We start from the raw sequence: 220,071 nt of genomic DNA on the forward strand, positions 1-220,071 counted from the left end.
ACGACGCCGCCGGCTTCCACGGGGGCTTCTATCGTCAGAGTGACATCGGTGCCCCCCACGCGGATGGGAATGGCCGCCAGGGTGCGGTCCGAGTCGTTAATGACGTAGCGTATCTCGTAGTCTCCCTCGCTGTCGGGGGCGGTGAGGGTCACGCTGTCGCCGGCGGCGCGGCTGCTGGCGCTGCGACTATCGCCGCTATCGCCCTCGGGGGCATCCGGCGCCACGATGGCGATGTAGTCCCGGCGGTTCTGCGGCCCCTCCCAGTGCACCTCGAAATCCGCGCCCGGAAGCACGGTGTCGGGGGCTTCGAGCGACGCCGCCACCGGTGTCAGGGTCAGTTCCTGGGCGGCGAGCACGCGACGGCTGTCGCGAATCACGTAGCGCACCTCGTGGGGGCCCAGGGCATCCGGTGCTTGCAGGGTGACCGGCTCACCGCTCTCCGATACGCGAGAGGTGGCGCGGCGCCCATGGCCGGTGTCGTCATCCGGCGCACCCGCCGCGACAATGGCGATATAGTCGTTGCGGTTGACCGGGCCTTCCCACTCCACTTCAAACTGTGCTCCGGCGCCGACTTCCTCGGGGGCCGAGACCGAGGCTTCCACGGGGGTCAGCGTCACTTCCTGGGAAGCGAGCACGCGACGGCTGTCGCGAATCACGTAGCGCACCTCGTGGGGGCCCAGGGCATCCGGTGCCTGCAGGGTGACCGGCTCACCGCTCTCCGATACGCGAGAGGTGGCGCGGCGCCCATGGCCGGTGTCGTCATCCGGCGCACCCGCCGCGACAATGGCGATGTAGTCGTTGCGGTTGACCGGGCCTTCCCACTCCACTTCAAACTGTGCTCCGGTGCCGACTTCCTCGGGGGCCGAGACCGAGGCCTCCACGGGCATCAGCTCGATGTCGTGACTCGCCAGCGTCGCTTCGCTTTCGCGATGCACGTAGCGCAGCTCGAAGATGCCGAGGGCGTCGGGCATCTGGATGGATACCGTTTCATTGCCGCGGACCCGGCTGCTGGCACGGCGCGAATGTCCCGATGCGCCCTCGGGGGCTCCCGGCTCCACCACGGCGATAAAATCGCGCTCCTCTTCCGGGCCGTCCCAGCTGACCTCTACCGTGGAGCCGGCCGGTGCGCTGTCGGGCGCATAGATGGCAGCGTCTGGGATGTCCCGCTCGAGGGCGATGACGACGTCGCGATCCTCGTCAAGCGTGGCGGTCACATGGCCCTCGCCGCTCATCTTGCCGCGCTCGGCGATCACACGATATTCGCCAGGTTCGAGATGCAACGGCGTGAAGCCCGCTTGATCGCTATGCAACTCCAGCGTCGACTCGGTGGTGACATCGAGTAGGGTCCAGTCCACGCCTGTCAGCTCTGCCCCGGTGTCGGCCTCCTCGGCATGCAGCATCAGCGTGGCCTGTGTCTTGGCCATCATGATGTCGATGGGGTCATCGGTCTGCGGGGTGATCTCGAACTCGGCGGCTCCGGCAAAGCTATCGGCTTCAGCTTCGACACTGTAGCCGCCGGGCATCAGCTCGAGGTCGATGATGCCCCGACTGCGTCCGGCATAGGCTTCCTCGCCTGCATCGCTGGCAACATCCCACTCTACGAGCCGGACATGCTCCTCGGGGCTGCGCTCATCAAGCGCACGCAGCTGCACGCGGATCTTGCTGGGTACGGGGATGGAAAGCTCGTTGAGGGCCTTGCTGAGCTCAGCCCCGGACTGGGTAGTGAACAGCTGTCCACCGGTCTGCTCCGGCACGCAGGAGAGGGTCTGCACGGCCTCCTCCTCGAGCGCAAAGCCAACCACATGGGCACGGATGTTGATCCCCTCTGCTGCCATCTCGGCCGCCAGCGCACAGGGGTCGCCACCGCAATTTTCCAACCCGTCGGTCACCAGGATGATGTCGGCCGCTTCTGCAGTAAGCGGAATCTGTTCACGGGCCATTGCCATGGCGTCCGTCAGCGGCGTCATGCCCTGCGGATTGAGCTCCCGAACGGTCCGGGAAATTTCGCCGCCCTCGTAGGTTCCCAGCGGGAGCACCGATTCGATGTCGTCGCAGTCACCGCGCCGGGTATGCCCGTAAGCCACGAGCCCGAAAGGCACGCTGGAATCGCGGCTCTCGGCGAACTCATCAATGACCTCCCGGGCAACCTCGATACGCGACTTGTCATCCTCGAGTCGGGCCCACATCGACCCCGAGGCGTCGAACACCATCAGACTGACCCGATCATCGGCCAGTGCCGGCGCCGCCATCCCCCATGAGGTGGCCAGGAGGGCTGCGGCGAAGAACGGATTCCATGGCTTAGCGCGCATTTTCGGCTCCCGCGAATTCATGATTGTTGCAAGGCTTGGCCCGGTTTGGCCTGCCTGGGTTCGAGCGATTTCCCGTGGCAATACAGTGTAGGGTGGCGTGATTGTTGCTCCCATGCCCCCTGCAAACGGACAGGATGACGTTAACTAACGCATCACGTTTGGAGAAGACTGCGCAAGATAACGGCATGCATCGCCCCTGACCCGCGCTTACCATGCATGAGGTCGACCGGAAGGGAGTTCCCGATCTTCGAAGCGCTCGTCACGGTTTCAGTTTGTAGCCGCTCTTGAAGATCCAGTTCACCACGGCGAGCGAGACGCCAAGGAACAACGCTACCATTCCCAGACTCGCCCAGATGCTGACGTCCCCCATGCCGTAGAAGCTCCAGCGAAAGCCGCTGACCAGATAGACCACTGGGTTGAGCAGGGTCACTGCCTGCCAGAAGGGTGGCAGCATGTCGATGGAGTAGAAGGTGCCGCCGAGGAAGGTCAACGGGGTGATGATCAGCAGGGGGACCAGCTGCAGCTTCTCGAAGCCGTCGGCCCAGATGCCGATGATGAATCCCAGCAGGCTGAAGGTCACGGCCGTCAGCACCAGAAACAGCAGCATGACCAGCGGATACTGGATGGTGAAGGGCACGAACAGCCGTGCCGTGCCGAGCACGATCAGCCCCAAGATCAGCGACTTGGTGGCGGCTGCGCCGACATAGCCGAGCACGATTTCGAAATAGGAGATCGGGGCCGATAGAATTTCGTAGATCGAGCCGGAAAAGCGCGGAAAGAAGATGCCGAAAGAGGCGGTGGCCACGCTCTGGGTCAGCAGCATCAGCATGATGAGCCCCGGCACGATGAAGGCGCCGTAGCTCACGCCCTCCACCTCGCTGATTCGTGAGCCAATGGCGGCACCGAACACGACGAAGTAGAGTGATGTAGAGACCACCGGTGAGACGATACTCTGCAGCACGGTGCGCAGGCTGCGGGCCATTTCGGCCAGGTAGATGGTCTTGACCGACTGCAGGTTCATGCGTTCTCCCGAACCAGGCTGACGAAGATATCCTCCAGCGAACTCTGTCGCGTATGCAGATCCTTTACCTGCAGGCCGGCCGCCTCCAGATCGGTGAGCAGTGCCGAAATTCCTGAGCCTTCGCCCGGCTGACTGGCATCGTAGGTGTAAACCAGGGCATGGCCCTCCTCCACTAGGGCAAGCTCATGGTTGGCGAGGCCGTCGGGAACCGCGCTCAGCGGGGTGTCGAGGTGCAGGGTCAGCTCCTTGCGGCCAAGCTGCTGCATCAGGGTGCGCTTCTCTTCCACCAGAACCAGCTCGCCCCGGCGGATCACGCCGATGCGGTCGGCCATCTCCTCGGCTTCTTCGATATAATGCGTGGTGAGAATGATGGTCACCCCCTGGGCGCGCAGGCCGCGAACCACGCTCCACATTTCACGGCGCAGTTCCACATCGACACCGGCGGTGGGTTCGTCGAGAAACAGCACCTGCGGCTCGTGAGCCAGCGCCTTGGCGATCAGGACGCGTCGCTTCATCCCGCCCGAGAGTTCGAGCAGGCGGTTATCTCGCTTGTCCCACAGCGTCAGGGCACGCAGCACCCGTTCGATATGGGCCGGGTCCTTTGGCTTGCCGAACAGCCCGCGACTGAAGCTCACCGTGTCCCAGACCGTGGTGAAAGCCTCGTTGGTCAGCTCCTGGGGCACCAGGCCGATCAGTTCCCGGGCGCGTCGATAGGCCGCCACATTGTCATGGCCATCGACCCGCACGCGTCCGGCGCTGGCATTGACCAGCCCGCAGATCACGCTGATCAGGGTGGTCTTGCCGGCCCCATTGGGGCCGAGCAGAGCAAAGATCTCGCCTCGGCGAATCGTCAGATCGATGTTCCTAAGCGCCTGGAAGCCTCCGCTGAAGGTCTTCGACAATCCCTCGATGCGGATCATCGCGGCATCATTCAAGAGTGGGTCCTCCACGATCGCGAGCATCGGCACACCCCCACGCCGCCCCACTTGGCGGGCTCGACATGGGGGTGTACCACCCGGCAGCGATCAGCTGCGGCTGGTGATTTCCAGCAGGTGGTAGCCGAACTGGGTCTTGACCGGCCCATGCACCTTGTTCAGCTCGCCAGAGAACACTACCTCGTCGAACTCGCGGACCATCTGGCCCGGCCCGAAGCTGCCGAGTTCGCCGCCCTGTTGACCCGATGGGCAGGTCGAGTTCTCCCGTGCCACCTCGGCGAAGTCACGCCCGCCCTCGATTTCGGCCTTGAGGGCCTCGCATTTCTCCTTGCTGCTCACCAGAATATGACGTGCGCTTGCCTTGGCCATGAGGCGCTCCTTGATGATGGGGGCGTATGCCATTGAAGGGAGAGGCGAGGATAGCACGACAGCCGGGGGTGGCGAGCTCGTTTGGGGGGCTGTCTGCTACGCTGGATGCACGGTGGCCGGGGCGACGCTCATCGCCTGGCGTTACAACGGGAGCGTATCATGAACGGATGGAAACTGGCCTCACTGGGGGCACTGCTGATGGTGGGGCTTGCCCTGCGCCGCTTCTGGCTGATCGCCTGGCGGGTACCCTAGACGGGGAAGAGCGGCAGTGGTACATCCTCAAGGAGGGGGGAGTCCAACGCCACCTTCACCGACCTGGGAGGCATCTACAGCGTCGATATCCTCGGGGTGGTCGACCCGACTCCTGGCGTACCCGCGACGGCTTCTCCATCAGCCTCAGCGTGGCAGATGGTGAGCTGGTCGACTTCGACGTGGTCCACCTCATCAGTGCCACGGCGATGCCTCCCGTCTACACCGCGGAGGATGCCGACGTCAGCCTCCACCTGGAGACCTTCAGCGTGGAGGGCAACGTGGCCCATGTCGCCGGTCGCGTGGAGGGTACCCTGGCGCTGCAGGAGTCGCTTGGCGAGCCGCCGAGCCTGGCGCAGGGGATCGACGTGGCGGTGGACTTCGATATCGAGGCCCGCAAAGTCGAGTTCTGAGCTATAGCCACTGCCCTGGGCCATTGCCGACGAGGGCACCATCCTGCCCCATGATCTGGTATCGTGGGGCGCCTGCGCTATGGTGCGCGGGTCGCATCACCAATGCCTGCATTTTTCTTACAGGAGTCCTGTCGTGCCCCTACTGGACAGCTTTCGCGTCGACCATACCCGCATGCAGGCACCCGCCGTCCGGGTTGCCAAGACCATGCAGACCCCCTCGGGTGACCCTATCACCGTGTTCGATCTGCGCTTTTGCATTCCCAACCGGGAGATCCTTTCGGAGAAGGGCATCCACACCCTGGAGCACCTTTTCGCCGGCTTCATGCGCGAGCACTTGAACGGCCCGGAGGTCGAGATCATCGATATCTCGCCCATGGGGTGTCGTACCGGCTTCTACATGAGCCTGATCGGCACGCCGTCCGAGCGGGCCGTGGGAGACGCTTGGCTGGCCGCCATGCGGGACGTCACTCGGGTGCCGAGCGCCGATCAGATTCCCGAGCTCAACGAGTACCAGTGCGGCACCTACACCCTGCACTCCCTCGAGGAGGCTCAGGCGATCGCCGCCGATATCCTCGAGCGTGGCGTGACCGTCAACAGCAACGAGGAGCTCTACCTCAGCGAGGCGTTTCTGAACGAGGCCGAAGCCACTTCGAGCCACAAGGCATCGTGATCCCTCATCGTCGGCTGGCGAGCCGTTATCGCGCCAGCCGGCGCATCGTTGCGGCGTGCCCCGAGGCAGTGTCTGACATAATGGAATGATCCGGTGGTAGCCACCCCTGTCGAACGCTTTCGGCGGCTGACCGAGCTGCTGGCCGAATGGCGGCCGCTTTGGCAGCCGCTGCCCTTCCAGTATCACCGGCCACCCTGGGGGAGGCGTTCCCCGCCCTGGTCGAGGCGCTGCTGGCGCTCAGTGACGACGACAGCGAGCGGCTGCAGCATTCGCCTTTCCATGATTCGCCGTTGGCGGCCTGGCTGCCCGTCGCCGAGCTGGCGCAACAGGTGAGTCTCCCGGCGTTGACAGCGACAGGGGCGGCGCTACCCCAGGCGTGGTCCTGCCATGTGGGTGGCCGCAAATGGCAGCAGATCGAAGCCTTCGTGGCCCACACTCCCAGCGTGCCCGGCCAGGCGCTGCTGGAGTGGTGCGCGGGCAAGGGGCACCTGGCCCGCACTCTGGCGCGATGGCATGACGGCCCGGTCACGGCCTTGGAGTGGCAACCCTCGCTGTGCGTTGAAGCGCGTCGGCTGGCCGACCGGCAGGGCGTGGCGCTGGATGTGCGCCAGCAGGATGTGCTGGCCGGGGATGCGGCGCGCTGGCTGGGGCGGCAGACCCATGCGGTCGCGCTACACGCCTGCGGCGACCTGCACCGGCGCCTGCTCGAGCTGGCGGTGAGCCGCGGCAGCGCGGTGACCCTGGCGCCCTGCTGCTATCAGCGCACCGCTGACCAACGCTACCGGCCCATGTCCCGACAGGGGCGCGAGCTTGTCGATGCCCTCGGGTTGACGCTATCCCGGGAGGATCTTGCCCTGGCGGTGCAGGAGACCGTGACCGCCCCGCGCAACGTCCGGCTCAACCGCGAGCGCACCAACGGCTGGCGGCTCGGCTTCGACCTCCTGCAGCGCAAGATCCGCGGCCAGGATACCTATCTACCGGTGCCCAGCCTGGCCTACGGCCGGCTGCCCGAGCGCTTCGCCGATTTCTGCCGCTGGGCGGCCGACCAGAAGGGACTGACGCTGCCCAAGCGCGTCGATTGGGCAGCCCTGGAGCGGGCGGGGCGGCGGCGTCAGCGCGAGGTGTCGCGCCTCGAGCTGGTGCGCCACCTGTTTCGCCGCCCGCTGGAAGTCTGGCTGGCCCTGGATCGGCTGCTGCGCCTCGAGGAGGCCGGCTACGAGGTCGAACTCGGCACCTTCTGCCCCCGCGATCTCACGCCACGCAACCTGCTGCTGCGGGCGTCCTTGCCCCGTTGAGGCTCGCTGCTTCATACCGTCCCGCCACCGCTGCCTGTCCGGCCGTCTCTCAGGCCGCTTTCTCCCTCCTCGCGTCTTCCTCGAGCGTCGCGTACGGGCGTCGTGCACGGGCGATGGCGCTGTTCGTCGGCAAAACCGGCCCGACCCACTACACTAATACAGAATCATTCTCGTGCTCTGTAGAGGATGCAGGAGGTGGAATATGGGACAAGCGCAGCAGTACCGCGGCAGCTGCTTCTGCGGCGCCGTGCAGGTGCAGGTTACTGGGGAGCCGGAAGGCATGGGATATTGCCACTGTGACTCCTGTCGGCGCTGGTCGGCGGGTCCGGTTAACGCCTTTACGCTGTGGCGGCCGGATGCCGTCGAGGTAGTCGAGGGGGCCGAGCACCTGGACAGCTACAGCAAGACACCGGCCAGCGTTCGCAAGTGGTGCACGGTTTGTGGGGGACATGTCCTGACCGAACATCCCACGCTGGGACTGATCGACGTCTACGCGGCCGTGATGCCGGACTTTCCCTTTGCGCCGGGCATTCATGTGCACTATCAGGAGTCGGTGCTCAAGATAGCCGATGGGATCACCAAGATGAAGGACGTGCCGGCGGCAATGGGCGGCTCTGACGTGACCCTCGATGACTAGTACACCCATGTCCCGACTGGTCGGCGAACTGGCCCCGTTGCCGATCCGCCAGCGGGATCTAGAGAGTGCAATGCTGGGAGGCAGGCGAGGTGTAAGCAGGCAGGGGCCGCAGGAAGCCTTGTGTCCTATCGACCCTTCGGAAGGAGGCTGCCATGAAGCGACTCACCATAGCTCTCCTGGCGCTGGCACTCGCGCTCGTCGCGCATCATGCCACCGCACAGCGCCAGTTCCTGACCATCGGCACCGCCAGCGTAGTGGGCATCTACTATCCCGTCGGCGGGGCGACTTCCCAGATCATCAACCAGGCCGATATCGGCGTGCGAGCCACGGTGGAGGCAACCGGCGGCTCGGCCTTCAATGCCCGTGCCCTGGCCGCGGGCGAACTGGATATGGCGCTGGCCCAGTCCGACGTGGTGTTCCAGGCCTATGAGGGACAAGCGGGCTTTGAAGGCGAGGCCGTGCCGCAGCTACGCACCATGATGGGGCTCCACGCCGAGCCGCTGCATCTGGTCTGCGACCGCGACGCCGGCATCGGCAGCGTGCGCGATATCCTCGGCAAGCGGGTCAATATCGGCAACCCCGGCTCCGGCATCCGCTTCACCGTGGAGCAGGCGCTCGAGGCGCTGGAGATCAGCCTCGACGATATCGATGCTTACAGCCTGACCGCTCCCGAGGGCGTCGATTTCCTGCGTGATGGACGGGTCGACTGTTTCTTCTACACCATCGGTATCGGCGGCGCGGCGCTGCAGGATATCAGCACGACTCAGGACGTGGTCTTCGTGCCCATGGATGAGCCCGAGTTCGAAGCGCTGGTCGAGGAGTTCCCCTATTTCGCCTTCACGGAAGTGCCGGCCAACACCTACCGGGGACAGGAAGAGGACATCACCCTGTTCGGGGTGAAGGCGCTGTTCGTCACCACCACCGACCTCGATGAGGAGGTGGTCTACAGGGTCACCAAGGCGATCCTCGACAACCTGGAGGACTTCACCCAGATTCACCCGGCCCTTAATTTTCTGACCGCGGAGGACTTCCTGACCGGTCTCGGCGCGCCGCTACATGATGGCGCCGAGCGGGCCTACCAGGAGGCGGGCCTGCTGTAGGGGCTGCCCAGTGGGTATTCGCCAGGGCCTTTGGACAGGCCCTGGCGTCCGTTTCCTGAGCATGGGGTGGCGCATGGTCGAGAAGCCGCCGCCGAATCGGCCGAACAGCGCATCAAATGGAAAAACGTCGCCCCAGGCCGATGCGCATCGGCGGCTCGATGATGAGGCGGCCGCTCAGGCGCGTCGGCTGGTCGAGGAGTTTGAGACAGGTGCCCGCATCCCCAGTGGCGCGCTACTCTGGGTCATTGTGGCCTTGGCGCTGGCCTGGTCGCTGTTTCAGCTCGGCGTGGCCAGCGTGCTGGCGGTAGACGTGGTGATCCAGCGCGCCATCCATGTGTTCTTCGGCGTTACCCTGGCGTTTCTGGTCTTTCCGGCGATACGCGGTCGCCAGCGGCCGTCGCTTTTTCAGCTGGCGATGCTCGGCGGCATCAGCCTGGGGGTCGGCTATACGGCTATGATGCTGCTGTCGGTGGTCACACCGCTGACCGTACCGGGCTGGCTGGCGGTGGGGGTCGGGGTCGCGCTATGTGCTGCGGTGCTGGCATCGCTACGCCTGGAGCAGGTGCATCGCGTGCCCTGGTTCGACTACCTTTTCGCCCTGGTGGCGGGACTGGGCGCGCTCTATCTGGTGTTCGACTACCAAGGGCTACAGGCCCGCCAGGGGCTGGCGATCACCCGAGAGGTGTGGATTGGCCTGCTGTTCATGCTGCTGCTGCTGGAGGCCACCCGCCGCAGCCTGGGCCCGGCGCTGGTGGTGGTCGCTGGTACCTTCTTCCTCTACCAACTGGCAGGGCCGCGCGGTGCCATTCCCTGGCTCGCCGATTGGATGCCCGATTTGCTGGCCCATCGCGGTGCCAGCCTGGCCCGGGCGATCAGCCAGCAGTACGTGACCACCGAGGGGATCTTCGGGGTGCCGGTAGGGGTCTCCACGGCCTTTGTGTTCCTGTTCGTGCTGTTCGGCTCGATGCTCGACAAGGCCGGGGCGGGAAGTATTTCATCGACGTCGCCAACTCCTTTCTCGGCCACCTGCGCGGCGGCCCGGCCAAGGCCGCCGTGGTGGCCTCGGGGATGACCGGGATGGTCTCGGGCTCGTCATTGGCCAATGTGGTGACCACCGGGACCTTTACGATTCCGTTGATGAAGCGTACCGGCTATCCGGCCCACAAGGCCGGTGCCTGCGAGGTGGCGGTCTCCACCAATGGTCAGCTGATGCCGCCGGTGATGGGGGCGGCGGCCTTCATCATCGCCGAGTTCGTCGGCGTGCCCTATATCGAGGTGATCCAGGCCGCGGTGATCCCGGCCTTCGTGGCCTATTTTGCGCTCTTCTACATCATGCACCTCGAGGCCCTGAAGCTTGGCCTGCACGGTATTCCCCGACCCGAGCTACCGCCGCGACTTCAGACTTTCATCGGCGGCCTTCACTTTCTGATCCCGGTAGTGGTGCTGGTCTACTTCCTGGTCATCGAACGGCGTACGCCCGGCTATGCGGTGATGACGGCCATCGTTACCTTGGCGGTGTTAATGGTGGTACAGGAGCCGATCAAGGCCTATCTGCAGGGGCGTCCCCTGCTGCCCGCCCTACAGCACGGTCTGATCATGCTGTTTCACGGTCTGGTCTCAGGGGCGCGCAACATGGTAGGGATCGCCGTGGCGGTGGCGACAGCGGGGATCATTGTCGGCTCGGTGGGCCAGACGGGGGTGGGGCTACGGCTCACCGAGATTATCCAGATTCTCAGTGCCGCCATGGCCAGCGGCATCGGCACCTTCACCCTGCCGGTGGTGGACTTCTTCGGTGGCAACGTGGGGACCTTCGACACCACCACGCAGTTCGCCATCGTGCTGTTGATCACCGCGGTGGCGAGCCTGATCCTCGGCCTGGGGCTGCCGACCACGGCCAACTATGTGGTGATGGCGACCCTCACCGCGCCGGTGATCTACAATCTGGGCAATGAGTTTGGCTTCGGCATTCCGCTGTTGGCGGCGCATCTCTTCGTGTTTTTCTTCGGTATCCTCGCCGACGATACGCCGCCGGTGGGGTTGGCGGCGTATGCGGCGGCGGGCATCGCCCGCAGCAACCCGATTCGTACCGGGGTGCAGGGCTTTATCTACGACATGCGCACGGCCATCCTGCCGTTCATGTTCATCTTCAATACCCAGCTGTTGCAGATCGGTGTCGAGGGTTGGTGGCAGATCCTGCATATCTTCGGCAGCGCCCTGGTGGGCATGCTGGCCTTCGCTGCCGGGGTGCAGGGCTTCGTGCGGACCCGCACCATTGTTGTCGAGCGGTGGGTGCTACTGGGGGTGGCCTTCATGCTGATCCAGCCCAACTGGTTCACCGATATCCTGGGGGTCAGCCTGTATGGCCTGGTCTACCTGTCTCAGTGGTATCGGCTGCGCCGGCCTAGGGGCCGACCTGATGGATAAGGAGGTGCCCGGTGTGTCCAACAGACGGGTTATCACGGCGCTGCTGGGGGGCGCTGGCCTACTGCTGCTGGTCGTGCTGGCCTTGGGTGGGGGTACTGGCTGATGTTTCAGATGCCGGGCAGCACCTTTCGCGGTACGCCCCCGCCGCTGGATACCCAGGGCGAGGCCGTCCGGGAGCGGCTGTTCGGCCATGTGCGCACGCTCTCCGACGAGATCGGTGAGCGCCACTACTGGCGCCCCGAGGCGCTGCATGCGGCCGCCGATGCCATCGAAGATGCCCTGCGTGGCGCCGGGCATGCGCCACACCGCCATGCCGTGCCTACCGGGGAGGAGACCTTCTACAATCTCGAGGTTCGGCTACCGGGCCGTGATCGGGCCGACGAAGTGCTGGTGATCGGCGCCCACTACGACACCGTGCGCGGCAGCCCCGGCGCCGACGACAATGCCTCGGGGGTGGCGGTGCTGCTCGAGCTGGCGCGGCTGCTACGCGACGCCGAGCTCGAACGCAGCGTGCACCTGGTCGCCTTTGTCAACGAGGAGGCGCCCTTCTTCGGCAGCGACGCCATGGGCAGCCTGCGCTACGCCCGTGAGGCGCGAGCGCGGGGCGAGGATATCGTCGGCATGATTGCCCTGGAGATGCTGGGTTATTTCACCGAGGCGCCGGACAGCCAGTCGCATCCGCCGCTGCTCGACCTCGTCTACCCCAGCACGGGCAACTTCGTGGCCTTCGTCGGCAACCTGGCCTCGCGGCGGCTGGTACGCGAGGCCACCGGCGCCTTCCGGGAGCATGCCGAGATCCCCTCGGAAGGGCTGGCGGCGCCGGAGCTGATCCGGGATATCCGTCGCTCCGATCACTGGGCCTTCTGGGAAATGGGCTACCCGGCGCTGATGCTTACCGACACCGCCAACTTCCGTAATCCCCACTATCATGGCCCGGGCGATACCTGGGACACCCTGGACTATGACAGCATGGCGCGGGTCACGCTGGCCCTGGCCCAAGCCGTGGAGACGCTGGCCCGGCGGTAGGGCAGCCCCCTTATCGCTCGACCTCCAGATAGAGCTCGATGGTGCGCAGCAGCCGCTGGCGGTCGATCCAGCCGCTGACGCGGCGGCCCTCCATGACCGGTACCTGGTTGAGGCCGTGCGCGTTCATCTGCTGCAAGATCGCATCGGCCGGGGTGTCGGGGGCGACATGGTAGAGGGTATCCAGGGGTGTCATCACGGCGCTTACCGGTGTCACGGGCCACTGCTCACGGGGAATCTTGCGCGTATCGCTCAGGCTGATCAGCCCCTCTACTCGCTGGGGATCGCCGACCATGGCGGCACGCCGTCCGGCGGGCAGGGCGTGATGGTAGACCCAGTCGTCGAGGCGGCAGTTGGCCTCAATGCTGGGCACGTTCGCCTCGGCCAGATCGCGAGCCACGACCCCTGCGAGCCGCTCCCGCATATCGAACATGCGACTCTGGGCCTGTGTCATGGTGAGCAGGAACCAGGCGATCAGCATGATCCAGAGCCCGCCCACCAGGTTGCCGAATACCAGGATGTTCCACAGTGCCATCCCGAACAGGCCGTAGGCCACTAGCCGACCGCTGACCCGGGCGGTCATGTTGCCCTTGCGCGCATCGCCGGTGACTTTCCATACCAGGGCGCGCAGCACGCGCCCTCCGTCCAGGGGGAATCCCGGTATCAGGTTGAAGATCGCCACCACCAGGTTGATCAGCGCCAACCAGCCCAGGGCCACCGGGATTGGCTCATACCAGTCGGCGGTCAGCTGGGCCAACAGTCCGAAGGCGAGCGCCAGGGCGAAGCTCACCACCGGCCCGGCGATGGCGATCCAGAACTCGTCATTGGCGCGATCGGGGTCTCGGTTCATCTGCGCAACGCCACCAAAGACAAACAGCGTGATGGCGCGAACCGGCACGCCGCGGCCAATCGCCACCAGGCTATGGCCGAGCTCGTGGGCCACGATGGAGGCGAAGAAGACCAGCGAGGTGACGACCGCCGTGCCCACGGCGGTCGTCATCGACCAGTCGGGATGGTGCTGTTGTAAGCCGGTGCTCATGCTCACCACCAGCAAGGCAAAGATAATCAGCCAGCTGATATGCACCTCGAAGCGAATGCCACGAAAATGGCCGATCACCAGTACGGACTTGAACATCGTCGTTGAACTCCTCGTGAAGGCAGGACACCCGTCTCCCCAAGCCTAGTCGACCGAGTTGCCAGGATACTGGTGCCCCGCAGGCCGACGGCCCACCTGGCCTGGCCGGCTCTGGCCATGGCGCCAGGCTATGCCACAATGGCGGCAGGCGCGCCCGGGATAGGCGGCGCGATGAGAGCCGACGCGACGACAGGAGGAAGCGGATCAATGGCAGAGCAACAGGCGTCGTCCCAGGGCATCCCGGTGGGCATCAGCGCCTGCCTGATGGGGGAGCCGGTGCGCTACAACGGCGGTCACAAGCGTTCGCGCTATTGCCTGGAAGTGCTTGGCGAGCGCTTCGCCTTCGAGCCCTTCTGTCCCGAACTCGAGGCCGGGCTGGGGGTGCCGAGGGAGCCGATCCGCCTGGTGGGAGCGCTCGGCGAGACCCCGCGGGTGCGGGGCACCGTGGACCCCAGCCTCGATGTCACCGACAAGCTCGCCGAGGTCAGCCGCGCCTTTATCGAGCGCCATCGCCATCTGCGCGGCTTCATCCTGATGAAGGGCTCGCCGAGCTGTGGCCTGGAGCGGGTCAAGGTCTATCATCACAACGGCATGCCCAGCCACGCCGATTCCGGCGCCTTCGTCCGCGAACTGCGCTGCCACTTCCCGGCGCTGCCGCTGGAGGAGGAGGCGCGCATGAACGATGCCGTACTGCGCGAGAATTTCATCACTCGCGTCTACGCCCTGGATGACTGGAAGCGCCGGGTCGCGCCGGCGCCGAGCTACCACGCCCTGCTGCAGTTCCACAGCCGCCAGAAGTACCTGCTGATGGCCCATCATGTGGAGAGCTACCGCGAGCTGGGCCGCTATCTCGCCGAGGCCAGCAGGCGGCCCCTGGACGAGGTGCTGGCCCACTATCTGCAGCGCTTCATGGCGGCCCTGGGGCGGCCCGCCACCCGCAAGACCCACACCAATGCCCTGATGCACGTGTTCGGCTATCTCAAGGCAGCCCTGGACGGCGAGACCCGCCGGGACCTGCTGGCGGCCATCGAGGAGTATCGCCTGGGCCACGTGGCCCTGGCGGTGCCGATCCGCCTGCTCAACCACTACCTGAGGCGCCACGGCTCGGACTATATCCGCGAGCAGACCTATCTCGACCCCCACCCCTATGAGCTGGGGCTGCGCAACGCCATCTAGGCTCTGCCCGAAACCTGGCTGCGCTCGCCGACTTTTCGGACAGAGCCTTGTCTCTCCGGGCTCAGGGCTGTCGCTCGTCGCGGGTGGCCCGCAGCAGCACCCGGTCCAGCGCCCGGGTGCTGAGCAGGCGCTTGAGGGTGCCGAACAGGTGGGTGGGCAGGGTGACATAGTAGCGCGCCCGGGGGCGGCGGCTCTCCAGGGCGTGGGTCAGCGGCTTGACCACCGCCTCGGGGCCCAGGGTGAAGGCGCCGCCGGCGTCGCTGCCGCCGAGGCGCTTTTCCACCGCCCGGTAGGTCTCGGCGTGGGCGCTATGCTCGGCATCGATATGGGCACGGAAGGCACGGTGGGCGTTCTCTCGGAAGCGGCTGGTGATAGGCCCTGGCTCGATCAGGCTGACGTGGATGCCGGTGCCGGCAAGCTCCTGGCGCAGGGTATCGGTGAGCCCCTCCAGGGCGAACTTGGAGCAGACATAGGCGCCGCGGTAGGGCAGGGCGGCGAAGCCCAGCACCGAGCTGTTCTGCACGATTCGCCCATGGCCCTGGCGGCGCATGGTGGGCAGTACCCGGCAGGTAAGCTCATGGGTGCCGAGCAGGTTGGTTTCCAACTGGGCGCGCAGCACCGCGCGGGAGAGGTCCTCCACCGCGCCAGGCTGGCCGTAGGCGCCGTTGTTGAACAGAGCGTCTAGGCGCCCGTCGGTTCGCTCCAGCACGCTTTCCACGGCCTCGGTGATCGATTCGCTGCAGGCCAGATCCAGGGGCAGCGCCTCCAGGCCTTCGTCCTGCAGCCTGGCCACATCCTGCTCGCGGCGGACGGTGGCGAAGACGCGCCAGCCGCGCTGGCTCAGGGCATGGGCCGCGGCGTGGCCGATCCCGCTGGAGCAGCCGGTGACCAGCACGCACGGTGCCGTCGATGCCTGATTCGCTTCCATACTGTCGGCTCCTGGGTGGGTGGGGCGCGAGGGGGATTGTGCGATGTCACCCGCCTAGTGCAAGGGCCCCAAGCGTTGAATCGGCCACTATTCCCGAAGCGGTCATCTTGCCTAGGGTGTCAAAACGGATTACCCAATCCTACGGGTCAGTGACCCTGCCGAGGCACACTGCAGTGGTGGAACTATGAGGGGAGTCGTACTCGCGGCCAGTCTGCTGCTCTTGGTGGCGGTGCTGGCGGTGGCACTGCGCCCGGCGTTCACTACGCCGGCGCGTCAGCCGCCCGTTGCGGGCGAGGCCAGCGACACCGTCGGCGCGGCCCAGCTCGAGGGCCGCCGCGGGGCCATCGTGGACCAGCTGGTGTTCACCCGCGAGGCGGAGGTGGGCCGAGTCACCGGGCTGATCGAGGCGGGCAGCCATCAGCTCTTCACCCAGGGCATCTCCAGCCCCACGGTGTTCAACCGCCTGCGGGACTCCCTGTATGCCGACTACGACCTCTCCTACGGTACCTCCAGCGAGCTGACCCTCAACCCTGCCGGGCCGGAGCTGGCCGATGGCAGCCTCAATCCCTTCCATGTGCCAGCCGTCCGCGAGGCCCTCAATCGCCTGATCAATCGCCGCCATATCGCCGAGGAGATCTACGGGGGCTGGCGGTGCCGCGCTACCTGCCGCTCTCCACCGCCTTTCCCGACTACGCCCGCCTGGCCGACGTGGCCCGCGAGCTGGAGCTGCGCTATGCCCACGACCCGGATGCCGCCATCGAGGTGATTCACCGGGAGATGGAGTCGCTAGGTGCCCGCTTCGAGCAGGGGCAGTGGCGCTACCAGGGGGAGCCGGTGCAACTCAGGGCGCTGATCCGCACCGAGGACGAGCGCCGGCGAATCGGCGACTACATCGCCAACCTGATGGAGGATATCGGCTTTGCGGTCGAGCGGCGCTACCGCACCGCCGAGGAGGCGTCCCGGCTGTGGATCGCCAGCGATCCCCGCGCCGGTCACTGGCATCTCTATACCGGTAGCTGGATCACCATCGTCATTCAGCGCGACCAGGCCGAGGGGTTCAATTTCTACTACACCCCCCGAGGCCGGGCCGAACCGCTGTGGCAGGCCTATGAGCCGGTGCCGGAATTCGACGAGCTGGCCGACCGCCTGCAGCGCCGCGACTATGCGACCTGGGAGGAGCGCCAGGCGATGATGGCGCGGGCCCTGGAGCTGGCCATGGAGGATTCGGTGCGCATCTGGCTGGTGGATCAGCTCAACGCCTCGGCACGGGCCGCCAATGTCGCGGTCGCGGTGGATCTGGCCGGGGGCTCTCCGGCTCGGCGCTATGGCCCTACACATTGCGCTATACCGACCGGGTAGGCGGTGAGATGGTGTTGGGCACCCCGGGTATCCTTACCGAACCCTGGAATCCGGTGGCGGGCAGCAACTGGGTCTTCGACACCATGCTGACGCGCGCCACCCAGGACCCGGTGGTGATGCCCGACCCCTTCACCGGCCTCGATCTGCCCCAGCGCTTGGCGGCGGCCGAGGTCACCGTGCAGCAGGACGTGCCGGTGGAGCGCACCCTGGACTGGCTGAGCGTGGAGAGCGCCGAGGTCATTGAGGTCCCCGAGGAGGCCTGGATCGACTGGGACGGTGACGCCGGCCGTTTCATGACCGTCGGCGACAAGCACCCGGACGGTATCACGGCGCGAACCCGGGTCCGGGTGACCTATGACCCGAGCCTCTTCGAACAGCGCTGGCACGACGGCTCACACCTCTCACCGGCCGACTTCGTGCTGCCCTGGATCCTCACCTTCGAGCGCGCCGACGAGCAGAGCCCGCTGTTCGATATCGCCCACCTGCCGGTGTTCGAGGCCTTCCAGCGCCATTTCCGCGGCTGGCGCATCGTCGCCGAGGACCCGCTGGTGATCGAGATCTACAGCGACCAGATCTATCCCGATGCCGAGACCATTGTCGCCGCCAGGGCGCCGGTGCCGACCCCCTGGCATACCCTGACGCTGGGCATACTCGCCGAGGCCAGCGGCGAGCTGGCGTTCTCCTCCAATAAGGCCGATCGTCTGCGGGTGGACTGGATGAGCCTGGTGGCCGGCCCAAGCCTGCCGATTCTCGAGCGCCATCTGAGGGAGGCACGCCAGCGCGGCACGCGTCTCTATCCCGAGGTGCTGGCCAAGTGGCTCGATGAGGAGGCGATCGCCGAACGCTACCAGTCGCTCATCGACTGGCACGCCGAGCGTGGCCATTTCTGGATCGGCAACGGCCCTTTCCAGCTGCACTCCGTGCACCCGGTGGAAGGCAGCGTGGTGATGCGCCGCTTCGAAGAGTTCCCGGACCCGGCCGACAAGTGGCTCGGCTTCACCACTCCCATGGTGCCGGAGCTGGCGCTGGAGGGTCCCATGGTCGTGGAGAGCGGTCGCGTGGCGGTGGGGCCGGCGGGTAACGGCCCCCTGGCCGCTGGCGGAGGGGAGGGGCTGGAAGGTGCCGAATTCCAGCTGGCGGTGACCTTCGAAGGAGAGCCCTACCCGCAAGAGGCGATCCAGCAGGTGCAGTACCTGCTGTTCGACGGGCGCGGCGAGCTGGCCCGGCGCGGCGAAGCCCAGGCGCTGGGCGACGGCCAGTGGCGCATACGGCTGTCGCCGGAAGCCCTGGCGGCGTTGGGGGTGGGCGCCAACAGCCTGGAGCTTGCCGTCACCAGCCGGCGCGTGGCGCTGCCGGCCTTCGTCTCCCATGTGTTTGCCACGGTGCCGCCCGGCGGCCTGGAGGAGGCGCGATGAACGATTCGCCCATGGCGCCGCCGCCGCGTCGCGGCCTGCTGCGCGACCTGCGCCACCTGCTGCTGTTTGCCGGCAAGCGCCTGGTGGCGCTGCTGCTCACCGTGCTGGTGGGGGTCTACCTGACCATCGTCATCGCCAATATGGGCGGCCAGGTCGATGAGCTGCGCCTGGTGCAGATCCGCAGCCAGGCCGCTGAAGCGGTGCGCGCCGACCCTGCCTTCCAGGACCTCCCAGCGCAGGAGCGCAACGAGCTGATCGAGCGTCAGGTGGCCCTGGAGGTGGAGCGGCTGCGGCTCGACCAGCCCTTCGTGGTGCGCAGCGTCGACTACCTGCAGCGGGCCATGCGCCTCGACCTGGGGCGCGCCGAGCAGATGCACAGCGACCGCGGCTCCCGTGAGGTCTACGACATCATCGTCGAACGACTGCCGGCCACGCTGCTGCTGTTCGGCAGCGCCAACCTGCTGGTGTTCTTCGTCTCGGTTTTTGCCGCCCTGTACCTGTCCCGACGCTACGGCAGCGCCTTGGATCGCAGTGTGATCGCCCTGGCACCCACCTCGGCGGCACCGGGGTGGTTCTACGGCATCTTCCTGATCCTGCTGTTTGCCTTCGTGGTGCCGGTGCTGCCGGCGGGCGGCATGGTCACTGCCCCGCCGCCGGAGGGGCGCGGGGAGTACGCCGCCAGCGTGCTGCGCCACATGCTGCTGCCGCTGGTGGCGATGTTCCTGTCGTCGATCTTCATCTCCATCTACTCCTGGCGCACCTTCTTCCTGATCCACTCCAGCGAAGACTACGTGGAGATGGCGCGCGCCAAGGGGCTGCCGTCGAACCTGATCGAGCGGCGCTACATCCTGCGCCCGACCCTGTCGCCGATCATCACCAGCTTCCTGCTGATGCTGATCGGCCTGTGGAGCGGGGCGATCATCCTCGAGCAGGTGTTCAACTGGCCGGGGCTGGGTTCGCTGCTGTTCCAGGCGATCGGTCATCGCGACACCCCGGTGATCATCGGCGGAGTCGTGATCTTCGCCTATCTGCTGGCGGTCACGGTGTTCCTGCTGGACATTCTCTACGCGCTGCTCGACCCGCGGGTGCGCATCGAAGGAGGGCGGCGATGATCGGTGAACGCTGGCGAGAGCGCTGGGCAGAGCTGCGTCGCTACCCCTCGGCGCTGGTGGGCATGGCGATCATTGCGGTCCTGGTGGGGCTGTCGCTCTACACGGTGATCGCCATTCCCTACTCCCAGGCCCTGGAGGAGTGGCGCGGCGGCGAGCCCTGGCAGCTGCATCCCGTGAACGCCTCGCCGGTGTGGCTTGACCGGCTCACCGGGGGCCGCGAGGCACGCACCCTGATCGTTGACAGCGAAGGTGCCGACGTGGAGGAGATCCCCTTCGAGGGCGGGCGACGTCTGCGCATTCCCCTGGAGGTGGACTACGCCTATGCCGGCTTTCCCAGCGAGCTGAACCTCTTCCTGCGCGCCGAAGACCACGCCCAGCGGCCCTTCGCGCGGCTGGTGTGGCAGACTCCCGACGGCCGCGAGATCGCGCTGGGCGGGCACCGTATCGGCCGGCAGGATCGTATCTCGCTCTCCCAGGATCGCGCCCTGGAGCGGCGCCTGGGTGGGCTGGTACCGCATATCGGCCTGCTGGCCGACCCCGCGGCGGAGGGCGAGCCCGAGGTCTTGCCTGGCCGCCACCGGCTGCTGCTCGACACCGTGGTGTTCGATGAGACGGCCGGCATCGAGGCCGAGCTGGCGCTCTACGGCCGCGTCCACGGCATCGCCGGCACCGACCACCAGCGCCGCGACCTTAGCCTGGCGCTGATGTGGGGCACCCCGGTAGCCTTGGCCTTCGGCCTGCTGGCGGCGGTGGGCACCACCGTGACCACCCTGGTGATCGCCGCCGTGGGCGTCTGGTACCGCGGCTGGGTGGACGCGGTGATTCAGCGGCTCACTGAGGTCAACATGATCCTGCCGCTGCTGCCGATTCTGGTGATGGTCGGCACCCTCTACTCCACCAGTATCTGGCTGATGCTCGGCGTGGTGGTGGTGCTGGGAATCTTCAGCGCCGGGATCAAGATGTACCGGGCGATGCTGCTGCCGATTCGCGAGGCGCCTTATATCGAGGCCGCCCGGGCCTACGGCGCCGGCAACCTGCGCATCGTGATGCGCTACATGATCCCGCGCATCCTGCCGGTGCTGATCCCCACCTTCGTCACCCTGATCCCCACCTTCGTGTTCCTGGAGGCGTCGCTGGCGGTGCTGGGGCTCGGCGACCCGGTGCTGCCCACCTGGGCAAGGTGCTCAACGACGCCCAGTCCCAGAGCGCGCTCTACAACGGCTACTACTACTGGGTGGTATCGCCGGCGGTGCTGCTGATGCTCACTGGCCTGGGCTTCGCCATGCTGGGCTTCGCCCTGGATCGGGTCTTCAATCCGCGACTGAGGAGTCTGTGATGGGCGAGGCGACCCTGCTGCGTGTGGACGACCTGCGGCTCCACTATCAGACCCGACAGGGGGTAGTGCACGCCGTGGACGGGATCGACTTCGAGCTCAGGCGCAACGAGGCGCTGGTGGTGCTGGGCGAGTCCGGCTGCGGCAAGAGTTCGCTGGCCAAGACCCTGATGCGGGTGCTGCCGCGCAACGTCCATCATCAGGGCGGGCGGGTGACCCTGGGCGACACCGAGCTGTCGACGCTCACCGACGAGCGCTTTCGCCGCGAGGTGCAGTGGTCGCGCATGGCGCTGGTGATGCAGGCCTCGATGAACGCCTTGAACCCGGTGGTCAAGGTGGGCGAGCAGGTCGCCGAGCCGCTGCGGGTGCTGCGCCGCTGGCCGCGGCGCCGTGCCCTGGCGCGGGCCGCCGAGGTGTTCGCCCTGGTGGGCATCTCCACGGACTTCATGACCCGCTACCCCTTCGAACTCTCCGGCGGCATGCGCCAGCGGGCGGTGCTGGCCATGGCGCTGGTGGCCGAGCCGGAGCTGGTGATCCTCGACGAGCCCACCTCGGCCCTGGATGTGCTGACCCAAGCGAGCATCATGAACGCCCTGAAGCGCGTCAAGCGCGAGCTGGGTACCAGCTTCATCCTGATCACCCACGACGTGGCCACCTCCAGCGAGCTGGCCGACCGAGTGGCGCTGATGTACGCCGGGCAGCTGGTCGAGGTCAGCGATGCCGAGCGCTTCTTCTCCGACCCCGCCCACCCCTATTCCCAGATGCTGATGGCCAGCGTGCCGAAGCTGCGTCAGCGCAGCCGACCCCAGGCGATTCCCGGCCAGCCGCCCAGCCTGTTCGCGCCCCCCGGGGGCTGTCGCTTCGCCGAGCGCTGCCCGCACCGCTTCGCGGCCTGCGCCCGCGACCCCAGGGCGATTCGCCTGGCCGAGCGCCACCGGGTGCGCTGCTGGCTGCATGACGACACTCAGGCCGGAGGAGGGGCATGATGGCGATCTCACAAGCTCACGCCGACGCCTCGGCGCCGCTGCTCGAGGTGAGCGACCTGCAGACCTTTTTCGAGCTGCGCCAGTGGGGATTCATGCGTGTCGGCGCCGTGCATGCGGTGGACGGGGTCACCTTCACGCTGGCTCGCGGCGAGGCGGTGGCCTTCGTCGGCGAGAGCGGCTGCGGCAAGAGCTCTCTGGCCCGCACCCTGCTCGGGCTGCATCGCCCCACCCGCGGCGAGGTGCGCTTCGCCGGGCGCGATATGCAGTCGCTCAGCCCCGCCGAGCTCAAGGCCTACCGGGCCGAGGTGGGCTATGTGCAACAGGATCCCTACGGCGCGCTGCCGCCCTTTCTCGATGTGCGTCGTATCCTCGCCGAGCCGCTGATCGTGCATGGGATCAAGGACCGCCAGGAGCGCGAGCGGCGCACCCGTGCGGTGCTCGAGGAGGTGCGACTCTCCCCGGCCGAGGAGTACCTCACCAAGTTTCCGCACATGCTCAGCGGCGGCCAGCAGCAGCGGGTGGTGATCGCCAGGGCGCTGATCCTGGCCCCTTCGATGGTCATCGCCGACGAGCCGGTCTCGATGCTCGACGCCTCGGTGCGGGTCGAGATCCTCAACTTGCTGCGCGCCATTCAGGCGCGGCGCGAGCTGACCCTGGCCTTCATCACCCATGACCTCTCCACGGTGCGCCACTTCGCCGAGCGCATCTTCGTGATGTACGCCGGCCAGGTGGTAGAGAGCGCCTCGGTAGAGGAGCTGCTCGACCACCCTCAGCACCCCTATACCCAGGCGCTGCTGGCCGCCATCGCCGACCCCGATGCGGCCAACGCCCGTCGGCTGCGCGAGGTGCCGGCGGGCGAGCCGCCGAGCCTGATCCAGCCCCCCGGGGCTGTCGTTTCCATCCGCGCTGCCCCCACGCCATGGCTGGGCTGTGCGACCGCGACGACCCGCCCGACTTCGCCCCCGCGAACGCCACCTCTCGGCCTGCTGGCTGCACCGCTGAGGAGCTCGGGGATGCAATGTCCTGCTACGCTTTAGGCAAGTTGCCGACAGCCTGGTGGAGGCCCCCATGGTCGCACGAGTCCCTGAGCGTATTCGCAACATCGCCCTGGCCGGCGGCCCCGGCACCGGCAAGACCACCCTGGCCGAGGCGCTGCTGGCCGCCGCCGGCGAGCTGGCCAGTCCCGGCCGCGTCGACAAGGGCACCACCGCGAGCGATGCCTCGCCGCTGGAGAAGGGGCTGCAGCACTCGGTGAGCGCGGCGATATTGGGGCTGGAGTGGGAAGACGCCTGGATCGACCTGATCGACACGCCCGGCTACGCCGACTTCCAGGGGGCGGCGCTGTCGGTGCTACCGGCGGTGGAGACCGTGGCGGTGGTGATCAGCGCTGCCGACGGCCTGGATGCCATGGCCCGGCGCCTGCTGCAGTGGGCCGAGCAGCGCGGGCTGTGCCGACTGATCATCGTCAACCAGATCGACGTCGACCCTGCCGGGCTCGAGGCGCTGCTGGGCACGCTGCGCGACACCATCGGGCCCCAGTGCCTGGCCCTCAATCTGCCCGCCGACGGCGCTCGGCGGGTCGTGGATTGCTTCTTCGCCCCCGACGGCGACGCCGATTTCGCCTCTGTCGCCGAGGCCCACGAGCAGCTGGTCGACCAGGTGGTCGAGCTGGACGAGGCGCTCATGGCCCTCTACCTGGAGCAGGGAGAGGCGCTCGATCCCGACCAGCTCCACGCCCCCTTCGAGGCGGCGCTGCGCCAGGGCCACCTGGTTCCGGTCTGCTTCACCTCGGCGACCACCGGGGCCGGTATTGCCGAGCTGCTGTCGGTCTTTGCGCGGCTGATGCCCAATCCGCTGGAAGGTAACCCGCCGCCATTCCTGCGCCAGGATGAGGCGGGGACCCACGAGTACCGGGCCCGTCCCGACCCCGAGGCCCACGTGCTGGCCCATGTGGTAAAGATCGAGCACGATCCCTACCGCGGCAAGGTGGCGGTGTTTCGGGTTCACCAGGGCACCGTGACCCGGGACACCCGCCTGTTCATCGGCGAGGCGCGCAAACCCTTTCGCGTCGGCACCCTGTTCCGCCTGCAGGGCGACCAGCACCTCGACGTCGAGCGCTGTGGCCCCGGCGAAATCTGCGCGCTCTCCAAGGTCGAGGAGGTGACCGTCGACAGCGTGCTGCACGACTCCCATGACGAGGACCATATTCGCCTGCGGCCGGTCGAGCTGCCCGCGCCGGTCTTCGGCCTGGCGATCCAGGCGACCCGTCACGGCGACGAGCAGAAGCTCTCCGAAGCGCTGGTTCGCATGGTCGAGGAGGACCCCGGCCTGCGGGTCGAGCAGGACGCCGCGACCCAGGAGACGGTGCTGCGCGGGCTGGGTGAACTGCACCTGCGCATGGCCCTGGAGCGGCTGCGTCAGCGCTTCCACGTGGAGGTCGAGACCAGTACCCCATCGATCGCCTACCGGGAGACGGTGACCGCGGCGGCGGAGGGGCACTGCCGCCACAAGAAGCAGAGCGGCGGGGCTGGGCAGTTCGGCGAGGTTTTCCTGCGCGTCGAGCCGCTGCCTCGGGGTGCTGGCTTCGAGTTCACCGACACCATCCGCGGCGGGGTGATTCCCGCCGTGCTGCTGCCGGCAGTAGAGAAGGGGGTGCGCCAGGCCATGGCCAGCGGTGCAGTGGCCGGCTATCCACTGCAGGACGTCCGGGTCATCGTTCACGATGGCAAGACCCACCCGGTGGACTCCAAGGAGATCGCCTTCGTCATTGCCGGCCGCAAGGCCTTTCTGGATGCCGTGCGCAAGGCCTCGCCCATCGTGCTCGAACCCATGGCCGAACTGGTGGTGGAGGGGCCGAGCAGCGCCATGGGCGACCTCACCGCGGACCTCGCGGCTAGTCGCGGGCGCATCCAGGACACCCGGACCCTGGGCGACCAGGTCAGCATTCAGGTCCTGGCGCCGGTGGCTGAAGTCGCCGACTACCCCAGCCGGCTCAACGCCTTGACCGGCGGGGCTGGCAGCTACACTCTGCAGTTCAGCCACTACGAGCCGGCGCCGGAGCCGGTGCAGCGCAACCTGCGTCACGCCTATCGGCCTCGGGAAGAGGAAGCGTGACGGACGCCAGGGTCAGCGACCTTCCCGCCAGGCCTCGAAGTAGGCTTCGATGCGTTCCCGAGTGCGGGCATACCAGGTCTCGTCCTTGAGAATCGCCCCTTCGGCATTGAGCGGATGGGTGGGGATGTGCAGGCGCATGTCCATGCCGCTTTCCGGATGCGTGGTGACCTGCAGTGCCGCCGAACGGCGTGCCGGCCCGTAGGGAATATGGCGAGCAAACTCGGCTAGCCGCTCGGTGGTGGTGGCGAAGCGGATGAAGTCGCGGGCGGCCTCGGGATGGCGACTGCCCCGTGGAATCACCCAGGTCTCGTGCTCCTGCACCTGGCCGTCCCAGAGGATCTCGATGGGCGCCTGCTCGCGCAGCATGGCGTCGAAGAAGCGGCCGTTGTAGCCCGAGGCCATCACTACCTCGCCCTCGGCGAGCAGGCGCGGCGACTCCTCGCCGCCTTCCCACCAGCGTATGTCGTCCAGGCCATCCAGCCGCTCCAGGGCGAGGCGCAGGCCGCGCTGGGTGCTCAGCAGCTCGTAGAGCTCCTGACGGGGGACGCGATAGGAGAGCAGCGCCCACTCCAGGTTGGCCGCGGGGGTGCGCTGCAGGGCGCGCGGGCCGGGAAAGCGCTGCTGGTCGAAAAGGTCGGCGATCCGCGTGGGGCGCCGGGCGGGAAAGGCGTCGCGTCGATAGGCCACCACGGTGGCGAAGATCGTGTGGGTGATGGCGCAGCGGCCCAGGGCTTCCGGCAGGAAGTCTTGCGCGGGCGGAGTGCCGTCCGGGGCAGGGGCCAGCAGCGTGGGCGAGAGCGGCTCCAAAAGCCCCTCGTCGCAAGCCGCCATCGCCTCGCTGCGGGTCATGTCGATCAGGTCCCAGGGCACCTCGCCGCTGGTCACGGCATCGCGCAGCATGTCGAGCCCGCCGTCGTAGCGCGCCGCCTCCACGGCGATGCCGCTGGCCTCGGCGAAGGGGTCGAAGAGCACCGTGCGCTGAGCGCGTTCGTACGCGCCGCCCCAGCTCAGCACGGTCAGGGTCGCCGAGTCCGATTCCCCCAGGGCCGGCGTCGCCAGCAGCAGGCAGCCGATGGCCAGGCCGCGCAGATCAGCGGTTCTCATGCTCTTCTCGCCTCATCTCGTCGCTGCGCCTCAGGTAGGCGCGGGTGATGCTCGCCTCGTAGACCACACCCTGGAAGCGCTCGCCATCGGCGCCATCGACCACTGCGATGGCCTCGCCGGTAACCTCCTGGAGCAGCGCCATGGCGTCCCACAGCGAGGCGTCGGGTCTCAGCGTTGGGCGCGGTCGAAGCGGCAGGCGGCCGAGCGCCTCATGGCCGTCCCCACGCTCGCGGGCCGTTTCCAGCTCGGCCAGGGTCATACAGCCCAGGTAGCGGCCCCGCGGGTCGACCAGGTGTCCCTCGGCGTGGTCGGCGCGACTGAGGGCGCCTATCGCCTCGATGACCGGCATCGTCGGGCTCAGGATGACGCACTCCCGGGTCAGGTGGTCGCATACCGGGCTATCGCGGAGCAGCGCTTCGCCACGGCCGCCCGAGAGGTCCAGCCCCCGCTGCCGAAGCTGGATATCGAACAGCGAGCGGCCGAACAGCTGAGCGGCGATGGGGCTGGCCAGCGTCACGCTGGCCAGCGCCGCGGTGGTAAGGGCGTAGCTGCCGGTGAGCTCGAAGACGATCAGCAGGCTGGTCAAGGGCGCGCCGATAACCGGGGCGGTCACGGCCACCATGCCGCACACCGCATAGAACACGAAGGTTTCCAGGGGAGCGCCGGTCAACTGACTCACCAGGGTGCCGCACAGGGCACCGAACAGGGTGCCGATCACCAGAGCGGGACTGAAGACCCCGCCGCTGAAGCCCATCCCTAGACACAGCGCGGTGGCCGCCAGCTTGAGCAGCAGCACCACGATCAGCTCGCCGAAGCCGTAGGCGCCGAAGAGCGTGGCAAAGCGTAGGGTCTCCTGCCCCATGCCGAGGATATCGGGCACCCACAGGGCGACCAGTCCCAGCAGCGCCCCGGCGAGCGCCGGGCGCAGCAGGGGAGGCAGCGGCAGGCTGCGTGCCAGCCGTCCGACCCCGAGGATGGCGGTCATGTAGGCGCCGGCCAGCATGGCACCGACGCCGCCGATGGCCAGAAAGACCGCGAATTCCCAGGGGGCCGGCAGGGTGGGGTCGGCGACATGGAAGAGGGCGCCCCGCTCGAGCACGCCGGTGGCGATCACATGGCCGACCAGGGCCGCGGCGGCCACCGGGGCGAAGGCGCGCAGCGCGTAGTGGCGCAGCACCACTTCGTGGGCGAAAAGGATTCCCGCCAGTGGTGCATTGAAGGCGGTGGCGATAGCGGCGGCCACCCCGCAGGCGATGGTGACGTTGTCGTCGGAGCGCCCCAGCCGCAACAGCTGCGCCACCTGGGAGCCCAGGGTGGCGCCCAGATGCACCAGCGGACCGTACTGTCCCACCGAGGCGCCCGCGCCCAGCGAGACCACGGCGCTCACCGCCGAGAGGCCACCGGCCCGGGCCGGCAGGCGGCCCCGACGGGTCTGTACGGCGGCGATCACATCGGCGGGCGTATGGGGGCGTCCTTCGGGAATGCCGCGGTGCAGCACTCCCACCACCAGTCCCCCAGGGCGGGCACGGCGAGGGTGGTGGCGATCAGCAGTCCGGGGGATTCGACCATCATCCGGCTGCGCGGCGAGATCATCAGTAGGTCATTGAGCCATAGCACGGCGGCCACGAAACCCACCGCCAGCAGCGCCGCCACGGCGCCGATGAGAGCGCCGAGCATGACCAGGCCCAGGAAGCGCAGCATGGCAAGCGCACCCAGGGATGGGCCGGTGGGGGAGGGAGAGCTGTCCATGCTCAAGGTGTAGGCGCCAGGCCCCGCCAAGGCAAGCGGCGGGGGAATCAAGCGGGGCCGCGGTGAGCGGCCGCGGCCCTGGGGGAGCCGGATACCCTGCTGGGGCAGGGCGGCTCAGTGGTGGCGACTGAAGTGCCCGTGGGGGCTGTTGCTCATCAGCCGGTTGAATTCGCTGCCGCTCATATGCAGCAGGGTCTCGTGATCGCCGGCGTCGAAATAGATGTCCGGCTGATGGCGCAGCATGTCGTCGACATAGACCTGTAGCCCGTAGGCCTGGCCCACCGGGGTGGTGGCGCCCGGATCGCAGTCGCTGAAGCGGCTCATGATCTCGGCCTCGGAGGCGAGCTCGACCCGCTCGTTGAACAGCTGCGACAGCGCCTCGAGGTCAGCGTCGCAGCTGCTGGGCAGCACCGCCAGGCGACAGCCCGAGTCGGCATGCAGCATCACTGCCTTGGCCAGTTGCTCGCCGCTGACGTGGGCCACCTGGGCGAGCCGACTGGTGCTGACCTCGCGCGGATGTTTGACCTCCTCATAGTCGATATCGCAGGCTCTGAGGTATTCCCGGATGGTCATCGGGATGGCCATGGTACTTTCTCCTTCGGCCGCCAGGGCCGACAATTGACCGATTACCGTGCCTCCCTTCGGATTGTTGCGGTTCCACTCCCTACAGCATAGCGCCCGTGCAGCAACATCGCGCCTGCGCTTTTCTCGCTTGCGGGTGCGCCATGTCCCTTGGAATTCAGGAGCCGCCGTGCCGTTCACCAACGATCCTCTCGACCCCGATTCGCTGCCGGCTCTCGAGCAGGCCCCGCTGACGCCGGTTTCGCCGCGCCTGGCACCCTGTCAGGCGCTGCTGCTGCTGGGTCGCTGGATGCTGGTCACGGTGCTGGTGCTGATCTTCCCGGTGCAGCACGAGGCCGCAGACCGCTGGCAGCTGCTGGCGGCCGGCGCCGTAGCACTGTTCGGCCTGATCGCGGTGGGGATGAGCTGGATCGAGGCGCGGCGTCGCGCCTACGGCGTGCGCGAGCATGATCTGATCTATCGGCGTGGCCTGTTGGTGCGGCGTACCCAGGTGCTGCCACTGGTACGCCTGCAGCACGTCGAAACGCTCAGCAACCCCGTCGAGCGGGCCTTCGGGCTGGTCCGACTCGCTTGTTTTACGGCCGGCGGGCGCGGCGCGGACCTGCTGCTCGAAGGGCTGCCGGCGTCCCGAGCCGAGGGGGTGAAGCAGCACCTGCTGTCGCGGCTGGAAGGGGCGCCGCCCTCGCCGCCGGAGGGGCCGTGAGCCGCCCCGGAACCGAGAACGCCGCAGCGCGGCTGGCGCGGTGGCAGCGGCTGTCGCCCTGGGCGGTGGGACTGCTGCTGGTGACCTCCGGGCTGTCGCTGATTCGCCAGCACCTGCCGCTGCTGCTGGGAGCCGGTGCTGGCCTGGCGCTGGTGGAGCGGATCGGCGTTCGCGAGCTGCTGCTGGGCGGCGGTCTGCTGCTGGCGGTGGCGGTGCTGCTGAGCCTGCTCTACTACCGGCGCTTTCGCTTCCGCCTCGAGGGCGACGTGCTGGTTATCCAGAAGGGGCTCTTCGAGCACCGCGAATTCAAGGTGTCGGCTTCCCATGTGCAGCATATCGCCGTGCATCAGCCCCTCTACATGCGCCCCTTCGGTGTGGTGCAGTGGCAGGTGGAAACCCTGGCAGGAGAAGCCTCACGCATCGAGCTGCCGGGGATCCGCCGTGACATCGCCGAGGCGTTGGGGCGGCGGCTGCGCGGCGCCGGCGACACCCCCGAAGCATCGCCGGCGCCGGAGGAGCCGGAGGCGTCGGCGCCACCGCGGGTACGTTTCGCTCTCACGGCCGGGGCGCTGGTGCTGCACGGCCTGACCAGCCGCTCGGTGTATGTGATCGCGGCGATGCTCTCGCCGCTGGTGCAGCCGCTGGAGCGCTGGCTCCATGATCACCTGCCGCATCTCGAGCTGCGTGCCTGGCTGCCGGCCTCGGCGCCCCTGGCGGCGGCGTTGGGGCTGCTGACGGTGATCGTCGTGCTGGCACTGCTCTCGGTGCTGGCCGCCTGGTGGCGCTTTCACGGCTATGTGCTGCGCGATGACGGCGACCGACAGGTTCAGGTCAGCGGGCTCTTCCATCGCCAGGAGCAGGTGCTGACGCTGTCGCGCCTGCAGGTGGTGGAGTGGGTGCAGACCGGCCTGGGTCGCCTGCTGGGTCGCGGCTATCTGGTTTGCCATCAGTTCGGGGCGCTGGGCGGGGGCAGCGTTGCCGAGTCGCGCCGCTTCCTGGTGCCGGGACTCAGCGTGGCCCAGGGGCGGGCGCTGAGCGCCGTGCTCTGGCCCGGCCTGGCGATGCGCCAGCCCCTGGCACGGGTCACGCCTCTCTATCGGCGGGTGATGTTCTGGCGCATCCTGCTGGGACTTTTCGCGGCGCTGCTGGTGCTTGGCGGGCTGGCGGGGCCGGCCAGTCTGTCGCCGCTTATCTGGGGGCTGCTCGCCATGCTGCTGCTGCCCCTGGCGGCCGGGCTGGCGCAGCTGCGCTGGCTGGCACTGGGCTGGGCCCGGGAAGGGGGCTACCTGCGGGTCCGCCAGGGGCTATGGGGCCAGCGCACTAGCCTGTTCCCCCTGCACAGCCTGGTCTCGGCGAGCGTGCAGCAGAGCTGGCTGCAGCGCCGACACGGGGTGGCAACGCTGCGGCTTAATCTGGCCAACGGCCGGGTGAGCCTGCCGTTTCTGGCCCGCGAGGAGGCGTATGCGCTGGCCAACCGGCTGTTGGCCAGCCTAGAGGATCAGGCCGGCTGACTGGCGGCGGTATCGAAGCGACGCTGCAGCCAGGCGATGATCTCGTCGGACTCGTAGAGCCACTCGTCGCTGCCATCGGCGTGGGTGATCCGCAGGCAGGGGACCTTGACGCGCCCGCCGCCGGCCTCCAGCGCCTGGCGATGCTCGGCGTCGTCGCGGGCGTCGCGCAGCTCGATGTTCAGGCCCAGGCGTGCCATCTCCTTGCGCACCTTGATGCAGAAGGGGCAGGCGCGGAACTGGTAGAGCGCCAGCGAACGGCACTGCTCGTCGACCTGCGCCTGCTGGTCGGCGCTGCGTTCGACGTCCTGGTTGGGCGTGGAGAGCTTCTCGGCGGTCAGCATCACGGGAGTGAGCACTAGGCGAACGCCGCGGAAGAAGTAGCGAATCAGAAATCTCATGGGGCTGGACGGGGCCTCTTGGACGGTGAATGGATGAGGAAATCGGGGCCCCATGATGCCGTCCCCGGCGCCAGGATGCCATCCTCGGGGCGAGGTTATCGCAGATTGCCTGCATCGCTCGGGGGCGACCTGAAGGCACGCCGGCGAAGAGGCGCTGTGAATCTTAATGTGAGGCGGCTTTCCGGCCGGAACCGGGTCGTTTCGCTACAGCGTTGAAGCCAAGGCAAGAAAGCTGGCGTCGGGCTGTCCATACTCAGGGGGCGGGATGAACTGGTTTCATACCCGCGACTCAGGTTTCGATGGGCCTTCTGCACGGTGCGGCGGGCCAAACGCATTCGCAGGGAGACACGACTATGACCGAAGCTGTTCTCGCCGCTTCCCCAGTGGCCAAACGCCGGCTGCCGCTGCCCGGGCTATTCGCCGCGGGGCTACTGGTCGCCGCCCTTGGCACGCCGGCGCTGGCCGAGCAGGACGACCAGGCGCTGCAGGCCGAGCAGGAGTCGCTGCAAAGCGAGCTGGAGGCAGCCAACAGCCGCCTGCAGGAGAAAGCGGGCGAGATGGAGGCGCTGCGCGGGCAGCTCGACGCCCTGGAAGCCGAGCTGGCCGAGGCGCGCGAGCAGGCGAGCGAGGCGACCGACATGGCGGAGGAGGCCCGCGACGCCCTCAACGACGAGGCGGGCGCCAGCGAGGAGGTCAATGCCCTCTCGGTGCGGGTGGCCGAGCTGGAGCAGGCCCTGCAGGAGGCTCAGCGGGATCGCGATATCCAGTACCGCGAACACCACGCCGAGCTGTCAGCGCTGCGCAGTCGGTTGCCGCCGGAAGAGGGGGGCACCCTGGAACTCGAGTCGGCCCAGGCATCGGCGCGGCTGACGGCCCAGGCGATGCGTTCTGCCGAGCGGGAACTGCGCCGCGCCGGCGGCGGCAGCGCGGCCCAGCAGGCCGACCTGGAGCAGCTGGCCGAGGAGCTGGAGCACGACCAGCGCCTGGTCAGTCGCGTCCAGGGCGGTACCCTCTACCGCGTCAATCCGGGAGAGTCCCTGGCAAGAATCGCCGGACGCTACTATGGCAATGCCAACCGCTGGACGGAGATTCACGCGGCCAATGAGCATGTGCTCGAGAGCCCGGATCACGTCTGGCCCGGCATGACCCTGATCCTGCCCTGAGGCGGCGCCCGCGACCGAGCCCGGCTCGGCCGCGGGCCGGGTTGCTGGCCGGCTCGGGCGTCGATACCCAACGCCAATCGGAGGCCACCATGGGCATACCCTCATCATCGATTCGGCCGGCTCGTGCCAGGTCCCTATGGCTGGCAGGGCTCTTCACCGCCCTGACGGCTTGCGGTGGCGACGACGCGCCCCGGGAAGTGACCCTGGCGGTGCTCGCGTCCGACCCGGCGAGCCATGACGGGGCCGTGGTCGCTACCCAGGGAGAAGTGCGCCATTTCGACGAGCCGCTGCACTATTGGATCGAAGACGCCGATCTCAACCGCGTCGAGATCTTTCCCATGAGGAGATCGCCCCGCATCTGGGCGAGCGGGTGCGAGTGGTGGGCGAGTTCCAGTATGCCCCCGCGGAGGGGCGCCAGCTGACGCTGGAGAGCGTCGAAGTGCTCGATTAGCCGGAGGAGTGAGGTCACGCGGCACCCCCATCGGTGCAGATTTTCTGGTTCATCGTAGACTGGCGTGAACTGGCTTTGTGGGAGGGAGCTTCAGCTCGCGAAGTAGCGCGCAGCGCTACCCAAGGGGCGCCTGCGGCGCCTTCGTCGAAGCGTCGAACCGCCGGCAGAGCCGGCCTCCCCCATAAAGCCCGCCAAACATGTTCACGCTAAAGTGCGAAGAGTCGTTTTTCTTCGGTATTGCGACTAAGGTCTAGGCGTGGCCGGCGCGAGACGCGTTGACACTCCGCGGCCACCCTTCTACGCTTCTATCATCGAATGTTACCGGTAACAATCCCGGGTCATCCGATGCCTCGAGTCGAACTTTCGGTCCAAGCGGCACCGACTCCCGCATCAACAACGATAATCTGCAATGGAGATACCGCCATGACCCCAATCTGGCGTACCACGCTCACGCTGGCCGGCGCGGCCACCCTCTCTGTCAGCCTCGCTTACGCCCAGACCCCCGACCTCTCTGCGCCTCCCGCCATCGAAGGCGACACGGTCGGCGATCACGGCAGCATCACCCTGCGCATGGGGATCGGCCTGGCCGAGACCTCGCCGCAGTACCTTTCGACCCAGTACTTCGCCGATATCCTCGACCAGCGCAGCGAAGGGCGCATCAGCGTCAACATCTTCCCCAACAGCCAGCTGGGCGACGACGTGCAGATGATGGAGATGCTGCAGACCGGCTCGCTGGACATGACCTATCCGTCGAGCTCGCCGGCCACCACCTATGTCAGCGAGCTGGCGGTGTTCGACCTGCCGTTCCTGCTGCCGACCCGCGAGGCGGCCATCGCCGTGCTCAACAGCGAGGTCGCCCAGGCGATGCTCGACGGCTTCGAAGGCACCGGCATCAAGGCCCTGGCGTTCTCCGAGAACGGCTTCCGCCAGCTCTCCAACAGCGCGCGGCCGGTCGCCACGCCGGAGGACGTGGCCGGCCTCGACGTGCGCGGCCTGTCGGTGCGCACCATGGAGAACCCGGTGCACCTGTCGATCTGGGAGACCCTCGGGGCCAACCCCACGCCGATGGCCTTCGGCGAGCTGTTCTCGGCCATGGAGCAGGGCGTGGTCGACGGCCAGGAAAACCCCTGGAGCACCATCCTCACCTCCAACTTTTATGAGGTGCAGGACTACGGCTCCGAAACCCGCCACGTCTACACGCCGTTCATCAAGATGATCTCCGAGCGCACCTGGAACCGCCTCGACGAGGAGTATCAGGCGCTGATTCAGGAAGCCGCCCGCCAGGCCGCCGAGTACGAGATCCAGCTGGCCACCGAGTATGACGACTGGTCCCGCGATCAGCTCGAAGCGCGCGGCATGCAGATCACCCGCCTCGACGACGACCAGATCGCCGCCTTCCAGGAGGCCGTGCAGCCGGTCTACGAGGAGTGGGCGCCGCGCATCGGCGAGGACCTGGTCGCCGAGATCCAGCAGATCGTCGAACAGACCATGAACGACTAAGGCGTCTGCCCTCGGGCAACCCATGAGTCAGACGCGGGGCACGCTGCCCCGCGTCCTGTCCGTCCGCGTTTGGAGCGCCTATGCAACCCTCTCACTCCCCGCCGGACCCGGCGGAGTTTCTCGACGACCCGCGCCGCCAGCCGCTGGAGATCGATACCGAGCAGCGCCGCGGCCCCGCGCCGTTCCGCTGGCTGACCGTGGCCATGGAGCACCTGATCGCCACGATCCTGGTGGCCCTGATCGTCTCGGTGTCGGCCAACGTCATCGGCCGGGCGCTGCTCAACCGCTCGCTGCCCTGGGCCGATGAGCTGGCGCGCATGCTGTTCATCTGGCTGGTGTTCATCGGCGCCGCCGCGGCCTTCGCGCGCTTCGAGCATATCGCCGTCGACCTGCTGCTGCGCAAGCTGCCGGCGCGCGCCGCCTACGGCCTCTACCTGATCCAGCACCTGCTGATCACCGGCCTGATGATCGTGATCATGGTCGGCGGCTACCTCGTCATTTCCCGTTCCACCGGGCGCACCGCGATCCTCGGCGTGCCCTGGAACCTGATCAATCTCTCGCTGGTGCTGTGCGCCGCCTTCATCGCCGCGGTGGCGATCTGGCGCGCCTGGTGCGCCGCCCGCCTGATGCTCGGCGCTCGCTAAGGACTCCCTGTCATGCTCTGGATCTTTCTCGGCATTCTGTTCGCCTCCCTGGCCCTGGGCCTGCCGATCGCCTTCGGACTGGGCATCGCCGCGGTGGTGATGGCGGTGATCTCCGATATCCCGCTGTCGATCCTCATCGAACAGTCGGTGCGCGGGATCAATAATTTCCCGCTGCTGGCCATCCCCTTCTTCATCCTGGTCGGCGAGGTGATGAGCGCCGGCGGCATCGCCCGGCGACTGATGGAGCTGGCCGGCGCGCTGGTCGGCTTCATCCGCGGGGGGCTGGGCCAGGTGGCGATCACCGGCTCGATGTTCTTCGGCGGCATCAGCGGCTCGGCGGTGGCCGATACCGCCGCCACCGGCTCGATGATGATCCCGTCGATGAAGCAGCAGGGCTATTCGGCGCCCCAGGCCACGGCGATCAACACCGTCTCCTCGGTGATCGGCATCATCATTCCGCCGTCGATTCCGCTGATCCTCTACGGCATCGTCACCGAGACCTCGATCAGCCGGCTGTTCATCGCCGGCATCGTGCCGGGGTGATGATCGGTCTCGGGCTGATGGTTACCACCTTCATCATGGCCAGCTTCGGCGGCGCCGGGCAGACCCGCACGTTCCGCCTCGGCCCGCTGTGGCAGGCGTTCAAGGCCGCCTGGCTGGCGCTGGTGCTGCCGGTGATCGTGGTCGGCGGCATCATCGGCGGGGTCTTCACTGCCACCGAGGCGGCGGTCGCCGCGCTGCTCTACTCGCTGTTCATCTCGCTGGCGGTCTACCGCGAGTTCCACGTGCGCGAGCTGTGGGGGATGCTGATCCGCACCGCACGGCTGACCGGCATGGTGCTGCTGCTGCTGGCCTTCGCCACGGTGATCGCCTGGTTCTTGACCATCAACATGGTGCCCCAGACCCTGGTGATCCAGGTGCAGGCGATCACCCAGGACCCGTTCTGGCTGCTGCTGATCGTCGCCGGCCTGCTGCTGCTGGTGGGCTTCGTGATGGACCTGACCCCGGCGATGGTGATCATGGCACCGATGCTGACGCCGATCGTCACCTCGGTGGGCATCGACCCGGTCTACTTCGGGGTGCTGATGGCGTTCATTCTGGGCATCGGGCTGCTGACCCCACCGGTGGGCACCTGCCTGTACGTCGGCTGCGGGGTAGGCAAGGTGACCATGGAGCAGCTGGTCAAGGCGATGCTGCCCTACTACGCCACCCTGCTGGTCATGGCGGTGATCCTGATCGCCTTCCCCGGGCTGGTGACCTGGCTGCCCGACCTGACCGCCGTGCGTGGCAACTGAGACCGACAAGGAGGTGATCATGCCACGGACCACGTACCGCATCTTGGTCATGGGGGTGTCCGGCTCGGGCAAGTCGCATATCGGGCGCCTGCTGGCCGAGCGGCTGGAGGCCGACTTCATCGACGGCGACGACCACCACTCGTCGACCAGCATCGCCAAGATGGCCAACGGTGTGCCGCTGGATGACGGCGATCGCCAGGACTGGCTGCAGACCCTGGCAGGGTTCTTTACCGACTACCGGCGGCGCGATGCCACTCTGGTGATCGCCTGCTCGGCCCTCAAGGGCCGCTACCGAGAGCAACTGCGCGCCGCCGACCCGGCGTTGCGGATCCTCTACCTGGAAGGCGAGCGGGCCCTGCTGCGACAGCGGCTGATGGCCCGCCAGGGGCACTTCTTCAAGGGTGACGAGATGCTGGACAGCCAGCTGGCCGACCTGGAGCCTCCGGGCGAGGGGGAAGCCCTGGCGCTGTCGGTGAGTCGCTCGCCGGACAGCATCCTCGATGCCGCCCTGGACTGGCTGGGCGCCGGCTGATCCGTGGGCAGCGAGGCGGACATGCGTTCGCGGGTCAACTTGGGTAAGGTGAGCGCCTCGCTCTTTCCCACCCAAGGCTTTGTCCGAAAAGTCGGCGAGCGAAGGCCAGACAAGGCAAAAATCGGCGAAAAGACGGAGTTTACGGGGTGTAAATGAGTACTTTGAACCGATTTTTAACGCCGTATGGTCGAGCGCAGCCAGTTTTCAGACAGAGCCTGGCAGGGCTCACCGTCACTTCGATCAGAATGCCGTGAAAAGAAACGCCCCACGCTACAGGATATCGCCGACCAGGTCGGCGCCACCAAGATGACCGTGAGCCGCTGCCTGCGCGATCCCACCACGGTCTCGGAGGGGCTGCGCGAGCGCATCTTCGAGGTGGCCGAGCGGCTCGGCTATATTCCCAACCGTGCGCCGGACATCCTCTCCAAGGCCAAGAGCCACGCCATCGGCGTGCTGGTGCCCTCGCTGACCAACCAGGTGTTCGCCGAGGTGATCGTCGGCATCGAGACGGTCACCGAGCCGGCGGGTTACCACCTGATGCTCTCCCACTACGGCTATAGCCCGGAGCTGGAGGAGCGCAGCCTCGCCTCGCTGCTCTCCTACAACGTGGACGGGGTGATTCTCTCGGACAGCCATCACAGCCCGCGCAGCCTGCGCATGCTGGAAACCGCCGGGATTCCCACCGTCGAGATCATGGACTCGCTGACCCCGCCGCTGCATCAGGCGGTGGGCTACGACAACGTCCAGGCCGCCTATGACATGGTCAGCGAGATGATCCGCCGCGGCCGACGCCGGATCCTCTACCTTGCCGTGCGCCTCGACGCGCGCACCCGCCAGCGTGAAGCGGGCTACCGCCGCGCCATGCAGGAGCATGGCCTGGAGCCGGTCACCCTGCAGCGCAGCCAGCGCTCCTCCTACAGCGTGGGGGCGGCCCTGCTGGGAGAAATTCTCAGCGACTATCCCGCGGCCGACGGTATTTTCTGCACCAACGACGACGTGGCGGTGGGGCCTACTTCGAGTGCCTGCGCCGCGGCGTGAAGGTGCCCGAGCAGATGGCGCTGGCCGGCTTCCATGGCCATGACGTGGGACAGGTGATGACCCCGCGGTTGGCCAGCGTGATCACCCCCGCCAGGCCATCGGCGAGTGCGCGGCCGGTGAGCTGCTCCGGCGAATCCACGGCGAGGCGGGCGGCGAACCGGCCATCGATCTGGGCTATCGCATCGAGCCGGGCATGACCCTCTGACGGTGCGGCTCACGCCTCCGAGCTCGTCGTTTCGCGGCGCCGGCGCACCATCAGGGTGATCTCCACGTTAGCGCCGCCGTAAAGGCGCGGGGTCATGGTGCAGGTGCGTGCCGGATAGCGGTGATGGTGAAAGAATTCAGCATAGGCGGCGTCCATGTTGCGCTGCTCGTCCAGGTTGGTCAGGTGGACGTCCACCCGCACCGTGTCGGCCAGGTCGGCGCCCACATAGGTGAGCATGCGTTCCAGCCGGCGCATCACCCAGCGGGTCTCCTCGCCGATATCGCCCATCACGCTCTCGCCGCCCTGGATATCGGCGACCGTCAGCCCCGAGACGAACACGTAATGGTCGTCGAGCACCAGATGGCTGCCGGGAAAGGCGGGGATCGCCAGGGTGGGATCGTTGCGATAGTCGGGCATGAGGGTGCTCTCTAGCGCGTCCAGGGGCCTGAGTCACTATAGTTGCCTAGGCAGCGCCCTGCGAAAGCCGCATGGGTCCGGCGTAAGACCTTGATATCGGTCAAGCTATCGTCGATGCTGACGGCATGTCCATGCTGCGACGCAGTATGATGAGCGTTTTTACCCCTGGAGACCCGCCGGATGGAGAATCATGAGCTGACGGACGGCAACGGCCATATCGAGAACCGCACCTTCGACGAGATTCACGTCGGCGACAGCGCCTCGCTGGAGAAGCGCCTGACGCTGGACGATATCAAGCTGTTCGCGATCATGTCCGGGGACATCAATCCCGCGCACCTCGACGAGGATTTTGCCAAGAGCACGCGCTTTCAGGAGGTGGTGGCCCACGGCATGTGGGGCGGGGCGCTGATCTCCACGGTGCTCGGCACCGAGCTGCCCGGTGCCGGTACCATCTACCTCGGCCAGACGCTGCGCTTTCTCGAGCCGGTGCGCCTGGGGATGTGCTGCATGTCGGCGTCAAGGTGCGCGCCAAGGACGAGGCGCGCAAGCGCATCACCTTCGACTGCCGCTGTACCAACCAGGACGGCCGCACCGTGATCGAGGGCGAGGCGCAGGTCCAGGCGCCCACCGAGAAGATCCGTCGTCCCCGGGCCGTGCTGCCGCGGGTGCGCATGGCCGAGCGCGCCCGCCTGCACGAGCTGCTCACTGCCGCCGATCACCCCGAGCCGGTGGATATGGCGGTGGTACACCCGGTCGACGAGGTGTCGATCCTGGGAGCCTACGAGTCGGCACGCCACGGGTTGATTCGCCCGCTGCTGGTCGGCCCGGAAGCGAAGATCCGGGCGGCGGCCGAGGCGGCCGGCATTGATATCGACGACTTCCCGCTGATCGATGTGCCCCACAGCCATGCCGCTGCCGCCGAAGCGGTCGCGCAGGTTCGCGCGGGGCGTGCGGGGGCGATCATGAAGGGCGCGCTGCACACCGATGAACTGCTTCATGAGGTGGTCAAGCGCGAGGGTGGCCTGCGCACAGAGCGCTGCATCAGCCATGTGATGGCCTTCGACGTGCCCACTTACCCGCGGCCGCTGTTCATCACCGATGCGGCGATCAATATCGATCCCAAGCTGGATGCCAAGCGCGATATCGTGCAGAACGCCATCGAACTGGCCCATGCCGTGGGCAACGACAATCCCAAGGTGGCGATTCTTTCGGCGGTGGAAACCGTCAACTCCAAGATCGCCTCGACCCTGGAGGCGGCGGCGCTGTGCAAGATGGCCGAGCGCGGCCAGATTCGCGGCGGGGTGATCGACGGCCCGCTGGCCTTCGACAACGCCGTCTCCGAGGCCGCCGCGGCGGCCAAGGGCATCGTCTCGCCGGTGGCCGGTCGGGCCGATATCCTGGTGGCGCCCGACCTGGAGTCCGCCAACATGCTGATGAAGCAGCTGACCTACTTGGCCGACGCCACCGGCGCCGGCCTGGTGGTGGGGGCCCGGGTGCCCATCGTGTTGACCAGCCGCGCCGACGACGCCATCACCCGTCTGGCCTCCTGCGCCCTTGCGCTGCTGGCCGCCGACCATCAGCAGCGGGTGGGCCGGTGATGCGCGAGATCCTGGTCCTCAACAGCGGCTCCTCGAGCATCAAGTTCGCGCTGTTCGGCGTGCCCGTGGAGGCCGACCCGCTGGCGCTGACGCTGCGCTTTCGTGGCCACCTGGCCGGCCTAGGCGGCCAGGCGCGGCTGAGCCTGCACGACGCCGAGGGCCGGGCGCTGGACCCCGCCGGCTCGCCGCTTGGCGAGCTACCCGCCGCGCTCGATCACGACGCCGCCCTGGAGCGGCTGCTGGCCTGGATCGAGGCCCATCCTGACCTGGGCGAGATCGCGGCGGTGGGCCACCGCATCGTCCACGGCGGGCGCGAGCATACCGACCCGGTGCGCCTCGACGACGCCACGCTAGGCACCCTCGAGGCGCTCAACCCCCTGGCGCCGCTGCATCAGCCCTATGGCCTCGCCCCGGTGCGGGCACTGTCGGCGCTGCGTCCCGCGCTGCCCCAGGTGGCCTGCTTCGACACCGCCTTCCATGCCGGACAGCCGGCGGTGGCCCAGAGCTTTCCCCTGCCGCGCCGCTACCGCGAGGCGGGCATGGTGCGCTACGGCTTCCACGGCCTCTCCTACGACTACATCAATCGCACCCTCAACGAGCGGGTGCTGCCGGACAGGGCAGGGCCCGGGGAGGCTCAGGGCGCCGTGCCGCCGGGGCGGGTGATCGTCGCCCACCTGGGCAACGGCGCCAGCCTGTGTGCCATCCGCGACGGCGTGAGCCAGGCCTCGACCATGGGCTTCACTGCCCTGGAGGGGCTGATGATGGGCACCCGCAGCGGCAGCCTCGACCCGGGCCTGGTGCTGCACCTGATCCTCCAGGAGGGGATGTCCGCCGAAGCGGTGCAGCGCCTGCTCTACAAGGAGTCCGGGCTGCTCGGCGTCTCCGGGATCAGCGGCGACATGCGCGAGCTGCTGGAAAGCGAGGCCCCCGAGGCCGCCGAGGCCATCGAACTCTATGTCTACCGCATCGTGCGCGAGATCGGCAGCCTGGCCGCGGCGCTGGGCGGGCTGGACCATCTGGTGTTCACCGCCGGCATCGGCGAACGCGCCGCCCCGGTGCGCGCCGGGGTGGTGGCGGGCTGCCAGTGGCTGGGGGCGGCCCTCGACCCGGCCGCTAACCGGGCCGATGCCACCGATATCGCCGCGGCGGAGAGCCGGGTGGGGCTGTGGGTGATTCCCACCGACGAAGAGCGCATGATCGCCTGGTATACGGCCGGCGCGCTGGCATAGTCCGGGGTGTCTCGGCGAGACTGAGTCCGGGACGAGCAGCGACGGGAGAGCCGCATGGGGGAAGGGAGTCACCTCGAGACTCAACGAACGGCCGGTGCTGCCGGCCGCCGAGGCGCGCATCGAGGCCATCGACCTGGCCCGGGGCATCGCCATCTCGCTGATGATCCTCAGCCATGCAGTGAGCGGGCTGTACGGCATTCGCCAGGTGCCCGACTGGGGCATGGTGCCGATCCACCTGCTCACCAAGTTCTCCTCCTCGCTGTTCATCGTGGTGTTCGGCATCGCCCTGGCCGTGGCCTTCCTGCCCAGGGTCGGCGAGCCAGGCTGGCCGCGGCGGCGCCTCAAACTGCTGCTGCGCGGGCTCGAGGTGCTGTTCTGGTACAAGGCGCTGACCATCGTCGAGATGCTGCCGCTCTATGAGCCTCAGGATATCCTCGACGCCCTGCTGTATCAGCGCTTTCCGATCTGGGTGGAGATCCTCGGCTTCTACGCCATTGCCCTGCTGTGGCTGCCCTGGGTGCTTCCCCTGTGGCGGCGTCTGCCGCTCTGGTCGCGGCTGGCGGCACCGGTGGCGGTGGCCCTGTTGGCGGGGGCCCTGGAGCGGCATTTCCACTTCTGGGGGATCGAGCCGCTCAAGGCGATCCTGGTGGAGGATGACGACCACTATGCCTGGGGGCAGCTCTCGCGCCTCCCGCTGGTGATGCTGGGTCTGCTGATCGGCGAGGCGCTGCTGCGCGGGTACGGGACACCGGTATGGCGCCGACGGCTGGTCCTCGTCGTGGGCGGGCTCGGCGTGGCCCTGCTGCTGGGCTTTCTGGCGCTGGCGCTGCCCGAGCTCTACCAGGCCCTGATGGGCGTGGCCTGGAACCGCGGCAAGCACCCGCCGGCGCTGTCCTTCATGCTGTTCAGCCTGGGCGGCGCCCTGGTGATCCTGGCGCTCTGCCTGTGGGGTGGGGCGGGGGCGGCGCGCGCCCTTAGGCCGATCACCCTGATCGGCGGTGACGCCCTCAAGGCGTTCGTGTTTCATATTGTGGTGATCTTTCTGATCCTGCGCTTTTTGCTCGAGGCCTGGCAGGTGTACAGCTATCCGCAGACGCTGGGCATCGGCGTGGCGCTGGTGCTGGGGGCCGCGGGCTGGATCGCCCTGCTGCGCTGGATGGGAGCGAGGCGATGACCCGCGCCCTGATGATAGGCCTGGCCCTGGCCGGCCTGCTGCTCTCACTGTCTTTTTCCGTAACGGCCACCGCTGCTTCCACCGCCGTCGAGGCCGACTGGCGGGCCCGGCTCGAATCGCGCCTGGCCGCCATCGAGGCCGCCTTCGACGGCGAGCTGGGGGTGCACCTGCGTCCGTTGGCTTCGGATGCGCCTGCCTTCGGCTGGCGGGATCGCGAGACCTGGTACCTAGCCTCGCTGGTCAAGGTGCCGGTGGCCATCGAGCTGATGGCTCGGGTGGAGGTGGGCGAGACGACCCTCGAGGAGCGCCTGATCCTCGAGGAGCGCCACTATATCGACGGTGCCGGCCCGACCAACTGGCACGACCCTGGCACGCCGCTGACGCTGGGCGAACTGCTGGTGGCGATGCTCACGGTGAGCGACAACACCGCCACCGATATGCTGATCGAGCACCTGGGGCTTTCGGCCATCAACCGGCGTGCCGCGGCGCTGGTCGACGAGCCGCGGCGGCTGGGGCCGATCACCCGCCTGGTGGACGTGCGCCGCGAGGTGTACGGGGCGCTGCATCCCGCCGCACGGGAGCTGACCGGCCTCGACTTCATCGCGCTGCAGAAGCAGCCCGACGACGCCCGGCGGCTGGCGTGGCTAGCTGGACCGGCTGGAGCTTGCGCCCCAGGCGCTGCGCCTGCCGAGCCTGGAGGCCGCCTTCGCCCGCTACTACGCCAGCGGCCTCAACGGCGGCCGGCTCGATGGCGTCGCCGACCTGCTCGCCGCCCTGGCGCAGGGGCGGGCGCTGGGGGCTCAGGCCAGCGCCGATCTGCTGGCGATCATGACCGCCACCGCCAGCGGTGAGCAGCGGCTCAAGGCGGGCCTTGGGCCCGGCATCCGCTTCGCCCACAAGACCGGCACCCAGCATCGCCTGGCCTGCGATGCCGGCATCGTCTCCATGGTGGGCGAGGGCCGCCAGCTGGCGGTCGTGGCCTGCGTTCGCGGCGAAGTAGAGGTGGCACGCAGCGAGCGGGTGCTGGCCGAGATCGGCCGGGCGATCCGCGAATTGCTGAATGCCGAGGACTGAAGGACCACGAGACGCGCAACGCCCACCCTCACGACTGCAGTCAGGATCCCCCCTTCGAATGTCACCTCAACGGCGAGGACGGCGATGACGATGTCGTGGCATCCAATCTTCGTTGATTGCTCGTTAACCGTTGATGTCGATATTGCCCTAAGGCGTATCGAGTCGAGTGCGTTGCCAAGGCAAGGGTGGCTCGGCCGGTAGAGCCGGACTGACAACAGTTCGAGAAGGCGATCGGCAAGACGGTCACCGAGGCCGCCTCGCTGTCAATAACAACGAATGGGGTAGAGCACATGGCAGACGATCTGCGCGACAGCGCCCTGCAGTACCATCGGTTTCCCCGCCCCGGCAAGCTGGCGATCCAGGCGATCAAGCCCATGGCCAGCCAGCGGGATCTCTCCCTGGCCTATTCCCCCGGCGTGGCCGCGGCCTGCGAGGAGATCGAGCGCGATCCCCTGCTGGCGGCCGAGTACACCGCCCGCGGCAACCTGGTGGCCGTGGTCAGCAACGGCACGGCGGTGCTGGGGCTGGGGGCCATCGGCGCCCTGGCCTCCAAGCCGGTGATGGAGGGCAAGGCGGTGCTGTTCAAGAAGTTCGCCGACGTCGACGTCTTCGATATCGAGATCGAGGAGCGCGACCCGGACAAGCTGATCGAGATCATCGCCGGCCTGGAGGCCACCTTCGGGGGCATCAACCTGGAAGACATCAAGGCACCGGAGTGCTTCGAGATCGAGCGGCGCCTGCGCGAGCGGATGAATATTCCGGTGTTCCACGATGACCAGCACGGGACCGCCATCGTCACGGCGGCCGCGCTGCTCAACGGCCTGCGGGTGGTGGACAAGCCGCTCGGCGACATCCGTCTGGTCTGCAACGGCGCGGGCTCCGCGGCCCTGGCCTGCCTGGACCTGGCGGTCTCCCTGGGGGTTCGCCAGGAGAACATCCTGGTCTGCGACCGCAGCGGCGTGATACACGCCGACCGTGACGGCCTGGATCAGTACAAGGCGCGCTATGCGGCCCGCACCGAGGCCCGCACCCTGGCCGATGCCGTCAACGAGGCCGACGTCTTTTTCGGCCTCTCGAGCGGAGGCGCGCTCACCCCGGAGATGGCGGCGACCATGGCGGATCGCCCCCTGATCCTGGCCATGGCCAACCCCACCCCGGAGATCATGCCGGAGGAGGCCAAGGCGGTGCGTCCGGATGCGGTGATCGCCACCGGACGCTCGGACTACCCCAACCAGGTCAACAACGTCCTGTGCTTCCCGTTCATCTTCCGGGGCGCCCTGGACTGCGGCGCCACCACCATCAACGAGGAGATGAAGCTGGCCACCGTCAAGGCCATCGCCGACATGGCCACCACCACGGTGCCGGAGACGGTGGCGGTGGCCTATGGCGGCCAGGCGCTGACCTTCGGCCCCGACTACATCCTGCCCAAGCCCTTCGACCCGCGCCTGATCGACACCATCCCGCCGGCGGTGGCCAAGGCCGCCATGGAGAGCGGAGTGGCCGCTCGCCCCATCGAGGACCTGGAGGCCTATACCCGCTCGCTGTCACGCCTGGTCTACCGCTCCGGCAACGTGATGGAGCCGGTGTTCGAGCGGGCGCGACACAACCCCCTGCGCCTGCTCTACGCCGAAGGCGAGGATGAGCGTGTGCTCCGCGCCATGGAGGTCTGCGTCAGCCAGCGCTATGCCAGGCCCCTGCTGATCGGCCGCCGTGCGGTCATCGAGGCGCGTATCGAGGAGCTGGGGCTGCCGGTGACGCCCGGCGTCGATTTCGAGCTGATCGACGCTCAGGACTATCCCGACTACGCTGCGCTGGCCAGCGAATACCACCAGCTGATGGGGCGCCGCGGCGTCCATCCTGAGGCCGCCGAGAAGCGCGTCCGCAGCCGGGCCACCATCCTCGCCTCGCTGCTGCTGCGACGGGGCGACGTGGACGCCATGATCGCCGGCCCCGTGGGCACCTACCACGAGCATCTGGATCTGGTGATGGACGTCATCGGCCTGCGCGAGGGCGTCAGCACGCCGGCGGCCCTGCAGCTGCTGATCCTCGAACGGGCCACGCTGTTCATTGCCGACCCCTTCGTCAACTACGACCCCGATGCCAGCCAGATCGCCGAGATCACCCTGCTGGCCGCCGAACAGGTGCGCCGCTTCGGCATCACGCCCGGGCCGCCCTGGTCTCCCACTCCAATTTCGGCAGCTCCGACTTCGCCAGCGCGGGGAAGATGCGCCAGGCCCTGGCGCTGATCCGGGAGCGCGAACCGGACCTGGTGGTGGACGGCGAGATGCAGGCCGACTCGGCGCTCTCCACGGGGGTGCGCGGGCGAATCCTGCCGACTCGCTGCTCGAGGGCGAGGCCAACCTGCTGATCATGCCCGATTTAGACGCGGCGAATATCGCCTTCACCGCCCTGAAGGTGTTGGGCAACGGCGTTTCCGTGGGGCCGATCCTGCTAGGGGCCGCCAAGCCGGTTCACGTCCTCAACCGCACGGTCACCGCACGGGGGATCGCCAACATGAGCGCCTTCGCCGTGGTCGAGGCACAGACCGATCGCTGAATAACAACAAACCAGACCCAATCATCAAGGGAGACGATCCATGGCCTTCGAGAACTACAACGACTTCGATCCTCAGGAGACCCGGGAGTGGCAGGAAGCCGTCGACGTGGTGGTGGAGCGGGTGGGCCCCGAGCGCGCCACCTACCTGCTACACAAGGCGGTGGAAGAAGCCTACCGGACCGGTACCGAGGCGCCGGATACCACCCGCACGCCCTATGTGAACACCATCCCGCCCCACAAGGAGGCCAAGCTGCCCGGCGACGAGGCGCTGCTGAAACGCTTGATCGCCTATCTGCGCTGGAACGCCATGGCCATGGTGGTGCGCGCCAACAAGAAGCCCGCCGAACCTGGCGGCCATATCGCCAGCTATCAGTCCTCGGCGGTGATGTACGAGGTGGGGTTCAACCACTTTTGGCGGGCCCCCGACGATGGCCAAGGGGGGACATCATCTATTTCCAGGGCCATTGCGCCCCTGGGATCTACGCGCGGGCATTTCTCGAGGGGAGGCTCACCGAGGAGCAGCTGGAGAACTTCCGCCTGGAGGTGGACGGCAAGGGGATCTCCTCCTACCCCCACCCCTACCTGATGCCGGACTTCTGGCAGGTCTCCACCGTCTCCATGGGCCTGGGGCCGATCATGGCCATTTATCAGGCCCGTTTCATGAAGTACCTCCAGCACCGGGGGCTGGTTGACACCGAGGGGCGCAAGGTCTGGGCGTTTCTGGGTGACGGCGAGATGGACGAGCCCCAGTCCCAGGGGGCCATCGCCCTGGCCAGCCGCGAGAAGCTCGATAACCTGATCTTTGTGATCAACTGCAACCTGCAGCGCCTGGACGGTCCGGTGCGCGGCAACGGCAAGATCGTCCAGGAGCTGGAGGGCAACTTCCGGGGGGCGGGCTGGAACGTCATCAAGTGCCTGTGGGGATCGGGCTGGGACGAGCTGCTGGCCAAGGACACCCGGGGGCTGTTGCGCCAGCGCATGGAGGAGTGCGTCGACGGCGAGTACCAGAACTTCAAGGCCAAGGGTGGCGGCTACGTTCGCGAGCATTTCTTCGGCAAGTACCCGGAGCTCAAGGAGATGGTCGTCCATATGTCGGACGACGACATCTACTACAAGCTGGTCCGCGGCGGCCACGACCCCCAGAAGGTCTACGCCGCCTATCACGCGGCGGTCAACACCCGGGACAAGCCCTCGGTGCTGCTGATGAAGACCGTCAAGGGTTACGGCATGGGCGAGGGCGGCGAGGGCCAGAACATCACCCACCAGAAGAAGAAACTGGGCGAGGACAACCTTCGCTACTTCCACCAGCGCTTCGACCTGCCCTTCAGCGACGACCAGGTCACCCAGGCGGCCTTCTTCAAGCCGCCGGAGGAGAGCGTCGAGATGCAGTTCCTCCACGCCCAGCGCAAGGCGTTGGGGGGCTGCCTGCCCCAGCGCCAGCGCAACGGCGACCGGCTTGAGGCGCCGCCCCTGGAGATGTTCAAGCAGGTGCTGGGGGACACCGGCGAGCGCACCCTGTCCACCACCATGGCCGTGGTGCGCATCATGGTCGCCCTGGCCCGGGACAAGACCCTGGGGCCGCGGCTGACTCCCATCGTCGCCGACGAGTCGCGCACCTTCGGGATGGAGGGCATGTTCCGGCAGATCGGCATCTACGCCCCCGAGGGGCAGAAGTACGTGCCCATGGACGCCGAGGAGATCATGCCCTACCGGGAGGACCAGAAGGGCCAGATCCTGCAGGAGGGCATCAACGAGGACGGCGCCATGTCGTCGTGGATCGCCGCCGCCACTTCCTACAGCAACCACGGGGTCACCATGATCCCGTTCTACGTCTACTACTCCATGTTCGGTTTCCAGCGCGTCGGCGACCTGGCCTGGGCGGCCGGCGACATGTTGGCGCGGGGTTTCCTGATCGGCGGCACCTCGGGGCGCACCACCCTGAACGGCGAAGGCCTGCAGCACCAGGACGGGCACAGCCAGCTGTTCGCCCAGTTCATCCCCAACTGCATGGCCTATGACCCCACCTTCCACTACGAGGTCGCGGTGATCGTACGCGACGGCCTCAAGCGCATGTACGAGGAGCAGCAGGACGTCTTCTACTACATCACCACCCTGAATGAGAACTACCATCACCCGGCGCTGCCCGAGGGTGCCGAAGAGGACATCATCAAGGGCATGTATCGGTTCCGCCAGGCCGAGGGCAAGGGCAGGAGCAGGGGAAAGGAACCGCGGGTACAGCTCCTGGGCTGTGGCAGCATCCTCAACGAGGTGATCGCCGCGGTGGACCTGCTGCGTGACGACTGGGGCGTGGCGGCCGATGTCTGGAGCTGCCCGAGCTTCAACGAGCTGGCTCGCGACGGCCACGCGGTCAAGCGCTGGAATCGGCTGCATCCGGGTAAGAAGCCCCGCAAGAGCCATGTCGAGCAGTGCCTGGAGGGCACCGAAGGCCCGATCATCGCTTCCACCGACTATATCCGCATGTTCGCCGAACAGATCCGGCCCTTCGTGCCACGGCGTTACGAGGTACTGGGTACCGACGGCTTCGGCCGTTCCGACAGCCGCGAGGCCCTGCGCCGCCATTTCGAGGTGGATCGCCATCACGTCACCCTGGCCGCCCTTCAGGCCCTGGTCGACGAGGGCCAGCTCAAGAGCGGCAAGGTGCGCGATGCCATCGCCAAGTACGGCATCGACCCCGAAAAGCCCAACCCCCTCTACGCCTGAGAGGTAGGAGAAAAACAGTGGCCATTCAAGAGATCAAGGTACCGGACATCGGCGACTTCACCGATGTCCCGATCATCGAAATCCACGTCCAGGCCGGCGACCAGATCCAGGTCGAGGACCCGCTGATCACCGTGGAATCGGACAAGGCCTCCATGGACGTGCCCGCGCCTGCCGCGGGGACGGTCAAGGAGGTCAAGGTCAATCTCGGCGACTCGGTCTCCGAGGGCAGCCTGGTGCTGCTGCTGGAGAGCGAGGCGGGCGCGGCAGACAAGCCCGAAGCGGGGGAGGGGGACAAGGCCGCGGCGCCCGCCGGAGGGGGCGGGAGCCAGCGCCACCGGCGGCGCCCCCGCTGCACCGGCGGCCGCCCCCGCCAGCGCCCCGCCGAGCGGCCCGATCGCGGACTTCAGCCGGGTGCACGCCAGCCCCTCCGCGCGCCGCCTGGCCCGCGAGCTGGAGGTGGACCTGACCCGCGTGCCGCCCACCGGCCTCAAGGGGCGGGTCACCCAGGAGGACATACGCAGCTTCGCCAGGGGCGGCGCCCGGCGGCGGCTAGCGCTTCAACTGGCGCTCCGACCGCCGGCGGGGGCATGGATCTGCTGCCCTGGCCCCAGGTGGACTTCAGCAAGTTCGGCCCGGTGGAGACCCAGCCGCTGTCGCGCATCAAGAAGATCTCCGGCGCCAACCTGCATCGCAACTGGGTGCGGATTCCCCACGTCACCAACCATGACGAGGCCGACATCACCGACCTGGAGGCCTTCCGGGTGCAGTTCAACAAGGAGAACGAGAAAGCGGGCATCAAGGTCAGCATGCTGGCGTTCATGATCAAGGCCGCGGTCGCCTCCCTGAAGCAGTTCCCCGAGTTCAATGCCTCGCTGGACGGCGACAACCTGATCCTCAAGCGGTACTACCACATCGGCTTTGCCGCCGACACGCCCAACGGCCTGGTGGTGCCGGTGATCCGCGACGCCGACCAGAAGGGCGTGGCCGAGATCGCCCAGGAGATGGGCGCGCTGGCCAAGCTTGCCCGCGAAGGCAAGCTCAAGCCCGACCAGATGCAGGGCGGCTGCTTCACCATCTCCTCGCTGGGCGGGATCGGCGGGCTCTACTTCACGCCCATCATCAACGCCCCCGAAGTGGCCATCATGGGCGTGTGTCGCTCCTACTGGAAACAGGTTTCCCCCGACGGCAAGCAGTCGGCCTGGCGCTTCATGCTGCCCCTGTCGCTCTCCTGGGATCATCGGGTGATCGACGGCGCCGCCGCGGCCCGCTTCAACGTCCATTTCGCCAACCTGCTCGCCGACATGCGGCGCATCATGATGTAAGGGGGAACGACACCATGGCAATCGAAATCAAGGTGCCCGATATCGGTGACTTCCAAGACGTCGAGATTATCGAGGTGCTGGTCCAGCCGGGCGATGCGATCGATATCGACACCCCGCTGATCACCCTGGAGACCGACAAGGCCTCCATGGACGTGCCGTCCCCGGTCTCGGGGACGGTCGGCGAGCTCAGGGTCAAGGAGGGGACAAGGTCTCCGAGGGCTCGACCATCCTGATGCTGGAGCCGGCCGAGACGGGGGCCCGGGTGGCGGATCACGACCCCCAGCCGGCGGTCCATGAGCGAGGGGCATCCTCCCCGGCGCCCGGCGATGCCGGCGGCGGCTATGGCGGCGGCAGCCTGGAGGAGGTGCGGGTACCGGACATCGGCGATTTCCAGGACGTCCCGGTGATCGAGGTGCTGGTGCGGACCGGCGATACCATCCGTGCCGAGGACCCGCTGATCACCGTGGAGTCCGACAAGGCCTCCATGGACGTGCCCGCGCCCAAGGCCGGCAAGGTCACCGAGGTGCTGGTGACGGTCGGCGACAAGGTCTCGGAAGGGTCGGCGATCCTGATGCTGGAGGCGGAAGGGCAATCGCCCGTCGCTCCCCCGCGGAAGGGCCGGGAGCGGGGGAGCAGGCGGCCGCCGCGCCCGCGCCGACGGCGGCCAGCTATGACGGCGGCGCCGACCTCGAGTGCGAAATGCTGGTGCTCGGCGCCGGGCCGGGCGGCTACTCGGCCGCCTTCCGGGCCGCCGACCTGGGAATGAAGACCGTGCTGGTGGAGCGCTATGCCAGCCTCGGCGGGGTCTGCCTCAACGTCGGCTGCATCCCCTCCAAGGCGCTGCTGCATGTGGCGGCGGTGACCGATGCGGCCAATGCCATGGCCGATCACGGCATCGCCTTCGGCAAGCCGAAGATCGATCTCGACAAGCTGCGCGGCTGGAAGGAATCGGTCGTCGGCAAGCTCACCGGGGGCTGGCCGGCATGGCCAAGGCGCGCAAGGTCGAGGTGGTGCGCGGGGTCGGGACCTTCCTCGACCCGCACCACCTGGAAGTGGCCCTGACCGGCGGCGACGGCCAGGAGACGACCGGCGACAAGCAGGTGATCAAGTTCGACAAGTGCATCATCGCCGCCGGGTCCCAGTCGGTGAAGCTGCCCTTCATTCCCGACGACCCCCGGGTGGTCGATTCCACCGGGGCGCTGAAGTTGACCACCATCCCCAAGCGCATGCTGGTCATCGGCGGCGGCATCATCGGCCTGGAGATGGCCACGGTCTACTCCACCCTGGGCACCCGCATCGACGTGGTCGAGATGCTCGACGGGCTGATGGCCGGCGCCGACCGCGACCTGGTCAAGGTGTGGGAGAAGGTCAACCAGCCGCGTTTCGACAAGGTGATGCTCAAGACCCGGACCACCGCCGTGAAGGCCCAGAAGAACGGCCTCAAGGTCAGCTTCGAGGGCGAGGGCGCCCCCGCCGAGCCGCAGCTCTACGACATGATCCTGCAGGCGGTCGGTCGCCGCCCCAACGGCCACAAGATCGGTGCGGAGAACGCCGGCGTGGCGGTGGACGAACGCGGCTTCATCGCCACCGACAAGCAGATGCGCACCAACGTCGGGCACATCTTCGCCATCGGCGACATCATCGGCCAGCCGATGCTGGCCCACAAGGCGGTGCACGAGGCGCATGTCGCGGCGGAGGCCGCGGCGGGCCAGAAGAGCGTCTTCGATGCCCGCCAGATCCCCTCGGTGGCCTACACCGATCCGGAAGTCGCCTGGGCCGGCAAGACCGAGGCCGAATGCAAGGCCGAAGGCATCAAGTACGGCAAGGCGGTCTTCCCCTGGGCCGCCTCCGGGCGGGCCATCGCCAACGGCCGTGACGAAGGCTTCACCAAGCTGATCTTCGACGAGGAGACCCATCGCCTCATCGGCGGGGCCATCGTCGGCACCCAGGCAGGGGACCTGATTAGCGAACTCTGCTTGGCCATCGAGATGGGCTGCGACCCGGTCGACATCGGCAAGACCATCCACCCCCACCCGACCCTGGGCGAGTCGGTGGGCATGGCCGCCGAACTGTTCGAAGGCGTCTGCACCGATCTGCCCCCACAGAAGAAGCGCTAGGGCGACTGCCAGAGGGCGGCCGATGCCGGCGCGCTCAGGCGGCTGTTCGGCATCGGCCGTTCACCATTGATCCCCTTCCCGGTCGCCTCGTGTGTCGAGGCGGCCGGTTGTCTTGACAGGCCTCCTCACCGGGCTATCTTGAGAATAGACCGGTCAGTCCAGTGGGGATCGAATGGCAACGACAACACGCGAGCGTCTGCTCGAGGCGGGACTCGATATGCTGCTGCGACACGGCTACAACGACCTGGGGATCCAGGCCTTGCTGCAGGCGACTAACACGCCGAAGGGTTCCTTCTATCACCACTTTCAGAGCAAGGAGGACTTCGCCCTGCAGGTCATCGACCGCTACATGGAAGAGGTGCACCAGGGGCTCGATGCCGCCCTGGGGGACAGGTCGCTGCCGCCGCTGGATCGCGCGCGCCGCTTCTTCGAACTCTCGCGGGACAAGTACCGCCGGGATGGCTATCTGGGCTGCATGCTGGGCGGACTGGGGCAGGAGCTTTCCGGCATCAACCCGACCTTCGCCACGAAGATCGAGAGCTGCTTCAGCGAGCTGACCCGGCGTATCGCCGCCTGCCTGGAGGAGGCCCGCCAGGGCGGCGACATCCCGTCCGATGCCGATCCCGTGGAGCTGGCCAACCTGCTGCTCAACTGCTGGGAGGGCGCCGCCCTGCGCAGTCGACTGTGGCGGGACCCGGCGCCCCTGGACCGGATGCTGGATTTCTACTTTTCGGCGGCGACCCGTTCCGCGGACTAGCAGGGGCGTTGCCAGGGAGGTGGCCGCGACAGGTGGCCTGTGGAGCGAGAGTGCCCGGTGCGTTCGCGGCGTGACGTTCCTCATGTCGCCGCCCCGGGCAATCCATCCTGACACTGCTGGAGGTAGCCATGAACGTGCAAGCGAAGTCGGGCTATCGTCTCGAAGGCACCCTGCTGGAGATCTGCTCCTGCGCGGTGTCCTGTCCCTGTTTCATCGGCGAGGATCCCGACGGCGACGAATGCTTCGGGGTGATCGCCTTTAATCTCGAGCGGGGAGAGGCCCGAGGCGTCGACGTCTGGGCCTGACCCTGGTAAACGTCGCTCATATCCCCGGCAACGCCCTGGCGGGCGGCTGGCGAACGGTGCTGCTGGTCGACCATCGGGCCAGCGACGATCAGGTGGAGGCCCTGCTGGACGCCTTCGGTGGCAAGCTGGGCGGGCCCCTGGCCGATCTGGCGAGCCTGGTTGGGGAAGTGGTGGCGGTCGAGCGGGTGCCGATCACCCATGAGGCCCGCGAAGCCGACGGGCGGTTGGAAGCCGAGGGGATGGTCGAGGCGGAGTTCGCTCCCATCCAATCCTCGCCGGATGGCAGCACGGCCACGCTCTACGATAGCGCCTTCAGCACGGTGAAGGGGCCCCGGCCTACCTGGGCAAGTCGCGGCGCTATCGCGTCGAGCTGCCGCAGCACGGCATGAGCTGGTCCTTTGACGGGCGCAATGCGATCCAGACCGCCTGGAAAATGGAGCACCAGCCATGAGTGCCGTGACGGCAGCGAACCCCGCCTGGCGGCATACACCGCTGCTGATGGGGGTGATCGCCCTGGCCTGGGGGCTCGCCCTGGGCGCGGAGCTGACCGGCCAGGCGCAGTGGGTCCACCACCATCGGCTGCATGTCGAGGGTCTGGCGCTCTGGGCCAGCCTGGCGCTGTTCCTGGTGGCCTGGCAGGTGCATATCGCCGCCATGATGCTGCCCTCGACGCTGCCTATGGCGGGCCTGTTCAACCAGGCGGCTGCGGGGCAGCGCCATCCCTGGCTGGCACGCACGGGCTTTCTCGGCGGCTACCTGGCGGTGTGGACCCTGTTCGGGGTCCTGGCGTTGCTCGGCCATTCGCTGGTGGAGCAGGCGAGGCTGCACGGAAGCTGGCCGATGCATCATCCCCATTGGCTGGGCGGCGGCGTGCTGCTGCTGGCCGGCGGTTTCCAGTTCTCCTCGCTCAAGGCGCGCTGCCTGGACAAGTGCCGTCAGCCTCGCGCCTTCCTGCTCAACCACTATCGCCGGGGCATGGCCGGGGCTTCGCCTTGGGGGCGCGCCACGGGGTCTTCTGCCTCGGCTGCTGCTGGGCCCTGATGCTGGTGATGTTCGTGGTGGGGATCGCCAACCTCGCCTGGATGGCGCCGCTCGCCGTGGTGATGCTCATCGAGAAGGTCGCACCCAACGGCTATCGTATCGTGCGCCCAACGGGGTGGCTGCTGATGCTGCTCGGTCTGCTGGTGATGCTGGACCCGGCCTGGCTGCCGAGCCTGGTGCCGATGGCTCCGATGCATATGCATTGAGCTTGGCCAAGGGGAGAGCGCCCCGCGCTAAGGCCGCCTGCCGTGGCAGGCGGCCTTCATCATGCTCAGGGCCGACAGACGAAGTTGTCGTTCTGGATGTCGTGTTCGAGCTGGTGCACGCGGATGTCGCGAAAGCCGGCCGCCTCGAGGTAGGAAAGCGCCCGCTCGCGGCCCCACATGGTGCCGAGCCATTCGCGCACGTAGCGCTCCTGAAGGCCGGTGCGATCGGCCAGTGTCTGCCTCGGTCACGCCACCTTCTCGTGGGTGGGGCTGACCTGCTTCAGGGTGTGGTAGCCGCCCCAGAGCCGCGTCGCCGTGGTAATCAGGCAGGCGATAGCGAACGCCGTTGCGAGATAGGGAAAGTACTGGGGAAAGAGGCAGAAGAGCACGAAGGCGAAAATGGTCTCCGTGCCTTCGGTAAGGCCGTGCAGATAGTAGAAGGCCTTGTTGGGAAAACGTGGCCGCTGCAGGCGATAACGACCGGCCATGATGGCGAAGGCCAGAAATGAGCTCCCCGTGCCGATAAACGCGAACAGGAGCAGCGTGGCGGCAAGCGCATTGTCTACGGGATTGGCCAGGGCGAAGCCAAGCACCACCGCGCCATAGAAGACGAAATCGAGCCCGATATCGAGAAAGCCGCCGGCGTCGCTGGCGGTACCACTTAGCCTGGCCAGCACCCCGTCCAGGCCATCGGCGATGCGGTTGAGCAGGATGACCACCAAGGCCGGGAGATACCACTCCATGGCCAGCAGGGGCAGTGCCAGCAGGCCAATGGCGAATCCCGCCACCGTGACCTGATCGGCGGTCACCCGCCGGGCCTGTAGCCAGCGGGCGCTGCGCTTCAGCAGGTGTTGCGCCAGCGGCATGGTCCAGCGATCCAGCATGGGCTCTCCTTGTTGGGAGGCGTGGTAAAGGGTCGTCGAAGCGCAAGAAAGCTTACAGCGACTGTAAGGGGCCGGCGCGCAAGTCGACCAAGCCCGGCCGTATATCACCCGACCAATGCCGCTGAAGCTTGGCAGTCTCGAGGAGAAAAGAAAATGAGCAAGCCCCTGATACTGATGTTCTTGCGTGTCTCGCTGGGATGGCTGCTGGTCATCTGGGGAGTGAATCGTATCGTTAACGTGGAGCATGGACTGGCCATCGCCGAGCGCTTCTACTTCGGCTTCATGGCAGCCGAGATGCTGATGCCGCTGCTCGGGATGCTCCAGGTTGTCGTGGGTTTGCTGGTGGTGGTGGGGTTCTGGCGGCGCGGCGTCTACCCCGTTCAGCTGCTGGTGAACGGTGCCTCTCTGCTGGCGGTCATGGCCTCAGTGGTGGACCCCTGGGGCTGGGTGCTCGAGGGCACCAATGCGCTCTTCTATCCGTCGCTGATTATTTTCGCGGCCTCTCTGGCCGTGATGGCGTTCAGAGAGGAGGACCGGTTCGCCCTTGATGCTCGTTTTGAACAGACCCAGCGCCGACATCAATGGCGTGCTCCACGGGAGTGCGGACGTTAGCCGCTTTTCGCAGCAGGCTGGGGCAGCCGCCGACCGACCTGGCGGCTGCTAGCGCCCCCTCCGGCTTCATCAGGCATCATTGAAGGCTCCTTGCCCTGGCAAGGGGCCTTGGTCATGCCGAGCCATTCCCAACGACGATGTGGCGCCGTGCGGCTAAGGTTGCAGTAACGACCCTCATGCGGCGGAGGTACGCCCGGCACCATGCAGCGCGATCCCACCATCGAACGTCTCTATCGGCAGCACTCGCGTCGGGTGCTGGCGACGCTGATCCGTTTGCTCGGCGATTTCGACCTGGCCGAGGAGGCCCTGCAGGAGGCCTTCATGGCCGCCGTGCAGCAGTGGCCCAGCCAAGGCGTGCCCGAGCATCCCGCCGCCTGGCTGATCCGTATCGGGCAGCGCCGCGGCATCGACCAGATTCGCCGCCGCCAGACCTCACGCCACTACGCCCACCTCGCGGTGCCGGAAGAGGCGGCGGCGGGCCTGGATGAGCGCAGCATCGCCCACGACCCGCTGCGGCTGCTGTTCACCTGCTGCCACCCCCGCCTGGCCCTGGACGAGCGCCTGGCGCTGACCTTGCGCGAGATGTGCGGCCTGACCACCGAGCAGGTGGCGCGGGCGCTGCTGCAAAAGCCCGCCACCCTGGCCCAGCGAATCGTGCGTGCCAAGCGCAAGCTGCGCGATGCCGGCATTCCCTATGAAGTGCCCGACGCCCAAGCCCTGCCCGAGCGGCTTCCCGATGTGCTGCGGGTGATCTACCTGGTGTTCAACGAGGGCTATACCCAGAGCGGCGGCGAGTCGCTGGTCGACGTCAGCCTTTCCGCGGAGGCCATGGAGCTGGCCGAGGCGCTGGCTCGCCTGCTTCCCCAGGGCGAGGTGTACGGGCTGCAGGCGCTGATGCTGTTGCACGACGCCCGGCGCGGCGCCCGCCAGGGCTCGGCAGGCGAGCTGATTCCCCTGGAGGAGCAGGACCGCCGCCTGTGGGACCCGCGGCGCATCGACCAGGGCCTGGAGCGGCTGATGCTGGCGCTTTCGCTTTCGCCCACCGGCCCCTACACCCTGCAGGCCTCCATCGCCGCCGAGCACGCCCGTGCGCCCAGTGCGGAGGCCACCGACTGGCGGCGCATCGCCCTGCTCTACGAGGCGCTGTATCGACAACAGCCCTCGCCGGTGATCGCCCTCAATCGCGCGGTGGCGGTGGCCATGCGCGACGGCCCCGAGGCCGGGCTTGCGCTGCTCGACGCCCTGTCCGAGCACAAGGCGATCGTCAACTACCATCTTTTGCATGCCGCCCGGGCCGACCTGCATCGCCGCGCCGGCCACCGGGAGGCGGCCCGGCTCGCCTACGAGCGTGCCCTGGCCCTCACCGTCCAGCAGCCGGAGCGACGCTACCTGGAGCGCCGACTGGCCGAGCTGGACTCTCCGCAGGTATGAAAAAGGTTCTTCGCACTTTAGCGTGAACAAGTTTGGCAAGTTTTATGGTGGGAGGCCGGCTCGGCCGGGCGAAGGCGCCGTAGGCGCCCTATGGGTAGCGCTGCGCGCTACTTCGCGAGCTGAAGCTCCCTCCCAGTGCGCCCGAGAAGGCGTGCACACAGTGCGGTGAGAGTCCGCATCGGGGTAAGCCATGGCCCCGTAGCCAAAGGTAACTGCGTCGTCGCGAGGCGGGGTGGGGAGCAACCGGAGGCGAACTGGCGGTCCGTAGGATGACGAACTCGATTCGGCCGGGTCAGGTGGCGAGCTCGCTGGGAGATAGCGAAGCCTGAAACTCACCCGTCGCGCTGGCATGGCGGACAAAGCGACGACGGGACCTGCCAGGTGGTTGGAGGCGGAACGTCAGGAAGGGTGTACGAGATAATCGGGGAGACCTGGCGGCCGAGGTGACAGCGGCCAGGAGTCAGAGCCTTCATAGTACCGGCGTGCGGATCACGCCCTGGCCACGGCTCATCCCGGCGAAAGCCGGGATCGAGAGATGCTGGAGCGCGGACTCTGCCTACCGCCAAGGCGCCGCACAGGAGGCGCAGAGAACAGAACCTGCGTCGAGGGAAGGGAGGCAGGAAGATGGATGCGAGAGACGACCAGAGATGAGCGAACGCGACAGCACAGCATCGACAGTGCCCCACGATGGGGCTAAACAAGATGCGTCAACACCCGCCACGATGGCAGGGATTGACCGCTCGATCTGGACGGACCGCATGTTGGCGGCGCTGGATAACGGCGTCAAAGGACGTAAGTGGTTCAGTCTGATCGACAAGGTATACCGCTCGTCGACCCTGGTCAGTGCCTGGCTGCAGGTCTACCGCAACCAGGGAGCGGCGGGTGTCGATCGGCAAAGCGTGTCCCGCTTTGCGTCGCAGGCCGAACGCTATCTTGAGGAGCTCCAGGCCGACCTGGCAGCGGGGCGTTACCGCCCGCAAGCGGTGCGACGCGTCGAGATCCCCAAGGGCAACGGCAAGATGCGCCCGCTGGGCATTCCGACCGTCAAGGACCGTATTGTCCAGGCAGCGGTCAAGCGCGTGATCGAACCGATCTTCGAGCATGAGTTCCTGCCGATGAGCTACGGCTTCCGGCCGGGCAGAGGCTGCAAGGATGCCTTACGAGACGTTGATGAGGCGCTCAAGGCGGGCATGACCTGGGTGGTGGATGCGGATCTGCAAGGCTATTTCGATAGCATCCCGCACGACCGCCTGATGGCCCGCGTCGAGGGACGGATCAGCGACGGTCGACTGCTGGCCTTGCTACGAAGCTGGTTGAGCCAGGATATTGTCAGCGACATGAGCCGATGGACCCCCACGTCAGGGACGCCACAAGGAGTGATCATCAGCCCCTTGTTGGCGAACGTCTACCTGCATCCGCTGGACCAGGAAGTGACACAGCACGGCTACCGTATGGTGCGGTATGCCGATGACTTCGTCATTCTCTGCCACAGTGAGCAGGAGGCCCGACAAGCCCTGGCCCACGTACAGGAATGGGTGGCGGCGAATGGCCTGACCCTGCACCCTGACAAGACCCACGTCGGCGATTGCCGGCAGAAGGGACAGGGTTTCGACTTCCTAGGCTACCGCTTCGAGGCGGGCAGGCGCTGGGTGCGTAAGAAGAGCCTCAAGGCGTTCAAGGACAAGGTGAGAAGCAAGACGCGGCGGACGGAAGGCAAGAGCTTGCGGCACGTCATTGCCTCGCTGAACCCCATGCTGAGAGGCTGGTTCGGCTACTTCCAGCATGCCTATCGGACGACGTTCCGGCCTCTGGATGGCTTCATTCGTCGACGTCTTCGGGCCATGCTGCGCAAGCAGGAGAAGCGCCCGGGCGTGGTAACACCCGGTCGGACACATGGCGCTGGTCGAATACGTTCTTCGCGACCGCAGGGCTCTTCACCCTAGCCGGAGCCTGGCGGTACGCGAGCCAATCCCGATGAGGAAAACCATCGACTGGAGAGCCGTGTGCGGGAGAACCGCACGCACGGTTCGGAGGGCGGGGAGGGCACAGCCCTTCCCGACCCCTATCCCAGTTCACGCCAGTCTGCGATGGACCGAAAAAATCTCGCCTCCCTGTCGATGGCCGCCAGCGTCGCGCGACTCGAGAAGGCAACCATCCAATGGAGGTCGAACGATGCGATACATGCTGATGCGGAAGGCCGATGCGGCTACGGAAGCCGGCGAGCTGCCGAGCCAGGCGCTGCTCGGGGCCATGGCGGACTACAACCGGCGCATGCTCGAGGCCGGCGTCTTCGTCTACGGCAATGGCCTGCGACCGACCCGCGAGGGCTGCCGGCTCCAGCGTCGCGGCGGCGAGATGCAGGTCACCGCCGGTCCCTTCGCGCCCACCGAGACGCTGCTGGCCGGCTACTCGGTGCTCGAGGTGGACTCCCTGGAGGAGGCCATCGACTGGGCCCGCCAGTGGCCCCAGGAGGACGCCGACGTCACCCTCGAGCTGCGGCGCTACTTCAGTCTGGAAGACTTCGAGGCCGGGCCCGGCCTGGACAAGCGCATTGCCCAGTCGCGCCTGCCCGCCGAGCTTAACGTCCATCTCTGCTTCGACGGCCGCTGCCGCGAGGCGATGGCTTTCTACGCCGAGGTCACCGGCGGCCGCCTGGAGGCCATGCTGACCTATGGCGAGACCCCCGCCGCTGAAGAGACCCCGCCGGACTGGCACGACCGCATCATCCACGCCTCCCTCAACGTGCGCGGCCGTCGGCTGATGGGCGCGGACATGGCCGGCGACTGCTACGAGGCCCCCCGAGGCGCCCAGCTGTTCCTGGAGTATGACGAGAAGGCCCAGGCCGAGGCGTTGTTCCAGCGGCTGGCCGAAGGCGGGCGGATCGTCATGCCCTTTGCGCCCACCTTCTGGGCGGAGCGCTTCGGCATGCTCACCGACCGCTACGGGGTGCACTGGATGATCGGCTGCGGAACCGGTGGCTGCCCCATGAGTGAAGAGGAGGATCAGCAATGACATATGCCGCCCTGGTCTACTACCAGGAGAGCCTGATCGAGGCGATGAACGAGCAGGAATGGCACGACCTCAATCAGGAGTGCGTGGCTGGCGTGGAGCGCCTCACCGAGCAGGGCCACTACCTGGCCGGTCAGGCCCTGCAGCCGGTGGCCACCGCTGCCCGCCTGCAGGTGCGAGATGGCGAGGTGCTGATCTCCGACGGACCCTTCGCCGAGACCAAGGAGCAGCTGGCCGGCTTCTACCTGCTGGAGGCCCGGGATCTCAACGAGGCCCTGCAGCTGGCCAGCCGCATTCCCCCCGCCCGCTTCGGCACCATTGAGGTGCGCCCGGTGCGAGAACTGCCGCCGAAAGACGAGGAGTAACCCCATGACGTATATCGATGGTTTCGTCGCCGCGGTGCCCACCGCCAACCGTGAACGCTACATCCAGCATGCCCGCGATGCGGCGACGGTGTTCAAGGAGCATGGTGCCCTTCGGATAGTGGAGTGCTGGGGCGACGACGTACCCGAGGGCAAGCTCACCTCCTTCCCCATGGCGGTGCAGCGCCAGCCGGAGGAAACCGTGATCTTCGCCTGGATCCACTGGCCCTCCCGGCAGGTTCGCGACGAGGCGATGCCCAGGATCATGGAGGACCCGCGTCTGCAGCCCGACGTGAACCCCATGCCGTTTGATGGCAAGCGGCTGATCTACGGCGGTTTCGAGATCGTCGTCGAGGAGTGAGAAGGATCGAGCGGATGGTGCGTTCGCCGGTGAATACGCTCAGCCCCAGCCAGGACTGCAGTTGAGCCTGGCTGCTAGGCTTTAATGTATCAATCGCCCCTGATAGGGAAGGGTGCTCGATCGATGCCGAGCAGTAGTACCTTCATCAGCCATCGCGAGGAGAGCCGACATGAGAGCGATAACCCTGGAGGGTCGCGAGATCGACCTGACGCTGGAGATGCTCAACGGCTTGAAGGCGCAGCTGCAGGGGCCGCTGTTGACGCCGGACGACCCTGACTACGAGGCGGCGCGCCAGCTGTGGAACGCGACCATCGACCGTCGCCCGGCGCTGGTGGTGCGTTGCCTGGGGACGGCGGACGTGCTGGCGTGCGTGCGCTTTGCTCGCGAGCATGACCTGCTGCTCTGCATCAAGGGCGGTGGTCACAATATCGCGGGGCTGGCGGTGGCCGACGGCGCGCTGATGCTTGACCTCTCGCTGATGCGTGGGGTCTGGGTCGACCGCGAACGCCGGGTCGCCCATGCGCAGGCGGGCTGCGTGCTGGGGGATGTGGATCGCGAGACCCAGGTCCACGGCCTGGCCACCGTGCTGGGTTTCATCTCGACCACCGGTATCGCCGGCCTCACTCTGGGGGGTGGCTTCGGCTACCTGACCCGGCGCTGGGGCTATACCACCGACAATGTGCTGGGGATGGAGGTGGTGACCGCCGAGGGCCAACTGGTCCATGCCAGCGCCGACGAAAACCCCGACCTGTTCTGGGGGCTGCGCGGCGGTGGCGGCAACTTCGGCGTGGTGACCGGCTTCGACTACCGGCTGTACCCCGTGGGGCCGGAAATCGTGGGGGGTGTGGTGGCCTGGCCTGCCAGCGAGGCGCCTGCGGTGCTCGAGCACTATCGTCGCCTCGCCGAGCAGGCCCCGCCCGAGCTGACCCTGGTCGCCTTGATGCGCCCGGCCCCTCCGGCGCCCTGGCTGCCCAAGGAGTGGCACGGCGAGTCGATCGTGGCGCTGCTGGCCTGCTACAGCGGCGATCCGGAGGAGGGCGAAGCACAGGTGGCGCCGATCAAGACATTCGGCGAACCCATCGGCGACGTGCTGGTGCGTCGACCCTATGCGCAGATGCAGAAGCTACTCGATGCGACGCAGCCCAAGGGGCGGCGCTACTACTGGAAGAGCGAGTATCTGCCGAGTATCGAACCCGAGCTCTGCGAGAAAGCGATCGAGCACGCCGGACGCATTCGCTCGCCGCACTCGGCGGTGATTCTGTTCCAGCTCGGCGGCGCTCTGAACCAGCTCGACACTGACCACTCGCCGGTGGGCAATCGCGACGCTCGCTATGTGTTCAACGTAGGCGGCGCCTGGGAGCAGGCGGAGGACGACGAGGCCAATATCGCCTGGGCCCGCGACGCCTGGCACGACCTGAAGGTCCACTCCACCGGCGGCGCCTACATCAACTTCCAGACCGAGGACGAGGGACCAGAGCGAATGGAAGCCGCCCTTGGCCCGGCCCTCCAGCGGCTCGCCGAGATCAAGCGGCGCTGGGATCCGGACAACCGCTTCCGGGTCAATCGGAACATACTCCCCCGTCCGGATTAGAGGTTAGAGGAGCAAAATCGACAGGGCCCGCGATCACTCGCGGGCCCTGTGGTAAGCGTCCGGCAGGGGAGGCCTAGGCCACGCCCGAGGCTTCCCGGAAGTGCTCCCACGCATGGTGATACAGAATGCCGGCATAACCGTTGCGCTGCATCACCTTGAGAATCTTGGCCGGGTCGCCGTCATCCAGCGCCTTGTGGAGTTTCACCCGCTGCTCTTCGTCGAGGGCCTCGTACCAGTGGTACGGCTCGCCCCTGGCTTCGGCCTCTTTTGCCTTGCGCATCAGATCGATCTCGATTCGCCCACCCTGTCGATACAGGATATCGAAGCTCTCCTGCAGGCGGGTCGATGGCACATCGCACGGCTTTTCGAGGCTTTCCAGCACGTTGTAGTAGTAATAGCTCAGCGGTTGCATTTGGCTCCTCCAGGGGTATGCCGTGGCTCATCCGAACTTGCTCGGTTTCCACTCTCCATGTTGCCTTAGGCAGGGCGGCAAACTCAATTGACATGGCGCAACTCGGCAGGGGTGGCCCGAAGCGCGGCAGCCCTGCTGAGCGAACCACCCGGGGCGGCAGGTGCTCCCCCGGCGTATCGAAGCGCCGCATGGTACCTTGGAAGCGGCTCACCAAGGAGCTGGCTAACTGGGAGTCTTCCATGCGCCTGAGAGTCCTGTCGGACCTGCACCTGGAGCACTACGAAGCGAGCCGCGAGCTGCCCGAGGTGGCGGCTGACGCGGTGATTCTGGCGGGCGACATCCATGCCGGCACCCTGGGGCTGGCGTGGGCGGCTGAGCGGTTCGCCGGCACGCCGGTGCTCGATGTGCCCGGCAACCACGAGTTCTACGGTACCTGCATGCCCGCCCTGCGCCGTGACCTGGCCGAGGAGGCGGCTCGGCTGGGCATCCATCTGCTGGACAATCGCTCCCTGACCCTGGGCGGAGTGCGTTTCCACGGCACCACGCTGTGGACCGACTTCGCGCTCTACGCCGGTGAGCCCGATCACGACCCGGCGCTCACCGAGGCCAGGGCGCTGGTCATGATGCCGGATTTCCGTATCATCGAGCAGCCGGAAGGGGAGGTGTTCAGCCCGGCCGAGAGCCGGCGCCTGCATGCCGAGGCGCTGGCCTGGCTGGAGACGGAGCTGGCGGCGCCGTTTCGCGGCCCCCGGGTGGTGATCAGCCACCATGCGCCCCTGGGCGGATGCATTCCGCCGCGCTACCGCGGCGATGCGCTGTCGCCGGCCTTCGCCTCCCATCTGCCGCAGCTGATGGGGCGCATGGATCTCTGGGTCCACGGCCATGTGCATGAGCCGGTGGACCTCGAGGCGGGCGGCACCCGCGTGGTCGCCAACCCCGGCGGCTATCCCGATGAGTTCGACCCGCCGCTGTTCGCGCCTGACCTGATCCTGGAGATCCCGACCCCATGATGCAGCTGATCGCGCTCTATCTGTTGGCGAGCCTGGTGGCGGTGCTCCTCTACGGCATCGACAAGGCCGCCGCGCGGCGCGACCGCCGGCGCATTCGCGAGTCGACCCTGAATCTGGTGGCCCTGGCGGGGGCTGGCCGGGGGCGCTGCTGGCCCGGCGCACCTTCCGCCACAAGACTCGCAAGCAGCCCTTCGGCGCCATTCTCTGGGGCTGCGTGCTGCTCAATGTCGCCCTGGTCGCGTGGCTGGCTACGGCGGAAGCCGCCGCGGGCCTGCGCCGCCTGGCTGGGCTCGGGTAGGCCGTGTCGACTCGCTGCGGTTTTATCCTTACCCGCCACTGGGAGGACACCCCCAGGGCACCGAAATCAGCCTCTGGCTTGCCACCGACGAGGGGCCGCTTCGGGTACGCCTGCCGGTGCAGCCCGCGGTGGCCTTCCTGCCCGCCGAGCAGCGAGGGGCGGCCGAGGCGCTGCTGGACGGCGAGCCGGGCGTGACGCTGCGCGAACTCGAGCTGCGCGACTTCCAGCACCGCCCGGTGCTCGGCCTCTACTGCGGACAGTACCGCCAGCTTCAGCGGCTCGAGCGGCGCCTGGGCGAGGCCGGCCTCACGCTCTACGAGGCCGATATCCGCCCCCCGGAGCGCTACCTGATGGAGCGCTTTATCACCGCGCCCGTGGCGGTGACCGGAACGCCGGACGGGGAGGGCGGCCTGGTGGCGGCGCGCCTGCGCCCGGCGCCGGACTACCGCCCCCGGCTGCGCACGGTGTCGCTGGATATCGAGACCAGCGCCCGGGGCGAGCTCTACTCCATCGCCCTGGAAGGGTGCGGGCAGCGCCGGGTCTATATGCTGGGGTCGCCCCGGCATGGTGGCAGCGAAGTGGCGGCGGGCGCGCTCGATTTCACCCTCGACTACTGCGAAAGCCGGGCCGAGCTGCTCCGGGGGCTCAACGCCTGGTTCGCCGAGCATGACCCCGACGCCATCATCGGCTGGAACCTGGTGCAGTTCGACCTGCGGGTGCTGCGCGAGCACGCCGAACGACTGGGCGTGCCGCTCAGGCTTGGGCGAGGCGGCACCGAGCTTGGGTGGCGCGCCCACGGCCACCAGCCCAACCACTTCTTCGCCTCGGCGGCCGGGCGGCTGATCATCGATGGCATCGAGGCGCTGCGCTCGGCCACCTGGCAGTTTCCCTCCTTCAGCCTGGAGAGCGTGGCCCGGGAGCTGCTCGGTGAGGGCAAGGCGATCGACAACCCCTACCAGCGCCTGGATGACATCCAGCGCATGTTCGCCGAGGACAAGCCGGCGCTGGCTCGCTACAACCTGCGGGACTGCGAGCTGGTCACCCGGATCTTCGCCAAGACCGAGCTGCTGGCGTTCCTGCTCGAACGGGCCACGGTGACCGGCCTGCCCGCCGACCGCAGCGGCGGCTCCGTGGCCGCCTTCACCCATCGCTACCTGCCGCGGCTGCATCGCTTGGGCCTGGTGGCGCCGAGCCTCGGCCAGGGAGAGGACGCCGAGAGCCCCGGCGGCTTCGTCATGGACTCCCGGCCCGGCCTCTACGACTCGGTGCTGGTGCTGGACTTCAAGAGCCTCTACCCCTCGATCATCCGCAGCTTCCTGATCGATCCGGCGGGGCTGGTGGAGGGGCTCGCCGACCCCTCGGACGCCGCCTCGGTGCCGGGCTTTCGCGGCGCGCGCTTCTCACGCACCCGCCACGCCCTGCCGGCCATCGTCGAGGAGGTGTGGGCGGGGCGCGAGGCGGCCAAGCGCGCCGGCAATGCGCCGCTCGCCCAGGCGCTGAAGATCATCATGAACAGCTTCTACGGGGTGCTGGGCTCCAAGGGGTGCCGCTTCTTCGATGCCCGGCTCGCCTCCTCGATCACCATGCGCGGCCACGCCATCATGGCCCGCACCCGGGCGCTGATCGAAGCGGAGGGGTATACCGTTATCTATGGCGATACCGACTCCACCTTCGTCTGGCTGGGGCGCCCCTGCGAGGAGGAGGAGGCGACGGCGATCGGCCGGAGGCTGGTGGCCCGGGTCAACGCCTGGTGGCGCGATCACCTGGCCGAGGAGTATGGCCTCGCGAGCGCCCTGGAGCTGCAGTTCGAGACCCACTACCGGCGCTTTCTGATGCCCACCATCCGCGGCGCCGAGGCGGGCAGCAAGAAGCGCTACGCGGGGCTGGTGCGGGGCGCCGATGGCTGCGATGAGCTGGTGTTCAAGGGGCTCGAGACGGTGCGCACCGACTGGACGGAGCTCGCCAAGGCGTTCCAGCAGGAACTCTACCGGCGGGTTTTCACCGGCGAGCCCTGGCGGGACTATGTGCGCGACTACGTGCAGGCCTTCCTGGCGCGCGCCCGGTCGGGGGCGTTCGACGAGCGGCTGGTCTATCGCAAGCGGCTGCGCCGGCGCCTGGACGACTACCGTCGCAACGTGCCGCCCCATGTGCGGGCGGCCAGGCTCGCCGATGCCGAGAACGACCGCCTGGGCCGGCCGCGCCAGTATCAGCACGGCGGCTGGATCCGCTACGTGATGACCCTGGCCGGCCCCGAGCCCCTGGAGGCCCATCACTCGCCCATCGACACCGACCACTACCTGACCCGCCAGCTCAAGCCGGTGGCCGACGCCATCCTGCCCTTCGTGGGCGACGACTTCGACACCCTGATCGACCGTCAGCTGGGGCTGTTCTGAGCGGGTGGCTGCCCGGGCGGATCCGGCGAATTCCCGCCCTGGCCGCGCCCGGCGCCCGTCCATTGGCTTGGATGCGACCGCTTAGCCGCTTAGCCGCTTTGCCTGGCCGGCTCGGCGACGACCGGCAGAATGCCCTGCTCCCGCGCCAGGGCGTAGGCGGCGCGGGGGCCGGCCCACAGCGTCGGCAGCAGCACCAGCGAGACGGGAATCGCGGTGATCACGATGAACTGCTGCAGCGCCCCGATCTGCCCCGCGCCCATATAGAGCAGGATGCCCGCCATCAGCGCCATGGCGATGCCCCAGAAGGCGCGTACCAGCGGGCTCGGGGCGTCGTGGCCGGCGCACACCACGGCGATGGCGTAGCTCATGGAGTCGCCGGTGGTGGCCACGAAGATGCTGGTCAGCAGCAGGATGGCCAGCGCCATCAGGGTGCCGCCCGGTAGCGCCTGGGCCACGGTGAGGGTCGCCACGTCGAACTGGAAGTTGTTGAGCGCATCACTGAGGTCAATCGCGCCGGTGAGCTGGTAGTGAATGCCGGAGCCGCCCAGCAGGGTGAACCAGATCGCGGTGGCCACCGGAGCCATGACCGCCACGGCCAGGATCATCTCGCGGATGGTGCGCCCGCGGGAGATGCGCGCCACGAAGATCGCCATTAGCGGCGCGTAGCCGATGAACCAGGCGAAGAAGAATACCGTCCACCACTGCATCCACCAGGCCGGCGCCGTCTCGGCGGTCATGGTGGCCATGGTAAAGAACGACGACAGATACTCGCCGAAGCCCTGGCCGAAGGCGTTGACCAAAAACAGGGTCGGGCCGGCCACTAGGATCACCGCGGCGATGGCCAGCGCCAGAAAGACGTTGAAGCGCGACAGGATCTGGATGCCCTTGTGGATGCCGGTCATGGCCGAGGTGACATAGACCGCCGCCAGCAGCACCAATATGCCGAGCTGGGTGGCGTAGCCCTGGCTGACCCCGAACAGTTCGTGCAGGCCGAAGCTCACCTGGGTGGCGAGAAAGCCGATGGGGCCCACGGTGCCAGCGACTACCGCGATCACGCAGCAGGCATCCACCAGGCTGCCGAAGACCCCCTTCATGATGCGCTCGCCGAACACCGGGTAGAGCAGGGTGCGGGGCTGCAGGGGCTGGCCCTTCACGTAGTGGGCGTGGGCCAGCACGATGGCGGAGAGCGAGCCCAGCACCGCCCAGGCCAGAAAGCCCCAGTGCATGAACGACTGGGCCAGGGCGCCGGCCACGGCCTCGGCGGTGCCCGCCTCGGTTTCGAAGGCCGGCGGGGTGACCACGAAGTGGTAGATCGGCTCGCCGGCGGCGAAGAACACTCCGCCCCCGGCCAGCAGGGTGCACATGATCATCGACAGCCACTTGAAGGTGCCGATCTGCGGGCTCTCCAGGTTGCCGACCCGCGCCCCGGCCGCCGGCGAGATGGCCACGCCGATGGCGATCACGAAGGTCAGCAGCAGCAGGAGCTGGAAGTAGGTGCCGAGCGTTGCCGCCGTCCACGCAAAGCCGGCGCCGATGCTGTCGGCCACCCGATCGATATCGAACAGCGACAGGCCGACGAAGGCGACGATGAAGCCGACCGTCAGCAGCAGCACGATGGGGTCGCCCAGGCGCGACAGCGCCGAGGTCCCGGCAGGGGAGGGGGAATTCTGGGATGACATTCGGATGCTCTAGTTGCGGAGGGTGTGTGCGCCGAAAAGCCATGGCGCGGACTAGAGCGATCGCATTCTAGCAATCATCGACTTAAGTCTAAAGTCGGTCGTTTCAAACGCTCCTGGTAGGGGATCAGGCATGCCCTGCGACCCTGTTAGCCATTGCTATTCTTTGCCAGGTCGACAAAGGTTACATAGGCTTGAATGCTCAAGGCCGCGCGAGACGGCCAGCCGACAGGCAGCGGCATAAGGCACAGCGCTGACCGGTAACACCCAGGGACTACCGCAGGAAGGTGGCGGGACGCCATCGCACTATGCCGGGTAGGGGCGGTAGCGTGCCTGGCGTCTCTCTTCCTCCCGTACATGTAAGCGGCAGATTTCCATGAGCCGAAGTCCCGAGCCGACATCAACGCTGGCATCCAATGCACCGGACCTGACAGCTTGTTGAACACGCGCATAAGCTCCGGGTGGGATAGCGCCACCGGCACCCGACGAGAGCGCTTGGCGTGTGAGAACTCACCGGAGGGCGTGGTGTGGTGGAAGACCAGCATTCCGGGCCTGGTCATACAGCAGCTTTCCTTTTTCATGGATTAATGCACAGTATTATTGGTTCCGGCAAAACGCGCGCGTGCGCGAATTCTGCATAGGCGGCCGAGCTATACTTAATTTCATGCAAAATCAATGCGTTGGGAGAGAAGAGGCGCGGCAGATAAAATCGTTGAACGCGCAGGATGTTCATTCAATATCAGGACGCGCGGTCCAATCACTGTTGAACTAAACCGCTTCGCGGTAGCTGTCCGGTAGCCGTCGTCGAGGCACGCCTGCCGATTCGTCGAACCACACTGTTCCTTGACCCATTCGGGTCGATGAATCGGAGTGACGACGATGACTGCCTTACGACAGAAGATGATCGAGGCCATGCGTCAGCGTGGCTTTGCGCAACGTACCCACACGACCTACCTGATGGTGATCACGGACTTGGCGAGCTACTTCCATCGCTCGCCTGACACCTTGAGCACCGACGATTTGCAGCACTTCTTCTATCACCTGGTCCAAGAGCGCGGGCTGTCCGCCGCCAGCTGCCGCGTCTACCTATACGGCGTGCGCTTCCTGTACCTGCACGTGCTGCACTGGCCGTCGGTGGAGGTATCGCTGGTGGTGCCGAAGACACCGCAGCGTATTCCAGAGCTGCTGACTCGCGACGAGGTGAGGCGGATCCTGGCCGCGTGCCACAACCCCAAGCTGAAGTGGTCCAATTGGAGCGGACACCCCGATAAGCCTCATAATGGAGGCCATGGAGGTGTTCATGACCAAGAAGACTCGACGTCGGTTTTCCGATGAATTCAAGGCGGATGCGGTGAGCCTGGTGATCGATCAGGGGTATTCCGTATCCGAGGCCGCCCGGCGCCTGGGCGTGGAGCGCAGCGTGCTGGACCGCTGGTGCCGCAAGCACCGTCAGCAGGTCTCCGGCATCCCGGGGCGGCAGGAGGACGATCGCGACGCCGAGATCAAGAAGCTCCGCGAAGAAGTTCGTAAGCTTCAGATTGAAAAGGATATTTTAAAAAAGGCGGCGGCCTTCTTCGCCAAAGAGTCGAGCTGAGATACCAGTTCATCGAGTCGGAGAAGGCCACCTATCCCGTGGCCGTGCTGTGTCGGGTTATGCAGGTCAGCCGGAGTGGTTTCTATGACTGGCGACGACGTGACCCTGATGAACCGCGCCAGGCCCTGCTACACGAAGTCAGAGAGATTCATCTCCAGAAGCGTGGCAGCTATGGCAGCCGCCGCATGGCCAGAGAACTGCGACGCCGAGGCTACGATGTCGGCCGTTACCAGGCTCGCAGCCTGATGCGGGAAGCCGGTGTAGAGGCACGGCAGCGGCGCCGGTGGCGTCATACAACCGACAGTGAGCACAGCCTACCGGTGGCGCCTAACTTGTTGAACCGCCAATTCATGGTGGCGGAACCGAACCGGGCCTGGGTGGCCGACATCACCGCGATCTGGACGCTGGAAGGATGGCTCTATCTGGCGGCGGTGCTCGACCTCTACGACCGGCAGCTGGTGGGCTGGGCAATGGCGGGGCACATGCGCACGCAGTTGGTCCTGGACGCCCTGGAGATGGCCGTGGGACGCCGGCAGCCCGAGGAAGGACTGATACATCACAGCGACCGCGGCAGCCAGTACGCGTCGCATGACTATCGATCCACGCTGGACCGGCACGGGTTCCAGGCCTCGATGAGCCGGAAAGGGAACTGCTGGGATAATGCCGTCATGGAGCGCTTCTTCGGCTCACTGAAAAGCGAGTGGCTGGCTGGCCAGCGATACGGAAGCCGACAGGCCGCACGGCGGGACGTGATCGAATACATCGAGATGGAGTACAACAGCTGCCGACTCCACTCGACCCTGGGCTACCAAACGCCAAGGGAAATCGAATTGGCGGCTGCAGCTTGAAAATGTGTCCGCTCTGACTTGACCAGAACAAGCATCGCATGATGCTCGAACTGTGCTACGGCTGCGGACTGCGCGTGAGCGAGGTCTGCCACCTGCGGGTCAGCGACATCGACAGCCAGCGTGGCCAGCTGCGTGTCGCGCAGGGCAAGGGTGCCAAAGACCGTATGGTGCTGTTAACGGCGACCCTGATTGATCGCTTGCGCGACTACTGGCGAGCGTATCGGCCGCGAACCTGGTTGTTTCCGAGTGCCCTGTTCCCGGATCGTGCGCTGCATCTGAGTGCGCCACAGAGGGCCTTTAGCAAGGCCAAGCGGCAGGCCGGTGTCGAGCGCATCGGAGGCATCCACAGCCTGCGGCATGCCTACGCCACGCATGCCCTGGAACAGGGCCTGCCCGTGCATCAGCTCCAGCGATTGCTGGGCCACCGTAGCATCCAGTCCACGATGCGCTACCTGCACTGGCTGCCGGGGCAGCAGGGGGCCGGCCAGGCGCCTATCGACCTGGTTGCGAGCCTGGAGGTGGGGCATGGCTAAGACCGCCACCCTGCAACAGGCCCTGGTGCGCTTTCTCAACCCGGTCGGCCTTGATCGCCAGCGCCAACGGGTATGTGGCCACCTGCTGGCCTGTCGTACCGAGGCAATGGGCGGCATGATCCTGCAGTGTACGGACTGCAACCACACCCAGCCGCACTACTTTGGCTGTCGAGATCGCCACTGCCCGCAGTGCCAGGGCCGTGCCATGCACCAGTGGGCCGAACGTCAGCAGGCGACTATCCTGCCGGTGCGCTACTACCACGTCGTGTTCACGCTGCCCCATAGCCTCAACGGTTGGGTTCAGCTGCATCCCGAGGTGATCTACCGGCGGCTGTTCCAGAGCGCCTGGCAGACGCTGCGTGCCTTCGGTCGCGATCCCAAGCGCCTCGGCGGCGAGATGGGCATGAGTGCCGTGCTCCACACCTGGGGGCAGAACCTGAGCCAGCATGTGCACCTGCACTGCCTGGTCCCCGGTGGCGCCTTGGGTGACGATGGCCGCTGGCATGGGGCGCGTAGCCACTACCTGTTTCCGGTGCGGGCCCTGTCGCGCCACTTTCGCGGCCATCTGGTGAGTGCTCTGCGCCGGGCGGCGAATGCTGGCGAGCTCCATCGGGTCACTCGTCCCGGTGATGTGGATGACCAGCTCAATGCCCTGATGGCCACCGAGTGGGTGGTCTACAGCAAGGACTGCCTCGAGCACACCCCGGCCGTGGTCCGTTACCTGGCACGCTACACGCGTCAGATCGCCATCAGTAACGCCCGCATCCTCGCCGTGGACGATCATCAGGTCACCCTGCGCTACAAGGACTACCGCGACCGTGACCGACACAAACGCCTCGTCCTCGATGGCGAAGAGTTCGTGCGACGTTTCCTGCTCCACGTCTTGCCTAAGGGGCTGATGCGAGTCCGTCACTACGGCTTTCTGGCCAATCGCTGCCGGCGACGACGTCTGGCACAGATCCGCCAAGCGCTGATGGTGGCGGAGACGGCACCGGAGACCGTGACTCCTGGCCACGACAAGGCTCCCGCTTACACCTGCCCGCACTGCCGGCGACCGACGCTGCGCGTCACCGGGGCCCTTACCCCCAGCGACCCACCCTCGGCCGGTCACCCAACCACCGGGGGCAACGCTATCGAACATGAGGTAACGCCAGGCACACCACGGAGTTGGCCAGACAACGGATTCGACGATCCGGCCCGCTTGCGGGCCGCGGAGGCGCTTGTCCTGACGATGGATTTTGGCCAGCAGGCGGGTTACGTTGGGAAAAATTGCGCCAGTCGGAGAGGGGAATCGTGACCCACATCACTGCCCGCACGCGTCATAACCGACTCGCCCACGTGCGATCGATTGCTTCAGCCGGCACCCCGGCCAATACAAAACCCTATAGAAGCTGCGCAGCAGCCTGATGGGCGGCTTAGTCCAACAGGCATTTATTCGCCATGCTGCGCACGGCGAATAAATGCTGAACAGTTAGGTCTTTTGGTATCTGCTCGGCTTAGAAAAGCTTGGTAAAAATATGTTTTTTCTGAATTAGGAATTCAAAGTGCACGAATTTATCGCTAAAGACGGGAATAAATACTATATCGATTTAGATGATGGACAAGATATTACGGTGTATGACAGCAATATGAGTCGGGTAGGCTCTGTTACGCTTATGCATGTAAATGAAGATGATTGGAAGTTGCCTAGTTACTTCTATCTTCAGCACCTTGAATTAGATAGATGCAAGAGACTTGGTATCGGAACCGAAATATTTCGCCTTCATAACGAAATCATCGGGGAGCCGATTACAGCGGACAGTGAATTTGGGCCGAGGATGGATGATGGTAGCCACCTTATCGATGACGGTGTACCGTTTGTGGCAAAAATGCGAGAGAAAGGACTCATTTGTGCAGAGGCTGGCGACGAAGAATTTATGGATGACGACTACTGACCTAACAATGCCATGCACGCGACAAGCGCGTGATGGCGGGCGTTATGCGGCTATACGACGTAACCTGTCGCCTATATGGTGCAAGCTGAAAAAATAACGAGCCAAAGGAAAAAATATGCCAAATTTTGATCAAGACTTCGAAGCTACTCGCCTTGCTACGCTTGCCAAGCAGTATCCTGAGATTGTGAAAGCTAAAGGTGAGGTGGTTTTCCGTGCAGAAGATAGTGAAGACCGCTTAAGTGGTGCATCTTGGACTCTTGAAGACGATATTTTCGATCAGGTTACGGAGTCTGGTTTTAAACTGCATCTGATTGAACTTCTTGATAATTTTATTGAATATCGAGGCCAGTGTAATGAATTGCCGAAAAAGAAGGGGGTGTTCGTTTTGGTGGTGGTGATTTGAGCATCGAATGGTTGCCTGACGGATCTACCCATTTATCAGATCATCTGGGTGTGGAGCAGTAGGTTTGATTACAAAGCATGACTTGCCATCTTTGGTGAGCAAATTTGAGCGTTTACCGGGTCAAATCAATGAGCTTTCAAGGATCGCTTTTGAAAATGTTTATGGCTCGGTAGCCGCTGCTCAGGCAAAAAACATAATCTATTTCTTCTTGTCTTCTAAACCTGTACCTCGTCTCAATGGCGAGAGCAGAATCCTTTACATAGGCCAAACAAAGACCAGCTTCAAGTCCAGATATTTCCGCCATGCAAACCTTCATGCCACGTCGAAAGCTAACTCATTGAAGTTTGATATGATAATAAAAAATTATGGGGCAATAGAGATCGCCTTTTGCGATTACCGCAAGTTTGGCGACACTCTGCTTGGTGCTGAAGGGCAATTTTTGTGGTGGTATTTTCAAAATCACGGTGAGTATCCACCAATAAACTACACTAAAACCAAAGTCAGAACAGATGCTGTCAGCGCATAACAAGGCCATTAAATTCGCTCCCTGCGGTCGCCGGACGCTCGTTCCTCGCGCCGTTTATGGCGAGCGTTAGACCCGTGAGGGATGGATGGCGATTTCAGAACCCGACATTAAGATGCTCTGGGGGCGTGCCGCGGGAATGTGCTCTAATCCTCAGTGCGGCCGAGAATTAACAGCGCTCCTGCCAGGAGGTGATGGATACAACGTCGGCGAGATGGCTCACGTTATACCTGAATCCGTGAGGCTGCCCCCTGAAGCGCTTCTAACCCACTGACCTGCATGGCAATATACCTGATATCGCCATTCACCCAGACAGTGCCATGCCCAACGTCAAATTCCGCGCCAGTCGCCGCACCCTTACCAGCCACGCCGGGCTATCCATCATCGGGCAGTGCTTCGAGATCGCCGGCGTCGACAGCATCGACAGCCGCTTCCCCACCACGCTGGGCATGCGCACCAGCGACGTGGTCAAGAGCTACCTGGGCCTGCTGTGCCTGGGCATGAGCGACTATGATGCCATCGAAAACTTCCGTCGCGACAAGCCCTTCCAGCAACTGCTGACCCTGCAGAAGGTGCCGAGCACGGCGACGCTGCGACAGCGGCTGGAGAAGCTTGCCGCCAACGACCTGCAGGCACGCACCGCCACCTGGTCCACCACCCTGCTGTCGCTGGTGGAGGCACCGATCACCGCCGAGACGACACATGTCTGCCTCGACATCGACACCTTCGTCATGGACAACAGCAACTCGAAGAAGGAAGGCGTCTCGCGGACCTACAAGAAGGTCGACGGCTACACCCCAATCGCCGCCTACCTGGGCAACGAAGGGTGGTGTCTGGGCCTGGAACTGCGTCCCGGCAAGCAGCACACCATGAAGGAGAGCAACGCCTTCCTGGAGCGGGTGCTGCCCCGCGCCCAAGGCCTGACCGAGCGACCTATCTTGCTGCGTGAGGACAGCGGCTTCGACAGCCAAGCGCATCTGGCCCTTCTCGAACGGCAGCGGCTGGCCTTTGCCGAGGAAGGCCGCCAGCTGGACTACCTCGTCAAATGGAACCCGCGGGACTCGGCCACGGCCGATCAGGACACCTGGCTGGCCGTGGCGGCGGACTATTGGGAAGAATTGCGCCCCGGAAAGCGCCAGGCACTATGGACGCAGACCGTCTCGATCCGCGATGGTCGGTCTGAGTACGAGCTCAAGCGCGTGATGCGTCTGGTGGAGCGCACCGCCGATCACGATGGCCAGTTACTGCTCGAACCGGACTATGAGCTGGAAGGCTGGTGGACCAGCCTGGACGAGGCGCCGGAGGCGGTGATCAAACGCTACCAGGCGCATGCCACTCATGAGCAGTTTCACAGCGAGATCAAGACCGATCTCGACCTGGAGCGGCTGCCGTCGGGAAAGTTCGCCACCAATGATCTGATTCTGCACCTCGCCCAGCTGGCCTACAACATCCTGCGGCTGATGGGCCAGATGGGCATGACCGGCGAGCTGAGCCCGGTGCGCCATCCCGCCAAGCGGCGCCGGATCCGCACCGTGCTCCAAGAGTTGGTACATCGCGCGGCTCTCGTGATCCACAAGGCACGGCAGGTCATCCTCGACTTCGGGCAGGACATCGGGCGCATGACGGTGTTGAACACCCTGCGATGCCGCCTTCGCTATCCCCGAGGCACACCATGCTGATCGTCTGTCGGACAACGACATCACGCAGAGGGCTGACGGTCACCGGCAGCCAGCATCACCGTGCCCGGCGGGTAGAAATGCATGTCAAAACGGGCTGCCGTCGCCGGTCGACGCCGCCCTGGTCGGCCATGGCAGGTATGCGTTCGGCGGCTGAGACGGAATCGGAGGTCAAAAAATGCGCACTGGCGGTGATAGGGGAAGTGTCGGCGCCGACTTCACTGATTCAGGATCCATATTGGCGGCGGTTGGTGCGGATATACCCCCGAGGCGAAGCAGTTCTGTCTTGATTCAGGGATTGGATTGTACGTCTCGAATGAAATGAGTGGTGCTCTGTGGCGTGATGAGTATTGGTCTTACTATCAACGAGATCGGGACGGCAATCCGATCAGCTATAGCCGATCTGCCTGACGTCGAAGCTGCTTATGGTTTTGGCTCATTCTTCAGAGGCGAGGCAGGCTGTCGGGATATAGATGTCGTTGTGGTGGCCGTTTCCCACTGCGAAGACACACTGGCTCTTTTCTACCTAGTGCGGAGAAGGCTAGAGGCTATCGGTGACCTGTTCGACTTAACGCTGCTCACCTACGAAGAGTTTCAGCGCAAACCGCTTCTCGAGCATGATTCTCTCACAGAGGTTTATCTTAGATGCGAAGAGCTGCAACGCGAAGGGCTGGAATCGTTAGGTCTGCAAAGGCAATAGTCTAACGATGCGCTCCAGCCGACGGCTTCGCCGCGGCTGAGCTAGCACGTTAGGCAGGTATACAAAAGGAAGTTTTATGATTAAATTTTGTCCTCACTGTTGTAATCGCGCAAAACAAGAGTTAATCCACGAGCAACCTTATCTCGGATTAAGTTGGGGCGTAGATGATGGGGATGAGGGGGAGACAGAAGAAAAATACTATGTGTATAAATGTAGTACATGTAGCGAAATATTGGTTTATCACGAATTATTCAATTTCGGGCTAACGCTAGTATATCCGGACGTAAAATTAGATGAAAGTGTGCCTGAAAGGATATCAAAGATTTATGATGAAGCTGTGAGAATAAAAAGGTTGGCACCCAACTCATTTGCTGTTCAAATACGAAGGGCTCTCGAAGCAGTTTGTCTTGACAGGGGAACCACAAAAAGGAATTTAGTTGCGAACTTAAAAGAGCTTAATGCACGGGGTGAGATCCCAGCGGTACTATCCGAAGCTAGCGATATACTAAGATTGATAGGTAACATAGGTGCTCACGCTTCAGATATAGATGTTCATCCTATGCAAGCCTCGGCCATAGATGATTTTTTTATTGCGATTGTAGAGTATGTTTATATATCTCCTGCGAAAATTGAACGGTTTAAAGGTATGCTTAAAAATTACGGAAATTTTAAAAACGAAGAGCCTAGCAATTCAGTCGACCGCTAACGCGTCGGCTGAATTGCTAGGTTCTTTAATCGACACGGAGTATTTTTAATGACTCAAAACGTTAAGATAGATAAAGTTGTTAACCATGCAGATGAAATCCAAGAACAAGGGGATACAGCTTTTAGGATTAAACTCGTACCTCAGCCTGACTTGACTTGGATTAAAGCATTTGAAGATGCATATAACGGTACTAAAACCAACATGTGGCGTAGCGCTAAAATCGAAGGCAATGAGATACATATATCCTGCCATCATAGTCAGTTAGTGCCAGACCATATGCCTGCATTGCAAAAAGCTGTAGCGGCCGCAAATGATTCGAGCAAGAAAATTGAGGAAGCCTTTGAAGCGAAGCGATTAAAAAATATTGCAAAAGAAGAAGAGCAGAAAAAGCGTAAAGAGGGGGTCTTAAATAATATCAATAGTGAAATTAAGCGAAATTAAGTCTAACAAGCGCAGGCGCGGCGACGGCTTTTTCGATGCGGCTTCGCCTTCACTACAAAGCCGCGCGTGCTGCGGGCGTTAGAAGAATTTCAATTCAGTAAATTTGGGCTACACAAGGAGAGCGCTATATGGCTACCACCATGTATTTCGAGGAAACGATAAAAGATCAAGGTGGAAGGACGGAAATGGAGCTAGAAATTGGCCGTTCCTCTTATTATCCAGAAGACAGCATCTATATCACTGTTGACGGAAAGACAGTAATAATGGACCGAAAGACAGCTAAGAGATTTGTTGAGGCGGTCAACTCTGTCGGTTTCTACCACGGCTTCGTAGAGTGAACCTCTTCTAACAAGGCGCTACTACGGAAAATTTACTCGCTGTCGCTCCTAAATTTCCGCAGAGCGCGGCGTTGAACTAAACCGCTTCGCGGTAGCTGTCCGGTAGCCGTCGTCGAGGCACGCCTGCCGATTCGTCGAACCACACTGTTCCTTGACCCATTCGGGTCGATGAATCGGAGTGACGACGATGACTGCCTTACGACAGAAGATGATCGAGGCCATGCGTCAGCGTGGCTTTGCGCAACGTACCCACACGACCTACCTGATGGTGATCACGGACTTGGCGAGCTACTTCCATCGCTCGCCTGACACCTTGAGCACCGACGATTTGCAGCACTTCTTCTATCACCTGGTCCAAGAGCGCGGGCTGTCCGCCGCCAGCTGCCGCGTCTACCTATACGGCGTGCGCTTCCTGTACCTGCACGTGCTGCACTGGCCGTCGGTGGAGGTATCGCTGGTGGTGCCGAAGACACCGCAGCGTATTCCAGAGCTGCTGACTCGCGACGAGGTGAGGCGGATCCTGGCCGCGTGCCACAACCCCAAGCATCGCATGATGCTCGAACTGTGCTACGGCTGCGGACTGCGCGTGAGCGAGGTCTGCCACCTGCGGGTCAGCGACATCGACAGCCAGCGTGGCCACCTGCGGGTCAGCGACATCGACAGCCAGCGTGGCCAGCTGCGTGTCGCGCAGGGCAAGGGTGCCAAAGACCGTATGGTGCTGTTAACGGCGACCCTGATTGATCGCTTGCGCGATTACTGGCGAGCCTATCGACCGCGAACCTGGTTGTTTCCGAGCGCCCTGTTCCCGGATCGTGCGCTGCATCTGAGTGCGCCACAGAGGGCCTTTAGCAAGGCCAAGCGGCAGGCCGGTGTCGAGCGCATTGGTGGCATCCACAGCCTGCGGCATGCCTACGCCACGCATGCCCTGGAACAGGGCCTGCCCGTGCATCAGCTCCAGCGATTGCTGGGCCACCGTAGCATCCAGTCCACGATGCGCTACCTGCACTGGCTGCCGGGGCAGCAGGGGGCCGGCCAGGCGCCTATCGACCTGGTTGCGAGCCTGGAGGTGGGTCATGGCTAAGACCGCCACCCTGCAACAGGCCCTGGTGCGCTTTCTCAACCCGGTCGGCCTTGATCGCCAGCGCCAACGGGTATGTGGCCACCTGCTGGCCTGTCGTACCGAGGCAATGGGCGGCATGATCCTGCAGTGTACGGACTGCAACCACACCCAGCCGCACTACTTTGGCTGTCGAGATCGCCACTGCCCGCAGTGCCAGGGCCGTGCCATGCACCAGTGGGCCGAACGTCAGCAGGCGACTATCCTGCCGGTGCGCTACTACCACGTCGTGTTCACGCTGCCCCATAGCCTCAACGGTTGGGTTCAGCTGCATCCCGAGGTGATCTACCGGCGGCTGTTCCAGAGCGCCTGGCAGACGCTGCGTGCCTTCGGTCGCGATCCCAAGCGCCTCGGCGGCGAGATGGGCATGAGTGCCGTGCTCCACACCTGGGGGCAGAACCTGAGCCAGCATGTGCACCTGCACTGCCTGGTCCCCGGTGGCGCCTTGGGTGACGATGGCCGCTGGCATGGGGCGCGTAGCCACTACCTGTTTCCGGTGCGGGCCCTGTCGCGCCACTTTCGCGGCCATCTGGTGAGTGCTCTGCGCCGGGCGGCGAATGCTGGCGAGCTCCATCGGGTCACTCGTCCCGGTGATGTGGATGACCAGCTCAATGCCCTGATGGCCACCGAGTGGGTGGTCTACAGCAAGGACTGCCTCGAGCACACCCCGGCCGTGGTCCGTTACCTGGCACGCTACACGCGTCAGATCGCCATCAGTAACGCCCGCATCCTCGCCGTGGACGATCATCAGGTCACCCTGCGCTACAAGGACTACCGCGACCGTGACCGACACAAACGCCTCGTCCTCGATGGCGAAGAGTTCGTGCGACGTTTCCTGCTCCACGTCTTGCCTAAGGGGCTGATGCGAGTCCGTCACTACGGCTTTCTGGCCAATCGCTGCCGGCGACGACGTCTGGCACAGATCCGCCAAGCGCTGATGGTGGCGGAGACGGCACCGGCGAGCGTGACTCCTGCCAGCGACAAGGCTCCCGCCGACACTTGCCCGCACTGCCGGCGACCGACGCTGCGCGTCGCCGGGGCCCTTACCCCCAGCGACCCACCCTCGGCCGGTCACCCAACCACCGGGGGCAACGCTATCGAACATGAGGTAACGCCAGACACACCACGGAGTTGGCCAGACAACGGACTCGACGATCCGGCCCGCTTGCGGGCCGCGGCGGCGCTTGTCCTGACGATGGATTTTGGCCAGCAGGCGGGTTACGTTGGGAAAAATTGCGCCAGTCGGAGAGGGGAATCGTGACCCACATCACTGCCCGCACGCGTCATAACCGACTCGCCCACGTGCGATCGATTGCTTCAGCCGGCACCCCGGCCAATACAAAACCCTATAGAAGCTGCGCAGCAGCCTGATGGGCGGCTTAGTCCAACAGGCATTTATTCGCCATGCTGCGCACGGCGAATAAATGCTGAACAGTTACGTTTCTTCAGGATTGAGCACATGATTACCGGGATCAATCACATTACTTTTTCTGTCAGAGACCTGAGCGCATCGATCCAGTTCTATCGTGATTTTCTAGGTATGAAGCTGCATGTTTACTGGAATACTGGCGCCTATCTCACGGCTGGTGACATGTGGCTTTGCTTGAGCTTGGGCGAACCTGAGCCCGCCAAAGACTACACGCATGTCGCCTTCAGTATCAGCGAAAAATCGCTCTCGGAGCTGCGCGCGAAACGAAGCGAGGTTGGGGTCGAGGAGTGGAAACAGAACACTAGTGAGGGCGACTCGCTGTATTTGCTTGATCCAGACGGCCATCGCCTCGAGCTTCACTGCGGCACCTTGACAACGCGCCTAGCGGAGCTGGAGATGGCACCCTACAAGGGGCTCGTATGGTGCTGAAACGTAACAATCGGCTGCACAGCGACCGCTTTTCCGCTGCTTCGCAGCTCCAAACCGGCGCGTGAGCGCGGGCGTTATCACACAGGGAAGTTGAGTCAATGAATCTATCAGGTAGCTGCCTTTGCGGAGGCGTCAAATATAAACCTGATTCCGTGAAGCCAGCGCCGACACTTCCCCTATCACCGCCAGTGCGCATTTTTTGACCTCCGATTCCGTCTCAACTGCCCAATGCATGCCGGTGATGGCCGACCAGGGCGGCGTCGACCGGCGACGGCAGCCCGTTTTGACATGCATAGCTACCCGCCGGGCACGGTGATGCTGGCTGCCGGTGACCGTCAGCCCTCTACGTGATGTCGTTGTCCGACAGACGATCAGCATGGTGTGCCTCGGGGATAGCGAAGGCGGCATCGCAGGGTGTTCAACACCGTCATGCGCCCGATGTCCTGCCCGAAGTCGAGGATGACCTGCCGTGCCTTGTGGATCACGAGAGCCGCGCGATGTACCAACTCTTGGAGCACGGTGCGGATCCGGCGCCGCTTGGCGGGATGGCGCACCGGGCTCAGCTCGCCGGTCATGCCCATCTGGCCCATCAGCCGCAGGATGTTGTAGGCCAGCTGGGCGAGGTGCAGAATCAGATCATTGGTGGCGAACTTTCCCGACGGCAGCCGCTCCAGGTCGAGATCGGTCTTGATCTCGCTGTGAAACTGCTCATGAGTGGCATGCGCCTGGTAGCGTTTGATCACCGCCTCCGGCGCCTCGTCCAGGCTGGTCCACCAGCCTTCCAGCTCATACTCCGGTTCGAGCAGTAACTGGCCATCGTGATCGGCGGTGCGCTCCACCAGGCGCATCACGCGCTTGAGCTCGTACTCAGACCGACCATCGCGGATCGAGACGGTCTGCGTCCATAGTGCCTGGCGCTTTCCGGGCGCAATTCTTCCCAATAGTCCGCCGCCACGGCCAGCCAGGTGTCCTGATCGGCCGTGGCCGAGTCCCGCGGGTTCCATTTGACGAGGTAGTCCAGCTGGCGGCCTTCCTCGGCAAAGGCCAGCCGCTGCCGTTCGAGAAGGGCCAGATGCGCTTGGCTGTCGAAGCCGCTGTCCTCACGCAGCAAGATAGGTCGCTCGGTCAGGCCTTGGGCGCGGGGCAGCACCCGCTCCAGGAAGGCGTTGCTCTCCTTCATGGTGTGCTGCTTGCCGGGACGCAGTTCCAGGCCCAGACACCACCCTTCGTTGCCCAGGTAGGCGGCGATTGGGGTGTAGCCGTCGACCTTCTTGTAGGTCCGCGAGACGCCTTCCTTCTTCGAGTTGCTGTTGTCCATGACGAAGGTGTCGATGTCGAGGCAGACATGTGTCGTCTCGGCGGTGATCGGTGCCTCCACCAGCGACAGCAGGGTGGTGGACCAGGTGGCGGTGCGTGCCTGCAGGTCGTTGGCGGCAAGCTTCTCCAGCCGCTGTCGCAGCGTCGCCGTGCTCGGCACCTTCTGCAGGGTCAGCAGTTGCTGGAAGGGCTTGTCGCGACGGAAGTTTTCGATGGCATCATAGTCGCTCATGCCCAGGCACAGCAGGCCCAGGTAGCTCTTGACCACGTCGCTGGTGCGCATGCCCAGCGTGGTGGGGAAGCGGCTGTCGATGCTGTCGACGCCGGCGATCTCGAGGCACTGCCCGATGATGGATAGCCCGGCGTGGCTGGTAAGGGTGCGGCGACTGGCGCGGAATTTGACGTTGGGCATGGCACTGTCTGGGTGAATGGCGATATCAGCTATATTGCCATTCAGGTCAGTGAGTTAGAAGCATTTCGGGTGGCTGACCTCACGGATTCAGGATAAAGTAAATGGTGATCTTAGTGATGTCTACAATTGCCATTGCTCTATGTGCCGAAAACTCCATGCGGCGGCTTTTCGCACCTGTGCCAAGGTGCGGGTCGATGACTGGCAGACCGTCAGCGGGCATGAGCTACTCAAAGCGTATGAGTCCTCACCGGGAGAGTTCAAGGTTTTTTGTATGAACTGTGGATCGAGCATTCACACTAAATTCGATTTTAACCCTGAGTATTATGCGCTCCCTCTAGGCACTCTTGATACTGATCCGGGTGTTCGCGCAAATCGCCATGTATTTGTGGGAAGTAAAGCACCATGGTTCGATATTACTGACGACCTCCCCCAGTTCACTGAGAATGGCTGATACAGTGATGACAAGCCTTGTAAGTTGGGTGTCTCTGACGCCTTGCCTCTCTGCCTATTGTTAATGTAATGTTATACTTCCCAAGTCGACAGTGTCGCACTTGCTATCGCGCCAGGCGCGCAGTACCATGTTCGACTTGATTATGTTTAGAGAAATAGGCTCATGTCGCTTCCCCCTGTCCGAACTGTCAGTCTGAGTATGTATATCAGGATCAAGACCACCTGGTGTGTCCTGAGTGCGCTCATGAGTGGAATCCGTCAGAAGTGGTTGCTGAAGATGTCGTGTCGGTGAAAGATGCGAATGGAACCTTGCTGTCCGAGGGTGACAAGGTCACGTTGGCCAAAGACCTGAAGGTAAAAGGCAGCTCGATCGTGCTCAAGATCGGCACGAAGGCCGTGATTCGCCGCATTGTAGACGGCAAGGACCATCAGCTGGACTGCAAGGTGGATGGTGCCGGCGACATGATGGTGACCGCCCAGTTCGTCAAAAAGGCCTGAGCCGGCTATCAGGCCCAGATGGTATCGGAAATACTCAGCCCCCATGATTGCCAGGGTTCCATCATTCGGGAGTGTCCAGCATGTTTACTGGCTTAAGCGCCTTTCCCTTGACCCCGATGAATGAGAGCGGTCTCGATGAGGCCGCCTTCGTTCGCTTGATCGAGCGCCTGGTCGCAGCCGAAGTCGATTCGATCGGGGTGCTGGGCTCTACCGGGAACTATGCCTACCTGACGAAGGCCGAGCGGGCGAGGGTGGTGGCGCTTGCGGTGGAGCATGCGGGCAAGATCCCGGTGATCGCCGGCATCGGTGCGCTGCGCACCCGCGATGTGCTTACCCTGGCCGACGATGCCCAGGCGGCGGGCGCGAGCGGGGTGCTGCTCGCGCCAATGTCCTACCAGAAGCTGTTCGCCGAGGAAGTCTATGGGCTCTTTGAAACGGTGACACAGGCCCTGTCGGTACCTCTGTGCGTCTACGATAACCCCGGCACCACGCAGTTCGTTTTCACCGACGCACTTCATGCCCAGATCGCCCGGCTTCCCATGGTGGCGTCCATCAAGATTCCCGGCGTGCCGGTGGAGCCGGAGGCTGCAAGAGCCCGGGTTGAGGGACTTCGCGAGCAGATTCCCTCCCACGTTACCCTGGGGGTGAGCGGCGATGCCGTTGCCGCCACCGGGTTGAATGCCGGCTGCGAGGCGTGGTACTCCGTGATCGGGGGACTCTTTCCCACCACGGCGCTGGCGATAACCCGCGCCGCCCAGGCCGGGGATGCCGAGCAGGCGACACGCCTGTCAGAGCGCTTAGCGTCGCTATGGGCCTTGTTCCGCGAGAACGGCGGCAGCCTGCGCGTTGTCGCGGCCGCCGCGGAACTGCAGGGGGTGGTGGATTCGCCCTGCTTGCCGCAGCCGCTGAGATCCCTGAGCGGCGAAGGGCGCCAGCGGCTCGCGGCCGCGATGGAGGCGTTGGCTTTGGCGTGACGAAATGCCCACGCTTCGCGGCGTCAGAGGGCGAGTTCTGTGGCGCTTCCGTGATCTCTTGCTCTGCTTGATGCACATCAAACCTTTGATGGGAACGCCGCTTGAGTGCTTTATCCTCTGGCGTGTGTCGGCGACGATTGCCTGACCGGCGAGTCGTCCCATGGCTCGCGCATTTCCCCTGTTTCTGGAGTCGGACATGAGCAGCTTGAACGGAAAAGTGATCGTCATCACCGGCGGTGCGGGCGGCATCGGCGAGACCACGGCGCGCATGGCGTACGACCAGGGCGCTAGCGTGGTGATTACCGACCGCGAGGCGGCCCCGGTCGAGGCGATTGCCGAGTCGCTCGGTGAGCGTGCGCTGGGTATGGCGGTGGATGTCAGCCGGCGCGAGGATAACGAGCGCATGGTGGCGGCGACGCTGGAGCGCTTCGGTCGGCTGGACGGGGTGTTTCTCAATGCGGGTATCGAAGGCGAGGTGGGCCCGTTCGATAGCCGTTCCGATCGGCCTGGGAGAAGGTCTTCGCGGTGAACGTGCACGGCGTGCGCTTCGGCGTGGAGGCGGCGCTGCCGGCGCTGCGCCAGGCGGGCGGCGGCAGCGTGGTGATCACCTCGAGCGTGGCCGGCGTGCGCGGTGCCTCGGGGCTGTCACCCTACGTGAGCAGTAAGCATGCGGTGGTGGGGATGATGCGCTGCCTGGCGGCGGAGCTCGGCCCGGAGGGCATTCGGGTGAACACCCTGAATCCGGGCCCGGTGGACAACCGCATGATGCGCTCCATTGAGGATCAGGCCAATCCGGGCCACGGCGAGGAGGTGCAGCAGGCCTTTACGGCACGAATTCCCCTGGGGCGCTATGTCACCAACGAGGAGTGCGCGGGCATGGCAGTGTTCCTGTTCTCCGACCTGGCCTCCGGCTGCAACGGCAACACCTACCTGGTCGACGGCGGCTACTGCGCTCAGTGAGGCGCGTCGAGCCAGGCCAGCTCCAGCCGAAACGGTCCGGCGGTTCGGTCGGCGAGCATCACCCCTAGCTGGGTGACCGCCGCCGGATCGAGGGGCGGGGCATCCTCCAGCAGCCGGCCGCGAAAGGCCGGCTTGAATGCCTCCCAGGGTAGCGCCACCCGCTGCCATTCGCCGGCGGGCGGCTGGAACAGCGCCCGGTAGGCAGCCCCCCTGGGCAGCTGGTCGGTATACAGGCGCAGCTGATAGCGGCGGCCATCGCCGCGCACGTGGAGGGACAGGGCGTCGGCGTCGCTGAGGTTGAAGGCCTGCGGCTCGCGGCGCACCGAGGCGAAGCCGCCGTTGTTCTCCAGCGAGATCTCGCCGCTGAAGATGCCCACGCCGGCCTCCACCCGCATGCCCCCGCGAGAGATGCCCCCCATGACGCCGTCGTTGATGGCCCGCCAGCGGTGTGGCTCCTCGGGGTCCTGGAAGTCGATCAGGTGTGACATGGGCTCTCCCGGTAGCGCGGTCTCAGTCGTCACGGTACCCCGCCGGTCGCTGGCTTGCACATCGGAGAAGAAAAAGAGAAACGTGAACATGGCAGCAACGGTGCTGATGACGACGATCGTAGTGATCAGAAGAAAGCGCGGCATAACCGTTCCTCATCGTGGCGATCGAAATGACCGGCATGGCATCGGCAGCTTGGCATGTCCCCCGGCGTCACGCCACTGGCGGTCCCGTGCCGCGGCGCTGCAGGGCGATCGCGGCCCGCGAGTCACGATGTGACCGCCGGGGCGGGTGCCTTTTTGTAACCGCGCCATGACGCCCGGTGGGAAAAGCTGGATAATGGCGGGTTTCCCCTCGTACTGCCCACGCCAACTCGTCCGGTGCCCCATGGAAATCAAGGTCAACTATCTCGACAACCTCCGTCTGGAGGCCAAGTTCGACGACTTCACGGTCATCTCCGACCAGCCGATCCGCTATAAGGGCGACGGCTCGGCGCCGGGGCCGTTCGACTATTTCCTGGCCTCCTCGGCCATGTGCGCGGCCTACTTCGTCAAGGTCTACTGCAACGCCCGGGACATCCCCACCGAGAACATCCGGCTGTCGCAGAACAATATCGTCGACCCGGAGAATCGCTACCAGCAGATCTTCAAGATCCAGGTGGAGCTGCCGGAGGATATCGCCGAGAAGGACCGCCAGGGCATCCTGCGCTCCATCGACCGCTGCACGGTAAAGAAGGTGGTGCAGCAAGGCCCCGAGTTCCAGATCGAGGTGGTCGAGAACATCGACGAGGACGCCCAGGCGCTGCTGATGGGCAAGGCGATGGGCGAGGGCAGCACCTGGATCGAGGGCAAGGACCTGCCGCTGGAGCAGACCATCGCCAATCTCTCCGCCCACCTGGCGGAGCTCGGCATGAAGATCGAGATCGCCTCATGGCGCAACATCGTGCCCCATGTGTGGTCGCTGCATATCCGCGACGCCGCCTCGCCGATGTGCTTCACCAACGGCAAGGGCGCCACCAAGGAGAGCGCGCTCTGCTCGGCGCTGGGCGAGTTCATCGAGCGGCTGAGCTGCAACTTCTTCTACAACGACCAGTTCTTCGGCGAGGCGATCGCGGACAGCGACTTCGTCCACTATCCCAACGAGAAGTGGTTCAAGCCGGGACCGGGCGACGCGCTGCCGGCGGAGATCCTCGATGAGCACTGCCGCGAGCTCTATGACCCGGAAGGGGAGCTTCGCGGCTCGCACCTGATCGACACCAACTCCGGCCGGGCCGATCGCGGTATCGTCTCGCTGCCCTTCGTGCGCCAGTCCGACGGCGAGACAGTCTACTTCCCCTCGAACCTGATCGAGAATCTCTATCTCAGCAACGGCATGAGCGCGGGCAACACCCTGGCCGAGGCCCAGGTGCAGTGCCTCTCGGAGATCTTCGAGCGCGCGGTGAAGAAGCAGATCATCGAGGAGGAGCTGGCGCTGCCGGACGTGCCCGAGGAGGTGCTGGCGCGCTACCCCGAGATCGTCGAGGGCATCGAGGCGCTGGAGGCCCAGGGCTTCCCGGTGCTGGTCAAGGACGCCTCGCTGGGCGGTCAGTTCCCGGTGATGTGCGTTGCCCTGATGAACCCCAAGACCGGCGGCGTCTTCGCCTCCTTCGGCGCCCATCCGAGCTTTCATGTGGCGCTGGAGCGCAGCCTCACCGAGCTGCTGCAGGGTCGCAGCTTCGAGGGCCTCAACGACTTCCCGCCGCCCACCTTCAACTCCCTGGAGGTGGCCGAGCCCAACAACTACGTGGAGCACTTCATCGACTCGTCCGGGGTGATCTCCTGGCGCTTCTTCAGCGCCCGCTCGGATATCGAGTTCTGCGACTGGGACTTCACCGACGGCGGCGCTCGTCACAACGAGGAGGAGGCGGCGGCCCTGTTCGGCCTGCTGGAAGAGCTGGGGTTGGAGGCCTACATGGCCATCCACCAGGACCTGGGTGCGCCGGTGTGCCGCATCCTGGTGCCCGGGTTCTCGGAGGTCTATCCGGTGGAGGATCTCGTCTGGGACAACACCAACGTGGCGCTGCAGTACCGTGAGGATATCCTCAACCTGCACCGCCTGAGCGATACCGAGCTGGCCGACCTGCTCGAACGGCTGGAGGAGAGCCAGCTCGACGAGCACATGGACATCATCACCCTGATCGGCATCGAGTTCGACGAGAACACCGACTGGGGGCAGCTCACCATCCTCGAGCTGAAGCTCTTGATCCACCTGGCGCTGGGTCAGCACGAGGAGGCCCTGGAGCGGGTCGGGATGTTCCTGCAGTTCAACGACAACACCGTGGAGCGCAACCTCTTCTATCGCGCGGTGCAGGCGGTGCTGGAGATCGCGCTGGACGACGAGCTGGAGATCGACGACTTCCGCTACAACCTGGGCCGGATGTTCGGCGAGGCGACCATCGCGGCGGTGATCGGCTCGGTCGACGGCAGCGTGCGCTTCCACGGCCTGACGCCCACCAGCATGGCGCTGGAGGGTCTCGAGAAGCACCAGCGCCTGATCGAGAGCTACCAGAAGCTGCACGCGGCGCGAGCCGCCAGGGCGGCGCTGCGCGCCCCGGCCTGATCGCCAGCGGCGCCGCCGGGCCGCGTCATCCTCATCAAGCCCCCGAGTCAGTTCACTGGCTCGAGGGCTTGGCGTTTTGGGGGCGGCGATCCGGCGGCGCTTACAGGGTGCGCCAGGGGAGGGCGGGGGTTCCTCCAGCGCCTCGACCAGCAGGTCGAGGGCGCGGCTCAGCGCCTCCCGGGAATCGGCGGCGCTCAGGCAGAGGCGCAGCGCCTGGGGCGCCGGCTCGCCGCCGACGCAGAAGGGCTCGGCGCTGGTGACCCGCAGGCCCCGCCGCTCGAGCCCCTCGAGCAGGGCGGCGCTGCGCAGCTCGCCGGGCAGCGGCAGCCAGAGGTTGGCGCCGTGGGGGCGCCCGGCAGGGGCGTAGGCCGCCAGGCGCTGGCGGGCCAGGCGCTGGCGCGCGCCCAGCTCCTCGGTCTGCCAGGCCAGCAGCCGCTCGCTGTCGCGGCTGGCCACCCAGCGGCACACGGCTTCCACCATCAGCGGCGGCACCATCCAGCTCTGGGCGCGCAGGGCCGCGCCGAGCCGCTCGCGAAGCGCCGCCGGCGCCGACAGGGTGCCGATGCGCAGCCCGCCGGCCAGCACCTTGGCGGTACTGAACACGAACAGGGTGCGCTCCGGCGCCAGCCGATAGAGCGGCGTGCCGCGCTCGGCCTCGGGCAGGTACTGCACGCCGTCTTCGAGAATCCAGAAGTCGTGCTGCCGGGCCAGCGCCGCGAGGCGCTCCCGCCGGGCCTCGCTGAGCGGCACCCCGGTGGGGTTGTTCTGGTCGGGGGTGACGTAGACCAGCCGCGGCGGCTGCTGGGCGCAGAGCCGCGCCAGGGCGTCCAGGTCCATGCCGCTGTCGTCCATCGCCACCCCCAGCACCTTGAGGTGGGCCTGCTGAGCGGCGCCGATCAGCCCGGGATAGGTGAGCGCATCGGCGGCGATGCGCTCGCCGGGGCGGGTCAGCGCCTGCAGCGCCAGGCTGATGCCGTGCTGGCCGCCCTGGGTGATCAGCAGCGACTCCGCCGCCACCGGCATGCCGAGCCCGGTCATCCACTCCGCCAGGCACTCGCGGTGGGCGGGCACGCCGCGTTCGGGCTGGTACTCGACGCAGCGCTTCAGCACCTCGTCGTCCTGGGCGATGGTCTGCAGGGCGCGACCCAAGGCCGCGGCGCGCAGCGGGTGGGGCGGCGGCAGGCTCAGGCTGAGGTCGATCACGTCGTCGTCGCCGGGGCGATTGGCCAGGAAGGGGCGACCCGCCGAGGCCTCGGCGCCGCGCACATAGGTGCCACTGCCGACCCGGGCCGTTACCCAGCCCTGGCGCTCGGCCTCGGCGTAGGCACGGGTCACGGTGCCCACCGTGACGCCCAGGGCATCGGCTAGGCGCCGCTGGGGGGCAGGCGCTGGCCGGGCTGCAGTTCGCCGCTCTGCGCGGCCCGGGCGATGGCCTCGCCGATGGCGCGGTAGCGAGGGCCCTGATCGTCGAGCCGGGGTATCCAGATTGTCATGGTAACAATAAAACCTTTGACGCCAAAATTGCACCGATTATGCTGGAAAAGCTAGCCGATAAGACGCAATTAATCAACTATTGTATGGGTGCAATTCAATGGAAGCCTTGGCATTCCTCGGGCCGGCGGCCCTGTTCATGATCTCCATGACCATCACCCCCGGCCCCAACAACGTGATGCTCACCGCCTCCGGAGCCAACTACGGTTTCCTGCGCACCCTGCCGCATATCTTCGGCATCCTGGGCGGCTGCTTTTTGCTGTTTGCCGGCATCGCCCTGGGGCTCGGGCTGCTTTTCGAGCGCTACCCGGCGGTGCAGATGCTGCTGCGCGTGGTGGGCAGCGCCTATCTGCTCTACCTGGCGTGGCGCATTGCCACCGCGCCGCCGCCCGATCTGCGCCGCGGCGGGGAGGGGCGGCCGCTGAGCTTCTGGCAGGCGGCGGCCTTCCAGTTCGCCAATCCCAAGGCCTGGGTGATGGGCCTGGCGCTGATGGCGGGCTTTCTGCCCAGCGGTGGCGACACCCTGGTCAATGCCCTGCTGCTGGCCGGCTTCGCCGAGCTGGTGGCGCTGCCTTGCATCGCGCTCTGGGCGGGCTTTGGCACCGCCATCGGCCGCTGGCTGCATACGCCGCAGGCCTGGCGACGCTTCAACGCGCTGATGGGTGGGCTTACCGCTGCCTGCGTGATATTCATACTGGGGTGATTAGAGGAGAGATGATGATGCTCGAGACGCGGCTGGCGGTGCGCGAGGATCATCGGCAGCAGGACGGCTACGTGCATGCCGGCGTACTGGCCACCGTGGGCGACCACACCGCCGGCGCGGCGGGGCGACGCTGACCATGACGAAGATCGCCATCGCCGATCTGGAGCGCGCCGCCGATGGCGCTTAGGGCCGTGGTGGCGGTGGCGGTGGCGGTATAGACTCGTCGGGAAAGTCTCAGGAGATGAGCCGTGACCCTTGCCAGCCGACCCCGCTTCTGGCGCCATGCGCGCTTGCCGCACCTGGAACTGCGCCTGGTCGACGATGGCCGCAGGGTCGGCTATGCGCCCCATAGCCATGTGCAGTGGTCTCTGGGTGCTGTGACCGCCGGGCGGAGTAGCTTTCATTACCGGGAGGCTTGTCACCCAATTTACGCCGGTCAACTGGTGATGATGAACCCGGAGTGGGTACACGCCTGCAACCCCATCGACGATCAGCCCTGGGGCTACCGCATGCTCTATGTGGACACCGACTGGCTGACTGAACTGCGCTTCGGGGCAGGGCTGCTCGAGACGCCGCGTTGGCAGGATATGCCCACCGCGGTGGTGACAGATCCCGCCTGGTATGCTGGCTATCTGCGCATGACCGATGCCCTGCTGGACCCGCACCGTGACCTGCTGGACAAGCAGAGCGAGGTAGTCGATTACCTCTCGGCGCTGATGCGCCACCTGGCGGGGCAGCCGGCCCAGCCGCGGCCGCTACCGCCGGCGCTCCTGCGCGAGTTGGCCGCCTACCTGGACGCGCACCCCACCCAGGAGGTCTCCCTGGATACCCTGTGCGCGCGCGCCGGGTACAGCCCCGGGCACCTGATCCGCGTCTTCAAGCAGCACTTCGGCCTGACGCCCCACGCTTACCTGATCAATCGCCGTGTCCAGTTGGGGCAGCGCGAGCTCAAGCGGGGCACGTCCATCGCCGAGGCGGCACTGAGAGCCGGCTTCAGCGACCAGCCGCATTTCCAACGCACCTTCAAGCGCCTGGTGGCCGCCACCCCGGATCAATACCGCCGCTCGCGTCTCGAGCCCTAGCCGGCGCTGATCTCGTTGGCGTGTGCACGGTTTAAGAGCCTAGTGGCATACCTGTCGTTCGGCATGGGCCTCTACCTGGCCGCGCTGGCCTGGGTATCGTGGGTCTGACCGGAATCGTCCCCAGGCAGCGCCCGATACCTGGGCCATGTGCCCCCTCACAGATAAGGAAACCGACCGACATGGAAGCAAGGATCCGCCTCGTGCGCATCGCCAGCGACTCGCCCCACCTGGCTACCCTGGCGAAACGGACCCACGACGCCTGGGGGCACCTGCACCCCGGCCGGAGCCTGGAGCGCGCCATCGCCTTATTGCGGGACGAGTGTGGCCCGGCCGGGGTGCCCTCGGTGTTCGCCGCCCTGGAGGGTGACACCCCGGTGGGGACGGCCAGCCTGGTGGCCGACGATATGAGCGACCGTCGCGACCTGACGCCCTGGCTGGCCTCGGTCTTCGTGCTGCCGGCGTGGCGGGGGCAGGGCATCGCCTCGCGGCTGGTGCAACGGGTGGAGGAGGAGGCCCAGGCCGCGGGGCTCGGCCACTTCTACCTCTACACGCCGGATCAGCAACCCCTCTACCGGCGGCTGGGCTGGCGTGACCTGGAAGCGCGCGACTACCGTGGCGAGGCGGTGACCATCATGCGCCGCGATTTCGTCATGCCTCGCAGATAGTGCGGGGGCTCAGTCTATCAACAGGTAGACGCAGCTGACGGCGAGCAGCAGCGCCAGGCTGCGGTTGATGGTGACCAGGACCGCGGGACGGTGGACGTAGCGCCGCAGGAAGGCCCCGGCATAGACCCAACTGGCCAGGGAGAGCCAACAGATGGGCAGGTAGAGGGCGGCGAAGAGCCCCACCTGGCCCATGTCGCCGCCTGTATAGGCGCCGATGCCCGAGGCCGAGGCCAGCCAGGCCTTGGGATTGAGCCACTGTATCAGGGCCCCCGCCATAAACCCCGGGGCCCGCTGGCCGTCATCCTCTGGCAGCCGGCCATCGTCGCGAAACAAGCGCAGGCTCAAATAGAGCAAGAAGGCCACCCCCGCCCAGCGCAGGGCCGTTTCCAGCCCCGGTACCACCGCCAGCAGCGAATAGAGCCCCAGGCCTACGGCGAGGAACAGCACGATAAAGCCCAGGGTCGCCCCGGTGACGAAGATCAGCCCCCGGGGCAGGGGGTAGCGGGTGCCGCTGCTCAGGCAGACCAGGTTTACCGGGCCGGGGGAGATCGAGGCTGCCAGGGCGAAGGCCGACATTGGCAAGATCAGGGACAGGGTCATGGGGGATTCCTCGAAGGCAAACGATGCCCCGAGTCTGTCCTCCTCCTGCCCCCCGGTATTGCACAAAATTGCCCTGAGTCACGACCTGACGGGGCGCCGCTCGATATCCCGCCGGAGCCTGAGACGCCTACGCCCAGCGTGGATCGGCGGTGAAGGACACGGTGAACCAGCGCTTCTCGGGTGGGATGGAGAGCCCGGCGCTGATCTGCTCGCGAATCTCGTCGAGCACGGCGATGCCCTGACCGGCACCGAACTCGGGCGTGGTGACGATATGGATCTCGATGAAGTGGCCACGCCCGGCCTTGGCCACGTGGCTGTAGTACTCGAGTAGCCCCTCGCGTGCCATCACCGGCACCATGGCGGCGTGCACTTCGCGGTCGATGTGGCTGGGGGCGATCAGGAACACCTCCTTCAGGGCGCGGCGCACGATGCCGATGGGCACCGGCATGAAGCACACCGTCAGCACGACCAGCAGCAGCGAATCCACGTAGCGGGTCCAGTGGGCGTAGTCGGTGCCCTGCAGCAGCAGCGCAATGAGAAAGGCCACCAGCAGCGAGGCGGTGATCAGACCGGCCATCAGCCAGCTCTGGATATCGATGCGCACGAACTCCGAGTCGGCGCGGCGGTTCAGGCGCTTCTCGTAGGTGAACATGCCGAAGCAGACAATGGCCACCACCACCGCATAGGCGATGGCGATACCGAAGTCCAGCTCGCGGCCGCCCTCCATCAGCCCCTGCACGGCGTTGAGGAAGGCGTAGAAGCACAGCAGCATCAGGATGCTGCCATTGAGCGCGGCCACCAGCGGCTCCAGGTGCCAGTAGCCGTGCTGGAAGCGCTGGCTGGCCTCTCGCACGGCGAGCTTGGCCACCAGCAGCGCCAGTGCTGACATGGCGGCATCGATGGTGGAGAAGACCCCGTCGAAGAGAATCGACTGGGACCCAGCCAGCAGGCCGAGGGTGACCCCCAGGGCAGACACCAGCAGGGTCATGACGATGGATAACTTGAGGGCGCGCTGTTCGAGGGTGGCTTGCATCTGGGGCCTCTGATACATAAAGCCCTCTATCTTATCCGAAAGTTTAATGCCGAGGGAGGGGGGCACCTGCTTTGGCAGCGGGGGCGTTGACAGTTCGTGATTCCAGCTGCTAGGCCAAAAGAGCGGGAGTCCAATGGCCAGATCCTCATGACGCCGAACACGACACAAGACTTCCTGGTGCGCGCCAACGAGGCCCTCCAGCAGGGCGAGTGGGAAGCGGCGCTCACCTCGTTCCAGAGCCTGCTGTCCGAGCATGAGACGGCCGAGGCGTACGAGGGGCTGAGCTGGGCGGCCTGGTGGCTCAACGACGGGAGCATGTCGATCGGCTCCCGCGAGGCGGCCTATCGGCTCTACCGCCAGTCCGGGGACGACACCGCTGCGGCGCGCATGGCGATGTGGCTGGCCATGGATCACGGCGACTTCCGGGGCGAGCGGGCGATCGCCAATGGCTGGCGGGAGCGGGCACGCCATCTTCTCGAGGAGCTGCCGCTCGCCCCGGAACACGGCTGGCAACGGGTCCTCGAACGCTGGGCACCCATCCTGGTGGCCGAAGATCCTCAGCAACTCAAGCGCTGCGCCGCCGAAGCGAGCGACGTCTCTCGGCACTGCGGCGATACCGATCTGGCCATCCTGGCGCGTGCCATGGAGGGGCTTGGCCTGGTGAGCGAAGGCCGGGTGGCGGCGGGCATGGCGTGTCTCGACGAGACAGCGGCGGCGGCACTCGGCGGTGAACTCCAGCAGGAGGTGTGGAAGATCGCCATCTTCTGCTTTCTCGTCGATGCCTGCGATCGGGTCAGGGACTTGAGACGCGCGGCAGAGTGGTGCGAGCAGATGCATGAACTTGTCGATCGCGTGCGATTGGTCGGCGCCCAGGGGATCTGCCGAGCGCGTCTTGGTGCCATGCTGACGCTGCGCGGCGAGTGGCGGGAGGCGGAAGCGACCCTGACTGAGGCCCAGGCCCTCTTCGAGGCCAGTCGACCGCCCTGGGAAGCCGAAGCCGCGGTACGGCTCGCCGAGCTGCGTCGGCGGCAGGGGCGTGGCGAGGAGGCCAGGCAACTGCTGCAGCGGGCCGAGTGGCACCCGCTGGCTGCCCTCGGGCTCGCCCGCCTGGCGCTGAAGGCCGGCCGCCTGGCGGATGCCGAGGACTGGATCGACCGCGATCCGCGGCAGATTCCGTCCGCCAATCGTTTGCAGCGTCTGGTCGGTTGGGAGCTCTGGGTCCAGTTGAGCACGGCGCGGCGCGATGCGGCCCGTGCCCGTGAGGCGCTGAGCGAACTGGAGGCCATTGCCGAGGTGCTCGATTCAACGGCGCTGCGCGGTGCAGTCTGCCAGGCGAGGGCCAGGGTGGCCGACACCACCGGGGAGCGGGCGCGGGCCAAGGCCTGTTTCGAAGACGCCGTGGCCTGTTTCGAAGAGTGCGGCATGCCCTATGAAGGGAGCTTGGCGCGCCTCCAGCTCGCCGAGGTACTGGCTTCGCTGGGTCGACCGGCCCGTGCCGCCGAGGAAGCCACTGCCGCCCGCGCCAAGTTGAAGGCGCTCGGTGCCGCCGACGCGCTTGAACAGACGGACGTCTTCCTGGCCGATCTCGACCGGCCCGCGGTCGGCTCCAGGGCCGAGCACCGATTGAGTCGCCGCCAGCTCGAGGTCCTGCGCCTGGTGGCCACGGGCAAGACCAACAAGGCGATTGCCGCCGAGCTCTGCCTCAGCGAGAAGACGATCGACCGCCACCTCAGCAACCTCTACGACAAACTCGGCGTCGCCTCCCGGACCGCCGCTACGGCCTACGCCTACGAACACCACCTGATCTGACGCCCGCCGGCCGGTCACCATGGGAGAATTCCCCATCCGGCGTCCTCCCTCGCTTGGGGGTTTCCCTCGATGGCAGGCCCGGCTGCCTGCCCTAGCCTGAAGAGTGAACCCGCCAATACGGAGGACGACATGACACATTCTGAACTCACCGGCGTCCGTGAACGGTACACTCCCGTCCTGCCGCACCATGAACAGGCAGCACTCACCTGGGGGCTCGGCGGGCACGACTACGACACCATCAGTTTCGGGGTCTCCGACGCCCTGGCCCATGCGGCGCAGCGGCTGAGCCCTGGCTCCGAGGAGTCGGTTCTCGACGTCGCCACTGGCACCGGCTGGACGGCCCGCAACGTCGCCCGGGCGGGGGCCAGCGTTACGGCCGTCGACATCGCCAGCGAGTTGCTGAGCGCGGCGGAGACACTGTCGGCCCATACCCGTCCGCCGATCACCTTTCGGCAGGCGGATGCCGAGGCGCTTCCCTTCCCCGATGCTAGCTTCGACGCTGTGATATCCACCTTCGGCGTGATGTTCGCTGCCAATCACGACCAGGCCGCCAGGGAGCTGGCGCGGGTCTGTCGCCCGGGGGGCGGCTGGTCCTGCTGGTCTGGGACCCCCAGGGCAGCGTCGCCGACTTCCTTGGCATCATCGGCAAGTACAGCCCCGCCCCGCCACCGGGACCCTCGCCCCTGGACTGGGGAGACCCGGCCCACGTCCGCGAGCTGCTGGGGCAGGACTTCGCGCTCACCTTCGAGCCGGGCGTCAATGATCACTACCTGGCCGACGAGGAGAGCGCCTGGCAGTGGTACGCCCAGGGGTTCGGCCCGATGAAGCGGGTCATCGAGTCGCTGCCGGCGGACCGGCTCGCCGATTTCAAGCGCGAGATCGATGCCTACCATGGAAAATTCCGCACCGACGCCGGGCTGCACATCCAGCGGGAGTACCAGGTGATTCTCGGCCAGCGCAAACCGGGAGGAGGAGTATGAGATGGGATCCCCTCGACCCCGAAGAGGGAGCGGCGCTGGACGAAGAGTGCGGTATCGAGCGCTGAGGGGGCGGTTCGAGGGGAGGGGGTAGCTGGGCCGTGAGTGCATGACTCTGCACTAGACTGGTAGCAGCCAGTTGATCCGGGAGGAGAGGTCATGCTGCTCGAAGGTTCCTGCCACTGCGGCGCGGTGCGGTTTCGCGTCGCGTCGCCGCACCCCTACCCCTACCAGCGCTGCTACTGCTCGATCTGTCGCAAGACCGCCGGGGGTGGCGGCTACGCCATCAACCTGAGCGGGCGGGCGGAGACCCTCGTGGTCGAAGGCGCCGAGCACAAGGGTGTCTACCGTGCGGTGGTCGACGGCGCGCTAAGCCCCGGCGAGCGCCACTTCTGTCGCCACTGCGCCAGTGCCCTCTGGGTCTTCGATCCCCGCTGGCCGACGCTGGTCCACCCATTCGCCTCGGCCATCGACAGCGAACTGCCGATCCCGCCCGAGCGGGTCCACCTGCTGCTGGACAGCAAGGCCAATTGGGTGGAAGTGGAGGCGCGCGACAATGACCAGTGCTTCGCCGGCTACCCGGAGGAGAGCATCGCCGAGTGGCACCAACGGCTGGGGCTGGAGAAGTCCGACGACGAATACCGCTGATGGATGCGGGATTAATGTCGAGGGAGTGGAGAAGCCCACATGAGCGACCTATGCATCGAGACATGGGGCTCGGGGGAGCCTGTTGTCCTAATACACGGCTCTCTGGCGACCGGCCGGGAGGAGTGGGAAGCGCAGCAACCGCTCGCCGGTGAGGGCTACCAACTTCTCGTGCTCGACCGGCGCGGCTACGGATGCAGTCCAGCGGCAGCGGGCGAAGACTTCTTGCAAGACGCGGATGATATCGCTGAGGTGATGGGCGATGGCGCTCACCTTGTCGGCCATTCCTACGGCGGTATGGCCGCGATGTTCGCCGCGGCCCGCCGTCCCGAAGCGGCGCTCTCCCTGGCGCTCCTTGAGCCAGCCGCGTTCTCTCGCACGGCACGATGGGGCGGCACGGGCTCTCGTCAATGGGATTCGGGAGATGTGGGATCTCGATATACCGGATGGTGAGTGGGCGGAGTGCTTCCTCCGGGCCGTGGGGACGGATCCCCAGACGCTTCCCCTGGCGTCCTCGACCAAGTCGTGCCGCTGGTCCCGGTACTTCGCTGGGGAAGAACGACGTGGGATATGGCACTTCCGCTCGTCGACCTAAAGAAAGCTGGTTTCCCCAAGCTCGTCGTCTCCGGGGGCCATGGGGAAGGATTCGAAGCGATCTGCGACGAGTTGGCGGAGAGTATCGACGCGTTTCGCCGGGTCGTAAAAGGCGCTGGCCACGAGATCCAGTTGACCGGTGATCCCATCAATCAGGCGCTGCTGGAGCTGTGGCGTTTGGCGTCATAGGTTGGCGCCGGGGCGCCGGTGGTCACCGAAAGCATGACCTTCTTCTCGGGAAAACGGCCGCGGTCGTAGCGCATGCTGCCGGTGTAGAGCCTGCCGTAGACGACACCCCGGTCGAACCAGCCCTTGAGCATGGCCGGCTGGGCGTGGCGCTGTTCGAGCGCTCGCGCATGGGTTATGCGCCGACCCCGGCGGGGGAGGACCTGGCGGCGGCCTGCCGGCATCGCTTGACCTGGCATCGGTATGCTGCGCAAGTCTCTTGGCCCGCTCATCTATGTGTATCGCTACTTGAGAGAACGAGAATGAATAAAACTTTTGCCATCTTGCTGGGATCGATGGCCATCGTGCTAATGGGCTGTACCGCCATGGAGGGTTCAATGACACATGACGAACCGCTGGTGAACACCTACTGGAAGCTGACCCAGGTCGGCAATGCGACGCCCGAGGCGGTAGACAGCCAGCGTGAGGCGCATTTCGTGCTGCACACCGAGGACAACCGCTTGGCGGGCTCCACCGGATGCAACCGCCTGGCCGGTGATTATCGGCTGGAGAGCGAGGCCCTTCACTTCGGCCCCCTGATCACCACGCGCATGGCCTGCCTGCACGGCGGTGAGACCGAGCAGGCCTTCCTGGCCGCGCTGGAGGCAACCGCAACCTGGCAGATCGAAGGCCAGACGCTGACCCTGCGGGATGCCTCTGGCACTGCCGTGGCGCACTTCGAGGCGGTGCATCTCAACTGATAAGCGATGCCGACAATCCTCAGCGAGCGCCATGGCCGAAACTCTAGCGCGGCCCTATGATCGAGCGTACGAACTCGCCCTTGGCTTGGGTATAGGCTTCTCGACCCGCATGGTGGCGGGAAGCCAGCTCGCGCTTGAGGTCGGCATAGCGTGTGGCCAGCGCCGGGTCGCGGCTCAGAGCGTCGCGGAATGCGAGTCGCTGGCGCCACAGCTCGCCGTTGAGCACCACCACATGCAGGTGGTGGGTACGCCGGCCGTTGGCGTGACGCATGAACCAGCGGCGGTCGCTCAGGCCGGCGTTGAACTCAATCGAGGTCACGTAGCCGTAATCGAGCATTGGCTCGAACAGGGCGTCGGCCATGGCCATGGAAGCGACCCCGGCCATGACGTCGATGATGGGCTTGGCCGGCATGCCGGGCATGGCGGTACTGCCAATATGCTGTACGTCGAGCAGCTCGGCGTGGAATCGCTGCAGCAAGCGGTCGCGTTCGGCGGCGTAGCGTGCCGGCCAGGTGGAATCGTACTCCACCAACTGCACTGGCTCGTCAATGGCCTGCTGCAGCGACTGGGCGTCGTTCATCTAGTCTCCTGAATCGCCGAGCGCCCACCTGACCGCTTCCTCGGCATGAATGGCCGTAGTGTCGTAGAGCGGTACCTCGGTATGGGTCTGCTGCACCAGCAGGGCGATTTCGGTGCAGCCGAGGATTACCGCCTCGGTGCCACGTTCGTGTAGCGAATCGATGATCTCCAGATAGCGCTGCCGTGACATTTCCTTCACCTCGCCCAGGCACAGCTCGGTATAGATCACCTCGTGAATAAGGTCGCGCTGGGCCTCGTCGGGTACCAGGACTTCGATGCCGAAGCCCTCGGCGATTCGCCCCTTGTAGAAGTCCTGCTCCATGGTGAAGCGGGTGCCGAGCAGGCCGACACGCTGAATGCCGTCATTGGCTAGGCGCCGTGCCGTGGCATCGGCAATATGCAGCAGCGGGATGGAGGTCGAGGCCTCGATCTCTGCTGCGACCTTGTGCATGGTGTTGGTGCCGATCAGCAGGAAGTCGGCACCGCCGGCCTCCACGCTGCGAGCGGCGTGGCTGAGGATCTCGGCGGTGGCGTCCCAGTCGCCGGCGTGCTGCAGCCGCTCGATCTCGGCGAAGTCGACGCTGTAGAGGCACAGCTTGGCCGAATGCAGCCCGCCCAGGGCGTCCTTGACCCCCTCGTTGAGCGCCCGGTAGTAGCTGGCGGTGGATTCCCAGCTCATGCCGCCGAGCAGGCCAATGGTCTTCATGGTCGTGTCCCTCCTCTTATTGCCGTTCACTCCATCACTGTCGAACGGCTCGACTATGTCTCGTATTCGTCATGACGTCGGTTCCAACCATAGGGTGGCGTCTGCGGCCAGCCTGCCGGTGAGTCCTCCCAGCTCTCCTGGCGACCGTAGGGCGTCAGGTCCAGGTAGGACCACAGGCTGCCGAGGTACTCCACGCCGCGTTTGCCGCTGAAGTAGGTCCGGTAGATACGCTCGCCGTCGCGCAGGAAGACGCTGATGCCATGGCGTTCGCCGCGGTCGGTGTCGGGAGCATGACAGTTGCAGCTCGTCACGCCCATGTCTTGGTTGAAGCTGCCGTTCAGCGACGAGTACCACGTCGGGTGCTGCCAGCCCATGCGTGCCTGATAGCGTAGAAGCTTTTCCCTCGATGCGCGGGAGACCAGCACCAGGGTGGTGTCGCGGGCGTGCAGGTGGGCGGGGTGGGTCATGGCGTCCACCACCCAGGAACAGCCGTCGCAGCCGGCCTGCCAGTCGGGGCCGAACATGAAATGGTAGACGATCAGTTGGCGACGTCCCTCGAATAGGTCGAGCAGGCTGGCTTCGCCCTGTGGCCCATCGAAGACGTAGTCGGCGCTCACCTCGACCATCGGCAGGCGGCGTCTCGCAGCGTTTAGGCGGTCGCGCTCACGGGTATGAGCCTTTTCGCGGGCGATCTGTTCGTCCAGAGCGATGCGCCATTCTTCTTCGGAGACGATAGGGGGCAGGGCCAGGGGTACCATAGTGTTCTTCCTCTCAAGCCAGGTTGAGTTGCCAGGAGACGCCGAAGCGGTCGTTGAGCCAGGCGAAGCGCGTGCTGAAACCGTAGTCGTCGGCTGGCATCAACGTCTCGCCATCCGCCCCGAGCTGCTCGCGAAGGCGCTCGAACTCTTCGCGGCTTTCGCACTCGACGAATAGCGATATCGAAGGCGTAAAGCTGAAGGGGTGCGTGATGTGGCTGTCGATGCAGGTGTAGCGCCGGCCGGCCAGGGTGAATTCGGCCTGGACGATGCTGCCTTCCCTACCAGGCCCTTCGGGGCCATAGCGCTCGAGCCGGACGATGTCGGAATCGTCGAACAGCGAGACGTAGAAGCGCATGGCCTGCTCGGCATTGCCTTCGAACATCAGCTGCGGGGCGACATGATGTGGCATCGGTACTCCTCCTCTAGGCGCTCGAAGGTGGGCCAGAAAGGGGCAGGGGTATGGCCCAGCAGCACGCCTTCCAGCACGCTGAGATGGGTATGCCAGCCACTGGCCACATTGACCATGGTGTCGTCATCGGCGAGGCGACGATGGGTCACCACCAGGCGTACCTGATCGCCGGCTTCGCTGAGCTCGAAGCGGATGCTCTCCTCGGCAATCTTCTCGCCGTAGCCGGTGTTACTCGATTTTCCCTCCCCCTCATCCGACAATTTGTCATGGGGCTCGGCCTTCAGCGCCGCTTCCAGTGCATTCAGGCGTTGGCTCCAGAATCCTTCGTAGACGCTTAGCCACTGTTCCGCCGCCGCCAGTGGCTGCGGTTGCAGCCGGCAGTAGTGGGCGCGTCCTTCGACGCGCCGCTCCACCAGGCCCGCCTGCTCCAGTACGCGCACGTGCTTGGAGACGGCGGCGAGCGAGATGTCGAACGGCTCGGCCAGCTCGCCGACCTTGCGCTCACCGGCCGCCAACCGCTCGAGAAGCCGGCGACGGGTGGGGTCGGCCAGGGCGTGGAAGACCCGGTCCAGGTGCATCTCATTAAATTCAACCATATGGTTTAAATAGTCGGCGGGTGCTGGTTTGTCAACCACATGGTTTAATATTCTAGAAGCGCGTATCGCCGATGGCCGGCATTACCACTTCCCTGACGTAGGTATTCGGCGACAGCGCCAGCAAAGTGCGAACCAAATGGACCACGTCATGAAGCGGAATGGACTCGCCCTCGTCGCGTTGGGCTGCGCGCTCGAGGGGCACGGCCAGGTCGTCTTCGGTATTGAGATAGCCGAGCTGCAGGCAGGTGACCGCCAGGCCCTGGTCGCGGAAGCCCTTGCGCAGCGCCTCGGCGATGCCGCGCAGGGCGAACTTGGTGGCGCTGAAGGTGACCTCCGGCCTGCCGTGGCCGGGTAGCGCGGAGGTCGAGCCGGTTAGGATGATGCGTGGAGCGGCGGAGCTAAGTAGCGCGGGAAGCAGCGCCTGGATCAGCAGGATGGCCGCGCTGACGTTGACCGTGACCATGTGCTGGAGCTCCGCGGGGCTGTCCGCCAGGAAGCGGTAGTCGGGCTCGAAGGCCCGGCTTTCCCACAGCCCCAGGTTATAGATCAGCACATCCAGCTTGCCCCTGCCATCGCCCCGGCCACCTTGGCGGCCGCCGGCTCGGGCGAGGCCAGGTCGGCGGCAATCCACTCGATGTCGATGCCGGCACGCTCGGGCAGCCTCGTCGGCACGCTGCGCGATACGCCGATCAGACGATCACCGCTGTCGCCCAGTCCGTCGATGAAGGCTCTCCCCAGCCCCTGGCTCGCTCCCACGATCATGATGCGCACCTGCTGCCTCCTCGCATGTTGGCGAGCCAGGTATCGGCTCGTTCATCAGCGAGGCTAGCCCCTCGACTTCACTTGAGGTCAAGCGTCGTTGGGCCAGGCAGATACGCGGGCGTTGATTTAGACAGGCCGGCCGCCTTGCATCAGTGCACCTGCCCATGGAAGGGCCTCGGGATACTCGTCGCAGTCCAGGATAAACTCCTGGCCGCGGGCCACGGCATCAAGCTCAGTATGGTCGGTGTGCTGGCGCCAGCGCTGGCGATTGGCGTGGTAGCTCAGCGGCGTACGGCCATGCTCCGGATAGCACCAGCGCGGCAGGCGCCATTGCGAGACCCGCGTCGCCTGAGGGGCCGTCAGCTGCCGTTCCGGCGCGACATGCGAGAAAGCGCCGACACCTGGCAGCGGCTCATCGAGTTCCGGCAGAGCGAGCTGGGGACGCGCCAGATAGAGCATGTTGCCGGGATCCGGCGGGCGCCGAAAATGGGGGTGATAGTGCGCCCAAGCGTGGTGGTCGCCTCTGGCTTGATCGACCGGCACCACTGAGGCGACCTGCAGCCAGCCCCAGATCACATGGCGGGGCTTTGAACCAGGCACCCAGCGCCAGCCGCCGGCGTGGGGTTCGACGCGCCGAAACAGGCCGAAGAATAGAAACAGATCGCCCGGGCCGACGCCGTGGTTGCGCAGATGCCCCTGGGCCTGGCCGCTCTGGCCGAAGAGCGGTCGCCACCCGGTCGCCCGCGGCAGCATCTCGGGGATCAGGTCGGGGTCGAGGTGAGCGCCATGTTCCGCAGTGATCTTGCCGCGGGTGAGCGGTTCGACCAGCCGGCTTAGCGGCGCGCCGTCGAAGCTGATATCCGCATAGCGAATCGTCGAGGCAGCATCCGGGATCGGCAGGGCGAGCAGCCGGCCGTCCGGTAAGATAGGGCTGGGTACGCCGCCGGCGGAGGAGTCGAAGCCCTTGCGGCTGAGAATCAGTTTCATGGCGATCAGTGCTGCTGGGCGCGCAGCCAGGCGATCTCCTCGGCCCAGATCGCCGGCTCGATGGTTTCCAGCAGCAGGGGGATGCCGTCGATGCGCGGGTCGCGCATGATGGTGGTGAAGGCGTCGAGGCCGATGTTGCCCTGGCCCAGGCTGTGGTGGCGGTCGACGCGGCTGGCGAAGGCGCTCTTGGCGTCGTTCAAGTGCATGCCGCGCAGGTACTCGAAGCCGACCACCTTGCCGAGCTCATCGAGGGTAGCGGCGCAGGCCTCCGACGTGCGCAGGTCGTAGCCGGCAGCAAAAGCATGGCAGGTATCGATGCACACCCCGACCCGCGACTTGTCGTCGACCTGGTCGATGATCTCGGCCAGGTGCTCGAAGCGCCAGCCCAGGTTGGTGCCCTGGCCGGCGGTATTCTCGATCACTGCGGTGACGCCGCGGGTCTCGGCCAGCACATGGTTGATGGAGTCGGCGATGCGGGTCAGGCATTCGCGTTCGCTGATCTTCTTCAGGTGGCTGCCGGGGTGGAAGTTGAGCAGCGAGAGGCCGAGCTGCTCGCAGCGCTGGAACTCGTCGAGGAAGGCGGCGCGGGACTTGTCGAGCCCGGCGGCATCCGGGTGACCGAGGTTGATCAGGTAGCTGTCGTGGGGAAGGATCTGCCCGGGCCCGAAGCCGTGTTCGCGGCAGGCGCTGCGGAACGCCTTGATGGCTTCGTCGGTGAGCGGCTTGGCCTTCCACTGGCGCTGGTTCTTGGTGAACAGGGCGAAGGCATCGGCGCCGATCTCCACCGCGCGCAGCACGGCTTGATCCGGTCCGCCAGCGGCACTGACGTGGGCACCGAGATATTTCATGCGAACTTCCTTGAGCGATTGTTTCGGGAAGGCCAAAGCTTAGCATCGCGGCGCCACGGCATCAGCCGTAGCGCCGTTGGCTACGAGCTCTGCCGGTAGACCGTGTCAGGCACTAAGGGGGGGCGGTTGCCCCCAGGCATTGTGCGTTGCTTGGCGCTCGTATGATAGGAATCCTCGAACACGCTGCTGATCAAGCCGCTAGCGCTTGTACCGCGCCCGTCGCTCCGTGAGGGCCTGGTGCGCATCCTCTTTCAGCGGCAGGCGCGATGCCCACAGGATGTCGTCACGTTGGTGCCCATGTCCTCGAGGATATGGTCGTCATGGGCCAGCAGTGGCAGGAAACGCTGCCGGAACTGGCGGCGCTGGCGGTATCGCCACCACCAGAGCTCAAGCGCATAGATGAGTCCGAGTGGTGGCGTGGCCGGCATATATAGCGCCAGCCGGGGCGGTGGTGTGGGCGCTTTGTTGTCAGTTGGCGTTTGACGATGAATGGGCTGGTACTGGGTCATCTCGCACCTCCATACAGGCCGCCGTGACCGGCGGCTGCGATGTCTTTCTGGTTGTGAATGGAGGGTCGCGACCTCTGGGTAACAGCATGGCTTGGGCTCTTTGATCAAACAAACGAAAAGGTCTACATTTTCAGTTAAGGAAAATTGAAAGGTGTGACCATGACACAGATGCCCTCACTCTCCGGCCATCGTGCCTTGCCCCTGCTGGATAGCGATGTGCTGCGGACCTTCGTGACGATTGCCGAGAGCGGCAGCTTCACGCGTGCCGCTCAGCAGGTCTTCCGTACACCGTCGGCGCTCAGCATGCAGATCAAGCGCCTCGAGGAGACCCTGGGCCAGTCGCTGTTCGTGCGCGAAGCCCGCCAGGTAAGGCTCACCCCCGAGGGCGAGATGCTGCTGGGTTACGGCCGGCGGCTGCTCAAGCTCAACGAGGAGGCGGTGACGCAGTTTCTGGCGCCTACGCTCGAGGGGCGGGTGGGGTTCGGCACCACCGACGATGTCGGCACGCGCATCCTGCCCGGCGTATTGGCCCAGTTCGCCCGCTCGCATCCGGCGGTGCATGTCGATGTGGTGGTGGGGAACAGCGCCAGCATGCTGCAGCGCCTGGATGCCGGCGAGCTGGACTTGATACTCATCACCGCGGGCAACCCGGGCCAAGAGCCGCGCGGCGAGATCGTGCATAGCGAGCCGTTGGTATGGGTGGGCCGCGAGGGAGGCGTGGCCGTGCAGCGCTTACCATTGCCGGTGGCGCTGGCCCACCAGGGCTGTGCCTGGCGAAAAATGGCGCTGGATGCCCTCGACAGTGCCGGCATCGGCTACCGCGTCGCCTATACCTGCGAGCACTCCGCAGGTCAGGAGGCGGCGATGCTCGCTGACCTTGCCGTGGCGCCCTTTCCGCGCAGCCTGATTCGCGCCCCGCTGCGGCGCATTGAGCAAGATCGACTACCGCCGCTGGGCGATTACCAGGTCGCGCTGGTCAAGCGCAGTGACCTCAGCGAGGCTGGCGACGCCTTGGCAGGGCATGTGGTGGGTGCCTTTGGCGAGGCTCACCACTGACGATATCGCCATTCTGCCTGCCGCAGCAGCGCCGCTCGGATGAGCGGCGCTGCTGAGTAATGAACGAGAGTCGGCTAAAGTGAAGCATCGAGCCAGGCATGGGCGGTCGCTATGGCAGCGATAGTCTACGGTTTCATTGATCTCAACTTAACTTCAGGTATTAGGCTCCGAAGAGTGGGCCGGCCCTCATGTGCCGGCATGGCAAAACCATCAGCGGCGGTGTGCCGCTGGGATAGGGAGTCTTCACACATGACCGCTACTCTGCCTCGATCCGCTCTTCACGATACGGCCCAGTGGGAGACATCGCCGCTCGACCTCGACGCCTACCTGGCGCGCATCGATTATCGCGGACCACTCGCGCCGACATTGAGTACGCTGCGCGAGCTGCAGCGTGCGCATCTCGCGGCGGTGCCCTTCGAAAATCTCGAGATCGTCACCGGCGGTGAGATCCGCCTCGATCTGGAGAGCCTGCAGGACAAGCTGGTGCGGCGGCGGCGGGGTGGCTACTGCCACGAGCAGAACACCCTGTTTGCCACGGTGCTGGATCGGCTAGGCTTCGTCGTCGCGGGGCGCAGTGCGCGGATACTGATGGGCGATGATGCGGACAAGGTGACTCCACTCGGGCACACCATCCTCAACGTGACCGTGGCGGGGCGTCAGTGGCTGGTCGATGTGGGAGTCGGCAACGTTGGGCCGCGCGAGCCGATCCGTCTCGACGAGGGCGTCGAGGCGCAACATGGCCGCTGGGAGTACCGGTTGGAGCGCTCATCGCTGGGGTACTGGCTGCTGCGCCATCACCGCCACGATGGCTGGTTCAATCTCTACCAATTCAGCGACGAGCCTTACTTCCGTGCCGACTATGCGGAGCAAAACTACCTCGCCTCCCATCATCCGGACTCGCCCTTCGTGCGACGCATCGTGGCCCAGCACAACGGCGCGGAGGAGCGCCTGGCGTTGACCGATCTGGAGCTGAAGATCTTCCGTCCCGGCAAGGCACCTGAATGGCAGCGGCTCGATGCCGAGGCGCTGCCCCAGATACTGTGCGAGCGCTTCGGCCTGGTGCTCGCGCCGCAACAGGAGGCGGCATTGCTGAGGCGGGCTGAGTCGCTAGTCGAGGCGTCGGCCTAGTTGACGGTCCAGTTGGGCAGTAGGGCTATTCATCATACGGCTCATCGGTACGCGGGGCGCTTGGCATCTGTTCATCGAGTGACTGCCGGTACTTGATGCAGCCACGGATGAATTCCGGCCATTCAGGTACCACGGGAACCGGGTCGCTCTTGTCGGGCAGCAATGCCCAGAGGGCTGGGTGGTGCCAGCACAGATCGTGCCCGCTGCAGTCGCGGTGCTCACGAATGCCTTGGCGTAGCCGCTTGGCTTCTGCGATCAATTGCTCGCGGGTCATCTTGTCCAGGTCTTCGTCCATGGCTCCCTCCCAATCTGCACGGAGAATGTTCAGAGCAAATGGCTCACTCATGCTGCAGGATATTGATGAGCTTGCCGAACGGGTCTCGAACGTAGAACCTTCGCACGCCCCAGGGCTCGCTTACCGGCCCGTATTCGATGGGTATGCTGGCCTTCTCGAAGCGTGCCTGTGCCGTTTCGATATCGTCGACTTCGATGGAGAGATCGGGCACCGGTGTACCGGAGCCGCCTTCGGTACCGAAGCTCACCTGAACCATCATTTTCTCGTCCGAGCCGTAGGTTCGAAACCAGCCGTGATCCATGAGCAGGTCGAGACCCAGGATTTCACCATAGAAGGTAGCAGCCTTGTCGAGATCCGATGTGGCCGAGTTGGACATGATGCGTTTGACTTTCATGTGGCGCCTCGGGGGTGTTGTGCGTGGTTAGTGCGGGGCTACGAAATGCTTAAACATAGTCGCTTCGCTATCGTCCTGCCTGTTCTATCATTTCCCTTCCGCCTACTATGATCGGGCACCTTTGATCACCGAGGAGACTCCCATGAGCGGTACCCTCCATCGCCTTGCAGCCTTCACTGATACCCCGAGCGGCGGCAACCCTGCGGGGGTGTGGTTGGGCGAGGCGCTGCCCGAGCCGGCGCAGATGCAGCGCATCGCCGCCGAAGTAGGCTATTCCGAAACCGCCTTCATCGCCCCGGCCAAGGGTGAGCGTCGCACGGCTCGCTACGACAGTCCCGAGGCGGAGGTGAGTTTCTGCGGTCATGCCACAGTAGCCAGCGGCGTGCTGATGGGGCAGCTGAGCGGGGCGGGCTCCTATCTGCTGGAGACGGCGGTGGGCGAGGTGAGCGTCACGGTCCGCGAGGTGGCGGGGGAGTGGCAGGCGTCGCTGGTGTCGGTTGCGCCGGAGTATCGCCCCGCCGAACCGGAGCTGGTCGAGGAGGTGCGTGAGCTGCTTGGCTGGCAGGCGGATGAACTCGATCCCGAGATTCCGCCGGCACGGGCCTATGCCGGGGCCTGGCACTTGGTGCTGGCATGCAAGACGCAGCAGCGCCTCGAACGGCTCGAGTATGATTTCGAGCATCTCAAGGCGCTGATGCTGCGTGAAGGGCTGACCACGCTGCAGCTGGTATGGCGCGAGCGCGAAGGGTACTTCCACGCCCGTGACCCGTTCCCGGTGGGCGGTGTGGTGGAAGACCCCGCCACCGGCGCGGCGGCCGCGGCGCTGGGTGGCTACCTTCGTGACGCCGGCCTGCTCCAGGCTCCGGCTCAGTTGACGATCCGGCAGGGCGAGGCGATGGGCCGGCCCAGCCGCCTGCAGGTGGACATTCCGCTCTCGGGCGGCATTGTCGTCACCGGGCAGGCAGTGAGCATGGAGCATTGAGCCGGGGCCGCAGCGCCAAGCAGGGCCTTGTTGTCGGCGAACGGCTCAAGGCCTGAGCACCCAGTAGTCGTTCTGGATGTCGTGGGGCAACTGGTGCACCTCGATGTTGCCGAAGCCGGCCTTACCGAAATACTCCCGTGCCTTCTCCCGGCCCCACATCGTTCCCAGCCCTTCGCCGCCCTGGGCGAGCGAGACGCTCATGCAGTGCATGATCGACAGGGTGTAGAGCAACGTGCCCATGGGGTGGTCGCGGTCGCCGTGGTGGTGGCTCGAGGAGTGGATATCCTGGGCCAGGTAGACGCCATCCTCGCGCAGGGTGCGGCGGATACCCTTGAGCAGGTTCAGCGGGTGGGCCTGGTCATGGATGGCATCGAAGGTGGTGACCAGGTCGTAGCGCTGCGCCGGCGCCGTGCGGTCGAAGTCGCTCAGGTCGCGCTCCTCGAAGCACAGGTTGGCCAGGCCCAGGCGAGCGGCACGCTGCGTCGCCCAGCCGATGGCCTCTGCAGATAGGTCGTAGCCGGTAAAGCGGCTGTTGGGGAAGCGTTCGGCGAGCTTCATCAGCGCCAGGCCGCGGCCGCAGCCCAGGTCGAGTACGTCGATGCCCTGCGCCAGCCTGTCCGGCAGCTCTGCTGCCAGCGGCAGGATGGCATCCAACAGCACGGGCAGCACGGTCTGGCCGCTATCCTCGGCCATGACCTCATGGAAACGGGCATAGCGCGAGTACGGCACGCCGCCACCGTGGCGGAAGCATTCCAGCACGTCGTCCTCCACTTGGCCCATCAGCGGTAGGTACTGGGAGAACACGGCGAGGTTGGCCTCGCCGCCGTCGGTCAGCAGCGTGGCATGTTCGGGGGAAGGCGATAGGTCATGGCCCGTGGGTCGTGCTCGACCAGGGCGGCGACCGTCGCGCCACCCAGCCACTCGCGCACGTAGCGCTCATCGAGCTTGGCCTTGGCGGCAAGTTCGTTGCTGGTCACCGGTTCGCCGTCGGTCAACTGGGTGAGCAGGCCGCTGCGGTGGGCCAGCGAGATCAGCTGCAGCATGGCGCCTTCGTTGAGCGCACGCACGAAGCGGTTCTCGAAGTCGGCGGCGTGGGAGGCGTCGAAATTGGCGGGAACGGAGGGTTGGGCTTGGGCAGTCATGGCGGTTCTCCATAGGTCTTGTTGTGTCATTGACGCGTCCATTCTGTCGCTCCCGGCTGGGCTACACTGAAGTCCCTACGGACAAAAACCGGCGGTTTCCGCCATGTCGATGCACAAACCCACCATCGCCTTGCTGGCAATTCCTGAAGTGGCGGCTTCCACCCTGTACGGAGTTTACGATGTCTTCGCTGCGGCGGGACGCGACTGGCCCGCCCTGATCGAGGGCAAGGCCGGTGAGCCGCTGTTCGTGCCGCAGGTGGCTGCTCGTGCTGGCCCCCACGAGATGGTTATCGCCAACGGTGTACGCATCGTTCCCGACGCCGGCCTGGATTGGGTGCCCGATGTGGTGTGCATTCCCGAGATCATGCTGCCGCCCGAGGCGGTGCTCGAGGGGCGCTATAGCGAGGAGGTCGAATGGCTCAGGCGCTGCCATGCCGCTGGCGCCATCCTGGCGACCGCCTGTTCCGGCGCCCTGTTGCTGGCCGAGTCGGGGCTGCTGAGGGGCGAGGATGCCACTACGCACTGGGCCTACTGCGATGTGCTGGGTCGCTATCCGGACGTGCGGGTGCATCCGCATCGTGCGCTGGTGATCGGCGGCACCGGGAGTCGCCTGGTCATGGCGGGGGCGGCACCTCCTGGAGCGACCTGGCGCTGTATCTCGTCGCGCGCCTAGCCGGCGTCGACGAGGCGATGCATCTCGCCAAGCTGTTCCTGATCGATTGGCATGCGGCCGGCCAGCTTCCCTTCGCCATGCTTGCGCGCACCCGGCAGGCCGAGGATGCCGTCATCGCGCGCTGCCAGACGTGGATCGCCGAACACTACGATGAGCCGTCGCCCGTGGCCGCCTTGATCGAGGAATCGGGGCTCAGCGAACGCAGTTTCCACCGTCGCTTCAGGAAGGCCACCGGCCTGACGCCCATGGAGTACGTGCATACCCTGCGTCTGGAAGAGGCCAAGCAGATGCTGGAGACCGAGAAGACGCCGGTGGATGCCATCGCCGAGGCGGTGGGCTACGAGGATGGCGCCTTCTTCGGCCGGCTGTTCCGGCGCAAGGTCGGCCTGACCCCGGCCCAGTACCGGCGCCGCTTCGGTGGGCTGCGCAAGGCCCTGGCGGGGTGAGGGTTCTTAGGACCGAAGGAGTGACACGCTGCCGCTCACAGGCGTCGCCTGACGACCATGGTGGCGAGCAGGTGGGTGGCGCCGCCGACGGCAGCGATCAGGGTGAAGGCGCCGGGTGCACCGCGCGCGATCTCCCAGAAGAAGCCGAGCAGTGCCACGCCGAGCACGGCGCAGTAAGCGGCACGCAGGGCGTGGAGCTGGATCAGGGCGTGGCGCTCATCCAGTGGTGGGTCCTGGCTGAAGTACCTGGACCGACTCGAAGCGCTGGCCGAAGCGCATCAGCGCGGCATAGCCCAGCATGATGGCGAGCATGACCAGGCCGACCCGGGGGCATCCGCGGCCAGCCAGGCGGTCAGGAACATCGCAACCCCCAGACCCGCCCCGACCAGCGGCACGAGCAGGGGTTTGCCGTGGGCTGGCGTGTCATGGTGATGTGTCATCGAATACCTCCTCGACGGGCTTGCCGAAGAATCGCGCCAGGCGCAAGGCGAGTGGCAGCGAGGGCACGTAGCGGCCAACCTCGATGGAATTGATGGTGTTGCGCGAGACACCCATGGCCTCGGACCGGGCCGCCGGGGCTGGTGTCCTCGCTTGGCTGGTTGCAGCGACACCAAGGCCAGGTCAGCATCGCTGCGCTGGTGGAGGAATTGCCGTTTGGCCAGCGCCGCCTGGAGCGGCTGTTCCAGCGCCACATGGGGCTTTCGCCCAAGCGCTATGCCCGGCTGCTGCGCGTCGCCCGCAGTCGCGAGCTGATCAAGTTGGGCGGGAGTGCCACTTCCTTGACCGATACTGCCTTTACCGCCGGCTACTTCGACCAGGCCCACTTCATCCATGACTACAAGGCCGTGACCGGCCTGACGCCAGGTAGCTATCGCGACCATGTGCGGCGGCGTTATGGCGTTCAGTCTTGACGCCTCGACCATCGAGGTATAGGTTTCCCCCATGACCAAAGTGAAATCCGAAGCGGCCGCCGGCCGCCGGATCCCCGACTACAGCGACCCTTCCTACTGGCGCGGCACGATCAAGATGTCGCTGTCGAAGTTCTTCGTGCTCAGCGTCTTGCACCGCAAACCGATGCACGGCTACGAGGTGGTGCAGGCGGTGGAGAAGAGCACCAACGGCTGCTGCAGCCCCTCGGAAGGCACGGTCTATCCTGTGCTCAACGAGTTCGAGGCGGGGGCTATCTCTCCTCGAGTAACGAGGTCGTGCAGGGGCGCTCGCGCAAGGTCTACGCGCTGACGGAGAAGGGGCGGGAGGCCTTTCAGGTGGCGGTGGACGCCTGGCTGGAGGCCACGGACTGCATCGTCGAGAGCCGCCGCATGGCGGGCGGTTCGGTGAAGCGGGAGGAGCATGAAGGATGAGCGCAGGGCGTTTTTACAGGTCCAGATACCTCGATGATCGAGGTAGTCGATGAGTTCGCGCACCGGGGTGGTCGTCGCCCTGGGCGTTTCCCAGACGCTTGCCTGGGGCTCGACCTACTATCTTCCGGCCATCCTCGCCGTGCCCATGGCGCAAGACCTGGGCCTTACCACGGGTACGGTATTCGCGGCGTTCTCCTCGGCGCTGGTGGTCTCGGCGGTGCTGGGCCCGGCGGTGGGTCGGCGCATCGACCGCTTCGGCGGACGCGACGTGCTGACGGTTTCCAGCCTGGTGTTCGCCCTAGGCCTGGTACTGCTGGGTCTGGCGGATGGGCCCGTGCTGCTGTGGGTGGGATGGCTGGTGATCGGCGTCGGCATGGGCATGGGGCTTTATGAGTCGGCCTTCTCGACCCTGGCCGGGCTCTACGGCCGCGAGGCGCGCGGCCCGATTACTGGGATCACGCTATTGGCGGGCTTTGCCAGCACGGTGTGCTGGCCGATCACCGGCTGGCTCAACGCCGAATTCGGCTGGCAGAACGCCTGCTTCACCTGGGCTGCGGTGCACCTGCTGCTGGGCCTGCCACTCAACCGCCTGTTGATTCCCTTCGGCATTCAGCCGCCCACTCCGCACACCGAGGCGGCTGTGTCAGAGGTCGAGTCGACCTGGCTGCCCATGGCGCTGCTGGCTTTCGTCTTTGCCGTGACCTGGTTCGTCAGTACCGGCATGGCCGCGCACCTGCCGTGGCTGCTGCAGATCGCCGGCCTCTCGCCCGCCGCCGCCATCGCGGCCGCGGCGCTGGTGGGGCCGGCCCAGGTGGCGGCGCGACTGCTCGAGTTCTCGCTGCTGCAGCGCTTTCATCCGCTGTTCGCGGCAAAACTGGCGGTGGTGGCTCACCCCATCGGGGCGTTCGGCGTGATGGCGTTGGGGGCGCCGCTCGCCACGCCGTTCGTGCTGCTGCACGGCGCCGGCAACGGCATTCTCACCATCGCCAAGGGTACGCTTCCGCTGGCCATTTTCGGCCCCCATGGCTATGGCCTGCGCCAGGGCGTGCTGATGGTACCGGCACGCTTCGGTCAGGCGCTGGCGCCGCTGGCCTTCGCCCTGCTGATCGAGCGCTTCGGCACCCAGGCGCTGCTGTTCTCCTCCGCCCTGGGGCTGGCCGCCCTGGTGGCGCTGCTCGTCCTGCAAACCCACGCCCTGAAGGAGGCGACATGAGGCTTCGCACGCTCAACGACCCCGACTATCTACCGGCCCTCGACGAGCGCTTCGCTCTGCGGCAGCCCGGCCAGGGCTTGCCCGATCCGCTGGGGCATCCACCGCGCATCCTGCTGCTCTACGGTTCGCTGCGCGAGCGCTCCTTCTCGCGCCTGGCGGTGGAGGAGGCGGCACGGCTGCTGCGCCACTTCGGCGCCGACACACGCATCTTCGACCCATCCGACCTGCCGCTGCCGGACCAGGTGCCGGGCGACGATCACCCGGCGGTGCGGGAGCTGCGCGAGCTGGCGCTGTGGTCCGAAGGGCAGGTGTGGTGCAGCCCCGAGCGCCACGGCCAGATCACCGGCGTGATGAAAACCCAGATCGACCATCTGCCGCTGAGCATGGGAGCGGTGCGGCCCACCCAGGGGCGCACCCTGGCGGTGATGCAGGTCAGCGGCGGCTCGCAGTCCTTCAATGCGGTGAACACGCTGCGCCTGCTGGGGCGCTGGATGCGTATGGTCACCATCCCCAACCAGTCCAGCGTGCCCAAGGCGTACCAGGAGTTCGACGAGGCCGGGCGCATGCGTCCCTCGCCGCTCTACGACCGCATCGCCGACGTGATGGAAGAACTGGTGCGCTTCACCGTGTTGTTACGGCCCCACGCCGAAACGCTGGTGGACCGCTACTCGGAGCGCCGTGAGGCGGCCGGTGCCAAGGCCGATCCGGTAACGGACAAGGCGGCGGTCAGTCAGGCCTCATAGCGGTGACATGCATAACGGGGCGCCAGGCGCCCCGGTGTTCGGTCGTCTGAGAGCAGTCGTCACGCCGGCTGCGTCAGGCGCGACGTGGCGAACTCACGATGCAATTGCTCGACCAGCCGGTCGATGCGCTCCAGGGCACTTTGGGTCGAGGCGGCCAGCGCCTCGCCGCCTTCCTCCTGATGCTCGATGGCGACGCTGTGAAAGCCGCCGATGCCGATGAACTGCAGGGCGGTGCTCGCGCCCGGCTCGAGATGGTTGAATGCCGCCATGCTGCGCCCTGGGTCGAAGTCGTAACCGCCGCGAGAGGAGAGCAGCACCGCATGCCGTTTTCGGTCGGCCAGCAGCGGCACGTAAGATTCCAGGGGCATGAAGGGGTGGGCACCGTACTGCATGTCGAAATCGACGGTTCGGCCCAGGCGAATGACGTTGTCGATCCATGCCTTGAACGCGGCCGGCGGGCCGAAGTTGTACATCGGTACGCCGAGTACCAGGATGTCGGCCTGTACGACCTCGTCGACCAGCGTATCGCTCTCGGCAAGAACCGCCCGCATCGGATCGGTCTGCTGCTCGGGGATGTAAAGGCGGCCTCGATCCACTCTACGCTGGTGAGCTGTGGTGGGTTGGCGCCGATATCGCGATAGACGATCTCGCTATCCGGCGCCAGAGTGTGCCAGCGGGAAACGAAGTGATGGGTCAACCGGCGGGTATGCGCGCCGTGATCGTGGCTGCCGGCACGGCCGGGGCGTGGACTAGCATCGAGGTGAAGTAAGCGCGTCATGGGTTTTCTCCGTCACTGGGTGTAGGATCTTTTGAATGAGCTGTTCTCAGCCTTGCTTGTGGCTCGTTTCATATAAGCCTGAAGCCAGGTAGGGCGACAAACGACGATTCTTTTTCGATTTCGGAAAATAAAATTCATCTATGATGCCGCGACGACTCCCTTCGCTCTCCGCCCTGCGCGCCTTCGAGGCGGCGGCGCGCCACCTCAGCGCCAAGCGTGCTGCCGAGGAGCTCTCGGTCACGCCGACGGCGATCAGCCATCAGATACGCCAGCTCGAGGAGAGCCTGGGCGTGGCCCTGTTCGTGCGGCGGCCACGGCAGCTGGTGCTGACGACGCAGGGCCAGGCGCTGCTCACCGTGCTGAGCGACTCCTTCGACGCCATCGCCGAGACGGTGACCAAGCTGCGCCGTCCGCCGACGCGGCAGGCGGTAACGCTCTCTACCACTCCGGCCGTGGCAGCACGCTGGCTGCTGCCCTGGGTCTGCCTGCTGCGCGATGCCCACCCGCAGATCGACCTGAGCATTCAGGTCTCACACAAAACGGTCGCCCTGGATGGCGTCGTCGCCGACATGGCGATTCGCTACGGCGAGGGCCCCTGGCCCGGGCTGGTCGCGGAGAAGCTGTTCGATAACGTCTTCGTACCCGTCTGCAGCCCCGTGCTGAAGCTGCGTGAACCGGCCGAACTGGTGCGCCATACGCTGCTGCACTTCTCTTCCCCGCGCCGTTGGACTGGGCGGCCTGGCAGCGCCAGGTCCAGGTGTCGGGGCTCGACGTCAGCGCCGGGCTGATGTTCTCCGACGAGACCCATGGCATCACCGCCGCGCTAGATGGCCAGGGCATAGCCCTGATGAGCCGGCACCTGATCGAGGAGGAGCTGCGCCAAGGGCGCCTGGTACAGCCATTCGGCCCCGAGGTTAAGGCCGCTCCCTTCCAGCTCGTCTACCCGCCCGAGCGGCTCGAGGAACCGGCCATCGCCGCCGTGCGCGAGTGGATCATGGGACTATTGGACACTGCGTCCAGGGCGCGTGCCTGTAGGTCAAGCACCGGGGGCAGCCTTAGCGAGCAGGCTGGTAGATAGTGATGCTTATCAGGAGCAAAGCGGCTTGGGAGTCGAGGCTCAATGTATCGATTTAGACCGATCCCGTTTGAGGTTGGGGAATAAGGCGCCGCAGTTCTGCAATACGTGATGATCTCAACGGCGCCCATCAGCGAGGAGGGCGGGGCAGCCAGCTACGCCTCCTTCTCGTAGTTGATCATCCAGGCGACGCCGAACTTGTCCACCAGCATGCCGAAGCGGTGCGCCCAGAAGGTTTCTTCGAGTGGCATCTCCACGCTGCCGTTGTCGGCCAGCGCGTTGAAGAGCCGTTCGGCCTCCTCTACCGAGTCGACACCGACCGCAATGCTGGCGCCCTTGATGCCTTCGTAGGGCGCCGGGCAGAAGGGGGCGTTGTCCGACGCCATCAACAGCTGGTCGCCAATGCGCAGGCGTGCATGCATCACCAGGCCGCGGGCTTCGTCGGGTATCTCCATGCCCTCGCTGCTGGGCATCTCGGCATAGGTGGAAATGGCCTCCAATTCGGCGTCGAAGCAACGCTGGTAGAACGCGAAGGCTTCGCGGCAGTTGCCGTCGAAGATCAGGTAGGTGGAAAGCTGCATGGTGAATCTCCAAGGGTTGTGGTTGGTGCTACTTCCCTTCGTCGATTCAACATAGTCGCTTTCGACAGGCACGCGCATTTTCTATCGGTCAGTCTGGACGGCCAGACGCTGGAGACGGGCGGCCTGCTGGGCAAGGGCGCTGCAAAGCTCGGGTGGGTAGAGGATCTCGAAGTCGTAGGGCTGACGGGCGAGTTGATGAGCGAACCAGGTCAGGCTGTCAGTACGGGCGTGCAGCAGCACGGCGCTGCCATCGGGAGTGAACATGCCGATATGGCGACCTAGCTCATCGAGGGCATGAGCAAGCACGTGAGTCTAGATGTCCTTCATCCAGAAGCAGGCGAAGAATCATGACGCTCAAGGCTGTCGCCAGGTGCCTGTTCGCGTTCGTGCATGCCGTAGTCGCGAATTACCCCGGCCACGCGCAGCCGGTAGTCATCGAAGACCACTTCGCGGCCCTGCGTCTGGCGGCGCGTCCGCCAGGTGGTGCCGACGGCGGCGGCGGAACACCTGTATCCGGTGTTGCAGCGCGGCTTCGATGCCTTCGGTGACGCCCTTGAGGTGCTGCGCGAGCAGACGGCGCCGGCCAGCGTCACGCTCTCCTGCACCCCAGCCTTTGCCAGCCACTGGCTGTTGCCGCGGCTGGCCGACTTCCATGAACGGCACCCCGATATCGACTTGCGCATTCACGCCAGCGAAGTGCCCCTGGATCTATCGCGCGGTGCCGCGCTGGCGATTCGCTATGGCATGGGGCCCTACCCGGAGCATCAGGCCGAGGTGCTGGCGGATGACAGCTTTGCCCTGGTGGCCAGCCCGCAGCTGGGGCTGAGCGGGTATGAGGATCTGCACAGGGTCCGGCACATCGTCTTCGACTGGTACTGCGCTACGCTGGGCCTGCCGTCTTGGCAGCACTGGTGCCAAGCGGCGGGTGGCAGCATCGCCGACCTGGGCGCGAGCCTAACCTTCTCCGACGAGAGTCATGCGATCCAGGCGGCCATTGCCGGCCAGGGCGTGGCACTGCTGAGCCAAACGCTGGTGAAGGATGAACTTGAACGTGGCGTGCTGCAGGTCCCCTTCGGGCCAAGGCTTCCTGGGCTGCGTTATCAGCTGATTCGGCACAGCCGCTTCGCTGGCCATGTTGCCCTTGAGCGAGTGGCCGAATGGCTACGAGAAGTGTTCGCTGAGCCGTGCCTGGGCGCTTGAGATAAGTCGAATAGTGGCGCCCTTGCCAAGGCGTTCTATCCTTTGCGGTGACAAGGATGCCGCGTACCTATCACCGTTAAGGAGAGGCAATGTTTTCGTTCGAGATTTGGGTCGCCTATACCGCGGCCTGCATTCTGCTGGTGCTTGCGCCAGGGCCTGACAACCTGCTGGCCTTCATTCCCCAGTTCGTTGACCCAGCGGCAGGATCCGTCGCCGTGCAGATGCTCATCTATGGTGGCTGGTTTGCCGCGTTGACGGCAGTCGGGTTCTCTCATGGGCGTCTTTGCGGCGCGTCTCTCCATCTGGCTGCAGGCGCGGCCGCGGATCGTTTCTGGTCTCAATGTCGGTGCCGGCCTGACTTTCGTGGTCACGGGCCTGTCGGTGGTGGCCATGAAGCAGCGTTGATCTCCCTGCAGCTTGGCGTGGGTCGATGTCGAAAAGCGCCGACCTGCAGCGATAGTGTGATGACCAGGGCGAACGGCCTTGTCAGGTAAATGGGGAGAGATGACATGCAATACATGCTGATGTGCTGTATCGACGAAGCGCTGTGGGAGGGACTGCCGGAGGCGTCCCGCGATGCGGTAATGCACGACTACCATGCGCTGATCCAGGAGATGGTCACCAGCGGCGCTTATCGCGGCGGGGCGCGTCTGCAGTCGGTGGAAAGTGCTACCACGCTGCGCGAGCAGAATGGCCAGGTGGTGACCCACGACGGGCCTTTCGCCGAGGCCCGCGAGCAGTTGGGGGTTTCCATGTCGTGGAGTGCCGCGATCTAGACGAGGCGCTGGCGCTGGCCCGGCGCATTCCGCCGCTGCGAGTGGGGGGCTCGGTCGAGGTGCGGCCGGTCGACCCCGCCTATCGCATGTAGGCAATGAATCTCGACGCGCTCTATCGCGAGGCCTATGGCCGATTGTTGGCGGGTCTGATTCGTCGCTTCGGCGACTTCGCCTTGGCCGAGGATGCGCTGCAGGCGGCCTTCGAGGCCGCCATGTATCAGTGGCCCGAGCAGGGTACGCCCCCCAGTCCCCTGGCCTGGCTGGCGGCGACCGCCCGCCACAAGGCGCTCGATCAGCTGCGCCATCGCCAGATGCTCGAGCGCAAGCAGGGCGAGTTGGCCATGCATCTCGAGCAGACACTGGGCGAGGCGCCAGCGCCGGATGATGAGGTGCCGCTGGATAGCCTACGGCTGATGTTCACCTGCTGCCACCCGGCGCTCGGGCGTCCCGCTCAGGTTGCCTTGACCTTGCGCACCCTGGGCGGTCTGACCACCGAGGAAATTGCCCGCGCGTTCATGCTGCCGGTGCCGACGCTGGCCCAGCGTCTTGTACGCGCCCAGGCCAAGATACGCGATGCCGGCATTCCGTTCGAGGTGCCGGATGACGCCGCCCTTGGTGAGCGTCTCGATGCGGTGCTGGCGGTGATCTACCTGATCTTCAACGAGGGTTATGCCGCCAGCGGCGGTGAGCGGCTAGTGCGCGAGGAACTGTGTCATGAAGCCATCCGTCTGGGCCGCTTGCTCGTGGGGCTGATGCCCGCCGAGCCCGAAGCGCGCGGCCTGTTGGCACTGATGCTGTTCCACGATGCACGGCGCGATACGCGTCTCGACGAGGACGGCGATATCGTTCTGCTGGAGGATCAGGATCGCTCGCGCTGGCATCATGAATCGATAGAAGAGGGGCGTGCCCATCTGCACCAGGTGCTGCGCGACGGCCCACCCGGCCCCTATGTCGTGCAGGCCGCCATCGCCGGGCTGCACGTCGAGGCGCCAGGCGCCGCCGACACCGACTGGCGGCGCATTGCGGCGCTCTACAGCCTGCTCTACGCCATGCAACCGACCCCGGTGGTGGCGCTGAACCGTGCCGTGGCGATCGCCATGGCCGATGGTCTCGAAGTCGGCCTGGCACTGCTCGATGAGATTCACCTGCCGGGATACCACCTGCTGCCGGCGGTACGCGCCGATCTACTGCGGCGCCTGAAACGCTATGCTGAGGCCGCCGAGGCGTATCGCGAGGCGTTGGCGCTATCGCCCCAGGCGGCGGAGAGGCGCTTTCTCGAACGCCGCCTGGCCGAGGTGCAGTCAGCCCTGGGCTGACTCGACCAGGGCGTCGAGCCAGGCGTTGATGCGCGGATCGCTGAAGAACGCTACCAGCCGCTCGGCGGTGATCTCGCCGATGCCTGCCCGGGCGCGCCAGTCGGTCGCGGAGCGCTGGCGCAGTTCGGCGAGTGTGACCTCGCCATTGGCGTCTTGAAGTGCCGCGGGCGCGACCTTGGGCATCCCCAGGGCCACCAGCCAGCGGGGTAGCGACTGCTCGGCGCTCTCGGCGAACAGGGCGTGCCACCAGGCGGCGCGTACCTCGCCGACGCCGTGGGCCTGCTGCAACTGAGTCGGGCTGAGGTCGCGCCAGTCGAGCAGCTCCTCGAGTAGCCCCGCATCGATCAGGCGCTGCCAGCTGCCTTCGCCGAGGCCGGCCATGTCCAGGCCGTCCGGGCCGGAGAGCCACGTCAGCCGGGCCAGAAACTGGCTCTCGCAGCCGGGCGTCAGACGCAGACAACTCAGCGGGTGATAGGCCGCGGGATCGGGTGCGTCGAGGGGTGGGCGCGGTTCGCGGCGCGTCAGCACCGACTCGAACTGGGGATGGTCAACCCGGCAAGGCGAATTGTGACGTGATCCCCAGGGCGGATATCGTGACGTTGCCACTGCGCCAGCGAGCCGAGGCTGACGCGGCGGATCGTGCGATCGTCGAGAACGGTGGGCATCAACCTGAGTACCGGGGTGATCTGGCCGGTGCGACCGACCCGGAACTCGATGCCGCGTACTTCGGCCAGCGCCTGCTGGGCCGGGTGCTTCCAGGCCACCGCCCAGGCCGGCGCGGCCGCCTGCCAAGCCTCGGCATCTGGCCGCTGGCTCTGACGCACGACGATGCCATCGGTGGCAAAGGGGAGGGCGCCGCGATACCAGCGCTGACGCCAGGTGGCCACCTCATCGGCACGGGTCACCGCCTGGGTCATGGCCACGCTGTCGTCAAAGCCCCAGGCGGTGAGCCTGTCCAGCCGCTGCTGCATGCCGGCTGGCCCGTCCGGCCAGTCCCAGACGAACAGGCCGACCCGCTCGGCATCCTCCGTCTGCCAGGCATGGCGCGACATCAGGCCGATGATGGCACTGCGCGCCCCGGCGCTGCCGTGCTCGGCCTGCACGTGGTCATCAAGGCGCAGATAGAGCTCGCCCTGCAGCACTACGCGCGCTGGGTAGGGGGCTGTCAGGCGCTGGGCAACATGGGGCGCCTGGCGTAGATGTGGCAGCCAGTCGCTGCCGCGTTCGCCGTCGCCGCGGCTGATGGCCTGTACCAGCTGGCCGCGTTCATAGACCAGCGTCACGGCTACGCCGTCGACCTTGGGCTGCACCCATAGCGAGTGAGCCTGACGGCGCTGCATCCAGCGTGCCAGGCTGGCCTGGTCGTCGAGCTTGGCCAGGCCGGTCTGTGCCACCGGGTGGTGGAGCGGGCCGTCGGGTTCATGCGGGGTGTCGGCGGAGCGCTTACCGCGGCAGACCTGCCAGCGTTCCAGCCGCTGGCGTGCCTGGTCGTAAAGGGCATCCTCGACCAACCGCTCGCCGCGCTGATAATAGGCTTCGTCCCAGGCGGCAACGCGTTCGGCGAGCTGTTCGACACTGGCATCATCCGGTGCCGTATCGGGGCAGTCATGCGCAACGGCGGTGGGCAGCAGAGTGGCGCTGCAGAAAGCCAACGCCAAGCTGGCGAACCAGTGCAGTAGGCCCGGAGCGGTGTAGCGGAGAGCGACCATGCTGACATCCTTGTCATTGCCGTGGGTGATACGGCGTTGATATCAGCATAGTCGAATACACAAACGCCTGCCCCGCCAGGGTGGCGGGGCAGGCGGGCAGTGCGTGGTGCGGGTTAGCGGCGTTCGGACAGCAGTGCGTAGTCGAGGAGCACCTCGGCGCTTTCCAGCAGCTTGGCACGTTCGGCGGGTTCGCTCTCCTCTTCATCCTCGCCGCGGGCGTCGACCCAGTCGTCGAGTAGCTCGAGACCCAGGGCGCGACGGCGGTCGTTCTCGAGGCCGAGCTGACGTCCCTCTAGCTCTTCCATCTCGCGCTGGCGCTGCTCGCGGTTGAGGCTGACGCTGGTCTGCTCTTCGCGCAGCTCGCGGGCCAGTTCCGCCTGAGACTCGAGATAGACGAAGTTGGGGTTCGCTGCCACGCGCTCGCGGTGCCGTGCACTCAGCTCTTCGAGATAGCGCCACGGCTCGCCGTAGTGGCGATACTGCACGGCGCGCACGGTGTCCCACTCCAGGGCGTTGTCGAGGGCGCTCTCGCCGATGATCTCGGGGTCGAGCAGGCTGGGGAACACTCTGTCCGGTTCCACGCCGCGGTGCTGAGTACTCTCGCCGGAGATGCGGTAGAACTTGGCGCGGGTCAGCTTGACCTGGCCGTGGCTGAGGTCGTTGACGGTCTGCACCGTGCCCTTGCCAAAGGTACGGTTGCCGAGCACCAGGCCGCGACCGTAGTCCTGGATGGCGCTGGCGAAAATTTCCGAGGCCGACAGTCGGTTGACCAGCACCCCCAGCGGCCCCTCGTAGAGGCTGCCGCTCTCGGTGTCGCCGTAGAGGCTGATGCGGCCACGGGTGTCGCGCACCTGCACGGTGGGGCCGCGGTCGATGAACAGGCCGATCAGCGAATTGGCTTCCTGCAAGGCGCCACCGCCGTTGTTGCGCAGGTCGAGCACGATGCCCTCGACGCCCTGCTCCTTGAGTGACTCGACCTCGCGCGCCACGTCGCGGGTGGTGCAGGAGCTGGGCGTTGCGCTGTTGGGTAGCCTGGCCACCTTCGTCTATCGCGCCCAGGTCAGCGCGACGATGGCCGATGGCGAAATTGCTGAGGCGGCGGGTATCGTGGAGGATAGCCTATGGGTCACCGTTGCGGCCGGCGATAGCCTGCCTGCCGGCGTACTGATGGAAGCCCAGCAGGCCTTTACCGCGGGGCTGAATGTGACCGCCACCGTGGGCGGCATCGCTATCCTGGCGCTGGCGGTGGTCTCCATCGTCAGCCTGCGCCATGTCGGGGCCATCGGAGGAGAAATTCAGGGGTCATCAGCCGAGAAAGGCGAGCCCTGATCGTTACGCCAACGATGCTATGCAGTGCCTCGATGTCCAGGTAGCCGAACACGGCGTGCAGGAGCGGTTCGATGTGGTTGGCGTGGGCCATGCGCTCGCCCGGCTCGTATCCGTAGTCGCCCCGGGCGCCGAGTACTACCAGGCGCTTGTTCATCTCCGTCAGCATAGCCCCGGTGGCCAGTCCGGGCCTGGCTGTGGCGGGGCTGATGAGGGGCGGGCGCTCAGGGGCGCGGGCTCAGTCGGGTTCCAGCAGCTGTGCGCCGCAGCCCTGCTCGCTCAGTTCATCATCGGGGTTGCGCAGCGGGCACTCGTCCAGGGACAGGCAGCCGCAGCCGATGCAGTGGTCGAGCTGGTCGCGCAGCTGGGTGAGGCAGCGGATGCGCTCGTCCAGGGCCGCTCGCCAGTCAGCCGAGAGGCGCTGCCAGTCAGCGGCACCGGGGCTCGGGCATCGGGCAGGGTGTCGAAGGCCTCGCGTATCTCGTCGAGCGAGATGCCAGTGCGCTGGGCAACCTTGATGATCGCCAAGCGGCGCAGGACGTCGCGCCGGAAGCGCCGCTGGTTGCCGGCATTGCGGCGGCTGGTGATCAGCCCCTTGGCCTCGTAGAAGTGGATGGCCGAGACCGCCAGGCCGCTTCGCCGGGCGACCTCGCCGACGCTCAGCTCGCGCGGCAGGGGAGGGGACATGACATTCTCCTTGACCTCGACTTAACTAGAGGTTTTACCCTGCCTGCCATTCTCGGGCAAGCGGGCCCGGGCCCCGAATGCAACTGGACGGCTGCCATGTTTCGCTACTTCGAGACCCTGGTGAATCCCTATCCCAAGGAGAGTCGGGGAACCCCGCCCACGGGATTGTTCGCCTTTATCCTGCACTTCTCACGGCCGGTGCTGCCGCTGCTGATCGTGATGTCGCTGCTCACGGCCCTGGTCTCGGCGGCGGAGGTGCTCTTCTTTCACTACATGGGACAGCTGGTGGACTGGCTGGCCGGCGCTGAGCGGGAGGGCTTCTTCGCCGACTACGGCTGGCGCCTGGCGGGCATCGCGGCGCTGGTGCTGGTTGGCCTGCCGATGTTGACCCTGCTGCAGGCGCTGGTGACCCACCAGAGCATCTTCGGCAACTACCCAATGATCGGGCGCTGGTTGGCGCATCGCCATATGCTGGGCCAGAGCCTGGCCTTCTATCAGGACGAGTTCGCCGGACGGGTCTCCCAGAAGGTGATGCAGACTGCCCTAGCGATCCGCGAGACGGTGATGAAGCTGATGGACCTGATGGTCTATGTGGTCGTTTACTTCACCGGCGCCATGCTGCTGATGGGGCGCGCCGAGCCCTGGCTGATGCTGCCGCTGGTGATATGGCTTGTCGGCTATGTCGCCATCATGTGGGTCTTCGTGCCGCGGCTGCGGGCGGTCTCCATGGCCCAGGCCGACGCCCGTGCGGTGATGACCGGGCGCATCGTCGACAGCTACAGCAATATCCAGACCATCAAGCTGTTCGCCGACACCCGTCGCGAGCAGGCCTACGCCCGGGATGCCATGGAGGGCTTCATGACTACCGTCTACCGGCAGATGCGCCTGGCGACCTGGCTCACCGTGAGCCTGACAGCGCTCAACTCGCTGCTGCTGGCCGGGGTGGCGGCCATGGCCATCGGCGCCTGGTACCTGGAGACGGTGTCCCTGGGCATCATCGCCGTGGCGATCGCCCTGGTGATGCGTATCCGCTTCATGTCCGATTGGATCCTCTGGGAGGTGGCGGGGCTCTTCGAGAACATCGGCACCGTGCAGGATGGCATCAACACCATCGCCCGGGAGCCGGCGGTGACCGACGCGCCCGATGCCCGGGCGCTCTCGGTACCCCGCGGCGAGATTCGTTTCGAAGCCCTGCGCTTCGGCTACGCGCGCCCCGACGGCGAGGGCCGCCGAGTCTTCGACGGGCTCGACCTGACCATTGCGTCCGGCGAGAAGGTGGGGCTGATCGGCCGCTCCGGGGCTGGCAAGTCCACGCTGGCCAACCTGCTGCTGCGCTTCTACGACCTGGAGGACGGGCGCATCCTCATCGACGACCAGGACGTCGCCGGGGTGACCCAGGAGTCGCTGCGCCGGCATATCGGCATGGTCACCCAGGACACCTCGCTGCTGCACCGTTCGGTGCGCGACAACATCCGCTACGGCAGCCCGGAGGCCAGCGAGGAGCAGATTCGGGAGGCGGTGCGCCGCGCCCATGCCGATACCTTCATCGACGACCTGGTGGATCTCCAGGGACGCCGCGGCCTGGACGCCCACGTCGGCGAGCGGGGCGTGAAGCTCTCCGGCGGCCAGCGCCAGCGCATCGCCATCGCCCGGGTGCTGCTCAAGAACGCGCCCATCCTGGTGCTGGACGAGGCCACCTCGGCGCTGGACTCCGAGGTGGAGGCGGCGATCCAGGAGCAGCTCTACGCGCTGATGGCGGGCAAGACGGTGATCGCCATCGCCCACCGCCTCTCCACCATCGCCATGCTCGACCGGTTGGTGGTCATCGACGAGGGGCAGATCGTCGAGAGCGGCACCCACCAGGAGCTGCTGGCCCGAGACGGCCTCTACGCCGCCCTGTGGCGGCGCCAGTCCGGCGGCTTCATCGGGGTGGATATCGAGGGGGAGGCGGCCGAGCTCTCCTCGTAAGCGATGCCCGTGCCGGGGCACTCTGCCGCTGGGGAGCGATCTGCTAGGCTAAGACTCTGCTAATGTTGAGTCTCAACGAGCCGCGATGGCTTTCACGTCGCGCCTCCAGGAAAGGAAGCCAACCGTGCCACTCCCACAAGACGGGCGCTTGCGGCTGGATCGCCAGCGTTTGAAAGAGCACCGCAAGAGGCTCGGCCTGAGCCAGGAGGCCCTGGCCGAGCACTGTTTCGACCGGCGCCTGTGCGTCTCCATCGCATCCATCAAGCGGGCCGAGAGCGGGCGGGCGGTGCTCTATCGCACCGCTCGCCACCTGGCCGATATCTACGGTGTCGAGGTCGAGGACCTGTCGGCGGTGGCCGAGGCGGCTGGCGACGAACCCAGCGCCGAGACCGAGGAGATGGAAAGCGCGCGTCTGCTGATTCAGCTGCACGCTGTGGCGGCCGACAAGGCGGCCATGGCCACCTGGGTGAAGCATTTCGGCGGCAGCCTGGCAGAGCCAGGGACGGCACTCTTCGGGCTGCCCCGTGCCTACCGCAGCGATGCGCAGCGCGGGCTGCTGTGCGCGGTGACCCTGATAGAGCAGGGGGTGGCCCCGGGCGCTCGCCTTCAGGCTGGCCGCTGGCCGGTCGCGGAGCCTCCGGCGATGGGAGCCGGTACGAGCGGCGTTTGGGTCGAGCGCGGGGTGGCAGTGCAGCTCGTCGAGCGCTTCGTCTTCGAGGATCGCGGCGGCAGCTGGCTGCGCTATTGCCATCCCCGCGATGAGGCACAGGAGGCGCGCTTCGAACTGGTGGGGCGCCGTGTCCAGTTGGGGCAGCTGCAAGCCATCCTGGAGAGTACACAGGCCTACCAGGACGGCCATCTGATCTATATCCGCGGCATGGCTGGCATCGGCAAGACTCGGCTCAGCGCCGAGTTTGCCGCGATGGCGGCGGCCCATGCCGATCACCACCAGGCGGAGGTGCTGGATTTCGGTACTCGCGCCGATGAGGGCCCGCTGATGCAGCTTGCCCGCTCACTGCTGCAGACATCGGACAAAACCGTGGACGAGGCGCAGCTGCTAGCCCGCCTCTCGGCGCTGCGGTTGCCTCTGGATCATGCCATGCTGCTGCGCCCGCTGCTGGGTCTGCCACAGCCGGAGAATGCCCAGCGTCTCTATGCGGCGATGACGCCGGAGACTCGTAGCCAGCGTTTGACCCTGGCGCTGTGCGACCTCATTCTGGCGCGGTCCATTCACCGCCCCCAACTCCTTGTGGTAGAGGACCTTCACTGGGCCGACGAAGCGTTGCTGGGCACCCTGACAGGGCTGCTCCAGGCCACCCTGGAAGCGCCGGTGATCTGGCTGTTCACCTCGCGCCTGGAACAGGACCCGCTGGAGACCCGCTTGCGACCGCAGCTGCCGGAGTCGCCGCTGACCCTGATCGAGCTGCCGCCGCTGCGTCCCCAGGAGGCCGAGGCGCTGGTGGCCAGCTTCGGGACGATTCCCGCTGAACATGCCGCCCGCTGCGTAAGCCAGGCCCAGGGCAATCCGCTGTTCCTGACTCAGCTGCTGCTGTTCCATCCTCATCGTAGCTTGCCGGCCAGCCTTGCCAACCTGGTACAGACCAAGCTGGATCAGCTTACCGAGCTGGATCGCCGGGCCATCTGCATCGCCGCTGCCATGGGGCAGCGTTTCTCCCTGGCGTCGTTGCAGGAGGTGCTGGGGCAGCCCGATTACCACCCCGATCTGCTTCAGCGTCACAGCCTCGTGCGCCCCCTGGAAGAAGGGCGCTACCGCTTCGTGCACGACCTGATTCTGCAGGGCATCTACGAAGGGATCCCCAAGGTACAGCGCGATCGCCTGCATCTCCGCCTGGCCGAGCACTACGGCGAGGCCGAGCCAGGACTGCGTGCACGCCACCTGCACCGTGCGCGATCCCTGGAGGCGCCGAGGGCATTCCTGCAGGCGGTGGCGGCGGAAACGGCTCGTTATCGGCATGAAGAGGCCATGGCGCTGCTGACCCAGTGCCAGTCCATCGACTATGCGCCAAAGGATGAGTACCGGCTGACGTTGCTGCTGGGTCAGGTAGCGATGGCCACCGGGCGCATCCAGGCGGCACGGGAGCACTTCGAAACGGCCCGCGGTGTCGCTGGAGAGGAGCGGCAGCGCATTGCCGCCGACCTCTGGCTGGCCCGGGCCCTGAACATGCTCGATGCCCTGGAGGCCGAGGAGGCGATCCTCGACGAGCTGCTGCCCTTGGGCGAGACGCTGGAGGACCCCTTGCCCCTGGCCGAGGCGCTCTATCTCAAGGGCAACCTCTATTTTCCCCGAGGGGATTTTGCCACCAGTCGGGCATATCACACCCGGGCGCTGGCGCATGCCCGCCGTGGCGGCGGCGTGCGCACCGAGATTCAGGCCCTGAGTGGGCTTGGCGATGCCCATTATGCCGAGGGGCAGATGCGCAGCACCCACGAGCTGTTCGACCACTGCGTGGCGCTATGCCGGACTCACGGTCACGCCGACCTGGAGGCTTCCAACCTGTTCATGCTGGGGACGGCCCGCATCTATGCCAACGAGACCGATGCGGCGCTCGCCGACTGTTTCGATGCCGCCGAGCTGGGCAAACGGGTCGGCAATCGGCGTGCCGAGGTGGTCGCACGGCTGACCGCCGCTTGGATTCTGCTTTCCCAGGGCGATCCCCATGCCGCCGACGAACAGGTCAGCCTGGCGTTGGCCGTGGCTCGCGGTCTGGGTCAGGGCGCTTTGAGGCCTTCCTGCTGGAGAGTCGTGCCCGGGTCGAACTGATTACCGGACGGCAGGCGCAGGCCCGCGCCACGATCGAGCGATCCTGGCAGCTGGTGGAGCAGCACGGGCTCAAGGCCTTTATCGGCCCCTGGGTGCTGGGCACCAGGGCGCTGCTGGAAGAGGATTCCGAGGCACGTTTGGCCACGCTGAAGCAGGGCGAAGCACTGCTCGACGCTGGCTGCGTGGGGCACAACGGCTACCGCTTCCTGATCGCGGCGGCGGAGGTCTGCCTGCTCGACCGCCGCCCCGCTGAGGCCCGCCACTATGCCGGGCGCCTCACTCAACTGATGGCGGATGAACCCTGCGCCTGGGCAAGCACCATCGAACCCTGATCGAGGCCCACGCCGACTGGCTGGAGAGGGCCGAGTCCGGTGCCCTGGCGACCCTGCGGGCCTGCTGGCGCCGCGGCGAGGCCGCTGGTCTGCTGATGACGCAGCCCTGCCTGGCGGCCCAGCGGCTGTGAGCCTATTCGGATTGGTTGGTATGCCCCAGCACCAGAGCGATGATCTGCGCCGATTGCTCCAAGCACTGCTCCTGCAGGCCAGCGCCGCGAGTCCAGCCGCCGGCGAACAGCAGCGGGCACACGTCCCGATGGCCCTCGATGTGTTTCCGGGCGTTGGTACCGTTGTAGCGGGCGATGTCCGCCTGAGCTTCCAGGCAGTCGGCATCCAGCACATTGTGCTTGAACACCGTCCAGGCCTTGTTCTCCAGCTCAGCGGCCAGGCGCGGCAGCCGGTCCCGGTAGCCGGCCTCGTGGGGTTCGGCTTCCACCAGCGCGGCGGGGGCGTTGAGGGAGAAGGGCGCCGGTCGAGCATCTCGCGCCGGGGAATGCGATTGAGGTCATCCACTAGTGAGACGAAGTACTGCGGCAGGCCCGCCTGATCGTAGTCGGGGTTAACGGCATCGTTCTGGTGGCGATTCGCCACATAGTCGATGCGGTAGGGGAAGAGGGTGTCGTCGGCGCTACGCACTTCGATGTTGTAGGTGCGCCACAGGTTGCGGTCGGGAGGCAGGCGAGCGGCGGCGGTATGACAGACTCCGAAGCTGCGGGTGTAGCGCACCTTGCCAAGGATATGCTCAAGCTCCCGCTGGGTGTCGGCAAGGCCGCCGCCGAACGTCAGCATGGGCAGGGCATCTTCGGCGTGGGTCGCCATGATTAGCAGGTCTGCCTCCCAGCGGCGTTCGCCTGGGGCACGCTCCGCCAGCGTCACGCCCTGCGGCGAGACGCTGGCCTCCACCTCGATGCCCCGCAGGATCTCGACGCTGGGGCCCTGGGACTCCGGGTTGGCGATATGGGCGGCCAGCGCCTCCAGCCAGTGCTGGGCGCCGTGCTCGAAGTAGCGGCGATCCGGAGGCGAACCACCTTCTTGAATGCGGTAATACTCGAAGGGGGACTGGAGTGGCATGCCGCCGGGGCCGCGATCGTCGGCGAAATACATGGCCGAGATGCGGGGATAGTAGATAACCCGGCGGATTCGCTCTAGGCGAGCCGGAAGCGCTGGGTCCTGCCAGTCAATGGTGATGTGCAACCGATCGGCGGCTGCGGCCAGCATCTCCGCGGGGGCGGCGACGCAGCCGTCGAAGAAGTCGTCGACCGTGTAGCGCGGGGTAACGCGCCGGCTCTCTACCAGCTCGATGGCGCTGCGGTGTACCACGGTGATCAGCGGTGCCAGCTTGCCTCCCTCGGCCTGGCTCAGTTCGTGAGCCGGGTCGCTGACGCCGCGAACCAGATCGCTATCGTCCGTCAGGGCGATGCGCCCGTCGCGGCTGTAATAGCTCTCGGTATTCTCCAGAGGCTTCATGCGCGACAGCTCGCCGATCTCGCCGAGCACCGCGCGCAGGCGGTGATAGGTGGCCAGGTTGACATCGTTGACCCCCAGATCGGCCCAGCGTCGATAGGGAACGTCGGGCTTTCCCGGCTGGCGACGGTTGCCCATGTCGACCCACACCGTCTCGGCATTGCCGCCTAGGGTGGCCTTGCGTTCGAATACGGTGACCTCGATTTCCCTGGCCGTCTCGCCGCCATATTTCTGCAGATAGTAGGCCAGCGACAGGCCGGAGACGCCGCCGCCAATGACGGCGACCCGGAGCGGTGCATGGTCCATGGTGATACTCCCTGGGCAGTGGTTTGCTTCAGGGTCGTTTATCTGCGCGCTTCAACCAAGAGGGCGGGAGACGCTGATACCGAAGTGATCCGCTGGGTGGTATCCCGCGGCAGCGGTGATACCAAGCTGATGCTGTCACCTCATGGCAACTGGACTGGAATGGTTAGGGCAGCTAAACCGCGGTCGGTTAATGGCCGCTTATTCCACGACATCTGCACGAGGTATTAACCGATGAACGCTCCTCACGATATTGACAAGCAACTAATCGCTCACGACTTTCGCGTCGCGATGAATGGCAAGCTGGAGCCAGAGCAGATTGATGAGGTGGCCGAAAGGCTGGTTGCTTCAGAGAAGGCCTATGGTGCGACAGGAAGCGTGGCCAGCCTAATTTTCTACCTTCAGTTCCAGGTTAACATTACCGATGGCAAGAGCTTCGATGGCCACGCCGGTGGGGCCTCATCCCCAGGGGGTGGTGCACTCTTTGGGGATGTCTACACTGACGATATCGACCGGCTCTATCGCGATACCGTGAGTTTCGAGTTTCAGTCGACGCCGGTTTATCTGAGCATCCTGTTTTTCGACCGCAACAGCAAGCTGCTGGGCCATTTCCAGTCGGGCACGGTCTCCACGGTCAGCGGCATAGGAGGAGGCAAGGGCAGCTGGGGCTGAGTGTCGCCCTCGCTTCCCACCCGGGGTGCGCTTGTTGCCCCGGGTGCTTGCTGCCTGACTCAATCAGACTCGATCTGGGCACGCAGCCAGGCGATCTCCTCGGCCCAGATGGCCGGCTCGATGGTCTCCAGCACCATCGGGATCTCATCGATGCGCGGGTCGCGCATCAGGGTGGTGAAGGCGTCCAGCCCGATATTGCCTCGGCCCAGGCTGTGATGGCGATCGACGCGGCTGGCAAATTCGCTCTTGGCATCGTTCAGGTGCATGCCGCGCAGATACCCAAAGCCCACCACCTTGTCGAATTCGTCCAGCGTCTCGGTGCAGGCCTCCGGCGTGCGCAGGTCGTAGCCGGCGGCGAAGGCGTGGCAGGTGTCGAGGCAGACCCCGACACGCGACTTGTCCTCGACCTGGTCGATGATCTCGGCCAGGTGCTCGAAACGCCAGCCCAGGTTGGTGCCCTGGCCGGCGGTGTTCTCGATCACCGCGGTAACGCCGCGGGTGTCGGCGAGCACATGGTTGATCGACTCGGCGATGCGCCTCAGGCACTCGGCTTCGCTGATCTTCTTCAGGTGACTGCCGGGATGGAAGTTGAGCAGGGTGAGCCCGAGCTGTTCGCAGCGCTGGAATTCGTCGAGAAAGGCCGCCCGGGACTTCTCGAGCCCGGCGGTGTCCGGATGGCCAAGATTGATCAGGTAGCTGTCATGGGGAAGGATCTGCCCCGGGCCGAAGCCGTGCTCGCGGCAGGCCGTGCGGAAGGCCTCGATGGCCTCGTCGGTCAGCGGCTTGGCGTGCCACTGGCGCTGGTTCTTGGTGAACAGGGCGAAGGCGTCGCCGCCGATCTCTACGGCGCGCCGCACGGCCTGGTCGGGGCCACCGGCGGCACTGACGTGGGCTCCGAGATATTTCACGCGGGTATCCTTCCATCATCGACTGGGGGAGGGCCTACCATAGCACCGCCTCGACCCGCTCGCTTGCCGCGGCTGCTAGGCTCTGTCTGAAAACTGGCTGCGCTCGACCATACGGCGTTAAAAATCGGCTCAAAGTACTCATTTACACCCCGTAAACTCCGTCTTTTCGCCGATTTTTGCCTTGTCTGGCCTTCGCTCGCCGACTTTTCGGACAAAGCCTAGCGACGCTTTCGAATCAGCTCGGCGGCCCAGGGCAGGGCCTGGGGATAGTGATCGCCGTCCAGGATAAACTCCTGGCCCCGGGCGACCGCGTCCAGCTCGGTGTGGTCGGGGTGTCGGCGCCAGCGCTGGCGCCTGGCGTGATAGCTCAGCGGCGGGCGACCGTCGTCCGGGTAGCACCAGGCGGGCAGCCGCCATTGCGAGACCCGCTGCGCGTCCGGCGCGGTGAGCCGTTGCTGAGGCGCGAAACGGGGAAAGATCCCGGCCCCGGGCAGCGTCTCGTCGACGCCCGGCAGGTCCAGGCGAGGGTGGGCCAGATAGAGCGTATTGTGGGGATTCTCCCCGTGGCGGAAGTGGGGGTGGTAATGGGCCCAGGCGTAGTCGTCGCCCCGGGCCTGATCGACCGGAACCACCGAGCCGACCTGCAGCCAGCCCCAGATGACGTGACAGGGGCGTGAGCCGGGGGCCCAGCGCCAGTGTCCGTCTTGGCGCTCGATCTGCCGGAACAGGCCGAAGAACAGGAACAGGTCCCCGGGGCCGACGCCCTGGTTGCGCAGGTGCCCCTGGGCCTGGCCACTCTGTCCGAAGAGGGGCCGCCAGCCGGGGGCTCGGGGCAGCATGGCGTCGATCAGGTCGGGGTCCAGGTGGGCGCCGTCGTCGGCGGTGAGCCGGTCGCGGGTCAGCGGCGAGACCAGAGCGTCGAGAGTGGTGTCATCGACGGCGATATCGCCATAGCGAATCGTCGAGGTCGCATCCGGGATCGGCAGGGCCAGCAGTCGGCCGTCGGGCAGGATGGGGCTGGGCACGCCGCCGGCGGCGGAGTCGAAGCCCTTGCGGCTGAGGATCAGCTTCATTTCGCCGCCAGCGCTACCCCAACCTTCGACCGGTTCGGACGCCCGATCGCCTGGGTGATCCAGGTGCCGGTCTCGGCGAGCTTGTCGAGGTCGATGCCGGTCTCGATGCCGAGGCCCTGGAGCAAGTAGACCACGTCTTCGCTGGCCACGTTGCCCGAGGCGCCCTTGGCGTAGGGACAGCCGCCGAGGCCGGCCACGGAGCTGTCGACGACCGCGATGCCCTCTTCCAGCACGGCGTAGAGGTTGGCGAGTGCCTGGCCGTAGGTGTCGTGGAAGTGGGCAGCGAGTCTCTCCATGGGAACCTCCCGGCTCACCGCTTCGAGCATGCGCTTCGCCCTGAGCGGGGTGCCCACGCCGATGGTGTCACCCAGCGACACCTCGTAGCAGCCCATGTCATAGAGCGCCTTGCTTACCTCGGCCACCTTGGCGGGGGCGATCTCGCCCTCGTAGGGGCAGCCGAGCACGCAGGAGACGTAGCCGCGCACGCGGACGTTGGCCTGCTGAGCACGCTCCAGCACCGGGGCGAAGCGCTCCAGGGATTCGGCCACGGAGCAGTTGATGTTCTTCTGCGAGAAGGCCTCGGAGGCTGCCCCGAAGACCGCCACTTCCTCGACGCCGCACTCCAGCGCCCCTTCGAGCCCCTTGAGGTTGGGGGTGAGGGCGGCGTAGGTGACGCCGTTGCGGCGGCTGAGGCCGGTCATCACCTCGCGGTGGTCGGCCATCTGCGGTACCCACTTGGGAGAGACGAAGCTGGCCGCCTCGATGTAGGCGAGGCCGGCCGCCCCCAGGCGGTCGATCAGTTCGAGCTTGGTTTCGGTGCGAATCGGTTCGGGCTCGTTCTGCAGCCCGTCGCGGGGGCCGACCTCGACCAGGCGCACGTGTTGGGGAAAAGCCATGGTGGTGTCTCCAGCAGTGGCCGTTGATCGGGGAGGCCTGCGGCCTCCAGTCGCGATGCGAAGCAGCGCTCCTACAGCGGTCGTTTCGGGATGCCTGCGGCCTCCTGTCTCGACGGGAACTCGGGGCGCCCGGTACGGCGCCCCTACCGCTTGCTTACTCCTCGGCGGCGAATTCGAGCAGCACGTCGCCCTGGCCGACGGTGTCGCCGGCGGCGAAGTGGAAGCTCTCCACGTGGCCGTCGGCGGGGCGGACATGGTGTGCTCCATCTTCATGGCCTCCATGACCATCAGCGGCATGCCTTTCTCCACTTTCTGGCCGGCTTCCACCAGCAGCGCCACCACGGTGCCGTGCATGGGGGCGGTCAGGGTGGATTCGGCCTCGTGGTGGCCGTGGTCGATGGCGTCGATGCGCCGCCAGAACAGCCGGGTCTCGCCGGCCGGGTCGACCATCACCACCACGTTGCCGTCGCGGCGCGCCTGCAGGCGGCGGCGGTGGCCGTTAAGGGTCACCGCCACGGCGTCGCCGGCCAGGTGCTGAAGGCGGGCGGTAAGGGTCTCGCCGCCGATGGTCAGCTGCCAGGGGTCGGCGTCGGTCTCGCGGGTGCCTTCCACCACGACCACGGCCTCGGAGTCGTCATCGTCCTGGGCATGAGCCGGATCGCACAGGGCGATGCGGATGGCGTGGGGTGCGTTGAGGCGGAAGCCGTCGTGGCGGTCCAGGGGGAATCGCTCTCGCACTCGCGGGAGAGCTGGTTGAGGCCGATCAGCGCGGCGCCGGCGTACTCCTCGATGCGGTAGCGGCGCGGGGCGAACAGCGTGGCCTCGTTGCGCTCGATGAAGCGGGTATCCAGCTCGGCGTTCTTGAAGCCGGGGTGGGTGGCCAGGCGCTGCAGGAAGGCGCGGTTGGTGACCACGCCCTGCACGTCGAGCGCCGCCAGGGCGCGGTTGAGGGTGGCCAGCGCCTGGGTGCGGTCGTCGCCGTGCACGATCAGCTTGGCCAGCATCGGGTCGTAGTGCATGGAGACGGCGTCGCCGGTTTCCACGCCGCTGTCCAGGCGAACTCGCTCGGGGTCGAGGCCGGCGCCCTTGAGGTCCATGGCGAACTGGCTGAGGGTGCCGGTGGCGGGCAGGAAGTCCTGCTCGGGGTCCTCGGCGTAGAGCCGCGCCTCGAAGCTGTGGCCGGTGATGGTCAGCTCGTCCTGGGAGCAGGGCAGCGTTTCGCCCATGGCTACCCGCAGCTGCCACTCGACCAGGTCCTGGCCGGTGATCATCTCGGTAACCGGGTGCTCCACCTGCAGGCGGGTGTTCATCTCCATGAAGTAGAAGGAGCCGTCGGCGTCGAGCAGGAATTCCACCGTACCGGCCCCCACGTAGCCGATCTCCTTGGCGGCGCGCACCGCGGCCTCGCCCATTTCACGGCGCAGTTCGGGGGTCATGCCCGGCGCGGGTGCTTCCTCGAGCACCTTCTGATGGCGGCGCTGCACGGAGCAGTCGCGCTCGAACAGGTAGACGCCGTTGCCGTGGCTATCGCAGAAGACCTGAACCTCGACGTGACGCGGCTGGGTCAGGTACTTCTCGATCAGCATCCGGGTGTCGCCGAAGGCGGCCTGGGACTCGCGCCGGCAGCCGTCCAGGGCGGCCTGGAAGTCGCCGCTGGATTCGACCACGCGCATGCCCTTGCCGCCGCCGCCGGCGCTGGCCTTGAGCAGCACCGGGTAGCCGATCGCATCGGCCTCGCGACGCAGCAGGCCGTCGTCCTGGTCGTCACCGTGGTAGCCCGGCACCAGCGGTACGCCAGCGTTGGCCATGCGAGCCTTGGCGGCGGACTTGTCGCCCATGGCAGCGATCGCCGAGGCAGGCGGGCCGACGAAGGTGATGCCGGCGGCGTCCAGTGCCTCGACGAAGGGGCCGTTCTCGGAGAGGAAGCCGTAGCCTGGGTGGATGGCGCCGGCGCCGGTGCGCTTGGCGGCTTCCACCACCGCCTCGACCTTGAGATAGCTCTCGCGGGCCGCCGCGGGGCCCAGGCGCACGGCCTCGTCGGCTTCGCGCACATGACGGGCGTTGGCATCGGCGTCGGAGTAGACCGCCACGGTACGCAAGCCCATGGCGCGGGCCGTGCGCATCACGCGGCAGGCGATTTCGCCGCGGTTGGCGACCAGCAGGGTGTCGAAGGTAGTGGGTCGGCTCATGAGCGTCGCTCCGTGGCGGAAGTCGTGTTGTCGTCGTCGGGCTGGTTCCAGGCGGGGCGGCGCTTCTCGAAGAAGCTGGACAGGCCCTCCTGGCCCTCGGCGCTAACGCGCAGTTCGCTGATCACGCGGCAGGTGTGCTCGCGCGTCGCCTTACTGTCGGGCTCCCGGGCCACTTCGGTCAGCAGCGCCTTGGTGGCACGCTGGGCCTGGGGCGAGCCGCCCAGCAGGGTGTCGAGCATGGCGTTCACGGCCTCGTCCAGGTCGTCGGGGCCGACCACCTGGTGGGCCAGGCCCAGCGCCAGGGCGGTGGCCGAATCCATGACCTCGGCGGAGAGCGCGAAGCGGCGCATCTGGCGCTCCCCCAGGGCACGCTGCACGTAGGGGCTGATCACCGCCGGCGAGAGACCGATCTTCACCTCGGAGAGGCAGAACTTGGCCTTCTCGGAGGCGATCACGATGTCGCAGCAGGCGGCCAGGCCCACGGCGCCACCGAAGGCGGCGCCCTGCACGCGACAGACCGTGGGGCAGGGCAGGGTGTCCAGGCCGTGCATCAGGGCGGAGAGCTTGCGCGAGTCGGCGAGGTTGCCGTCGAAGTCGTACTCCACCATGCGCTTCATCCAGCCCAGATCGGCGCCGGCGGAGAAGCTCTTGCCCTCGGAGCCCAGCACCACCACGCGTACCTCGCCGTGGCCGGCGGCCACGTGCAGCCGCTCCAGGTGGACGTTGAGCTCGGCGATCAGGCTGTCGTCGAAGGCGTTGTGGACCTCGGGACGGTTCAGCGTCAGCCAGGCGACGCCGCGCTCGTCGATCTGCAGTTCGGAATATGTCTGTGTCATAGCAGCCTCACATCCGGAATACGCCGAACTTCGTTTCCTGAACTTCCGCATTCATGGCGGCGGCCAGCGACAGCCCCAGCACGTCGCGGGTCTGGGCCGGGTCGATGACCCCGTCATCCCACAGTCGAGCGCTGGCGTAGTAGGGGTGGCCCTGATGCTCGTACTGCTCGCGAGTGGGCTTCTTGAAGGCTTCCTCGTCCTCCGGTGACCACTCGCGGCCGTCGCGCTCATACTGTTCGCGCTTGACCTGGGCCAGCACCCCGGCGGCCTGTTCACCGCCCATCACCGAGATCCGGGCGTTGGGCCACATGAAGAGCAGGTTGGGGTCGTAGGCGCGACCGCACATGCCGTAGTTGCCGGCGCCGAAGCTGCCGCCGATCAGCACGGTGAACTTGGGTACCTTGGCGCAGGCCACGGCGGTGACCAGCTTGGCACCGTGCTTGGCGATGCCCTCATGCTCGTACTTGGAGCCCACCATAAAGCCGGTAATATTTTGGAGGAAAATCAAAGGTATTTTCCTCTGCGCACACAGCTCGATGAAGTGCGCGCCCTTCACCGCGGACTCGGAGAACAGCACGCCGTTGTTGGCGACGATGCCCACCGGGTAGCCGTGGATATGCGCAAAGCCGGTGACCAGGGTGTCACCGTAGTAGCGCTTGAACTCGTCGAAGTCGGAGTCGTCGACGATGCGTCCGATCACCTCGCGCACGTCGTAGGGCTTCTTGAGGTCGGTGCCGACGATGCCGTAGAGCTCGCTTGGGTCCAGCCGCGGCGGCTTGGGCGCCTGCATCTTGAGCTCGCCGCGCTTCTGCCAGTTGAGCCGGGACACGCAGGCGCGGGCCAGCTGCAGGGCGTGGGCATCGTTCTCGGCGTAGTGGTCGGCCACGCCGCTGAGCTTGCAGTGGACGTCGGCGCCGCCCAGATCCTCGGCGCTGATGGTCTCGCCGGTGGCGGCCTTCACCAGGGGCGGGCCGCCCAGGAAGATGGTGCCCTGCTGCTTGACGATGATGGATTCGTCGGCCATGGCCGGTACATAGGCGCCGCCGGCGGTGCAGGAGCCCATCACCACGGCGATCTGCGGGATGCCTTCGGCGGACAGGGTGGCCTGGTTGTAGAAGATGCGGCCGAAGTGGTCGCGGTCCGGGAAGACCTCATCCTGGCTGGGCAGGTGGGCGCCGCCGGAGTCGACCAGGTAGATGCACGGCAGGCGGTGCTTGCGGGCGATTTCCTGGGCGCGAATGCGCTTCTTCACCGTGAGCGGGAAGTAGGTGCCGCCTTTGACCGTGGCGTCGTTGGCGACGATGACGCACTCGACGCCCGAGACGCGACCGATGCCCGTGACCACGCTGGCTGCGGGAACCGGGCCATCGTAGACTTCATGGGCGGCCAGCGCCGAGAATTCGAGGAAAGGCGAGCCCTCATCGATCAGGTGGTCGATGCGGTCGCGCACGAACAGCTTGCCGCGGGACTCGTGTCGGGTCCGGGCCTTTTCGCCACCGCCCTGAGCGATGGCCGCGGTCAGCTCGCGCAGCTTCATGACCTCGTGGCGCATGGCCTTATCGTTGGCCTGGAAACCGTCGCTGCGCGGATTGATCTGGGTGTTCAGAATCGCCATTGCCGGCTCCCCTTACTTGGACTCGTTGAAGATCTCGCGGCCGATCAGCATGCGGCGAATCTCGCTGGTGCCGGCGCCGATCTCGTAGAGCTTGGCGTCGCGCAGCAGCCGCCCGGTGGGGTACTCGTTGATGTAGCCGTTGCCGCCCAACAGCTGGATGGCGTCCAGCGCCACCTGGGTGGCCTTCTCGGCGCAGTAGAGGATCACGCCGGCGGCGTCCTTGCGGGAGGTCTGGCCGCGGTCGCAGGCCGATGCCACCGCATAGAGATAGGCGCGGCAGGCGTTCAGGGTGGAGTACATGTCGGCGATCTTGCCCTGCACCAGTTGGAACTCGCCGATGGACTGGTTGAACTGCTTACGCTCGTGGACGTCAGGCACCACGATATCCATGGCGGCCTGCATGATGCCGATGGGGCCGGCGGCCAGCACGGTGCGCTCGTAGTCCAGGCCGCTCATCAGCACGCGCACGCCCTTGCCTTCCTCACCCAGCACGTTCTCGGCCGGTACCTCGCAGTCCTCGAACACCAGCTCGCAGGTGTTGGAGCCGCGCATGCCCAGCTTGTCGAGCTTCTGGGCGGTGGAGAAGCCGGCCATGCCCTTCTCAATGATGAAGGCGGTGATGCCCTTGGAGCCGGCATCCGGGTCGGTCTTGGCGTAGACCACCAGGACATCGGCGTCGGGGCCGTTGGTGATCCACATCTTGTTGCCGTTGAGGATGTACTTGTCACCCTCCTTGCGGGCACGCAGCTTCATGGAGACCACGTCGGAACCGGCGCCCGGCTCGGACATGGCCAGCGCTCCCACGTGCTCGCCGCTCATCAGCTTGGGCAGGTACTTGGCCTTCTGCTCGGGGTTGGCGTTGATCTTGAGCTGGTTGACGCAGAGGTTGGAGTGGGCGCCGTAGGAGAGGCCCACCGAGGCGCTGGCCCGGGAGATCTCTTCCATGGCGATGCAGTGGGCGAGGTAGCCCATGCCGCTGCCGCCATCCTCGTCGGGCACGGTGATGCCGAGCAGGCCCATGTCGCCGAACTTCTGCCACAGGTCGTTGGGGAACTCGTTCTTCTCGTCGATCTCATCGGCGCGCGGCGCGATCTCGTCGCGGGCGAAGGCGTTGACCTGATCGCGCAGCATGTTGAGTTCGTCATCGAATCCGAAGTCGAGGGGCTTGTAGGGCGTGTGCATGGGGGCTCCCTTGTCGTGCTGTCAGGTGGTTGGCCGTCGGGCCGAAGTGGGCGCAAAGTGCCGCACTCTGTTGACGATGGTCCAAGCCTAGGCGAGGTTGACGTTAACGTAAAGTGCAGGTTTTGGTGGCTTCGACGAATGTCGAAGGCGGTGATTTACCCCAAGCGTGGTTCAGCCCAACGCAAGACGCCACCGCCTGGGGGCGGTGGCGTCCTGGATTGCGTTTAGCTCCCCAGCCACAGCGCCAGCTGGTAGTAGATGGGGATGCCTAACAGCACGTTGAGTGGGAAGGTGAAGCCCAGCGCCGCCAGCATGGCCAGGCCGATGTTGGCCTGGGGTATCGCCGTTCGCATGGCCGCCGGTGCAGCGATATACGAGGCGCTGGCGGCGAGTGCCGTGAGTATCATCAGCGAGCCCATGGGCAGGCCCAGCATCAGGCCAACACCGAGGCCGGCCATGGCCAGGAAGAACGGGGCCACCAGGGCGAAGGTGAGCAGGCGCCAGTGGTACCAGGGAATGGGGCGCAGGGTTTCCGCTGCGGTGAGGCCCATCTGGAGCAGAAACAGGGCGAGCACGGCATGGAAAGCGCCCATGAACAACTCGGTGACGGCGGCACCTTCCCGGGGACCGTACATGGCACCGATCACCGCGCCACCGGCCAGCAGGATGACGCCACGGTTGGTCAGGGTTTCGTGCCAGATGCCCTGGAGCGCCTCGCCTGCCTCCTTGCCGGCATGACGCCGGTAGAGGGCGATGGCCACCATGATCGCCGGTAGCTCCATCATCACCAGGTAGAGTGTCACCTCGGCGCCGATCGGCAGGGCGCGGCTCTCTGCGAACGCCAGCGCCACGGCGAAGGTACCGGCGCTGACCGAGCCGTAGTGGGCCGCGATACTCGCGCTGTCGGCGGGAGAGAGGCGTGTAAGCCGGCGCAGGATGGGCATCAGGGCCAGCGGGATCAGGGCGCCGAGGGCGGCCACGGCGGCCAGCTCGGGAATCAGCGACCAGCGCAGGTTGCCGTATAGGGCCATGCCCCCCTTGAGGCCGATGGTCAGCATCAGCAGCAGGCTCAAGGTGTCGTAGGCGGCCTTGGGGATATTCAGGTCGGACTTGACGACGCCGGCGAGCAGGCCGAGCAGAAAGAACATCACCACGATATCGGGCATGGGCTCATCTCGTTGGTTGGGGAGGAGAGGCGGCGGCGATTGTGAGCAAATCCATATATTGATACAAATAACAACTGTAGCGATGAAGCATAGCTTTTTATCTATATAAGGTGGTCGGCAGGAGGCCTCCGATGAACATTCGCCACCTGACGTTTCGCCTACTTCAGGTCTATGTGGTGGTGGTGCGCAGTGGATCCGTTAGCGAGGCGGCTAGGCAGCTTCACCTGACCCAGCCCACCGTGTCCCAGCAGCTCAAGCGCCTGGCCGAGGCAGTGGGTGAGCCGCTGCTGATAACGCGCCAGGGTCGCCTGGCCCCCACTGAAGCAGGGCGGGAGCTCTATCGCGCCAGCCGCGAGGTACTGGGGCGCTTCGGTGACTATCAGGATTATCTCGAAGCGCTGCGCGGCGGAGAGCGGGGCCGTTTCAGCATCGCCTTGGTCAACACGGCGCAGTACGTGCTGCCCCGGCTGCTGGGGCCGTACAGCCAAGCCTTCCCCAATGTCGATGTGACGCTGCATATCGGCAACCGACGCCAGATGCTGACGCGCTTCGAGCGCCAGGACGACGACCTCTACGTCTTCAGCCATCCGCCGTCGCTGGCCCACGCCCTGGCCGGGCGTTTCCTGCGTAATCCGCTGGTGGTCGTGGCGCCCCGGGAGCATCTGCTGGCTGAGCGTGAGCGAGTGGCGATGAGCGAGCTGCTGGAGGAGCGTTTCTTGCTTCGCGAGCCGGGCTCGGCCACTCGCATGCTCTTCGAGAGCTGGCTGCAGGAGCAGGGGCTGTCCCTGGGGCCGACCCTGCAGATGGCCAGCAACGAGGCCATTCGCGTGGGCGTGGCGTCGGGTATGGGACTCGCGGTGCTCTCGGAGCATGTGCTGCCGCCGGAGCACTCCGACCTGGTGATCCTGCCGGTGGAGGGGCTGCCCATCGAGAGCCACTGGCAGTTCATTGTGCGCAGGGACCGGCGGCTGCCCCACGCCGCACTGGGATTTCTGCGCTTTGCCGAAGGGCACCTGGCGGAGTGCGTGGAGGCGCGGTTTCTCTGCAATGAGCTGGGTGCGCTGCTGGCGGGGCTCGATTCCGAGACGGCGGTAAACTGAGCGGGTTTAGACATTGGTCGAATGTGGGCGCGATGCAAGCTTGGTGACAGCTTGGCCCTCTAGAGTCTGTGCGACCGGGTAAGGTCCCGGACACCATCTAACAATGAGGATGCCTACGCCATGTTCCATCGACTTCTTCCCAAGACCCTGGTGGCCGGTGCCGCCACTGCCATGCTGGCTTCCCTGGCGATGACCACCCCGGTGGCCGCCGATGACTACCCGGATCGCCCCATCGACCTCGTCGTTGGCTTTGGCACCGGCGGCAGCGCCGATCGCATGACCCGGGCCATGTCGACTTACCTCGCCGAGGAGCTTGGCGTGCCGGTTCGCGTCACCAATCGGCCCGGTGCCGGCACCCAGGTGTCCGCCAACTACATTCTGTCACGTCCGGACGATGGCTATACTGTCTATGCCTCCACCTTCGCGCCCTACCTGACCAACACCATCCTGACCGGTGGGGCCCAGTACGACATCGAGGATTTCTCCTTCGTCAACTTCCAGTGGTTCGACCTGGACCTGATCGCCGCCAACAAGGATAGCGGTTACGAGGATCTGCCCTCGCTGCTGGAGGCGATCCGCGATAACCCCGGTCAGGTCCGTGGCTCGGTGGTGCAGGGGTCCGCCGGCCACCTGATGGTGCGTATGCTGCTGGATGAGGCGGGGATTCCCCAGGACAACCTCAACCTGGTGACCTATAACAGCGGTGGCGAGGCGCGCTCCGCAGTGGCTGGCGGCCAGGTGCACTTCACCTCCATCAGCGCCCAGGGCAGCGAGGGGATCCGCGAATTCCTGACCCCGTTGGCCATCGTCAATGATGAGCGCATCGATCAGTGGGATGTCCCCCGATCAATGAGGCCCTCGAGCCCATGGATCTGGAGGTGACGGTGCTGCAGGGGTCCATGCGTGGTTTCGCGGTCACCGCCGAGACCGAGCGCCAGTACCCGGAGCGCTTCGAGATCCTCTCCGAGGCGATCCAGAACACCCTGGCTCGCAAGGAGGTCCAGGAGCACCTGGAGTCCAACGATATCGGTGGCGTCTGGGTGGGACCCGAGCGTTCCAACGAGCTCATGCGCACCAACTACGACGTCTTCGAAGCCTACGCCGATCTGCTCAACTGATCCTTCCTGCGTGATGCGCCCCCGGTAAGCCTGCCGGGGCGCCTGGAGTGCTCCCATGTCCGCCAATAAACGCGACTATGGGGACCTGCTGGTCCTCATGGCCCTGGCCGGTTTTACCCTCTGGTACCTTTTCGATGCCATTCGGGTCTCCTCGGCCGTACAGAACCTGCTGTTGATCCTGCCGCTCTCCATCGTGGTGCTGGCTATCGTGGCCCTGGAAGTGGGGCTACGCCTCAAGCGGGGCACCCTGCTGGTCCGCGAGGAGAGCGAAGGTGAGCCGCTGCATCGCACCCTGCCGGTGGTAGGCCTGTTCGCCGCCTATGTGATTCTCCTGGAGACCCTGGGCTTCGACGTGGCCACAGTGGTCTTCATCGCTGCCTTTCTGGTGCTCAAGGGCGAGCGCCACTGGCTGCTGCTGGGGGCTACAGCCTGGCCTTTGGCCTCGGCGTGGCCTTCTTCTTCTCGCAGATGCTGCCCTATCCCATGCATATGCTGATCCTTCCGGGTTAAGGGGGTAACACCATGATCGATTTCCTCGCAGTAGAGCAGGCGCTAGCCCTGCTGTTCACGAATTTTTCCCCTGGATGGTGGTGGTACCCGGCATCATTATCGGGCTGATCTTCGGTGCCACGCCGGGGCTGCAGATCTCCATGGCCATGGCGATCTTCCTGCCCATGACCCTGTACATGGATTTCATCCAGGCGATGCTCTTCCTCACTGCCATCTTCACCGGTGGCTCATTCGGCAGCGGGATCCCGGCGATCCTGATGAACATTCCCGGCACCTCATCGGCCATCGCCACGGCCTTCGATGGCTATCCCATGGCACGCCAGGGCAGGCACAACCAGGCGCTTGGCGTGGCCCTGGTGTCATCGGTGCTGGGCACCTTGATGGGATACCTGATTCTCTTCGTGATGATCCAGCCGCTGTCGCTGATGGTGCTGAAGCTGGGACCGGCGGAGATGTTCGCGGTAATCCTGTGGGGCATGACGCTGATCGCCAGCCTCAAGGGCGAACAGGTGCTCAAGGGCCTGATGGCAGGGTTCGTGGGTCTGCTGATCGGTACCATCGGCTTCAACGAGCTGGGCATGGCGCGGGGCACCATGGGACAGACCTACCTGCTCGATGGGATACCGGTGATTCCGGCCATGATGGGCATGTTCGCCGCCTCGGAGCTGTTCAAGCTGGCCAACAAGGGTTTCATCGTCGAATCGAAGGCCTCCCGCAAGGTCAAGATTTCGGAGATCTTCGAGGGTTTCAAGATAGCGGTGTGCTACCCCTGGGTGATGATCCGTGGCGGCCTGATCGGGGTCTTCGTGGGGGCGGTACCCGGGTAGGGTCCTCGGTCTCCAACCTGCTCTCCTATGTGGAGACCCAGCGCCGTGACAAGGATCCGTCCTCCTTCGGCAAGGGCAATCCCAAGGGGGTGGTGGCTTCGGAGTCGGCCAACAGCACCTCCGAGGCGGGTTCCATGGCGACCCTGCTGGCTCTGGGCATTCCGGGGGGCGGCGCCACGGCGGTGATGCTGGCGGCCTTCGCCATGCATAACACCACCGGCGGCCCGCAGTTTATCCGTCAGCAGACCGACGTGGTCTACGCCGTCATCTTCGCCAACTTCGCCCAGGTGTTCCTGCTGCTAATCATCGGCCTGCTGTTCATCCCGCTGCTGGCCAATATCATCAAGGTGCCGATGCGCTACCTGATCCCCTCGGTGCTGGTGCTGGCGGTGATGGGCTCCTTCGGCCTCACCGGCAACATGACCGGGCCGGCAACGGTGCTGGTGTTCGCGGTGATCGGCTGGCTGTTCCGTCACTATGGCTATTCGGTGCCGGCGGCGGTGATCGGCATGCTGCTGGGAGCCATGGCGGAGAAGTCGCTGCTGCACTCCTACCAGATCAGCGGCGGCGACCTGAGCTATGTGCTGGAGCGCCCGGTGACACTGATCATCCTGGCCCTGCTGCTGGTGTCGCTGTTCGGTAAGCGTTTGCTGGGCTTGTATAAGCGTTTCAAGCCGTCGACTGCCCCGGAGTAATGCTCCGCACCACTCTGCTGACCCTGCTGGTTGGTGGCCTGGGTGGCGCTCTTGCCACTCAGGCCGCCTTGCCCCTGGCCTGGATGCTGGGGCCTCTTTTTTGGTGTTGGCGGCATCCCTGGCTGGCGTTCGCGCCGGCATCGACAAGCGCCTGCACCGCGGTGCCATCGCCATGCTCGGGCTCTTTATCGGCAACCGCATCGATCTGGGTGAGCTGTCACAGCTGCTCGCCTGGTACCCCAGCGTGCTGGCCATGCTCGGCTACATGGGGCTGATGCTCTTGGGTGGCCGCTGGCTCTTCGGCCTGAGCGGCATGAGCCGGCTGAGCGCGCTCTTCTGTGCCTTCCCGGGCAGCATGAACGGCGCGGTCATCCTTGCCGAGCGACTCGGTGCCGATGTTCGCTGGATCGCCATCACCCATGCCATGCGCCTGGTGATGGTGGTCGCCTCTGCGGCCCTGCTGGCGAACCATCTCGCCGGCGGAGTGGTGCTGGGGGAGGGCAACGGCCTGCGCTGGGGGATCTCTACCTGCTGTTGCTTGCTCCGGCCTGCGCCTGGCTGGGGCGACTGCTGCGATTGCCGATCCCCGAGTTCCTGGGGCCCATTGCCGTGGGAGCGGCCATGGCGAGCCTCGGCCTCGGGCTGGCGCTGCCCGACCTGCTGTTGATCCTGACCTTCCTGGTCCTGGGCAGCTCGGTGGGCTCGCGCTTCTCGGGCACTTCCTGGACGCGGCTGCTCCAGGTGGGGCGCTACGGGCTGCTGTTCGGGGCCTATGCGGTGGGGATGGCCGTGATCACCGCCTGGCTGGTGTCACGTGTCACGGCCTTGCCCTTCGCGGCGGTGCTGCTGGCGCTGCTGCCCGGCGGCGTCGGCGAGATGGCGGTGATCGCCGTGGCGCTGGAGATCGACCCGGTCTATGTGGTCTCTCACCATGTGCTGCGCCTGCTGCTGCTGATCCTGCTCACGCCCCCGCTGATCGCCCTGGCGCGCCGCCGTCGCGCCGCGAGGGAAAGGCCACGCTGACGGTCAGCCCCTCGCCCGGGGGGCTCGCGAAGTCGAGGCGGGCGCCATGGGCGCGGGCCACCTCGTCGACGATGGCCAGGCCCAGGCCACTGCCTGGGGTCGCCGGGCTGGCGCGATAGAAACGCTCCGCCAAGCGCGATAGGTCGTCGGCGGCCACGCCCACGCCGTCGTCGGAAACGCTAAGCGCCGGTGCCCCCTCCTGTGAGTAGACGCGCACACGGATGGTGCCGCGGTAGGGCGCCTCGCCGCCGGCGTGCTGGCTGGCATTCTCGATCAGGTTCTGAACCAGCCAGCGCAGCCGAACCGGGTCGCCGAGCACTTCGCCCGTCTGCTGCTCGATGAACTCCAGCTCCTGGCCGCGCTGATAGATCCGCGCGGTCGCCTCGGCGCAGGCCTCCCGACACACCTCGCCAAGAACCATAGGTTCCAGGGCCTGGGTGTCCACCAGCTCGTGGCGGGTCTTGGCCAGGATCAGCAGCTGCTCCACCGTGTAGCCGGCGTCCTCGGCGATACGTCCGATCTCCTCCAGGGGGCGGCGCAGCGCCGGGTCCTGGCAGCGACGGGCGGTGACTTCGGCCAGGGCACGAATCTCCGAGACCGGGGTGCGCAGCTGATGGGAGACATCGGCATTGAACTGCTGGGTGTTGCGAATGCTCTGGCGCATGCGTGCCATCAGGCCGTTGATGCTGGCCACCAGGGTGGTGACCTCCCGGGGAACTCGGGCCTCGATGGGATCCAGGTCATGGGGGAGCGCCGGCGCAGGGCGCGGCTGATGGCGCGCAGCGGCGCCAGGCCCAGGTGGATCGCCAGCAGGGCGATGGTCACGGCGAGCAGGCCGCCCATGGCGGTGAGCGCCGAGAGGGTCAGCAGGAAATCCTTGATCAGGCTCGCCCGGGCCTCGGTGGACTCGGCCACGATCACCTCGATCTGGCCACTCCGGGTGGCACGCACCACCGGGAAGCTGGTGGCCACGGCGCGCAGCTCGTTGCCGGCGTAGCGGGTATCATAGAAGATCGGCGTGCTGGCATTGGTCGGGGAGGCTCCAGGCCCTCGAAGCCGGCCAGCATGTTCCCTGCGTCATCGCGGATGCGGTAGAAGATCTTGCCCTCCCCGCGGCTGCCCAGGGTACTGATGCTGAAGTAGTGCATGTTGATGCGCAGTTCGCCATCCACCGAGTGGATTCGCCGCTCCAGCCGCTCGGCGGCATTGAGCAGCATATCGTCGAAGGTCTCGTTGATCTGGCGGGAGAGCACCACCTGACTCGCCACCAGGGTCAGGATGCCCACCAGGGTGAAGGGCAGACCGATCCACAGCAGCAGGCGGACGCGAATCGAGGTCATGGCTGTGGGGCTCCGGCATCGAGAAGATAGCCGAGGCCGCGAACGGTGCGCAGCTGGGCGGCATTGCCGATCTTTTTGCGTAGTCGAGAGATATAGGTCTCCACGGCGCTGTGAGTTATCGCATCGTCCAGGTCGGAGAGCCGGTCGATGATCTGTGCCTTGCTGACCAGGCGCCCCTGGTTGATCAACAGGTACTCCAGCACCTCCCGCTCGCGGCGATGCAGCGCCACTGCCTCGCCGTTGACTAGCACGGTGGGGCTATCCGGGGCAGCTCTAAACCACCGCACTGCAGGCTTTTTTCACCGAACTGCTTGGCGCGTCGTACCAGGGCCTTGGCCCGGGCCACCACCTCCACCAGGGAGAAGGGCTTGCCCAGGTAGTCGTCGGCGCCTTCCTCCAGGCCCAGCACCCGCTGGTCGAGGTCGTCTCGTGCCGAGATGATCAGCACCGGCGTTTTGTCCTGGCGGGCGCGCAGTCGGCGCAGCACATGGATCCCATCCAGGTTGGGCAGCCCCAGGTCGAGCAGGATCAGATCGAAGGAGAGGTGGCGCAGCCACTGCTCGGCGGCCTGGCCATCGTCGCAGGTCTCCACCTGGAAACCCGCCTCGGTGAGGAAGGTGGCGATGGAGGAGGCCAGGTTGGGATTGTCTTCGACTACCAGCGCTTTCATGGTGCACCCCGTAACTCTGGCCCTATGGTGCCATATTTTCATCCCCGGTATCGGCTGCCGATCCGCTCGCATGCCGCGTTAGGGCAAGCGGGTTTGGGGGGGGTTAGCCACCTGCATCGCTGGATAGGGTGGGGCCTCCTCATAGCGGCTCGTGAAAGACCGGGCGGCGGTAGGCCTGGCCAGCAGGAAGCCCTGCATGCTGTCGCAGCCAGCGGCGGCGAGGTAGTTGAACTGCTCCCAGGTTTCCACACCCTCGGCGAGTACGCTCATGTCCAGCCGGTGCCCCAGATCGATGATGCTGCGGATGATCGCTTCATCCTTGGGGTTGCGGCCGATGTCCTTGACGAAGCAGCGATCGATCTTGATGCGGTCCAGCGGCATCTTCTTGAGTCGATTGAACGATGAGTAGCCGGTGCCGAAGTCGTCCAGGGCCAGGCGATAGCCGGCGCGTCGCAGGGCCTTGAGCTGCTGGAAGGCGAAGTCCGGGTCGAGATGCAGCAGGGTCTCGGTGATCTCCAACTCCAGACGATGCCGAGACACGCCGGCAGCGTCCACCAGGCGGTTCAGGCAGTCGACGAAATCCGACTGCAGCAGCTGCAGGGGAGAGATATTCACGGCCACACAGGGAACGGGCTGGGCTGCCGCGTCCCAGGCGGCGATCTGTCGGCAGGTCATCTCGATCACCTGCCAGCCGATCGGCACAATCAGCTGGGTCTCTTCGGCGAGCGGGATGAACGCTCCGGGAGAGACCATGCCGCGTTGCGGATGCTCCCAGCGCAACAGGGCCTCGACCCCGTCCAGCGTCTTGTCCTTCAGGGAGTACTGGGCCTGAAAATGCAGCAGCAACTGATGGGTGCCGACGGCCAGGCGCAGGTCCTGTTCCAGGGAAAAGTGCTGCTGGGTGGCGTCCGTCTGGCTGTGCTGGTAGCGCAGCACCCGGTTCTTTCCCAGGGCCTTGGCGCCGTGCAGCGCGGTGTCGGCGTTACGCAGCAGCGTCTGGTGCTCGACGCCATGCAGAGGGCAGAGGGCCAGCCCCACGCTGGCGGTGATCTGCAGGTGCAGGCCATCCACGCGGATGGCCTTGCGGGTCTCGGCCAGCAGGCGCTCGGCGGTCGCTTCGGGCACCGTGTCTGGCGTCAGCTGCTGCAGCAGCACGAATTCATCTCCGCCCAGGCGATAGAGCTCGCACCCGGCTGGGAGGGTGGCCTGCCAGCGCCGGGTCAGCTCGATCAGCAGCTGGTCGCCGGTGGTGTGGCCCAGGCTGTCATTGATCAGCTTGAAGCGGTCCAGGTCCATGAACAGCAGCGCGAAGGGCGGCGGGTCGGGCCGCTCCAGCAGCGCTGTCATCTGCTGCTCGAGCCGCAGCCGATTGGGCAGCTCGGTCAAGGGATCGTGCTCGGCCTGGAAGCGCAGCGAGCGTGTCTGTTCCGCAACGCGGCTGGCCAGGCTGTCCTCACGGCTGTACATGCCGAGGATGACGCTGGAGGCCAGGGCCCCAACCAGCACCAGCAGCAGCTGGAACTCCAGCGAGCTGTTCTGGGAGCTAGCGGCGCGATAGGCGTGGCCGCCGCTTATCTCTACCTGCCAGGGCTGCTGGGCAAAATCGAAGGCGAAGCTGCCGCGATAGAACTCGGTGGCGTCACCGCTGTTCGACGACGGATACCGATAGAAGACCTCATCGTCATCCCTGAGAGTCAGGGTGACATGCTCCAGTTCGCTCTGGGCGATGGCCGCCTTGACCATGCGCTGGATGGTGAAGACCCCGGCCATGAAGCCGACCAACTGCTTGTCGCGGCTGAGCAGATCGCCATCCTCGGCGTCGGGGTTGAGGTAGACCGGCTGCAGGATCAGGGCGCCTGGCTCGTCGGGGGCCTGGGTAAGGTTGAGGATCTCGGTGCCCACCGGTCGGCCGGTTTCCTGGGCCTTGAGGACCCAGCGGCGTCGGTCGGGCTCGGAGAGCAGGTTGAAGCCCAGCGCCGCGATATTCTCGGTGAACGGTTCCACGTACTGGACCACGACCAGTGGATCATCGGGCTCGGGCGATTCGCCGTAGACCTCGAACGCCGGCCAGTCCAGCAGCGCCTGGGTGTGTGCCTCGAACGCCTCTCGCTCCTCGGCGGCGACGATCAGGTCCCAGGAGTAGGCGAGCACCGCCGGATTGTCGGTGAAAATATCGTCTGTGACGTCGCGGAAGGCCTCGGGTGTCATGCCCTGCTGCTGGGTGAATTCGCGCTCGAGGCGGCTAAGATCGGCCAGGTTCTGCTGATAGAGGCGATTGACGTTGGCCTGCAGGATTTCCACATCCCGCTGGAAGCCGCTGGCCAGCTGGCGCTCGAGATGAAAGAGATATGCCTGGTTGGTGATCAGAATGGCGCCAAGCCCGCCGGCCAGCAGCATCACCAGGCGCCTATGCAGGTTCGGATTGCGGCGCTGGTGGGCCGGCGTCAGCAGGGCCAGGCACAGCGGTGTCATCAGGATGATGCCGAAGCTGTCGCCCAGCCACCAGGTCAGCCAGTCGTGGGCCAGACTCATGCCGCCTGCCGGCTGGGTCAGCCCCCACAGGCTGGTGACGCCGATGCTGGCGCTGATCAGGCTGCTGCCAAAGCCCACCAGGAAAATGAAGCGTGCGAGTTTAAGCTCGCCACCGATCGAGATCGGCTCGCCGAGGCGCTTCAGCAGGTAGGTGCCCACTGCCGCCTGCAGGGTCACGCCGATGGCAATCAGCAGGGCCGACTGCCAGAGCGCCGGGGTCAGGGCGAAGCTCCACTGCGTGGGCATGCCCAGGTTGAAGATCAGGCTGCCCAGGCCCGCCCCCGGCAGGATGCGGTAGCCGAAGTGCCGCCCCGCCGCCAGGGCGACCCCGGCGGGGAGCCAGAACGGAATGATCTGGGTATGCAGTCCGGAGTGACTGACGACGATGCCCACCAGCAGATAGACGAGCGCAAGCCCGGGTATCAGGCACCACAGTGACGGTCGAGAGTGCAACGCTATCCTCCAGGCATCCATTCCACTTTCATGCCCATTAAGGCACAGTTACTTGCAGTAATACAGATAGATGGTTTGATCGGTGGATCATCGCGGGGATTGCATTCGTCGGCGAGAGTGACAGGGCAGCACCCAGCGGATTCCCGGTGCTGGACGGCATTGGAGAGCGAATCGAGGACCTGGAAAGCGAGACCCTCGATTATCCCGGCAGTACCGCTCTGGAGCAGCTACACGGCCTGAAGCGTGAGTTGGTCCTGCTACACCGTCTTCTGTGGTCGACTCGAAAAGCGCGGCGTTTCTATACGCATCCGGGCGGTCAATGCAACAAGGGCCATCGGCTTGCTTGCCTGATCACCATGTCTACATTACGTGACGTCAGAACGACAAACTCAAGAGACGTAGTTCACCCATCGCCTGATGGCAATGGAGAAGAGCCAGGGAACCACACCATGAATCATGTCTATCGTACCCTTTTCAACCACTCCACCGGTACCTGGCAAGCAGTGGCGGAAACTGCTCGTTCTTGTGGTAAGGGCGGTTGCCCCCGGGTATCGGGGGCGCGCCCATCATCGAGCATGGCTGCACCTCGCAGTATGCGTGAGCCTGCTTGGGGTGTGGGGGTGTTGGCCGGATCGGCGCTTGCCTTGATGCTTGGCCTGGCCTCCAGTATGTCCGCCCATGCGGCCGTGTTTACCGTGAACAATACCAATGACTCCGGCGCGGGGTCGCTAAGACAGGCCATCGCCGATGCCGCCGCCGATGGTGCCGGCCCTCATACGATAGAGTTTGGCCCCGGTGTTTCCGGCGATATCGTTCTGGGGTCTGAATTGCCTGCTCTTGATTTCGATGTGGCAATTAATGGTTCCGGCTCTAGCGGCGTGACCATCAGCGGTGATGGCCAGCATCGGGTCTTTCGCGTTGGCAATGGCAGCGACGCCGTCGATGTGACACTGCGTGGCCTGACCATCCGGGACGGCGCGTCGACCGGCGGTGATGGTGCCTCGGGCAATGGCGGCGGCGGCGGCGGCGCCGGTCTGGGTGGTGGGGTCTTTGTCGAGAGCGAGGCCAATCTGGTGCTGGATTCGGTTGACCTCGCCGATAACGAGGCCAGGGGTGGGAGCGGAGGCGGTGCCAATAATGGCTACTCCGGCGGCGGTGGTGGTGGACTTGATGGCGGCGGTGGTGGCGCGGGCGGCAGTGATGGCGGCACCGCGACCGGCGGTGATGGCAGCGATGGCGGCTTCGGTGGCGGCGGTGGCGGCGGCGGCTTTGGCGTTTCTGGTGGCGGCAGCGGCGGCAGCGGCGGCTTTGGCGGCGGCGATGGCGGCTTTGGCGGCGCCGCCGGCGTCAACCCTCCACGGGGCGGCAATGGCGGGTCGGGATTTGGCGGGGCGATCTTCGTCCGCGACGGCGGTTCAATCCGCGTCATCGATGGCGGCTCTGCCGGCAACAGCACCGTCGCGGGCTCGGGCGGCAGCGGGGGCGGTTCCACCGGCGATGCGGCGGGTGACAGCTTTTTCCTGATGGGTATGGATCTGATCTATGAGGTGACGGCCGGCCAGACGGCGACCATCGCCGATACGGTTGCCGGTACGCCCGGGTCTGGGCTCATCAAGGAGGGCGGCGGCACGTTGGCGCTGTCGGGCGACAACAGCTATGACGGCGGCACGGTGCTGAACGCCGGAACGATCGCGCTCAGTCACGACGCCGCGCTTGGCACCGGTGCACTGACCGCCAATGGTGGGACACTCGCCTATGGTGATGGGCTGGACATCGGCAATGCCATCACGCTTGATGGCGCTCTGAACCTGTCGGTGGCTGATGGCGACAGCGCGACCCAGTCGGGGTAATCTCGGGCAGCGGCATGATCGGGTTTGATGGCCCGGGGACCGTGTCGCTGACGGCCTACAACACCTTCACCGGCGGCACGATACTGAACGCGGGGACGCTTGCGCTCGGTCACGACAATGCGCTGGGCATCGGCGTGCTGCACGCCAATGGCGGGACACTCGCCTATGGCGACGGGCTGGCTATCGCCAATGCCATCGCACTCAACGATGACCTGACCCTGTCGCTGGCCGATGGCGACAGCGCGACCCAATCCGGCGCGATCTTCGAAGACGGCAGCATCACACTGGAGGGCGACGGCACGCTGGCGCTGTTAGGCGATAGTGGCTTTACCGGCGGCACGGTGCTGAATTCCGGGACACTTGCGCTCGGTCACAACAACGCGCTCGGCACCGGCGCCGTAACGGTCAATGGCGGCGCGCTCAGCTATGGCGACGGGCTGGATATCGCCAATACCATCGCGCTCAACGACGATTTGACCTTGAACGTGGTGGATGGCGACAGCGCCACCCAATCCGGCGCGATCTCGGGCAGCGGGGGTGTCATACTGGACGGCAACGGCACATTGACCCTGACAGGCAACAACACCTTCACCGGCGGCACGGCGCTGAACGCCGGGACGCTTGTGCTGGGTCACGACGATGCGCTCGGCACCGGCACGCTGACCATCAATGGTGGGACACTGGCCTATGACAATGGGCTGGATATCGGCCATACCATGACGCTCAACGATGAACTCATACTGTCGGTGGCCGACGGCGACAGCGTGACCCAGTCGGGGTAATCGCGGGCAGCGGCGGCATCACGCTGGATGGCGACGGCACGTTATCGTTGTCGAACGACAACACCTATGCTGGCGGCACCACATTGCACTGGGGCACGCTGAATATCTCGAATGATGCCAATCTTGGTCATGCCAATGGCACCCTGACGTTCAATGGCGGCACATTGGCAACCATGGCAGATATTGACAGCAGCCGGGTGATCATCTTGAACGACAATGGCCGGTTCGACGTCGTCGATGCCACCGTTCTCCGGCTTGATGGCGGCATATCCGGTTCTGGCAACCTGGTGATGACGGGAGAGGGTACGCTGGAGCTGACCGGCAACAATGATTATGGGAATACCCTTGTCCAGTCCGGCACGCTGGTCGGCAATGTGCATTCGATTTCCGGCAACATCGCCAATGACGGTACGGTGGTTTTCGACCAGGCAAACGACGCGGACGATGCCCATTATGACGGCATCCTCTCGGGAAATGGCGCCTTCAGCTTTGCTGGCCGCGGCGCGGTGCTGCTCACTGGTGACAGTTCGAGCTTTGGGGGCGCGACCACGGTCTCGGGCGGCACATTGCTTGTCGGCGACGCGGACGGGAACGGTGCGCTGGGTGGCTCGCTGATCATTGAAAACGGCGCCATCCTCGGTGGCTCCGGTACCGTGGGTACCACCACCATCCAATCGGGCGGTACGCTCTCGCCGGGTAACTCCATCGGTACGCTGACGGTAGACGGCGACTGGACACTGGCAACGGGCGGCACCCTGTTGGTGGAAATGAGCGATGGCGGCACCATCGCTGGCGTCAACAATGATCTGGTGCAGGTCAGCGGCAATGCCCTGATCGAAGCTGGAGCCATCGTGCACCTGACGCCTGAAGACGGCAGCGGCACCAACTTCGCGGATAACGCCCAATACACCTTTATCGATGCCAGCAGCCTGACGATCGAAGATGAGCAGGCGCTGAATAACGACCTGCAGAATGATTTCGCATTCCTGAACTTTACGTTTGCGCAGGACGGTGATGCCTTGGCCGTCACAAGCACCCTAGCCACCGAGGAACCCGAGCCCGAGCCTCAACCGGAGCCCGAACCGGAGCCCGAACCCGAGCCTCAACCGGAGCCTCAACCGGAGCCGGAGCCCGAACCCGAGCCTCAACCGGAGCCCGAACCTGAACCTCAACCGGAGCCCGAACCTGAGCCGGAGCCCGCGCCCATCGACAGCTTTGCGCTGCCAGGGATGACGGCCAATCAGATCGCCACCGCCGATGCGGCCTTTACCCTGGCGGCGGGGCACGAGGTCTACGACCATGTATTGAACATGAGTGAGGCACAGGCCATCGCAGCGATGGGTCAACTCTCCGGCGAACTGCACGCCACACTGCCCGGTGTACTGATCAGCGACAGCCGCCTGGCCCGCGATGCCACCCATGATCGCATGCGCCGGGGCGGTCGCAAGCAGGCACTGATGGACCAGCAGGCTGAGCACAACGGCATCACCTACTGGACCCGTGCGCTAGGCGTGTGGGGCGAGCAGGATGGCGACGGCAACGCCGCCGGTGCCAAGCGCAATGTCGCCGGGGTATTCGTCGGCTTGGATACCGACCTGAGCGCCAACCTCCGCGGCGGGCTGATGACCGGCATGACCCGCAGCGATATCAGTGCCCAGGACGGCCGCGGCAATGCCGATGTCGACAGCTTCCATCTCGGCGCCTACGCCAGCACACCGCTGAGCGTCCATGGCAGCGGCCAGCGTGTCGAGCTACGCGGTGGTGCCTTCTACACCCACCACGAGATCGACAGCAGCCGTCACGTCAGCCTCGGCAATAGCAGCCAGCGCCTGGAAGACGACTACCGTGCCCATACCCTTCACGGCTACGCCGAGATCGCCGCTCCCATCGAAGTGGGCGCCATGAGTGTGGAACCCTTCGCGCAGGTCGCCCAGATCCACCAGCGGGCCGCCGGCGTGAATGAAGACGGTGGCAGCGCCGTGCTCAATAGCCGCAGCGAAAGCTACAACACAACCGTCACCACACTGGGCGTGCGCCCGGAAGCCAGCTTCGACGCCGGCGACTCCCAGGTCAGCGTCTACGGCAGCATCGGCTGGCAACACGCCCTGAGCGACACCACCTTCGAACGTGAACAGCGCTTCGACAGCGGCGACACCTTCACCATCAGTGGAACCCCCATGGCCGAAGACAGCGCCGTGGCGGAAGCCGGCGTGCAGGTGGACATCAGCGACAACGCCGCTATCAGCGTCGGCTACGGTGGCCAATTCGGCGACGGCGCCGAAGACCACAGCGCCCGCGCCAGCTTTGAATGGAGGTTTTAATCGCTGTTCTAACAGTGGGTAGGAAACCCCGGGGAGGCCTCACGGCCTTCTCCGATTGTTCTGGGTCTCCCTGCAGTGCTCGGCATGGATCAGGTCTAGCCGCATGGCGGGGTAGGCCTCCAGTTCCAGCCCTTCGGCGTCGATCAGCTGCTGCGGCAGCTGAATGCTGCGTAGCTCCTTGAGCAGGCTCGAGTTGAAGGTGATCTCGTTGGCCCGGTTGACGATGTCCCGGGAGCTGTCGGGCAGTGTACGTACGGCGCACCAGAGGATTGACCTGGACCACCACCAGGTCGCGACAGCCCTGATCGTCGACCAGCGGGTAGAGCGCCGGATTGCCGCTGTAGGAGATGGCGTCATTCGACTGCAGGAAAAAACAGTGGTTCGCCTTTGACCTGAAACTCGGTGATGGCTTGCTGGCCGGCTTCGGAGCGCAGCCAGGCGTGCCACCGGGCCGCCAGGTCATGCTTGAGATGCGGGTGGCGCTCGGCGTCGATAACGACGCTGCCGTACGGGTTGAATAGCGCTTCATCGCCCTCGAATAGCAGCACCAGGTTCTGGCGATTGGCGAAGGCGGCCCAGGTGGCGCGGTCGCTCAACACGTAGGCGTCCATGGCGGCGGCGGTATTGAGCGTTGGCCCCATGCCGCTGCCGAGCTGTCGGTACCAGGGGCCACTGGGCTCCATGCCGCCGGCCTGCCAGAGTCGCCGCTCGGCGCGATGGGTGCCGCTGTCGTCGCCTCGGGAGGCGAAGGGGGCCTCGGCTGACGCGATGCGCGCCAGCGCCTCGGCCGCCGTGTCGGCGTCGGCGATGGCAGCAGGATCCTCGGCGGGGCCGAGCAACACGAAATCGTTATACATGATGTCGGCACGCTCGCTGCCGTAACCCTCGGAGATGAACTGCGCCTCGCCTGCGGTATCGTGGACCAGCAGGGCGTCGGCATCGCCGCGCCGGGCGATCTCGAAGGCCTGGCCGGTACCCACGGCCACGACACGCACTTCGATGCCGGTGGCCGCATGAAATCGTGGCAGCAGATGCGCGAAGAGCCCCGAATTTTCGGTGGAGGTGGTGGAGGCGAGGGTGATATGGCCGACGTCTGCCGCGGTGGCGTAGAGCGATAGCCCCATCAGGCCGGCAGCGGCCAGGCGGACGCTCGTCTTGTGCATGACGCTGTGCTCCTCCGTCGAGTGGGCCGAGCTACCAGACCAGGTCGCCGTTCAGGAAAGTGCGGGCGGTCGGGGAGGTCGGCGCATTGAAAAAGCGCTCCACGCCGCTGTGCTCGATGAGGCGCCCCTCGTGGAGCAGGATGATCTCATCCGCCAGGCGTTTGGCCTGGTTGAGATCGTGGGTGGTCATCAGGATGCGGGTACCGCGTGCATGAAAGTCGAGCACCGCTTTCTCGACGGCGCGCATCGAGGCCGGGTCCAGCGCCGAGGTGGGTTCGTCGAGAAAGAGCACTTCGGGCTCGAGCAACCAGGCGCGGGCCAGGGTCAGGCGCTGCTGCTCGCCCCCGGAGAGCACCCGCGCCGGGCGCTGCGCCAGGTGCTCCAGGCCAAAGTGAGCCAGGGCCTCGCCGGCCAGCGCCCGGCGCTTTCGCTGTGGCGTGCCGGTCACGGCCAGGGCATAGGTGAGGTTGTCCAGCGCCGAGCGCCTCAGCAACACCGGGCGCTGGAAGACCATGGCTTGGCGAGGCGCTGGCCCCTGCCAGCGCACGCGTCCAGCGCTGGGGGCAATCAGACCGTGGGCAAGACGCAGCAGCAGGCTCTTGCCGGCACCGTTGGGGCCCATCACCAGGCTGCGGCGACAGCCGCTCAGGTGCAGATCGAAGGGGTGCAAGAGCGGCTGGCCGCGGTGGCGGAGACTCACGCCTTCAATGAGGAGCGGGCTGATCATCCCAGTCGCCTCCTGGCGGTTTCGCCCAGCACGTAGGCCGCGCCATTGATCAGGGTCACCAGCACCAGCAGCACCAGGCCGAGACCCAGCGCCAGGGCCAGATTGCCCTTGCCGGTCTCGAGCACGATGGCGGTGGTCATCACCCGCGTCACGCCCTCGATATTGCCGCCTACCATCATCACCGCGCCGACCTCGGCACTGGCGCGGCCAAAGCCGGCCAACACCACTGTCAGCAGACCGAAGCGGGCGTCCCACAGCAGGGTGGGAATCATGCGCGGCCGGGAGACGCCGAGGGAGTGGAGCTGCTCGCGGTACTCGGCGTGCAGCTCCTCGATCTGCTGGCGGGTCAGGGCGGCGATGATCGGGAGGATCAGCATTGCCTGAGCGATCACCATGGCGGTGGGCGTGAACAGCAGGCCGAGCTGGCCCAGTGGGCCGGCGCGGGAGAGCAGCAGGTAAACGGCCAGTCCCGCCACCACCGGCGGCAGCCCCATCAGGGAGTTGAGCACCACCACCACTGCTCCGCGCCCAGGAAATCGCCAAAGCGCCAGGGCGGCACCCAGCGGCAGGGCCAGCGCCGCGGCGAGTAGTACGGCACTGAGCGAGACTCGCAGCGACAGGCTGACGATCTCCCGCAGCGCCGGGTCGAGGTTCACGACGAGCTGGAGAGCAGTGGCAAAGGCGTTGTCGGGCATGTGGCTCTCGGCGGCTTTGGCGCAGCGTCCACGCTGCCATCCTGGGTCAGACAAGGTTAACTGTGCTATTCGCGAAACGATAGCGATGTGCCACTATGTCCACTGGTTTGGCATGCGAGCCTCGAGGCTGACAGCTTTGCTGATACAGGGGGCCCAACCATGACGCGACTGTTTCGCAAGCACTATCACCCCGCCGGCACGGCCCCGGGAACGCTGCGTGAGCTGTCATTCGCGCAGCAGGCACAGCGGACGCCGGCGCGGTTCTTCCTTGCGCGTCGTGATCGCGGGTGCTGGGGGGCCGTGCTTGAGATAACGGCCGATCTGACCCCGCTGGCCGACCCCGATGGGCCGCTGCACTGGCTGCATGTGCAGGGCATGCCGACCGCGGATGAGCTGTCACGGCTCGGTGAGCGACTGGGACTGCATCCACTGGTGCAGGAGGATATCCTCAACGGTGGGCAGCGTCCCAAGCTCGAGCGCTTCGATGACGGCCTGGTGGTCATCCTCGGAGTTCCGGCAGAGCGCGAGGACGGTCAGCTGATGCTGCATCAGCTGGTGCTGTTCCTGGGGGCCAATCTCGTGGTCAGCGTCATGGCCGAAGACCATGATCCCTTTGGCGTGGTTCGACGCCGTCTTCAGGAGCGCGGCGGTCGCGCGCTGGGCACACCCGATGAGCTGCTCTATAGCCTGCTGGACGCTGCCGTGGACCATGCTTTCCCGGTGCTGGACGGCATCGGAGAGCGCATCGAGGACCTGGAAAGCGAGATCCTCGATCATCCCGGCAGTACCGCTCTGGAGCGGCTACATGGCCTGAAGCGCGAGTTGATCCTGCTACGCCGTCATCTGTGGCCGACTCGAGAAGTGATCAATCAACTGCTACGCGATCATGATGATCTCTTCACGCGCGACACCCGGTTGGGGATGCGCGATGTCTACGACCACACGGTTCAGGTCATGGACCTGGTGGAAAGCTACCGGGACATGACCGCCAGCCTGCTCGATATCTATCTCTCCAGCATGAGCCACCGGCTCAATGAGAGCATGCGCACTTTGACGTTGGTCGCTACGATATTCTTGCCCCTGACCTTTATCGCTGGGGTCTACGGTATGAACTTCGCTCATCCGGAGAGCCCCTTTGCCATGCCGGAGCTTCACTGGTACTGGGGCTACCCCATGGTGTGGGGGCTGATGATCCTGGTCACCTTCGCGATGGTGTGGTGGTTTCGGCGCCGGCACTGGTTGTAGAACATTTCCCTCCCGGCCCGGCGGTGCCCGCCGGGCCGGGAGGGGTGTCTCAGCCAGTATAGTGGCTGGGCTCGGTCAAGTGCCGAGTCCGGCGCTCAGGCGGTGAGGGACCCGCCTGCGGTGGCTGGCCAGCCAGGCGGCCAGATGGCCGCTGAGCTCCCGGGCGTCGTCGTTGGCGCCGTAGAGGCTGGCCGACTTGCGCCGGCGCAGGAAGGGCAGGCCCAGGACGTAGAGCCCCGGTGCCACCACGCCACCCTGGTGCGTCAGACGCCCTCGGGGATCGAACACCGGAAGCCGCAGCCAGGAGAAGTCGGGCCGGAACCCGGTGGCCCAGAGCACCGTCTTGATCTCGCCGGCGGCCAGGTCGAGGCCCAGGCAGGGCCGCGCTGGCAGCCGGGTGGGCGCCGGGCGCTCGGGGGCCGGCAGGGCGTCGTGCCAGCCGTGGGCCAGCGCCCAGGCGTCCAGGTTGTCGAGCAGCCGACCCAGCTTGAGGTCCGCCGCCGTGCAGTGCATGGCCAGGGAGCCGGCGAACTGCAGGCGGGTGCCGGCGAGTCCTGCCAAGCGCCCCACCAGGCGCACGCCGCGCTCGCTCAGGGCGTTGAGGTCCAGGTCCCGGGGCGCGGGGCCGCCCACCAGCTGGGGCGAGGGCTGGCGCCGCGCCCGGGCGATGTCCTCCACCTCGTCGAAGCGCTGGTCGAGCAGGCCGGCCCGCTCCAGCCACCACTGGATGTCCCGGCCCCGGTAGCGCCGCGGCAGGCGCAGGTGCTCGCCCACCGCCAGGGTCACCGGCCGGCCGCTGCGCCGGAGCTCGTCGGCCAGTTGCACGCCACTGGCCGAGGCGCCCACCACCAGCACGCCGCCGGGCGGGAGCCGCTCCGGGCGACGATAGGCCAGGGCGGAGAGGCTCTCGATCCAGGGCGGCAGGGCCTCGGCCAGGGCGGGGACCACCGGCACCTGGGTGGCGCCGGTGGCCATCACCAGCGCCCGGCAGTGCCACACCCCCCGGTCGGTCTCCACCCGGTAGCCGTCGTCCGCCGCCCGCACCGCCGTCACCCGGGTGCCGGTGTGGATCGGCGAGGCCAGCCGCCGGGCATAGCCGTCGAGGAAGGCGATCAGCGCCGGCATGCTCAGGTAGCCGTCGGGATCGGGGCCCGCATAGGCCTGGCCGGGGAGCCGGCACTCCCAGTTGGGGGTGAGCAGGTGCAGCGAGTCCCAGCGCTGGTGTCGCCAGGCGTGGGCCACCTCGCCACGCTCCAGGATCATATGGTCGATGCCGCGCCGCGCCAGGTGGTGGCCCATGGCGAGCCCGGCGTGTCCCGCGCCGATGACCAGGACGGTCACGGCGCGGGCCGGGCGATGCGGCGGGCGTGAACGCCCGGCGATCATGCCACCTCCACCCGGACCTGGGTGGGATTGGTGAGCAGGTCGTAGACCGCCGAGCGCTTCTGGGACTGGGCGACCAGCGCCTCGATCTCCGCGCGACTGGCGTCGGCATCGATCTCGAAGACCACGCGGACGTCGTCGAAGCCGTTGCGCACCTCGGGGTCCATACCGAGGATGCCCTGGATGTCCATGCTGCCCTCGACGCGGGCCCGGATCGAGCGCAGCTGGATGCCACGATTCTGGGCCACGGCGGCGATCCCGGCGGTGAGGCAGCCGGCCAGGCCGACCAGCACGTACTCGACCGGGGTGGGGCCGTGATCCTCGGCGGCGAACACCTCGGGATGGTCCACCGAGAAGGTGAATCGGTTCTTGTGACGCTGCTCTTCGCAGAGGCCGTGATAGCTCTCCACCATTGTCCGGCTATGGGTGCCGCGGACCCAGTCGCAGTGGGCGCGCCAGGTGAAGCGGGCGGCTTCGGGGGCCTGGGCCAGGGCCTCGCGGGCGCCGAGCAGGGCGGTGACGTTGACGCCGTTGTCGATGGTCTTGTCGATGGTGGGTGTCGCGGTGTGCATGGGATCGCTCCTCGGTTGTCGTTGTGTGACCCGCCTGAGGGGGTCAGGGAGGAGCTTGGCCATGCCACGTGGGACCCAGCGTGGGAGCGGTCGTGGTATTTCGGGGGCGGCCGTGGAAGTCAGCAAGGGGCGATACGCCGGCAGGCCCAGATTCGCGTCACCGGCATGCCGGCCTGGTGCTGGGCCAGGCGTACCGACTCGGCGTCCGGGGCGTGGTAGAGGCAGTGCATGCGGCGGCGGTCCGCGGCGCAGAGGGTGCGCAGGAAGCGCACCCGGTGATGCTGCAGGCAGGCGGCCCCGGCGTCCTCCAGGGCCTGGATCGTCGCGACGCTGACCGGGGCGGCGAAGCGCCGCTCCACCACCACGTTGGCTCCCGCCAGCGCCGCGGCCTCCAGGCCCGGGGCATCGTGCAGGGTGCCGGCCCACAGCGAGCGGATATCGGCCCCGGCCCGGCGCAGGCCGAGGCGTGCCGACTCCAGGTCCGGGGCACGGAAGTGGCAGAGCAGGCGGCGGCCGTCCCGGGCCAGCAGGCTCGCCTGCCAGGCGATCCGGTGGAGGTCGAAACAGCCCTGGGCGGAGAGGGTCAGGGAGAGCACTAGCGGCGAGTCGACGGGGCGCGCGAGGCGCCGCTCCAGGAAGACGTCGATCATGCCTCGTCCTCCGCGGCCGGGGCGCCGCGCAGCGTCCGGTAGCGACGCCGTGCCCAGCCGGCCACCGGACCCGGGCCAGCGCCTCGGCCGCTTCGGCGTGCCGGTGCCGGGCATCCGGATCGCCGGCTCGACGGGCCGCCTCGGTCAGCAGCGCCAGGGCCAGCAGCTGCTCGGTGGGGCGCTCCAGGACCCGGGCATGCTCGAGGGCCTCGGCGGCACGGGCGGCGGCCGTCTCGAGGCGCCCTCGGGCCAGGTCGAGGCGCGCCGCCTGGAGCAGCAGCACCGCCAGGCGGTGACGGGCATCGGCGTGGCGCAGCGACACCAGGGCGACGGCGAAGGGGCCGGCGTCATCCTCCAGGGCGTAGCGGCACAGCGCCTCGGCGGCGGCGGCGAAGGGCGCCTCGCTGCCGTCGCGCAGGCGCTCGCCGAGGGCGCAGAGCTCGCCGCAGCGCTCCCGGGCCCGGGGGTAGTCGTCGCGCTCCAGGTCGAGCAGCAGCAGGGACTCCTGGGCCTGGAACTCGCCCAGGCGGTCGCCCGTGGCCTTGCACAGGGTGCGGGCGTCCTTGAAGTGCGCCTCGGCCACGTCGAAGCGGTCGGCGTGGAGGCAGAGCAGCCCTTCGGCCAGGGGAATGGCGGGGTGATGGAGGTGGCGCTGGGCGGCCAGGTCGCGGGCCTGGGCCAGCATCGCCGTGGCCTGGTCCAGGTCGCGCTCCAGCATCGCCAGGCAGCGGGCCGTCTCGGCCATGGCGATCACCTGCTCGCGGTCGTCGGCGCAGCGGGTCACCCGCTCGGCCTGGAGAGTCTCCTCGTGGGCCCCCGACCACTGGCCGTGGGCCCAGCGGATATGGCTGGCCAATTGGTAGCCGAGGCGGGCATGGGCCAGGGCGCCATGCTCCAGGGCCCGCTCGGCCAGGGCCACCACCTCGCCGGCGCCGGCCTCCCAGTCGGCCAGGGGCGCGGCGCTGTAGAGGATATCGTGGAGCTCCAGGGCCAGGCAGACGCCCTGGGTACCGGGGACCTCGCCGGCCAGCGCCAGGCCCCGCTGGGCGAAGCCCTGGGCCTGCTGGTTGGCGAAGAGACGCAGGCAGAGCCGGCCGGCGGTGATCATCGCCCGGGCGGCGAGTTCGGGGTCGCCGCTGGCCTCGGCATGGTGGGCCAGGTCGGCCGCGCGCTCCAGGTCGTAGAGGGGCGACTCGGCCAGCCATTCGGCGAGGTGTCGGTGCATCGCCCGGCGCCGCGCGGGGGAGATGGACTCGTCGAGTTCCCGGGCGAGCTCGGGGCGGGGGAAGCGCAGCCCCGCCTCGCTGCTGGTCAGCCACCCATGGTGCTCGGCCACCTCCAGGGCGGCGCCGATGCGGTTGGTGTCGAGCCCCGCCACCTGCCCCAGGGTCGCCGGGTCGAGGCGAGGGGCGAGCAGCGCCGCCCAGCGCAGCACCTCCAGGGTGTCCCCTCCGGTGCCGATGCCGCCTCGATCGCGGCGGCGGAGCGGGGGATGCCTCGGGCGGCGGTGCGGGGGCATCTCGCGGCGCCCGCCAGACGCGCAGCAGCTCGCCGCCGAGCGGCAGCCCCGCCTCGCGGATCAGGCGCATGCCCAGCTGCAGCTGCTGCTCGGCCTCCTTCGGCCGATGCAGGGCCAGCAGCAGCCGGACCAGGCGGGCTCGGGCCGTCTCGTCGAAGGGGGCGAGCCGCACCCAGGCATGGGCCTGGGGCAGGGCGCGCTCCGGCGTGTCGGCCAGACGCTCGACCAGGGCCGCCAGCAGCGCCGTCTGGGCGCGCATGGCCGCCTCCCGCTCGGCCAGGCACCAGCCGTGGAAGTCGTGGAAGCTGTCCAGCTCCAGCCCCTCCAGGAAGGGACCGCGATAGCGGGCGGCGACGGCCTCCAGCTCGGAAGTGTCCACCTCCTGCAGGCCCCGGGCATGGAGGTCGTGCAGCCGGGCGGCGTCGATATCGATGTCCGCCGTCTCCAGGCCGACACTCAGGCGGTCGGCCTTGAGGCGCGGGCGCTCCGGGGTGTCCACCAGGCGGCGCAGCTTGGAGAGGCTCCAGCGCAGCGAGCCCGGGGGTCGTCGGGCAGCTCCCAGAGCAGGTCGCAGAGATGCTCGCGGCTGCAGGGGCGGGGGTGTCGGGCGAGATAGGCGAGCAAGGCGCGGGTCTTCTTCGAGGGGGGCAGCGCCAAGACCTGCCCGTCCCGAATCACTTCGAGCTCGCCGAGCAGGTTGAGGGTCAGCGCCATGGTCGTCAGCCCCTGATGGGGTCCCCTTGCAGTATAGCCCGTCGAGCCGTTGCACTCGGTGATGATTCCCACGCCTGGGGCGCGAAAAACCACGCTGGCTACCACGCCCGCTTCCCCGGCCGGGAATCAGGCTCTGGTCATGACCCCGACGAGGAGTGCCATCATGACCCGCTACGCCAGCATCCTGGATACCATCGGCCGCACCCCATTGGTGCGCCTCGCCCGGCTCGCGCCGCCGGACGTCAACGTTCACGTGAAGGTGGAGGCCTTCAATCCCATGGGCTCGGTGAAGGACCGCATGGCGCTGGCGGTGATCGAGGCCGCCGAGCGCAGCGGCGCGCTGCGCCCCGGCCAGACGGTGATCGAGGCCACCAGCGGCAATACCGGCATCGGCCTGGCCATGGTGTGTGCCCGCAAGGGGTACCCCCTGGTGGTAACCATGGCCGAGAACTTCAGCCTGGAGCGGCGCCGGCTGCTGCGCTTCCTCGGCGCCCGGGTGGTGCTCACCCCGGCCGCCGAGAAGGGCAGCGGCATGCTGGCCAAGGCGATGGAGCTGGCCGAGACCCACGGCTACTTCCTGTGTCGCCAGTTCGAGAACCCGGCCAACGCCGAGGTGCATCAACGCACCACGGCCCGGGAGATCCTCGATGACCTCGAGGGCGAGCCCCTGCATGCCTGGGTGACCGGCTTCGGCACCGGCGGCACCCTGCAGGGCGTGGCTCGGGCGCTGAAGGCGGCCGACCCGACGACGCGGATCGTGGTGGCCGAGCCGGACAATGCGCCGCTGCTGGGCAGCGGCGTTGCCCAGCCACGCGGCGACGGGGGCCGCACGCTCAGCCATCCCGGCTTTCGTCCCCACCTGATGCAGGGCTGGAGCCCCGACTTCATCTCGCCGCTGACCGAGCAGGCCGTGACGGCCGGCCTGGTGGACGAGGTGGTGCCGGTGGCCGGGAGCGAGGCGCTGCGCCTGGCCCGGGAGCTGGCCCGCAAGGAGGGGATCTTCGCCGGGATCTCCAGCGGCGCCACCCTGGCGGCGGCGCTGGCGGTGGCGCGGCGCGCGGCACCCGGTTCGCGTATCGTCTGCATGCTGCCTGATACCGGCGAGCGCTACCTCTCGACCCCGCTCTTCGAGACCATCCGCGACGCGATGGATGACGAGGAGCAGGCCCTGTCGCGTTCCACGCCTGGGTATCGCTTCGATCGCCCCGCGGCCATGCCGGCGCCGGTGGCCGAGCCCGTGGCGACCCTGGACGCCGAGGCCGAGTGCTTCGTCGACGACGCCCTGGCTCGGGCTCGGGTGGTGATGTTCACCCTGGCCTGGTGCGAGTTCTGCTGGTCGGCCCGCAAGCTCTTCGACCGGCTCGGCGTCCCCTACCTGAGCGTCGAGCTCGATGGGCCGGGCTGTCAGAACGACGACCTGGGGGTACGAGTGCGACCGGTCTTGGCCCGGCGCACCGGGGCCGCCACCATTCCCCAGATCGCCATCGGCGGGCAGTGGCTCGGCGGCTGCGGCGAGCTGTTCGCGGCCTGGCGCGACGGCAGCCTGGGGCAGCGGCTGGCCGCCTGCGGCATCGCCTACGATGCCGAGGCCGAGATCGACCCCGACGAGCTCTTGCCCCGCTGGCTGCACCCTCGCGCCGCGACGGCCTAGGCGGCGTCTTCCCCATGCCGGTCGCGAGGCGGCCTCGGGCCGGCCCATCCTCCACAGGAGAGCGAGTCATGAGCTTCATCGATACCATCCCGCCGGAGCAGGCCGAGGGCGAGGTCCGCGAGCTGTACCGGCGCCAGGCGGCCCACTTCGGCTTCCTGCCCAACTACGCCCGGGCGTTCAGCCATCGCCCCGAGGTGATGGCGAGCTGGGGGGCGTTGCTGGCGACCATCCGCCGTCCGCTGAGCCCGCGGCGCTTCGAACTGGTGACCCTGGCCGCCGCCCGGGCGCTGGGCAACAGCTACTGTGCCCTGGCCCATGCCCGGGCGCTGTCCGAGCTGCTCGGCATGGCGGCCACCCTGGCGGTGGTGACGGGCGAGGAAGAGGTCCTGAGCGAGGCGGAGCGGGCCATGATGGCCTTCGCCGCCAAGGTGGCCTGCCGGGCGCCGGCGGTCACCACCGAGGATATCGCCACCCTGCGGGGGCACGGCCTCGGCGACGACGAGATCTTCGATATCGTCGCCGTGGTGGCGGCACGGGCCTTCTTTACCCGGATCCTCGACGGGCTGGGTGTGGAGGCCGATGCCGCCTTCCGCGAGCTGCCTGCCGAGCTGGTGGAACCGCTGATGGTGGGGCGGGCGTTTCCCTAGGTCGGGCACGGGCGAAAGGTGTCCTGGAAGACCGCGTTCAGGTCGAAGGTCGACCGCTCGCCGAGCGCATCGAAGTGGGCCGCCAGCCACTGGTCGGCCCAGCGCCGTCCCTGGTCATGCAGGCGGGAGATAAAGTCCCATTCGGCGTTCAGCTTGCTGGAGGCGCTGAGTTCCTCGACGTCGTGCTCGGCATGGATCAGGTGCAGGCGCATGGCGCGGTAGGCCTCCAGCTCCAGCCCCTCGGCGTCGATCAGCTGCTGCAGCAGCTGAATGCTGCGCAGCTCCTTGATTAGGCTCGAGTTGAAGGTGATCTCGTTGACGCGGTTGACGATGTCCCGGGCGCTGTCGGGTAGCGTACGCCGCACCAGGGGATTGACCTGGACCACCACCAGGTCGCGACAGCCCTGATCGTCGACCAGCGGGTAGAGCGCCGGATTGCCGCTGTAGCCGCCGTCCCAGTAGGCTTCGCCATCGATCTCCACGGCCGGGAACATGAACGGCAGGCAGGCCGAGGCCATCACGCTGTCGGCGGTCAGCTCGGGCTGGCGAAAGATCGTGGCGCGACCGGTGCGGACATTGGTGGCGGTGACGAACACCTTGACCTTGCGGCAGGCGTTGACCCGCTCGAAGTCGACCAGCTCGCTGACCAGATCCTGCAGCGGATTGATGCCCATGGGGTTGAGCTTGGCGGGGGCGATCAGCTGGGTGAGGCTCTCGAAGAACAGGTAGCTTGGCGAGTGGTCGAGACTGTCGTTCCCCATCAGCCGGTCCCAGGGGCTGCGCTGGATGGGGGAGAAGCGTGCCGCATTGCTGACCCCTTTCCAGAAGCGATGCAGGGCGTTACGGGCGCCGTCACGACCGCCCCGGTGCAGTCCGTCGGCGAGCACCACGGCATTCATCGCACCGGCGCTGGTGCCGCTGACGGCGTCGATCTCCAGTCGCTCCTCTTCCAGCAAGCGGTCCAGCACGCCCCAGGTCAGCGCGCCATGTGATCCACCGCCCTGCAGTGCCAGATCGATGCGTTTGCACGCCTTGCGTGTCATGACGTCTCCTTTGTCGGCTGTGAATCGAAGGCCAAGAATGGTGCGGTGCAGTGTAGGCGCTCTGTGCGTCGCTGTCTGCTCGCCGAGCGCAGCCAGGTTTCGGACAGCGCCTAGTCGTGTTCCCCAGCGCCAGCACATGGTAGGTGGCGCGCCACAGCCCCAGCCATCGCGCAGTCCCGGCGTCATCTCCACATGGTCGAGGCCGCCGGCCTTGAACAGGCGCGCCTGGCCCGCCGGCAGGGCGTCGCGCAGGCGTTGGCTGTGGCTGACCGGAATCACCCGATCGTCGGGCCCGTGAATCAGTACCAGCTGCGCTGCCAGCGTGTCGAGGTCGCGTTGTGACAGGTCCAGCTCGCCGAGCTCCTCGCGCAGCCGCGGCGGCAGCGCCTCGACCAGCGCCTCCACCCGCTCCGGGTCCTCGTTGGTGACCAGCTCGTAGAGGGCCGCCCCCTGGTCGCTCAGCTGACGGGACTCGGGCGCCACGTCGGCATGGCGATCCTCCAGCTTGCGCCTGGCGATGGTGTCCAGCAGCGCCCGGTCGTTCTCGTCGTCCAGCCAGTGCAGCTGGCTCAACAGGACCGCCCAGCGCCCTTCCCGCTGCGGCGGCGGTGCCTCCAGGCCGGCTCCGCCGCGGTCGTCGCCGGTGGTCACGTAGCGCAGCATGTCGGTCAGGTCATCGTCGCCGCCCACGGAGATCAGGAAGCGCACCCGCTGTGCCGTGTCCTCCTGCATGGCGGCGATCACCGCCGGTCCCACCGCGAAGCTGATGGCGGCCAGGGAGGTGTGGTCTGCCGGCTCGGGCGCCTCGAGCGTGACATAGCGAATGGCATCGGCGATCGCCTCCACCTCTCGGCTGCTGATGGAAAAGTCCCGCAGACCCTCCAGTTCCGGGACGAAGGCCGTGAAGCCGGCCCGGGAGAGGGTGGTGGCGAACTCCACCAGCCGGGGATCGCGACGGCCCTCCTGGGTGAAGCCATGCATTAGGATCAGGTGGCCCCGGTGAGGATCGTCCGGCCGGTACTGGTCTGCTACGTACTCACGGCCGTCCACCTCGTAGCGCAGATCGGTGCGTTCCGGCTCGTCGGTGCGCTGCTTGAGGCGGCTCTCATCGCTGCCCGCAGCAAGATCCCCGAGGACCAGCATGGCCTCGTGCCCCCGGCTGACGACCTGACACCCTGACAGCAGGGCCAGCGTCAGGGCCATGGCAGCCAGTAGGCTGGTAGCGCGAAGGATGTTCGGCATAGCGCTCCCTCCCTTGTCGTCCCAAGTGGCATGGCACCGCGAGTCGTCAGGCACTCTCCCAGGTGTCCCGGAGGCGTTTCGAGGCCGTCTCCTGCACTGTAGCAACTCGCCCGAACTTGGCGGTCATCGTAGGGCGGCGAAGACCGGGCGGCGCTGCTGTCGCTCTGCTAGACCTGTAATAAAGGGGTGTCAATTCTGCCGATAGCCTGAGGGAGGGAGTCTCATGCCCTATCTCGTAATGGAGCGAACCTTCGACGAGCCGATGTCGGATAGCGATCTGGCGCACATGGGAGAGCGTCTCGGGCCCTGCCTTCAGGACCACAGGGTCCAGTGGTTGCGCAGCTATCTCTCCCATGATCGGCGCCGCATGATCTGTACCTTCCAGGCCGCGGATGCGGAGTCGGTCCGCATGGCGTACCGCACGGCGGGCTACCCCTTCGAGCAGGTCTGGCGGGCGATGGTCCTGCCCACCGATGAAGGGTTGGCACCTCCGTCAGCTTAATCGTCGGGGCGGGCGGCATGGCGACGTCGGATGGGCCGCGGCTGGAGATCCGGCTTCTGGGGAAGTCAGAGGTGCTCCGGGATGGCGTTCCTGTCGTGCTGCCACGCTCGCGCAAGGCCCGCGCACTGCTGGCCTACCTGGTCACCTCGGGTCAGCCCCACGCCCGGGCCCATCTCTGCGACCTGCTCTGGGACGGCCCCGCCGACCCCCGCGCGGAGCTGCGCTGGTGCCTGGCCAAGATCCGCCCTCTGCTCGATGACGACAGCGCCCAACGCCTGGTCACCGAGGGCGACTATGTGAGCATCTGTGCCAGGAATGTCGCCCTGGATGTCGCGCGGGTGCGCGAGCTGATCCCGTCTGACCCGCAGGAGGTGGCCACGGCGGAACTTCGCCTTGCAGCGGAACTGCTTCGAGGCCCGTTTTTGGAGGGCCTGGATCTCCCCGACTGCTACCGCTTCGATGCCTGGTGCGTGGCGGAACGTCAGGCCCTGCTTCAGCTGCACGACGGGGTGCTGCAGACGCTGGTGCAACGGCTCGAGGACCAGCCCGAGGCCGCACTCCCGTACGCCCGGGATCGACTCCTGCTCGATCCCCTATGGGAGGATGCCCACGCCGACCTGATCAGGTTGCTGCAGGCGATGGGGCGGACCGCCGAGGCTCGGGAGCGTTATGAGCAGTGCCGGCGCATGCTGCAGCTCGAACTCGGGCAGACATCTTCGCCACGCCTGGACGCGTTGGCTCGGCAGTTGCGCCGGATCCCGCCTGCTCGCGATACCGGCTCGCCTATGCCGGTGCCCTCGTCGACTGCCTCCTCCCTGGTGGGCCGTCAGCGGGAGCTGGCGGGCATACGGGAGACCCTGGAGGAGGGCCTCCCGCTGCTCATCAGCGGCGACCCGGGGATCGGCAAGTCGCATCTTCTGCAGGAGGTCGCCGCCCGATTGCGTGAGGAGGGCACCCAGGTACTCCGCGGACGGGCATACGAACTGGATGCGATGCGCCCCTACGCCCCCTGGATCGACGCCCTGCGCTCGCTCCCGACCCCTTCCACCTCGCTGCCCGAATCCCGGCGACAGGAGCTCGCCGCTCTGCTGCCCGAGCTGGGACCCGCGACCGAAGAGGCGGGGATCGCAACCGCCTGTTCGACGTGGTCGCTCAGTGGCTTATCGACACGGCCCGCCATGGCCCGGCCCAGGTCGTGATTCTTGACGACCTGCAGTGGTTTGACGAGGCCTCGGCAGCGCTGCTGCACTATCTGATTCATGCTTGTGCCGGTTATCCGATCGCCTTCCTCCTGGCGACGCGCGGCGGGGAGCTGTCATGCAATCCGGCGGCGCAGCGCCTGGTTCACTCGCTGCGCCGCGATGGCGCCCTGCGGGAACTCAGGGTGTCGCCACTCTCCGCCGCCGAGACGGCGAGGGTCGCACACCGCGTGGCACCGGAATTGGACGGCGACCACGTCTTTCGCGAATCCGAGGGGAATCCCTTGTTCGCCCTGGAAATCGCGCGCGCCCACCGGGGCGGTCAGCCGCTGTTGGGGGGCACCCTGGGCGGCCTGATTGCTGGTCGCCTGGCCGGCGTTGGCCGGGAGGCGGCCACGCTGCTGCCCTGGGCCGCGGCACTGGGCCGGCGGCTCGATCCGGATCGACTGGCGGCGGTGCTGAATTTGCCATGCACCACCTTGCTGCTCGGTCTGGAGGATCTGGAGCGCCGCGCCATCCTGCGCGCAACCGAGGAGGGGCGCTACGAGTTCACCCATGACCTGATTCGTCGGGTGGCATACCACGCCCTGTCCGAACCCCGCCGGCGTCTCATCCACCTGCAGATCGCCAGGAGCCTGGCGCGCAGCCTCGAGCCGTCGCGGTTGTGGTCTCGAAAGCGCCTCCTCCCGGCACAGGTCGGCGGAGATCCGGCGCGCCGTCCTCCCCTGGAGGCGTCCTCAGCGGGTGAAGTGGCCTACCATGCCGGCCAGGGGGGCGATCACGCCCTCGCCGCCCAGGCCTGTGCGGCGGCGGGGCGCCACGCCTTGCGGATCCACGCCTACGAAGAGGCCGCGGCCCTGGCGCGGCAGGGCCAGGAGCATCTCGAGCCGCTGCCCGACGACATCCGGTTGCAGCGCGCCTTCGAACTGCTGGAGCTCTATATCCATCCCGGCATGGAGGCGTTTCAGCCGCCCGATCTGGAGCACCGGCTGCGTACCCTCGTGGCGGACGCCCGGGCGAGCGGGATGAGCACGCAGGTGCATGACGGGCTCTACCTGATCGGGGTGCTGCTCTATCTGCGCGGCCGCTACAGCGATGCCCTGGATCTCACGCTGCGTGCCGAACGCGCCGGACGCATGGCCGAGCCTGCCACCGTGGTCCAGGCCGTGGCCGACACGGCCCGCTGCCTCGGCATGCTCGGCCGTGATATGGATCGGGCGGCCCAGCTCGCCGAAGAGGCCCAGCACCTCGCCGAGCAGCTCGACGTTCGGGAACTCGGCTGCGAACTGCCTCTGGCCCTCGGCCTGGTTAGCCACCACCGCGGCGAGCTGCTGCAGGCGAGGGCGCATATCGAACAGGCGCTGGTGCTCGCCAGGCGTGATCGGACGCCCTGGTGGGAGTGCTACTGTCTGTCCCGGCTGCCCATGATCGCGCTGGAGCGGCAGGATCCGGACGAGGCGTTGGCGTGCTGCCGCGCCCTGCAAGCCGTCACCGACACCCTGGGCGGCGGAGCCGAGGCGCCCTTCGCCCGCGCCCTCGAGGCGCTCGCCAGGCTGCAACGCGGCGAACGAGAGGCCGTGGCCCGGCTGGACCTGGCCCTGGCGCAGCTCGACATGGCGGATAGCCGGTGGATGATCGCCTACGTGCAGAACCTGGCGGCCTGGAGCGACTGGCAGGCGGGCCGGGTCGAGGCTGCCCGACAGCGGGCCGAGGCCGCCTTGCAGGCCGCCGAGGCGGTGGATCAGGCGAACGAGCGAAGCCTGGCGCACGCCATGCTCCTCCGGGTCGCCCTGGCGGCGGGTGACCGAGGCTCGGCGCTGGCTCATCTGGCGCGCCTGCGGGCCGACGCCTCCCGTCCTCTCTCCGCCCGAGCGCGACACGCGGCCCGGGAAGCGGAGGCCACCGCCCATCGCCATCTCCCTGCTCGATAATTTTTTTGCCATTTCCACCCCCGTTCCCACGCTCGTTCCAACGTCCGGGTGTTCTCCTGACCCTGTCCAGCTCTGGGTGAAGGGGGCCGGTCGCCCCACCCGGGCGTCGTTGGCCCTTGCGGTATCACCCATCGCGGCGCTGGACCGATCGACACACACCGAGCTGACTGGAAACGACAGGTTTCCTGGGAGGCAGCAATGAAGACCATCCTGATCACAACAGCCATGACACTGGCCCTGGCCACCGCCGGCGGCTTCTCCGTGCCGGCGTATAGCGGCGAGGCGCCCGACTTCGTGCGGGACACCTACCCCGAGCAGGGTGTCGAAGCGGCCTGGCAGAACATCCAGTCCGTCATTGGCGACCCGGACTCGGCGCTCGATGGCAAGACGAAGGAGCTCATCGCCCTCGCCGTCTCGGCGCAGATTCCCTGCGATTACTGCGTCTACTCCCACACGGTGGGAGCGGAGGCGCACGGTGCCACCGACGCCGAGATCCGGGAGGCCCTGGCGACGGCCGCGCTGATCCGCAAGTGGAGCACCCTGCTCAACGGCTCCCAGTACGACATGGACGCCTTTCGCCAGGAGATCGATGCCATGTACGAAGGGGAGTGACGCCACGACGTTACGCTCTCCACCACCGACAGGCAGCGAGTGTCTGTGCGGCCCCGCGGGGCCGCACAGGCAAGCGACACTCAGCTCGTGTCCCGCTGTCGGGAGGAATCCCATGGAAGCGCACACTCAAACTCCTTTCACCACGCCGGCAGACACCGCCCGTCTGGCCGAGGCGTTGAGGCGAGCGGGACGTCCGCCATCGTTCTCCGAGCCGGCGAGGGAACAGTTTCTCGATGGCGGCCGCACCGGCGCCCGGGTCACCCGCCTGATCTGCGCGGATGGCGCCAGCTTCGTCCTCAAGGTCATCCCCCGCCAGCGCGCCTTTCGGGAGGCGCTTGGCCACGATGGCGAAGCGGCCGCCTGGCTGGCCGGGACGACGCGCCGGCTCCCGGCGCCACTGGCCGATCCCACCCTGGACGCCAGCCTTCACCCGGAGCGGGACGAGTGGTGGTTGCTCATGGAAGACGTCTCTCCGGGCATCGTCGCCCGCAGTGGCTGGATCGAGGCGCACACCCGGACACTGTTCATGGCCATGGCGGGCCTGCACGCGGCGCACTGGGGAGGCCTGGAGAGATCCCGGGAGGGCATCGGGGACCTGGCCGCCACCACCGCCCTGCTGGTGGAGATCGCGCGCTACGAAGCCACGGGGCGGGCATCGGTCGAATGGGCGGCAGGCAGCGCCGAGCAGTTCCAGGTGCCCCGCGTCCTGCTTCCCGGCTTTCTGGAAGCCGCCGGCAATCGCAATGCCGACTTTTATCTGACGCTGCTGCGGCGTTGGCGGGATATCGTCTCCGCCCTCGACGATCATCCCCCACGCTGCTTCACGGTGACCTCCGCCGTGCCAACATCGCTTTCCTGAACGAACGGGTCGTACTGTTCGACTGGGAATTGGCGGCTCGCGGATCGGCCGCGGCCGACCTGGCCTGGCACTGGTTCCTGCACTACTGGGCCTACCCGCCGAACGACGGCCGAGCGCCGGACGATCGGCTGTGGCTGCGCGATGTCTATCTCGATCACCTCGAATCGCGGCATGGGCGGTCGGTTGACCGGGCGGCCTTCGGACGGCCTGGGAGCTCGGCTGGCTGCGGGTGTTCTGTCAGCTGGGGTTCGTGCTGGCGGATGGCCTTGGCGGAGAGCAGAGCGAGGCGCGCCGCCGGTGGATCCACCGCGCCTTCAACGAGGCCTGGAGGATTGCCGATGCGCACCTCCCGTAGCGACCGCTGGAGCGCCCTGGACAGCCCGGAAGCCGTGCAGGCCGCGGCCGAGCGGCTCCGGCAACTCGACGCTACCGCCTCCGAAGGTTGCGCCCGGCAGCGCTGGCTGACCCTGCTCGCGCCCCAGGCGGGGGAGCGCTTCCTGGACGTCGGCGCCGGCACTGGCCACATGGCCGTCGAGCTCGCCCGGCACCTGAGTCTCCAGGGTAGGGTGCACGCCCTGGATCTCTCGCCTGGCCTGCTCCAGCACGCCCGACGCGCGGCCCGGCAGGCGGGCATGCTGGACCGGGTGCTGACGGAGGCAGGCGACGCCCGTGCGCTGCCCTATCGCGACGGGGGTTTCGACGCCGCCCTCTGCCGCTGGGTACTGCTGCACCTTCCCGACCCGCAGCGGGCCGTCGCGGAGATGCGCCGGGTCGTGCGTCCGGGTGGACGCATCCTCTGTGTGGAGGCGGACTGGGAGACCCTGGCCGTCTACCCGGGGGATCCCGAGGTCACGCGCCGGGTCGTGCAGGCCAACGTGGACCGTCAGGTGGATGGTCGCGTTGGCCGCAGGCTGGTAGCGCTCCTGCGCGCCGCCGGCCTGCAGGCCGTGTCGGCATTCCCCTTCGTCGCCCTGGACCTGAGCGGAGACTGGCTGCCCTTTCTTCGCTCACGTGTGGAGGTCGCGGTGCAGGCCGGGTTGCCGGCCCACGGCCTGGCAGCCTGGTGGCGGGCGGTCGAGGTCGCCGCCGGGGGTGGCGAGTACCTGTTCAGCTTCACGCAGTATGGCGTGATCGGCACGGTGCCGTCGCTTGGCCCCGTCGGTCCGGGCCCCGCCGGCGAGGCGTCCTGCCCAGGATGCGCTCCCACTCACCGTAGTAGACAAAGCCGTAGCGGGTGCAGAGCCGGCGCAGCGACGGCTCGCACGTCGCCTGGGGAGCTGTCAGGCGCTGGGCGGCCCTTGCCCCGTCAGTATAGCGGCTGGCGAGGGGGCGGTGATGTCGCCTCGTGCCTCGCTCTGCTCGATGCGCAACCTGGCTATGAGCCTACCCAGCGTTCGAGGCCGATCAGGCCGGTGACGAAGGCGAGAGGCAGAAATGCCGTGGCGACCGCTACGGTGGCAAGGAAGGCGGGGAGCGTCAGCAGTCGTCCGGCGCCGTAGGCCATGGCAATGCCACCGCCGCCGCCGATGGCGGTGTTGCCCGGCATGTTCAGCAGCGTCATCAGCGATAGGACGGGGAGCAGGCCGGCAGGGAGCCCCGCACTGGGGGCCTTGAGCCGGGCGCGGTATGTCTTGAGCAGGGTGATGCGGTCAAGCGGTGCGGCTCGGCCAAGGCGCCGGCCGATCAAGTAGGCACTGCTCAGTCCGGTGCAGGTGGCAAGATAGGCCCCGGCGGCACCGGGTGGGCCGAACAGCACCATGATGAGCAGCCCGAGCTCCACCGACGGGACGAAGGGAATCGCCAGCACCAGCGCATAAATCACGCAGGTCGCCACCAGCACCAGCGCGCTGTCCGAGCCCTGCTGCAACCACAGGGGCGGTGTGCCTGCCAGCTGGAGGACCGCCACGATCACGGCGGCGAGCACGAGGGCGGTGCGTAACAGCACGAGGTGGCGGCGGTATCGCCGACCGAGCGCTCGCCATGGGGGCTCCCCAGGCCGCTTCACCGCATCCGGTCGCATGTCGATGCTCCTCCAGATGGTTAGGCGCTGTCCGAAAAGTCGCCGTGGCCGAAGTGACCCGCGGGATAGGGCCTTGCCAGTGGTCCGCCTGCCCCGCTGTTTGAGACGGTGCCTCGCGGCTCTCCCCGCAAGGCACCGTGCGGGTCAGGTAGGCTTGATGGCCAGCAGGCTGATGCTCTTCACCCCAAAGGTGCGGCTTGCACCCTGGGCGGCATCGGTGAGAAAGCGGTACTGAGGGTTGTCCTGCACTTTCTCCACCCGCAGCCCGGCGGCATTGATGGCGCTCCGGTAGTCGTCCTGCTGCATGGCGCCGCCGATGCAGGCCGCCCACAGGGTGGCGTCGCACTTGACCTTTTCCGGGAGCTGCCGCTCGGTGACGATATCCGACAGTGCCAGCCGGCCGCCCGGTCGCAGCACGCGGGCAATCTCGGCGAATACCCGGTCCTTCTCCGCGGAGAGGTTGATGACGCCGTTGCTGATCACCACGTCGATGCTGGCATCGTCGAAGGGGGGTGCCTCGATGTAGCCGGCATGGAAGCTGAGGTTGCTGACCCCGGCTGCCCCGGCCAGGCGCTGTGCCTTGACCCGCTGCTCGTCGGTCATGTCGAGGCCCAGGACCTGGCCTTGGGGGCCTGTGTAGAGCGCGGCGAGAAAGGCATCGGTGCCGGAGCCGCTGCCTAGGTCCAGCACCCTCTCGCCGGGCTGGATATTCGCCAGCGCCAGAAAGTGGCCGACGCCGGCGAAGGACTCCAGGGCCTGCGGCGGGATGCGATCCAGATCGGCAGGCGGATATCCCAGCTCTTCGGCCAGGGGACGGCCCATGGCAAAGTGGAAGTCGCCTTGGGGATCCTTGGCCACCCGGCGATACATCTCTTGCACCTGTTGGCGCAGGGCGTCCTGGTCCACCAACCCGGCTTCGCGGACAGCGGTGGTGGAAGTGGTTGCAGTGCTCATGGCGGTGTCTCCTCGGGTGTCGCGTAAGGGGCACGCCGTGACGGTTGTCCCGGCGTGCCCCCAAGGACGCACGAGGGGGGCGAAAGGGTTCCCGCCGGTGAGGCAGACTGCCTTCGGGTGGCGGGAGATCGGCCGATGTGCTCAGGACTTCCAGGGCAGGGGCGGTGGTGTCAGACGCTTGCCGTCGAACTGGGGGATGCTGCCGAAGCGCTCGCTGCCGGCTTCCCAGTCGCGCTGGGCCTCGGCGATCTCTTCTTTGCTGTGGCCAACGAAGTTCCACCAGATCAGGATCTCCTCGCCCAGCGGTTCGCCGCCCACCAGAATGGCGCGCCCCCTTCGGGCAGTTCCAGGTCGATCCGGCTGCGCCCACGGCCCAGATAGGCCAGCTCGTTGACGGCGAAGCGCTCGCCTTCGACCTGCAGTTCGCCTTCCAGCGGCAGCAAGCCGTACTCGAACTCCTCTCGCAGCGGCAGCGTCAGCGAGCCGGCGGAGGCCGCCGTGAGGTCCAGGCCCACCAGCGGTGAAAACGCCAGCGTCGGCGCGCGGTGACCGGCGAACTCGCCGGTGAGCAGGGTCATCTCGACCTCTCCCTCGCGCCACTGCGGCAGCGTTGGGTAGTGGTCGAAGCGCGGGTCGGTGCGGCGGTGGGCGTCAGGCAGGGCGATCCAGAGCTGGGCGGCATGCAGGTGGGAGTCGCCGGGCACCGACTCCTCGGTGTGGCTGATACCGCGGCCCGCGGTCATCAGGTTGACCTGGCCGGGACGAATCACCTGCTCGTTGCCCAGGCTGTCGCGGTGCAGGACCTCCCCCTCGATCATCCAGGTAAAGGTCTGCAGGCCGATGTGAGGGTGGGGGCCGACGCGCAGGCCGCGCGAGTCGCCCTTGAAGACCGCCGGGCCGGCATGGTCGAGGAAGCACCAGGCCCCTATCAGGCGCCGCTGGCGCGAGGGCAGCACGCGGTTGACGGGAATGCCGCCCACATCGGCGGTGCGCGGTGCGACATGCTGCACCTGGCGTGTGCCGTCGACGATGGGGCAGTCCAGGGAGGAAGAGGGGTCGGCGTCGGTGACGAGATTGCTCATTGTCGTAATTCCCCGAAAGGTCGAAGTGGGCAGAGCGGACAGCACTTGTTCAGCATAGGCTTTGGCCGTTTGTAGTGCCTGTCGAGAGAAGGCGCGCAGGACCCGGCCAGCGCCGGGCCCCTTGCGCTTAGGCCTTCTGAGCCGTGTAGCTCTGGATCAGGTTGGCGTAAGCGGGCAGGTGGCCGGCCAGCAGGCCGCCGAAGCCCTCGATGTCGTTGCGCCAGTCGCGGTGCAGTTCGCAGCCGACGCCGAACCAGGTCGTCAGCTGGGCCCCGGCCTGGGACATGCGATCCCAGGCGGCATCGCGGGTGGTCTGGTTGAAGGTGCCGGAGGCGTCGGTGACCACGAACACCTCATAGCCTTCTTCCAGGGCCGAGAGCACCGGGAAGGCCACGCACACCTCGGTCACCACGCCGGCGATCAGCAGCTGCTTCTTGCCGGTGGCCTTGATCGCCGCCACGAACTCTTCGTTGTCCCAGGCGTTGATCTGGCCGGGGCGGGCGAAGTAGGGAGCGTCGGGGAAGGTCTCCTTGAGCTCGGGTACCATGGGGCCGTTGGGGCCGTCCTCGAAGCTGGTGGTGAGGATGGTGGGGATCTCGAAGAACTTGGCAATGTCGGCCAGGGCCAGGACGTTGTTCTTGAAGTCGTCGGGGCTGAAATCGCGCACCAGCGAGAGCAGGCCGGCCTGATGGTCGACCATCAGCAGGGCGACGTCGTCCTTGTTCAGGCGATTGTAGGTAAAGGACATGGTGACTTTCCTCCTAGGTTGATAAAAGCGCCCGGCGGGATGCCGGGCGCGGTGGGCCGCGGCAGGGCCGCTAGCCCTCCAGGCGGCCGAACTTGCCGGCCTGGAAATCGGAAAAGGCCTGGTGAATCTCCGCTTCGCTGGTCATCACGAAGGGGCCGTAGCCCACCACCGGCTCGTCGAGGGGCTCGCCGGCGAGCAGCAGCAACTTGGCGTCGTTGTTGGACTCGAGGTGTATTTCGTCGCCCTGGCGTTCGAAGCAGACCAGGCCGGCGTCGCGCACCACGGTGTCGCCGTTGACCTGCACGGTGCCCTCGAGCACCACCAGCAGGGTGGTGTGCCCCTCGGGGACCCTCAGGAACGTTTCGCCGCCCGGCTTTAGCCGCAGGTCCCACATTTCGACGGGGGAAAAGGTGCGGGCCGGGCCTTCATGGCCGCGATAGCTGCCCGCGATCACCCGCAGCTCGCCGGCGCGGCTCGGCAGCGCCACTCGGGGAATGTCGGCGTCGAGCAGTGTCTGGTAGGCCGCGGGGGCCGACTTGTGTGCGGCCGGTAGATTGACCCACAGCTGCACCATCTCCAGGGTGCCGCCCCGCTCGGTGAAGGCGGGGGAGTGGAACTCTTCGTGAACGATGCCGGCGCCGGCGGTCATCCACTGGACGTCGCCCTCGCCGATGCGTCCGCCGCTGCCGGTGGAGTCGCGATGCGCCAGCTCGCCGCGGTAGACCAGGGTCACGGTCTCGAAGCCGCGGTGCGGATGGGCGCCGACGCCGCGCGGCCGGCTTGCCGGGGCGAAGTCGCGGGGGCCGGCATGGTCGAGCAGCAGGAAGGGGCTCAGGTGGTCGGCGCCCAGGCGGTCATAGCTGAATAGCGAGCGCACGGGGAAGCCGTCGCCTACCCAGTGGCCGCGGGGGGCGCCATAGATGCCTTGGATGTTCTTCATGGTCTGGCTCCTGCATAGATTGGGGCGTTGCCCGATGCAGGAAGACTATATTGGGAACGAATAGGCCGGTAGGGGTATAATTTGCCCTCTCCGTTCTATTCATAGGACGACAAGGGCGAGCCCTTATGCAGGATTTCAACGACTTCTATTTTTTCGTCCAGGTGGTGGATCATGGTGGGTTCGCCCCGGCGGGCCGTGCCCTGGGCATTCCCAAGTCGAAGCTCAGCCGGCGCATCGCTCAACTGGAGGAGCGCCTGGGCACCCGGCTGATTCATCGCTCCACGCGCCATCTGTCGGTCACCGAGCTGGGACAGGCCTTCTACCGCCACTGCGTGGCGATGCTGGTAGAGGCGGAGGCGGCAGAGGCGCTGATCCAGCGCAACATCGCCCAGCCGAGGGGTACGGTGCGCCTGAGCTGCCCGCCGAGCCTGCTCCACTACCTGATCACCCCGCTGCTGGTGCGCTTCATGGCCCAGTGTCCCGACGTGCAGGTGGAAGTAGAGGCCACCAGCCGGCGGGTGGACGTGATCAAGGAGGGCTTCGACATGGCCATCCGGGTGCGCTTTCCGCCCCTCGAGGATAGCGACCTCTCCATGAAGGTGCTGTCGAAGAGTCCCCAGCGGCTGGTCGCCACGCCTTCTCTGCTGGAGGCGCGATCCTGGCCCCGGTCGCCGGCGCCGGGCGATCTGGCCAGGCTGCCGAGCCTGGACTTCGAGCAGCTCCACCGGCAGCACCTCTGGGTGCTGGACGGGCCCCAGGGAGAGAGCGCCCAGATCCGTCACCGTCCTCGACTGGTCACCGACAACGCCGAGACCCTGCATCAGGCGGCGCTGGCGGGCCTGGGGGTGGTCAAGCTGGCCCTGCTGGTGGCCGGCCGCGACCTTCAGGCGGGGCGTCTCGTCGACGTGCTGCCCGGCTGGGAACCCCGGGGCGGTATCCTGCACGCCGTCTTCCCCACGCGGCGCGGCGTGCTTCCCGCCGTGCGGGCGCTGCTCGACTTTCTCGACGAAAACATCAACGAGATCGACTTCACCAGTGAGGTCGCCGGGACCGAGACAGCCGATCGAGAGTGGCCACCTGCCGACCTCAGAAAGTCCCCACCAGGGTGCCCAGGGTGATCAGCAGTACCAGTGAGAGGATGGGAACCAGCACGGCGACCACCGCAATATCCAGATAGGCCTGGCGGTGCGTCAGGCCACAGATGGAGAGCAGGGTGATCACCGCGCCGTTATGCGGCAGGGCATCCAGCCCGCCGGTGGCGACGGCCGTGACCCGGTGCATTAGCTCGGGAGCGATGCCGGCGGCCTGACCCATGGCCAGGTAGGCGTCGCCCAGCGTGGCCAGGGCGATGCTCATGCCGCCGGAGGCCGAGCCGGTCATGCCGGCCAGCAGGTTGACCGCGATAGCCAGCGAGATCAGCGGGTTGTCTCCTCCTACCGAGGTGACCCAGAGGCTGATCGTCTCGAAGGCTGCCAGCGAGGCAATCACCGAGCCGAAGCCGACCAGGCTGGCGGTATTGAAGATCGGCAGCAGCGAGGCATTGGCGCCGCTGTCGAGGGTGGTGGTGAGCGCCTCCAGGCGCCTCCGATTGGTGAGGATCAGGACCCCGATGGCGATTACCAGGGCAGCGATCACCGACCAGACGCCGCGCAGCGACTCGATGCTGGTGGCTCCGAAGGCCGGCTCGGCCAGATAGGCGGTGTCCATGGCCGGGATCACCACTGCGGTGAACAGCAGGTTAAGGGCAATGACCAGCACGATGGGCAGCAGCGCTAGCCACAGCGAGGGCAGGTCGCGAAGCGCCTGATGTGGTGCCACCTCGGCCAGATCGAACCCCTCGCCCGCGGCTCGCTCTCGCAGGTGGTCGGCCTGGGGTGCCTCGCCCTGGTGGTCACCGTAGCCTTCGCCGGCCGAGCGGGCCTGGCGTGCCCGATGGCTCAGCCAGGCCTGCCCGAGACCCAGCATGACCAGGCCGGTGAGAATGCCAAGGCCCGGCGCGGCGAACGGCGAGGTGCCGAAGTAGGGCATGGGGATGGCATTCTGAATGGCCGGCGTGCCGGGCAGCGCCGTCATGGTGAAGGTGAAGGCGCCCAGGGCAATGGTGCCGGGGATCAGCCGCTTGGGCAGGTTGGCCTGGCGGAACAGGGCCGCGGCGATCGGGTAGACCGCGAAGGCCACCACGAACAGCGAGACACCGCCGTAGGTCATCACCGCACAGGAGAGCACCACCGCCAGGATGGCGCGGGTATCGCCCAGGCGCTCGACGATGGCACTGGCCAGCACCTCGGCGCTGCCTGAATCCTCCATCAGCTTGCCGAAAACCGCGCCCAGTAGGAACAGCGGGAAGAAGCGGACGATGAAGTCCCCGGCGGCCCCCATGAAGACCTGGGTGTAGCTGGCCAGCAATGGCGTATCGACGGAGACCAGGGCCACCAGCGCGGCCAGCGCCGGGGCGAGAATCAGCAGGCTGAGGCCGCGGTAGGCCAGAAACATCAACAGCAGCAGGGCGATGGCAATCGCCGAGATCCCGATCATCTCGCCTTCCTTTTGCGATTCCTGTGGGGCGCCGGGCGGCGAGTCCGTCCCGGACCGGACTGGCCTCCGTCAGCGCATATGCTGCAGTGCAGTATAGGGCGATTGCCGACCCCTGTCGCGGGTTACCCTGCTTTTCCCGTGGGGGTCAGCAGAGTCGGCTGCCAAGCAGCAACAGGCTGGCATCGGCGGCCTGCCAGCCCCACCACGCCAGGGTCAGGGCAGAGGCGGTGAGCAGGACGGCGGCAAGACGTATCAGGATGAGAGAGGTCATGCCTGGGCTTCCGTGGCGCTGGGGCGGTGAATCGGGGCTTCGCTGATGAACCAGTGCAGCAGGGCGGCCACCACCGAGAGCAGAATGGCGATCTTCCAGACTTCATCATAGTGGCCGGTGAGGTCATAGAGCCAGCCGCCCAGCCAGACGCCCATGAAGGAGCCGAGCTGGTGGAAGAGAAAGACGATGCCGGCCAGCATCGACAGGTGGCGGACGCCGAAGACCACGGCGACGATACCGTTGGTCAAGGGCACCGTGGAGAGCCACAGCAGGCCCATGGCGACGGCGAAGGCGTAGGTGCTGGCTGGGCTCAAGGGGATCACGAACACGAAAGCGGTGATCACCACCCCGCGGGCCAGATAGAGCCAGACCAGCAGTCGCGCCTTGGAGAGGTGCCCGCCGAGCCAGCCGGCCGCGTAGGTGCCGAAGATATTGAAGAGCCCCACCAGCGCCAGCGCCGTACTGCCCACCTGCACCGCCAGCCCGCTGTCGAACAAATAGCCCGGCAGGTGCACGCCGATGAAGACCACCTGAAATCCGCAGACAAAGAAGCCCAGGCAGAGCAGCCAGAAACCGCGATGCCCGGCGGCCTCGTCCAGGGCGGCGCCCAGGGTGATATCGCTGCCGCGGCGCGGCGAGGGGCGGTCGCGCAGCATGCCCCCAGGGGCACCATCAGCGCCGCCATGGCGCCCATTACCAGCAGTGCCGCCGACCAGCCCAGCCATTCCAGCAGGCCCAGGGTCCCCGGCAGCATGGCGAACTGGCCGAAGGAGCCGGCGGCGCTGACGATGCCCATGGCCATGCTGCGCTTCTCCGGCGCCACGGCACGCCCCACCGCGCCGAGGATCACCGAGAAGGTGGTGCCGGACAGGCCCAGCCCGATCAGCACCCCGGCGGAGAGCGACATGCCCAGGGCGGTATCCGATAGCCCCATGAAGATCAGCCCTACCGCATAGAGCAGCCCGCCGATCGCCGCGACGCGTGCGGCGCCGAAGCGGTCGGCCAGCGCACCGGTGAAGGGCTGCGCCAGGCCCCAGATCAGGTTCTGCAGCGCCAGGGCGAAGGCGAACACCTCCCGGCCCCAGCCCAGGTCGCTGCTCATCGGCTCGAGAAACAGCCCGAAGCCGTGACGCAGGCCCATGGCCAGGGAGATCACGAGGCTGCCGAGGAGGATGACTAAGAGGGTGTGGCGGCGCAGGAGGTCCATGGGGGTTACCGGTTTGCAGGCTAATAATCGCTACTATCGCCGGTGACGCAATCGGTGGCTACTGTCGCATTATGGCGACGCGCTTGTCGCCAACGCACCACATGGGTGGCGGGTTCCGCCTTCGCTAGAATGCCCGCCTTGGCAGACTATCAGGAGATTGCCCATGTCCCGCCGCCTATTGACCCTATGCATCCTCGTGCTCTCCGGCTTGCTGGTCGCCGGCTGCAGCTACCAGCCCGCGCGCATCAAGACCCAGCCGCTGATCGTGATCGATGAAGATCGCGGCCATCATGACAAGCGCGGCCCCGGTCGCGGTTTCTGCCCGCCAGGGCTGCGCATGCAGGGACGCTGCTGATGGAGTGGCCGTGGGGCTGCGCGTTGAATCGGGGCGTGCTTTCGTATCGTGTCGGGGCGGAGTAAGGTATCAAGTACCCCTTGATATCAATGATAACAACGTCCTATGAATTCCCCACTGGAACTGCGTGCCTGCACCCTGGCCCCTGAGCATGTGGCGCATGCCCACGTCCACCATCAGCTGATTCTAGCAACCAGCGGCATGACCGAGCTTGCCGTCGAAGGGCTTGGGGAGCGGATTACCGCCAGCCGCGGCTGTCTGATCCCCTGCTCTTATCACCATGAATACCAGGGCGATGGCCGCAACCGCACCCTGGTGCTGGATATTCCAGTGGTTGGCCTCGAGTCGCTTCGTGATGCCGATTGCATCGAGCGGTTATTCGAGCAACCGCGTTTCTTCGGAGTGCCACCGCGCCTGCGTCAGCTGGCTGACAGCCTGATCTACCAGCTTGAAGCCTGCCCGGCCCTGCACAGCGAGATCGCGGCCCTGCTGCTGCGCGCCATTCATCTTCACCTGGTGGATCAGGGCCCGGCAGTCGAGCTTGGCTCCTCCTTGTCAAAACGTTCCCGCGAGCGTCTTAACCTGTCACGGCTGAATGCCTGGATCGATCGCCATCTGGCTGATGAGATTCGAGTCGAACAGCTAGCGGCGATATGTGCGATGAGCGTAGGGCACTTCCACGGACGCTTTCGCGAATCAGTCGGTTCCACCCCCAGGCCTATGTGCAGCGTCGCCGCCTGGAACATGCCCGCACCCTGGTCTGCCACAGTGGGCTCAGCTTGGGCAGATTGCCGCCCTGGTCGGTTTCCGTGACCAAGGAGCTTTTCCGTGCCTATCGGCGCCACTTCGATATTTCCCCTCCGTGGATCGTCATGCCGGTTAATCCGTAGCGCAGTTTCGGGCAAAGGCTGCGCAGTAACGGGCAAGCGGTCACGCCGATTGCGTCCTAGGCTCTTACTCAGGACAGTGCTGCTAGCGCTGTCGTGTGACCGAGCCATGCAACGAATAAGCACAAGAGGCTGACAAGATGCACAAGAGATCCCTTACCGGTCTGTTCGCCCTGGCGTCCCTCCCGCTGGCCATGGCAGCCGCTCAGGCGCAGGCGGAGGAGATGGCCATTGCCACTATCCTTCCCGAGGACATGAGTAACAATGAAGTCTACCCAGCACTGGTGCACTTCAAGAATCTGGTAGAGACGCGCACCGATGGCGAGATCACGGTGTCGATCTTCGGTAACAGTCAGTTGGGTTCCGAAGTCGAAACCGCGCGGGAAGTGCAGGGGGGCGGACCCTTCAGTCCACCATTATCACCACCGGCGCCATGTCCTCCTACTATCCCGACTACCAGATGATGACCGCGCCCTTCATCTTCGACAATTGGCGGCAGGCGTGGGCCTTCTTCGACGGAGAGTGGTTCGCCGACTTCATGTCCGGCACCGTCGAAGAGACCGACATGCGCTATCTCGGCACCTTCGACGATGGCGGGGGTTCGTGGCTTTCACCAATAATGAGCGACTGATCCGTACCGTCGACGATCTCGAAGGCCTCAATATCCGCACCGAGGAGAACCCGGGGCATGTGGCAATCATGCGCGCGCTGGGTGCGTCTGCCACCCCGCTGCCCTGGGGCGAGGTGATCACCGCTCTGGAAACTGGGCTGGCAGACGGCCAGTTCAACGCCCCAGTGCTGAACACCACCTTCAACTTCCACGAGGTGACCGACTACACGACCCTCACCGGGCACGTCTACAACAGCGCGGCGTGGCTGGTCAGCGAGGATTGGTTCCAAAGCCTTACCGAGGAGCAGCAGGAAGCCATCGTCACCTCCGCTCGCGAGGCAATTGCCATCGGACACGGTATGTCCGGCGCGCTCGCCACCGCCAGCTGGGAAGAGTCCTGCCAGACCTTCCAGGAGTGCTACATCATGCCTCCCGAAGAGCGGGCGCGCATGGCCGACATCGCCACTCCCGCCTGGCGCGACTGGATCGTCAACGATTTCGGTCTCGACGGCGACCGGGTAGACGCCTTCCTCGAGGAGGTCGAGCGCGTTCGCGTCGAGGTGGCCGAGTCCGACATGGCCACCTACGGACGCTGATGGTTACCGATCCATCGAGCCGCGCCCGGCCGTCAGCATCGGCCGGGCGCCCGTCCGTGAGGTGATGTCATGAGTTTCCTGTCCCCCTTCGTCAGCTGAGCGATCTGGTCAACCGGTTGGCGATTATCGTGTGCGTGGCTTGCGTGTTGGCCATGCTGGGTATCTCTTTCACCGCCTTCGTCTACAAGCTGTTTACCGGCAGTACCCTGAGCTGGACCTATTCTCTGGCTAGGCTCTTCCTGCCGTGGATCGGCTTCCTGTCGATGACCATATCGCTCCGTTACGGTGAGCATGTGGCCATGACCCTTCTGGTCAGAAGCTTGCCGCGTATCCTGACCGTGGTGGCCGCGGTGCTTTGCCTGATGGCCATTGGCGTGTTTGGTGCTCTGCTGCTCTGGTACGGCTGGGACTACTTTCAGGGGACTCGCCAGGTCTACATGGTCTCTGACCAGATACGCGTACACGGCAAGTTCACCTCCATTGTGGTGCCGATCAGCGGTGCCATCATCCTGTTGCACTTGGTCCACGGTTTTTCGCTGCTGGAACATTTCATCGATGACGATCACATGATCGATGAGCTCATCGAGACCACCGACGTGGAGGAGCGCTGATGACCCCTGCAATCATCGCCTTTCTGCTGCTGCTGCTGATCGGTGCCCCGGTCGCGGTAGTGATGGCGCTCTCCGGGCTGGCCGGGGGCTATGCCATCGGCGGCGAGCGCATGCTCGGCATTATCGCCGATCGCATGTTTTCCGGGGTATCGGGCTTCCTGCTAATTGCCGTGCCCTATTTTATCTTTACCGCCGAACTGATGAATCAGGGCGGCCTCACCCGAAAAGCTGATTACCTTCAATAATGCCCTGTTCGGACGGGTGCGTGGGGCACTCTCACACGTCAATGTCTCCGTCTCGGTGTTCTTTGCCGGGCTGACCGGGGCGGCGATCACCGATACCGTGGCGATAGGCAAGATCATGATTCCTGAAATGAAGCGTCAGGGTACGATGCCGACTACGCGGCAGCGATCACCGCCTGTTCGTCCATCATTGGCCCGATCATTCCGCCTAGCGTGGTGATGGTGGTGTACGCTACGCTGCTTCGCGATATCTCTGTAATCGACCTGTTTGCCGGTGGGATCATCCCAGGCCTGCTGATGGCGATGGCGCTGCTAGCGGTGAGCTTGTTCCTGGCCTGGAAGCGCGGCTACCCTAAGCAGCCGCCCACCCCCCTGAAGGTCGCAGCGCTCTCCTTTCTGGTGGCATTGCCGGCGATGATCGTGCCACTGATCATTCTGGGTGGCATCCTTTCGGGGCTCACGACCATTACCGAGGCATCCGGCTTTGCCGCTATCTATGCCCTGGTCATTGGTGTGGTCTTCTACCGTAATCTTTCCTGGCGCAAGGTCTGGAACGCTTTGGTGATTACGGTGCGATTCTCCGGCGTCGTGTTTTTCCTGCTGGCCACCTCGGCGGTACTGGGTTGGTTTGTTACCCGCTCGGGGATTGCCCGGGATGCGGCCGGCCTGATCACGACATTCAGCGACTCGGCCTTTCTGCAGCTAATGGCGGTTTGTCTGCTGCTGATTCTGATCGGCACGGTAATGGATGTGTTACCCGCCCTCGTGGTGGTCGCCCCGGTGCTGGTGCCCGCAATGATCCAACTCGGCTTTGACCCGCTGCACTTTGCGATCCTGATGATCGTGGTGCTCAATATCTCTAACGTTACTCCACCGGTCGGAATGACCTTGATGACGGCGGCGCGTATAGCCAATGTGCCTTATGAGCGGGCGATTCTGGCCTCGCTGCCGTTCTATGTGGCCTATATCGGCGTGATCCTGCTGCTGGCTGCGTTCCCGGCGCTGTCGACCTGGATTCCGTCGCTGCTACGCTGAAATGGAGTTGCCATGAAGCTCTTCTATCATCCCGATCAGGAGCGCCACGCACCGCCCACCTTCCTGCTGCGTGGCCGGCCCGCGCCGTCGCCTGAGGGGCCGCTGCGCGCCGATCTGCTAGGCAAGGGATTGGCTGCCGCCGGTCTGATGCTGAACGCGCCCGAGGCGGTCGATACCCCTCTGCTGCGCAGCCGCCTGGCGAAGGTGCATACGCCCCGCTACCTGACGTTCCTCGAGACGATCCACGCTCGCTGGCAAGCCCTGCCGGATGCCGCCGAGCTGGTGTCGCCCAATGTTCATCCCTGCGGTGGCGGTCATCACTACCCGCGTCATCCGGTGGGGCAGGCGGGCTGGCACCTGCACGACATGGCCTGCCCGATCGGCGCCGACAGCTTTCACGGCATCTTGGCGAGCGCGGCCTCGGCCCAGGCGGCGGCGGAGGCGGTGTTGAGCGGCCACGGCACCACCTATGCGCTGTGCCGCCCGCCTGGCCACCATGCCGGGCCCGACCGGGCCGGGGATTCTGCTTCCTCAATAACTCGGCCCTGGCCGCCACGGTGCTGCGCGAGCAGTTTTCCCGGGTCGCCATCATCGACGTCGATTTGCACCACGGTAACGGTACCCAGGATATCTTCTATTATCGTGGTGACGTCTGGACCGGGTCGCTACACGCCGATCCCGCCGATTTCTACCCTTTCTTCTGGGGCGGTGCCAATGAGGAAGGGATGGGTGAGGGGCTGGGCACCAATGTCGATCTGCCGCTGGCGCTGGGCAGCGATGGGGCGACATTTCTTGCCACCCTGGACACCCTGCTGGCGCGTCTCGACGACTTTCGCCCTGACGCGGTGGTGGTGGCTCTTGGGCTCGATGCCCACCGTGACGATCCGCTGGCCGGCCTGGCCCTGGAAACTGCCGACTTCACCGCCGTTGGCCGGCGTCTGGCGCGCCTTGGCCTGCCCACGGTGCTGGTGCAGGAGGGCGGCTACCCGACCGATGTCCTGGGTGACAACCTTGCCGCCTTCATGGGCGGCTTCACCGGCGCCTGAGCGTCGATCCATTACCAGAGAGAGATTGCAACCATGACCGTCAGCTATCACGACAGCAATACCCGCATGAGTCAGATCACCGTGCACAACGGCACCGTTTACCTGGCGGGGCAGGTGCCCAGCGATGCCTCCGCCGACATGCAAGGCCAGACCGAGCAGGTGCTGGCCAAGATCGAACGCCTGCTGGCCGACGCCGGCACCTCCAAGGAGAATCTGGTGTCGGCGCAGATCTGGGTGACCAGCATGACCGAGTTCGACCAGATGAATGCCGCCTGGGATGCCTGGGTGGTGCCCGAGCGCCCGCCGGTCCGAGCGGCGGTGGAAGCCAAGCTGGCCAAGCCGGAGTGGAAGGTCGAGATCATGGTCGTTGCGGCGCTCCCGGAGGCCTGATATGCGTATCATCGGCGCCGACGATGTCGCTGCTTCGCTGCCCTGGCCGGCGCTGGTGGAGCGGCTGGCCATGACCTTTCGCGAGGGGGTGGAGTCGCCGCCGCGACACCATCACGCCATGCACCGTCCGGACGGTGAGGCCACCATGCTGCTGATGCCGGCCTGGGAGCGGGCGGGCTATATCGGGGTGAAGATGGTTAACGTCTTCCCCAGAATGCCGACCACGGCCTGCCCGCCATTTCGGGCGTCTATTTTCTCAGCGAGGGCGCCCATGGACGCCCCCTGGCCTGCATGGACGGCAGCGAGCTGACTCGTCGGCGTACCGCGGCGGCGTCCGCGCTGGCGGCCCGAGAGCTGGCCAGAGCCGATGCCGAGACCCTGCTGGTGGTGGGCACCGGCAAGCTGGCGCCGATGGTCATCGAGGCCCATGCCGCGGTGCGCCCCATCAAGCGGGTGCGCCTCTGGGGACGCCATCCGGAGAAGGCCGAGCGACTGGCCGCCGACTATGCCGATCGCTTCGAGACGGCGGCGGTCACCGAGCTGGAATCAGCCGCGCGCGAGGCCGACCTGATCAGCTGCGTGACGCTGTCCAGCGAGCCCCTGATCCACGGCGCCTGGCTATCGCCCGGCACCCACCTGGATCTGATCGGCGCCTTTCGTCCCACCATGCGGGAGACCGATAGCGACTGCCTCAAGCGCAGTGAGGTGTTCGTCGACACCTATGCCGGCGCCAAGGGCGAGGCGGGCGACATTCTCCAGGCCATCGATGAAGGGGCCTTCGACATCGGCGACATTCGCGCCGACCTGGCCGAACTGCTGACGGGGCAGCGGCCCGGTCGCTCCTCGGATGAGGCTATTACCCTGTTCAAGTCGGTGGGAGCCTCGCTGGAAGACCTGGCGGCGGCTATCGAGGTGTGGGAGCAGCTGGAGGGGCGGGAATGACCGCAGGCGCCGACGATGGTCAAGCGACCACGGGGTTTTTCTGGCACGAGCGCTGCTTCTGGCATGATCCCGGCGCCATCGGTGTATTCGCTTCTCCCGGCGAGTTTCTGCAGCCCCAGCCTGCCTCCGAGAGCCCTGAAAGCAAGCGGCGACTGAAGAACCTGCTCGAGGTGTCGGGGTTGATCGACCAGCTGGCGGTGTGCAAGCCGCCAGCAGCCACCCGTGGGGACCTGGAGCGTTTCCATACCGCCGAGTATCTCGCGACGCTGGAGGCTGGCGACCGAGCCCGCGGGGGTGATGCCGGCGACTGTGCTCCCTATCAGCCGGGCAGCCTGGCGGCGGCGCGCCACTCGGCAGGGCTGGCCATTGCAGCGGTGCAGGCGGTGGCCTGTGGTGAGCTGGCCAGCGCCTATGCGCTGTGCCGCCCGCCCGGGCATCACGCCGAGGCCGATCGCGGCCGTGGCTTCTGCCTGCTGGGCAATATCCCGGTGGCGGTGCGTCGCGCTCGGGCACTGGGTCAGGTCGGGCGAGTCGCGATCCTGGACTGGGACGTGCATCACGGCAACGGCCAGCAGGCGGCCTTTTATTCCGACCCCGAGGTGTTCACCCTGTCGATCCATCAGGCCGGCAACTACCCCCTGGAAACCGGCGGCTTCTCGGAGCAGGGCGAGGGGCGTGGCCGGGGAGCTAACCTGAACCTGCCGCTGCCGCCGGGCTGCGGAATCGGTGCCTATGCCTATGCCATGGACGAGCTGGTGGTGCCGGCCATCGAGGCCTTCGCCCCCGAGCTGATCGTGGTGGCCTGCGGTTATGATGCCTGCGCCAAGGACCCGCTGGGCAAGATGCTGCTCAATAGCGAGGCCTTCGCCGACATGACCCGGCAGCTCAAGGCGCTGGCCAGTCGGATCGGCAACGCTGGCCTGGTGATGGTCCACGAAGGGGGCTATTCGGAAGGCTATGTCCCGCTGTGTGGGCATGCGGTGATCCAGGCCCTGGCCGGCAGCCGGGTCGGCGTGCCCGATCCCCAGAATGACGAGATCGCCGCCTGGGCCTATCAGGGCCTTCAGCCCCACCAGCGTGAGCTGATCGACGGCTGGTGCAAGGCCTGGGCCGAGGCGGGCCGGCTGTGAGACGGCCCCGGATACGACACAAAGGATAGCAAGATGACGCCACTGGACGAACGCGATGGCTGGATCTGGCATGACGGCGAGTGGCTTGCCTGGCGTGAAGCCCGTACCCACCTGCTGAACCATACCCTGCACTACGGCATGGGCTGCTTCGAAGGCGTGCGCGCCTATGCGGGCCCCGACGGGACCCACCTGTTTCGTGTCGCCGAGCATACCCGGCGCCTGGCCGATAGCGCCCATGCGCTGGACATGCCGCTTGAGATCGGCGAAGAGGCGCTGATCGAGGCGCAGCGTCAATGCCTGGCCAAGAACGATCTGACCAACGCCTACCTCAAGCCGACGGTGTTCTTCGGGTCGGAAGGCTTGGGGCTGCGTGCCAAGGGGCTCAGCGTGCATGTGATGATCGCTGCCTGGGACCTGGGCGACTACATCTCTCCCCAGGCCGCCGCCATCGGGTTGCGGGCACTGACTTCCTCCTGGGCGCGGCACCACGTCAATATCAGCCTGTGTCGCGCCAAGACCAATGGCCACTACGTCAATTCGATGCTGGCGCTGAATACGGCGGTCAAAGCGGGGTTCGACGAGGCCATCATGCTCGACCCCGAGGGCTATGTCGCCGAGGCCTCGGCGGCCAATGTCTTTCTGGTGCGCGATGGCGCGCTGCATACCCCCGAGGTGACCTCCTGCCTGCAGGGGATTACCCGCGATAGCGTGATCTGTCTGGCCCGCGATACGCTGGGCCTGGAGGTTCAGGAGCGCCGGATCACTCGTGATGAGCTGTATACCGCCGATGAGGCCTTTGTGACTGGCACCGCCGCCGAGATCCTGCCGCTGCGTGAGCTGGACGGCCGCCGAATTGGCGCACGCGCCGGGGCACCGCCGGTGGATCGCCCCATCGACCCGTCTTCCATCACGGCGCAGCTGCAGCAGAGCTATCGGCGGGTGACCCGATGTGAGCTGGGAGACGACCTGCAGGGGTGGCGACACTGGCTGACGCCGGCCTGACTGGCCTGTGGCGTTATGCGGCGTTGAGGGAGATCGGTCCACGTCATGCTAGGCTGTCCCGCGACAGGGATGGACGGATGGCATGGTTGTGACACTGCTGGGGAACACCCTTCTCCTGCTCTTGGCGCTGGGGATGGCCTGGGCGCTGCGGCCCTCTGGTATCGGCTCTCGCTGCCGGCTCCCTGGCGGCAGCTGGCACTGGGGGTTGGGGCCTGGTAGCGCTGGGGCTGGTGATACTGGGGCTGCAGGGGCAGCGGGTAGCGGCGCTGGCGGGGCAGCTCGGACTGCTGGCCTTGCTGCTGGGCTGGTGGTTCCGGCTGCGGCCCACCCATGATCGTCCCTGGGCCGATGACGTGCTGTTTCTGGCGACAGGCAGGGTGACAGGCTCTCGGCTGACGCTGGAGCATGTCCGCTGCTTTGAATGGCACACTCGCGATGAGGCTCGGCCCCGCTGGGAGGCGCGCCATTACGATCTCGAGAGGCTCGACTCGGTGGACATGATCGTCTCCAGTTGGGGACGGCCTGCCATTGCCCATGTGATGGTGTCTTTCGGCTTCGGCGGTGACGATTTCGTGGTGTTTTCGGTGGAAGTACGCCGACAGCAGGGTGAGCGCTTCTCCGAGATTGGCGGTTTCTTTCGTCAGTATGAGCTCGCCATCGTGGCCGCCGACGAGCGTGATGCGGTGCGTCTGCGCAGCAACCTGCGCGGCGAGGAGGTGCAGCTGTATCGCATTGCCATGTCGCGTTCGGCCATGCGCTCCCTGCTGGTCGCCTACGTCGAGGAAGCCAACCGGCTGGCGAAAACGCCGCGTTTCTACAACACCGTCACCGCCAACTGCACCACCCTGGTCTTTGCCATGGTGCGCGGCATCGGTGTCGGCTTGCCGCACGATCATCGACTACTGCTCACGGGCAAGCTGCCCGACTATGCCTTCGAGATGGGCGGTCTGTGGCCAGGGTATTCACTGGGCGAGCTGAAACGCCGCGGACGCATTGTCGAGCAGGCGCAGGCGGCGGACGCGGATCCGGCCTTCTCTCAGCGCATACGCGAGGGCGTGCCGGGCTGGGCGCCAGGTGCGGTGTCGTCAGAGGACCGGGCATAAGAACGCCACGGAGGATTCCTCCGTGGCGCAGCAACCTCCCTGGGCATCGTCCCGATGCCGCACTCTCCCGATCAGGCTTCCTGCCTGCGCGCGTCCGTGTCGCAAGGCTCGACAGTATCCCTTGTCTGTCCCCTGGGGGACACGGCCTTTATCACATGCCCGGATGACAAAGGCATAACGCTACGGTGACGGGAGTGTGATTCCGGCCTGTTCATAGACTAGTCGCCGGACTGCCTGGGTTCCAGTGCGCTGAGCAGGCCACGCAGCAGCGAAAGCTCCTTGCGACTCGGCTGGGCGCGAGCGAACAGCGCCTGTAGCTGGGCCTCGGTGCGAGCGTGTGGCTGGGTGAGAAAGCCGCTGGCCTGCATGACCCGGGCGAGATGATCATGGAAGTGATCGAGCTGCTCGCGATTGGGCTTCCGCTCCTCGCTGGGCAGGGTGGGGCGATAGCCGCTGGCCGGACATTGTCGCCACGCCTTGAACACTTCGTAGGCGAGCACCTGTACCGCCTGTGAGAGATTGAGAATCCCGTAGTCGGGGTTGGATGGGATGCTGGCCTGGTGGCTGCAGCAGCGGATCTCGTCGTTGGTGAGCCCAAAGCGCTCGCGGCCGAATACCAGTGCGACCGGGTCCGCGGCGGCGCTGTGTACCAGCTCTCGGGCCATGGCATCGGGGTCGTCGTAGTGGGGCAGCGGCAGGCTGCGCAGTCTGGCACTGGCACCCACCACCTGCACGCAGTCGGCGACCGCCTCCTTCAGGGAAGCGACCACCCGGGCATTGGCCACCAGGTCCCCCGCGCCCGCCGCGAGGCGGCGGGCCTCAGGGTCAGGAAAGCGGCGTGGGTTGACCAGGACCAGATCGGTGAGGCCCATGGTCTTCATGGCACGGGCCGAGGCGCCGATATTGCCGGGATGGTAGGTCTGGACGAGAACGATGCGGATGTTGGAGAGCATGGTAGCGGTCGCTGGGCACTAGAGAATGTCCATGGTAGCAAACTCCCGGTCGAAGGGGCTCGACGCACAGTGTAATCGACCTGTGTCGGGCCTTGCGCTTTGTGTGCCGAACGTATCCAGCTCCTTGGTCATACCCAACAATAGCTCACGCTTTTTGAGTATTTCCTATCAACTAGTTCCTATAGGATTGGCTCGCGCTGTTTATTTTTCTAGTAAACGAATGGGGCTGATTTAAATAGCAGTTAAATTATTATTTTTTTATTTAGTTGTATTGGATAAGGGAGCGGCGTGAATATTGAAACAGTCGGCGATAATGACCAAGGCGTTGACGCTGGTCGCGAGTGCTGTTGCGCTCGCAGGCTGCGGGGGAAGTTCCGGCGGTGGGGGCAACCTACAACCCACTAACGACAGCGGAGTGCATGAGCCTCGCGGGGTGACTTCTGAGCCTGTGCGTGTAGCCGTGATCGATACGGGTTACGACCTGGAGGCGCTGCCAGAGAAGCGTGTGGACAAACTCTCAACGTGTACAGCATGGAGGAAGACGTCTCGAGTGGGGACACTTGGCACGGCACCACGGTGGCATCAGTGGTTGTCCAGGATGACAATCAAACCTCGATTCTGGATCTAACGCAGGTAACAGAGAATAGCTGGGCCAGTGAGGGTGCCCTTAACTTCGGCGTTGGCGAGGCCGCGGATCGCGGTGCCCGGGTGATCAATGCCAGCTTCTCGGGACGCACCCAGCTGCCCTCTCCCAACCTGACGTTCAACGATATCAATTCCCGTGAATCGCTGGAGAGGATCATCCACGGCAATGGCGGAAAAGGAGCCATCTATGTGGTGAGTGCCGGCAACGAAGGGCGAGCACTCGAGGCCGGCAGTCGCCCGGTCTATCAGCATGAGGAGTTATACCGCCATATGCTGATAGCCGGTGGCTCACGTGATGATGGGGCGGCGCGACATCCCGACAGCAATTACCCCGGTGACAACACTGGTTACCAGTCACGCTTCCTTACTGCGCCCTACGAGTGGCCGGAACTCAGTGCTCAGGGCACCTCCCTGTCGGCCCCCCAGATCTCGGCCTACGCGGCGGGACTCTTCGAGGCCTGGCCGCACCTGACCGCTCCCCAGGTGAGTCAGCTGCTGCTGGATACCGCGAGTCGGCATTCGTCGCTCTATCAGGACAACAGCTGCGGCATATCCGGTAGCACCAACTGTGGCGACTACTACCTGGGCCGGGGGAAGCCGACATCGAGGCGGCCTTCGAGCCGGCCGGTGAGGTGGCGGTGGCCTCGGGCGATCGGGTCGACGACGGAGGAGAGGCACCGTCCCAGAGCATGGCTCAGCTGTCCGGCGCCTACGGCGATGCGGTGGTGGCCTCGGGAGCGCTGCGGGATGTGGCGGTCTTCGACGAGCTGGGGCGCGACTATAGGCTGGATCTCTCACAGCATGTGACCCGCCGTGATCAGCGCAGTCGCGACATGCAGTCCAGAATGTCCCGACTGGCCAGCGCCTCGCCCGAGGCCCCCCAGCACCTCGACATGCGCCTGGGGGCGTTTCGACTCAGTGCGCGTCAGAATGCCTATGGTGAAACCCTGGCCTCGCGTTTCGACGCTCGGATTGGCAACAGTACCTGGACGGCGTATCGCGTTGCCGGCGGTGAAGTGGACCCGGTGAGCGCCTATGCCGAGTCAGGATTGATGCCGATGCTGGCCTTTCAGGGGGAGCAGACGTGCCCCGCAGCCTCGAGGCGGTGTCGGGGCTCAAGACCGAGTATGCCCTGAGTGATTCCCTGGCCTTGGTGGCGGCCCACTGGTCCGGCGATGCGCTGGAGGCAGATAGCCTGTTGAGCGGCTATCGTGCCAACCGTTCGGACCTGGGCGTTGCCTATGAGCTAACCGACAACCTGACGGTGACGCCGCTGGTTGGCATGCTGAATGAGTCTGGCGGGCTGCTCGGAGCGCAGGGTAGCGGCGCCCTGCGGCTCGGCGAGACGAACCGCATGACCTTCGGTAGTCTCCTTCTCGACTATCGACTCGGCGACCGCCTCGTGGCGTTTGCGCACTACGAGCGTGGGCATGGTGACATGAGCGGGTCCGGTGGTCTGGTGCGCCGTATCGAGAAGATTCGCGCCGAGGAGATGGCCTTCGGTATGCAGTGGCGCGGCGATGGTCAGCGTGCGGCCCTGGCGCTGCGTCAGCCGCTGCGGCTCGACCGTGCCGATGCTACCTTCGAGGTCCCGGTGGGGCGTACCCTGGAGGGGGAGGTGATTCGCGATAGTCGGCGGGTCGCCCTGTCGCCCTCCGGGCGTCAGCAGGATATCGAGCTGGGGTATGCCCTTCAGGCGTCCGAGCGCAGCCACCTGCAGCTCAACCTGATGTACACCTTGGAGCCTGGCCACGACCGGGAGGCGAGTCCGGAGGCCTCGGCGATGCTCAACTACACGGTGAACTTCTGATGCCGCTTCCGGCGGGCTGCGCGGGACTGGCTGCGCTGCTGGTGCTCGCCGGGTGCGCGCAAGGTCCATCGGTCGGTCAGCCGGTGGAGGCGTGGCAGCATGCGGATGGCGCGCCGAGGGTTCAGCGCGATGCCGAGGGTACCATCATCGGAGAGTGGCGAGCGCTGACGCCTTCGCCGGCGGGGTGTGGACGCTATCAGCTGGTGCCGACCCGGGAGGGGGTCGCCGCCGTCACAATGGTCCATTTCTGGAACGGTGACGCCTTCCAGATGACGTCCGAGGGCTGTGTCGTCCTGCCCTGACGCATCGGCCTGAAGCAGAAAGCCCCGCCCGTGGGAGCAGCTCTGCTGCCCGACGGTCGGGGCTTGCCTTTGGCAGGCGTGGTATATGGCCAGGGTGGCCATGGCTGCCCGCCAGCTGACGGTGTTTCCTTCGACTCGCTGCCGTCACGGCCGTGCACGGCAGCGAGAGTGAAGGGGTCAGGCTTGGGGGCTGATCACATCATGCCGCCCATGCCACCCATGCCACCCATGCCGCCCATGTCCGGCGCGGCTTCCTTCTCTTCCGGATCGTCGGCGATCATGGCCTCGGTGGTGATCATCAGGCCTGCCACGGAGCCGGCGGACTGCAGAGCGCTGCGGGTCACCTTGGCCGGATCCAGCACGCCCATGTCGAACAGGTCGCCGTACTCGCCGGTCTGAGCGTTATAGCCGAAGTTGCCTTCGCCCGCTTTGACCTCGTTGAGGATCACGGAGGCTTCCTGGCCGGCGTTGGTGACGATCTGGCGCAGCGGGGCTTCCATGGCGCGCAGAGCGATGGCGATGCCGTGGGTCTGGTCCTCGTTGTCGCCCTTGAGGCCGGCCACCTTGGTCAGCACGCGTACCAGAGCGGTGCCGCCACCGGGTACGACGCCTTCCTCGACGGCGGCGCGGGTGGAGTGCAGGGCGTCTTCAACGCGAGCCTTCTTCTCCTTCATCTCCACCTCGGTGGCAGCACCGACGCGGATCACGGCGACACCGCCGGCCAGCTTGGCGACGCGCTCCTGAAGCTTCTCGCGATCATAGTCGGAGGAGGTCTCTTCGATCTGGGCGCGAATCTGGCTGACGCGGGCCTCGATGTCGGCCTCGGCGCCGGCGCCGTCGATGATGGTGGTGTTCTCCTTGGACATGGTGATGCGCTTGGCAGTCCCCAGGTGGTCCAGGTTGGCTTGCTCGAGGGTCAGGCCGACCTCTTCGGAGATCACGGTGCCGTTGGTCAGGATGGCGATATCCTGCAGCATGGCCTTGCGACGGTCACCGAAGCCGGGCGCCTTGGCAGCCGCGACCTTGACGATGCCGCGCATGGTGTTGACCACCAGGGTGGCCAGGGCCTCGCCTTCGATGTCTTCGGCGATGATCGCCAGCGGCTTGCCGGCCTTGGCGACGGCTTCCAGCACCGGCAGCAGCTCGCGGATGTTGGAGATCTTCTTGTCGACCAGCAGCAGGTAGGGGTCTTCCAGCTCGACCGCCATGGTGTCCTGGTTGGTCACGAAGTAGGGCGACAGGTAGCCGCGGTCGAACTGCATGCCTTCGACCACTTCGAGCTCGTCTTCCAGGCCGCGGCCTTCGTCGACGGTGATGACGCCTTCCTTGCCGACCTTCTCCATGGCGTCGGCGATGATCTCGCCGATCCGCGCGTCGCCGTTGGCGGAGATGGTGCCAACCTGGGCGATGGACTTGCGCTCGGTGCAGGGCACGGAGAGGGCTTCGATCTCCTTGACCGCGGCCACTACGGCCTGGTCGATGCCGCGCTTGAGGTCCATCGGGTTCATGCCCGCGGTCACGCCCTTCATGCCTTCGGTGACGATGGATTGCGCCAGCACGGTGGCAGTGGTGGTGCCGTCACCGGCCACGTCGGAGGTCTTGGAAGCGACTTCCTTGACCATCTGAGCGCCCATGTTCTCGAACTTGTCCTTCAGCTCGATCTCCTTGGCCACGGAGACGCCGTCCTTGGTGACGGTCGGTGCGCCGAAGGACTTTTCGATGACCACGTTGCGGCCCTTGGGACCCAGGGTGGCCTTGACGGCGTTGGCCAGGACGTCAACGCCGCGGGCCATGCGCTTGCGGGCTTCATCGGAGAACTTGATCTGTTTCGCTGCCATTTTTCGTTACTTCCTGTGAGTTCGTGAACGTCGTATGGGAACGGAATAAATGCGTCGTGTCGGTCTGGCGGTTAGCCTTCCACCACGGCGAGAATGTCGGACTCGCTCATGATCAGGACCTCTTCGCCGTCGATCTTCTGTTTCTCGACGCCGAAGCCCTCCTTGAAGATCACGGTGTCGCCGACCTTGACGTCCAGGGGACGCACGTCGCCGCTGTCGAGAATCCGGCCGTTACCGACGGCGAGCACTTCGCCACGAGTCGGTTTTTCCTGGGCGTTGCCCGGAAGCACGATGCCGCCTGCGGTTTTCTGCTCTTCTTCAACGCGACGGACGACGACGCGATCGTGCAAGGGACGGATGTTCATTGCTCACGTTCTCCTGATGGTTTGCTGTGCCATGACGGGCATGGCGGTTTCATCTTCATCCCTCCCGCGTGAGCGGGAAGGCGGAGGCGAAGTCGCCTTCCTTGTCGAAGGTGCCGGGGCTGCCCGACACCGAAGCCTGTTGCTGAGCGTGAAATGGGGCCGAGCGATTCCCTTTCAAGGGGCAGGGGGAAAATTTTTTGCCACGGGAGTCGCTAGCCGCCGCTGGGCTCAGCGGCCGTGTTCGTCTCGACCGATAAAGTCGCCTTCCAGCGGTTGTTGCTGGCTGCCGTCGTGGTGTTGCTGCTGTTCGCCGCCGTCATGGCGATTGCCGCTGGCTTGCTGCCAACCATCCTCAGGGCCATGCCCGCGGCTGTGTGGCTTGTCGCGGCCCCGGAGGTGCGCCATGGCCAGCAGCCGGGCCAGCCCGCGGCGTGCCCCGGGAATCACGCAGAGCAAGCCTAGGGTGTCGGAGAGAAAACCGGGGGTCAGCAGCAGTGCACCGCCGAAGATCAACGCGGCCCCGGTCAACAGTTCGCTTGACGGTAGCTCGCCCCGGTCCAGTCGCAGGCGGGCGCGGGCCAGGGCTGCGGTGCCTTCGAGGCGAATCAGGTAGAGCCCGATGAAGCCGGTGGCCAGGACCAGCAGCAGGGTGGTCAAAAGGCCGATCTGGCCCCCCACGGCAAACAAGATGACGAAGTCGAGGAGTGCAAAGAGGGTGACGAATAGCAGGAAGGGCATGGTGGCTCCGGAACAGTCAATTCCGCTGTGAATGGGGGCGAGGGCACGAAAATCAAGAGGCGCGAGGGAGGGAGGGGCGAGGCAGAAGGACGGTGAGCGAGTCGTGCGCTGATGATGCAGTGCACAATAAATGCTAGGGTGGGCCTCAAGATGATCGAGATTTCAGCCGAATATAGGCTATGTAAGCCTGCTATAGCCGGCATCCCTCCCACCTCACACCATCTGGGAAGTACAAATGAAACTGGACAAGAGCGTGATTGCCATTACCGGCGGGGCCCGCGGCCTCGGTTATGCCATGGCGCGCCGCCTGGGCGAGCAGGGAGCTCGTCTGGCCCTGCTGGACATGGACGGCGGTGCGCTGGATCAGGCCGTCTCGGCGCTGCATCGTGAGGGTATCGAGTCCCGCGGCTTTGTGGTGAACGTCGCCGACGAAGCCTCGGTCAAGCAGACTTTCAGCGATGTGGCTGAGTCGCTGGGGCCAGTCAGCGGGCTGGTCAACAATGCCGGCATTCTGCGCGATGCGCTGCTGGTCAAGGCCAGAGACGGCAAGGTCGAGAAGACCATGTCCCTCGAGCAGTGGCAGCAGGTGATCGACGTCAACCTCACCGGTGTCTTCCTGTGCGGCCGTGAGGCGGCCAGCCAGATGATCGAGGCCGGCAAGGAGGGGGTGATCGTCAATATCTCGAGTATCTCCCGGGCCGGTAACATGGGGCAGAGCAACTATGCCGCCGCCAAGGCCGCGGTGGTGTCGCTGACGACCACCTGGGCGCGGGAGCTGGCTCGCTACGGGATTCGCGTGGGGGCCGTGGCGCCGGGGTTCATCGAAACGGACATGACCGCCTCGATGCGCGAGGACATGCTCGAGAAGCTTACCGCCGGGGTGCCCCTCAAGCGCCTCGGGGCGCCCGATGACATTGCCGCGAGCGTGGCGTTCATCTTCGAGAACGCCTACTTCACGGGCCGGGTGATCGAGTGCGACGGCGGGCTCCGCCTGTGAGGTAATAGGTCGCGATGCCTCCGCCGGCCGTGGTGCCGGTCGGCGGAGGCATGACTACTGTGTGCAACCGACGCCGCTGTGGCGTCAGAATTCCACCTGGTCGCGCAGGCCATCCACGGTGGCTTCGCCGATGCCGCTGACCCGGGTCAGGTCGTCGGCGCTTTCGAAGCCGCCGTTGGCGTCGCGCTCCTCGATGATCGCTTCGGCCCGGGTGGGCCCGATCCCCGGCAGCTCCGCCAGCAGCTCGGCGTCGGCGGTGTTGACGTTGATCGGGGCGAGCTGCTGGGCCAGTGCCAGCGGCGAGAGGGCCAGCAGCAGGCTCAGGACGATTCCCAGTGATGCTCCCTTCAGCGTTCCTTTCATGATCGCTCTCCATGTTGTCGGCAAGGCGACACCGCTCGGGTGTCCGCTTTCAAGCTAGCGGGTGCAAGGCGAGGTCGGCGTCGTCTGAGCCCGGCGTTTTATGTAAGAAAAAGCCGATGGGGTCTGTCGGTCGTGATCCTGGGAGGCTGTAGGGCCCTGAGGGGGGATCAAAAAGCCGCATTCACTGAGCAGCGTGAATGCGGCCATGTGGTGCGTCGGGGCTTGTCGGGGGGCTGCCTCAGGCGGCGGCCTTGTCGGTGCGCGCCGCCAGGATGAAGTCGTTCTTGTGCAGCCCCTTCATCTCATGGGACCACCAGGTTACGGTCACCTTGCCCCACTCGGTCAGTAGGGCGGGGTGATGCCCCACCTCTTCGGCGATGTCGCTGACCCGGTTGGTGAAATCCAGGGCCTGCTTGAAGTTGCGGAATTTGAAGACGCGCTCCAGCTGCTTGACCCCGTCGCGCTCGACGATCTGCCAGTCGGGAATGTCCTGTCGATAGGTCTCGATCTCTTCGTCCGTCACATGGGGGCGTCCCAGCTGCACGCTTCACATTGCTGTTCGGAAAGCTGACTCATGGTGTCTCCTTGTCGTCTTTGGGGAAAGTGATTCGCGCAACGCGCGATTCTCAAGCGCCTGCTTGAGCGCGCTTCGGGGCCGGCTCGAAGCGGGGCTCGTGGAGCCCCAGCGCCATGGCCCGGTGCACCATGCTCATGATGTCCTGTCCCGCAAGGTCGTGCAGAGTGTCGAGATCGTCAAGCACGTAGTAGAGCGGCTGCAGGATGTCGATGCGGTAGGGGGTGCGCAGCGCCTCCAGCGGCTCGAAGGGCAGGTGCTCGGGCACGTCGGAGAGGGCGTGCAGGGTCTCCTTGGGCGAGGAGATGATGCCGCCGCCGTAGATGCGTCGTCCCGCCGGTGTGTCCACCAGGCCGAACTCCACGGTCAGCCAGTAGAGGCGTGCCAGGTAGGCGCGCTCCTTGGGCGTGGCATCCAGCCCCAGCCGCCCGTAGGTGGCGGTGAACTCGGCGAAGGCGGGATTGGTGAGCATGGGACAGTGGCCGAAGATCTCATGAAAGATGTCCGGCTCCTTGAGGTAGTCCAGCTCCTCCGGGGCGCGAATGAAGGTGGCGACCGGAAAGCGCCGGCTGGCGAGCAGAGAAAGAAGGTGTCGAAGGGAATCAGCGCCGGCACCTGGGCGGTCTGCCAGCCGGTGGTGGCCTGCAGCACGCGGTCGATATCGGCGAGCTGGGGCACCCGGTCATGGGGCAGCGCCAGGCGCTCCAGGCCATCCAGATACTCCTGGCAGACGCGCCCCTCGATGACCCCTAGCTGGCGCTGCATCAGTGTCTGCCAGGTGGCGTTGTCCTGTGCCGGCCAGGCGATATGGCCGTGCTCGTCGGGTAGGCGGGCGCGGTAGCCGGTCTTGCTGGCGACGTCGCTGAGCTGCGGGTTCGAAGCCGTCATGGTCACTCCCGTGGCGATTGTGTGTTGTTGTGGCCTGTCTCGAGTCTAGGGGGCGGGAGCTGGCCCAGGGTGGGGAGAGGGCTTGCGGGTGAGCGCTTGCCGGATATTGAGTGTCATGAAATATTGACAGTTGTGTGATGAGGCAAAGGCGAACTGGGGCGGAGGCGTCGTGTCGCGCATTGTAGCGGCTCGGCTGTCACGTTATCTTGACAGTTGGGTCACGCTAGATTGACGCCCTTTTCGCCGTCGGCGGTGTCTCGTCCGCCGGCGCCAGAAGTCCCGCCAGCCCATCGGAATGAGGCCCCATGAGACTGAGGTTCCACTGCCAGAACCGGATCGGCATCCTGCGCGATATCGTCTCCCACTTCGTCGACTACGGCCTCAACGTGGCCCGCGGCGAGGTAGGGGGGAGCACGGTAACGCCATCTACCTGCATGTGCCCAACCTGCTCAACGCCCAGCTGGCGACGCTCAAGCCGGTGCTCGAGGCGGTGCCCGGGGTATTCGGCGTGCGCCGGGTCACGCTGATGCCCAGCGAGCGGCGCCACCTGGAGCTCGATGCGCTGCTCTCGTCGCTCTCCGACCCGGTGATGTCCATCGACATGGAGGGGCACGTGGTGGCCGCCAACCGCGCGGCGGGGCAGCTGCTCGGCGTGCGCATCGACGAGGTGCCGGGCCTGTCGCTGGACCGCTGCCTGCCCGATATCGACCTGCCGGCCCTGGTGCGTCGCAACAATGCTCGGGTCAACGGCCTGCGCATCAAGCTGCGCGACGCCGTCTTCCTGGCCGATATCGCCCCGCTGCACCGCGAGCACCATGACGACGTGGCCTCCCTGGCCGGCGCGGTGGTGACCCTGCACAGCGCCGACCGCATCGGCGAGCGCATCTACCAGGTGCAGCGCCAGGAGCTGCGCGGCTTCGAGGCGATCTTCCAGTCGAGCCCGCGGCTGGCGGCGCTGATTCGCGAAGCGCGGCGCATGGCCCCGCTGAACGCGCCGCTGTTGATCCACGGCGAGACCGGGACCGGCAAGGAGCTGCTGGCGCGGGCGTGCCACCTGGCCAGCGACCGTGGCCAGGCGCCGTTCATGGCGCTCAACTGCGCCGGCCTGCCGGAGTCCATGGCCGAGACCGAACTGTTCGGCTATGCGCCGGGCGCCTTCGAGGGCGCGCGCCCCGAGGGCAAGCTGGGCCTGCTCGAGCTGACCGCCGGGGGCACCATCTTCCTCGACGAAGTGGGCGAGATGAGCCCCCGGCTGCAGGTCAAGCTGCTGCGCTTCCTGCAGGACGGGGGCTTTCGGCGAGTGGGTAGCGACGAGGAGACCTATCTCGACGTGCGGGTGATCTGTGCCACCCAACAGGACCTGCCGGCGCTGTGTGCCTCAGGGCAGTTCCGCCAGGACCTCTACCATCGGCTCAACGTGCTCTCCCTGGAGGTGCCGCCGCTGCGTGACTGCCTGGACGGCATCGAGTCCTTGGCCGAACACTTCATCGACCGCGCCGCCCGCCAGATCGGCTGCGCCATGCCGGCGCTGTCGGCGGCGGCGCTGGCGCGCCTCGCCGCCTATCACTGGCCGGGCAATGTGCGTCAGCTGGAGAATGTGCTGTTCCAGGCGGTGTCGCTGTGCGAGGGCGATGCCATCGAGCCGCGCCATTTGCGCCTTCCCGATGTGGGGGGTGCGCCAGGTCTTGCCGGTATCGACCTGGACGGCAGCCTGACCGAGATCCTCGGCGAGGTGGAGCGGCGGGTGCTGACCGCGCTCTACCCTGAACATCCGTCGAGCCGCCAGCTGGCCAAGCGGCTGGGGGTGTCCCACACCACCATCGCCAACAAGCTCAAACGTCACGGCATCGGTGGCGACGAGCCCTCGGGCTGAGCCAGGCCCGCGTCAACCAGCCGGTTACGCACCTCGCCATAGCGATGGGCCTCCAGGGCGGCGAAGCCGGCCAGGCGCCTCGCCTTGAGGCGGGTCAGCAGCGGACTGGTCAGCCCGCACAGGAAGCGGGCCAGCAGGTCGGGCGTCACCGGGCGGTCGTCGCCGCTGGCGGCAAGCTGCTGCAGCAGCGGGTCGCACAGCTCGGCCAGCGCCTGGGGCGCTGGCGGCGGCGGGGCATCGCTGCCGGGCAGACGCGCCACCTCGCCCCGGCAGGCGGAGCAGTGGCCGCAGCGGGCGGGCGCCCGGGCATCGCCGAACCAGTCGGCCAGGCGGCGGCTGAGGCAGGTCTCGGCCTCGAACAGCGCCAGCATGGCGTGCAGCCGCTCGATCTCGGCCTGCTCCTTCCCCTTGAAGTAGGCATGCAGGCTGTCGGTAAGGGCGGCGGGGTCGACGCTCGGCTGCAGGACCTCGTAGACCTCGGTCATCTGCTTGCTCTCCAGGGTCATCCAGCCCTTCTCGACGAAATAGTCCAGGGCGGTGAGCACCCGGGCGCGCTCGACGTTGAGGCCGCGTTCGGCGCCGAGCCGGGCCAGGGCGGCAAAGTCCAGGCTGTACCAGGTGCGCGCCCGACTGGCGGCGTCGAGCAGCGTCTGCACGAAGGCGTGCCGCTCGCCCTCGAAGCGGGCGACCAGGGCCTCGGGCGCCTCGTGCAGCCGGAACCGGTACTCGGCGAAGTAGCTATAGCGCGGGGCGATGATGCCGGCCAGCTCCAGCTGGACCAGCAGGGTCTTGAGCGGCAGCGGGCGGATATCGCTGTGCTGGGAGAGGCTGCCCAGCATCAGCTCCCACTGGTTTCCCGGTGCCTCCTCGACGGCCTCCCGCATGGCGTCGATGACCCGGCGGATGGCGTGGTGCTCCGGGGTATCGCCGTAGACGAAGTTCTCCAGCACATTGAGGTGATCGCGCCCGGCCAGCATCAGGCACTCCGAGCGGAGGCCGTCGCGGCCGGCGCGGCCGATCTCCTGGCTGTAGTTCTCGATGGACTTGGGTAGGTCGAAGTGCACCACCTGGCGGATATCCGCCTTGTCGATGCCCATGCCGAAGGCGATGGTGGCGACGATGCAGGGCGTCTCGCCCGCCATGAAGTCGCGCTGGATCGCCTCGCGCCGCTCGCCGTCGAGGCCGGCATGGTAGGCCACCGCCGGCAGGCCCGCCTTGCCCAGGTAGGCGGCCAGGCGCTCGGCGGTCTGTTGCAGGGTGACGTAGACGATGGTGGGCCGGGCCGACGTCTCGCCGAGCCGGGGGCGCAGCCACTCTACCAGGGCGCGCGGCCGCTGGGCGGCAGCGACCGGGCTGACCTGGAGGTCCAGGTTGGGCCGGTAGAAGCCGGTGGCGGTCACGTCCTCCTCGGCGATGGCGAAGCGCTCGCGCATGTCGGCGATCACCTTCGGCGTGGCGGTGGCGGTGAGCAGCAGCACCTGGGGAATCGCGAAGTCATGGCGATAGCCCGGCAGTTTGAGGTAGTCGGGGCGAAAGTTGTGCCCCCACTCGGAGATGCAGTGGGCCTCGTCCACTACCATTAGTGAGATTGGCACCCGGCGGATGAAGGCGCGAAAGCGCTCGTTCTTGAGCCGCTCCACCGAGATCATCAGGATGCGAATCTCGCCGCGCTTGACCCCCTCCATGACCGCGGCCGTCTGCTCGCGGCTCTGGCCCGAGTCGATGCTGGCGGCGGCGATGCCGTGGCGCGCCAGGAAGGCCAGCTGGTCCTGCATCAGCGCCAGCAGCGGTGAGATCACCAGGGTCAGGTGGGGCAGATGCAGGGCCGGCAGCTGATAGCACAGCGACTTGCCGGAGCCGGTGGGGAAGATCGCTGCGGCCGAGCGGCCCGCCACCACCGCTTCGATGACCGGCCGCTGGCCGGGGCGGAAGTCGTCATAACCGAAGCGCTGCTGTAACGTTTGCTGGATCATGGGCGGGCACTCCTTTGCCGGAATGGTGAGCATGCGACGACTTCGAAGATTCTCGCATATTGTCGGCGTCGACGACTTTCCCTTCTCCCGCGACTATCGTGGTGACGTGCCCATCGTCGGGACGGTCTACTCGGGCGATCGTCTCGAGGGGGTCCTGTCGGGCCGGGTGCGACGCGACGGGGCCAACAGCACCCGCGAGCTGAGGCGGCTGATCGGCGACTCGAAGTTTGCCGCTCAGCTGCAGCTGGTGCTGCTCCAGGGCATCGCCCTGGCCGGCTTCAACGTGGTCGACGTGCCGAGGCTCTCCGCCGACCTCGGCCTGCCGGTGCTGGTGGTGGCGCGGCGTGCCCCCGACGTGAGGCGATGCGCCGGGCACTGCTCGAGGGCATTCCCGGCGGTGCACGCAAGTGGGCGCTGGTCGAGCGGCTGGGCGAGATGGAGCCGGTGGGGGTGTCTATGTGCAGCGGGTGGGGCTCAGCCGAGAGGAGGCGCTGGCCGTCCTGCAGGCATCGGCGCGCCACGGGGCCATCCCCGAGCCGCTGCGCGTGGCTCATCTGATCGCCGGGGGGATGGCGACCGGGCAGAGTTCGGGGCGGGCCTGATGGGGCGACTACACTGCAGACAGCATGTCCCGATACCATGCCGCACGAACTGAGCAAGAGGAGGAGTCTCGTCATGGCCGCATCCCGTAGCAGCATCGAGCTGCAGGCTGGTGGGGTTGACCTGGAGGGCGAGCTGATCGTTCCAGAGGGGGCCACGCGCATCCTCGTCTTCGCTCATGGCAGTGGCAGCAGCCGCTTTAGTTCGCGCAATCGGCAGGTGGCGCGCTACCTCAGCGAACAGGGGCTCGCCACTCTGCTGTTCGATCTCCTGACCGCCGAGGAGAACGTCATCGACGAGCGTACCCGCGCGCTGGTTTCTCGATCACCTGTGATGGGGCACCACTAGAGGCTGTCGGATTTGGCCGATCGTCGCGAGGAATACGGATTTCGAGACAAGTTTATCGATCTGATGAGGCGAATAGCGCGCTATTTAACGAATCAGATCGAATGAAATTGGCCGAAAGCCCGGGTTTCGTAGCAGGTCAGCGTTAAGTCCGACAGGCTCTTAGCTCGGCGAGGATCAGCGGCCGGGCCCTGCTCGGCCTGAGTGAAGGAGGTGTTTCATGTACGTCATCATCGATCTGTGCGTCGTACCCCTGGGTGTGGGGGTGTCGGTCTCCGCCCAGGTGGCGGCCTGCCAGCGTGTTATCCAGGACTCTGGGCTCGAGCACCAGATGCACGCCTACGGGACCAATATCGAAGGCCCCTGGGATGAGGTGATGGCGGTGGTCAAGCGCTGTCACGAAGTGGTGCACGAGATGGGCGCACCGCGGATCACTACCACCCTCAAGCTCGGCACCCGCACCGACCGCGACCAGACCATGGGCGACAAGGTCGCCAGCGTGGAGCACAAGCTATCAAGCTGAGCCCTGGCTCTCTTCGGGCAGTGGCATCAGCCAGGCGTCGCCGAGACTTAGCAGGTGCTGGGTGAGAGCGTCGAGGATTCTGCCGCCCTGGCGCCAGTGGTGCCAGTATAGCGGTACGTCGATCGCGTAGCCTGGCGAGAGGTTGACCAGGCGGCCATCGGCCAGGTGCGGTCTGGCATCAATCGCCTCCAGACGTCCCTCGGCCAATTCTCGCTTAGCCTGGCGCTCGGGCACCATACCGTAGCCGAGTCCGGCCAGTGCCAGGCCAACGAAGCCTTCCGAGGAGGGGCAAAGATGGTGGGGAAGGGCGGCTCCACCCCGTGCATGGCCAGGTAGCGATGCTGCAGGCGGTCGTCGGGGCCGAACACGATGGCTGGTGCTCGGCGCAGCGCTTCTGGGGTCACGCCCTCGGCAAAGTAGCGGGCCACAAAAGCGGGACTGGCCAGTGCCAGGTAGCGCATGCTGCCCAGTGCATGGCTGCGCGCGCCTTGAACCGGCGTGGGGGAGTCGCAGATACAGCCCGCCACGTCGCCGTCACGCATGCGCTTGAGGGCCACCTCCTGATCCTCCACCACCAGCTCGAACAACGCCTCGTGTTGCTCGCAGAAGCGGCCGATGGCCTCCGGCCACCAGGTGGCCAGGCTGTCAGCGTTGATCGCTAGGCGCAGGCGTTGTTCACCACTACCGAGTGCCGGCACCTCGCCGAGCAGGTCGCTCTCCAGCAGCTGCACCTGCTGGGCATGGTTGAGTAGCCTGCGACCCAAAGCAGTTGGGGCGAGGCGTGGGCTACGCACCAGTACTGGCTGCCCTAGGCGTGCCTCGAGCAGCTTGATGCGCTGCGACACTGCCGACTGCGTTAGGCCCAGATGCCGTGCCCCGCGTTCAAAACCGGCTTGATCGATCACGGCGACCAGTGCCTCGAGCAGTTTATAGTCGAGCATCGATTTTTCTAATCTCCTAGTGCCTATATTCATTTCACTAATTTATATCGCCAACTTAGCCTTGGCGCCATCGACTTGCCAGGAGGAACGGATCATGTGGTCGTCATGGCTCAATGGAATACTGATTTGCGCTGGATTGATCGTGGCCATTGGCGCACAGAATGCCTTCGTGCTGCAGCAGAGCCTGCGCCGCCAGCATGCCTGGCTGGTTGCCGGTGTTTGCGCCCTGTGCGATTGGCTGCTGGTAGGCATCGGAGTGTTGGGACTGGGGGTGCTCATTGCCCAGCAGGAAGCGCTTATGGAGGTAGCACGTTGGGCCGGGGCCGCCTTTCTGGGGTGGCAGGCGTGGCTGGCGTTTCGGCGTGTGCTGGCGGGCCAGGCGCTCACTGCTGGAAAGGGCGGTATGTCATCGTGGCGGGCGGCGCTGGCGGCAACGCTGGCGGTGACGCTGCTCAACCCCCAGGTTTATCTGGAAACCGTGGTGCTGCTTGGCGCCATTGGGGCGGTGCAGCCGAGTCCCTCGGGATTCTTTCTGGGGCCGCCATGGCCTCGTTCGGCTGGTTCTTTGGGTTGGCGGGGGCAGCTGGCTGGCTGGCGCCGCGGCTGGCGAATCCTCGGGTGTGGGTCGCCATCGATCTGGTCATCGGAATCATTCTGGCCTGGGTGGCATGGCGGCTGGCGAGTGGGGCCATGATGCCCTAGTCGTAACAATATCTTTACGGTGTGTCAGGAAAATGAAACACATTAAGGCATGAGCGAATGGGCTTCGCAGCGGTGTAAATTTTTCCTGACAAGAGGGGCGGGCAAGGAGGCAGTTAGCGTCCGGCGAGCAGGAGGTCAGGGCGTTTCGACGGTGCGGCGCGGGCACTAATCTGGAAGCACGAATTGGCATCGTGTCGGTGCCATTGCAGTACTACACAACAACAGCCCGACCATCCCCTGGAGGTTTCATGAACGCACACGCCCAGACCGCTCACTCCGTCGAGCCCATCTCCACGTCCAATCCCATCGGTACCGATGGCTTCGAGTTCGTCGAGTACAGCGCGCCTGACGCCTCGGGCATCGAGGCGCTGCGGGCGCTATTCAACCGCATGGGCTTCACCGAAACCCGCAAGCACCGCTCCAAGCAGGTGTTCCTGTTCCAGCAGGAGGGCGTCAACTTCGTGCTCAATGCCGAGCCCGACAGCCACGCTGCCGAGTTCGCCAAGGTGCATGGTCCCAGCGCCTGCGCCATGGCGTGGAAGGTCGCGGACGCCAGGCAGGCCTTCGAGTACGCCCTGGCCCAAGGCGCTGAGCCCGTCGACAATCCGGTCGGTCCCGGCGAGGTGGGTATCCCGGCCGTGCGCGGCATCGGCGGCTCGCTGCTCTACTTCGTCGACAATCAGGTCGACAGCCAGGGGCGCACCATCTACGACATCGACTTCGAGGCGATTCCCGGCCGTTCGCCCAATGACAATAGCGTGGGCCTCCAGGTCCTCGACCACCTGACCCACAACGTCGACCGCGGCCAGATGGATGTCTGGGCCGATTTCTATACCGACATCGCCAATTTCCGCGAGAACCGCTACTTCGACATCAAGGGCAAGAAAACCGGCCTTCTCTCCCGGGCGATGACCGCTCCCTGCGGCAAGATGCACATCCCCATCAACGAGTCCGCCGACGATAGCTCCCAGATCGCCGAGTTCCTGCGCGAGTACAACGGCGAGGGCATCCAGCACCTGGCCATGGCCACCGACGACATCTACGCCACCGTGCGGGCGCTGCGCGCCAACGGCGTGACCTTCCTCACCACGCCGGATACCTACTACGAGAAGGTCGATGCCCGGGTGCCCAACCATGAGGAAAACGTCGAGGATCTGCGCGAGCTGAGCCTGCTGATCGACGGCGGTCCCGACGAGGGGGTGCTGCTGCAGATATTCACCGAGACGGTGATCGGGCCGATCTTCTTCGAGATCATCCAACGCAAAGGCAACGACGGCTTCGGCGAGGGCAACTTCAAGGCGCTGTTCGAATCCATCGAGGAAGATCAGATCCGCCGCGGCGTGCTCAAGGACGACTGAGTGCCGGCATGGCTCCCGCCCTTTTCCAGGTCGGGAGCTTTTTCTAGCCAGTCATATATCTCTTGTACTTCCATAATGACAAAAGATGACGTTGCAATTCCGGCTCATGGCCGTGCATATTGCTGCGTTGGCGTATAACAACGACCCCTGGTGACAAGATGAGTGATACGCAACAACCCCGCGCCCAGTGGCTGGGTCGCTGGGGCTTCGTTCTGGCCGCGACGGGTTCCGCCGTCGGTCTGGGCAATATCTGGAAGTTTCCCTATATCACCGGTGAACACGGCGGCGGTGCCTTCGTGCTGGTCTATCTGGCCTGCATCCTGGCGGTCGGCGTGCCGGTGATGATGACCGAGATCGCCTTTGGGCGGCGAGGACGCGGCAGCCCCATCGATGCGGTGCGCCGAGTCGTGACCGAGTCCGGCCGTTCCTCGGCCTGGTCGCTGCTGGGCTGGCTAGCCATGCTGGCCGGCTTCATGATCCTCTCGTTCTATGCGGTAGTGGCAGGCTGGTCATTCGCCTACCTGTGGAAGATGCTCACCGGCGTCTTCGCAGGGGCGGGGGCCGATGACATGGTGGGAATCTTCGTTGCCAACAACGAAAACCCCCTGAACCTGGGCTTCTGGAGCACGCTGGTGGTGGTGGCGACCATGCTGATCGTCGGCAAGGGCGTCCAGGCCGGTATCGAGAGAAGCGTCAGCTGGATGATGCCGGGCATGGTCGTGATGCTGCTGATCCTGATCGGCTATGGCGCCTTTTCGGGAGGCTTCGGCGAGGCATGGCGCTTTTTGTTCGCCTTCGATGCCGGCAGCCTGACCAGCGATGGCATGCTCGCCGCCCTGGGTCACGCCTTCTTTACCTTGTCGCTGGCCTCTGGGGCCATTCTCACCTATGGCAGCTATCTCCCGGCCCGCACCTCCATCGTACGCACCACCTTCAGCGTGGCCGTGGCGGACACCCTGGTGGCGTTGATGGCGGGGCTGGCAATCTTCCCGATCATCTTTGCCAATGGCATGAATCCGGGGGAGGGGCCGGGGCTGATCTTCATGAGCCTGCCGTTGGCCTTTCAGTCGATGCCGCTGGGCACGCTGTTTGGCATCCTGTTCTTCGTGATGCTCTCCATGGCGGCGTTGACCTCGTCGATCTCCATGGTCGAGGCCACGATTTCTTGGTTGACCGACAACAAGGGCATCAGTCGACGCACCGCCGCCTGGGGTACCGGTATCGTGCTGTGGCTGGTGAGCACGCTGGCCATGCTGTCGTTCAATCTGGGTGCCGACTGGACGCTCGCCGGACGCCACTTCTTCGACTGGCTCGATTACCTGACCTCGCGCTGGATGATGCCGCTGGGTGGCCTGGGCATGGTGCTGCTGGCCGGCTTCGTGCTCAAGAGCGACATCTTCCGCGACGAGCTGGGCCTGTCGGCGCGTGGCCATGCGCTGTGGCTGTTCATGGTGCGCTATGTCAGTCCGCTGGGCATCCTGGTGATCTTCGTCGATGCCCTGGGCATCGCGCGGGTCGAGTTCGGCGTCCACTGGCCCTGGCTGGTGGCGCTGCTGGTGGCGGTGACCCTGATTGGAGAGATGGCCAGCCCGCGTTTGCGGCGCGCCTTGGCGGGCTGATTCGCGGCCTGTCGTCAGCGCGGCCATCCCGACTCTGACGGCTGCGGGGTCGAGCGTTCGGTACCCTGCGGCCGTTTGGCTGTCCGTTTGCTGGCCTGAGGGGCACGGTGCTGCGGTATCGCCAGATGCCCCTGGGCGTCTGGCATGCGACAATGTGCGTAATACCAGTACGAGCAACGCCATGTCATCCCGTCGCATCGAATCCATAGCCGACCTGCAGCGTTGGCGCCGGACCCGCGCCCGGCGCAGCTGGCTGACGCGCAGCTTTCGCCTGCAGGTCATGCTGCTGGTGGGGGCGCTGCTGGCCGGCATGCTGCTGGCTCAGGGGGCCTATCTCAATCATCGCAAGGCCGAGATCATCGGCGACCAGATGGGCCAGCGCGCCCTGGCGGTGGCGCTCAGCGTCGCCAGTATCCCGGAGCTGGTTGCCGCCTTCGACGACCCCGACCCCAGCGCCACCATCCAACCCATCGCCGAGCGGATCCGTCGCGAGACCGGCGCCCGCTACGTGGTGGTGGGCAACACCGAGAGCCTGCGCTACTCCCATCCGCTGCCGGAACGCCTCGGCCTGCCCATGGTGGGAGGCGACAACGACCGGGCGCTGATCGACGGGGAGTCCTGACGTCTCCGAGGCCGAGGGCTCGCTGGGCGAAGCGGTACGCGGCAAGACCCCGGTCTTAGACGCCGACGGCAACATCATCGGCATCGTGTCGGTGGGCTTCATGCTCGACCGGGTGGCCATGGACGTGGGCGAGCATACCAGCCTCGGCTGGTGGCTGGTGGCCCTGATGATCGTGCTGGGGTTCGCCGGGGCCTTCGGGCTATCGCGCCATCTCAAGAAGGTCATCCTGGGGCTCGAGCCCCATGAGATCGCGCGCCTGGCCATGGAGAAGGAAGCGATTCTGCAGTCGATTCACGAGGGAATCCTGGCGGTCAACCGGGATGGGCAGATCACCCTGGTCAACCAGCAAGCGCGTCGTTTTCTGGGCCTGCCGCTGGCGCGCGAGGTGCTGGGGCGGCCGATCCAGGAGGTGGTGCCCAATTCGCGACTGCTGGAGGTGCTGGAGCGGGGGAGGAGCAGTTCGACCAGCAGATGTGGTTGGGGGACCATCCGGTGGTGGTCAATCGAGTGCCGGTTCGCCATGTCGGCGAGATAGAGGGGGCGGTGGCCACCTTCCGAAGCCGGCGTGAGATCGTCGAGCTCTCCCAGGCGCTGACCCAGGCCAGCCGCGATGTCGACATGCTGCGTGCCCAGGCCCATGAGTTCTCCAACAAGCTCTACACCATCTCCGGGCTGCTGCAGCTCGAGCGGATCGATGACGCCCTGGCCCTGATCCACCAGGAGAGCGAGCGCGCTCAGGCGCAGATGACCTTCCTGCGCGAGCATGTGGCCGACCCGGTACTCAGCGGTACCCTGCTCGGCAAGCTGACCCGGGCGCGGGAGCTGGGCGTGAGCCTGGAGATCGATGCCCAGAGTTCGCTCGGGAGCCTCCTGACCGAGCAGGGCCAGGAGGTGCTGATGACCGTCATCGGCAACCTGCTGGACAATGCCTGCTATGCCGCCGCCCAGGGGCGGCCTTCGGGGCAGGCGTCGCCGCGGGTGAGACTGTTCTTCACCGACCTTGGCGAGCAGCTGCTCATCGAGGTGGAGGACAACGGCCCCGGTGTGCCGCCTGAGCGGGCCGCGGTGATCTTCCAGGAGGGCTATTCCACCAAGCCGGGCAAGCATCGCGGCATCGGCCTGGCGCTGGTGTCCCGGCTCTGCCACCAGCACGGCGGAGCGATCACCCTGGAGGAGAGCGAGCTCGGCGGGGCGGCCTTTACGGTGGTGCTGGACAAGTCTCTGTGTCGTGGCGCTGCGTCGGGCCGCGGATCACCGGAAATGCATGACAAGGGGCGCAGATGAGCGAGCTTGACTACGGCATCCTGATCATCGAAGACGATTTTCGCATTGCCGACATTCACCGCGCCTTCATCGAGCGCACCCCTGGCTTCTGCGTGGTGGGGGTCGCGAAGAGTGCCGCCGAGGCCAGGGAGATACTCCAGCAGGCCGCACCGCAGATCCAGCTGGTCCTGCTGGATGCTTACATTCCCGATGTTCAGGGGCTGGAGCTGCTGTGGGAGCTGCGCCGCGAGCACGGTCGACTGGATATCGTCATGATCACCGCAGCGCGGGAGGTGGACACCATCCAGGAGGCGCTGCGCGGCGGGGTCTTCGACTACCTGATCAAGCCCACCGAGGAGGCGCGCATGACCGAGATGCTGGCGCGCTTTCGCCGCGAGCGCGCTGCCCTGTCGGCTCGGGAGGAGATGAGTCAGGAGGAGCTCGACCGCGCCCTGGCCCGGCTGCGGCCCGATGGCGCCTCGGGGAGCGGGGCCCGACAGCTGCCCAAAGGCATCGACCGGTTGACGCTGCGCTCGGTGATCGATGCCCTGAAGCACGCCGAGGAGCCGTTGGCGGCCATGGAGGTCGCGCGAGCCATGGGGGCCAGCCGCTCCACGGCCCGGCGCTACCTGGAGTTTCTCGTTTCGGTGCAGGTGGTGGCCGCCGAGCTGGGCTACGGTGACGTGGGACGGCCCGAGCGCCGCTACCGCCTCGTTGGGGACCCGGCACCATGGTGCGAGGAGGGCTGAGCGCGTCGCTGGGTCGCGGTCGTGGACACAATGCGCAAAATGCCCATAACGCTCTTTTTATCCTTTATGTTCAGAAGCTTGTTGCAGGGTAGGGCACTCTCCTAACGTTCGGGTGGTACGCCTCAGTGCGATCACACAATAACAGACCGAATCCCGGAGAACGCCATGACTGCCAAGTATTCCCTCGTGAGATTGACCGCCATTGCCCTGCCGTTGACCGCTGCGGTGGGGATGAGCTCGGTCGCTCAGGCCGAGGACTGGACCCGAGCCGCTCCATCGAGTTCATTGCCCCCGCCAATCCCGGCGGCGGCTGGGACACCCTAGTGCGCACCACCTCGCGGGTCATTCAGGAGGAGGGCCTGGCCGACCAGAACTTTGCCGCCATCAACGTGCCCGGCGGCGGCGGTGCCGTGGCCTGGGCGCAGATCGCTCGCGACAGCGGCAACCCGCACAAGCTCTTCGCCACCAGTCCGCCGATGATCCTGGTGCCGCTGGCCGGCGCCTCGCGCTTTGACCACAACGATTTCACCCCGGTGGCACGGCTGATCACCGACTACTCCATCGTGCTGGTGCGCGATGACGCCGAGTATGCGGATCTCAACGCGCTGTTCGCCGCCGTCGAGGCCAATCCGCAGTTGAGCATCGGCGGCGGCAGCGCGCCGGGCTCCATGGACCATATCTCCATCGCCGGCCTGGCCTCGGCCGCCGGCCTCGATGCCGCCGGGGTCAACTACATTCCCTTCTCGGGCGGCGGCGAGGCCATGACCAACCTGATGGGCGGCCACGTCGAGGCGGTGATCACCGGCGCTGGTGAGGCCTCCGGCCAGCTCGGCGAGGGCAGCGAGCTGCGCGCTCTGGGCGTTTCTTCGCCCGAGCGGCTGGGCGGTGTGCTGGCCGATATTCCTACCTATCAGGAGCAGGGCATCGACTACACCTTCGACATCTGGCGCGGCGTCATGGGGGCGCCTGACATGCCCGCCGAGGCTGTCGCCTACTACGAGGCGCTGTTTGCCGAGATGCTTGAGACCGACGGCTGGCAGCAGGCGCGCGACCAGCTGGGCTGGCTGGATGCCTATCAGGACAGCGAGGCATTCGGCCTCTTTCTGGACGAGCAGCAGGCCCAGTTCAGCGAGGTGCTGACCGAGCTTGGCCTGATCGGCCAGTAAGGCCAGTGCGAGCGCTGCCCGCATGATCCGCGTGAGTCCCGGCCTGGCCCGGGGCTCGTGCCCTTCCTGACCAAGACACTTGAGCCGCAGGGCGCTGCCCTGTCGTCGGCTCGGGGTGGACTGACATGAAACGACTCAACGTCAATCAGTGCCTGGCGCTGATCATCGCGCTGTTCGCGATCGGGTATCTGGTGGTGGCCTTCCAGATCCCGACGTTTCCGCTGCCGCGGCCTATCGATTCCGATCTCTTTCCCAAGGTGCTGGGGTTCACGCTGTTGCTGCTGGCGGGACTGCTGTTCCTGGAAACGCCCCAGGCCCAGGACATTCCCGACCAGCCCGATCCGCAGGCCATGGCACAGCCTCTGTTGCTGCGACCCTGGTCGCGGGTGGTGATCACATCGCTGGCGATCATCGCCTACGCCCTGCTGATGGTCCCGGTTGGCTTCGTGGTGGCTTCGAGCGTGCTCGCCTTCGGGCTTGCCTGGTATTACGGCTATCGGCGACATGGCGTGAATCTGGCGACCTCGCTTGGCGTGGTGCTCGCCCTCGATCTGACCATGACACGCATCATGGACGTCTACCTGCCCACGGGCATCCTGCCGATCTGATGGCCCCAGGCCGGATCGGCCAGCGAGAGAGAATCTGCTCATGGAAGCGTTCAACAATCTGATGTATGGCTTCGGCATCGCGCTGGAGCCCATGAATATCGCCTATGTCTTCGGCGGCGTCTTCGCCGGCACCATCATCGGCATGTTGCCGGGCCTGGGACCGATCAGCGCCCTGGCACTGATGATTCCGGTGACCTTCGCCATGGAGCCCTCATCGGGGCTGATCCTGATGGCCGGCGTCTACTATGGCGCCATCTTCGGCGGCTCCAGCTCCTCGATCCTGCTCAACGCCCCCGGGGTGGCCGGTACGGTGGCCACCTCCTTCGACGGCTACCCCATGGCCAAGCAGGGCATGGCCGGCAAGGCCCTGGCCATCGCCGCCTATGCCTCCTTCATCGGTGGCACCATCTCCATCGTCTTTCTGATGCTGGTGGCGCCGCTGCTCTCCCGCGTTGCCGTGGCCTTCGGTCCCACCGAATACTTCGCCCTGATGGTGCTGGGCCTGACCGCGGTGGTGTCGCTTTCCGACAAGTCGCTGGTCAAGGGCCTGATCGCCGCCGTGGTGGGGGTGATGATCTCGATCATCGGCATCGACCTGCAGACCGGCACCGTGCGCTTCGCCTTCGGCACCACCCACCTGCTCGACGGCATCGACTTCCTGGTGGTAGCGCTGGGGATCTTCGCCCTGGCCGAGGTCTTCTACATCCTGCTGCGCGGTGGCAGCAAGGAGCCACCGCGTAACGCCATTGGCTCACTCAAGCTGTCGCGCCAGGAGGCGGGAGACATCGCCGGCCCCATTGGCCGCAGCTCGGTGCTGGGCTTCTTTACCGGCGTGTTGCCCGGTGCCGGCGCCACTATCGGCTCCTTTCTCGGCTACAGCATGGAGAAACGCATCGCCAAGGACGGTGACAGCTTCGGTAAGGGCAATATCAAGGGCGTGGCGGCACCGAAGCGGCCAACAACGCCGCCTGTACCGGCTCCTTCGTGCCGTTGCTGACGCTGGGCGTGCCCGGTTCCGGTACCACGGCGGTGCTGCTGGGGGCGCTGCTGGTGATGGGGATCACCCCCGGTCCGGCGATGCTGGCCGATCGTCCCGACGTGTTCTGGGGTGTGATTGCCAGCATGTACATCGGCAATATCATGCTGCTGGTGCTCAACCTGCCGCTGATTCCCTACATCGCCAAGATTCTGGAGATGCCGCGGCCCCTTCTGCTGTCGCTGATCCT

At 66.2% G+C, this 220,071-nt stretch carries 215 protein-coding genes and 32 pseudogenes (2 of these 247 cut by a window edge); 158 read left to right on the forward strand and 89 right to left on the reverse strand.

Annotated features, from left to right (window positions below):
• The 4 genes from ACSJDS_RS09720 to ACSJDS_RS09735 all read right to left on the reverse strand — a co-directional run.
• Window positions 1–2,309, reverse strand: the 5' portion of a protein-coding gene (locus tag ACSJDS_RS09720) for a vWA domain-containing protein (RefSeq protein WP_473033082.1). Its footprint begins 217 nt before the window's first position; only the first 2,309 of its 2,526 coding nucleotides appear in the window; the start codon lies at window positions 2,307–2,309; its stop codon lies beyond the left edge, outside the window.
• 259 nt (window positions 2,310–2,568) lie between these two features.
• Entirely contained in the window at window positions 2,569–3,330 is a 762-nt protein-coding gene (locus tag ACSJDS_RS09725; protein WP_473033083.1) for an ABC transporter permease, read from the reverse strand.
• Entirely contained in the window at window positions 3,327–4,265 is a 939-nt protein-coding gene (locus ACSJDS_RS09730; RefSeq protein WP_473033084.1) for an ABC transporter ATP-binding protein, read from the reverse strand. The genes ACSJDS_RS09725 and ACSJDS_RS09730 overlap by 4 nt, the downstream gene beginning before the upstream one ends.
• 90 nt (window positions 4,266–4,355) lie before the next feature.
• Window positions 4,356–4,634 carry a peptidylprolyl isomerase gene (locus ACSJDS_RS09735; RefSeq protein WP_473033085.1) on the reverse strand — a complete coding sequence of 93 codons (279 nt, stop codon included), beginning with the start codon at window positions 4,632–4,634 and terminating at the stop codon, window positions 4,356–4,358.
• Between the two features lie 401 nt (window positions 4,635–5,035).
• On the opposite strand from ACSJDS_RS09735, the gene ACSJDS_RS09740 reads away from it, so the two are divergent.
• The 8 genes from ACSJDS_RS09740 (at window position 5,036) to ACSJDS_RS09775 (ending at window position 12,448) form a co-directional block, all read left to right on the forward strand.
• The gene (locus ACSJDS_RS09740; RefSeq protein ID WP_473033086.1) at window positions 5,036–5,296 is read left to right on the forward strand and encodes a hypothetical protein; all 261 of its coding nucleotides are present in this window, start codon (window positions 5,036–5,038) and stop codon (window positions 5,294–5,296) included.
• Window positions 5,297–5,429: 133 nt separating this feature from the next.
• Entirely contained in the window at window positions 5,430–5,966 is a 537-nt protein-coding gene (gene luxS, locus ACSJDS_RS09745; RefSeq protein WP_473033087.1) for an S-ribosylhomocysteine lyase, read from the forward strand.
• A 158-nt stretch (window positions 5,967–6,124) separates the two neighbouring features.
• A complete protein-coding gene (locus ACSJDS_RS09750; protein WP_473033088.1) occupies window positions 6,125–7,261 on the forward strand; it encodes a methyltransferase in 1,137 nt (378 codons plus the stop codon).
• Between the two features lie 202 nt (window positions 7,262–7,463).
• Entirely contained in the window at window positions 7,464–7,898 is a 435-nt protein-coding gene (locus ACSJDS_RS09755) for a GFA family protein (RefSeq protein WP_473033090.1), read from the forward strand.
• Window positions 7,899–8,050: 152 nt separating this feature from the next.
• Window positions 8,051–8,998 carry a TAXI family TRAP transporter solute-binding subunit gene (locus ACSJDS_RS09760; protein WP_473033091.1) on the forward strand — a complete coding sequence of 316 codons (948 nt, stop codon included), beginning with the start codon at window positions 8,051–8,053 and terminating at the stop codon, window positions 8,996–8,998.
• Window positions 8,999–9,071: 73 nt separating this feature from the next.
• On the forward strand, window positions 9,072–10,070 hold the full coding sequence (locus tag ACSJDS_RS09765; RefSeq protein ID WP_473033092.1) for a hypothetical protein: 999 nt from the start codon (window positions 9,072–9,074) through the stop codon (window positions 10,068–10,070).
• Entirely contained in the window at window positions 10,025–11,422 is a 1,398-nt protein-coding gene (locus tag ACSJDS_RS09770) for a TRAP transporter permease (RefSeq protein ID WP_473035014.1), read from the forward strand. The genes ACSJDS_RS09765 and ACSJDS_RS09770 overlap by 46 nt, the downstream gene beginning before the upstream one ends.
• A 102-nt stretch (window positions 11,423–11,524) precedes the next feature.
• Window positions 11,525–12,448, forward strand: coding sequence for a M20/M25/M40 family metallo-hydrolase (locus ACSJDS_RS09775; protein WP_473033093.1), 924 nt, complete (start codon window positions 11,525–11,527; stop codon window positions 12,446–12,448).
• 10 nt (window positions 12,449–12,458) lie between these two features.
• Here the strand turns inward: ACSJDS_RS09775 and ACSJDS_RS09780 are convergent, their stop codons facing one another.
• The gene (locus ACSJDS_RS09780; protein WP_473033095.1) at window positions 12,459–13,580 is read right to left on the reverse strand and encodes a site-2 protease family protein; all 1,122 of its coding nucleotides are present in this window, start codon (window positions 13,578–13,580) and stop codon (window positions 12,459–12,461) included.
• Between the two features lie 207 nt (window positions 13,581–13,787).
• Between ACSJDS_RS09780 and ACSJDS_RS09785 the strand changes: the two genes are divergently transcribed.
• Window positions 13,788–14,756, forward strand: a complete 969-nt coding sequence (locus ACSJDS_RS09785; RefSeq protein ID WP_473033096.1) for a YbgA family protein — start codon at window positions 13,788–13,790, stop codon at window positions 14,754–14,756.
• Between the two features lie 61 nt (window positions 14,757–14,817).
• Here the strand turns inward: ACSJDS_RS09785 and ACSJDS_RS09790 are convergent, their stop codons facing one another.
• A complete protein-coding gene (locus tag ACSJDS_RS09790) occupies window positions 14,818–15,684 on the reverse strand; it encodes an SDR family oxidoreductase (RefSeq protein ID WP_473033097.1) in 867 nt (288 codons plus the stop codon).
• A gap of 184 nt (window positions 15,685–15,868) precedes the next feature.
• On the opposite strand from ACSJDS_RS09790, the gene ACSJDS_RS09795 reads away from it, so the two are divergent.
• The 8 genes from ACSJDS_RS09795 (at window position 15,869) to fusA (ending at window position 25,003) form a co-directional block, all read left to right on the forward strand.
• Entirely contained in the window at window positions 15,869–16,450 is a 582-nt protein-coding gene (locus ACSJDS_RS09795) for a hypothetical protein (protein ID WP_473033099.1), read from the forward strand.
• Window positions 16,336–17,043 carry a hypothetical protein gene (locus tag ACSJDS_RS09800; protein ID WP_473033100.1) on the forward strand — a complete coding sequence of 236 codons (708 nt, stop codon included), beginning with the start codon at window positions 16,336–16,338 and terminating at the stop codon, window positions 17,041–17,043. Before ACSJDS_RS09795 ends, ACSJDS_RS09800 begins: the two co-directional genes overlap by 115 nt.
• Window positions 17,044–17,051: 8 nt before the next feature.
• Window positions 17,052–18,458, forward strand: coding sequence for a hypothetical protein (locus ACSJDS_RS09805; RefSeq protein ID WP_473033101.1), 1,407 nt, complete (start codon window positions 17,052–17,054; stop codon window positions 18,456–18,458).
• Window positions 18,455–19,570 carry an ABC transporter permease gene (locus ACSJDS_RS09810; protein ID WP_473033102.1) on the forward strand — a complete coding sequence of 372 codons (1,116 nt, stop codon included), beginning with the start codon at window positions 18,455–18,457 and terminating at the stop codon, window positions 19,568–19,570. The genes ACSJDS_RS09805 and ACSJDS_RS09810 overlap by 4 nt, the downstream gene beginning before the upstream one ends.
• Window positions 19,567–20,829: an ABC transporter permease gene (locus ACSJDS_RS09815; protein WP_473033103.1), complete on the forward strand. Its 1,263-nt coding sequence runs from the start codon at window positions 19,567–19,569 to the stop codon at window positions 20,827–20,829. The genes ACSJDS_RS09810 and ACSJDS_RS09815 overlap by 4 nt, the downstream gene beginning before the upstream one ends.
• A 76-nt stretch (window positions 20,830–20,905) precedes the next feature.
• On the forward strand, window positions 20,906–21,889 hold the full coding sequence (locus tag ACSJDS_RS09820; RefSeq protein ID WP_473033105.1) for an ABC transporter ATP-binding protein: 984 nt from the start codon (window positions 20,906–20,908) through the stop codon (window positions 21,887–21,889).
• A complete protein-coding gene (locus tag ACSJDS_RS09825; RefSeq protein ID WP_473033106.1) occupies window positions 21,889–22,926 on the forward strand; it encodes an ABC transporter ATP-binding protein in 1,038 nt (345 codons plus the stop codon). The genes ACSJDS_RS09820 and ACSJDS_RS09825 overlap by 1 nt, the downstream gene beginning before the upstream one ends.
• Window positions 22,927–22,957: 31 nt before the next feature.
• Window positions 22,958–25,003, forward strand: a complete 2,046-nt coding sequence (gene fusA, locus ACSJDS_RS09830) for an elongation factor G (protein WP_473033107.1) — start codon at window positions 22,958–22,960, stop codon at window positions 25,001–25,003.
• A 12-nt stretch (window positions 25,004–25,015) separates the two neighbouring features.
• Here fusA and ACSJDS_RS09835 read toward each other — a convergent pair whose 3' ends face one another.
• The 4 genes from ACSJDS_RS09835 to ACSJDS_RS09850 form a co-directional block, all read right to left on the reverse strand.
• The gene (locus tag ACSJDS_RS09835) at window positions 25,016–26,107 is read right to left on the reverse strand and encodes an extracellular solute-binding protein (protein WP_473033108.1); all 1,092 of its coding nucleotides are present in this window, start codon (window positions 26,105–26,107) and stop codon (window positions 25,016–25,018) included.
• Window positions 26,094–27,611 (reverse strand): chloride channel protein, encoded by a 1,518-nt coding sequence (locus tag ACSJDS_RS09840; protein WP_473033109.1) that lies wholly within the window; start codon window positions 27,609–27,611, stop codon window positions 26,094–26,096. Before ACSJDS_RS09840 ends, ACSJDS_RS09835 begins: the two co-directional genes overlap by 14 nt.
• On the reverse strand, window positions 27,554–27,808 hold the full coding sequence (locus ACSJDS_RS09845; protein WP_473033110.1) for a hypothetical protein: 255 nt from the start codon (window positions 27,806–27,808) through the stop codon (window positions 27,554–27,556). Before ACSJDS_RS09845 ends, ACSJDS_RS09840 begins: the two co-directional genes overlap by 58 nt.
• A 162-nt stretch (window positions 27,809–27,970) precedes the next feature.
• Window positions 27,971–28,441 (reverse strand): aminoacyl-tRNA deacylase, encoded by a 471-nt coding sequence (locus ACSJDS_RS09850; RefSeq protein WP_473033111.1) that lies wholly within the window; start codon window positions 28,439–28,441, stop codon window positions 27,971–27,973.
• A gap of 166 nt (window positions 28,442–28,607) precedes the next feature.
• Here ACSJDS_RS09850 and ACSJDS_RS09855 point away from each other — a divergent pair, with 166 nt between their 5' ends.
• On the forward strand, window positions 28,608–29,141 hold the full coding sequence (locus ACSJDS_RS09855) for a PH domain-containing protein (RefSeq protein ID WP_473033112.1): 534 nt from the start codon (window positions 28,608–28,610) through the stop codon (window positions 29,139–29,141).
• Window positions 29,138–30,652, forward strand: a complete 1,515-nt coding sequence (locus ACSJDS_RS09860) for a PH domain-containing protein (RefSeq protein WP_473033113.1) — start codon at window positions 29,138–29,140, stop codon at window positions 30,650–30,652. Before ACSJDS_RS09855 ends, ACSJDS_RS09860 begins: the two co-directional genes overlap by 4 nt.
• Here the strand turns inward: ACSJDS_RS09860 and ACSJDS_RS09865 are convergent.
• A complete protein-coding gene (locus tag ACSJDS_RS09865) occupies window positions 30,640–31,050 on the reverse strand; it encodes a glutaredoxin family protein (protein ID WP_473033114.1) in 411 nt (136 codons plus the stop codon). The genes ACSJDS_RS09860 and ACSJDS_RS09865 overlap by 13 nt on opposite strands.
• 353 nt (window positions 31,051–31,403) lie before the next feature.
• On the opposite strand from ACSJDS_RS09865, the gene ACSJDS_RS09870 reads away from it, so the two are divergent.
• From ACSJDS_RS09870 to ACSJDS_RS09900, 7 genes and pseudogenes are all read left to right on the forward strand, one after another.
• Window positions 31,404–32,213, forward strand: a complete 810-nt coding sequence (locus ACSJDS_RS09870) for a LysM peptidoglycan-binding domain-containing protein (protein WP_473033115.1) — start codon at window positions 31,404–31,406, stop codon at window positions 32,211–32,213.
• Window positions 32,214–32,302: 89 nt separating this feature from the next.
• Window positions 32,303–32,635 carry a hypothetical protein gene (locus tag ACSJDS_RS09875; protein ID WP_473033116.1) on the forward strand — a complete coding sequence of 111 codons (333 nt, stop codon included), beginning with the start codon at window positions 32,303–32,305 and terminating at the stop codon, window positions 32,633–32,635.
• 452 nt (window positions 32,636–33,087) lie between these two features.
• On the forward strand, window positions 33,088–34,164 hold the full coding sequence (locus ACSJDS_RS09880; protein ID WP_473033118.1) for a TRAP transporter substrate-binding protein: 1,077 nt from the start codon (window positions 33,088–33,090) through the stop codon (window positions 34,162–34,164).
• Between the two features lie 80 nt (window positions 34,165–34,244).
• On the forward strand, window positions 34,245–34,808 hold the full coding sequence (locus ACSJDS_RS09885) for a TRAP transporter small permease (protein WP_473033119.1): 564 nt from the start codon (window positions 34,245–34,247) through the stop codon (window positions 34,806–34,808).
• A 12-nt stretch (window positions 34,809–34,820) separates the two neighbouring features.
• Window positions 34,821–36,103 (forward strand): annotated as a pseudogene (locus tag ACSJDS_RS09890) (TRAP transporter large permease).
• Between the two features lie 19 nt (window positions 36,104–36,122).
• Complete coding sequence (locus ACSJDS_RS09895; protein ID WP_473033120.1) at window positions 36,123–36,635, forward strand: gluconokinase; 513 nt, start codon at window positions 36,123–36,125, stop codon at window positions 36,633–36,635.
• A 306-nt stretch (window positions 36,636–36,941) separates the two neighbouring features.
• Window positions 36,942–37,878 (forward strand): annotated as a pseudogene (locus ACSJDS_RS09900) (substrate-binding domain-containing protein).
• A 9-nt stretch (window positions 37,879–37,887) separates the two neighbouring features.
• Here ACSJDS_RS09900 and ACSJDS_RS09905 read toward each other — a convergent pair.
• A complete protein-coding gene (locus ACSJDS_RS09905; RefSeq protein WP_473033121.1) occupies window positions 37,888–38,295 on the reverse strand; it encodes a RidA family protein in 408 nt (135 codons plus the stop codon).
• Window positions 38,296–38,475: 180 nt separating this feature from the next.
• Here ACSJDS_RS09905 and ACSJDS_RS09910 point away from each other — a divergent pair, with 180 nt between their 5' ends.
• The 18 genes and pseudogenes from ACSJDS_RS09910 to ACSJDS_RS09995 all read left to right on the forward strand — a co-directional run bounded on the left by ACSJDS_RS09910 (window position 38,476) and on the right by ACSJDS_RS09995 (window position 54,395).
• A complete protein-coding gene (locus tag ACSJDS_RS09910; RefSeq protein WP_473033122.1) occupies window positions 38,476–38,892 on the forward strand; it encodes a MaoC/PaaZ C-terminal domain-containing protein in 417 nt (138 codons plus the stop codon).
• On the forward strand, window positions 38,796–39,893 hold the full coding sequence (locus ACSJDS_RS09915; RefSeq protein WP_473033123.1) for a bifunctional enoyl-CoA hydratase/phosphate acetyltransferase: 1,098 nt from the start codon (window positions 38,796–38,798) through the stop codon (window positions 39,891–39,893). The genes ACSJDS_RS09910 and ACSJDS_RS09915 overlap by 97 nt, the downstream gene beginning before the upstream one ends.
• A complete protein-coding gene (locus ACSJDS_RS09920) occupies window positions 39,893–41,122 on the forward strand; it encodes an acetate/propionate family kinase (protein WP_473033124.1) in 1,230 nt (409 codons plus the stop codon). Before ACSJDS_RS09915 ends, ACSJDS_RS09920 begins: the two co-directional genes overlap by 1 nt.
• A gap of 94 nt (window positions 41,123–41,216) precedes the next feature.
• Complete coding sequence (locus tag ACSJDS_RS09925; protein WP_473033125.1) at window positions 41,217–42,296, forward strand: acyltransferase family protein; 1,080 nt, start codon at window positions 41,217–41,219, stop codon at window positions 42,294–42,296.
• Window positions 42,293–43,147 carry a serine hydrolase gene (locus ACSJDS_RS09930; RefSeq protein WP_473033126.1) on the forward strand — a complete coding sequence of 285 codons (855 nt, stop codon included), beginning with the start codon at window positions 42,293–42,295 and terminating at the stop codon, window positions 43,145–43,147. Before ACSJDS_RS09925 ends, ACSJDS_RS09930 begins: the two co-directional genes overlap by 4 nt.
• Window positions 43,089–43,370, forward strand: coding sequence for a serine hydrolase (locus ACSJDS_RS09935; RefSeq protein ID WP_473035015.1), 282 nt, complete (start codon window positions 43,089–43,091; stop codon window positions 43,368–43,370). Before ACSJDS_RS09930 ends, ACSJDS_RS09935 begins: the two co-directional genes overlap by 59 nt.
• Before the next feature lie 374 nt (window positions 43,371–43,744).
• Window positions 43,745–45,926: pseudogene (locus ACSJDS_RS09940) on the forward strand (NADP-dependent malic enzyme).
• 40 nt (window positions 45,927–45,966) lie between these two features.
• Window positions 45,967–48,647 (forward strand): annotated as a pseudogene (aceE, locus tag ACSJDS_RS09945) (pyruvate dehydrogenase (acetyl-transferring), homodimeric type).
• A 17-nt stretch (window positions 48,648–48,664) separates the two neighbouring features.
• Window positions 48,665–48,874 (forward strand): annotated as a pseudogene (locus ACSJDS_RS09950) (biotin/lipoyl-containing protein); the annotation flags it as partial.
• 420 nt (window positions 48,875–49,294) lie between these two features.
• A pseudogene (locus ACSJDS_RS09955) lies at window positions 49,295–49,969 on the forward strand (2-oxo acid dehydrogenase subunit E2); the annotation flags it as partial.
• A 14-nt stretch (window positions 49,970–49,983) separates the two neighbouring features.
• The gene (locus ACSJDS_RS09960) at window positions 49,984–50,202 is read left to right on the forward strand and encodes a biotin/lipoyl-containing protein (protein ID WP_473033127.1); all 219 of its coding nucleotides are present in this window, start codon (window positions 49,984–49,986) and stop codon (window positions 50,200–50,202) included.
• On the forward strand, window positions 50,202–50,735 hold the full coding sequence (locus ACSJDS_RS09965) for a biotin/lipoyl-containing protein (RefSeq protein WP_473033128.1): 534 nt from the start codon (window positions 50,202–50,204) through the stop codon (window positions 50,733–50,735). The genes ACSJDS_RS09960 and ACSJDS_RS09965 overlap by 1 nt, the downstream gene beginning before the upstream one ends.
• The gene (locus tag ACSJDS_RS09970) at window positions 50,669–51,031 is read left to right on the forward strand and encodes an FAD-dependent oxidoreductase (protein WP_473033129.1); all 363 of its coding nucleotides are present in this window, start codon (window positions 50,669–50,671) and stop codon (window positions 51,029–51,031) included. The genes ACSJDS_RS09965 and ACSJDS_RS09970 overlap by 67 nt, the downstream gene beginning before the upstream one ends.
• Window positions 50,953–52,086: a dihydrolipoyl dehydrogenase family protein gene (locus ACSJDS_RS09975; protein WP_473033130.1), complete on the forward strand. Its 1,134-nt coding sequence runs from the start codon at window positions 50,953–50,955 to the stop codon at window positions 52,084–52,086. The genes ACSJDS_RS09970 and ACSJDS_RS09975 overlap by 79 nt, the downstream gene beginning before the upstream one ends.
• A 172-nt stretch (window positions 52,087–52,258) precedes the next feature.
• Window positions 52,259–52,843, forward strand: coding sequence for a TetR/AcrR family transcriptional regulator (locus tag ACSJDS_RS09980; RefSeq protein WP_473033132.1), 585 nt, complete (start codon window positions 52,259–52,261; stop codon window positions 52,841–52,843).
• 128 nt (window positions 52,844–52,971) lie between these two features.
• Complete coding sequence (locus ACSJDS_RS09985) at window positions 52,972–53,148, forward strand: DUF1326 domain-containing protein (protein ID WP_473033134.1); 177 nt, start codon at window positions 52,972–52,974, stop codon at window positions 53,146–53,148.
• A 35-nt stretch (window positions 53,149–53,183) separates the two neighbouring features.
• The gene (locus ACSJDS_RS09990) at window positions 53,184–53,537 is read left to right on the forward strand and encodes a DUF1326 domain-containing protein (protein WP_473035016.1); all 354 of its coding nucleotides are present in this window, start codon (window positions 53,184–53,186) and stop codon (window positions 53,535–53,537) included.
• Window positions 53,538–53,826: 289 nt separating this feature from the next.
• A pseudogene (locus tag ACSJDS_RS09995) lies at window positions 53,827–54,395 on the forward strand (DUF2182 domain-containing protein).
• Between the two features lie 65 nt (window positions 54,396–54,460).
• Here the strand turns inward: ACSJDS_RS09995 and ACSJDS_RS10000 are convergent.
• Both ACSJDS_RS10000 and ACSJDS_RS10005 read right to left on the reverse strand, forming a co-directional pair.
• Window positions 54,461–54,631, reverse strand: a pseudogene (locus ACSJDS_RS10000) (hypothetical protein); the annotation flags it as partial.
• Window positions 54,632–54,640: 9 nt separating this feature from the next.
• Window positions 54,641–55,279: a CDP-alcohol phosphatidyltransferase family protein gene (locus ACSJDS_RS10005; RefSeq protein ID WP_473033135.1), complete on the reverse strand. Its 639-nt coding sequence runs from the start codon at window positions 55,277–55,279 to the stop codon at window positions 54,641–54,643.
• 153 nt (window positions 55,280–55,432) lie between these two features.
• On the opposite strand from ACSJDS_RS10005, the gene ACSJDS_RS10010 reads away from it, so the two are divergent.
• From ACSJDS_RS10010 to ACSJDS_RS10040, 7 genes are all read left to right on the forward strand, one after another.
• Window positions 55,433–55,891 carry a hypothetical protein gene (locus tag ACSJDS_RS10010; protein ID WP_473033137.1) on the forward strand — a complete coding sequence of 153 codons (459 nt, stop codon included), beginning with the start codon at window positions 55,433–55,435 and terminating at the stop codon, window positions 55,889–55,891.
• Between the two features lie 201 nt (window positions 55,892–56,092).
• Window positions 56,093–57,322: an RNA polymerase sigma factor gene (locus tag ACSJDS_RS10015; RefSeq protein ID WP_473033139.1), complete on the forward strand. Its 1,230-nt coding sequence runs from the start codon at window positions 56,093–56,095 to the stop codon at window positions 57,320–57,322.
• Window positions 57,323–57,969: 647 nt separating this feature from the next.
• Entirely contained in the window at window positions 57,970–59,265 is a 1,296-nt protein-coding gene (ltrA, locus tag ACSJDS_RS10020; protein ID WP_473033140.1) for a group II intron reverse transcriptase/maturase, read from the forward strand.
• Between the two features lie 238 nt (window positions 59,266–59,503).
• Window positions 59,504–60,334, forward strand: coding sequence for a YciI family protein (locus ACSJDS_RS10025; RefSeq protein WP_473033142.1), 831 nt, complete (start codon window positions 59,504–59,506; stop codon window positions 60,332–60,334).
• Window positions 60,331–60,696, forward strand: a complete 366-nt coding sequence (locus ACSJDS_RS10030; protein ID WP_473033143.1) for a YciI family protein — start codon at window positions 60,331–60,333, stop codon at window positions 60,694–60,696. Before ACSJDS_RS10025 ends, ACSJDS_RS10030 begins: the two co-directional genes overlap by 4 nt.
• A gap of 4 nt (window positions 60,697–60,700) precedes the next feature.
• Complete coding sequence (locus ACSJDS_RS10035; RefSeq protein WP_473033144.1) at window positions 60,701–61,054, forward strand: DUF1428 domain-containing protein; 354 nt, start codon at window positions 60,701–60,703, stop codon at window positions 61,052–61,054.
• A gap of 169 nt (window positions 61,055–61,223) precedes the next feature.
• The gene (locus tag ACSJDS_RS10040) at window positions 61,224–62,645 is read left to right on the forward strand and encodes an FAD-binding oxidoreductase (RefSeq protein ID WP_473033145.1); all 1,422 of its coding nucleotides are present in this window, start codon (window positions 61,224–61,226) and stop codon (window positions 62,643–62,645) included.
• Between the two features lie 73 nt (window positions 62,646–62,718).
• Here ACSJDS_RS10040 and ACSJDS_RS10045 read toward each other — a convergent pair whose 3' ends face one another.
• On the reverse strand, window positions 62,719–63,057 hold the full coding sequence (locus ACSJDS_RS10045; RefSeq protein ID WP_473033146.1) for a hypothetical protein: 339 nt from the start codon (window positions 63,055–63,057) through the stop codon (window positions 62,719–62,721).
• Window positions 63,058–63,296: 239 nt separating this feature from the next.
• Here ACSJDS_RS10045 and ACSJDS_RS10050 point away from each other — a divergent pair, with 239 nt between their 5' ends.
• The 3 genes and pseudogenes from ACSJDS_RS10050 to ACSJDS_RS10060 all read left to right on the forward strand — a co-directional run bounded on the left by ACSJDS_RS10050 (window position 63,297) and on the right by ACSJDS_RS10060 (window position 66,758).
• The gene (locus ACSJDS_RS10050; RefSeq protein WP_473033148.1) at window positions 63,297–64,067 is read left to right on the forward strand and encodes a metallophosphoesterase; all 771 of its coding nucleotides are present in this window, start codon (window positions 63,297–63,299) and stop codon (window positions 64,065–64,067) included.
• Window positions 64,067–64,365: pseudogene (locus ACSJDS_RS10055) on the forward strand (DUF1294 domain-containing protein). The gene ACSJDS_RS10050 and the pseudogene ACSJDS_RS10055 overlap by 1 nt, the downstream one beginning before the upstream one ends.
• Window positions 64,366–64,368: 3 nt before the next feature.
• Window positions 64,369–66,758, forward strand: a pseudogene (locus tag ACSJDS_RS10060) (DNA polymerase II).
• An 89-nt stretch (window positions 66,759–66,847) separates the two neighbouring features.
• Here ACSJDS_RS10060 and ACSJDS_RS10065 read toward each other — a convergent pair.
• A complete protein-coding gene (locus tag ACSJDS_RS10065) occupies window positions 66,848–68,437 on the reverse strand; it encodes a BCCT family transporter (protein WP_473033149.1) in 1,590 nt (529 codons plus the stop codon).
• Window positions 68,438–69,334: 897 nt separating this feature from the next.
• Between ACSJDS_RS10065 and ACSJDS_RS10070 the strand changes: the two genes are divergently transcribed.
• The 15 genes and pseudogenes from ACSJDS_RS10070 (at window position 69,335) to fos (ending at window position 81,105) form a co-directional block, all read left to right on the forward strand.
• Window positions 69,335–69,769 carry a site-specific integrase gene (locus tag ACSJDS_RS10070; RefSeq protein ID WP_473033150.1) on the forward strand — a complete coding sequence of 145 codons (435 nt, stop codon included), beginning with the start codon at window positions 69,335–69,337 and terminating at the stop codon, window positions 69,767–69,769.
• Window positions 69,735–70,876, forward strand: a pseudogene (locus ACSJDS_RS10075) (IS3 family transposase). Before ACSJDS_RS10070 ends, ACSJDS_RS10075 begins: the two are co-directional and overlap by 35 nt.
• 38 nt (window positions 70,877–70,914) lie before the next feature.
• Complete coding sequence (locus ACSJDS_RS10080) at window positions 70,915–71,409, forward strand: tyrosine-type recombinase/integrase (RefSeq protein WP_473033152.1); 495 nt, start codon at window positions 70,915–70,917, stop codon at window positions 71,407–71,409.
• A pseudogene (locus ACSJDS_RS10085) lies at window positions 71,402–72,552 on the forward strand (IS91 family transposase). The gene ACSJDS_RS10080 and the pseudogene ACSJDS_RS10085 overlap by 8 nt, the downstream one beginning before the upstream one ends.
• Before the next feature lie 401 nt (window positions 72,553–72,953).
• Window positions 72,954–73,343, forward strand: coding sequence for a hypothetical protein (locus ACSJDS_RS10090; protein ID WP_473033153.1), 390 nt, complete (start codon window positions 72,954–72,956; stop codon window positions 73,341–73,343).
• A 115-nt stretch (window positions 73,344–73,458) separates the two neighbouring features.
• Complete coding sequence (locus tag ACSJDS_RS10095; RefSeq protein ID WP_473033154.1) at window positions 73,459–73,746, forward strand: hypothetical protein; 288 nt, start codon at window positions 73,459–73,461, stop codon at window positions 73,744–73,746.
• A 64-nt stretch (window positions 73,747–73,810) separates the two neighbouring features.
• Window positions 73,811–74,272: a hypothetical protein gene (locus ACSJDS_RS10100; RefSeq protein WP_473033155.1), complete on the forward strand. Its 462-nt coding sequence runs from the start codon at window positions 73,811–73,813 to the stop codon at window positions 74,270–74,272.
• Between the two features lie 317 nt (window positions 74,273–74,589).
• Window positions 74,590–75,948, forward strand: a complete 1,359-nt coding sequence (locus tag ACSJDS_RS10105; RefSeq protein ID WP_473032624.1) for an IS1380 family transposase — start codon at window positions 74,590–74,592, stop codon at window positions 75,946–75,948.
• A 325-nt stretch (window positions 75,949–76,273) separates the two neighbouring features.
• Window positions 76,274–76,645 (forward strand): nucleotidyltransferase domain-containing protein, encoded by a 372-nt coding sequence (locus ACSJDS_RS10110; protein ID WP_473033156.1) that lies wholly within the window; start codon window positions 76,274–76,276, stop codon window positions 76,643–76,645.
• Window positions 76,646–76,721: 76 nt separating this feature from the next.
• Entirely contained in the window at window positions 76,722–77,351 is a 630-nt protein-coding gene (locus tag ACSJDS_RS10115; RefSeq protein WP_473033157.1) for a DUF4145 domain-containing protein, read from the forward strand.
• 48 nt (window positions 77,352–77,399) lie between these two features.
• Window positions 77,400–77,792: a hypothetical protein gene (locus ACSJDS_RS10120; RefSeq protein ID WP_473033158.1), complete on the forward strand. Its 393-nt coding sequence runs from the start codon at window positions 77,400–77,402 to the stop codon at window positions 77,790–77,792.
• A 128-nt stretch (window positions 77,793–77,920) separates the two neighbouring features.
• A complete protein-coding gene (locus ACSJDS_RS10125; protein ID WP_189463553.1) occupies window positions 77,921–78,130 on the forward strand; it encodes a hypothetical protein in 210 nt (69 codons plus the stop codon).
• Window positions 78,131–78,338: 208 nt separating this feature from the next.
• Window positions 78,339–79,211, forward strand: a complete 873-nt coding sequence (locus ACSJDS_RS10130) for a tyrosine-type recombinase/integrase (protein ID WP_473033159.1) — start codon at window positions 78,339–78,341, stop codon at window positions 79,209–79,211.
• Window positions 79,204–80,354 (forward strand): annotated as a pseudogene (locus tag ACSJDS_RS10135) (IS91 family transposase). Before ACSJDS_RS10130 ends, ACSJDS_RS10135 begins: the two are co-directional and overlap by 8 nt.
• Window positions 80,355–80,706: 352 nt before the next feature.
• Window positions 80,707–81,105 carry a fosfomycin resistance glutathione transferase gene (gene fos, locus ACSJDS_RS10140; protein WP_473033160.1) on the forward strand — a complete coding sequence of 133 codons (399 nt, stop codon included), beginning with the start codon at window positions 80,707–80,709 and terminating at the stop codon, window positions 81,103–81,105.
• Between the two features lie 371 nt (window positions 81,106–81,476).
• On the opposite strand, the pseudogene ACSJDS_RS10145 reads toward fos, so the two are convergent.
• A pseudogene (locus tag ACSJDS_RS10145) lies at window positions 81,477–82,834 on the reverse strand (IS1380 family transposase).
• An 85-nt stretch (window positions 82,835–82,919) separates the two neighbouring features.
• Between ACSJDS_RS10145 and ACSJDS_RS10150 the strand changes: the two are divergent.
• The 5 genes and pseudogenes from ACSJDS_RS10150 (at window position 82,920) to ACSJDS_RS10170 (ending at window position 85,716) form a co-directional block, all read left to right on the forward strand.
• A complete protein-coding gene (locus ACSJDS_RS10150; RefSeq protein ID WP_473035017.1) occupies window positions 82,920–83,285 on the forward strand; it encodes a GFA family protein in 366 nt (121 codons plus the stop codon).
• A gap of 173 nt (window positions 83,286–83,458) precedes the next feature.
• Window positions 83,459–83,782: pseudogene (locus ACSJDS_RS10155) on the forward strand (zinc ribbon domain-containing protein YjdM); the annotation flags it as partial.
• Between the two features lie 80 nt (window positions 83,783–83,862).
• Complete coding sequence (locus tag ACSJDS_RS10160) at window positions 83,863–84,756, forward strand: dihydrodipicolinate synthase family protein (protein WP_473033162.1); 894 nt, start codon at window positions 83,863–83,865, stop codon at window positions 84,754–84,756.
• 196 nt (window positions 84,757–84,952) lie between these two features.
• On the forward strand, window positions 84,953–85,285 hold the full coding sequence (locus tag ACSJDS_RS10165) for an SDR family NAD(P)-dependent oxidoreductase (RefSeq protein WP_473033163.1): 333 nt from the start codon (window positions 84,953–84,955) through the stop codon (window positions 85,283–85,285).
• Window positions 85,282–85,716 carry an SDR family NAD(P)-dependent oxidoreductase gene (locus ACSJDS_RS10170; protein ID WP_473033164.1) on the forward strand — a complete coding sequence of 145 codons (435 nt, stop codon included), beginning with the start codon at window positions 85,282–85,284 and terminating at the stop codon, window positions 85,714–85,716. The genes ACSJDS_RS10165 and ACSJDS_RS10170 overlap by 4 nt, the downstream gene beginning before the upstream one ends.
• Here the strand turns inward: ACSJDS_RS10170 and ACSJDS_RS10175 are convergent.
• On the reverse strand, window positions 85,710–86,348 hold the full coding sequence (locus ACSJDS_RS10175; protein WP_473033165.1) for a CIA30 family protein: 639 nt from the start codon (window positions 86,346–86,348) through the stop codon (window positions 85,710–85,712). The genes ACSJDS_RS10170 and ACSJDS_RS10175 overlap by 7 nt on opposite strands.
• Before the next feature lie 241 nt (window positions 86,349–86,589).
• Between ACSJDS_RS10175 and ACSJDS_RS10180 the strand changes: the two genes are divergently transcribed.
• Window positions 86,590–88,800 (forward strand): OsmC domain/YcaO domain-containing protein, encoded by a 2,211-nt coding sequence (locus ACSJDS_RS10180; protein WP_473033166.1) that lies wholly within the window; start codon window positions 86,590–86,592, stop codon window positions 88,798–88,800.
• 213 nt (window positions 88,801–89,013) lie between these two features.
• Here ACSJDS_RS10180 and ACSJDS_RS10185 read toward each other — a convergent pair.
• Window positions 89,014–90,144, reverse strand: a pseudogene (locus ACSJDS_RS10185) (aminotransferase-like domain-containing protein); the annotation flags it as partial.
• A 20-nt stretch (window positions 90,145–90,164) separates the two neighbouring features.
• Window positions 90,165–90,293, reverse strand: coding sequence for a hypothetical protein (locus tag ACSJDS_RS10190; RefSeq protein WP_473033167.1), 129 nt, complete (start codon window positions 90,291–90,293; stop codon window positions 90,165–90,167).
• Window positions 90,294–90,391: 98 nt separating this feature from the next.
• On the opposite strand from ACSJDS_RS10190, the gene ACSJDS_RS10195 reads away from it, so the two are divergent.
• From ACSJDS_RS10195 to ACSJDS_RS10205, 3 genes are all read left to right on the forward strand, one after another.
• Window positions 90,392–90,994, forward strand: a complete 603-nt coding sequence (locus ACSJDS_RS10195; protein ID WP_473033168.1) for a LysE family translocator — start codon at window positions 90,392–90,394, stop codon at window positions 90,992–90,994.
• A gap of 248 nt (window positions 90,995–91,242) precedes the next feature.
• Entirely contained in the window at window positions 91,243–92,076 is an 834-nt protein-coding gene (locus ACSJDS_RS10200; protein WP_473033169.1) for a helix-turn-helix domain-containing protein, read from the forward strand.
• A gap of 179 nt (window positions 92,077–92,255) precedes the next feature.
• Window positions 92,256–92,741, forward strand: a complete 486-nt coding sequence (locus tag ACSJDS_RS10205; protein ID WP_473033170.1) for a GNAT family N-acetyltransferase — start codon at window positions 92,256–92,258, stop codon at window positions 92,739–92,741.
• A 9-nt stretch (window positions 92,742–92,750) separates the two neighbouring features.
• Here ACSJDS_RS10205 and ACSJDS_RS10210 read toward each other — a convergent pair whose 3' ends face one another.
• Complete coding sequence (locus ACSJDS_RS10210; RefSeq protein WP_473033171.1) at window positions 92,751–93,341, reverse strand: LysE family translocator; 591 nt, start codon at window positions 93,339–93,341, stop codon at window positions 92,751–92,753.
• Window positions 93,342–93,468: 127 nt separating this feature from the next.
• A complete protein-coding gene (locus tag ACSJDS_RS10215; protein WP_473033172.1) occupies window positions 93,469–94,374 on the reverse strand; it encodes a cation diffusion facilitator family transporter in 906 nt (301 codons plus the stop codon).
• Window positions 94,375–94,521: 147 nt separating this feature from the next.
• On the opposite strand from ACSJDS_RS10215, the gene ACSJDS_RS10220 reads away from it, so the two are divergent.
• The 6 genes from ACSJDS_RS10220 (at window position 94,522) to ACSJDS_RS10245 (ending at window position 98,588) form a co-directional block, all read left to right on the forward strand.
• Window positions 94,522–96,183, forward strand: coding sequence for a helix-turn-helix transcriptional regulator (locus ACSJDS_RS10220; protein ID WP_473033173.1), 1,662 nt, complete (start codon window positions 94,522–94,524; stop codon window positions 96,181–96,183).
• Window positions 96,184–96,312: 129 nt separating this feature from the next.
• Window positions 96,313–97,008, forward strand: coding sequence for a class I SAM-dependent methyltransferase (locus ACSJDS_RS10225; protein ID WP_473033174.1), 696 nt, complete (start codon window positions 96,313–96,315; stop codon window positions 97,006–97,008).
• The gene (locus ACSJDS_RS10230; protein WP_473033175.1) at window positions 97,005–97,163 is read left to right on the forward strand and encodes a hypothetical protein; all 159 of its coding nucleotides are present in this window, start codon (window positions 97,005–97,007) and stop codon (window positions 97,161–97,163) included. Before ACSJDS_RS10225 ends, ACSJDS_RS10230 begins: the two co-directional genes overlap by 4 nt.
• A 156-nt stretch (window positions 97,164–97,319) precedes the next feature.
• A complete protein-coding gene (locus ACSJDS_RS10235; protein ID WP_473033176.1) occupies window positions 97,320–97,808 on the forward strand; it encodes a GFA family protein in 489 nt (162 codons plus the stop codon).
• Between the two features lie 39 nt (window positions 97,809–97,847).
• The gene (locus ACSJDS_RS10240) at window positions 97,848–98,258 is read left to right on the forward strand and encodes an alpha/beta fold hydrolase (protein WP_473033177.1); all 411 of its coding nucleotides are present in this window, start codon (window positions 97,848–97,850) and stop codon (window positions 98,256–98,258) included.
• Window positions 98,259–98,375: 117 nt separating this feature from the next.
• Window positions 98,376–98,588, forward strand: a complete 213-nt coding sequence (locus tag ACSJDS_RS10245) for a hypothetical protein (RefSeq protein WP_473033179.1) — start codon at window positions 98,376–98,378, stop codon at window positions 98,586–98,588.
• Here the strand turns inward: ACSJDS_RS10245 and ACSJDS_RS10250 are convergent.
• Window positions 98,552–98,809: an NAD(P)H-dependent oxidoreductase gene (locus ACSJDS_RS10250; protein ID WP_473033180.1), complete on the reverse strand. Its 258-nt coding sequence runs from the start codon at window positions 98,807–98,809 to the stop codon at window positions 98,552–98,554. The two genes, ACSJDS_RS10245 and ACSJDS_RS10250, sit on opposite strands and share 37 nt — an antisense overlap.
• Window positions 98,810–98,962: 153 nt before the next feature.
• On the opposite strand from ACSJDS_RS10250, the gene ACSJDS_RS10255 reads away from it, so the two are divergent.
• Window positions 98,963–99,325, forward strand: coding sequence for an META domain-containing protein (locus ACSJDS_RS10255; RefSeq protein WP_473033181.1), 363 nt, complete (start codon window positions 98,963–98,965; stop codon window positions 99,323–99,325).
• 43 nt (window positions 99,326–99,368) lie between these two features.
• Here the strand turns inward: ACSJDS_RS10255 and ACSJDS_RS10260 are convergent, their stop codons facing one another.
• The 10 genes from ACSJDS_RS10260 to ACSJDS_RS10305 form a co-directional block, all read right to left on the reverse strand.
• Window positions 99,369–99,905, reverse strand: coding sequence for a GrpB family protein (locus ACSJDS_RS10260; RefSeq protein WP_473033182.1), 537 nt, complete (start codon window positions 99,903–99,905; stop codon window positions 99,369–99,371).
• Window positions 99,906–100,610, reverse strand: coding sequence for an aspartate/glutamate racemase family protein (locus tag ACSJDS_RS10265; protein ID WP_473033183.1), 705 nt, complete (start codon window positions 100,608–100,610; stop codon window positions 99,906–99,908). It abuts the gene before it with no gap.
• 53 nt (window positions 100,611–100,663) lie between these two features.
• Entirely contained in the window at window positions 100,664–101,368 is a 705-nt protein-coding gene (locus tag ACSJDS_RS10270) for a DUF899 domain-containing protein (protein WP_473033185.1), read from the reverse strand.
• 13 nt (window positions 101,369–101,381) lie between these two features.
• Entirely contained in the window at window positions 101,382–101,777 is a 396-nt protein-coding gene (locus ACSJDS_RS10275) for a VOC family protein (RefSeq protein ID WP_473033186.1), read from the reverse strand.
• On the reverse strand, window positions 101,750–102,373 hold the full coding sequence (locus ACSJDS_RS10280; protein WP_473033188.1) for an ArsR/SmtB family transcription factor: 624 nt from the start codon (window positions 102,371–102,373) through the stop codon (window positions 101,750–101,752). The genes ACSJDS_RS10275 and ACSJDS_RS10280 overlap by 28 nt, the downstream gene beginning before the upstream one ends.
• 52 nt (window positions 102,374–102,425) lie before the next feature.
• Complete coding sequence (locus ACSJDS_RS10285; RefSeq protein WP_473033190.1) at window positions 102,426–102,926, reverse strand: SDR family oxidoreductase; 501 nt, start codon at window positions 102,924–102,926, stop codon at window positions 102,426–102,428.
• On the reverse strand, window positions 102,920–103,144 hold the full coding sequence (locus ACSJDS_RS10290) for a hypothetical protein (protein ID WP_473033192.1): 225 nt from the start codon (window positions 103,142–103,144) through the stop codon (window positions 102,920–102,922). Before ACSJDS_RS10290 ends, ACSJDS_RS10285 begins: the two co-directional genes overlap by 7 nt.
• Before the next feature lie 117 nt (window positions 103,145–103,261).
• Entirely contained in the window at window positions 103,262–104,122 is an 861-nt protein-coding gene (locus tag ACSJDS_RS10295; RefSeq protein WP_473033193.1) for an Nmad3 family putative nucleotide modification protein, read from the reverse strand.
• A gap of 5 nt (window positions 104,123–104,127) precedes the next feature.
• Entirely contained in the window at window positions 104,128–104,970 is an 843-nt protein-coding gene (nfo, locus tag ACSJDS_RS10300; RefSeq protein WP_473033194.1) for a deoxyribonuclease IV, read from the reverse strand.
• A 251-nt stretch (window positions 104,971–105,221) separates the two neighbouring features.
• Complete coding sequence (locus ACSJDS_RS10305) at window positions 105,222–105,479, reverse strand: hypothetical protein (RefSeq protein WP_473033195.1); 258 nt, start codon at window positions 105,477–105,479, stop codon at window positions 105,222–105,224.
• A 159-nt stretch (window positions 105,480–105,638) separates the two neighbouring features.
• Between ACSJDS_RS10305 and ACSJDS_RS10310 the strand changes: the two genes are divergently transcribed.
• Both ACSJDS_RS10310 and ACSJDS_RS10315 read left to right on the forward strand, forming a co-directional pair.
• Complete coding sequence (locus tag ACSJDS_RS10310; protein ID WP_473033196.1) at window positions 105,639–106,535, forward strand: LysR family transcriptional regulator; 897 nt, start codon at window positions 105,639–105,641, stop codon at window positions 106,533–106,535.
• Between the two features lie 249 nt (window positions 106,536–106,784).
• Window positions 106,785–107,663, forward strand: a complete 879-nt coding sequence (locus ACSJDS_RS10315; protein WP_473033197.1) for an arylamine N-acetyltransferase family protein — start codon at window positions 106,785–106,787, stop codon at window positions 107,661–107,663.
• A 25-nt stretch (window positions 107,664–107,688) separates the two neighbouring features.
• Here the strand turns inward: ACSJDS_RS10315 and ACSJDS_RS10320 are convergent, their stop codons facing one another.
• Both ACSJDS_RS10320 and ACSJDS_RS10325 read right to left on the reverse strand, forming a co-directional pair.
• Window positions 107,689–107,958, reverse strand: coding sequence for a hypothetical protein (locus ACSJDS_RS10320; RefSeq protein WP_095621926.1), 270 nt, complete (start codon window positions 107,956–107,958; stop codon window positions 107,689–107,691).
• 43 nt (window positions 107,959–108,001) lie between these two features.
• On the reverse strand, window positions 108,002–108,352 hold the full coding sequence (locus tag ACSJDS_RS10325) for a VOC family protein (protein WP_473033198.1): 351 nt from the start codon (window positions 108,350–108,352) through the stop codon (window positions 108,002–108,004).
• A gap of 142 nt (window positions 108,353–108,494) precedes the next feature.
• Between ACSJDS_RS10325 and ACSJDS_RS10330 the strand changes: the two genes are divergently transcribed.
• Complete coding sequence (locus ACSJDS_RS10330) at window positions 108,495–109,334, forward strand: PhzF family phenazine biosynthesis protein (RefSeq protein WP_473033199.1); 840 nt, start codon at window positions 108,495–108,497, stop codon at window positions 109,332–109,334.
• Between the two features lie 45 nt (window positions 109,335–109,379).
• Here the strand turns inward: ACSJDS_RS10330 and ACSJDS_RS10335 are convergent, their stop codons facing one another.
• On the reverse strand, window positions 109,380–110,138 hold the full coding sequence (locus tag ACSJDS_RS10335; RefSeq protein ID WP_473033200.1) for a class I SAM-dependent methyltransferase: 759 nt from the start codon (window positions 110,136–110,138) through the stop codon (window positions 109,380–109,382).
• A gap of 26 nt (window positions 110,139–110,164) precedes the next feature.
• Window positions 110,165–110,476 carry a hypothetical protein gene (locus ACSJDS_RS10340; RefSeq protein ID WP_473033201.1) on the reverse strand — a complete coding sequence of 104 codons (312 nt, stop codon included), beginning with the start codon at window positions 110,474–110,476 and terminating at the stop codon, window positions 110,165–110,167.
• 103 nt (window positions 110,477–110,579) lie between these two features.
• On the opposite strand from ACSJDS_RS10340, the gene ACSJDS_RS10345 reads away from it, so the two are divergent.
• Window positions 110,580–111,149: a DJ-1/PfpI family protein gene (locus ACSJDS_RS10345; protein WP_473033202.1), complete on the forward strand. Its 570-nt coding sequence runs from the start codon at window positions 110,580–110,582 to the stop codon at window positions 111,147–111,149.
• Between the two features lie 17 nt (window positions 111,150–111,166).
• Window positions 111,167–111,595: a GlxA family transcriptional regulator gene (locus tag ACSJDS_RS10350; RefSeq protein ID WP_473033203.1), complete on the forward strand. Its 429-nt coding sequence runs from the start codon at window positions 111,167–111,169 to the stop codon at window positions 111,593–111,595.
• A gap of 35 nt (window positions 111,596–111,630) precedes the next feature.
• Here ACSJDS_RS10350 and ACSJDS_RS10355 read toward each other — a convergent pair whose 3' ends face one another.
• From ACSJDS_RS10355 to ACSJDS_RS10365, 3 genes are all read right to left on the reverse strand, one after another.
• The gene (locus ACSJDS_RS10355) at window positions 111,631–111,753 is read right to left on the reverse strand and encodes a hypothetical protein (RefSeq protein WP_473033204.1); all 123 of its coding nucleotides are present in this window, start codon (window positions 111,751–111,753) and stop codon (window positions 111,631–111,633) included.
• A 120-nt stretch (window positions 111,754–111,873) separates the two neighbouring features.
• Window positions 111,874–112,035, reverse strand: coding sequence for a hypothetical protein (locus tag ACSJDS_RS10360; protein ID WP_473033205.1), 162 nt, complete (start codon window positions 112,033–112,035; stop codon window positions 111,874–111,876).
• Window positions 112,019–112,150: a helix-turn-helix transcriptional regulator gene (locus tag ACSJDS_RS10365; protein WP_473033206.1), complete on the reverse strand. Its 132-nt coding sequence runs from the start codon at window positions 112,148–112,150 to the stop codon at window positions 112,019–112,021. Before ACSJDS_RS10365 ends, ACSJDS_RS10360 begins: the two co-directional genes overlap by 17 nt.
• 44 nt (window positions 112,151–112,194) lie before the next feature.
• Here ACSJDS_RS10365 and ACSJDS_RS10370 point away from each other — a divergent pair, with 44 nt between their 5' ends.
• The 5 genes from ACSJDS_RS10370 to arsH are packed head-to-tail and all read left to right on the forward strand — an operon-like array spanning window position 112,195 to window position 114,912.
• Entirely contained in the window at window positions 112,195–112,506 is a 312-nt protein-coding gene (locus ACSJDS_RS10370) for a helix-turn-helix domain-containing protein (RefSeq protein ID WP_473033207.1), read from the forward strand.
• Between the two features lie 31 nt (window positions 112,507–112,537).
• A complete protein-coding gene (locus ACSJDS_RS10375; RefSeq protein ID WP_473033208.1) occupies window positions 112,538–112,834 on the forward strand; it encodes a PadR family transcriptional regulator in 297 nt (98 codons plus the stop codon).
• Window positions 112,801–112,956 (forward strand): hypothetical protein, encoded by a 156-nt coding sequence (locus ACSJDS_RS10380; protein WP_473033209.1) that lies wholly within the window; start codon window positions 112,801–112,803, stop codon window positions 112,954–112,956. Before ACSJDS_RS10375 ends, ACSJDS_RS10380 begins: the two co-directional genes overlap by 34 nt.
• A 49-nt stretch (window positions 112,957–113,005) precedes the next feature.
• Window positions 113,006–114,169: an MFS transporter gene (locus ACSJDS_RS10385; RefSeq protein ID WP_473033210.1), complete on the forward strand. Its 1,164-nt coding sequence runs from the start codon at window positions 113,006–113,008 to the stop codon at window positions 114,167–114,169.
• Window positions 114,166–114,912, forward strand: a complete 747-nt coding sequence (gene arsH / locus ACSJDS_RS10390; RefSeq protein WP_473033211.1) for an arsenical resistance protein ArsH — start codon at window positions 114,166–114,168, stop codon at window positions 114,910–114,912. Before ACSJDS_RS10385 ends, arsH begins: the two co-directional genes overlap by 4 nt.
• Before the next feature lie 59 nt (window positions 114,913–114,971).
• On the opposite strand, the gene ACSJDS_RS10395 is transcribed toward arsH, so the two are convergent.
• Entirely contained in the window at window positions 114,972–115,508 is a 537-nt protein-coding gene (locus ACSJDS_RS10395; protein WP_473033212.1) for an FMN-dependent NADH-azoreductase, read from the reverse strand.
• Window positions 115,509–115,830: 322 nt separating this feature from the next.
• On the opposite strand from ACSJDS_RS10395, the pseudogene gcvA reads away from it, so the two are divergent.
• Window positions 115,831–116,768 (forward strand): annotated as a pseudogene (gcvA, locus tag ACSJDS_RS10400) (transcriptional regulator GcvA).
• A 152-nt stretch (window positions 116,769–116,920) separates the two neighbouring features.
• Here gcvA and ACSJDS_RS10405 read toward each other — a convergent pair.
• Both ACSJDS_RS10405 and ACSJDS_RS10410 read right to left on the reverse strand, forming a co-directional pair.
• Window positions 116,921–117,346, reverse strand: coding sequence for a VOC family protein (locus ACSJDS_RS10405; RefSeq protein WP_473033213.1), 426 nt, complete (start codon window positions 117,344–117,346; stop codon window positions 116,921–116,923).
• Between the two features lie 81 nt (window positions 117,347–117,427).
• The gene (locus tag ACSJDS_RS10410; protein ID WP_473033214.1) at window positions 117,428–117,652 is read right to left on the reverse strand and encodes a WCX domain-containing protein; all 225 of its coding nucleotides are present in this window, start codon (window positions 117,650–117,652) and stop codon (window positions 117,428–117,430) included.
• A gap of 174 nt (window positions 117,653–117,826) precedes the next feature.
• Here ACSJDS_RS10410 and ACSJDS_RS10415 point away from each other — a divergent pair, with 174 nt between their 5' ends.
• The 5 genes from ACSJDS_RS10415 to ACSJDS_RS10435 all read left to right on the forward strand — a co-directional run bounded on the left by ACSJDS_RS10415 (window position 117,827) and on the right by ACSJDS_RS10435 (window position 120,638).
• Window positions 117,827–118,546 carry a LysR substrate-binding domain-containing protein gene (locus ACSJDS_RS10415; RefSeq protein WP_473033215.1) on the forward strand — a complete coding sequence of 240 codons (720 nt, stop codon included), beginning with the start codon at window positions 117,827–117,829 and terminating at the stop codon, window positions 118,544–118,546.
• A 273-nt stretch (window positions 118,547–118,819) separates the two neighbouring features.
• On the forward strand, window positions 118,820–118,951 hold the full coding sequence (locus ACSJDS_RS10420; RefSeq protein WP_473033216.1) for a hypothetical protein: 132 nt from the start codon (window positions 118,820–118,822) through the stop codon (window positions 118,949–118,951).
• A 104-nt stretch (window positions 118,952–119,055) separates the two neighbouring features.
• Window positions 119,056–119,322 carry a YciI family protein gene (locus ACSJDS_RS10425; RefSeq protein ID WP_473033217.1) on the forward strand — a complete coding sequence of 89 codons (267 nt, stop codon included), beginning with the start codon at window positions 119,056–119,058 and terminating at the stop codon, window positions 119,320–119,322.
• Complete coding sequence (locus ACSJDS_RS10430; protein WP_473033218.1) at window positions 119,304–119,414, forward strand: hypothetical protein; 111 nt, start codon at window positions 119,304–119,306, stop codon at window positions 119,412–119,414. The genes ACSJDS_RS10425 and ACSJDS_RS10430 overlap by 19 nt, the downstream gene beginning before the upstream one ends.
• Before the next feature lie 3 nt (window positions 119,415–119,417).
• Window positions 119,418–120,638 carry an RNA polymerase sigma factor gene (locus ACSJDS_RS10435; protein ID WP_473033219.1) on the forward strand — a complete coding sequence of 407 codons (1,221 nt, stop codon included), beginning with the start codon at window positions 119,418–119,420 and terminating at the stop codon, window positions 120,636–120,638.
• Here ACSJDS_RS10435 and ACSJDS_RS10440 read toward each other — a convergent pair.
• The 3 genes and pseudogenes from ACSJDS_RS10440 to ACSJDS_RS10450 all read right to left on the reverse strand — a co-directional run.
• Window positions 120,624–121,166 carry a hypothetical protein gene (locus ACSJDS_RS10440; protein WP_473033220.1) on the reverse strand — a complete coding sequence of 181 codons (543 nt, stop codon included), beginning with the start codon at window positions 121,164–121,166 and terminating at the stop codon, window positions 120,624–120,626. The two genes, ACSJDS_RS10435 and ACSJDS_RS10440, sit on opposite strands and share 15 nt — an antisense overlap.
• Window positions 121,160–122,347: a hypothetical protein gene (locus tag ACSJDS_RS10445; protein WP_473033221.1), complete on the reverse strand. Its 1,188-nt coding sequence runs from the start codon at window positions 122,345–122,347 to the stop codon at window positions 121,160–121,162. The genes ACSJDS_RS10440 and ACSJDS_RS10445 overlap by 7 nt, the downstream gene beginning before the upstream one ends.
• A gap of 113 nt (window positions 122,348–122,460) precedes the next feature.
• Window positions 122,461–123,348: pseudogene (locus ACSJDS_RS10450) on the reverse strand (carboxy terminal-processing peptidase); the annotation flags it as partial.
• Here ACSJDS_RS10450 and ACSJDS_RS10455 point away from each other — a divergent pair.
• On the forward strand, window positions 123,311–123,676 hold the full coding sequence (locus ACSJDS_RS10455) for a hypothetical protein (RefSeq protein WP_473035103.1): 366 nt from the start codon (window positions 123,311–123,313) through the stop codon (window positions 123,674–123,676). The pseudogene ACSJDS_RS10450 and the gene ACSJDS_RS10455 sit on opposite strands and share 38 nt — an antisense overlap.
• A 235-nt stretch (window positions 123,677–123,911) precedes the next feature.
• Here the strand turns inward: ACSJDS_RS10455 and soxR are convergent.
• Window positions 123,912–124,360, reverse strand: a pseudogene (gene soxR, locus ACSJDS_RS10460) (redox-sensitive transcriptional activator SoxR).
• 96 nt (window positions 124,361–124,456) lie between these two features.
• On the opposite strand from soxR, the gene ACSJDS_RS10465 reads away from it, so the two are divergent.
• Together ACSJDS_RS10465 and ACSJDS_RS10470 are read left to right on the forward strand one after the other, a co-directional pair.
• A complete protein-coding gene (locus tag ACSJDS_RS10465; protein ID WP_473033222.1) occupies window positions 124,457–126,328 on the forward strand; it encodes an ABC transporter ATP-binding protein in 1,872 nt (623 codons plus the stop codon).
• A 124-nt stretch (window positions 126,329–126,452) separates the two neighbouring features.
• A complete protein-coding gene (locus ACSJDS_RS10470; RefSeq protein ID WP_473033223.1) occupies window positions 126,453–129,110 on the forward strand; it encodes an ATP-binding protein in 2,658 nt (885 codons plus the stop codon).
• Here ACSJDS_RS10470 and ACSJDS_RS10475 read toward each other — a convergent pair.
• Window positions 129,059–131,215, reverse strand: a complete 2,157-nt coding sequence (locus ACSJDS_RS10475; RefSeq protein ID WP_473033224.1) for an FAD-dependent oxidoreductase — start codon at window positions 131,213–131,215, stop codon at window positions 129,059–129,061. The genes ACSJDS_RS10470 and ACSJDS_RS10475 overlap by 52 nt on opposite strands.
• 231 nt (window positions 131,216–131,446) lie before the next feature.
• On the opposite strand from ACSJDS_RS10475, the gene ACSJDS_RS10480 reads away from it, so the two are divergent.
• A complete protein-coding gene (locus ACSJDS_RS10480) occupies window positions 131,447–131,884 on the forward strand; it encodes a VapA/VapB family virulence-associated protein (protein ID WP_473033225.1) in 438 nt (145 codons plus the stop codon).
• Between the two features lie 59 nt (window positions 131,885–131,943).
• On the opposite strand, the gene nfo (ACSJDS_RS10485) is transcribed toward ACSJDS_RS10480, so the two are convergent.
• The 8 genes and pseudogenes from nfo (ACSJDS_RS10485) to ACSJDS_RS10520 all read right to left on the reverse strand — a co-directional run bounded on the left by nfo (ACSJDS_RS10485) (window position 131,944) and on the right by ACSJDS_RS10520 (window position 141,749).
• A complete protein-coding gene (nfo, locus tag ACSJDS_RS10485; RefSeq protein ID WP_473033226.1) occupies window positions 131,944–132,792 on the reverse strand; it encodes a deoxyribonuclease IV in 849 nt (282 codons plus the stop codon).
• Between the two features lie 218 nt (window positions 132,793–133,010).
• Complete coding sequence (locus ACSJDS_RS10490) at window positions 133,011–133,865, reverse strand: Nmad3 family putative nucleotide modification protein (RefSeq protein WP_473033228.1); 855 nt, start codon at window positions 133,863–133,865, stop codon at window positions 133,011–133,013.
• Window positions 133,862–134,761, reverse strand: a complete 900-nt coding sequence (locus ACSJDS_RS10495; protein WP_473033229.1) for a hydroxymethylglutaryl-CoA lyase — start codon at window positions 134,759–134,761, stop codon at window positions 133,862–133,864. The genes ACSJDS_RS10490 and ACSJDS_RS10495 overlap by 4 nt, the downstream gene beginning before the upstream one ends.
• A gap of 154 nt (window positions 134,762–134,915) precedes the next feature.
• Window positions 134,916–136,950: pseudogene (locus tag ACSJDS_RS10500) on the reverse strand (acetyl/propionyl/methylcrotonyl-CoA carboxylase subunit alpha).
• Window positions 136,947–137,786, reverse strand: coding sequence for an enoyl-CoA hydratase/isomerase family protein (locus tag ACSJDS_RS10505; RefSeq protein WP_473033230.1), 840 nt, complete (start codon window positions 137,784–137,786; stop codon window positions 136,947–136,949). The pseudogene ACSJDS_RS10500 and the gene ACSJDS_RS10505 overlap by 4 nt, the downstream one beginning before the upstream one ends.
• A 7-nt stretch (window positions 137,787–137,793) precedes the next feature.
• Window positions 137,794–139,401, reverse strand: coding sequence for a carboxyl transferase domain-containing protein (locus ACSJDS_RS10510; RefSeq protein ID WP_473033231.1), 1,608 nt, complete (start codon window positions 139,399–139,401; stop codon window positions 137,794–137,796).
• Window positions 139,402–139,413: 12 nt separating this feature from the next.
• Window positions 139,414–140,583 (reverse strand): isovaleryl-CoA dehydrogenase, encoded by a 1,170-nt coding sequence (locus ACSJDS_RS10515; protein ID WP_473033232.1) that lies wholly within the window; start codon window positions 140,581–140,583, stop codon window positions 139,414–139,416.
• Between the two features lie 224 nt (window positions 140,584–140,807).
• Window positions 140,808–141,749 carry a sodium-dependent bicarbonate transport family permease gene (locus tag ACSJDS_RS10520; RefSeq protein WP_473033234.1) on the reverse strand — a complete coding sequence of 314 codons (942 nt, stop codon included), beginning with the start codon at window positions 141,747–141,749 and terminating at the stop codon, window positions 140,808–140,810.
• Between the two features lie 131 nt (window positions 141,750–141,880).
• On the opposite strand from ACSJDS_RS10520, the gene ACSJDS_RS10525 reads away from it, so the two are divergent.
• The 7 genes and pseudogenes from ACSJDS_RS10525 to ACSJDS_RS10555 all read left to right on the forward strand — a co-directional run bounded on the left by ACSJDS_RS10525 (window position 141,881) and on the right by ACSJDS_RS10555 (window position 147,022).
• A complete protein-coding gene (locus ACSJDS_RS10525; protein WP_473033235.1) occupies window positions 141,881–142,849 on the forward strand; it encodes a LysR family transcriptional regulator in 969 nt (322 codons plus the stop codon).
• A 120-nt stretch (window positions 142,850–142,969) separates the two neighbouring features.
• The gene (locus ACSJDS_RS10530; RefSeq protein WP_473033236.1) at window positions 142,970–143,731 is read left to right on the forward strand and encodes a Bug family tripartite tricarboxylate transporter substrate binding protein; all 762 of its coding nucleotides are present in this window, start codon (window positions 142,970–142,972) and stop codon (window positions 143,729–143,731) included.
• The gene (locus ACSJDS_RS10535) at window positions 143,716–143,967 is read left to right on the forward strand and encodes a hypothetical protein (RefSeq protein WP_473033237.1); all 252 of its coding nucleotides are present in this window, start codon (window positions 143,716–143,718) and stop codon (window positions 143,965–143,967) included. The genes ACSJDS_RS10530 and ACSJDS_RS10535 overlap by 16 nt, the downstream gene beginning before the upstream one ends.
• 55 nt (window positions 143,968–144,022) lie before the next feature.
• Window positions 144,023–144,463 carry a tripartite tricarboxylate transporter TctB family protein gene (locus ACSJDS_RS10540; protein WP_473033238.1) on the forward strand — a complete coding sequence of 147 codons (441 nt, stop codon included), beginning with the start codon at window positions 144,023–144,025 and terminating at the stop codon, window positions 144,461–144,463.
• Between the two features lie 26 nt (window positions 144,464–144,489).
• A pseudogene (locus tag ACSJDS_RS10545) lies at window positions 144,490–145,999 on the forward strand (tripartite tricarboxylate transporter permease).
• A gap of 103 nt (window positions 146,000–146,102) precedes the next feature.
• Window positions 146,103–146,666 (forward strand): AbrB family transcriptional regulator, encoded by a 564-nt coding sequence (locus ACSJDS_RS10550; protein WP_473033239.1) that lies wholly within the window; start codon window positions 146,103–146,105, stop codon window positions 146,664–146,666.
• Window positions 146,576–147,022, forward strand: coding sequence for an AbrB family transcriptional regulator (locus ACSJDS_RS10555; protein WP_473033240.1), 447 nt, complete (start codon window positions 146,576–146,578; stop codon window positions 147,020–147,022). Before ACSJDS_RS10550 ends, ACSJDS_RS10555 begins: the two co-directional genes overlap by 91 nt.
• On the opposite strand, the gene ACSJDS_RS10560 is transcribed toward ACSJDS_RS10555, so the two are convergent.
• From ACSJDS_RS10560 to ACSJDS_RS10580, 5 genes and pseudogenes are all read right to left on the reverse strand, one after another.
• Window positions 146,961–147,716, reverse strand: a complete 756-nt coding sequence (locus ACSJDS_RS10560; RefSeq protein WP_473033241.1) for a sensor histidine kinase — start codon at window positions 147,714–147,716, stop codon at window positions 146,961–146,963. The two genes, ACSJDS_RS10555 and ACSJDS_RS10560, sit on opposite strands and share 62 nt — an antisense overlap.
• A pseudogene (locus ACSJDS_RS10565) lies at window positions 147,695–148,362 on the reverse strand (sensor histidine kinase N-terminal domain-containing protein). Before ACSJDS_RS10565 ends, ACSJDS_RS10560 begins: the two are co-directional and overlap by 22 nt.
• Window positions 148,359–148,613 carry a winged helix-turn-helix domain-containing protein gene (locus tag ACSJDS_RS10570; protein ID WP_473033242.1) on the reverse strand — a complete coding sequence of 85 codons (255 nt, stop codon included), beginning with the start codon at window positions 148,611–148,613 and terminating at the stop codon, window positions 148,359–148,361. Before ACSJDS_RS10570 ends, ACSJDS_RS10565 begins: the two are co-directional and overlap by 4 nt.
• Window positions 148,607–149,032 carry a response regulator transcription factor gene (locus ACSJDS_RS10575; RefSeq protein WP_473033243.1) on the reverse strand — a complete coding sequence of 142 codons (426 nt, stop codon included), beginning with the start codon at window positions 149,030–149,032 and terminating at the stop codon, window positions 148,607–148,609. Before ACSJDS_RS10575 ends, ACSJDS_RS10570 begins: the two co-directional genes overlap by 7 nt.
• 78 nt (window positions 149,033–149,110) lie before the next feature.
• Window positions 149,111–152,017, reverse strand: coding sequence for a bifunctional diguanylate cyclase/phosphodiesterase (locus tag ACSJDS_RS10580; RefSeq protein ID WP_473033244.1), 2,907 nt, complete (start codon window positions 152,015–152,017; stop codon window positions 149,111–149,113).
• 449 nt (window positions 152,018–152,466) lie between these two features.
• Between ACSJDS_RS10580 and ACSJDS_RS10585 the strand changes: the two genes are divergently transcribed.
• Genes ACSJDS_RS10585 through ACSJDS_RS10595 form a run of 3 tightly spaced genes read left to right on the forward strand, consistent with a single transcriptional unit; the run spans window position 152,467 to window position 156,970 of the window.
• Window positions 152,467–153,867: an ESPR domain-containing protein gene (locus ACSJDS_RS10585; RefSeq protein ID WP_473033246.1), complete on the forward strand. Its 1,401-nt coding sequence runs from the start codon at window positions 152,467–152,469 to the stop codon at window positions 153,865–153,867.
• 14 nt (window positions 153,868–153,881) lie between these two features.
• Window positions 153,882–154,649 carry an autotransporter-associated beta strand repeat-containing protein gene (locus ACSJDS_RS10590; protein WP_473033248.1) on the forward strand — a complete coding sequence of 256 codons (768 nt, stop codon included), beginning with the start codon at window positions 153,882–153,884 and terminating at the stop codon, window positions 154,647–154,649.
• Window positions 154,650–154,672: 23 nt separating this feature from the next.
• Entirely contained in the window at window positions 154,673–156,970 is a 2,298-nt protein-coding gene (locus ACSJDS_RS10595) for an autotransporter outer membrane beta-barrel domain-containing protein (protein ID WP_473035018.1), read from the forward strand.
• Window positions 156,971–157,009: 39 nt separating this feature from the next.
• On the opposite strand, the gene ACSJDS_RS10600 is transcribed toward ACSJDS_RS10595, so the two are convergent.
• Genes ACSJDS_RS10600 through ACSJDS_RS10615 form a run of 4 tightly spaced genes read right to left on the reverse strand, consistent with a single transcriptional unit; the run spans window position 157,010 to window position 159,555 of the window.
• Entirely contained in the window at window positions 157,010–157,327 is a 318-nt protein-coding gene (locus ACSJDS_RS10600) for a hypothetical protein (protein ID WP_473033249.1), read from the reverse strand.
• Window positions 157,324–158,133, reverse strand: coding sequence for an ABC transporter substrate-binding protein (locus tag ACSJDS_RS10605; protein ID WP_473033250.1), 810 nt, complete (start codon window positions 158,131–158,133; stop codon window positions 157,324–157,326). The genes ACSJDS_RS10600 and ACSJDS_RS10605 overlap by 4 nt, the downstream gene beginning before the upstream one ends.
• A 31-nt stretch (window positions 158,134–158,164) precedes the next feature.
• Window positions 158,165–158,860 (reverse strand): ABC transporter ATP-binding protein, encoded by a 696-nt coding sequence (locus ACSJDS_RS10610; protein WP_473033252.1) that lies wholly within the window; start codon window positions 158,858–158,860, stop codon window positions 158,165–158,167.
• Window positions 158,857–159,555, reverse strand: a complete 699-nt coding sequence (locus ACSJDS_RS10615) for an ABC transporter permease (protein WP_473033253.1) — start codon at window positions 159,553–159,555, stop codon at window positions 158,857–158,859. The genes ACSJDS_RS10610 and ACSJDS_RS10615 overlap by 4 nt, the downstream gene beginning before the upstream one ends.
• 159 nt (window positions 159,556–159,714) lie before the next feature.
• Between ACSJDS_RS10615 and corA the strand changes: the two genes are divergently transcribed.
• Window positions 159,715–160,800 carry a magnesium/cobalt transporter CorA gene (gene corA, locus ACSJDS_RS10620; RefSeq protein WP_473033254.1) on the forward strand — a complete coding sequence of 362 codons (1,086 nt, stop codon included), beginning with the start codon at window positions 159,715–159,717 and terminating at the stop codon, window positions 160,798–160,800.
• Window positions 160,801–160,875: 75 nt separating this feature from the next.
• On the opposite strand, the gene ACSJDS_RS10625 is transcribed toward corA, so the two are convergent.
• From ACSJDS_RS10625 to ACSJDS_RS10645, 5 genes are all read right to left on the reverse strand, one after another.
• On the reverse strand, window positions 160,876–162,186 hold the full coding sequence (locus tag ACSJDS_RS10625; protein WP_473033256.1) for an NAD(P)-binding domain-containing protein: 1,311 nt from the start codon (window positions 162,184–162,186) through the stop codon (window positions 160,876–160,878).
• Window positions 162,183–162,818 carry an OsmC family protein gene (locus ACSJDS_RS10630; protein WP_473035019.1) on the reverse strand — a complete coding sequence of 212 codons (636 nt, stop codon included), beginning with the start codon at window positions 162,816–162,818 and terminating at the stop codon, window positions 162,183–162,185. Before ACSJDS_RS10630 ends, ACSJDS_RS10625 begins: the two co-directional genes overlap by 4 nt.
• Window positions 162,819–162,874: 56 nt before the next feature.
• Window positions 162,875–163,519 (reverse strand): DUF4242 domain-containing protein, encoded by a 645-nt coding sequence (locus ACSJDS_RS10635; protein ID WP_473035020.1) that lies wholly within the window; start codon window positions 163,517–163,519, stop codon window positions 162,875–162,877.
• 233 nt (window positions 163,520–163,752) lie between these two features.
• Window positions 163,753–165,423 carry a bacterial transcriptional activator domain-containing protein gene (locus tag ACSJDS_RS10640; RefSeq protein WP_473035021.1) on the reverse strand — a complete coding sequence of 557 codons (1,671 nt, stop codon included), beginning with the start codon at window positions 165,421–165,423 and terminating at the stop codon, window positions 163,753–163,755.
• A complete protein-coding gene (locus ACSJDS_RS10645; RefSeq protein ID WP_473033258.1) occupies window positions 165,381–165,743 on the reverse strand; it encodes an AfsR/SARP family transcriptional regulator in 363 nt (120 codons plus the stop codon). The genes ACSJDS_RS10640 and ACSJDS_RS10645 overlap by 43 nt, the downstream gene beginning before the upstream one ends.
• A 58-nt stretch (window positions 165,744–165,801) precedes the next feature.
• Between ACSJDS_RS10645 and cysK the strand changes: the two genes are divergently transcribed.
• Together cysK and ACSJDS_RS10655 are read left to right on the forward strand one after the other, a co-directional pair.
• A complete protein-coding gene (cysK, locus tag ACSJDS_RS10650; protein ID WP_473033260.1) occupies window positions 165,802–167,289 on the forward strand; it encodes a cysteine synthase A in 1,488 nt (495 codons plus the stop codon).
• 68 nt (window positions 167,290–167,357) lie between these two features.
• Window positions 167,358–167,936 (forward strand): carboxymuconolactone decarboxylase family protein, encoded by a 579-nt coding sequence (locus ACSJDS_RS10655; RefSeq protein ID WP_473033262.1) that lies wholly within the window; start codon window positions 167,358–167,360, stop codon window positions 167,934–167,936.
• Here the strand turns inward: ACSJDS_RS10655 and ACSJDS_RS10660 are convergent.
• Complete coding sequence (locus ACSJDS_RS10660; protein ID WP_473033264.1) at window positions 167,933–170,221, reverse strand: patatin-like phospholipase family protein; 2,289 nt, start codon at window positions 170,219–170,221, stop codon at window positions 167,933–167,935. The genes ACSJDS_RS10655 and ACSJDS_RS10660 overlap by 4 nt on opposite strands.
• 223 nt (window positions 170,222–170,444) lie before the next feature.
• On the opposite strand from ACSJDS_RS10660, the gene ACSJDS_RS10665 reads away from it, so the two are divergent.
• The 7 genes from ACSJDS_RS10665 (at window position 170,445) to ACSJDS_RS10695 (ending at window position 176,823) form a co-directional block, all read left to right on the forward strand.
• Entirely contained in the window at window positions 170,445–170,723 is a 279-nt protein-coding gene (locus tag ACSJDS_RS10665) for a nickel-binding protein (RefSeq protein WP_473033265.1), read from the forward strand.
• Between the two features lie 95 nt (window positions 170,724–170,818).
• Window positions 170,819–171,922 carry a BTAD domain-containing putative transcriptional regulator gene (locus ACSJDS_RS10670; RefSeq protein WP_473033266.1) on the forward strand — a complete coding sequence of 368 codons (1,104 nt, stop codon included), beginning with the start codon at window positions 170,819–170,821 and terminating at the stop codon, window positions 171,920–171,922.
• Window positions 171,919–173,853: an ATP-binding protein gene (locus ACSJDS_RS10675; protein WP_473033267.1), complete on the forward strand. Its 1,935-nt coding sequence runs from the start codon at window positions 171,919–171,921 to the stop codon at window positions 173,851–173,853. Before ACSJDS_RS10670 ends, ACSJDS_RS10675 begins: the two co-directional genes overlap by 4 nt.
• Before the next feature lie 198 nt (window positions 173,854–174,051).
• Complete coding sequence (locus ACSJDS_RS10680) at window positions 174,052–174,465, forward strand: carboxymuconolactone decarboxylase family protein (RefSeq protein ID WP_473033268.1); 414 nt, start codon at window positions 174,052–174,054, stop codon at window positions 174,463–174,465.
• 112 nt (window positions 174,466–174,577) lie between these two features.
• Complete coding sequence (locus ACSJDS_RS10685) at window positions 174,578–175,324, forward strand: hypothetical protein (RefSeq protein WP_473033270.1); 747 nt, start codon at window positions 174,578–174,580, stop codon at window positions 175,322–175,324.
• Window positions 175,325–175,553: 229 nt separating this feature from the next.
• The gene (locus ACSJDS_RS10690) at window positions 175,554–175,679 is read left to right on the forward strand and encodes a hypothetical protein (protein WP_473033271.1); all 126 of its coding nucleotides are present in this window, start codon (window positions 175,554–175,556) and stop codon (window positions 175,677–175,679) included.
• Window positions 175,663–176,823, forward strand: a complete 1,161-nt coding sequence (locus ACSJDS_RS10695; RefSeq protein ID WP_473033272.1) for a methyltransferase domain-containing protein — start codon at window positions 175,663–175,665, stop codon at window positions 176,821–176,823. The genes ACSJDS_RS10690 and ACSJDS_RS10695 overlap by 17 nt, the downstream gene beginning before the upstream one ends.
• 665 nt (window positions 176,824–177,488) lie before the next feature.
• Here ACSJDS_RS10695 and ACSJDS_RS10700 read toward each other — a convergent pair.
• The 5 genes from ACSJDS_RS10700 to ACSJDS_RS10720 all read right to left on the reverse strand — a co-directional run bounded on the left by ACSJDS_RS10700 (window position 177,489) and on the right by ACSJDS_RS10720 (window position 181,068).
• Window positions 177,489–178,298 carry a methyltransferase domain-containing protein gene (locus tag ACSJDS_RS10700; RefSeq protein ID WP_473033273.1) on the reverse strand — a complete coding sequence of 270 codons (810 nt, stop codon included), beginning with the start codon at window positions 178,296–178,298 and terminating at the stop codon, window positions 177,489–177,491.
• A gap of 141 nt (window positions 178,299–178,439) precedes the next feature.
• Complete coding sequence (locus ACSJDS_RS10705; RefSeq protein ID WP_473033274.1) at window positions 178,440–178,616, reverse strand: pirin-like C-terminal cupin domain-containing protein; 177 nt, start codon at window positions 178,614–178,616, stop codon at window positions 178,440–178,442.
• Window positions 178,583–179,380 carry a pirin family protein gene (locus ACSJDS_RS10710; protein ID WP_473033275.1) on the reverse strand — a complete coding sequence of 266 codons (798 nt, stop codon included), beginning with the start codon at window positions 179,378–179,380 and terminating at the stop codon, window positions 178,583–178,585. The genes ACSJDS_RS10705 and ACSJDS_RS10710 overlap by 34 nt, the downstream gene beginning before the upstream one ends.
• 127 nt (window positions 179,381–179,507) lie before the next feature.
• Complete coding sequence (ycaC, locus tag ACSJDS_RS10715; RefSeq protein WP_473033276.1) at window positions 179,508–180,128, reverse strand: isochorismate family cysteine hydrolase YcaC; 621 nt, start codon at window positions 180,126–180,128, stop codon at window positions 179,508–179,510.
• 70 nt (window positions 180,129–180,198) lie between these two features.
• Complete coding sequence (locus ACSJDS_RS10720; RefSeq protein ID WP_473033277.1) at window positions 180,199–181,068, reverse strand: pirin family protein; 870 nt, start codon at window positions 181,066–181,068, stop codon at window positions 180,199–180,201.
• A gap of 125 nt (window positions 181,069–181,193) precedes the next feature.
• On the opposite strand from ACSJDS_RS10720, the gene ACSJDS_RS10725 reads away from it, so the two are divergent.
• Entirely contained in the window at window positions 181,194–182,186 is a 993-nt protein-coding gene (locus tag ACSJDS_RS10725) for a LysR substrate-binding domain-containing protein (protein ID WP_473033278.1), read from the forward strand.
• On the opposite strand, the gene ACSJDS_RS10730 is transcribed toward ACSJDS_RS10725, so the two are convergent.
• The 4 genes and pseudogenes from ACSJDS_RS10730 to ACSJDS_RS10745 all read right to left on the reverse strand — a co-directional run.
• A complete protein-coding gene (locus ACSJDS_RS10730; protein WP_473033279.1) occupies window positions 182,155–183,603 on the reverse strand; it encodes a GntP family permease in 1,449 nt (482 codons plus the stop codon). The genes ACSJDS_RS10725 and ACSJDS_RS10730 overlap by 32 nt on opposite strands.
• Window positions 183,604–183,748: 145 nt before the next feature.
• Window positions 183,749–183,874, reverse strand: a complete 126-nt coding sequence (locus ACSJDS_RS10735) for a hypothetical protein (protein WP_473033280.1) — start codon at window positions 183,872–183,874, stop codon at window positions 183,749–183,751.
• Window positions 183,871–184,599, reverse strand: a complete 729-nt coding sequence (locus ACSJDS_RS10740; RefSeq protein ID WP_473033281.1) for an MFS transporter — start codon at window positions 184,597–184,599, stop codon at window positions 183,871–183,873. The genes ACSJDS_RS10735 and ACSJDS_RS10740 overlap by 4 nt, the downstream gene beginning before the upstream one ends.
• Window positions 184,509–185,081 (reverse strand): annotated as a pseudogene (locus ACSJDS_RS10745) (MFS transporter); the annotation flags it as partial. The gene ACSJDS_RS10740 and the pseudogene ACSJDS_RS10745, both read right to left, overlap by 91 nt.
• A gap of 163 nt (window positions 185,082–185,244) precedes the next feature.
• Between ACSJDS_RS10745 and ACSJDS_RS10750 the strand changes: the two are divergent.
• From ACSJDS_RS10750 to ACSJDS_RS10815, 14 genes and pseudogenes are all read left to right on the forward strand, one after another.
• On the forward strand, window positions 185,245–185,436 hold the full coding sequence (locus tag ACSJDS_RS10750; RefSeq protein WP_473033282.1) for a hypothetical protein: 192 nt from the start codon (window positions 185,245–185,247) through the stop codon (window positions 185,434–185,436).
• Window positions 185,437–185,637: 201 nt separating this feature from the next.
• Window positions 185,638–186,249, forward strand: coding sequence for a hypothetical protein (locus ACSJDS_RS10755; RefSeq protein WP_473033283.1), 612 nt, complete (start codon window positions 185,638–185,640; stop codon window positions 186,247–186,249).
• Window positions 186,250–186,577: 328 nt separating this feature from the next.
• Complete coding sequence (locus tag ACSJDS_RS10760; protein ID WP_473035022.1) at window positions 186,578–186,787, forward strand: hypothetical protein; 210 nt, start codon at window positions 186,578–186,580, stop codon at window positions 186,785–186,787.
• The gene (locus ACSJDS_RS10765) at window positions 186,757–186,954 is read left to right on the forward strand and encodes a hypothetical protein (protein WP_473033284.1); all 198 of its coding nucleotides are present in this window, start codon (window positions 186,757–186,759) and stop codon (window positions 186,952–186,954) included. Before ACSJDS_RS10760 ends, ACSJDS_RS10765 begins: the two co-directional genes overlap by 31 nt.
• Entirely contained in the window at window positions 186,927–187,529 is a 603-nt protein-coding gene (gene dctP, locus ACSJDS_RS10770; RefSeq protein WP_473033285.1) for a TRAP transporter substrate-binding protein DctP, read from the forward strand. The genes ACSJDS_RS10765 and dctP overlap by 28 nt, the downstream gene beginning before the upstream one ends.
• Window positions 187,530–187,681: 152 nt before the next feature.
• Window positions 187,682–188,140, forward strand: coding sequence for a TRAP transporter small permease (locus ACSJDS_RS10775; RefSeq protein ID WP_473033286.1), 459 nt, complete (start codon window positions 187,682–187,684; stop codon window positions 188,138–188,140).
• Window positions 188,140–188,385 carry a TRAP transporter large permease subunit gene (locus ACSJDS_RS10780; protein ID WP_473033288.1) on the forward strand — a complete coding sequence of 82 codons (246 nt, stop codon included), beginning with the start codon at window positions 188,140–188,142 and terminating at the stop codon, window positions 188,383–188,385. The genes ACSJDS_RS10775 and ACSJDS_RS10780 overlap by 1 nt, the downstream gene beginning before the upstream one ends.
• A 16-nt stretch (window positions 188,386–188,401) precedes the next feature.
• Window positions 188,402–189,417: pseudogene (locus ACSJDS_RS10785) on the forward strand (TRAP transporter large permease).
• A 147-nt stretch (window positions 189,418–189,564) separates the two neighbouring features.
• Window positions 189,565–190,463: pseudogene (locus tag ACSJDS_RS10790) on the forward strand (arginase family protein).
• Between the two features lie 33 nt (window positions 190,464–190,496).
• Window positions 190,497–190,853 (forward strand): RidA family protein, encoded by a 357-nt coding sequence (locus ACSJDS_RS10795; RefSeq protein WP_473033289.1) that lies wholly within the window; start codon window positions 190,497–190,499, stop codon window positions 190,851–190,853.
• Between the two features lies 1 nt (window position 190,854).
• Window positions 190,855–191,795, forward strand: a pseudogene (gene lhpI, locus ACSJDS_RS10800) (bifunctional Delta(1)-pyrroline-2-carboxylate/Delta(1)-piperideine-2-carboxylate reductase).
• Window positions 191,792–192,925 (forward strand): class II histone deacetylase, encoded by a 1,134-nt coding sequence (locus tag ACSJDS_RS10805; RefSeq protein ID WP_473033290.1) that lies wholly within the window; start codon window positions 191,792–191,794, stop codon window positions 192,923–192,925. The pseudogene lhpI and the gene ACSJDS_RS10805 overlap by 4 nt, the downstream one beginning before the upstream one ends.
• Before the next feature lie 33 nt (window positions 192,926–192,958).
• Complete coding sequence (locus ACSJDS_RS10810) at window positions 192,959–193,927, forward strand: branched-chain amino acid transaminase (RefSeq protein WP_473033291.1); 969 nt, start codon at window positions 192,959–192,961, stop codon at window positions 193,925–193,927.
• 230 nt (window positions 193,928–194,157) lie between these two features.
• A complete protein-coding gene (locus ACSJDS_RS10815; protein ID WP_473033293.1) occupies window positions 194,158–195,030 on the forward strand; it encodes an Lnb N-terminal periplasmic domain-containing protein in 873 nt (290 codons plus the stop codon).
• 218 nt (window positions 195,031–195,248) lie between these two features.
• Here the strand turns inward: ACSJDS_RS10815 and ACSJDS_RS10820 are convergent, their stop codons facing one another.
• Window positions 195,249–195,983, reverse strand: coding sequence for an RNA methyltransferase (locus ACSJDS_RS10820; protein ID WP_473033294.1), 735 nt, complete (start codon window positions 195,981–195,983; stop codon window positions 195,249–195,251).
• A 531-nt stretch (window positions 195,984–196,514) separates the two neighbouring features.
• On the opposite strand from ACSJDS_RS10820, the pseudogene ACSJDS_RS10825 reads away from it, so the two are divergent.
• The 4 genes and pseudogenes from ACSJDS_RS10825 to ACSJDS_RS10840 form a co-directional block, all read left to right on the forward strand.
• A pseudogene (locus tag ACSJDS_RS10825) lies at window positions 196,515–197,165 on the forward strand (S8 family serine peptidase); the annotation flags it as partial.
• Window positions 197,166–197,260: 95 nt separating this feature from the next.
• Complete coding sequence (locus ACSJDS_RS10830) at window positions 197,261–197,764, forward strand: hypothetical protein (protein ID WP_473035104.1); 504 nt, start codon at window positions 197,261–197,263, stop codon at window positions 197,762–197,764.
• Window positions 197,713–198,438 (forward strand): hypothetical protein, encoded by a 726-nt coding sequence (locus tag ACSJDS_RS10835; protein WP_473033295.1) that lies wholly within the window; start codon window positions 197,713–197,715, stop codon window positions 198,436–198,438. The genes ACSJDS_RS10830 and ACSJDS_RS10835 overlap by 52 nt, the downstream gene beginning before the upstream one ends.
• On the forward strand, window positions 198,438–198,740 hold the full coding sequence (locus tag ACSJDS_RS10840) for a hypothetical protein (RefSeq protein WP_473033296.1): 303 nt from the start codon (window positions 198,438–198,440) through the stop codon (window positions 198,738–198,740). Before ACSJDS_RS10835 ends, ACSJDS_RS10840 begins: the two co-directional genes overlap by 1 nt.
• 194 nt (window positions 198,741–198,934) lie before the next feature.
• On the opposite strand, the gene groL is transcribed toward ACSJDS_RS10840, so the two are convergent.
• From groL to ACSJDS_RS10855, 3 genes are all read right to left on the reverse strand, one after another.
• Window positions 198,935–200,578: a chaperonin GroEL gene (gene groL / locus ACSJDS_RS10845; protein ID WP_473033297.1), complete on the reverse strand. Its 1,644-nt coding sequence runs from the start codon at window positions 200,576–200,578 to the stop codon at window positions 198,935–198,937.
• A 71-nt stretch (window positions 200,579–200,649) separates the two neighbouring features.
• Window positions 200,650–200,943 (reverse strand): co-chaperone GroES, encoded by a 294-nt coding sequence (locus tag ACSJDS_RS10850; RefSeq protein WP_043518768.1) that lies wholly within the window; start codon window positions 200,941–200,943, stop codon window positions 200,650–200,652.
• A gap of 228 nt (window positions 200,944–201,171) precedes the next feature.
• Window positions 201,172–201,681: an FxsA family protein gene (locus ACSJDS_RS10855; protein WP_473033298.1), complete on the reverse strand. Its 510-nt coding sequence runs from the start codon at window positions 201,679–201,681 to the stop codon at window positions 201,172–201,174.
• A gap of 235 nt (window positions 201,682–201,916) precedes the next feature.
• On the opposite strand from ACSJDS_RS10855, the gene ACSJDS_RS10860 reads away from it, so the two are divergent.
• A complete protein-coding gene (locus ACSJDS_RS10860; protein ID WP_473033299.1) occupies window positions 201,917–202,678 on the forward strand; it encodes an SDR family oxidoreductase in 762 nt (253 codons plus the stop codon).
• Window positions 202,679–202,762: 84 nt separating this feature from the next.
• On the opposite strand, the gene ACSJDS_RS10865 is transcribed toward ACSJDS_RS10860, so the two are convergent.
• The 3 genes and pseudogenes from ACSJDS_RS10865 to phhA form a co-directional block, all read right to left on the reverse strand.
• Window positions 202,763–203,041, reverse strand: coding sequence for a ComEA family DNA-binding protein (locus tag ACSJDS_RS10865; RefSeq protein WP_473033300.1), 279 nt, complete (start codon window positions 203,039–203,041; stop codon window positions 202,763–202,765).
• Window positions 203,042–203,279: 238 nt separating this feature from the next.
• Window positions 203,280–203,617, reverse strand: a pseudogene (locus ACSJDS_RS10870) (4a-hydroxytetrahydrobiopterin dehydratase).
• A 50-nt stretch (window positions 203,618–203,667) separates the two neighbouring features.
• Window positions 203,668–204,503, reverse strand: a pseudogene (gene phhA, locus ACSJDS_RS10875) (phenylalanine 4-monooxygenase).
• A gap of 305 nt (window positions 204,504–204,808) precedes the next feature.
• Here phhA and ACSJDS_RS10880 point away from each other — a divergent pair.
• Both ACSJDS_RS10880 and ACSJDS_RS10885 read left to right on the forward strand, forming a co-directional pair.
• On the forward strand, window positions 204,809–205,030 hold the full coding sequence (locus ACSJDS_RS10880; RefSeq protein ID WP_473033301.1) for a hypothetical protein: 222 nt from the start codon (window positions 204,809–204,811) through the stop codon (window positions 205,028–205,030).
• Entirely contained in the window at window positions 204,940–206,376 is a 1,437-nt protein-coding gene (locus ACSJDS_RS10885) for a sigma-54-dependent transcriptional regulator (protein WP_473033302.1), read from the forward strand. Before ACSJDS_RS10880 ends, ACSJDS_RS10885 begins: the two co-directional genes overlap by 91 nt.
• Here the strand turns inward: ACSJDS_RS10885 and ACSJDS_RS10890 are convergent.
• Complete coding sequence (locus ACSJDS_RS10890; RefSeq protein WP_473033303.1) at window positions 206,343–208,349, reverse strand: RecQ family ATP-dependent DNA helicase; 2,007 nt, start codon at window positions 208,347–208,349, stop codon at window positions 206,343–206,345. The genes ACSJDS_RS10885 and ACSJDS_RS10890 overlap by 34 nt on opposite strands.
• A 31-nt stretch (window positions 208,350–208,380) precedes the next feature.
• On the opposite strand from ACSJDS_RS10890, the gene ACSJDS_RS10895 reads away from it, so the two are divergent.
• The 3 genes from ACSJDS_RS10895 (at window position 208,381) to ACSJDS_RS10905 (ending at window position 209,817) form a co-directional block, all read left to right on the forward strand.
• The gene (locus tag ACSJDS_RS10895) at window positions 208,381–209,004 is read left to right on the forward strand and encodes an endonuclease dU (protein ID WP_473033304.1); all 624 of its coding nucleotides are present in this window, start codon (window positions 208,381–208,383) and stop codon (window positions 209,002–209,004) included.
• A 20-nt stretch (window positions 209,005–209,024) separates the two neighbouring features.
• On the forward strand, window positions 209,025–209,297 hold the full coding sequence (locus ACSJDS_RS10900) for a hypothetical protein (RefSeq protein ID WP_473033305.1): 273 nt from the start codon (window positions 209,025–209,027) through the stop codon (window positions 209,295–209,297).
• A gap of 217 nt (window positions 209,298–209,514) precedes the next feature.
• Complete coding sequence (locus ACSJDS_RS10905; protein WP_473033306.1) at window positions 209,515–209,817, forward strand: MTH1187 family thiamine-binding protein; 303 nt, start codon at window positions 209,515–209,517, stop codon at window positions 209,815–209,817.
• 47 nt (window positions 209,818–209,864) lie between these two features.
• On the opposite strand, the gene ACSJDS_RS10910 is transcribed toward ACSJDS_RS10905, so the two are convergent.
• Window positions 209,865–210,758 (reverse strand): LysR family transcriptional regulator ArgP, encoded by an 894-nt coding sequence (locus ACSJDS_RS10910; protein ID WP_473033307.1) that lies wholly within the window; start codon window positions 210,756–210,758, stop codon window positions 209,865–209,867.
• Between the two features lie 142 nt (window positions 210,759–210,900).
• Between ACSJDS_RS10910 and ACSJDS_RS10915 the strand changes: the two genes are divergently transcribed.
• The 8 genes and pseudogenes from ACSJDS_RS10915 to ACSJDS_RS10950 form a co-directional block, all read left to right on the forward strand.
• Window positions 210,901–211,452, forward strand: coding sequence for a LysE/ArgO family amino acid transporter (locus ACSJDS_RS10915; RefSeq protein WP_473033308.1), 552 nt, complete (start codon window positions 210,901–210,903; stop codon window positions 211,450–211,452).
• 256 nt (window positions 211,453–211,708) lie between these two features.
• The gene (hppD, locus tag ACSJDS_RS10920) at window positions 211,709–212,818 is read left to right on the forward strand and encodes a 4-hydroxyphenylpyruvate dioxygenase (protein ID WP_473033309.1); all 1,110 of its coding nucleotides are present in this window, start codon (window positions 211,709–211,711) and stop codon (window positions 212,816–212,818) included.
• 158 nt (window positions 212,819–212,976) lie between these two features.
• On the forward strand, window positions 212,977–214,437 hold the full coding sequence (locus tag ACSJDS_RS10925) for a sodium-dependent transporter (RefSeq protein ID WP_473033310.1): 1,461 nt from the start codon (window positions 212,977–212,979) through the stop codon (window positions 214,435–214,437).
• 181 nt (window positions 214,438–214,618) lie between these two features.
• Window positions 214,619–216,343, forward strand: a pseudogene (locus tag ACSJDS_RS10930) (ATP-binding protein).
• Window positions 216,340–217,071, forward strand: coding sequence for a response regulator (locus ACSJDS_RS10935; RefSeq protein ID WP_473033311.1), 732 nt, complete (start codon window positions 216,340–216,342; stop codon window positions 217,069–217,071). The pseudogene ACSJDS_RS10930 and the gene ACSJDS_RS10935 overlap by 4 nt, the downstream one beginning before the upstream one ends.
• Window positions 217,072–217,236: 165 nt before the next feature.
• Window positions 217,237–218,237: pseudogene (locus tag ACSJDS_RS10940) on the forward strand (Bug family tripartite tricarboxylate transporter substrate binding protein).
• Window positions 218,238–218,362: 125 nt separating this feature from the next.
• Window positions 218,363–218,845: a tripartite tricarboxylate transporter TctB family protein gene (locus ACSJDS_RS10945; RefSeq protein ID WP_473033312.1), complete on the forward strand. Its 483-nt coding sequence runs from the start codon at window positions 218,363–218,365 to the stop codon at window positions 218,843–218,845.
• A 40-nt stretch (window positions 218,846–218,885) separates the two neighbouring features.
• Window positions 218,886–220,071: pseudogene (locus ACSJDS_RS10950) on the forward strand (tripartite tricarboxylate transporter permease) (it continues 310 nt past the right edge of the window).

This window comes from Halomonas sp. SL18_1, from assembly GCF_055755715.1.

What these genes read in the sequence shown, in the direction of transcription:
- ACSJDS_RS09725 (WP_473033083.1), bottom strand. Translation starts at nt 3,330, where the DNA reads ATGAACCTGCAGTCGGTCAAGACCATCTACCTGGCCGAAATGGCCCGC.
- ACSJDS_RS09735 (WP_473033085.1), bottom strand. Translation starts at nt 4,634, where the DNA reads ATGGCCAAGGCAAGCGCACGTCATATTCTGGTGAGCAGCAAGGAGAAA.
- ACSJDS_RS09755 (WP_473033090.1), top strand. Translation starts at nt 7,464, where the DNA reads ATGGGACAAGCGCAGCAGTACCGCGGCAGCTGCTTCTGCGGCGCCGTG.
- ACSJDS_RS09760 (WP_473033091.1), top strand. Translation starts at nt 8,051, where the DNA reads ATGAAGCGACTCACCATAGCTCTCCTGGCGCTGGCACTCGCGCTCGTC.
- ACSJDS_RS09765 (WP_473033092.1), top strand. Translation starts at nt 9,072, where the DNA reads ATGGTCGAGAAGCCGCCGCCGAATCGGCCGAACAGCGCATCAAATGGA.
- ACSJDS_RS09775 (WP_473033093.1), top strand. Translation starts at nt 11,525, where the DNA reads ATGTTTCAGATGCCGGGCAGCACCTTTCGCGGTACGCCCCCGCCGCTG.
- ACSJDS_RS09780 (WP_473033095.1), bottom strand. Translation starts at nt 13,580, where the DNA reads ATGTTCAAGTCCGTACTGGTGATCGGCCATTTTCGTGGCATTCGCTTC.
- ACSJDS_RS09785 (WP_473033096.1), top strand. Translation starts at nt 13,788, where the DNA reads ATGGCAGAGCAACAGGCGTCGTCCCAGGGCATCCCGGTGGGCATCAGC.
- ACSJDS_RS09790 (WP_473033097.1), bottom strand. Translation starts at nt 15,684, where the DNA reads ATGGAAGCGAATCAGGCATCGACGGCACCGTGCGTGCTGGTCACCGGC.
- ACSJDS_RS09795 (WP_473033099.1), top strand. Translation starts at nt 15,869, where the DNA reads ATGAGGGGAGTCGTACTCGCGGCCAGTCTGCTGCTCTTGGTGGCGGTG.
- ACSJDS_RS09805 (WP_473033101.1), top strand. Translation starts at nt 17,052, where the DNA reads ATGGTGTTGGGCACCCCGGGTATCCTTACCGAACCCTGGAATCCGGTG.
- ACSJDS_RS09810 (WP_473033102.1), top strand. Translation starts at nt 18,455, where the DNA reads ATGAACGATTCGCCCATGGCGCCGCCGCCGCGTCGCGGCCTGCTGCGC.
- ACSJDS_RS09815 (WP_473033103.1), top strand. Translation starts at nt 19,567, where the DNA reads ATGATCGGTGAACGCTGGCGAGAGCGCTGGGCAGAGCTGCGTCGCTAC.
- ACSJDS_RS09820 (WP_473033105.1), top strand. Translation starts at nt 20,906, where the DNA reads ATGGGCGAGGCGACCCTGCTGCGTGTGGACGACCTGCGGCTCCACTAT.
- ACSJDS_RS09825 (WP_473033106.1), top strand. Translation starts at nt 21,889, where the DNA reads ATGGCGATCTCACAAGCTCACGCCGACGCCTCGGCGCCGCTGCTCGAG.
- fusA (WP_473033107.1), top strand. Translation starts at nt 22,958, where the DNA reads ATGGTCGCACGAGTCCCTGAGCGTATTCGCAACATCGCCCTGGCCGGC.
- ACSJDS_RS09835 (WP_473033108.1), bottom strand. Translation starts at nt 26,107, where the DNA reads ATGAGAACCGCTGATCTGCGCGGCCTGGCCATCGGCTGCCTGCTGCTG.
- ACSJDS_RS09845 (WP_473033110.1), bottom strand. Translation starts at nt 27,808, where the DNA reads ATGCTGCGCTTCCTGGGCCTGGTCATGCTCGGCGCTCTCATCGGCGCC.
- ACSJDS_RS09850 (WP_473033111.1), bottom strand. Translation starts at nt 28,441, where the DNA reads ATGGCCATCCCGATGACCATCCGGGAATACCTCAGAGCCTGCGATATC.
- ACSJDS_RS09865 (WP_473033114.1), bottom strand. Translation starts at nt 31,050, where the DNA reads ATGAGATTTCTGATTCGCTACTTCTTCCGCGGCGTTCGCCTAGTGCTC.
- ACSJDS_RS09870 (WP_473033115.1), top strand. Translation starts at nt 31,404, where the DNA reads ATGACCGAAGCTGTTCTCGCCGCTTCCCCAGTGGCCAAACGCCGGCTG.
- ACSJDS_RS09875 (WP_473033116.1), top strand. Translation starts at nt 32,303, where the DNA reads ATGGGCATACCCTCATCATCGATTCGGCCGGCTCGTGCCAGGTCCCTA.
- ACSJDS_RS09880 (WP_473033118.1), top strand. Translation starts at nt 33,088, where the DNA reads ATGACCCCAATCTGGCGTACCACGCTCACGCTGGCCGGCGCGGCCACC.
- ACSJDS_RS09885 (WP_473033119.1), top strand. Translation starts at nt 34,245, where the DNA reads ATGCAACCCTCTCACTCCCCGCCGGACCCGGCGGAGTTTCTCGACGAC.
- ACSJDS_RS09895 (WP_473033120.1), top strand. Translation starts at nt 36,123, where the DNA reads ATGCCACGGACCACGTACCGCATCTTGGTCATGGGGGTGTCCGGCTCG.
- ACSJDS_RS09905 (WP_473033121.1), bottom strand. Translation starts at nt 38,295, where the DNA reads ATGCCCGACTATCGCAACGATCCCACCCTGGCGATCCCCGCCTTTCCC.
- ACSJDS_RS09910 (WP_473033122.1), top strand. Translation starts at nt 38,476, where the DNA reads ATGGAGAATCATGAGCTGACGGACGGCAACGGCCATATCGAGAACCGC.
- ACSJDS_RS09920 (WP_473033124.1), top strand. Translation starts at nt 39,893, where the DNA reads ATGCGCGAGATCCTGGTCCTCAACAGCGGCTCCTCGAGCATCAAGTTC.
- ACSJDS_RS09930 (WP_473033126.1), top strand. Translation starts at nt 42,293, where the DNA reads ATGACCCGCGCCCTGATGATAGGCCTGGCCCTGGCCGGCCTGCTGCTC.
- ACSJDS_RS09960 (WP_473033127.1), top strand. Translation starts at nt 49,984, where the DNA reads ATGGCAATCGAAATCAAGGTGCCCGATATCGGTGACTTCCAAGACGTC.
- ACSJDS_RS09965 (WP_473033128.1), top strand. Translation starts at nt 50,202, where the DNA reads ATGCTGGAGCCGGCCGAGACGGGGGCCCGGGTGGCGGATCACGACCCC.
- ACSJDS_RS09970 (WP_473033129.1), top strand. Translation starts at nt 50,669, where the DNA reads ATGCTGGTGCTCGGCGCCGGGCCGGGCGGCTACTCGGCCGCCTTCCGG.
- ACSJDS_RS09975 (WP_473033130.1), top strand. Translation starts at nt 50,953, where the DNA reads ATGGCCAAGGCGCGCAAGGTCGAGGTGGTGCGCGGGGTCGGGACCTTC.
- ACSJDS_RS09980 (WP_473033132.1), top strand. Translation starts at nt 52,259, where the DNA reads ATGGCAACGACAACACGCGAGCGTCTGCTCGAGGCGGGACTCGATATG.
- ACSJDS_RS09985 (WP_473033134.1), top strand. Translation starts at nt 52,972, where the DNA reads ATGAACGTGCAAGCGAAGTCGGGCTATCGTCTCGAAGGCACCCTGCTG.
- ACSJDS_RS10005 (WP_473033135.1), bottom strand. Translation starts at nt 55,279, where the DNA reads ATGCTGGATCGCTGGACCATGCCGCTGGCGCAACACCTGCTGAAGCGC.
- ACSJDS_RS10010 (WP_473033137.1), top strand. Translation starts at nt 55,433, where the DNA reads ATGAGCAAGCCCCTGATACTGATGTTCTTGCGTGTCTCGCTGGGATGG.
- ACSJDS_RS10015 (WP_473033139.1), top strand. Translation starts at nt 56,093, where the DNA reads ATGCAGCGCGATCCCACCATCGAACGTCTCTATCGGCAGCACTCGCGT.
- ltrA (WP_473033140.1), top strand. Translation starts at nt 57,970, where the DNA reads ATGAGCGAACGCGACAGCACAGCATCGACAGTGCCCCACGATGGGGCT.
- ACSJDS_RS10025 (WP_473033142.1), top strand. Translation starts at nt 59,504, where the DNA reads ATGCTGATGCGGAAGGCCGATGCGGCTACGGAAGCCGGCGAGCTGCCG.
- ACSJDS_RS10030 (WP_473033143.1), top strand. Translation starts at nt 60,331, where the DNA reads ATGACATATGCCGCCCTGGTCTACTACCAGGAGAGCCTGATCGAGGCG.
- ACSJDS_RS10035 (WP_473033144.1), top strand. Translation starts at nt 60,701, where the DNA reads ATGACGTATATCGATGGTTTCGTCGCCGCGGTGCCCACCGCCAACCGT.
- ACSJDS_RS10040 (WP_473033145.1), top strand. Translation starts at nt 61,224, where the DNA reads ATGAGAGCGATAACCCTGGAGGGTCGCGAGATCGACCTGACGCTGGAG.
- ACSJDS_RS10045 (WP_473033146.1), bottom strand. Translation starts at nt 63,057, where the DNA reads ATGCAACCGCTGAGCTATTACTACTACAACGTGCTGGAAAGCCTCGAA.
- ACSJDS_RS10050 (WP_473033148.1), top strand. Translation starts at nt 63,297, where the DNA reads ATGCGCCTGAGAGTCCTGTCGGACCTGCACCTGGAGCACTACGAAGCG.
- ACSJDS_RS10065 (WP_473033149.1), bottom strand. Translation starts at nt 68,437, where the DNA reads ATGTCATCCCAGAATTCCCCCTCCCCTGCCGGGACCTCGGCGCTGTCG.
- ACSJDS_RS10070 (WP_473033150.1), top strand. Translation starts at nt 69,335, where the DNA reads ATGATCGAGGCCATGCGTCAGCGTGGCTTTGCGCAACGTACCCACACG.
- ACSJDS_RS10080 (WP_473033152.1), top strand. Translation starts at nt 70,915, where the DNA reads ATGATGCTCGAACTGTGCTACGGCTGCGGACTGCGCGTGAGCGAGGTC.
- ACSJDS_RS10095 (WP_473033154.1), top strand. Translation starts at nt 73,459, where the DNA reads ATGCCAAATTTTGATCAAGACTTCGAAGCTACTCGCCTTGCTACGCTT.
- ACSJDS_RS10105 (WP_473032624.1), top strand. Translation starts at nt 74,590, where the DNA reads ATGCCCAACGTCAAATTCCGCGCCAGTCGCCGCACCCTTACCAGCCAC.
- ACSJDS_RS10115 (WP_473033157.1), top strand. Translation starts at nt 76,722, where the DNA reads ATGATTAAATTTTGTCCTCACTGTTGTAATCGCGCAAAACAAGAGTTA.
- ACSJDS_RS10120 (WP_473033158.1), top strand. Translation starts at nt 77,400, where the DNA reads ATGACTCAAAACGTTAAGATAGATAAAGTTGTTAACCATGCAGATGAA.
- ACSJDS_RS10125 (WP_189463553.1), top strand. Translation starts at nt 77,921, where the DNA reads ATGGCTACCACCATGTATTTCGAGGAAACGATAAAAGATCAAGGTGGA.
- ACSJDS_RS10130 (WP_473033159.1), top strand. Translation starts at nt 78,339, where the DNA reads ATGATCGAGGCCATGCGTCAGCGTGGCTTTGCGCAACGTACCCACACG.
- fos (WP_473033160.1), top strand. Translation starts at nt 80,707, where the DNA reads ATGATTACCGGGATCAATCACATTACTTTTTCTGTCAGAGACCTGAGC.
- ACSJDS_RS10160 (WP_473033162.1), top strand. Translation starts at nt 83,863, where the DNA reads ATGTTTACTGGCTTAAGCGCCTTTCCCTTGACCCCGATGAATGAGAGC.
- ACSJDS_RS10165 (WP_473033163.1), top strand. Translation starts at nt 84,953, where the DNA reads ATGAGCAGCTTGAACGGAAAAGTGATCGTCATCACCGGCGGTGCGGGC.
- ACSJDS_RS10175 (WP_473033165.1), bottom strand. Translation starts at nt 86,348, where the DNA reads ATGCCGCGCTTTCTTCTGATCACTACGATCGTCGTCATCAGCACCGTT.
- ACSJDS_RS10180 (WP_473033166.1), top strand. Translation starts at nt 86,590, where the DNA reads ATGGAAATCAAGGTCAACTATCTCGACAACCTCCGTCTGGAGGCCAAG.
- ACSJDS_RS10190 (WP_473033167.1), bottom strand. Translation starts at nt 90,293, where the DNA reads ATGACAATCTGGATACCCCGGCTCGACGATCAGGGCCCTCGCTACCGC.
- ACSJDS_RS10195 (WP_473033168.1), top strand. Translation starts at nt 90,392, where the DNA reads ATGGAAGCCTTGGCATTCCTCGGGCCGGCGGCCCTGTTCATGATCTCC.
- ACSJDS_RS10205 (WP_473033170.1), top strand. Translation starts at nt 92,256, where the DNA reads ATGGAAGCAAGGATCCGCCTCGTGCGCATCGCCAGCGACTCGCCCCAC.
- ACSJDS_RS10210 (WP_473033171.1), bottom strand. Translation starts at nt 93,341, where the DNA reads ATGACCCTGTCCCTGATCTTGCCAATGTCGGCCTTCGCCCTGGCAGCC.
- ACSJDS_RS10215 (WP_473033172.1), bottom strand. Translation starts at nt 94,374, where the DNA reads ATGCAAGCCACCCTCGAACAGCGCGCCCTCAAGTTATCCATCGTCATG.
- ACSJDS_RS10220 (WP_473033173.1), top strand. Translation starts at nt 94,522, where the DNA reads ATGACGCCGAACACGACACAAGACTTCCTGGTGCGCGCCAACGAGGCC.
- ACSJDS_RS10225 (WP_473033174.1), top strand. Translation starts at nt 96,313, where the DNA reads ATGACACATTCTGAACTCACCGGCGTCCGTGAACGGTACACTCCCGTC.
- ACSJDS_RS10230 (WP_473033175.1), top strand. Translation starts at nt 97,005, where the DNA reads ATGAAGCGGGTCATCGAGTCGCTGCCGGCGGACCGGCTCGCCGATTTC.
- ACSJDS_RS10235 (WP_473033176.1), top strand. Translation starts at nt 97,320, where the DNA reads ATGCTGCTCGAAGGTTCCTGCCACTGCGGCGCGGTGCGGTTTCGCGTC.
- ACSJDS_RS10240 (WP_473033177.1), top strand. Translation starts at nt 97,848, where the DNA reads ATGAGCGACCTATGCATCGAGACATGGGGCTCGGGGGAGCCTGTTGTC.
- ACSJDS_RS10245 (WP_473033179.1), top strand. Translation starts at nt 98,376, where the DNA reads ATGGCACTTCCGCTCGTCGACCTAAAGAAAGCTGGTTTCCCCAAGCTC.
- ACSJDS_RS10250 (WP_473033180.1), bottom strand. Translation starts at nt 98,809, where the DNA reads ATGCCGGCAGGCCGCCGCCAGGTCCTCCCCCGCCGGGGTCGGCGCATA.
- ACSJDS_RS10255 (WP_473033181.1), top strand. Translation starts at nt 98,963, where the DNA reads ATGACACATGACGAACCGCTGGTGAACACCTACTGGAAGCTGACCCAG.
- ACSJDS_RS10260 (WP_473033182.1), bottom strand. Translation starts at nt 99,905, where the DNA reads ATGAACGACGCCCAGTCGCTGCAGCAGGCCATTGACGAGCCAGTGCAG.
- ACSJDS_RS10265 (WP_473033183.1), bottom strand. Translation starts at nt 100,610, where the DNA reads ATGAAGACCATTGGCCTGCTCGGCGGCATGAGCTGGGAATCCACCGCC.
- ACSJDS_RS10270 (WP_473033185.1), bottom strand. Translation starts at nt 101,368, where the DNA reads ATGGTACCCCTGGCCCTGCCCCCTATCGTCTCCGAAGAAGAATGGCGC.
- ACSJDS_RS10275 (WP_473033186.1), bottom strand. Translation starts at nt 101,777, where the DNA reads ATGCCACATCATGTCGCCCCGCAGCTGATGTTCGAAGGCAATGCCGAG.
- ACSJDS_RS10280 (WP_473033188.1), bottom strand. Translation starts at nt 102,373, where the DNA reads ATGGTTGAATTTAATGAGATGCACCTGGACCGGGTCTTCCACGCCCTG.
- ACSJDS_RS10295 (WP_473033193.1), bottom strand. Translation starts at nt 104,122, where the DNA reads ATGAAACTGATTCTCAGCCGCAAGGGCTTCGACTCCTCCGCCGGCGGC.
- nfo (WP_473033194.1), bottom strand. Translation starts at nt 104,970, where the DNA reads ATGAAATATCTCGGTGCCCACGTCAGTGCCGCTGGCGGACCGGATCAA.
- ACSJDS_RS10305 (WP_473033195.1), bottom strand. Translation starts at nt 105,479, where the DNA reads ATGACCCAGTACCAGCCCATTCATCGTCAAACGCCAACTGACAACAAA.
- ACSJDS_RS10310 (WP_473033196.1), top strand. Translation starts at nt 105,639, where the DNA reads ATGACACAGATGCCCTCACTCTCCGGCCATCGTGCCTTGCCCCTGCTG.
- ACSJDS_RS10315 (WP_473033197.1), top strand. Translation starts at nt 106,785, where the DNA reads ATGACCGCTACTCTGCCTCGATCCGCTCTTCACGATACGGCCCAGTGG.
- ACSJDS_RS10320 (WP_095621926.1), bottom strand. Translation starts at nt 107,958, where the DNA reads ATGGACGAAGACCTGGACAAGATGACCCGCGAGCAATTGATCGCAGAA.
- ACSJDS_RS10325 (WP_473033198.1), bottom strand. Translation starts at nt 108,352, where the DNA reads ATGAAAGTCAAACGCATCATGTCCAACTCGGCCACATCGGATCTCGAC.
- ACSJDS_RS10330 (WP_473033199.1), top strand. Translation starts at nt 108,495, where the DNA reads ATGAGCGGTACCCTCCATCGCCTTGCAGCCTTCACTGATACCCCGAGC.
- ACSJDS_RS10340 (WP_473033201.1), bottom strand. Translation starts at nt 110,476, where the DNA reads ATGACTGCCCAAGCCCAACCCTCCGTTCCCGCCAATTTCGACGCCTCC.
- ACSJDS_RS10345 (WP_473033202.1), top strand. Translation starts at nt 110,580, where the DNA reads ATGTCGATGCACAAACCCACCATCGCCTTGCTGGCAATTCCTGAAGTG.
- ACSJDS_RS10350 (WP_473033203.1), top strand. Translation starts at nt 111,167, where the DNA reads ATGCATCTCGCCAAGCTGTTCCTGATCGATTGGCATGCGGCCGGCCAG.
- ACSJDS_RS10360 (WP_473033205.1), bottom strand. Translation starts at nt 112,035, where the DNA reads ATGACACATCACCATGACACGCCAGCCCACGGCAAACCCCTGCTCGTG.
- ACSJDS_RS10365 (WP_473033206.1), bottom strand. Translation starts at nt 112,150, where the DNA reads ATGGGTGTCTCGCGCAACACCATCAATTCCATCGAGGTTGGCCGCTAC.
- ACSJDS_RS10375 (WP_473033208.1), top strand. Translation starts at nt 112,538, where the DNA reads ATGACCAAAGTGAAATCCGAAGCGGCCGCCGGCCGCCGGATCCCCGAC.
- ACSJDS_RS10385 (WP_473033210.1), top strand. Translation starts at nt 113,006, where the DNA reads ATGAGTTCGCGCACCGGGGTGGTCGTCGCCCTGGGCGTTTCCCAGACG.
- arsH (WP_473033211.1), top strand. Translation starts at nt 114,166, where the DNA reads ATGAGGCTTCGCACGCTCAACGACCCCGACTATCTACCGGCCCTCGAC.
- ACSJDS_RS10405 (WP_473033213.1), bottom strand. Translation starts at nt 117,346, where the DNA reads ATGCAGCTTTCCACCTACCTGATCTTCGACGGCAACTGCCGCGAAGCC.
- ACSJDS_RS10420 (WP_473033216.1), top strand. Translation starts at nt 118,820, where the DNA reads ATGGGCGTCTTTGCGGCGCGTCTCTCCATCTGGCTGCAGGCGCGGCCG.
- ACSJDS_RS10425 (WP_473033217.1), top strand. Translation starts at nt 119,056, where the DNA reads ATGCAATACATGCTGATGTGCTGTATCGACGAAGCGCTGTGGGAGGGA.
- ACSJDS_RS10435 (WP_473033219.1), top strand. Translation starts at nt 119,418, where the DNA reads ATGAATCTCGACGCGCTCTATCGCGAGGCCTATGGCCGATTGTTGGCG.
- ACSJDS_RS10445 (WP_473033221.1), bottom strand. Translation starts at nt 122,347, where the DNA reads ATGGTCGCTCTCCGCTACACCGCTCCGGGCCTACTGCACTGGTTCGCC.
- ACSJDS_RS10465 (WP_473033222.1), top strand. Translation starts at nt 124,457, where the DNA reads ATGTTTCGCTACTTCGAGACCCTGGTGAATCCCTATCCCAAGGAGAGT.
- ACSJDS_RS10475 (WP_473033224.1), bottom strand. Translation starts at nt 131,215, where the DNA reads ATGGACCATGCACCGCTCCGGGTCGCCGTCATTGGCGGCGGCGTCTCC.
- ACSJDS_RS10480 (WP_473033225.1), top strand. Translation starts at nt 131,447, where the DNA reads ATGAACGCTCCTCACGATATTGACAAGCAACTAATCGCTCACGACTTT.
- ACSJDS_RS10490 (WP_473033228.1), bottom strand. Translation starts at nt 133,865, where the DNA reads ATGAAGCTGATCCTCAGCCGCAAGGGCTTCGACTCCGCCGCCGGCGGC.
- ACSJDS_RS10495 (WP_473033229.1), bottom strand. Translation starts at nt 134,761, where the DNA reads ATGGCTTTTCCCCAACACGTGCGCCTGGTCGAGGTCGGCCCCCGCGAC.
- ACSJDS_RS10505 (WP_473033230.1), bottom strand. Translation starts at nt 137,786, where the DNA reads ATGACACAGACATATTCCGAACTGCAGATCGACGAGCGCGGCGTCGCC.
- ACSJDS_RS10510 (WP_473033231.1), bottom strand. Translation starts at nt 139,401, where the DNA reads ATGGCGATTCTGAACACCCAGATCAATCCGCGCAGCGACGGTTTCCAG.
- ACSJDS_RS10515 (WP_473033232.1), bottom strand. Translation starts at nt 140,583, where the DNA reads ATGCACACGCCCTACAAGCCCCTCGACTTCGGATTCGATGACGAACTC.
- ACSJDS_RS10520 (WP_473033234.1), bottom strand. Translation starts at nt 141,749, where the DNA reads ATGCCCGATATCGTGGTGATGTTCTTTCTGCTCGGCCTGCTCGCCGGC.
- ACSJDS_RS10525 (WP_473033235.1), top strand. Translation starts at nt 141,881, where the DNA reads ATGAACATTCGCCACCTGACGTTTCGCCTACTTCAGGTCTATGTGGTG.
- ACSJDS_RS10530 (WP_473033236.1), top strand. Translation starts at nt 142,970, where the DNA reads ATGTTCCATCGACTTCTTCCCAAGACCCTGGTGGCCGGTGCCGCCACT.
- ACSJDS_RS10535 (WP_473033237.1), top strand. Translation starts at nt 143,716, where the DNA reads ATGGATCTGGAGGTGACGGTGCTGCAGGGGTCCATGCGTGGTTTCGCG.
- ACSJDS_RS10540 (WP_473033238.1), top strand. Translation starts at nt 144,023, where the DNA reads ATGTCCGCCAATAAACGCGACTATGGGGACCTGCTGGTCCTCATGGCC.
- ACSJDS_RS10575 (WP_473033243.1), bottom strand. Translation starts at nt 149,032, where the DNA reads ATGAAAGCGCTGGTAGTCGAAGACAATCCCAACCTGGCCTCCTCCATC.
- ACSJDS_RS10585 (WP_473033246.1), top strand. Translation starts at nt 152,467, where the DNA reads ATGAATCATGTCTATCGTACCCTTTTCAACCACTCCACCGGTACCTGG.
- ACSJDS_RS10590 (WP_473033248.1), top strand. Translation starts at nt 153,882, where the DNA reads ATGATCGGGTTTGATGGCCCGGGGACCGTGTCGCTGACGGCCTACAAC.
- ACSJDS_RS10600 (WP_473033249.1), bottom strand. Translation starts at nt 157,327, where the DNA reads ATGACGCCATCTCCTACAGCGGCAATCCGGCGCTCTACCCGCTGGTCG.
- ACSJDS_RS10605 (WP_473033250.1), bottom strand. Translation starts at nt 158,133, where the DNA reads ATGCACAAGACGAGCGTCCGCCTGGCCGCTGCCGGCCTGATGGGGCTA.
- ACSJDS_RS10610 (WP_473033252.1), bottom strand. Translation starts at nt 158,860, where the DNA reads ATGATCAGCCCGCTCCTCATTGAAGGCGTGAGTCTCCGCCACCGCGGC.
- ACSJDS_RS10615 (WP_473033253.1), bottom strand. Translation starts at nt 159,555, where the DNA reads ATGCCCGACAACGCCTTTGCCACTGCTCTCCAGCTCGTCGTGAACCTC.
- corA (WP_473033254.1), top strand. Translation starts at nt 159,715, where the DNA reads ATGACGCGACTGTTTCGCAAGCACTATCACCCCGCCGGCACGGCCCCG.
- ACSJDS_RS10625 (WP_473033256.1), bottom strand. Translation starts at nt 162,186, where the DNA reads ATGATCGCCGGGCGTTCACGCCCGCCGCATCGCCCGGCCCGCGCCGTG.
- ACSJDS_RS10630 (WP_473035019.1), bottom strand. Translation starts at nt 162,818, where the DNA reads ATGGCCAAGCTCCTCCCTGACCCCCTCAGGCGGGTCACACAACGACAA.
- ACSJDS_RS10635 (WP_473035020.1), bottom strand. Translation starts at nt 163,519, where the DNA reads ATGCCCGGCACCGGCACGCCGAAGCGGCCGAGGCGCTGGCCCGGGTCC.
- cysK (WP_473033260.1), top strand. Translation starts at nt 165,802, where the DNA reads ATGACCCGCTACGCCAGCATCCTGGATACCATCGGCCGCACCCCATTG.
- ACSJDS_RS10655 (WP_473033262.1), top strand. Translation starts at nt 167,358, where the DNA reads ATGAGCTTCATCGATACCATCCCGCCGGAGCAGGCCGAGGGCGAGGTC.
- ACSJDS_RS10660 (WP_473033264.1), bottom strand. Translation starts at nt 170,221, where the DNA reads ATGCCGAACATCCTTCGCGCTACCAGCCTACTGGCTGCCATGGCCCTG.
- ACSJDS_RS10665 (WP_473033265.1), top strand. Translation starts at nt 170,445, where the DNA reads ATGCCCTATCTCGTAATGGAGCGAACCTTCGACGAGCCGATGTCGGAT.
- ACSJDS_RS10680 (WP_473033268.1), top strand. Translation starts at nt 174,052, where the DNA reads ATGAAGACCATCCTGATCACAACAGCCATGACACTGGCCCTGGCCACC.
- ACSJDS_RS10685 (WP_473033270.1), top strand. Translation starts at nt 174,578, where the DNA reads ATGGAAGCGCACACTCAAACTCCTTTCACCACGCCGGCAGACACCGCC.
- ACSJDS_RS10695 (WP_473033272.1), top strand. Translation starts at nt 175,663, where the DNA reads ATGCGCACCTCCCGTAGCGACCGCTGGAGCGCCCTGGACAGCCCGGAA.
- ACSJDS_RS10700 (WP_473033273.1), bottom strand. Translation starts at nt 178,298, where the DNA reads ATGAGCACTGCAACCACTTCCACCACCGCTGTCCGCGAAGCCGGGTTG.
- ACSJDS_RS10710 (WP_473033275.1), bottom strand. Translation starts at nt 179,380, where the DNA reads ATGAGCAATCTCGTCACCGACGCCGACCCCTCTTCCTCCCTGGACTGC.
- ycaC (WP_473033276.1), bottom strand. Translation starts at nt 180,128, where the DNA reads ATGTCCTTTACCTACAATCGCCTGAACAAGGACGACGTCGCCCTGCTG.
- ACSJDS_RS10720 (WP_473033277.1), bottom strand. Translation starts at nt 181,068, where the DNA reads ATGAAGAACATCCAAGGCATCTATGGCGCCCCCCGCGGCCACTGGGTA.
- ACSJDS_RS10725 (WP_473033278.1), top strand. Translation starts at nt 181,194, where the DNA reads ATGCAGGATTTCAACGACTTCTATTTTTTCGTCCAGGTGGTGGATCAT.
- ACSJDS_RS10730 (WP_473033279.1), bottom strand. Translation starts at nt 183,603, where the DNA reads ATGATCGGGATCTCGGCGATTGCCATCGCCCTGCTGCTGTTGATGTTT.
- ACSJDS_RS10735 (WP_473033280.1), bottom strand. Translation starts at nt 183,874, where the DNA reads ATGACCTCTCTCATCCTGATACGTCTTGCCGCCGTCCTGCTCACCGCC.
- ACSJDS_RS10740 (WP_473033281.1), bottom strand. Translation starts at nt 184,599, where the DNA reads ATGGCTGGGCTGGTCGGCGGCACTGCTGGTAATGGGCGCCATGGCGGC.
- ACSJDS_RS10750 (WP_473033282.1), top strand. Translation starts at nt 185,245, where the DNA reads ATGTCCCGCCGCCTATTGACCCTATGCATCCTCGTGCTCTCCGGCTTG.
- ACSJDS_RS10755 (WP_473033283.1), top strand. Translation starts at nt 185,638, where the DNA reads ATGACCGAGCTTGCCGTCGAAGGGCTTGGGGAGCGGATTACCGCCAGC.
- ACSJDS_RS10760 (WP_473035022.1), top strand. Translation starts at nt 186,578, where the DNA reads ATGAGTAACAATGAAGTCTACCCAGCACTGGTGCACTTCAAGAATCTG.
- ACSJDS_RS10765 (WP_473033284.1), top strand. Translation starts at nt 186,757, where the DNA reads ATGTCCTCCTACTATCCCGACTACCAGATGATGACCGCGCCCTTCATC.
- ACSJDS_RS10775 (WP_473033286.1), top strand. Translation starts at nt 187,682, where the DNA reads ATGCTGGGTATCTCTTTCACCGCCTTCGTCTACAAGCTGTTTACCGGC.
- ACSJDS_RS10780 (WP_473033288.1), top strand. Translation starts at nt 188,140, where the DNA reads ATGACCCCTGCAATCATCGCCTTTCTGCTGCTGCTGCTGATCGGTGCC.
- ACSJDS_RS10795 (WP_473033289.1), top strand. Translation starts at nt 190,497, where the DNA reads ATGACCGTCAGCTATCACGACAGCAATACCCGCATGAGTCAGATCACC.
- ACSJDS_RS10805 (WP_473033290.1), top strand. Translation starts at nt 191,792, where the DNA reads ATGACCGCAGGCGCCGACGATGGTCAAGCGACCACGGGGTTTTTCTGG.
- ACSJDS_RS10810 (WP_473033291.1), top strand. Translation starts at nt 192,959, where the DNA reads ATGACGCCACTGGACGAACGCGATGGCTGGATCTGGCATGACGGCGAG.
- ACSJDS_RS10820 (WP_473033294.1), bottom strand. Translation starts at nt 195,983, where the DNA reads ATGCTCTCCAACATCCGCATCGTTCTCGTCCAGACCTACCATCCCGGC.
- ACSJDS_RS10840 (WP_473033296.1), top strand. Translation starts at nt 198,438, where the DNA reads ATGCCGCTTCCGGCGGGCTGCGCGGGACTGGCTGCGCTGCTGGTGCTC.
- groL (WP_473033297.1), bottom strand. Translation starts at nt 200,578, where the DNA reads ATGGCAGCGAAACAGATCAAGTTCTCCGATGAAGCCCGCAAGCGCATG.
- ACSJDS_RS10850 (WP_043518768.1), bottom strand. Translation starts at nt 200,943, where the DNA reads ATGAACATCCGTCCCTTGCACGATCGCGTCGTCGTCCGTCGCGTTGAA.
- ACSJDS_RS10855 (WP_473033298.1), bottom strand. Translation starts at nt 201,681, where the DNA reads ATGCCCTTCCTGCTATTCGTCACCCTCTTTGCACTCCTCGACTTCGTC.
- ACSJDS_RS10860 (WP_473033299.1), top strand. Translation starts at nt 201,917, where the DNA reads ATGAAACTGGACAAGAGCGTGATTGCCATTACCGGCGGGGCCCGCGGC.
- ACSJDS_RS10865 (WP_473033300.1), bottom strand. Translation starts at nt 203,041, where the DNA reads ATGAAAGGAACGCTGAAGGGAGCATCACTGGGAATCGTCCTGAGCCTG.
- ACSJDS_RS10880 (WP_473033301.1), top strand. Translation starts at nt 204,809, where the DNA reads ATGAGACTGAGGTTCCACTGCCAGAACCGGATCGGCATCCTGCGCGAT.
- ACSJDS_RS10890 (WP_473033303.1), bottom strand. Translation starts at nt 208,349, where the DNA reads ATGATCCAGCAAACGTTACAGCAGCGCTTCGGTTATGACGACTTCCGC.
- ACSJDS_RS10895 (WP_473033304.1), top strand. Translation starts at nt 208,381, where the DNA reads ATGCGACGACTTCGAAGATTCTCGCATATTGTCGGCGTCGACGACTTT.
- ACSJDS_RS10900 (WP_473033305.1), top strand. Translation starts at nt 209,025, where the DNA reads ATGGCCGCATCCCGTAGCAGCATCGAGCTGCAGGCTGGTGGGGTTGAC.
- ACSJDS_RS10905 (WP_473033306.1), top strand. Translation starts at nt 209,515, where the DNA reads ATGTACGTCATCATCGATCTGTGCGTCGTACCCCTGGGTGTGGGGGTG.
- ACSJDS_RS10910 (WP_473033307.1), bottom strand. Translation starts at nt 210,758, where the DNA reads ATGCTCGACTATAAACTGCTCGAGGCACTGGTCGCCGTGATCGATCAA.
- hppD (WP_473033309.1), top strand. Translation starts at nt 211,709, where the DNA reads ATGAACGCACACGCCCAGACCGCTCACTCCGTCGAGCCCATCTCCACG.
- ACSJDS_RS10925 (WP_473033310.1), top strand. Translation starts at nt 212,977, where the DNA reads ATGAGTGATACGCAACAACCCCGCGCCCAGTGGCTGGGTCGCTGGGGC.
- ACSJDS_RS10935 (WP_473033311.1), top strand. Translation starts at nt 216,340, where the DNA reads ATGAGCGAGCTTGACTACGGCATCCTGATCATCGAAGACGATTTTCGC.
- ACSJDS_RS10945 (WP_473033312.1), top strand. Translation starts at nt 218,363, where the DNA reads ATGAAACGACTCAACGTCAATCAGTGCCTGGCGCTGATCATCGCGCTG.